Annotated in this window: 206 protein-coding genes, 1 tRNA gene, 1 pseudogene, 1 riboswitch and 1 other annotated feature (2 of these 210 only partly in view); of the genes and pseudogenes, 125 read left to right on the forward strand and 83 right to left on the reverse strand. The window is 52.0% G+C overall.

Annotation, left to right across the window (positions count from 1 at the left end; translation table 11 throughout):
• A tRNA-Leu gene (locus tag FEK50_RS24300) sits at window positions 1-73 on the reverse strand (it extends 86 nt beyond the left edge of the window).
• A gap of 300 nt (window positions 74-373) precedes the next feature.
• Window positions 374-1,405 (reverse strand): 16S rRNA (guanine(1207)-N(2))-methyltransferase RsmC, encoded by a 1,032-nt coding sequence (gene rsmC / locus FEK50_RS04035; RefSeq protein WP_001272323.1) that lies wholly within the window; start codon window positions 1,403-1,405, stop codon window positions 374-376.
• Between the two features lie 102 nt (window positions 1,406-1,507).
• Between rsmC and holD the strand changes: the two genes are divergently transcribed.
• The 8 genes from holD to FEK50_RS04075 all read left to right on the forward strand — a co-directional run bounded on the left by holD (window position 1,508) and on the right by FEK50_RS04075 (window position 7,977).
• Window positions 1,508-1,921, forward strand: coding sequence for a DNA polymerase III subunit psi (gene holD, locus FEK50_RS04040; RefSeq protein ID WP_131161283.1), 414 nt, complete (start codon window positions 1,508-1,510; stop codon window positions 1,919-1,921).
• The gene (gene rimI / locus FEK50_RS04045) at window positions 1,890-2,336 is read left to right on the forward strand and encodes a ribosomal protein S18-alanine N-acetyltransferase (RefSeq protein WP_131161282.1); all 447 of its coding nucleotides are present in this window, start codon (window positions 1,890-1,892) and stop codon (window positions 2,334-2,336) included. The genes holD and rimI overlap by 32 nt, the downstream gene beginning before the upstream one ends.
• A 14-nt stretch (window positions 2,337-2,350) precedes the next feature.
• On the forward strand, window positions 2,351-3,028 hold the full coding sequence (gene yjjG, locus FEK50_RS04050; RefSeq protein ID WP_131161281.1) for a pyrimidine 5'-nucleotidase: 678 nt from the start codon (window positions 2,351-2,353) through the stop codon (window positions 3,026-3,028).
• Window positions 3,029-3,118: 90 nt separating this feature from the next.
• Window positions 3,119-4,708 carry a peptide chain release factor 3 gene (prfC, locus tag FEK50_RS04055; RefSeq protein ID WP_000175943.1) on the forward strand — a complete coding sequence of 530 codons (1,590 nt, stop codon included), beginning with the start codon at window positions 3,119-3,121 and terminating at the stop codon, window positions 4,706-4,708.
• Between the two features lie 401 nt (window positions 4,709-5,109).
• On the forward strand, window positions 5,110-5,715 hold the full coding sequence (gene osmY, locus FEK50_RS04060) for a molecular chaperone OsmY (RefSeq protein WP_130217540.1): 606 nt from the start codon (window positions 5,110-5,112) through the stop codon (window positions 5,713-5,715).
• A gap of 126 nt (window positions 5,716-5,841) precedes the next feature.
• A complete protein-coding gene (locus FEK50_RS04065) occupies window positions 5,842-6,003 on the forward strand; it encodes a DUF1328 family protein (protein ID WP_000490275.1) in 162 nt (53 codons plus the stop codon).
• Between the two features lie 121 nt (window positions 6,004-6,124).
• On the forward strand, window positions 6,125-7,198 hold the full coding sequence (locus FEK50_RS04070) for a patatin family protein (protein WP_131161280.1): 1,074 nt from the start codon (window positions 6,125-6,127) through the stop codon (window positions 7,196-7,198).
• Window positions 7,195-7,977 (forward strand): metal-dependent hydrolase, encoded by a 783-nt coding sequence (locus FEK50_RS04075; RefSeq protein WP_131161279.1) that lies wholly within the window; start codon window positions 7,195-7,197, stop codon window positions 7,975-7,977. Before FEK50_RS04070 ends, FEK50_RS04075 begins: the two co-directional genes overlap by 4 nt.
• A gap of 329 nt (window positions 7,978-8,306) precedes the next feature.
• Here the strand turns inward: FEK50_RS04075 and FEK50_RS04080 are convergent, their stop codons facing one another.
• Together FEK50_RS04080 and FEK50_RS04085 are read right to left on the reverse strand one after the other, a co-directional pair.
• Entirely contained in the window at window positions 8,307-9,170 is an 864-nt protein-coding gene (locus tag FEK50_RS04080) for a YjjW family glycine radical enzyme activase (RefSeq protein WP_131161278.1), read from the reverse strand.
• Window positions 9,142-10,692, reverse strand: a complete 1,551-nt coding sequence (locus tag FEK50_RS04085; protein WP_131161277.1) for a YjjI family glycine radical enzyme — start codon at window positions 10,690-10,692, stop codon at window positions 9,142-9,144. The genes FEK50_RS04080 and FEK50_RS04085 overlap by 29 nt, the downstream gene beginning before the upstream one ends.
• Window positions 10,693-10,949: 257 nt before the next feature.
• Between FEK50_RS04085 and deoC the strand changes: the two genes are divergently transcribed.
• From deoC to deoD, 4 genes are all read left to right on the forward strand, one after another.
• Window positions 10,950-11,729: a deoxyribose-phosphate aldolase gene (deoC, locus tag FEK50_RS04090; RefSeq protein WP_088544469.1), complete on the forward strand. Its 780-nt coding sequence runs from the start codon at window positions 10,950-10,952 to the stop codon at window positions 11,727-11,729.
• A 125-nt stretch (window positions 11,730-11,854) separates the two neighbouring features.
• Window positions 11,855-13,177, forward strand: coding sequence for a thymidine phosphorylase (gene deoA, locus FEK50_RS04095; RefSeq protein WP_000477811.1), 1,323 nt, complete (start codon window positions 11,855-11,857; stop codon window positions 13,175-13,177).
• Between the two features lie 51 nt (window positions 13,178-13,228).
• Window positions 13,229-14,452, forward strand: coding sequence for a phosphopentomutase (deoB, locus tag FEK50_RS04100; RefSeq protein WP_000816471.1), 1,224 nt, complete (start codon window positions 13,229-13,231; stop codon window positions 14,450-14,452).
• 56 nt (window positions 14,453-14,508) lie between these two features.
• Window positions 14,509-15,228: a purine-nucleoside phosphorylase gene (gene deoD / locus FEK50_RS04105; RefSeq protein ID WP_000224878.1), complete on the forward strand. Its 720-nt coding sequence runs from the start codon at window positions 14,509-14,511 to the stop codon at window positions 15,226-15,228.
• Between the two features lie 160 nt (window positions 15,229-15,388).
• On the opposite strand, the gene FEK50_RS04110 is transcribed toward deoD, so the two are convergent.
• From FEK50_RS04110 to FEK50_RS04120, 3 genes are read right to left on the reverse strand one after another with little or no spacing between them, the layout of a single operon-like run.
• A complete protein-coding gene (locus tag FEK50_RS04110; RefSeq protein WP_131161276.1) occupies window positions 15,389-15,652 on the reverse strand; it encodes a helix-turn-helix transcriptional regulator in 264 nt (87 codons plus the stop codon).
• Between the two features lie 31 nt (window positions 15,653-15,683).
• Window positions 15,684-16,700, reverse strand: a complete 1,017-nt coding sequence (lplA, locus tag FEK50_RS04115) for a lipoate--protein ligase LplA (protein ID WP_130221684.1) — start codon at window positions 16,698-16,700, stop codon at window positions 15,684-15,686.
• 27 nt (window positions 16,701-16,727) lie between these two features.
• Window positions 16,728-17,372: a YtjB family periplasmic protein gene (locus FEK50_RS04120; protein ID WP_130204786.1), complete on the reverse strand. Its 645-nt coding sequence runs from the start codon at window positions 17,370-17,372 to the stop codon at window positions 16,728-16,730.
• 105 nt (window positions 17,373-17,477) lie between these two features.
• On the opposite strand from FEK50_RS04120, the gene serB reads away from it, so the two are divergent.
• The 5 genes from serB to nadS all read left to right on the forward strand — a co-directional run bounded on the left by serB (window position 17,478) and on the right by nadS (window position 21,840).
• Window positions 17,478-18,446: a phosphoserine phosphatase gene (gene serB / locus FEK50_RS04125; protein ID WP_131161275.1), complete on the forward strand. Its 969-nt coding sequence runs from the start codon at window positions 17,478-17,480 to the stop codon at window positions 18,444-18,446.
• Between the two features lie 48 nt (window positions 18,447-18,494).
• Window positions 18,495-19,877, forward strand: coding sequence for a DNA repair protein RadA (gene radA, locus FEK50_RS04130; protein WP_001029698.1), 1,383 nt, complete (start codon window positions 18,495-18,497; stop codon window positions 19,875-19,877).
• 20 nt (window positions 19,878-19,897) lie between these two features.
• Window positions 19,898-21,130, forward strand: a complete 1,233-nt coding sequence (nadR, locus tag FEK50_RS04135; RefSeq protein ID WP_130204790.1) for a multifunctional transcriptional regulator/nicotinamide-nucleotide adenylyltransferase/ribosylnicotinamide kinase NadR — start codon at window positions 19,898-19,900, stop codon at window positions 21,128-21,130.
• 91 nt (window positions 21,131-21,221) lie between these two features.
• The gene (locus FEK50_RS04140; protein ID WP_130259591.1) at window positions 21,222-21,554 is read left to right on the forward strand and encodes a type II toxin-antitoxin system RelE/ParE family toxin; all 333 of its coding nucleotides are present in this window, start codon (window positions 21,222-21,224) and stop codon (window positions 21,552-21,554) included.
• 1 nt (window position 21,555) lies between these two features.
• The gene (gene nadS / locus FEK50_RS04145) at window positions 21,556-21,840 is read left to right on the forward strand and encodes a NadS family protein (protein WP_000007436.1); all 285 of its coding nucleotides are present in this window, start codon (window positions 21,556-21,558) and stop codon (window positions 21,838-21,840) included.
• A 56-nt stretch (window positions 21,841-21,896) separates the two neighbouring features.
• On the opposite strand, the gene ettA is transcribed toward nadS, so the two are convergent.
• The gene (gene ettA / locus FEK50_RS04150) at window positions 21,897-23,564 is read right to left on the reverse strand and encodes an energy-dependent translational throttle protein EttA (RefSeq protein ID WP_064530385.1); all 1,668 of its coding nucleotides are present in this window, start codon (window positions 23,562-23,564) and stop codon (window positions 21,897-21,899) included.
• A 335-nt stretch (window positions 23,565-23,899) separates the two neighbouring features.
• On the opposite strand from ettA, the gene sltY reads away from it, so the two are divergent.
• Together sltY and trpR are read left to right on the forward strand one after the other, a co-directional pair.
• Window positions 23,900-25,837, forward strand: a complete 1,938-nt coding sequence (sltY, locus tag FEK50_RS04155; RefSeq protein WP_131161274.1) for a murein transglycosylase — start codon at window positions 23,900-23,902, stop codon at window positions 25,835-25,837.
• Between the two features lie 89 nt (window positions 25,838-25,926).
• Window positions 25,927-26,253: a trp operon repressor gene (trpR, locus tag FEK50_RS04160; RefSeq protein ID WP_064530383.1), complete on the forward strand. Its 327-nt coding sequence runs from the start codon at window positions 25,927-25,929 to the stop codon at window positions 26,251-26,253.
• A gap of 84 nt (window positions 26,254-26,337) precedes the next feature.
• Here trpR and yjjX read toward each other — a convergent pair whose 3' ends face one another.
• Window positions 26,338-26,859, reverse strand: a complete 522-nt coding sequence (yjjX, locus tag FEK50_RS04165) for an inosine/xanthosine triphosphatase (protein WP_130204796.1) — start codon at window positions 26,857-26,859, stop codon at window positions 26,338-26,340.
• A 50-nt stretch (window positions 26,860-26,909) separates the two neighbouring features.
• Between yjjX and gpmB the strand changes: the two genes are divergently transcribed.
• Window positions 26,910-27,557 carry a 2,3-diphosphoglycerate-dependent phosphoglycerate mutase GpmB gene (gpmB, locus tag FEK50_RS04170; RefSeq protein WP_059216559.1) on the forward strand — a complete coding sequence of 216 codons (648 nt, stop codon included), beginning with the start codon at window positions 26,910-26,912 and terminating at the stop codon, window positions 27,555-27,557.
• On the opposite strand, the gene robA is transcribed toward gpmB, so the two are convergent.
• Complete coding sequence (gene robA / locus FEK50_RS04175; RefSeq protein WP_130204798.1) at window positions 27,554-28,423, reverse strand: MDR efflux pump AcrAB transcriptional activator RobA; 870 nt, start codon at window positions 28,421-28,423, stop codon at window positions 27,554-27,556. The two genes, gpmB and robA, sit on opposite strands and share 4 nt — an antisense overlap.
• 210 nt (window positions 28,424-28,633) lie before the next feature.
• Between robA and creA the strand changes: the two genes are divergently transcribed.
• From creA to creD, 4 genes are read left to right on the forward strand one after another with little or no spacing between them, the layout of a single operon-like run.
• Window positions 28,634-29,107 carry a protein CreA gene (creA, locus tag FEK50_RS04180; RefSeq protein ID WP_000875488.1) on the forward strand — a complete coding sequence of 158 codons (474 nt, stop codon included), beginning with the start codon at window positions 28,634-28,636 and terminating at the stop codon, window positions 29,105-29,107.
• 12 nt (window positions 29,108-29,119) lie between these two features.
• Entirely contained in the window at window positions 29,120-29,809 is a 690-nt protein-coding gene (creB, locus tag FEK50_RS04185; protein ID WP_130204800.1) for a two-component system response regulator CreB, read from the forward strand.
• Window positions 29,809-31,233 carry a two-component system sensor histidine kinase CreC gene (creC, locus tag FEK50_RS04190; RefSeq protein WP_130204802.1) on the forward strand — a complete coding sequence of 475 codons (1,425 nt, stop codon included), beginning with the start codon at window positions 29,809-29,811 and terminating at the stop codon, window positions 31,231-31,233. The genes creB and creC overlap by 1 nt, the downstream gene beginning before the upstream one ends.
• Window positions 31,234-31,290: 57 nt before the next feature.
• The gene (gene creD, locus FEK50_RS04195; protein ID WP_131161273.1) at window positions 31,291-32,643 is read left to right on the forward strand and encodes a cell envelope integrity protein CreD; all 1,353 of its coding nucleotides are present in this window, start codon (window positions 31,291-31,293) and stop codon (window positions 32,641-32,643) included.
• Window positions 32,644-32,691: 48 nt separating this feature from the next.
• Here creD and arcA read toward each other — a convergent pair whose 3' ends face one another.
• A complete protein-coding gene (gene arcA, locus FEK50_RS04200; RefSeq protein ID WP_001194358.1) occupies window positions 32,692-33,408 on the reverse strand; it encodes a two-component system response regulator ArcA in 717 nt (238 codons plus the stop codon).
• 95 nt (window positions 33,409-33,503) lie between these two features.
• Between arcA and yjjY the strand changes: the two genes are divergently transcribed.
• The 7 genes from yjjY to FEK50_RS04235 all read left to right on the forward strand — a co-directional run bounded on the left by yjjY (window position 33,504) and on the right by FEK50_RS04235 (window position 40,293).
• Entirely contained in the window at window positions 33,504-33,644 is a 141-nt protein-coding gene (gene yjjY, locus FEK50_RS04205) for a protein YjjY (RefSeq protein ID WP_057696375.1), read from the forward strand.
• A gap of 399 nt (window positions 33,645-34,043) precedes the next feature.
• Entirely contained in the window at window positions 34,044-34,730 is a 687-nt protein-coding gene (locus FEK50_RS04210; protein WP_130217510.1) for a tRNA/rRNA methyltransferase, read from the forward strand.
• A gap of 213 nt (window positions 34,731-34,943) precedes the next feature.
• Window positions 34,944-35,009: a thr operon leader peptide gene (gene thrL / locus FEK50_RS04215; protein WP_001386572.1), complete on the forward strand. Its 66-nt coding sequence runs from the start codon at window positions 34,944-34,946 to the stop codon at window positions 35,007-35,009.
• Window positions 34,945-35,064 (forward strand) — a sequence feature (Thr leader region). Its footprint overlaps the gene before it by 65 nt.
• A 25-nt stretch (window positions 35,065-35,089) precedes the next feature.
• Window positions 35,090-37,552 carry a bifunctional aspartate kinase/homoserine dehydrogenase I gene (gene thrA, locus FEK50_RS04220; protein ID WP_131161272.1) on the forward strand — a complete coding sequence of 821 codons (2,463 nt, stop codon included), beginning with the start codon at window positions 35,090-35,092 and terminating at the stop codon, window positions 37,550-37,552.
• A gap of 1 nt (window position 37,553) precedes the next feature.
• On the forward strand, window positions 37,554-38,486 hold the full coding sequence (gene thrB / locus FEK50_RS04225) for a homoserine kinase (RefSeq protein WP_131161271.1): 933 nt from the start codon (window positions 37,554-37,556) through the stop codon (window positions 38,484-38,486).
• The gene (gene thrC, locus FEK50_RS04230) at window positions 38,487-39,773 is read left to right on the forward strand and encodes a threonine synthase (protein ID WP_131161270.1); all 1,287 of its coding nucleotides are present in this window, start codon (window positions 38,487-38,489) and stop codon (window positions 39,771-39,773) included.
• Window positions 39,774-39,978: 205 nt separating this feature from the next.
• The gene (locus FEK50_RS04235; protein ID WP_130217502.1) at window positions 39,979-40,293 is read left to right on the forward strand and encodes a DUF2502 domain-containing protein; all 315 of its coding nucleotides are present in this window, start codon (window positions 39,979-39,981) and stop codon (window positions 40,291-40,293) included.
• Between the two features lie 38 nt (window positions 40,294-40,331).
• Here the strand turns inward: FEK50_RS04235 and yaaA are convergent, their stop codons facing one another.
• The gene (gene yaaA / locus FEK50_RS04240) at window positions 40,332-41,108 is read right to left on the reverse strand and encodes a peroxide stress protein YaaA (RefSeq protein ID WP_131161269.1); all 777 of its coding nucleotides are present in this window, start codon (window positions 41,106-41,108) and stop codon (window positions 40,332-40,334) included.
• Between the two features lie 69 nt (window positions 41,109-41,177).
• Window positions 41,178-42,608, reverse strand: coding sequence for a sodium:alanine symporter family protein (locus FEK50_RS04245; protein WP_131161268.1), 1,431 nt, complete (start codon window positions 42,606-42,608; stop codon window positions 41,178-41,180).
• 279 nt (window positions 42,609-42,887) lie between these two features.
• Here FEK50_RS04245 and tal point away from each other — a divergent pair, with 279 nt between their 5' ends.
• On the forward strand, window positions 42,888-43,841 hold the full coding sequence (gene tal / locus FEK50_RS04250; RefSeq protein ID WP_000130187.1) for a transaldolase: 954 nt from the start codon (window positions 42,888-42,890) through the stop codon (window positions 43,839-43,841).
• A gap of 114 nt (window positions 43,842-43,955) precedes the next feature.
• A complete protein-coding gene (gene mog, locus FEK50_RS04255; RefSeq protein ID WP_130204821.1) occupies window positions 43,956-44,543 on the forward strand; it encodes a molybdopterin adenylyltransferase in 588 nt (195 codons plus the stop codon).
• A 204-nt stretch (window positions 44,544-44,747) separates the two neighbouring features.
• On the opposite strand, the gene satP is transcribed toward mog, so the two are convergent.
• From satP to FEK50_RS04270, 3 genes are all read right to left on the reverse strand, one after another.
• On the reverse strand, window positions 44,748-45,314 hold the full coding sequence (satP, locus tag FEK50_RS04260) for an acetate uptake transporter (RefSeq protein ID WP_130259602.1): 567 nt from the start codon (window positions 45,312-45,314) through the stop codon (window positions 44,748-44,750).
• A gap of 148 nt (window positions 45,315-45,462) precedes the next feature.
• A complete protein-coding gene (msyB, locus tag FEK50_RS04265; RefSeq protein ID WP_130217496.1) occupies window positions 45,463-46,176 on the reverse strand; it encodes an acidic protein MsyB in 714 nt (237 codons plus the stop codon).
• A 25-nt stretch (window positions 46,177-46,201) separates the two neighbouring features.
• Window positions 46,202-46,606, reverse strand: coding sequence for a DUF2541 family protein (locus FEK50_RS04270; RefSeq protein WP_130259604.1), 405 nt, complete (start codon window positions 46,604-46,606; stop codon window positions 46,202-46,204).
• Between the two features lie 375 nt (window positions 46,607-46,981).
• Between FEK50_RS04270 and dnaK the strand changes: the two genes are divergently transcribed.
• Window positions 46,982-48,898, forward strand: a complete 1,917-nt coding sequence (dnaK, locus tag FEK50_RS04275) for a molecular chaperone DnaK (RefSeq protein WP_000516137.1) — start codon at window positions 46,982-46,984, stop codon at window positions 48,896-48,898.
• Window positions 48,899-48,986: 88 nt separating this feature from the next.
• Window positions 48,987-50,117, forward strand: coding sequence for a molecular chaperone DnaJ (gene dnaJ / locus FEK50_RS04280; protein WP_001118464.1), 1,131 nt, complete (start codon window positions 48,987-48,989; stop codon window positions 50,115-50,117).
• A 103-nt stretch (window positions 50,118-50,220) separates the two neighbouring features.
• Here dnaJ and mokC read toward each other — a convergent pair whose 3' ends face one another.
• Window positions 50,221-50,373: a type I toxin-antitoxin system toxin MokC gene (gene mokC / locus FEK50_RS04285; RefSeq protein ID WP_000809168.1), complete on the reverse strand. Its 153-nt coding sequence runs from the start codon at window positions 50,371-50,373 to the stop codon at window positions 50,221-50,223.
• A gap of 584 nt (window positions 50,374-50,957) precedes the next feature.
• Between mokC and nhaA the strand changes: the two genes are divergently transcribed.
• The gene (gene nhaA / locus FEK50_RS04290) at window positions 50,958-52,124 is read left to right on the forward strand and encodes a Na+/H+ antiporter NhaA (protein WP_130204827.1); all 1,167 of its coding nucleotides are present in this window, start codon (window positions 50,958-50,960) and stop codon (window positions 52,122-52,124) included.
• 59 nt (window positions 52,125-52,183) lie between these two features.
• A complete protein-coding gene (nhaR, locus tag FEK50_RS04295; protein ID WP_130204829.1) occupies window positions 52,184-53,089 on the forward strand; it encodes a transcriptional activator NhaR in 906 nt (301 codons plus the stop codon).
• Window positions 53,090-53,185: 96 nt separating this feature from the next.
• On the opposite strand, the gene rpsT is transcribed toward nhaR, so the two are convergent.
• Window positions 53,186-53,449 (reverse strand): 30S ribosomal protein S20, encoded by a 264-nt coding sequence (gene rpsT, locus FEK50_RS04300; RefSeq protein WP_001274019.1) that lies wholly within the window; start codon window positions 53,447-53,449, stop codon window positions 53,186-53,188.
• 102 nt (window positions 53,450-53,551) lie between these two features.
• On the opposite strand from rpsT, the gene FEK50_RS04305 reads away from it, so the two are divergent.
• The 12 genes from FEK50_RS04305 (at window position 53,552) to caiF (ending at window position 67,440) form a co-directional block, all read left to right on the forward strand.
• A complete protein-coding gene (locus tag FEK50_RS04305) occupies window positions 53,552-53,770 on the forward strand; it encodes a DUF2575 family protein (protein WP_064525381.1) in 219 nt (72 codons plus the stop codon).
• Window positions 53,771-53,777: 7 nt separating this feature from the next.
• Window positions 53,778-54,719 (forward strand): bifunctional riboflavin kinase/FAD synthetase, encoded by a 942-nt coding sequence (gene ribF / locus FEK50_RS04310; RefSeq protein ID WP_130204831.1) that lies wholly within the window; start codon window positions 53,778-53,780, stop codon window positions 54,717-54,719.
• Window positions 54,720-54,761: 42 nt separating this feature from the next.
• Window positions 54,762-57,590, forward strand: a complete 2,829-nt coding sequence (gene ileS, locus FEK50_RS04315) for an isoleucine--tRNA ligase (RefSeq protein ID WP_131161267.1) — start codon at window positions 54,762-54,764, stop codon at window positions 57,588-57,590.
• Window positions 57,590-58,084, forward strand: a complete 495-nt coding sequence (gene lspA, locus FEK50_RS04320) for a signal peptidase II (protein WP_000083385.1) — start codon at window positions 57,590-57,592, stop codon at window positions 58,082-58,084. The genes ileS and lspA overlap by 1 nt, the downstream gene beginning before the upstream one ends.
• A 106-nt stretch (window positions 58,085-58,190) precedes the next feature.
• On the forward strand, window positions 58,191-58,640 hold the full coding sequence (gene fkpB, locus FEK50_RS04325) for an FKBP-type peptidyl-prolyl cis-trans isomerase (RefSeq protein WP_000004655.1): 450 nt from the start codon (window positions 58,191-58,193) through the stop codon (window positions 58,638-58,640).
• Window position 58,641: 1 nt separating this feature from the next.
• Window positions 58,642-59,592, forward strand: a complete 951-nt coding sequence (gene ispH / locus FEK50_RS04330; protein WP_130204835.1) for a 4-hydroxy-3-methylbut-2-enyl diphosphate reductase — start codon at window positions 58,642-58,644, stop codon at window positions 59,590-59,592.
• Between the two features lie 65 nt (window positions 59,593-59,657).
• On the forward strand, window positions 59,658-60,572 hold the full coding sequence (gene rihC / locus FEK50_RS04335) for a ribonucleoside hydrolase RihC (protein ID WP_130204837.1): 915 nt from the start codon (window positions 59,658-59,660) through the stop codon (window positions 60,570-60,572).
• A gap of 22 nt (window positions 60,573-60,594) precedes the next feature.
• Window positions 60,595-60,960 (forward strand): DUF805 domain-containing protein, encoded by a 366-nt coding sequence (locus FEK50_RS04340; RefSeq protein WP_130204839.1) that lies wholly within the window; start codon window positions 60,595-60,597, stop codon window positions 60,958-60,960.
• Window positions 60,961-61,120: 160 nt separating this feature from the next.
• The gene (gene dapB, locus FEK50_RS04345; protein ID WP_130204841.1) at window positions 61,121-61,942 is read left to right on the forward strand and encodes a 4-hydroxy-tetrahydrodipicolinate reductase; all 822 of its coding nucleotides are present in this window, start codon (window positions 61,121-61,123) and stop codon (window positions 61,940-61,942) included.
• A gap of 455 nt (window positions 61,943-62,397) precedes the next feature.
• Window positions 62,398-63,546, forward strand: coding sequence for a glutamine-hydrolyzing carbamoyl-phosphate synthase small subunit (carA, locus tag FEK50_RS04350; RefSeq protein ID WP_001589662.1), 1,149 nt, complete (start codon window positions 62,398-62,400; stop codon window positions 63,544-63,546).
• A gap of 17 nt (window positions 63,547-63,563) precedes the next feature.
• Window positions 63,564-66,785: a carbamoyl-phosphate synthase large subunit gene (gene carB / locus FEK50_RS04355; protein ID WP_130259612.1), complete on the forward strand. Its 3,222-nt coding sequence runs from the start codon at window positions 63,564-63,566 to the stop codon at window positions 66,783-66,785.
• A 259-nt stretch (window positions 66,786-67,044) separates the two neighbouring features.
• Complete coding sequence (caiF, locus tag FEK50_RS04360) at window positions 67,045-67,440, forward strand: carnitine metabolism transcriptional regulator CaiF (protein WP_130204845.1); 396 nt, start codon at window positions 67,045-67,047, stop codon at window positions 67,438-67,440.
• A 208-nt stretch (window positions 67,441-67,648) separates the two neighbouring features.
• On the opposite strand, the gene caiE is transcribed toward caiF, so the two are convergent.
• The 6 genes from caiE to caiT all read right to left on the reverse strand — a co-directional run bounded on the left by caiE (window position 67,649) and on the right by caiT (window position 74,799).
• Entirely contained in the window at window positions 67,649-68,239 is a 591-nt protein-coding gene (gene caiE / locus FEK50_RS04365; protein ID WP_131161266.1) for a carnitine operon protein CaiE, read from the reverse strand.
• 5 nt (window positions 68,240-68,244) lie between these two features.
• Window positions 68,245-69,030, reverse strand: coding sequence for a crotonobetainyl-CoA hydratase (gene caiD / locus FEK50_RS04370; protein WP_130259614.1), 786 nt, complete (start codon window positions 69,028-69,030; stop codon window positions 68,245-68,247).
• A gap of 109 nt (window positions 69,031-69,139) precedes the next feature.
• A complete protein-coding gene (gene caiC / locus FEK50_RS04375) occupies window positions 69,140-70,693 on the reverse strand; it encodes a crotonobetaine/carnitine-CoA ligase (RefSeq protein WP_131161389.1) in 1,554 nt (517 codons plus the stop codon).
• Window positions 70,694-70,765: 72 nt separating this feature from the next.
• Window positions 70,766-71,983, reverse strand: coding sequence for an L-carnitine CoA-transferase (gene caiB / locus FEK50_RS04380; RefSeq protein WP_130204851.1), 1,218 nt, complete (start codon window positions 71,981-71,983; stop codon window positions 70,766-70,768).
• Window positions 71,984-72,111: 128 nt separating this feature from the next.
• Window positions 72,112-73,254 carry a crotonobetainyl-CoA dehydrogenase gene (gene caiA / locus FEK50_RS04385; RefSeq protein ID WP_130217474.1) on the reverse strand — a complete coding sequence of 381 codons (1,143 nt, stop codon included), beginning with the start codon at window positions 73,252-73,254 and terminating at the stop codon, window positions 72,112-72,114.
• 30 nt (window positions 73,255-73,284) lie between these two features.
• A complete protein-coding gene (gene caiT, locus FEK50_RS04390) occupies window positions 73,285-74,799 on the reverse strand; it encodes an L-carnitine/gamma-butyrobetaine antiporter (protein ID WP_130221654.1) in 1,515 nt (504 codons plus the stop codon).
• Between the two features lie 472 nt (window positions 74,800-75,271).
• On the opposite strand from caiT, the gene FEK50_RS04395 reads away from it, so the two are divergent.
• The 8 genes from FEK50_RS04395 (at window position 75,272) to folA (ending at window position 83,172) form a co-directional block, all read left to right on the forward strand.
• A complete protein-coding gene (locus FEK50_RS04395) occupies window positions 75,272-76,042 on the forward strand; it encodes an electron transfer flavoprotein FixA (protein ID WP_131161265.1) in 771 nt (256 codons plus the stop codon).
• Between the two features lie 14 nt (window positions 76,043-76,056).
• Window positions 76,057-76,998, forward strand: coding sequence for an electron transfer flavoprotein subunit alpha/FixB family protein (locus FEK50_RS04400; RefSeq protein ID WP_130204859.1), 942 nt, complete (start codon window positions 76,057-76,059; stop codon window positions 76,996-76,998).
• A gap of 50 nt (window positions 76,999-77,048) precedes the next feature.
• The gene (locus tag FEK50_RS04405) at window positions 77,049-78,335 is read left to right on the forward strand and encodes an FAD-dependent oxidoreductase (RefSeq protein WP_131161264.1); all 1,287 of its coding nucleotides are present in this window, start codon (window positions 77,049-77,051) and stop codon (window positions 78,333-78,335) included.
• Complete coding sequence (gene fixX, locus FEK50_RS04410; protein WP_000203747.1) at window positions 78,332-78,619, forward strand: ferredoxin-like protein FixX; 288 nt, start codon at window positions 78,332-78,334, stop codon at window positions 78,617-78,619. Before FEK50_RS04405 ends, fixX begins: the two co-directional genes overlap by 4 nt.
• 58 nt (window positions 78,620-78,677) lie before the next feature.
• Window positions 78,678-80,009, forward strand: coding sequence for an MFS transporter (locus tag FEK50_RS04415; RefSeq protein ID WP_130204863.1), 1,332 nt, complete (start codon window positions 78,678-78,680; stop codon window positions 80,007-80,009).
• Between the two features lie 107 nt (window positions 80,010-80,116).
• Window positions 80,117-80,647 carry a glutathione-regulated potassium-efflux system oxidoreductase KefF gene (gene kefF, locus FEK50_RS04420; protein WP_000600725.1) on the forward strand — a complete coding sequence of 177 codons (531 nt, stop codon included), beginning with the start codon at window positions 80,117-80,119 and terminating at the stop codon, window positions 80,645-80,647.
• The gene (gene kefC / locus FEK50_RS04425; RefSeq protein ID WP_131161263.1) at window positions 80,640-82,502 is read left to right on the forward strand and encodes a glutathione-regulated potassium-efflux system protein KefC; all 1,863 of its coding nucleotides are present in this window, start codon (window positions 80,640-80,642) and stop codon (window positions 82,500-82,502) included. The genes kefF and kefC overlap by 8 nt, the downstream gene beginning before the upstream one ends.
• A 190-nt stretch (window positions 82,503-82,692) precedes the next feature.
• Window positions 82,693-83,172, forward strand: a complete 480-nt coding sequence (gene folA / locus FEK50_RS04430; RefSeq protein WP_130204869.1) for a type 3 dihydrofolate reductase — start codon at window positions 82,693-82,695, stop codon at window positions 83,170-83,172.
• A gap of 77 nt (window positions 83,173-83,249) precedes the next feature.
• Here the strand turns inward: folA and apaH are convergent, their stop codons facing one another.
• Genes apaH through lptD form a run of 6 tightly spaced genes read right to left on the reverse strand, consistent with a single transcriptional unit; the run spans window position 83,250 to window position 89,982 of the window.
• The gene (apaH, locus tag FEK50_RS04435) at window positions 83,250-84,092 is read right to left on the reverse strand and encodes a bis(5'-nucleosyl)-tetraphosphatase (symmetrical) ApaH (RefSeq protein WP_130204871.1); all 843 of its coding nucleotides are present in this window, start codon (window positions 84,090-84,092) and stop codon (window positions 83,250-83,252) included.
• A gap of 6 nt (window positions 84,093-84,098) precedes the next feature.
• Entirely contained in the window at window positions 84,099-84,476 is a 378-nt protein-coding gene (gene apaG, locus FEK50_RS04440) for a Co2+/Mg2+ efflux protein ApaG (RefSeq protein ID WP_130204873.1), read from the reverse strand.
• Between the two features lie 2 nt (window positions 84,477-84,478).
• Window positions 84,479-85,300 (reverse strand): 16S rRNA (adenine(1518)-N(6)/adenine(1519)-N(6))-dimethyltransferase RsmA, encoded by an 822-nt coding sequence (rsmA, locus tag FEK50_RS04445; RefSeq protein WP_130204875.1) that lies wholly within the window; start codon window positions 85,298-85,300, stop codon window positions 84,479-84,481.
• Window positions 85,297-86,286 (reverse strand): 4-hydroxythreonine-4-phosphate dehydrogenase PdxA, encoded by a 990-nt coding sequence (gene pdxA, locus FEK50_RS04450; RefSeq protein ID WP_131161262.1) that lies wholly within the window; start codon window positions 86,284-86,286, stop codon window positions 85,297-85,299. Before pdxA ends, rsmA begins: the two co-directional genes overlap by 4 nt.
• Entirely contained in the window at window positions 86,286-87,572 is a 1,287-nt protein-coding gene (gene surA / locus FEK50_RS04455) for a peptidylprolyl isomerase SurA (RefSeq protein WP_105289210.1), read from the reverse strand. Before surA ends, pdxA begins: the two co-directional genes overlap by 1 nt.
• A gap of 52 nt (window positions 87,573-87,624) precedes the next feature.
• The gene (gene lptD / locus FEK50_RS04460) at window positions 87,625-89,982 is read right to left on the reverse strand and encodes an LPS assembly protein LptD (protein WP_131161261.1); all 2,358 of its coding nucleotides are present in this window, start codon (window positions 89,980-89,982) and stop codon (window positions 87,625-87,627) included.
• Window positions 89,983-90,236: 254 nt separating this feature from the next.
• Between lptD and djlA the strand changes: the two genes are divergently transcribed.
• The gene (gene djlA / locus FEK50_RS04465) at window positions 90,237-91,052 is read left to right on the forward strand and encodes a co-chaperone DjlA (RefSeq protein ID WP_130204881.1); all 816 of its coding nucleotides are present in this window, start codon (window positions 90,237-90,239) and stop codon (window positions 91,050-91,052) included.
• Window positions 91,053-91,169: 117 nt separating this feature from the next.
• Here djlA and rluA read toward each other — a convergent pair whose 3' ends face one another.
• The 6 genes from rluA to araB form a co-directional block, all read right to left on the reverse strand.
• Entirely contained in the window at window positions 91,170-91,829 is a 660-nt protein-coding gene (rluA, locus tag FEK50_RS04470; RefSeq protein ID WP_000525176.1) for a bifunctional tRNA pseudouridine(32) synthase/23S rRNA pseudouridine(746) synthase RluA, read from the reverse strand.
• 11 nt (window positions 91,830-91,840) lie between these two features.
• On the reverse strand, window positions 91,841-94,747 hold the full coding sequence (gene rapA / locus FEK50_RS04475; RefSeq protein WP_131161260.1) for an RNA polymerase-associated protein RapA: 2,907 nt from the start codon (window positions 94,745-94,747) through the stop codon (window positions 91,841-91,843).
• A 163-nt stretch (window positions 94,748-94,910) separates the two neighbouring features.
• Window positions 94,911-97,262: a DNA polymerase II gene (gene polB / locus FEK50_RS04480; protein WP_131161259.1), complete on the reverse strand. Its 2,352-nt coding sequence runs from the start codon at window positions 97,260-97,262 to the stop codon at window positions 94,911-94,913.
• A 74-nt stretch (window positions 97,263-97,336) separates the two neighbouring features.
• Window positions 97,337-98,032: an L-ribulose-5-phosphate 4-epimerase gene (araD, locus tag FEK50_RS04485; protein ID WP_130204885.1), complete on the reverse strand. Its 696-nt coding sequence runs from the start codon at window positions 98,030-98,032 to the stop codon at window positions 97,337-97,339.
• Between the two features lie 453 nt (window positions 98,033-98,485).
• Entirely contained in the window at window positions 98,486-99,988 is a 1,503-nt protein-coding gene (gene araA / locus FEK50_RS04490) for an L-arabinose isomerase (RefSeq protein WP_000151750.1), read from the reverse strand.
• A gap of 10 nt (window positions 99,989-99,998) precedes the next feature.
• Window positions 99,999-101,699, reverse strand: coding sequence for a ribulokinase (gene araB, locus FEK50_RS04495; RefSeq protein ID WP_131161258.1), 1,701 nt, complete (start codon window positions 101,697-101,699; stop codon window positions 99,999-100,001).
• Window positions 101,700-102,037: 338 nt separating this feature from the next.
• On the opposite strand from araB, the gene araC reads away from it, so the two are divergent.
• Window positions 102,038-102,916, forward strand: a complete 879-nt coding sequence (gene araC / locus FEK50_RS04500) for an arabinose operon transcriptional regulator AraC (protein ID WP_130205064.1) — start codon at window positions 102,038-102,040, stop codon at window positions 102,914-102,916.
• 85 nt (window positions 102,917-103,001) lie between these two features.
• Window positions 103,002-103,766, forward strand: coding sequence for a DedA family protein (locus tag FEK50_RS04505; RefSeq protein ID WP_130217442.1), 765 nt, complete (start codon window positions 103,002-103,004; stop codon window positions 103,764-103,766).
• Window positions 103,767-103,842: 76 nt separating this feature from the next.
• On the opposite strand, the gene thiQ is transcribed toward FEK50_RS04505, so the two are convergent.
• The 4 genes from thiQ to sgrR form a co-directional block, all read right to left on the reverse strand.
• Complete coding sequence (thiQ, locus tag FEK50_RS04510; RefSeq protein ID WP_131161257.1) at window positions 103,843-104,541, reverse strand: thiamine ABC transporter ATP-binding protein ThiQ; 699 nt, start codon at window positions 104,539-104,541, stop codon at window positions 103,843-103,845.
• Window positions 104,525-106,135 carry a thiamine/thiamine pyrophosphate ABC transporter permease ThiP gene (gene thiP / locus FEK50_RS04515; protein ID WP_131161256.1) on the reverse strand — a complete coding sequence of 537 codons (1,611 nt, stop codon included), beginning with the start codon at window positions 106,133-106,135 and terminating at the stop codon, window positions 104,525-104,527. Before thiP ends, thiQ begins: the two co-directional genes overlap by 17 nt.
• A complete protein-coding gene (thiB, locus tag FEK50_RS04520; RefSeq protein WP_131161255.1) occupies window positions 106,111-107,094 on the reverse strand; it encodes a thiamine ABC transporter substrate binding subunit in 984 nt (327 codons plus the stop codon). Before thiB ends, thiP begins: the two co-directional genes overlap by 25 nt.
• A gap of 30 nt (window positions 107,095-107,124) precedes the next feature.
• Window positions 107,125-107,224: riboswitch (TPP riboswitch) on the reverse strand.
• Window positions 107,225-107,257: 33 nt separating this feature from the next.
• Entirely contained in the window at window positions 107,258-108,913 is a 1,656-nt protein-coding gene (sgrR, locus tag FEK50_RS04525; protein WP_131161254.1) for a DNA-binding transcriptional regulator SgrR, read from the reverse strand.
• 88 nt (window positions 108,914-109,001) lie between these two features.
• Between sgrR and sgrT the strand changes: the two genes are divergently transcribed.
• The gene (sgrT, locus tag FEK50_RS04530; RefSeq protein ID WP_131161253.1) at window positions 109,002-109,133 is read left to right on the forward strand and encodes a glucose uptake inhibitor SgrT; all 132 of its coding nucleotides are present in this window, start codon (window positions 109,002-109,004) and stop codon (window positions 109,131-109,133) included.
• A 107-nt stretch (window positions 109,134-109,240) separates the two neighbouring features.
• Here the strand turns inward: sgrT and leuD are convergent, their stop codons facing one another.
• The 5 genes from leuD to leuL form a co-directional block, all read right to left on the reverse strand.
• Window positions 109,241-109,846: a 3-isopropylmalate dehydratase small subunit gene (gene leuD, locus FEK50_RS04535; protein ID WP_130221637.1), complete on the reverse strand. Its 606-nt coding sequence runs from the start codon at window positions 109,844-109,846 to the stop codon at window positions 109,241-109,243.
• Between the two features lie 10 nt (window positions 109,847-109,856).
• Window positions 109,857-111,257 carry a 3-isopropylmalate dehydratase large subunit gene (gene leuC / locus FEK50_RS04540; RefSeq protein ID WP_131161252.1) on the reverse strand — a complete coding sequence of 467 codons (1,401 nt, stop codon included), beginning with the start codon at window positions 111,255-111,257 and terminating at the stop codon, window positions 109,857-109,859.
• A gap of 2 nt (window positions 111,258-111,259) precedes the next feature.
• On the reverse strand, window positions 111,260-112,351 hold the full coding sequence (leuB, locus tag FEK50_RS04545; RefSeq protein WP_130204904.1) for a 3-isopropylmalate dehydrogenase: 1,092 nt from the start codon (window positions 112,349-112,351) through the stop codon (window positions 111,260-111,262).
• Window positions 112,351-113,922, reverse strand: a complete 1,572-nt coding sequence (gene leuA / locus FEK50_RS04550; protein WP_131161251.1) for a 2-isopropylmalate synthase — start codon at window positions 113,920-113,922, stop codon at window positions 112,351-112,353. Before leuA ends, leuB begins: the two co-directional genes overlap by 1 nt.
• A gap of 90 nt (window positions 113,923-114,012) precedes the next feature.
• Window positions 114,013-114,099, reverse strand: coding sequence for a leu operon leader peptide (leuL, locus tag FEK50_RS04555; RefSeq protein WP_001374869.1), 87 nt, complete (start codon window positions 114,097-114,099; stop codon window positions 114,013-114,015).
• A gap of 660 nt (window positions 114,100-114,759) precedes the next feature.
• On the opposite strand from leuL, the gene leuO reads away from it, so the two are divergent.
• The 24 genes from leuO to mutT all read left to right on the forward strand — a co-directional run bounded on the left by leuO (window position 114,760) and on the right by mutT (window position 141,832).
• The gene (gene leuO, locus FEK50_RS04560) at window positions 114,760-115,704 is read left to right on the forward strand and encodes a transcriptional regulator LeuO (RefSeq protein WP_130204908.1); all 945 of its coding nucleotides are present in this window, start codon (window positions 114,760-114,762) and stop codon (window positions 115,702-115,704) included.
• 317 nt (window positions 115,705-116,021) lie between these two features.
• Entirely contained in the window at window positions 116,022-117,746 is a 1,725-nt protein-coding gene (ilvI, locus tag FEK50_RS04565) for an acetolactate synthase 3 large subunit (RefSeq protein ID WP_131161250.1), read from the forward strand.
• A gap of 2 nt (window positions 117,747-117,748) precedes the next feature.
• Window positions 117,749-118,240 carry an acetolactate synthase small subunit gene (ilvN, locus tag FEK50_RS04570; protein ID WP_001252744.1) on the forward strand — a complete coding sequence of 164 codons (492 nt, stop codon included), beginning with the start codon at window positions 117,749-117,751 and terminating at the stop codon, window positions 118,238-118,240.
• An 11-nt stretch (window positions 118,241-118,251) separates the two neighbouring features.
• Window positions 118,252-118,338 carry a hypothetical protein gene (locus FEK50_RS04575; RefSeq protein ID WP_032160836.1) on the forward strand — a complete coding sequence of 29 codons (87 nt, stop codon included), beginning with the start codon at window positions 118,252-118,254 and terminating at the stop codon, window positions 118,336-118,338.
• An 81-nt stretch (window positions 118,339-118,419) separates the two neighbouring features.
• Entirely contained in the window at window positions 118,420-119,424 is a 1,005-nt protein-coding gene (cra, locus tag FEK50_RS04580; RefSeq protein ID WP_064525210.1) for a catabolite repressor/activator, read from the forward strand.
• Window positions 119,425-120,023: 599 nt separating this feature from the next.
• A complete protein-coding gene (gene mraZ / locus FEK50_RS04585; protein ID WP_064525207.1) occupies window positions 120,024-120,482 on the forward strand; it encodes a division/cell wall cluster transcriptional repressor MraZ in 459 nt (152 codons plus the stop codon).
• Window position 120,483: 1 nt separating this feature from the next.
• Window positions 120,484-121,425, forward strand: coding sequence for a 16S rRNA (cytosine(1402)-N(4))-methyltransferase RsmH (gene rsmH / locus FEK50_RS04590; protein WP_130259630.1), 942 nt, complete (start codon window positions 120,484-120,486; stop codon window positions 121,423-121,425).
• A complete protein-coding gene (ftsL, locus tag FEK50_RS04595) occupies window positions 121,422-121,787 on the forward strand; it encodes a cell division protein FtsL (RefSeq protein WP_000625658.1) in 366 nt (121 codons plus the stop codon). Before rsmH ends, ftsL begins: the two co-directional genes overlap by 4 nt.
• 15 nt (window positions 121,788-121,802) lie before the next feature.
• Window positions 121,803-123,569, forward strand: coding sequence for a peptidoglycan glycosyltransferase FtsI (gene ftsI / locus FEK50_RS04600; RefSeq protein ID WP_000642222.1), 1,767 nt, complete (start codon window positions 121,803-121,805; stop codon window positions 123,567-123,569).
• Window positions 123,556-125,043, forward strand: a complete 1,488-nt coding sequence (murE, locus tag FEK50_RS04605) for a UDP-N-acetylmuramoyl-L-alanyl-D-glutamate--2,6-diaminopimelate ligase (RefSeq protein ID WP_131161249.1) — start codon at window positions 123,556-123,558, stop codon at window positions 125,041-125,043. Before ftsI ends, murE begins: the two co-directional genes overlap by 14 nt.
• Entirely contained in the window at window positions 125,040-126,398 is a 1,359-nt protein-coding gene (gene murF, locus FEK50_RS04610) for a UDP-N-acetylmuramoyl-tripeptide--D-alanyl-D-alanine ligase (protein WP_131161248.1), read from the forward strand. The genes murE and murF overlap by 4 nt, the downstream gene beginning before the upstream one ends.
• On the forward strand, window positions 126,392-127,474 hold the full coding sequence (gene mraY / locus FEK50_RS04615; RefSeq protein ID WP_094337176.1) for a phospho-N-acetylmuramoyl-pentapeptide-transferase: 1,083 nt from the start codon (window positions 126,392-126,394) through the stop codon (window positions 127,472-127,474). The genes murF and mraY overlap by 7 nt, the downstream gene beginning before the upstream one ends.
• Before the next feature lie 2 nt (window positions 127,475-127,476).
• Window positions 127,477-128,793 carry a UDP-N-acetylmuramoyl-L-alanine--D-glutamate ligase gene (murD, locus tag FEK50_RS04620; RefSeq protein WP_131161247.1) on the forward strand — a complete coding sequence of 439 codons (1,317 nt, stop codon included), beginning with the start codon at window positions 127,477-127,479 and terminating at the stop codon, window positions 128,791-128,793.
• Window positions 128,793-130,037 carry a cell division protein FtsW gene (ftsW, locus tag FEK50_RS04625; RefSeq protein ID WP_131161246.1) on the forward strand — a complete coding sequence of 415 codons (1,245 nt, stop codon included), beginning with the start codon at window positions 128,793-128,795 and terminating at the stop codon, window positions 130,035-130,037. Before murD ends, ftsW begins: the two co-directional genes overlap by 1 nt.
• Window positions 130,034-131,101, forward strand: coding sequence for an undecaprenyldiphospho-muramoylpentapeptide beta-N-acetylglucosaminyltransferase (gene murG / locus FEK50_RS04630; protein ID WP_131161245.1), 1,068 nt, complete (start codon window positions 130,034-130,036; stop codon window positions 131,099-131,101). Before ftsW ends, murG begins: the two co-directional genes overlap by 4 nt.
• A gap of 53 nt (window positions 131,102-131,154) precedes the next feature.
• Window positions 131,155-132,630 carry a UDP-N-acetylmuramate--L-alanine ligase gene (gene murC, locus FEK50_RS04635; RefSeq protein ID WP_130204922.1) on the forward strand — a complete coding sequence of 492 codons (1,476 nt, stop codon included), beginning with the start codon at window positions 131,155-131,157 and terminating at the stop codon, window positions 132,628-132,630.
• Window positions 132,623-133,543, forward strand: coding sequence for a D-alanine--D-alanine ligase (gene ddlB, locus FEK50_RS04640; RefSeq protein WP_130204924.1), 921 nt, complete (start codon window positions 132,623-132,625; stop codon window positions 133,541-133,543). Before murC ends, ddlB begins: the two co-directional genes overlap by 8 nt.
• A gap of 1 nt (window position 133,544) precedes the next feature.
• A complete protein-coding gene (ftsQ, locus tag FEK50_RS04645) occupies window positions 133,545-134,375 on the forward strand; it encodes a cell division protein FtsQ (RefSeq protein ID WP_000075731.1) in 831 nt (276 codons plus the stop codon).
• The gene (ftsA, locus tag FEK50_RS04650; protein ID WP_000588474.1) at window positions 134,372-135,634 is read left to right on the forward strand and encodes a cell division protein FtsA; all 1,263 of its coding nucleotides are present in this window, start codon (window positions 134,372-134,374) and stop codon (window positions 135,632-135,634) included. The genes ftsQ and ftsA overlap by 4 nt, the downstream gene beginning before the upstream one ends.
• A gap of 60 nt (window positions 135,635-135,694) precedes the next feature.
• Window positions 135,695-136,846 (forward strand): cell division protein FtsZ, encoded by a 1,152-nt coding sequence (ftsZ, locus tag FEK50_RS04655; protein WP_064525175.1) that lies wholly within the window; start codon window positions 135,695-135,697, stop codon window positions 136,844-136,846.
• 100 nt (window positions 136,847-136,946) lie between these two features.
• Window positions 136,947-137,864: a UDP-3-O-acyl-N-acetylglucosamine deacetylase gene (gene lpxC, locus FEK50_RS04660; protein WP_000595482.1), complete on the forward strand. Its 918-nt coding sequence runs from the start codon at window positions 136,947-136,949 to the stop codon at window positions 137,862-137,864.
• A gap of 230 nt (window positions 137,865-138,094) precedes the next feature.
• Complete coding sequence (gene secM, locus FEK50_RS04665; RefSeq protein WP_130204926.1) at window positions 138,095-138,607, forward strand: secA translation cis-regulator SecM; 513 nt, start codon at window positions 138,095-138,097, stop codon at window positions 138,605-138,607.
• Window positions 138,608-138,668: 61 nt separating this feature from the next.
• Complete coding sequence (gene secA / locus FEK50_RS04670; protein ID WP_130204928.1) at window positions 138,669-141,374, forward strand: preprotein translocase subunit SecA; 2,706 nt, start codon at window positions 138,669-138,671, stop codon at window positions 141,372-141,374.
• Window positions 141,375-141,433: 59 nt separating this feature from the next.
• Window positions 141,434-141,832: an 8-oxo-dGTP diphosphatase MutT gene (gene mutT / locus FEK50_RS04675; protein WP_131161244.1), complete on the forward strand. Its 399-nt coding sequence runs from the start codon at window positions 141,434-141,436 to the stop codon at window positions 141,830-141,832.
• A gap of 437 nt (window positions 141,833-142,269) precedes the next feature.
• Here mutT and yacG read toward each other — a convergent pair whose 3' ends face one another.
• The 3 genes from yacG to coaE are packed head-to-tail and all read right to left on the reverse strand — an operon-like array spanning window position 142,270 to window position 143,840.
• A complete protein-coding gene (gene yacG, locus FEK50_RS04680; RefSeq protein ID WP_000005046.1) occupies window positions 142,270-142,467 on the reverse strand; it encodes a DNA gyrase inhibitor YacG in 198 nt (65 codons plus the stop codon).
• Between the two features lie 9 nt (window positions 142,468-142,476).
• The gene (gene zapD / locus FEK50_RS04685) at window positions 142,477-143,220 is read right to left on the reverse strand and encodes a cell division protein ZapD (protein WP_130217398.1); all 744 of its coding nucleotides are present in this window, start codon (window positions 143,218-143,220) and stop codon (window positions 142,477-142,479) included.
• A complete protein-coding gene (gene coaE, locus FEK50_RS04690) occupies window positions 143,220-143,840 on the reverse strand; it encodes a dephospho-CoA kinase (protein ID WP_130221628.1) in 621 nt (206 codons plus the stop codon). Before coaE ends, zapD begins: the two co-directional genes overlap by 1 nt.
• A 224-nt stretch (window positions 143,841-144,064) precedes the next feature.
• Between coaE and guaC the strand changes: the two genes are divergently transcribed.
• Window positions 144,065-145,108, forward strand: coding sequence for a GMP reductase (gene guaC / locus FEK50_RS04695; protein WP_131161243.1), 1,044 nt, complete (start codon window positions 144,065-144,067; stop codon window positions 145,106-145,108).
• Window positions 145,109-145,142: 34 nt separating this feature from the next.
• On the opposite strand, the gene hofC is transcribed toward guaC, so the two are convergent.
• The 4 genes from hofC to nadC form a co-directional block, all read right to left on the reverse strand.
• Window positions 145,143-146,345 (reverse strand): protein transport protein HofC, encoded by a 1,203-nt coding sequence (gene hofC, locus FEK50_RS04700; protein ID WP_131161242.1) that lies wholly within the window; start codon window positions 146,343-146,345, stop codon window positions 145,143-145,145.
• Window positions 146,335-147,720 carry a type II secretion system protein GspE gene (gspE, locus tag FEK50_RS04705; RefSeq protein WP_131161241.1) on the reverse strand — a complete coding sequence of 462 codons (1,386 nt, stop codon included), beginning with the start codon at window positions 147,718-147,720 and terminating at the stop codon, window positions 146,335-146,337. Before gspE ends, hofC begins: the two co-directional genes overlap by 11 nt.
• A gap of 9 nt (window positions 147,721-147,729) precedes the next feature.
• Complete coding sequence (gene ppdD, locus FEK50_RS04710; protein ID WP_135524481.1) at window positions 147,730-148,170, reverse strand: prepilin peptidase-dependent pilin; 441 nt, start codon at window positions 148,168-148,170, stop codon at window positions 147,730-147,732.
• A gap of 202 nt (window positions 148,171-148,372) precedes the next feature.
• Complete coding sequence (nadC, locus tag FEK50_RS04715) at window positions 148,373-149,266, reverse strand: carboxylating nicotinate-nucleotide diphosphorylase (protein WP_130204942.1); 894 nt, start codon at window positions 149,264-149,266, stop codon at window positions 148,373-148,375.
• Window positions 149,267-149,353: 87 nt separating this feature from the next.
• Between nadC and ampD the strand changes: the two genes are divergently transcribed.
• Together ampD and ampE are read left to right on the forward strand one after the other, a co-directional pair.
• Window positions 149,354-149,905: a 1,6-anhydro-N-acetylmuramyl-L-alanine amidase AmpD gene (ampD, locus tag FEK50_RS04720; protein ID WP_130204944.1), complete on the forward strand. Its 552-nt coding sequence runs from the start codon at window positions 149,354-149,356 to the stop codon at window positions 149,903-149,905.
• Window positions 149,902-150,756 carry a beta-lactamase regulator AmpE gene (gene ampE / locus FEK50_RS04725; RefSeq protein ID WP_000171986.1) on the forward strand — a complete coding sequence of 285 codons (855 nt, stop codon included), beginning with the start codon at window positions 149,902-149,904 and terminating at the stop codon, window positions 150,754-150,756. Before ampD ends, ampE begins: the two co-directional genes overlap by 4 nt.
• 42 nt (window positions 150,757-150,798) lie before the next feature.
• Here ampE and aroP read toward each other — a convergent pair whose 3' ends face one another.
• Window positions 150,799-152,172: an aromatic amino acid transporter AroP gene (gene aroP / locus FEK50_RS04730; protein ID WP_165383261.1), complete on the reverse strand. Its 1,374-nt coding sequence runs from the start codon at window positions 152,170-152,172 to the stop codon at window positions 150,799-150,801.
• Between the two features lie 540 nt (window positions 152,173-152,712).
• On the opposite strand from aroP, the gene pdhR reads away from it, so the two are divergent.
• The 4 genes from pdhR to lpdA all read left to right on the forward strand — a co-directional run bounded on the left by pdhR (window position 152,713) and on the right by lpdA (window position 159,957).
• Window positions 152,713-153,477: a pyruvate dehydrogenase complex transcriptional repressor PdhR gene (gene pdhR / locus FEK50_RS04735; RefSeq protein WP_000331776.1), complete on the forward strand. Its 765-nt coding sequence runs from the start codon at window positions 152,713-152,715 to the stop codon at window positions 153,475-153,477.
• A 160-nt stretch (window positions 153,478-153,637) separates the two neighbouring features.
• Complete coding sequence (gene aceE, locus FEK50_RS04740; protein WP_130204947.1) at window positions 153,638-156,301, forward strand: pyruvate dehydrogenase (acetyl-transferring), homodimeric type; 2,664 nt, start codon at window positions 153,638-153,640, stop codon at window positions 156,299-156,301.
• Between the two features lie 14 nt (window positions 156,302-156,315).
• Complete coding sequence (gene aceF, locus FEK50_RS04745) at window positions 156,316-158,208, forward strand: pyruvate dehydrogenase complex dihydrolipoyllysine-residue acetyltransferase (protein WP_130204949.1); 1,893 nt, start codon at window positions 156,316-156,318, stop codon at window positions 158,206-158,208.
• A gap of 324 nt (window positions 158,209-158,532) precedes the next feature.
• Window positions 158,533-159,957 (forward strand): dihydrolipoyl dehydrogenase, encoded by a 1,425-nt coding sequence (gene lpdA / locus FEK50_RS04750; RefSeq protein WP_130205068.1) that lies wholly within the window; start codon window positions 158,533-158,535, stop codon window positions 159,955-159,957.
• A 242-nt stretch (window positions 159,958-160,199) separates the two neighbouring features.
• Here lpdA and FEK50_RS04755 read toward each other — a convergent pair.
• Window positions 160,200-161,883: pseudogene (locus FEK50_RS04755) on the reverse strand (DUF3300 domain-containing protein).
• A 354-nt stretch (window positions 161,884-162,237) separates the two neighbouring features.
• Between FEK50_RS04755 and acnB the strand changes: the two are divergent.
• Window positions 162,238-164,835 carry a bifunctional aconitate hydratase 2/2-methylisocitrate dehydratase gene (gene acnB, locus FEK50_RS04760; protein WP_130204951.1) on the forward strand — a complete coding sequence of 866 codons (2,598 nt, stop codon included), beginning with the start codon at window positions 162,238-162,240 and terminating at the stop codon, window positions 164,833-164,835.
• A gap of 175 nt (window positions 164,836-165,010) precedes the next feature.
• A complete protein-coding gene (gene yacL, locus FEK50_RS04765; protein WP_000384304.1) occupies window positions 165,011-165,373 on the forward strand; it encodes a protein YacL in 363 nt (120 codons plus the stop codon).
• Window positions 165,374-165,410: 37 nt separating this feature from the next.
• Here yacL and speD read toward each other — a convergent pair whose 3' ends face one another.
• From speD to FEK50_RS04780, 3 genes are all read right to left on the reverse strand, one after another.
• Window positions 165,411-166,205 (reverse strand): adenosylmethionine decarboxylase, encoded by a 795-nt coding sequence (speD, locus tag FEK50_RS04770; protein ID WP_131161238.1) that lies wholly within the window; start codon window positions 166,203-166,205, stop codon window positions 165,411-165,413.
• Between the two features lie 15 nt (window positions 166,206-166,220).
• Complete coding sequence (gene speE, locus FEK50_RS04775) at window positions 166,221-167,087, reverse strand: polyamine aminopropyltransferase (RefSeq protein ID WP_131161237.1); 867 nt, start codon at window positions 167,085-167,087, stop codon at window positions 166,221-166,223.
• Between the two features lie 104 nt (window positions 167,088-167,191).
• A complete protein-coding gene (locus FEK50_RS04780; protein ID WP_014639061.1) occupies window positions 167,192-167,539 on the reverse strand; it encodes a YacC family pilotin-like protein in 348 nt (115 codons plus the stop codon).
• A 164-nt stretch (window positions 167,540-167,703) separates the two neighbouring features.
• Between FEK50_RS04780 and cueO the strand changes: the two genes are divergently transcribed.
• Complete coding sequence (gene cueO, locus FEK50_RS04785; RefSeq protein ID WP_131161236.1) at window positions 167,704-169,254, forward strand: multicopper oxidase CueO; 1,551 nt, start codon at window positions 167,704-167,706, stop codon at window positions 169,252-169,254.
• A gap of 46 nt (window positions 169,255-169,300) precedes the next feature.
• Here cueO and gcd read toward each other — a convergent pair whose 3' ends face one another.
• On the reverse strand, window positions 169,301-171,691 hold the full coding sequence (gcd, locus tag FEK50_RS04790) for a quinoprotein glucose dehydrogenase (RefSeq protein ID WP_131161235.1): 2,391 nt from the start codon (window positions 171,689-171,691) through the stop codon (window positions 169,301-169,303).
• A 205-nt stretch (window positions 171,692-171,896) separates the two neighbouring features.
• On the opposite strand from gcd, the gene hpt reads away from it, so the two are divergent.
• Window positions 171,897-172,433 carry a hypoxanthine phosphoribosyltransferase gene (gene hpt / locus FEK50_RS04795; RefSeq protein ID WP_000683335.1) on the forward strand — a complete coding sequence of 179 codons (537 nt, stop codon included), beginning with the start codon at window positions 171,897-171,899 and terminating at the stop codon, window positions 172,431-172,433.
• Window positions 172,434-172,473: 40 nt separating this feature from the next.
• On the opposite strand, the gene can is transcribed toward hpt, so the two are convergent.
• A complete protein-coding gene (can, locus tag FEK50_RS04800) occupies window positions 172,474-173,136 on the reverse strand; it encodes a carbonate dehydratase (protein WP_130204959.1) in 663 nt (220 codons plus the stop codon).
• A gap of 108 nt (window positions 173,137-173,244) precedes the next feature.
• On the opposite strand from can, the gene FEK50_RS04805 reads away from it, so the two are divergent.
• The 4 genes from FEK50_RS04805 to FEK50_RS04820 all read left to right on the forward strand — a co-directional run bounded on the left by FEK50_RS04805 (window position 173,245) and on the right by FEK50_RS04820 (window position 176,766).
• Entirely contained in the window at window positions 173,245-174,171 is a 927-nt protein-coding gene (locus FEK50_RS04805; RefSeq protein WP_000150638.1) for an ABC transporter ATP-binding protein, read from the forward strand.
• Complete coding sequence (locus tag FEK50_RS04810) at window positions 174,168-174,938, forward strand: ABC transporter permease (protein ID WP_064525104.1); 771 nt, start codon at window positions 174,168-174,170, stop codon at window positions 174,936-174,938. The genes FEK50_RS04805 and FEK50_RS04810 overlap by 4 nt, the downstream gene beginning before the upstream one ends.
• 104 nt (window positions 174,939-175,042) lie before the next feature.
• Entirely contained in the window at window positions 175,043-175,483 is a 441-nt protein-coding gene (locus FEK50_RS04815) for a PTS sugar transporter subunit IIA (protein WP_131161234.1), read from the forward strand.
• A 56-nt stretch (window positions 175,484-175,539) separates the two neighbouring features.
• Entirely contained in the window at window positions 175,540-176,766 is a 1,227-nt protein-coding gene (locus FEK50_RS04820) for a polysaccharide deacetylase family protein (RefSeq protein WP_130204963.1), read from the forward strand.
• A 3-nt stretch (window positions 176,767-176,769) separates the two neighbouring features.
• On the opposite strand, the gene panD is transcribed toward FEK50_RS04820, so the two are convergent.
• Window positions 176,770-177,150, reverse strand: a complete 381-nt coding sequence (gene panD / locus FEK50_RS04825; protein ID WP_000621508.1) for an aspartate 1-decarboxylase — start codon at window positions 177,148-177,150, stop codon at window positions 176,770-176,772.
• Between the two features lie 273 nt (window positions 177,151-177,423).
• On the opposite strand from panD, the gene rpnC reads away from it, so the two are divergent.
• Complete coding sequence (rpnC, locus tag FEK50_RS04830; protein ID WP_131161233.1) at window positions 177,424-178,296, forward strand: recombination-promoting nuclease RpnC; 873 nt, start codon at window positions 177,424-177,426, stop codon at window positions 178,294-178,296.
• A gap of 68 nt (window positions 178,297-178,364) precedes the next feature.
• On the forward strand, window positions 178,365-178,610 hold the full coding sequence (locus FEK50_RS04835; protein ID WP_131161232.1) for a hypothetical protein: 246 nt from the start codon (window positions 178,365-178,367) through the stop codon (window positions 178,608-178,610).
• Between the two features lie 70 nt (window positions 178,611-178,680).
• On the opposite strand, the gene panC is transcribed toward FEK50_RS04835, so the two are convergent.
• From panC to thpR, 15 genes are all read right to left on the reverse strand, one after another.
• The gene (gene panC / locus FEK50_RS04840; RefSeq protein ID WP_131161231.1) at window positions 178,681-179,532 is read right to left on the reverse strand and encodes a pantoate--beta-alanine ligase; all 852 of its coding nucleotides are present in this window, start codon (window positions 179,530-179,532) and stop codon (window positions 178,681-178,683) included.
• Between the two features lie 11 nt (window positions 179,533-179,543).
• Window positions 179,544-180,338, reverse strand: coding sequence for a 3-methyl-2-oxobutanoate hydroxymethyltransferase (gene panB, locus FEK50_RS04845; RefSeq protein WP_131161230.1), 795 nt, complete (start codon window positions 180,336-180,338; stop codon window positions 179,544-179,546).
• A 112-nt stretch (window positions 180,339-180,450) separates the two neighbouring features.
• A complete protein-coding gene (locus FEK50_RS04850; RefSeq protein ID WP_276320327.1) occupies window positions 180,451-181,734 on the reverse strand; it encodes a fimbrial-like adhesin in 1,284 nt (427 codons plus the stop codon).
• Window positions 181,735-181,756: 22 nt separating this feature from the next.
• A complete protein-coding gene (locus FEK50_RS04855) occupies window positions 181,757-182,353 on the reverse strand; it encodes a fimbrial-like protein (protein ID WP_131161229.1) in 597 nt (198 codons plus the stop codon).
• Between the two features lie 26 nt (window positions 182,354-182,379).
• Window positions 182,380-182,985, reverse strand: a complete 606-nt coding sequence (gene yadL, locus FEK50_RS04860) for a fimbrial-like protein YadL (protein WP_131161228.1) — start codon at window positions 182,983-182,985, stop codon at window positions 182,380-182,382.
• A gap of 14 nt (window positions 182,986-182,999) precedes the next feature.
• Window positions 183,000-183,569 carry a fimbrial protein gene (locus FEK50_RS04865; protein WP_130204975.1) on the reverse strand — a complete coding sequence of 190 codons (570 nt, stop codon included), beginning with the start codon at window positions 183,567-183,569 and terminating at the stop codon, window positions 183,000-183,002.
• A gap of 16 nt (window positions 183,570-183,585) precedes the next feature.
• A complete protein-coding gene (gene htrE, locus FEK50_RS04870; protein WP_131161227.1) occupies window positions 183,586-186,186 on the reverse strand; it encodes a Yad fimbria usher protein HtrE in 2,601 nt (866 codons plus the stop codon).
• A 34-nt stretch (window positions 186,187-186,220) separates the two neighbouring features.
• Window positions 186,221-186,961, reverse strand: coding sequence for a fimbrial chaperone (locus FEK50_RS04875; RefSeq protein WP_130204979.1), 741 nt, complete (start codon window positions 186,959-186,961; stop codon window positions 186,221-186,223).
• 104 nt (window positions 186,962-187,065) lie between these two features.
• Window positions 187,066-187,650: a fimbrial protein gene (locus tag FEK50_RS04880; RefSeq protein WP_130204981.1), complete on the reverse strand. Its 585-nt coding sequence runs from the start codon at window positions 187,648-187,650 to the stop codon at window positions 187,066-187,068.
• Between the two features lie 346 nt (window positions 187,651-187,996).
• Window positions 187,997-188,476 carry a 2-amino-4-hydroxy-6-hydroxymethyldihydropteridine diphosphokinase gene (gene folK, locus FEK50_RS04885; RefSeq protein ID WP_130204983.1) on the reverse strand — a complete coding sequence of 160 codons (480 nt, stop codon included), beginning with the start codon at window positions 188,474-188,476 and terminating at the stop codon, window positions 187,997-187,999.
• The gene (gene pcnB, locus FEK50_RS04890; protein ID WP_205712810.1) at window positions 188,473-189,870 is read right to left on the reverse strand and encodes a polynucleotide adenylyltransferase PcnB; all 1,398 of its coding nucleotides are present in this window, start codon (window positions 189,868-189,870) and stop codon (window positions 188,473-188,475) included. The genes folK and pcnB overlap by 4 nt, the downstream gene beginning before the upstream one ends.
• 59 nt (window positions 189,871-189,929) lie before the next feature.
• Window positions 189,930-190,826, reverse strand: coding sequence for a tRNA glutamyl-Q(34) synthetase GluQRS (gluQRS, locus tag FEK50_RS04895; protein WP_135524483.1), 897 nt, complete (start codon window positions 190,824-190,826; stop codon window positions 189,930-189,932).
• Window positions 190,827-190,892: 66 nt separating this feature from the next.
• Window positions 190,893-191,348 carry an RNA polymerase-binding protein DksA gene (gene dksA / locus FEK50_RS04900; RefSeq protein WP_001155227.1) on the reverse strand — a complete coding sequence of 152 codons (456 nt, stop codon included), beginning with the start codon at window positions 191,346-191,348 and terminating at the stop codon, window positions 190,893-190,895.
• A 177-nt stretch (window positions 191,349-191,525) separates the two neighbouring features.
• Window positions 191,526-192,230 carry a DNA/RNA nuclease SfsA gene (gene sfsA, locus FEK50_RS04905; protein ID WP_130204989.1) on the reverse strand — a complete coding sequence of 235 codons (705 nt, stop codon included), beginning with the start codon at window positions 192,228-192,230 and terminating at the stop codon, window positions 191,526-191,528.
• A gap of 14 nt (window positions 192,231-192,244) precedes the next feature.
• Window positions 192,245-192,775 carry an RNA 2',3'-cyclic phosphodiesterase gene (gene thpR / locus FEK50_RS04910; RefSeq protein ID WP_131161225.1) on the reverse strand — a complete coding sequence of 177 codons (531 nt, stop codon included), beginning with the start codon at window positions 192,773-192,775 and terminating at the stop codon, window positions 192,245-192,247.
• A gap of 73 nt (window positions 192,776-192,848) precedes the next feature.
• Between thpR and hrpB the strand changes: the two genes are divergently transcribed.
• The 6 genes from hrpB (at window position 192,849) to fhuB (ending at window position 204,142) form a co-directional block, all read left to right on the forward strand.
• Entirely contained in the window at window positions 192,849-195,278 is a 2,430-nt protein-coding gene (hrpB, locus tag FEK50_RS04915) for an ATP-dependent helicase HrpB (protein WP_131161224.1), read from the forward strand.
• Between the two features lie 162 nt (window positions 195,279-195,440).
• The gene (gene mrcB / locus FEK50_RS04920) at window positions 195,441-197,963 is read left to right on the forward strand and encodes a bifunctional glycosyl transferase/transpeptidase (protein WP_131161223.1); all 2,523 of its coding nucleotides are present in this window, start codon (window positions 195,441-195,443) and stop codon (window positions 197,961-197,963) included.
• A gap of 218 nt (window positions 197,964-198,181) precedes the next feature.
• Window positions 198,182-200,425 (forward strand): ferrichrome porin FhuA, encoded by a 2,244-nt coding sequence (gene fhuA / locus FEK50_RS04925; protein ID WP_130260750.1) that lies wholly within the window; start codon window positions 198,182-198,184, stop codon window positions 200,423-200,425.
• A 50-nt stretch (window positions 200,426-200,475) separates the two neighbouring features.
• Window positions 200,476-201,273: a Fe3+-hydroxamate ABC transporter ATP-binding protein FhuC gene (gene fhuC, locus FEK50_RS04930; protein WP_096319580.1), complete on the forward strand. Its 798-nt coding sequence runs from the start codon at window positions 200,476-200,478 to the stop codon at window positions 201,271-201,273.
• Window positions 201,273-202,163, forward strand: a complete 891-nt coding sequence (fhuD, locus tag FEK50_RS04935) for a Fe(3+)-hydroxamate ABC transporter substrate-binding protein FhuD (protein ID WP_131161222.1) — start codon at window positions 201,273-201,275, stop codon at window positions 202,161-202,163. The genes fhuC and fhuD overlap by 1 nt, the downstream gene beginning before the upstream one ends.
• Window positions 202,160-204,142 (forward strand): Fe(3+)-hydroxamate ABC transporter permease FhuB, encoded by a 1,983-nt coding sequence (gene fhuB, locus FEK50_RS04940; protein ID WP_000044054.1) that lies wholly within the window; start codon window positions 202,160-202,162, stop codon window positions 204,140-204,142. Before fhuD ends, fhuB begins: the two co-directional genes overlap by 4 nt.
• 250 nt (window positions 204,143-204,392) lie before the next feature.
• Here fhuB and hemL read toward each other — a convergent pair whose 3' ends face one another.
• Complete coding sequence (gene hemL, locus FEK50_RS04945; protein WP_130205003.1) at window positions 204,393-205,673, reverse strand: glutamate-1-semialdehyde 2,1-aminomutase; 1,281 nt, start codon at window positions 205,671-205,673, stop codon at window positions 204,393-204,395.
• Between the two features lie 162 nt (window positions 205,674-205,835).
• Here hemL and FEK50_RS24440 point away from each other — a divergent pair, with 162 nt between their 5' ends.
• Genes FEK50_RS24440 through erpA form a run of 4 tightly spaced genes read left to right on the forward strand, consistent with a single transcriptional unit; the run spans window position 205,836 to window position 207,742 of the window.
• Window positions 205,836-205,898: a hypothetical protein gene (locus tag FEK50_RS24440; protein WP_214251109.1), complete on the forward strand. Its 63-nt coding sequence runs from the start codon at window positions 205,836-205,838 to the stop codon at window positions 205,896-205,898.
• Window positions 205,895-207,316: a H(+)/Cl(-) exchange transporter ClcA gene (clcA, locus tag FEK50_RS04950; RefSeq protein WP_130205006.1), complete on the forward strand. Its 1,422-nt coding sequence runs from the start codon at window positions 205,895-205,897 to the stop codon at window positions 207,314-207,316. Before FEK50_RS24440 ends, clcA begins: the two co-directional genes overlap by 4 nt.
• 23 nt (window positions 207,317-207,339) lie before the next feature.
• Window positions 207,340-207,405: a small protein YadW gene (yadW, locus tag FEK50_RS04955; protein ID WP_120795373.1), complete on the forward strand. Its 66-nt coding sequence runs from the start codon at window positions 207,340-207,342 to the stop codon at window positions 207,403-207,405.
• Window positions 207,398-207,742, forward strand: coding sequence for an iron-sulfur cluster insertion protein ErpA (gene erpA, locus FEK50_RS04960; RefSeq protein WP_001295564.1), 345 nt, complete (start codon window positions 207,398-207,400; stop codon window positions 207,740-207,742). The genes yadW and erpA overlap by 8 nt, the downstream gene beginning before the upstream one ends.
• Before the next feature lie 46 nt (window positions 207,743-207,788).
• Here erpA and FEK50_RS04965 read toward each other — a convergent pair whose 3' ends face one another.
• From FEK50_RS04965 to mtnN, 3 genes are read right to left on the reverse strand one after another with little or no spacing between them, the layout of a single operon-like run.
• Window positions 207,789-208,412, reverse strand: coding sequence for a TRIC cation channel family protein (locus FEK50_RS04965; RefSeq protein WP_064525034.1), 624 nt, complete (start codon window positions 208,410-208,412; stop codon window positions 207,789-207,791).
• Window positions 208,413-208,449: 37 nt separating this feature from the next.
• A complete protein-coding gene (gene btuF, locus FEK50_RS04970; protein WP_131161221.1) occupies window positions 208,450-209,250 on the reverse strand; it encodes a vitamin B12 ABC transporter substrate-binding protein BtuF in 801 nt (266 codons plus the stop codon).
• On the reverse strand, window positions 209,243-209,941 hold the full coding sequence (gene mtnN / locus FEK50_RS04975; protein WP_064525028.1) for a 5'-methylthioadenosine/S-adenosylhomocysteine nucleosidase: 699 nt from the start codon (window positions 209,939-209,941) through the stop codon (window positions 209,243-209,245). The genes btuF and mtnN overlap by 8 nt, the downstream gene beginning before the upstream one ends.
• A gap of 83 nt (window positions 209,942-210,024) precedes the next feature.
• Here mtnN and dgt point away from each other — a divergent pair, with 83 nt between their 5' ends.
• The 3 genes from dgt (at window position 210,025) to cdaR (ending at window position 214,411) form a co-directional block, all read left to right on the forward strand.
• Window positions 210,025-211,542: a dGTPase gene (gene dgt / locus FEK50_RS04980; RefSeq protein WP_131161220.1), complete on the forward strand. Its 1,518-nt coding sequence runs from the start codon at window positions 210,025-210,027 to the stop codon at window positions 211,540-211,542.
• Window positions 211,543-211,671: 129 nt separating this feature from the next.
• The gene (degP, locus tag FEK50_RS04985; RefSeq protein WP_130205012.1) at window positions 211,672-213,099 is read left to right on the forward strand and encodes a serine endoprotease DegP; all 1,428 of its coding nucleotides are present in this window, start codon (window positions 211,672-211,674) and stop codon (window positions 213,097-213,099) included.
• Window positions 213,100-213,253: 154 nt separating this feature from the next.
• Complete coding sequence (cdaR, locus tag FEK50_RS04990) at window positions 213,254-214,411, forward strand: DNA-binding transcriptional regulator CdaR (protein ID WP_130205014.1); 1,158 nt, start codon at window positions 213,254-213,256, stop codon at window positions 214,409-214,411.
• A gap of 88 nt (window positions 214,412-214,499) precedes the next feature.
• On the opposite strand, the gene FEK50_RS04995 is transcribed toward cdaR, so the two are convergent.
• The 4 genes from FEK50_RS04995 to map form a co-directional block, all read right to left on the reverse strand.
• Entirely contained in the window at window positions 214,500-214,886 is a 387-nt protein-coding gene (locus FEK50_RS04995) for a DUF3461 family protein (RefSeq protein ID WP_000272188.1), read from the reverse strand.
• A gap of 307 nt (window positions 214,887-215,193) precedes the next feature.
• A complete protein-coding gene (gene dapD / locus FEK50_RS05000; RefSeq protein WP_001186656.1) occupies window positions 215,194-216,018 on the reverse strand; it encodes a 2,3,4,5-tetrahydropyridine-2,6-dicarboxylate N-succinyltransferase in 825 nt (274 codons plus the stop codon).
• Between the two features lie 30 nt (window positions 216,019-216,048).
• Window positions 216,049-218,721, reverse strand: a complete 2,673-nt coding sequence (glnD, locus tag FEK50_RS05005) for a bifunctional uridylyltransferase/uridylyl-removing protein GlnD (protein WP_131161219.1) — start codon at window positions 218,719-218,721, stop codon at window positions 216,049-216,051.
• A 179-nt stretch (window positions 218,722-218,900) separates the two neighbouring features.
• Entirely contained in the window at window positions 218,901-219,695 is a 795-nt protein-coding gene (map, locus tag FEK50_RS05010) for a type I methionyl aminopeptidase (RefSeq protein ID WP_001018190.1), read from the reverse strand.
• Window positions 219,696-220,062: 367 nt separating this feature from the next.
• Between map and rpsB the strand changes: the two genes are divergently transcribed.
• From rpsB to skp, 10 genes are all read left to right on the forward strand, one after another.
• The gene (gene rpsB, locus FEK50_RS05015; protein WP_000246884.1) at window positions 220,063-220,788 is read left to right on the forward strand and encodes a 30S ribosomal protein S2; all 726 of its coding nucleotides are present in this window, start codon (window positions 220,063-220,065) and stop codon (window positions 220,786-220,788) included.
• A 258-nt stretch (window positions 220,789-221,046) separates the two neighbouring features.
• The gene (gene tsf / locus FEK50_RS05020; protein ID WP_000818112.1) at window positions 221,047-221,898 is read left to right on the forward strand and encodes a translation elongation factor Ts; all 852 of its coding nucleotides are present in this window, start codon (window positions 221,047-221,049) and stop codon (window positions 221,896-221,898) included.
• A gap of 146 nt (window positions 221,899-222,044) precedes the next feature.
• A complete protein-coding gene (gene pyrH, locus FEK50_RS05025) occupies window positions 222,045-222,770 on the forward strand; it encodes a UMP kinase (RefSeq protein ID WP_000224573.1) in 726 nt (241 codons plus the stop codon).
• Between the two features lie 291 nt (window positions 222,771-223,061).
• Complete coding sequence (gene frr / locus FEK50_RS05030) at window positions 223,062-223,619, forward strand: ribosome recycling factor (RefSeq protein ID WP_000622419.1); 558 nt, start codon at window positions 223,062-223,064, stop codon at window positions 223,617-223,619.
• A gap of 92 nt (window positions 223,620-223,711) precedes the next feature.
• On the forward strand, window positions 223,712-224,908 hold the full coding sequence (gene ispC / locus FEK50_RS05035; protein WP_131161218.1) for a 1-deoxy-D-xylulose-5-phosphate reductoisomerase: 1,197 nt from the start codon (window positions 223,712-223,714) through the stop codon (window positions 224,906-224,908).
• A 188-nt stretch (window positions 224,909-225,096) separates the two neighbouring features.
• On the forward strand, window positions 225,097-225,855 hold the full coding sequence (gene ispU / locus FEK50_RS05040) for a (2E,6E)-farnesyl-diphosphate-specific ditrans,polycis-undecaprenyl-diphosphate synthase (RefSeq protein ID WP_112014149.1): 759 nt from the start codon (window positions 225,097-225,099) through the stop codon (window positions 225,853-225,855).
• Window positions 225,856-225,867: 12 nt separating this feature from the next.
• Window positions 225,868-226,725, forward strand: a complete 858-nt coding sequence (gene cdsA, locus FEK50_RS05045) for a phosphatidate cytidylyltransferase (protein WP_130205024.1) — start codon at window positions 225,868-225,870, stop codon at window positions 226,723-226,725.
• An 11-nt stretch (window positions 226,726-226,736) separates the two neighbouring features.
• A complete protein-coding gene (rseP, locus tag FEK50_RS05050) occupies window positions 226,737-228,089 on the forward strand; it encodes a sigma E protease regulator RseP (protein ID WP_131161217.1) in 1,353 nt (450 codons plus the stop codon).
• 29 nt (window positions 228,090-228,118) lie between these two features.
• Window positions 228,119-230,551, forward strand: a complete 2,433-nt coding sequence (gene bamA, locus FEK50_RS05055) for an outer membrane protein assembly factor BamA (protein WP_130205028.1) — start codon at window positions 228,119-228,121, stop codon at window positions 230,549-230,551.
• A 121-nt stretch (window positions 230,552-230,672) separates the two neighbouring features.
• Window positions 230,673-230,686, forward strand: partial view of a molecular chaperone Skp gene (skp, locus tag FEK50_RS05060; protein ID WP_000758958.1) — the beginning only. It continues 472 nt past the right edge of the window; 14 of the gene's 486 nt are visible here — the first part of the coding sequence; it begins with the start codon at window positions 230,673-230,675; the stop codon falls past the right edge of the window.

Raw genomic sequence — 230,686 nt, forward strand, 5'->3', positions numbered from 1 at the left:
GGACTTGAACCCCCACGTCCGAAAGGACACTAACACCTGAAGCTAGCGCGTCTACCAATTCCGCCACCTTCGCATACCATCAATTCTTAAAAAAGAATTGCTACCACGGAGGCGCATTCTAGTGGTTTTCAGCTTTTCGTCAATAGTTAATTATCGCCTGATGTGTAATTGCTGGAAAAATGGCCATCAGCGGATTGTGGATAATTCGTTTGTCGGTCGGATAAAGCGTTCACGCCGCATCCAGCACGGCATACGGGCGCAGATGCCAGATGCGACGCAGGCGCGTCTTATCTGGCCTACGGGTAACGTACATTGGTTGGATAAGGCGTTCACGCCGCATCCAACACGACATGCGGCGACAGGTGCCAGATACTTAACCTTTCTTCGCCTGGCGGGTCATAATAGCGCGATACACCTTGAAGCGCCCGGTTTGCGCGATAACTTCATGGAAGCCAAATGTCTCATCCAGCACATCCGGATAAGGCAGGAAGGCGTTCGCTACAATTCGTAACTCGCCGCCGCTGTTAAGATGACGCACCGCGCCGCGAATCAGCGTTTGCGCCGCATCCAGGCTGGTTTGCATCCCATCGTGGAACGGCGGATTGGAGATGATCATATCAAAACGACCTTTCACCTCGGAAAAGACGTTGCTGGCAAAGACTTCACCTTCAACACCGTTGGCAGCAAGCGTCGCACGGCTGGCTTCTACCGCTGGCGCAGAGACATCGCACAGAGTGAGACGAATTTTTGGCGAATGGCGCGCAAAGGCAACCGAAAGCACGCCCGCGCCACAGCCGACATCCAGCACTTTACCTTTGGTGTGCGGAGTTAACGTCGAGAGCAGCAACTGGCTACCGACATCCAGACCGTCGCGGCTAAACACGCCAGGCAGTGTTTTGACCGTCAGGCCATCAACGCTGTATTCGCCCCAGAATTTATCGGCATCAAACACCGGCTGTTTTTCCAGACGACCAAAATAGAGGCCACAGCGACGGGCGCTGTCGACTTTATTCAACGGCGCATAATCGGCCAGCATCTGCTCGGCGCTGCGCACGCCGCTGCGGTTCTCGCCAACGACAAAAATATCTGTCCCCACTGGCAGCAGAGAAAGTAAATTCATCAACTGGAACTGGGCTTCCGGTTTGTTCTTCGGCCAGTAGTAAATCAGCGTATCGCAATCTGCGACATCATCCGCCGTGGCGACCAGACTGAAACGGGCGTTATCCCCCATCTGGCGGCTTAATACCTGCCAGTGGTGGAATTGCTGGGTATGAGCACGGCTGGCCGCGGTATCTAAACGCGCGGGCAGGTCATCCTGTAAGTCTCCGGCAAACAGAATACGGCTTTGTTCGAAATCATCACTGTGACGCAGCAAGACTTCACTTGCCGGGGTAAATGCAGACATGGAATGCTCCTCAATTGATACTGGCGGCGATTATAGCCATATGTTGGCGCGGTATCGACGAATTTGCTATATTTGCGCCCCTGACAACAGGAGCGATTCGCTATGACATCCCGACGAGACTGGCAGTTACAGCAACTGGGCATTACCCAGTGGTCGCTGCGTCGCCCTGGCGCGTTGCAGGGGGAGATTGCCATTGCGATCCCGGCACACGTCCGTCTGGTGATGGTGGCAAACGATCTTCCCGCCCTGACCGATCCCCTGGTGAGCGACGTTCTGCGTGCATTAACCGTCAGCCCCGATCAAGTGCTGCAACTGACGCCAGATAGGATCGCGATGCTGCCGCAAGGCAGTCGCTGCAACAGCTGGCGGTTGGGTACTGACGAACCGCTATCACTGGAAGGCGCTCAGGTGGCATCACCGGCGCTCACCGAATTACGGGCAAACCCAACGGCACGCGCCGCATTATGGCAACAAATTTGCACATATGAACACGATTTCTACCCTCGAAACGACTGATTTACCAGCGGCTTTCCACATTGAACAACGCGCCCACGCCTTTCCGTGGAGTGAAAAAACGTTTGCCAGCAATCAGGGCGAGCGTTATCTCAACTTTCAGTTAACGCAAAACGGCAAAATGGCGGCGTTTGCGATTACGCAAGTGGTGCTGGATGAAGCTACATTGTTCAATATTGCGGTCGATCCCGACTATCAGCGTCAGGGGCTGGGAAGGGCGCTGCTGGAACATCTGATCGACGAACTGGAAAAACGCGGCGTGGCGACGCTCTGGCTGGAAGTCCGTGCCTCAAACGCTGCCGCCATTGCCCTGTACGAAAGTTTAGGCTTTAACGAGGCGACGATTCGCCGCAATTACTACCCCACCACGGACGGTCGCGAAGACGCCATTATCATGGCGTTGCCAATCAGTATGTAAGACAAGGTGGAATAATGAAGTGGGACTGGATTTTCTTTGATGCCGATGAAACGCTGTTTACCTTTGACTCATTCACCGGCTTGCAGCGGATGTTTCTTGACTACAGCGTCACCTTTACCGCTGAAGATTTTCAGGACTATCAGGCCGTTAACAAGCCACTGTGGGTGGATTATCAAAACGGCGCGATCACTTCATTACAGCTTCAGCACGGGCGTTTTGAAAGTTGGGCCGAACGGCTGAACGTCGAGCCGGGTAAACTCAACGATGCCTTTATTAATGCGATGGCAGAAATCTGCACGCCGCTGCCGAGCGCGGTTTCCCTGCTTAACGCCATTCGTGGTAACGCCAAAATCGGCATAATCACCAACGGTTTTAGCGCCTTGCAGCAAGTGCGTCTGGAACGCACGGGCCTGCGTGATTACTTCGATTTGCTGGTGATTTCCGAAGAAGTTGGCGTTGCCAAACCGAATAAGAAAATTTTCGATTATGCGCTGGAACAGGCGGGCAATCCTGACCGTTCACGCGTGCTGATGGTTGGCGACACTGCCGAGTCCGATATTCTCGGTGGCATCAACGCCGGGCTTGCGACCTGCTGGCTGAATGCGCACAATCGCGAGCAACCAGAAGGCATCGCGCCCACCTGGACCGTCTCTTCGTTGCACGAACTGGAGCAGCTCCTGTGTAAACACTGATTGCCTCCCCCCCGTTGATGGGTAAAATAGCCGCAATTTTTCGTTTTCAACAAGCGCGGCGCGATGCCGCTTACTCAAGAAGAAAGAATTATGACGTTGTCTCCTTATTTGCAAGAGGTGGCGAAGCGCCGCACTTTTGCCATTATTTCTCACCCGGACGCCGGTAAAACTACCATCACCGAGAAGGTGCTGCTGTTCGGACAGGCCATTCAGACCGCCGGTACAGTAAAAGGCCGTGGTTCCAACCAGCACGCTAAGTCGGACTGGATGGAGATGGAAAAGCAGCGTGGGATCTCCATTACTACGTCTGTGATGCAGTTTCCGTATCACGATTGCCTGGTTAACCTGCTCGACACCCCGGGGCACGAAGACTTCTCGGAAGATACCTATCGTACCCTGACGGCGGTGGACTGCTGCCTGATGGTTATCGACGCTGCAAAAGGTGTTGAAGATCGTACCCGTAAGTTGATGGAAGTTACCCGTCTGCGCGATACACCGATCCTCACCTTCATGAACAAACTTGACCGTGATATCCGCGACCCGATGGAGCTGCTCGATGAAGTTGAGAACGAGCTGAAAATCGGCTGCGCACCGATCACCTGGCCGATTGGCTGCGGCAAGCTGTTTAAAGGCGTTTACCACCTTTATAAAGATGAAACCTATCTCTATCAGAGCGGTAAAGGCCACACCATTCAGGAAGTCCGCATTGTTAAAGGGCTGAATAACCCGGATCTCGACGCAGCTGTCGGTGAAGATCTGGCACAGCAGCTGCGTGACGAACTGGAACTGGTGAAAGGCGCATCTAACGAGTTTGACAAAGAGCTGTTCCTTGCGGGCGAAATCACCCCGGTATTCTTCGGTACTGCGCTGGGTAACTTCGGCGTCGATCATATGCTGGATGGCCTGGTGGAGTGGGCGCCTGCGCCGATGCCGCGTCAGACCGATACCCGTACCGTAGAAGCGAGCGAAGATAAATTTACCGGCTTCGTATTTAAAATTCAGGCCAACATGGACCCGAAACACCGCGATCGCGTGGCGTTTATGCGTGTGGTGTCCGGTAAATATGAAAAAGGCATGAAACTGCGCCAGGTGCGCACCGCGAAAGATGTGGTGATCTCCGACGCGCTGACCTTTATGGCAGGCGACCGTTCGCATGTTGAAGAAGCGTATCCGGGCGACATCCTTGGTCTGCACAACCATGGCACTATTCAGATCGGCGACACCTTTACCCAGGGTGAGATGATGAAGTTCACCGGTATTCCGAACTTCGCGCCAGAACTGTTCCGTCGTATCCGGCTGAAAGATCCGCTGAAGCAAAAACAGCTGCTCAAAGGGCTGGTACAGCTTTCCGAAGAGGGCGCGGTGCAGGTATTCCGTCCGATCTCCAACAACGATCTGATCGTTGGTGCGGTTGGTGTGCTGCAGTTTGATGTGGTGGTATCGCGCCTGAAGAGCGAATACAACGTCGAAGCGGTGTATGAGTCAGTCAACGTCGCCACCGCTCGCTGGGTAGAATGCGCGGACGCGAAGAAATTCGAAGAGTTCAAGCGTAAGAACGAAAGCCAACTGGCGCTGGATGGCGGCGACAACCTCGCTTACATCGCTACCAGCATGGTCAACCTGCGCCTGGCGCAGGAGCGTTACCCGGACGTTCAGTTCCACCAGACCCGCGAGCATTAATTCTTGCCTCCAGGGCGCGGTATCCGCCGCGCCCTGTCAATTTCCCTTCCTTATTAGCCGCTTGCGGAATGTTCTTAAAACATTAGCTTTTGCTTATGTTTGCGCGTTTTTTAGTCGATACGGCGAGCGGTTTCAAAATTGTGATCTATATTTAACAAAGTGATGACATTTTTGACGGCTTTAAATACCGATCAATACGTAGATATCAGTATTTAAAACCGTTAACTGTCATCCGATTGATATTAATAACTGATTCAGAGGCTGTAATGGTCGTTATTCATCACTCATCGCTTTTGTGATGGCGATCATTGACTTCTGTACAGGGTGAAGTCTCTCCCTTTCAGCAATGCAACCTCGTGTTGCCTGGCTCAAATTACGAGCAAACATACAGGAATAAATCGATGACTATGACAAGACTGAAGATTTCGAAAACTCTGCTGGCTGTAATGTTGACCTCTGCCGTCGCGACCGGCTCTGCTTTTGCGGAAAACAGCGCGCAGACAACCAATGAAAGCGCAGGGCAAAAAGTTGATAGCTCTATGAATAAAGTCGGTAATTTCATGGATGACAGCGCCATCACCGCGAAAGTGAAGGCGGCCCTGGTGGATCATGACAACATCAAGAGCACTGATATCTCTGTCAAAACCGATCAAAAAGTGGTGACCCTGAGTGGTTTCGTTGAAAGCCAGGCCCAGGCCGAAGAGGCTGTGAAAGTGGCGAAAGGCGTTGAAGGCGTGACCTCTGTCAGCGACAAACTGCACGTTCGCGACGCTAAAGAAGGTTCTGTGAAGGGCTATGCGGGTGACACCGCCACCACCAGTGAAATCAAAGCCAAACTACTGGCGGATGACATAGTCCCTTCCCGTCATGTGAAAGTTGAAACCACCGACGGTGTGGTTCAGCTCTCCGGTACCGTCGATTCCCAGGCACAAAGCGACCGTGCTGAAAGTATCGCCAAAGCGGTAGATGGTGTGAAAAGCGTTAAAAATGATCTGAAAACTAAGTAATTCGTCGTAATTCGTTCTCCCGAACTTTGTCGGGAGGCGCGATGTGCACCACACTAAAAATATCGCATTGAGTGATTTTCACGCTCATATCAAGCGGTGACATTAACTATGGTAAAGGAGACGCTTATGTTTCGTTGGGGCATCATATTTCTGGTTATCGCGTTAATCGCCGCCGCACTTGGGTTTGGTGGTCTGGCCGGTACCGCTGCAGGCGCAGCTAAAATTGTCTTTGTCGTCGGGATTATTCTGTTCCTGGTGAGTTTGTTTATGGGCCGAAAACGACCCTAGATTTCAAACTATTAAGAAAATTTTATACAAGGCCAGTCCAGCGGACTGGCTTTTGCGGTTTTAGCGAATAATAAATTGCGTTACTTTGTCAGTCTTTCACAACAAAAACAGGAAGGCAGAGGTGGGGCAGCGAATACCTGTAACGCTTGGTAATATTGCGCCGTTGTCGCTAAGGCCGTTCCAGCCTGGACGAATTGCTCTGGTATGCGAAGGCGGCGGGCAGCGTGGAATTTTCACGGCTGGTGTGCTGGATGAGTTTATGCGCGCGCAGTTTAATCCTTTCGATCTTTATCTCGGCACATCTGCCGGGGCGCAGAACCTTTCGGCATATATCTGCAATCAGCCCGGTTACGCGCGCAAAGTCATCATGCGCTATACCACAAAACGCGAATTTTTCGATCCAGTGCGCTTTGTCCGTGGAGGAAATCTTATCGATCTCGACTGGCTGGTGGAGGCCACCGCAAGCCAGATGCCGTTGCAAATGGACACCGCCGCGCGGCTGTTTGACAGCGGTAAATCCTTTTATATGTGTGCCTGTCGTCAGGATGACTACGCGCCGAATTACTTTTTACCAACCAAACAAAACTGGCTGGATGTGATTCGCGCCTCCAGTGCGATACCTGGTTTTTATCGTAGCGGAGTGTCGCTGGAAGGCATTAACTACCTGGATGGTGGGATCAGTGATGCGATTCCGGTTAAAGAGGCGGCAAGGCAGGGAGCAAAAACGTTGGTCGTCATCCGCACCGTGCCGTCACAAATGTACTACACGCCGCAGTGGTTCAAGCGCATGGAACGCTGGCTGGGTGACAGTAGCCTGCAGCCGCTGGTCAATCTGGTGCAGCATCATGAAACCAGCTATCGTGACATTCAGCAGTTTATTGAGAAACCACCGGGCAAGCTGCGGATATTCGAAATTTATCCGCCGAAGCCATTGCATAGTATTGCGCTCGGTAGTCGGCTTCCGGCGCTGCGCGAAGATTACAAACTTGGGCGCTTATGCGGGCGCTATTTCCTCGCGACGATCGGCAAACTGTTAACTGAAAAACCGCCGCTTACCCGCCATATGGTGCCGGTGGCAACAGCGGAGTCGATTGTCATCCCGCCAGCGCCAGTCGCCAACGATACGCTGGTTGCCGAAGTGAGCGACGCTCCGCAGGCGAACGACCCGACATTTAACAATGAGGATCTGGCTTGATTTGCCGTTTTATCGACACCCACTGCCATTTTGATTTCCCGCCGTTTAGCGGCGATGAAGAGGCCAGCCTGCAACGCGCGGCACAAGCGGGCGTAGGCAAGATCATTGTTCCGGCAACCGAGGCGGCAAATTTTGCCCGCGTGTTGGCACTGGCGGAAAATTATCAGCCACTGTATGCCGCATTGGGCTTGCATCCGGGTATGTTGGAAAAACATAACGATGCATCGCTGGATCAGTTACAGCAGGCGCTGGAAAGGCGTCCGGCGAAGGTGGTGGCGGTGGGGGAGATCGGCCTGGATCTCTTTGGCGACGATCCGCAATTTGAGAGGCAGCAGTGGTTGCTCGACGAACAACTGAAACTGGCGAAACGCTACGCTCTGCCGGTGATCCTTCATTCACGGCGCACGCACGACAAACTGGCGATGCATCTTAAGCGTCACGATTTGCCGTGCACTGGCGTGGTTCACGGTTTTTCCGGCAGCTTGCAGCAGGCCGAACGGTTTGTACAGCTGGGCTACAAAATTGGCGTAGGCGGTACTATCACCTATCCACGCGCCAGTAAAACCCGCGATGTCATCGCAAAATTACCGCTGGCATCGTTGTTGCTGGAAACCGACGCGCCGGATATGCCGCTCAACGGTTTTCAGGGGCAGCCTAACCGCCCGGAGCAGGCTGCCCGTGTGTTTGCTGTGCTTTGCGAGTTACGTCCGGAACCGGCGGATGAGATTGCGCAAGCGTTGCTTAATAACACGTATACGTTGTTTAACGTATGTGGGTAGTTTGTCTTTCGTGCCGGATAAGGCGTTCACGCCGCACCCGGCAGTTGGCGCACAATGCCAGATGCGACGCTGACGCGTCTTATCATGCCTACAGGCCTGTGCCGATTCGTAGGTCGGATAAGGCGTTCACGCCGCATCCGGCAGTCGGCGCACAATGCCTGATGCGACGCTTGTCGCGTCTTATCATGCCTACAAGTCTGTGCCGAACCGTAGGCCGGATAAGGCGTTCACGCCGCATCCGGCAGTCGGTGCACAATGCCAGATGCGACGCTTAACGCGTCTTATCATGCCTGGAGGCCTGTGCCGATCCGTAGGCCGCATCCGGCATGTCACAAATACAGCGCCGGAAATATCAACCGGCTCACCCCGCGCTCCCGTAACGCATCAGCCAACTGCTCAACGTCTTCCGGTGTGGCGCTCGCCCAGCTTTGCGCCTCGCCATACACGCCGTGGGCATGAAACGCGTTCAGGCGAACCGGAACATCGCCAAGCCCCTTGATAAACGCCGCCAGTTCTTCGATGTGTTGCAAAAAATCCACCTGGCCTGGAATTACCAGCAAACGCAGTTCCGCCAGCTTGCCGCGCTCTGCCAGCAAACAGATGCTGCGCTTAATCTGCTGATTATCGCGTCCGGTTAGCTGTTGATGGCACGCGCTCCCCCACGCTTTGAGATCGAGCATCGCGCCGTCGCACACCGGGAGTAATTTTTCCCAGCCGGTTTCGCTCAACATACCGTTACTGTCCACGAGGCAGGTGAGATGGCACAGTTGCGGATCGTTTTTGATGGCAGTAAACAGCGCCACCACAAACGGCAGCTGGGTCGTGGCTTCGCCGCCGCTCACCGTTATCCCTTCAATAAACAGCACCGCTTTGCGGACATGGCTAAGCACCTCGTCCACGCTCATGGATTGCGCCATTGGCGTGGCATGTTGCGGACACATCTTCAGGCAGGTATCACATTGCTCGCAGACCATAGCGTTCCACAGCACTTTGCCGTCAACAATCTGCAACGCCTGATGCGGACACTGTGGCACGCACTCTCCGCAATCATTACAGCGCCCCATCGTCCACGGATTGTGACAATTTTTGCAGCGCAGATTGCAGCCCTGCAAAAACAGAGCCAGACGACTGCCTGGCCCGTCAACGCAGGAGAAGGGGATAATCTTACTGACTAAAGCGCATCTGCTGTTCATGGCTTATCACGCGCGGCTGGCGTTCCAGAATACGAGTGTTACGTGCGGCCTCTTCGCCCAGCCAGGTGGTGTTGGTGCGTGAACCTTCGGCGCGATATTTTTCTAAATCCGACAAACGCACCATATAACCGGTAACGCGAACCAGATCGTTACCGCTGATATTGGCGGTAAACTCACGCATTCCGGCTTTAAAGGCACCGAGGCAAAGCTGTACCAGCGCCTGCGGATTACGTTTGATGGTTTCATCGAGCGTCAGAATGTCGCTGATGCCGGAATAATAATAAGCATGATGCGGGGCGACAGTTTGCAGATGGGTGATCGGATCTGGCTCATCGCCATACGGCAAGCGTGCGCCCGGCGTGGTGCCGATATCAGAACTGATCCCCGACTGTGCGTGCAACATGGCGCGTTTTTGCCAGCCATATTTCACAGGGGTATTGGCGACAAACTCCGCCAGTTGCGCGCTGATGCGATAACCCACTTCATTTGCAGCGGTTTCTTTACCGTAGCGCGCGGCAATCCCTTCTTTCTCGCACAGCAAGTTAACCGCTTCCGCCAGCCCATACATGCCAAACATTGGCACAAAACGTTCAGGGTTAATCAGCCCTTCTTTCACCAGGAAGCTATTCTCAAAGAAGTGTGATTGTTGATAGAGGAATTCACACCGCGCATCGATGATGGCGATCTGCTGTTGGCAGTAGTGCGGTAGAGTGCGCGTAAAGAAGTCTTCCAGCGATTCACTGCGCTCGGCAATGGCTTTCAGGTTAAGGCGCACCAGCGTGCTGCCACCCCCCGCCAGCGGCAGTGAGTTGTAACAGCTCACAATCCCGTAGCCCCCTTTTGTGAAAATTTTATCATGCACCGGACCGTTGGCGATGTGCGGTTTGCTACATTCACAGATGTTTTTCGCCACTTCCAGCAGCAGGTCATCAGGGGTAATTTCAGGATCGTAGATAAAGGTCAGGTTCGGTGAAACCTGCTTCAGCTCCGCGTCTGCGCGTAAAATCGCTCGGGTAATAGGCGAGTCAGACGGGCCGATATTGGCGTGCATAAAGGCATCTGGCAGGGTTCTGTCGAGGTAACGCCAGAAACGTTTTATTCGAATGTCGATCTCGTCTTGTGTTAGAATTCTAACATACGGTTGCAACAACGCATCCAGCGGCCCCAGGTAGACCGGCATCGATGTGACCGAAGGGACATGATGATAAAGAATGGTCAACAGAGAGAGCGCGTCATCAAGATCTTTCGCGCCTTCCAGCTCCAGCCATTCGGAACCGTTCGCCAGAAAACGGGCGTAATCGGGTAAGACATAGCGCGGTTTGTACGGCGCATGACCTTCAAACATATCGCAGATTACGCCTTCATCCAGCGCGCGGCGGGCTTCGGCAGGCAGCTGCGGATAAGGCAGATTGTTTTCTGCTTCCAGCGCCAGAAAATGGCGTTTCTGCTCCGGACTAAGCACCGGGCTTGTGACAATTTGCTGGCAACGTTGTTGCAGTGCAATCTCGTGAGAAGTGGGCATCTTCTTTTCCTTTTATGCCAAAGGTGATGCGCCATTGTAAGAAGTTTCGTGATGTTCACTTTGATCCTGATGCGTTTGTCACCATCGGTGCATTCATTTGAAAGTGAATTATTTGAACCAGATCGCATTACCGTAATGCAAATTTGTAAGTAGATTTTCTTAATTGTGATGTATATCGAAGTGTGTTGCGGAGTCGATGTTAGAATACTAACAAACTCGCAAGGTGAATTTTATTGGCGACAAGCCAGGAGAATGAAATGACTGATCTGAAAACAAGCAGCCTGCGTGCACTGAAATTGATGGACCTGACCACCCTGAATGACGACGACACCGACGAGAAAGTGATCGCCCTGTGTCATCAGGCCAAAACTCCGGTCGGCAATACCGCTGCTATCTGTATCTATCCTCGCTTTATCCCGATTGCTCGCAAAACGCTGAAAGAGCAGGGCACCCCGGAAATCCGTATTGCTACGGTAACCAACTTCCCACACGGTAATGATGACATTGAAATTGCGCTGGCAGAAACCCGTGCGGCAATCGCCTACGGTGCTGATGAAGTTGACGTGGTGTTCCCGTACCGTGCGCTGATGGCGGGCAACGAGCAAGTTGGTTTTGATCTGGTGAAAGCCTGTAAAGAGGCTTGCGCGGCAGCGAATGTACTGCTGAAAGTGATCATCGAAACCGGCGAACTGAAAGACGAAGCGCTGATCCGCAAAGCGTCTGAAATCTCCATCAAAGCGGGTGCCGACTTCATCAAAACCTCTACCGGTAAAGTGGCAGTGAACGCGACGCCGGAAAGCGCGCGCATCATGATGGAAGTGATCCGTGATATGGGCGTAGAGAAAACCGTTGGTTTCAAACCGGCGGGTGGCGTGCGTACTGCGGAAGATGCGCAGAAATATCTCGCCATCGCAGATGAGCTGTTCGGTGCTGACTGGGCAGATGCGCGTCACTACCGCTTTGGCGCTTCCAGCCTGCTGGCAAGCCTGCTGAAAGCGCTGGGCCACGGCGACGGTAAGAGCGCCAGCAGCTACTAAGTAAGATGCTTTGCGCCTGATGCGCTGCGCTTATCCGGCCTACGAGACGTATCACCCGTAGGCCGGATAAGGCGTAGACGCATCCGGCAAAAGCCGCCTCATACTCTTTTCCACGGGAGGTTACCTTGTTTCTCGCACAAGAAATTATTCGTAAAAAACGTGATGGTCATGCGCTGAGCGATGAAGAAATTCGTTTCTTTATCAACGGCATTCGCGACAACACTATCTCCGAAGGGCAGATTGCCGCCCTCGCGATGACCATTTTCTTCCACGATATGACGATGCCGGAGCGTGTCTCGCTGACCATGGCGATGCGAGATTCAGGAACCGTTCTCGACTGGAAAAGCCTGCATCTGAATGGCCCGATTGTTGATAAACATTCCACCGGTGGCGTCGGCGATGTCACTTCGTTGATGTTAGGGCCAATGGTCGCAGCCTGCGGCGGTTACATTCCGATGATCTCCGGTCGCGGCCTCGGTCATACTGGCGGCACGCTCGACAAACTGGAATCCATCCCTGGCTTCGACATCTTCCCGGATGACAACCGTTTCCGCGAAATCATTAAAGACGTCGGTGTGGCGATTATCGGCCAGACCAGCTCACTGGCTCCGGCGGATAAACGTTTCTACGCGACCCGCGATATTACCGCAACCGTGGACTCCATCCCGCTGATCACCGCCTCAATCCTGGCGAAGAAACTGGCGGAAGGTCTGGACGCGCTGGTGATGGACGTGAAAGTGGGTAGCGGCGCGTTTATGCCGACCTACGAACTCTCTGAAGCCCTTGCCGAAGCGATTGTTGGCGTGGCTAACGGCGCTGGTGTGCGCACCACCGCGCTGCTCACCGATATGAATCAGGTGCTGGCCTCCAGTGCAGGTAACGCGGTTGAAGTACGTGAAGCGGTGCAGTTCCTGACGGGTGAGTATCGTAACCCGCGTCTGTTTGATGTCACGATGGCGCTGTGCGTGGAGATGCTTATCTCCGGTAAACTGGCGAAAGATGACGCCGAAGCGCGCGCAAAATTGCAGGCGGTGCTGGACAACGGTAAAGCGGCAGAAGTCTTTGGTCGTATGGTGGCAGCACAAAAAGGCCCGACCGACTTCGTTGAGAACTACGCGAAGTATCTGCCGACAGCGATGCTGACGAAAGCAGTCTATGCTGATACCGAAGGTTTTGTCAGTGAAATGGATACCCGTGCGCTGGGAATGGCAGTGGTTGCGATGGGCGGCGGTCGCCGTCAGGCATCTGACACCATCGATTACAGCGTCGGCTTTACTGATATGGCGCGTCTGGGCGACCAGGTAGACGGTCAGCGTCCGCTGGCGGTTATCCACGCGAAAGACGAAAACAGCTGGCAGGAAGCGGCGAAAGCGGTGAAAGCGGCAATTAAACTTGCCGATAAAGCACCGGAAAGCACACCAACTGTCTATCGTCGTATCAGCGAATAACGGTATACTGATCTGATCATTTAAATTTGAAGCACTGAGTACGGAGAACATATGAAACGTGCATTTATTATGGTGCTGGACTCATTCGGCATCGGCGCTACAGAAGATGCAGAACGCTTTGGTGACGTCGGGGCTGACACCCTGGGTCATATCGCAGAAGCCTGTGCCAAAGGCGAAGCTGATAACGGTCGTAAAGGCCCGCTCAATCTGCCAAATCTGACCCGTCTGGGGCTGGCGAAAGCACATGAAGGTTCTACCGGTTTCATTCCGGCAGGAATGGACGGCAACGCTGAAGTTATCGGCGCGTACGCATGGGCGCACGAAATGTCATCCGGTAAAGATACCCCGTCCGGTCACTGGGAAATCGCCGGTGTCCCGGTTCTGTTTGAGTGGGGATACTTCTCCGATCACGAAAACAGCTTCCCGCAAGAGCTGCTGGATAAACTGGTTGAACGCGCTAACCTGCCAGGTTACCTCGGTAACTGCCACTCTTCCGGTACGGTCATCCTGGATCAACTGGGCGAAGAGCACATGAAAACCGGCAAGCCGATTTTCTATACCTCCGCTGACTCCGTGTTCCAGATTGCCTGCCATGAAGAAACTTTCGGTCTGGATAAACTCTACGAACTGTGTGAAATCGCCCGTGAAGAGCTGACCAACGGCGGCTACAACATCGGTCGTGTTATCGCTCGTCCGTTTATCGGCGACAAAGCCGGTAACTTCCAGCGTACCGGTAACCGTCACGACCTGGCCGTTGAACCGCCAGCACCGACCGTGCTGCAGAAACTGGTTGATGAAAAACATGGTCAGGTGGTTTCTGTCGGTAAGATTGCGGACATCTACGCTAACTGCGGTATCACCAAGAAAGTGAAAGCGACCGGCCTGGACGCGCTGTTTGACGCCACCATTAAAGAGATGAAGGAAGCGGGTGATAACACCATCGTCTTCACCAACTTCGTTGACTTCGACTCTTCCTGGGGCCACCGTCGCGATGTCGCAGGCTATGCTGCGGGTCTGGAACTGTTCGACCGCCGTCTGCCGGAACTGATGTCTCTGCTGCGCGATGACGACATCCTGATCCTCACCGCTGATCACGGTTGTGATCCGACCTGGACCGGTACTGACCACACGCGTGAACACATTCCGGTACTGGTTTACGGCCCGAAAGTAAAACCGGGTTCGCTGGGTCACCGCGAAACCTTCGCGGATATCGGCCAGACTCTGGCAAAATATTTTGGTACTTCTGATATGGAATATGGCAAAGCCATGTTCTGATGGATTTGGGCGGAGCGTTGACTCCGCCTTTGTTATGTCACAAAAAGGATAAAACGATGGCTACCCCACACATTAATGCAGAAATGGGCGATTTCGCTGACGTAGTTTTGATGCCTGGCGACCCGCTGCGTGCGAAGTATATTGCTGAAACTTTCCTTGAAGATGCTCGTGAAGTGAACAACGTTCGCGGTATGCTGGGCTTCACCGGTACTTACAAAGGCCGCAAAATTTCCGTAATGGGTCACGGTATGGGTATCCCGTCCTGCTCCATCTACACCAAAGAACTGATCACCGATTTTGGCGTGAAGAAAATTATCCGCGTAGGTTCCTGTGGCGCTGTTCTGCCGCACGTAAAACTGCGTGACGTCGTTATCGGTATGGGTGCCTGCACCGATTCCAAAGTTAACCGCATCCGTTTTAAAGATCATGACTTCGCGGCTATCGCTGACTTCGACATGGTGCGTAACGCAGTAGATGCAGCTAAAGCCCTGGGCGTTGATGCGCGCGTTGGTAACCTGTTCTCCGCTGACCTGTTCTACTCTCCGGACGGCGAAATGTTCGACGTGATGGAAAAATACGGCATCCTCGGCGTGGAAATGGAAGCGGCTGGTATCTACGGCGTGGCTGCAGAATTTGGTGCGAAAGCACTGGCTATCTGCACCGTGTCTGACCATATCCGTACTCACGAGCAGACCACTGCTGAAGAGCGTCAGACCACCTTCAACGACATGATCAAAATCGCACTGGAATCCGTTCTGCTGGGCGATAAAGAGTAATTGTGTTTCGCTGAAAGGCGATTGCCTTGTGAAGCCGGAGCGGGAGACTGCTCCGGCTTTTTAGTATCTATTCATCAATAGCAACTGATTTATAGATTTACTATTATTTTTCATATGGATAGGAAATCAAATCCATTCAAGTATCTATTCACGAATCTATTCATTTATGTTCAACCGTCATCCAGTAAGGGCATATCAGCAACTCTGGCGGACAACCATAAATTCCTGCCATTTTGCTTTTGATATTTGAGCTAAGCCGTTCCGTCTTTTCGATCCGTTTTAGAGAATTAATCGAGATACCTAACATTTTACTTACTTCAGCAAGCGATAATTTATGCCTGATACGCACGGCGGCTAGCCAGGATATACCCTGGCTGAACATTAAATTGATAATCTCCCGTTCCTGGTTCTCCAGAACGATCATATTTCCTTCCCTGGATATTTTAATGAGCGAGTTACCGTACCGCCCCCGCTATCCACGCCGACAACTCCCGTAGCTCTTTTTCCTGTTCAGGGAAGTCGACCAGCAGCGCTTCGCACTCCTGTTGCAGCATATCCGCGCGGTAAAGACAGCCTTGCAGCCGCCCAGCGAGAGCTTCCAGCGGCGCGGGGTTAAGGCTGTCGGTAAACACCTGGGCGCGGGTGATATGGCCTTTTTCAACGTCGAAATGCAGTTCTACGCCGCCCCAGGTAAAGCGTTCGTCCAGCAGATGCGAGAACGCCGGAGCCTGACCGAAGTTCCACTCCCAGCTACTCTGGCGGGCAAAGGTTTCGGCGAAGTTCGGCAAGTCTGGCGTTTTGTCCGGGGAGATGATTTCCGCTTCTGTGCGCTCGCCATAATGGGCGAAAAAGGCCTCGGTTATGGCCTCGCAAACCTGCTCATGGGTAATTCCCGGTAGCAGCTCGGTCAGATTGGTCACGCGGGAACGTACTGAAGTAATGCCTTTCGCCGCCAGTTTCTTTTTATCCGGATTGAGATAGTTTGCCAGGCGGCTGAGGTCGGCATTGAGCAGCAAGGTGCCGTGGTGGAAACCGCGATCCTTGGTTTCGCGATAGGCCGAGCCTGAGACTTTGCGGTCACCTTCGGCGGTTTTCACCACCAGATCGTTGCGCCCGGAAGCTTCTGCGGTGACGCCGAGCGCGTTCAGCGCATTAAGCACAATCTCCGTGGAGATGGTTTTATCGTACTCCGGCTTGCCAGCCATAAAGGTAAAGCAGGTATTGCCGAGATCGTGGAACACCGCGCCGCCACCGCTGCTGCGCCGTGCCAGGCGGACGTTATCTTCTTCCATCCGTCGGGTATTACACTCTTTCCACGGGTTTTGCGCGCGACCAATCACTACCGTGTCGGCATTGCGCCAGAGAAACAGAACGCGCTGCGTGGCGGGCATCTGGCGAAAAATACACTCCTCCACCGCCAGGTTAAACCACGGATCGTAAGAGTCAGAAATTAGCAGGCGTAATGTGGACATAACGATTTCCTTTCTTGTAGTAATGGGTCACTCTTTTTTCTCGCTTTCTTCCTCTTCCGGTACCGGTTTGCTGGCGGTTAACAGGAAGGGTGATTGCTGCCAGCGGGTACGTTTACCCTGCAACAGTGTGCGAGTCAGCACCACACCGATTGCCAGCGAGAGCAGCAGCATCAGGCGTAAAATATTGGTGGTGTTATCCACCTGTTTGGCTTCGGTGGCGAGCGTATGGGTATCGAGCGTGAGGCGCAGATAGCCGAGTGGTCCATTTTTCCCCTTAATCGGTTCGACAATCTGCTGGTTAAAATAGCCACCTGCTTTTTTACCGTCGAGCGCCAGTCGGTCGCGCACCTCGACGCTTTCGCCTGCGCGGGCGATAAGATCGCCTTGTTCGTCATACACACCCGCGTCGAGGATGCGACTTTCGTCCGTCAACTGATCGAGGATCGCCCGAATGCGTTTTTCATCAGGTGAGTTGGTACGCATCAGCGGCGCAACGTTCAGGGTTACCTGATGCGCCAGGGTACGGGCCAGTTCTTCCAGCTGTGGATTACGCTGTCGCTGGTGGTTTTGACTAAACCATGATGCTCCCTGCATTAGTGCGACTAACAACGCGAGACAGAACAGGACAATCACTGCCCGATGCAGCCGGAATTTTAGTTTTGTGCGAGCCATATTCCACCCGTTGAAAATTTGAGACTTAATGTTGCCAGAAGCAATGGATACAAGGTAGCCTCATGCGTTATTTTCCCTGCTTCGAACGATTTTACAGGAGCCTTAATGCCTAACATTACCTGGTGCGACCTGCCTGAAGATGTCTCTTTATGGCCGGGTCTGCCTCTTTCATTAAGTGGTGATGAAGTGATGCCACTGGATTACCACGCAGGTCGTAGCGGCTGGCTGCTGTATGGTCGTGGGCTGGATAAACAACGTCTGACCCAGTACCAAAGCAAACTGGGCGCGGCAATGGTGATTGTTGCCGCCTGGTGCGTGGAAGATTATCAGGTGATTCGTCTGGCAGGTTCACTCACCGCCCGGGCTACGCGCCTGGCCCACGAGGCGCAGCTAGATGTCGCGCCGCTGGGGAAAATCCCGCACCTGCGCACGCCGGGTTTGCTGGTGATGGACATGGACTCCACCGCCATCCAGATAGAATGTATTGATGAAATTGCCAAACTAGCCGGAACGGGCGAGATGGTGGCGGAAGTGACCGAAGGGGCGATGCGCGGCGAACTCGATTTTACCGCTAGCCTGCGTAGCCGCGTGGCGACGCTGAAAGGCGCTGACGCCAATATTCTGCAACAGGTGCGTGAAAATCTGCCGCTGATGCCAGGCTTAACGCAACTGGTGCTGAAGCTAGAAACGCTGGGCTGGAAAGTGGCGATTGCCTCCGGCGGCTTTACCTTCTTTGCTGAATACCTGCGCGACAAGCTGCGATTAACCGCCGTGGTAGCCAATGAACTGGAGATCATGGACGGTAAATTTACCGGCAATGTGATCGGCGACATTGTGGACGCGCAGTACAAAGCGAAAACCCTGACCCGGCTGGCGCAGGAGTATGATATTCCGCTGGCGCAAACCGTGGCGATTGGCGATGGTGCCAACGACCTGCCGATGATCAAAGCGGCAGGGCTGGGGATTGCCTACCATGCCAAGCCAAAAGTGAATGAAAAGACGGAAGTCACCATCCGTCACGCTGACTTGATGGGGGTATTCTGCATCCTCTCTGGCAGCCTGAATCAGAAGTAATTGCCCGCCCGTCATCCTGCGGGCGGCACAGCATTAACGAGGTACACCGTGGCAAAAGCTCCAAAACGCGCCTTTGTTTGTAATGAATGCGGGGCCGATTATCCGCGCTGGCAGGGGCAGTGCAGCGCCTGTCATGCCTGGAACACCATCACCGAGGTGCGTCTTGCTGCGTCGCCAACGGTGGCGCGTAACGAGCGTCTGAGTGGCTATGCCGGTAGCGCCGGAGTGGCTAAAGTCCAGAAACTCTCCGATATCAGCCTTGAAGAGCTGCCGCGTTTTTCCACCGGATTTAAAGAGTTCGACCGCGTATTAGGCGGCGGCGTTGTGCCGGGAAGCGCCATTCTGATTGGCGGTAACCCAGGTGCCGGGAAATCCACGCTGCTACTGCAAACGCTGTGCAAACTGGCGCAGCAGATGAAAACGCTGTATGTCACCGGCGAAGAGTCGCTGCAACAGGTGGCAATGCGCGCTCATCGCCTTGGCCTGCCGACTGACAATCTCAATATGTTGTCGGAAACCAGCATCGAGCAGATCTGCCTGATTGCCGAAGAAGAGCAACCGAAGCTGATGGTAATTGACTCGATCCAGGTGATGCATATGGCGGATGTTCAGTCATCGCCAGGCAGCGTGGCGCAGGTGCGTGAAACAGCGGCTTATCTGACGCGCTTCGCCAAAACGCGCGGTGTGGCGATTGTCATGGTGGGGCACGTAACCAAAGATGGTTCGCTGGCTGGCCCTAAAGTGCTGGAACACTGTATCGACTGTTCGGTGCTTCTGGACGGCGATGCCGACTCCCGTTTTCGCACCTTGCGCAGCCATAAAAACCGCTTCGGCGCGGTGAATGAGCTGGGCGTATTTGCGATGACCGAACAGGGGCTGCGTGAAGTCAGCAACCCTTCAGCCATCTTTTTAAGCCGTGGCGATGAAGTGACCTCTGGTAGTTCAGTGATGGTGGTATGGGAAGGAACGCGTCCACTGCTGGTGGAGATTCAGGCGCTGGTCGATCACTCGATGATGGCGAATCCACGCCGCGTGGCAGTAGGTCTGGAGCAAAACCGTCTGGCAATCCTGCTGGCTGTGTTGCACCGTCATGGTGGGTTGCAAATGGCCGATCAGGATGTATTTGTGAACGTGGTCGGCGGCGTGAAGGTAACCGAAACCAGTGCCGACTTAGCGTTACTGCTGGCGATGGTTTCCAGTCTGCGTGACAGACCGCTACCGCAGGATCTGGTGGTATTTGGTGAAGTCGGGCTGGCAGGGGAGATCCGCCCGGTGCCCAGCGGCCAGGAACGAATCTCGGAAGCGGCGAAACACGGTTTTCGGCGGGCGATTGTTCCGGCGGCTAACGTACCGAAAAAAGCGCCGGAAGGGATGCAGATTTTTGGCGTTAAAAAACTCTCCGACGCGCTTAGCGTGTTCGACGACTTATAATGAGAGATACGGAGGGAGATATGTCGTCATTTGATTACCTGAAAACTGCCATCAAGCAACAGGGCTGCACGCTACAGCAGGTAGCTGATGCCAGCGGTATGACCAAAGGGTATTTAAGCCAGTTACTGAATGCCAAAATCAAAAGCCCCAGCGCGCAAAAGCTGGAGGCGTTGCACCGTTTTTTGGGGCTTGAGTTTCCACGGCAGAAGAAAACGATCGGCGTTGTATTCGGTAAGTTCTACCCACTGCATACCGGACATATCTACCTTATCCAGCGCGCCTGTAGCCAGGTTGACGAGCTGCATATCATTATGGGCTTTGACGATACCCGTGACCGCGCGTTGTTCGAAGACAGTGCCATGTCGCAGCAGCCGACCGTGCCGGATCGTCTGCGCTGGTTATTGCAAACCTTTAAGTATCAAAAAAACATTCGTATTCATGCCTTTAACGAAGAGGGCATGGAGCCGTATCCGCACGGCTGGGATGTGTGGAGCAACGGCATCAAAAAGTTTATGGCTGAAAAGGGGATCCAGCCGGATCTGATCTACACCTCGGAAGAAGCCGACGCGCCGCAGTATATGGAACATCTGGGGATCGAAACAGTGCTGGTCGATCCGAAACGCACCTTTATGAGTATCAGCGGTGCGCAGATCCGCGAAAACCCGTTCCGCTACTGGGAATATATTCCTACCGAAGTGAAGCCGTTTTTTGTGCGCACCGTGGCGATCCTCGGCGGCGAGTCGAGCGGTAAATCCACCCTGGTAAACAAACTCGCCAATATCTTCAACACCACCAGTGCGTGGGAATTTGGTCGTGATTATGTCTTTTCGCATCTTGGCGGCGATGAGATTGCATTACAGTATTCCGACTACGATAAAATCGCGCTGGGACACGCACAATATATTGATTTTGCAGTAAAATATGCCAATAAAGTGGCGTTTATCGACACTGATTTTGTGACTACTCAGGCGTTCTGCAAAAAGTACGAAGGACGCGAGCATCCGTTCGTGCAGGCGCTGATCGATGAATACCGTTTTGATCTGGTGATCCTGCTGGAGAACAACACTCCGTGGGTGGCGGATGGTTTACGCAGCCTCGGCAGTTCGGTGGATCGCAAAGAGTTCCAGAACTTGCTGGTGGAGATGCTGGAAGAGAACAATATCGAATTCGTGCGGGTTGAAGAGGACGATTACGACAGCCGTTTCCTGCGCTGCGTGGAGCTGGTGCGGGAGATGATGGGGGAGCAGGGATAATCATCTTTATAAGATGTTGAGTGTGATTACTGATTCAAAAGTGTACTTAGTACTCCATTTTGGTGTACAATGTACCTGCCAGGGAGGGGTAATGGGCAAGGCGATAATATTTATAGAGACGCCAATGTTTACGCGTCAGATCAAGCAGATTGCAACCGATGATGAATTAAAGGAATTACAAAAAGAACTCATCGGAACTCCCGATAAAGGTGATCTCATTCAGCAGACTGGTGGATTGCGTAAAGTCCGAATGGCTGCGGGTTCACAGGGAAAAAGTAGCAGTGTCAGAATAATTTACTTTCTGGCGACGGAAGAGATTATTTATTTGATTATGGCCTATCCAAAAAATGCCAAAGACAGTCTGACAGATACGGAAAAAGCTCAACTAAAGAAGTTGACGAAACTGCTCAAAGGCGAGGTATAAAATGAGTTTTTTTGATGAGTTGAAAACCTCTCTGGAAGAGGCTGTCGAGATTAAACAAGGTTTAAAAGAACCTGCACGGGTGACCCGCTACGAAATTGCGGATGTTAAAGCTATTCGTGAGCAACTCAACGTTTCGCAAAGTGAGATGGCAAAAGCTCTGGGAACCAGTGTGGACACCATTAAAAGCTGGGAATCGAAGCGAAGAAATCCAACGGGATTGGCAGCCAAAGTACTTGCCACAATTAAAGAAAATCCTGCCTTTTTCCGGGAACTTGCCTCCCATTAATCATTTAACTAATACCGGATGCGATGCTGGTGCGCCCGCATCCGGCATTTTACGCATTACTTAGCAATACGCTTGTACTTGATACGCTTCGGCTCCAGCGCGTCTGCGCCCAGCGTGCGTTTCTTGTACTCTTCGTACTCGGTAAAGTTACCTTCGAAGAACTCAACTTTACCTTCATCCTGGTAATCCAGAATGTGCGTTGCGATACGGTCGAGGAACCAACGGTCGTGCGAGATAACCATCGCGCAGCCCGGGAACTCCAGCAGGGCGTTTTCCAGCGCGCGCAGGGTTTCGATATCCAGGTCGTTGGTCGGTTCGTCGAGCAGCAGCATGTTGCCGCCAACCTGCAGCAGCTTCGCCAGATGCAGACGACCGCGCTCACCACCGGAAAGTTCGCCAACGCGTTTACCCTGATCGACCCCTTTAAAGTTAAAGCGGCCAACGTAGGCGCGGCTTGGCATCTCGGTGTTACCGATCTTCATGATATCCAGCCCGCCGGAAACTTCTTCCCAAACGGTTTTGCTGTTATCCATTGAATCACGGAACTGATCGACAGACGCCAGTTTCACCGTTTCACCTAAAGTGATGGTGCCGCTGTCTGGCTGTTCCTGACCAGAGATCATACGGAACAGCGTCGATTTACCCGCCCCGTTCGGACCGATGATCCCAACGATCGCCCCTTTCGGGATCGAGAAGCTCAGGGAGTCAATCAGCAGGCGATCGCCGTAGGATTTACGCAGGTTGCTGACTTCCAGCACTTTGTCGCCCAGACGCGGTCCAGGTGGAATAAACAGTTCGTTGGTTTCGTTACGTTTCTGGTATTCGGTATTGTTCAGCTCTTCAAAGCGTGCCAGACGCGCTTTACCTTTCGACTGACGGCCTTTAGTACCCTGACGTACCCACTCCAGCTCTTTCTCAATCGACTTACGACGCGCCGCTTCTTGTGAAGCTTCTTGCGCCAGACGCTGATCTTTTTGCTCCAGCCAGGAGGAGTAGTTACCTTCCCACGGAATACCTTCACCGCGGTCAAGTTCGAGGATCCAGCCTGCAACGTTATCGAGGAAGTAACGGTCGTGAGTAATCGCCACAACGGTGCCTTCGAAGTCGTGCAGGAAGCGTTCCAGCCAGGCCACGGATTCGGCATCCAGGTGGTTGGTCGGTTCGTCGAGCAGCAGCATGTCTGGTTTTTCCAGCAGCAGACGGCACAACGCCACGCGACGACGCTCACCACCGGAGAGGTTAGCGATTTTCGCGTCCCAGTCCGGCAGACGCAGCGCATCCGCCGCACGCTCCAGCTGAACGTTCAGGTTGTGACCGTCGTGAGCCTGAATGATCTCTTCCAGACGGCCTTGTTCCGCGGCCAGTTTGTCAAAATCGGCATCCGGATCGGCATACAGTGCGTACACTTCATCCAGACGTTTCAGGGCGTTAACCACTTCAGAAACGGCTTCTTCAATGGATTCACGCACGGTGTGTTCCGGGTTCAGCTGCGGCTCTTGCGGCAGGTAACCAATCTTGATGTCTGGCTGCGGACGCGCTTCACCTTCGATGTCTTTATCAATGCCCGCCATAATGCGCAGCAGGGTGGACTTACCGGCGCCGTTCAGGCCCAGGACACCAATTTTTGCCCCAGGGAAGAAACTCAGAGAGATGTTTTTCAAAATATGACGTTTCGGCGGAACAACTTTGCCGACACGATGCATGGTATAAACGAATTGAGCCACGTTGGACTTCGCCTCTATGTTTATCGTGATGATGAGTTTTCAAAGGCGAAGTGTAGCCTTTTTCCCCGCCTAATCCCAGTTGGTCGATCACCTTCGCAGTATACTCGTCATACTTCAAGTTGCATGTGCTGCGCTTACGCTCGCTCACCCCAGTCACTTACTTCTGTAAGCTCCTGGGGACTCACTCACTTATCGCCTTCCTGCAACTCGAATTATTTAGAGTATAAAAGTAAAAAAGTGTCCGTAACGTGGCGTAAACGGCAATGACTGGTTAGCATAAATCTATTACGCGGCATGATGCTGCATTGATGTATTTACACTTAGAGGGTGCGCTTGTGGAAAAAGCCAAACAAGTTACCTGGCGGCTGTTGGCTGCCGGTGTCTGTCTGCTGACGGTCAGCAGCGTGGCGCGAGCCGACTCACTGGATGAGCAGCGTAGCCGTTACGCGCAAATCAAGCAGGCCTGGGATAACCGACAAATGGATGTGGTCGAACAAATGATGCCATCCCTGAAGGATTACCCGTTATACCCCTACCTGGAATATCGCCAGATCACCGATGACCTGATGAATCAACCGGCGGTGACGGTCACTAACTTTGTTCTCGCTAACCCCACGCTTCCTCCCGCTCGCACGCTGCAATCTCGTTTCGTCAATGAACTGGCGCGGCGTGAAGACTGGCGTGGCTTGTTAGCCTTTAGCCCGGAAAAGCCAGGCACAACCGAAGCCCAGTGTAATTACTACTATGCAAAATGGAACACCGGGCAGAGTGAAGAAGCCTGGCAGGGGGCGAAAGAGCTGTGGCTAACCGGAAAGAGCCAGCCTAACGCTTGTGACAAGTTATTTAGCGTCTGGCGAGCGTCCGGCAAACAAGAACCCCTGGCGTATTTAGAGCGTATCCGCCTTGCGATGAAAGCAGGCAATACCGGGCTGGTGACGGTGCTGGCAGGGCAAATGCCTGCCGATTACCAGACTATTGCTTCGGCAATTATTTCGTTGGCGAATGATCCTAATACTGTGCTGACCTTCGCGCGTTCCACCGGCGCGACCGATTTTACCCGTCAGATGGCGGCGGTGGCATTTGCCAGCGTGGCGCGTCAGGATGCTGAAAACGCACGACTGATGATCCCTTCACTTGCCCAGGCACAGCAGCTTAATGAGGATCAGATTCAGGAGCTGCGTGATATCGTCGCCTGGCGTCTGATGGGCAACGATGTTACCGACGAACAGGCGAAATGGCGTGATGACGCGATTATGCGTTCGCAATCCACGTCGTTAATTGAACGCCGCGTGCGGATGGCGCTTGGCACTGGCGATCGCCGTGGTCTGAATACCTGGCTGGCGCGTCTGCCAATAGAGGCGAAAGATAAAGATGAATGGCGCTACTGGCAGGCGGATATACTGCTGGAACGCGGGCGTGAAGCTGAAGCAAAAGAGATTTTGCATCAACTTATGCAACAGCGTGGATTTTACCCGATGGTCGCTGCGCAACGTATTGGCGAAGAGTATCAACTAAAGATTGATAAAGCGCCGCAGAACGTTGACAGCGCCCTGATCCAGGGGCCGGAGATGGCGCGCGTGCGCGAGTTGATGTACTGGAATATGGATAACACCGCACGTAGCGAGTGGGCCAATCTGGTGAAGAGCAAGTCAAAAACAGAGCAGGCGCAATTGGCACGCTATGCCTTTAATAATCACTGGTGGGATCTCAGTGTTCAGGCGACGATCGCCGGGAAATTGTGGGATCATCTGGAAGAACGATTCCCCCAGGCCTACAACGATCTCTTCGAACGTTACACCAACGGCAAAGATATCCCACAAAGCTATGCAATGGCGATTGCCCGTCAGGAGAGCGCCTGGAATCCGAAAGTGAAATCACCGGTAGGAGCCAGCGGCCTGATGCAGATTATGCCCGGTACGGCGACTCAGACGGTGAAGATGTTCTCTATTCCTGGTTATAGCAGCCCTGGGCAATTGCTGGATCCGGAAACGAACATCAACATTGGCACCAGTTACCTGCAATATGTTTATCAGCAATTTGGCAATAACCGCATTTTCTCCTCGGCAGCTTATAACGCCGGTCCAGGGCGGGTGCGCACGTGGCTTGGTAACAGCGCCGGGCGTATCGACGCAGTGGCGTTTGTCGAGAGTATTCCGTTCTCCGAGACGCGCGGTTATGTGAAAAATGTGCTGGCTTATGACGCGTACTATCGCTATTTCATGGGCGATAAGCCCACGCTTTTGAGCGCTACGGAATGGGGACGTCGTTACTGATTTGAACCTTTATGATATGCTATCGTACTCTTTAGCGAGTACAACCGGGGGAGGCATTTTGCTTCCCCCGCTAACAATGGCGACATATTATGGCCCAACAATCACCCTATTCAGCAGCGATGGCAGAACAGCGTCACCAGGAGTGGTTACGTTTTGTCGACCTGCTTAAGAATGCCTACGAAAACGATCTCCATTTACCGTTGTTAAATCTGATGCTGACGCCAGATGAGCGCGAAGCATTGGGGACTCGCGTGCGTATCGTCGAAGAGTTGCTGCGTGGTGAAATGAGCCAGCGCGAGTTAAAAAATGAACTCGGCGCGGGCATCGCGACCATTACGCGTGGATCTAACAGTCTGAAAGCCGCCCCCGTTGAGCTGCGCCAGTGGCTGGAAGACGTGTTGCTGAAAAGCGATTGATTTTGTAGGCCTGATAAGACGCGGCAGCGTCGCATCAGGCATTGTGTACCGAATGCCGGATGCGGCGTGAACGCCTTATCCGGTTTACAATGGCTGATACACGGCATTATGAAACGGACTTAGCGCCAGAATCACCGCCTGATGATAAACGCTGGCGCGAGTGAGTTTCCCGGCGGTAAACACGCCGATGGCTCCTTCCTTACGACCAATCTCATCAATACCGGTATAACGCGACATCACGGGGCCGAGCGCCTCGCCTTCACGCACTTTCTGCAGAATCACCGCAGGCAACGGCAAAGTAGCCGAACGCGCCTCGCCGCGCTGGCTGGCGTTTTCAATGACCACCCAACTGAAGGTACTGTCACCATCAATGCCCGCTTCAATCGCCACCCAAAAATCGGCCTCTGGATGTAAACGGCGGGCATTTTCTACCCGATTTCGTGCGCCAGCGCGCGTTTCCTCACTGCCAAAGGGTTGTTCCGGTACGCCGCTCTCGACGGCAACGGACTCAATGTGGCAGGATCCTTCGCCGAAGATCTCGTGAAATGCCTGCAGAATGGCCTGAATTTTAGCGGGATTGGTGGTCGCACAGACAACATGGTGCATAATCAGGATTACTCAAAAATTAACGTTACAGCAGTATACGGAAAAAAAGCATGTTACAGGTATACCTAGTCCGCCACGGTGAAACGCAGTGGAACGCCGAGCGACGTATTCAGGGTCAGTCTGATAGCCCACTGACTGCCAAAGGTGAGCAACAAGCAATGCAGGTGGCGGCACGTGCCAAAGAGCTTGGAATCACACATATCATCAGTAGCGATTTAGGTCGCACCCGGCGCACGGCGGAAATCATCGCTCAGGCTTGCGGCTGTGACATAATCTTTGATTCCCGCCTGCGTGAATTAAATATGGGCGTGCTGGAAAAAAGACATATCGACTCTCTGACCGAAGAAGAAGAGAACTGGCGTCGCCAACTGGTAAATGGCACTGTTGACGGGCGTATTCCTGAAGGCGAGTCAATGCAGGAACTGAGTGAGCGCGTCAATGCTGCACTGGAATCTTGTCGGGATTTGCCGCAGGGAAGTCGACCGCTACTGGTGAGCCACGGTATCGCGCTGGGATGCCTGGTGAGTACTATTCTGGGCCTACCTGCATGGGCAGAACGCCGCTTACGTCTGCGTAACTGTTCTATTTCGCGCGTGGATTATCAGGAAAGCCTGTGGCTGGCGTCTGGTTGGGTCGTTGAAACCGCAGGGGATATCTCGCATCTGGACGCCCCTGCATTAGACGAGCTGCAGCGTTAACGACGTACTGGAATCAGCAGTTCGCAGCGCAGATTAATTGGGCGATCTCCCGCTTTGGCATCTTCTGCCGGATAGTATCGCTCAATATCCTGACCTTTACGGCGCGTCAGGTTCAGCATCGGCATACAGGTTCCGTACACCGTCAGGATAAATTCCTGTACGCCGGTTCCCAGACCTTCATAGGTAAACATCACATATTCGCCGCCCTGCAACAGCACCGGATGCCCCGTCAGTACATAGCCGTCTGCTTGCTCCTGAGCCAACGCAGTCGTGTAGAACACCTCTTGCTCGTCGTCTTTATCCTGGCTTGGACGCGTTTCATTCAGGCCGTAAAGTACTGGCGGAATAGTCGGCGCATTACCGAGAAAATCGTGCCAGAACTGATAACGCATTTCATGGCGGAAATCAGAGATTTGCTCCAGTGAACAGGAGTAACTCTGAGTTACGCCAATCAGCGGCGTGTCTTCCAGCGTGACAAATTTGTGCTCTGGCATGGTGAATTCACCCAGACGCAGCGGTGGGCGAATACCAAAGGCGCTCCATTCAGGAGAACGGCGGTAAAGTGCGGGAGTCTGGGCAAACTGCTTCTTGAATGCACGAGTAAATGTCTGTTGAGAGTCGAAGCGGTATTGCAGCGCAATATCCAGAATTGGGCGCGCGGTCAGGCGTAGTGCAACCGCCGATTTCGACAAACGACGAGCACGAATATACGCGCCAATAGCATGGCCAGTGACATCTTTAAACATTCTCTGTAAGTGCCACTTGGAATAACCTGCTTTCGCCGCTACATTGTCGAGCGACAGTGGCTGATCCAGATGACCTTCCAACCAGATTAAAAGGTCGCGAATAATGCCGGCCTGATCCATAAAATATCCTCATCCTTTCACAACGAGCACCTGACATCAGGTAATTGGATAATAGCATTTTTTGCTGTTTTAGCATTCAGTGTTTTTTTCTTAGTAGAGTATGTTTTAGGTCTTGACGGAAATAAAAGTATTGAGATTTTGTTCTTAATCAATATGTTATTTACCGTGACGAACTAATTGCTCTGTGTAACTTATAAAAATGGTAACAATATGAAATACAAGCATTTGATCCTGTCTTTAAGCCTGATAATGCTGGGGCCATTGGCACATGCGGAAGAAATTGGTTCGGTCGATACCGTATTTAAAATGATCGGCCCGGATCACAAAATTGTCGTAGAAGCCTTTGACGATCCCGATGTGAAAAATGTCACCTGTTATGTGAGTCGGGCAAAAACCGGCGGTATTAAAGGGGGATTGGGCCTGGCGGAAGATACTTCCGATGCGGCTATTTCCTGCCAGCAAGTCGGGCCGATTGAACTGTCAGAGCGCATTAAAAACGGCAAAGCTCAGGGCGAAGTGGTATTCAAAAAACGTACGTCGCTGGTCTTTAAGTCGTTACAGGTCGTACGCTTCTATGACGCCAAACGCAACGCGCTCGCTTACCTGGCTTACTCCGACAAAGTTGTCGATGGGTCGCCGAAAAACGCGATTAGCGCGGTGCCTGTCATGCCTTGGCGGCAATAACAGAGGCGATATATGCAACGGGAAACGGTCTGGTTAGTGGAAGACGAGCAAGGGATAGCCGACACGCTGGTCTACATGTTGCAGCAGGAAGGTTTTGCCGTCGAGGTCTTTGAGCGAGGCTTGCCGGTGCTGGATAAAGCACGCCAGCAGGTTCCAGACGTCATTATTCTCGATGTAGGTCTGCCGGATATCAGCGGCTTTGAATTGTGCCGTCAGTTGCTGGTGATCCATCCGGCGCTACCTGTACTGTTCCTGACAGCCCGTAGTGAAGAGGTGGATCGCCTGCTTGGACTGGAAATTGGCGCTGACGACTACGTGGCTAAACCGTTTTCACCCCGCGAAGTGTGCGCCAGAGTGCGCACTTTACTGCGTCGGGTGAAGAAGTTCTCAACGCCGTCTCCCGTCATCCGTATTGGTCATTTTGAATTGAATGAACCCGCGGCGCAGATCAGCTGGTTTGACACGCCATTAACGCTAACACGGTATGAGTTTTTGTTGCTGAAAACGTTACTCAAGTCGCCGGGCCGCGTCTGGTCCCGTCAGCAACTGATGGATAGCGTCTGGGAAGATGCGCAGGACACCTACGATCGCACTGTCGATACTCACATTAAAACGCTGCGTGCCAAACTGCGCGCTATTAATCCCGAGCTTTCGCCGATCAATACCCATCGCGGCATGGGATACAGCCTGAGGAGCCTGTAATGCGTATCGGCATGCGGCTGTTGCTGGGGTATTTTTTACTGGTGGCGGTAGCCGCCTGGTTCGTACTGGCTATTTTTGTCAAAGAAGTTAAACCGGGCGTGCGAAGGGCGACGGAAGGGACGTTGATCGATACGGCAACGTTGCTGGCGGAGCTGGCGCGTGCCGATTTGCTCTCTGGTGACCCAACGCATGGGCAGTTGGCGCAGGCATTTAACCAGCTACAAAATCGCCCGTTTCGCGCCAATATCAGCGGCATCAACAAAGTGCGCAATGAATATCATGTCTATATGACTGATGCGCAGGGCAAAGTATTGTTTGATTCGGCCAATAAAGCCGTCGGGCAGGATTATTCGCGCTGGAATGACGTATGGCTAACGTTGCGTGGTCAGTATGGTGCGCGCAGTACGTTGCAAAATCCTGCCGATCCCGAAAGTTCTGTGATGTATGTTGCCGCACCTATTATGGACGGCACGCGGCTGGTTGGCGTTTTGAGCGTAGGCAAACCGAACGCGGCGATGGCGCCGGTGATTAAACGCAGCGAGCGGCGAATTTTATGGGCGAGCGCCATTTTGCTGGGAATTGCGCTGGTAATCGGCGCAGGAATGGTTTGGTGGATCAACCACTCCATTGCCCGACTCACTCGTTATGCTGATTCCGTTACCGACAATAAGCCCGTTCCGCTTCCTGAACTCGGCAGTAGCGAGCTGCGTAAGTTAGCGCAGGCGCTGGAAAGTATGCGCGTGAAGCTGGAAGGGAAAAACTATATTGAGCAGTATGTCTACGCGTTAACTCATGAGTTGAAAAGTCCGCTGGCGGCAATTCGTGGCGCGGCGGAAATTTTACGCGAAGGTCCGCCGCCGGAAGTGGTGGCTCGTTTTACTGACAACATTCTGACGCAAAATGCGCGAATGCAGGCGCTGGTGGAAACGCTATTACGCCAGGCAAGACTGGAGAATCGCCAGGAGGTCGTTCTTTCTGCGGTTGCTGTGGCGGCTTTATTTCGCCGCGTCAGCGAAGCGCGCACCGTGCAGTTGGCAGAAAAGAATATCACTCTTAATGTTATGCCCACCGAGGTTAACGTTGCTGCTGAACCTGCGTTGCTGGAACAGGCACTGGGGAATTTACTGGATAATGCTATCGATTTTACTCCCGAGAATGGCCGCATAACGCTTAGCGCTGGGGTGGAGCAGGAACACGTTACGCTTAATGTGCAGGATACCGGCAGCGGTATTCCTGACTACGCACTGTCACGTATTTTTGAGCGTTTCTACTCTTTGCCGCGTGCGAATGGGCAAAAAAGCAGTGGTCTGGGGCTGGCGTTTGTCAGTGAAGTTGCCCGTTTGCTTAATGGCGAAGTCACGTTGCGCAACGTGCCGGAAGGCGGCGTATTGGCCTCGCTTCGACTTCACCGTCACTTCACATAACTTCAAATTCTTCCCACATAGCCTTCATATCCTGTCGCCATTGCAAAGGAGAAGACTATGTTGAAATCCCCCCTGTTCTGGAAAATGACCACCCTGTTTGGTGCAGTATTGCTGTTGTTGATTCCGATCATGCTGATTCGGCAGGTGATTGTCGAACGTGCCGATTACCGTAGCGATGTGGAAGATGCGATTCGCCAAAGTACCAGCGGGCCGCAAAAACTCGTTGGGCCGCTCATCGCTATTCCTGTGACCGAGCTTTATACGGTGCAGGAAGAGGATAAAACCGTGGAGCGGAAACGAAGTTTTATCCATTTCTGGTTACCTGAGTCGTTGATGGTTGATGGTAATCAGAATGTGGAAGAACGCAAGATTGGTATTTATACCGGTCAGGTCTGGCACAGTGATTTAACGCTAAAAGCCGATTTCGATGTTTCGCGTCTTAACGAACTCGACGCGCCAAATATCACCTTAGGCAAGCCATTTATTGTGATTAGCGTCGGGGATGCGCGTGGTATTGGCGTGGTGAAAGCGCCTGAAGTTAACGGAACAGCGCTGACCATTGAACCCGGTACCGGGTTGGAGCAAGGCGGGCAGGGCGTGCATATCCCTTTACCTGAAGGGGACTGGCGGAAGCAGAACCTGAAGCTGAATATGGCACTGAATTTAAGCGGTACTGGCGATCTTTCTGTGGTGCCTGCCGGGCGTAATAGCGAAATGACCTTAACCAGCAACTGGCCGCATCCCAGTTTTTTAGGTGATTTTTTGCCAGCGAAACGAGAAATAAGTGCATCCGGTTTTCAGGCGCAATGGCAAAGTAGCTGGTTTGCCAATAATCTCGGTGAGCGTTTTGCTTCAGGCAATGATACCGGCTGGGAAAACTTCCCGGCGTTTAGCGTCGCAGTCACTACGCCTGCCGATCAGTATCAATTAACGGACCGGGCGACTAAGTACGCTATTTTGCTGATTGCCCTGACTTTTATGGCCTTCTTTGTTTTTGAAACGCTCACCGCGCAACGTTTGCACCCGATGCAATATTTGCTGGTGGGGCTGTCATTGGTGATGTTTTATTTGCTCTTGCTGGCGCTTTCTGAACACACCGGTTTTACCGTGGCATGGGTAATTGCCAGCTTGATAGGGGCATTAATGAACGGTATTTACTTGCAGGCGGTATTAAAAGGTTGGCGCAATAGCATGTTGTTTACCCTCGCGCTGTTGTTGCTGGATGGTGTGATGTGGGGACTGCTCAACTCTGCCGATAGCGCACTGTTGTTGGGAACCAGTGTGCTGGTGGTGGCGCTGGCAGGCATGATGTTTGTGACGCGGAATATCGACTGGTATGCGTTTTCACTGCCGAAAATGAAAGCCAGTAAAGAAGTCACAACGGACGATGAGTTACGTATCTGGAAATAAAAAAACGGCGCTAAAAAGCGCCGTTTTTTTGGACGGTGGTAAAGCCGATTAATCTTCCAGATCACCGCAGAAGCGATAACCTTCACCGTGAATGGTGGCGATGATTTCCGGCGTATCCGGCGTAGATTCGAAGTGTTTACGAATACGACGGATCGTCACGTCTACAGTACGGTCGTGCGGTTTCAGCTCACGGCCGGTCATTTTCTTCAGCAGTTCAGCACGAGACTGAATTTTGCCTGGGTTTTCACAGAAGTGAAGCATGGCGCGGAACTCGCTACGCGGCAGTTTGTACTGCTCGCCATCAGGGCCGATCAATGAACGGCTGTTGATGTCCAGTTCCCAACCATTGAACTTGTAGCTTTCAACGCTACGACGTTCTTCGCTGACAGTACCCAGATTCATGGTACGAGACAGCAGGTTGCGCGCACGGATAGTCAGTTCACGCGGGTTGAACGGTTTGGTGATGTAGTCATCTGCGCCAATTTCGAGGCCGAGAATTTTATCGACTTCGTTGTCACGGCCAGTCAGGAACATCAACGCAACATTTGCCTGCTCACGCAGTTCACGCGCTAACAGAAGACCGTTCTTACCCGGCAGATTGATATCCATGATCACCAGGTTGATGTCATATTCAGAGAGGATCTGATGCATTTCCGCGCCATCTGTCGCTTCGAAAACATCATAGCCTTCCGCTTCGAAAATACTTTTCAACGTGTTGCGTGTTACCAACTCGTCTTCAACGATAAGAATGTGCGGGGTCTGCATGTTTGCTACCTAAATTGCCAACTAAATCGAAACAGGAAGTACAAAAGTCCCTGACCTGCCTGATGCATGCTGCAAATTAACATGATCGGCGTAACATGACTAAAGTACGTAATTGCGTTCTTGATGCACTTTCCATCAACGTCAACAACATCATTAGCTTGGTCGTGGGTACTTTCCCTCAGGACCCGACAGTGTCAAAAACGGCTGCCATCCTAACCATTTTAACAGCAACATAACAGGCTAAGACGTGCCGGACACCCAATAAAACTACGCTTCGTTGACATATATCAAGTTCAATTGTAGCACGTTAACAGTTTGATGAAATCATCGTATCTAAATGCTAGCTTTCGTCACATTATTTTAATAATACAACTAGTTGCCTTATACAACTAATAAACGTGGTGAATCCAATTGTCGAGATTTATTTTTTATAAAATTATCCTAAGTAAACAGAAAGATATGTAGCAATTTTTAACAATTGCACCGTTAGTATAGTCAAGAAATAGTTTAGCTTTTTTTAAGTTAAGTGAAGGGCTTTTTCTGCGACTTACGTTACGAATTTGTAAATTCTCTCCGCGTAATAAGTTGACATTCATCACCCTATTCGCGGTTATTTGATCAAGAAGAGTGGCAACATGCGTATAACGATCATTCTGGTAGCACCTGCCAGAGCTGAAAATATTGGTGCAGCGGCTCGAGCGATGAAAACAATGGGATTTAGCGAGCTGCGCATTGTCGATAGCCAGGCGCACCTGGAACCAGCTACCCGCTGGGTGGCACATGGTTCTGGTGATATTATTGATAATATTAAGGTTTTTCCAACGCTGGCTGAGTCGCTACACGACGTTGATTTTACCGTTGCCACCACTGCGCGCAGTCGGGCGAAATACCATTACTACGCCACGCCGATAGAACTGGTGCCACTACTGGAGGAAAAATCGACATGGATGAACCACGCGGCGCTGGTCTTTGGTCGCGAAGATTCCGGCTTGACTAACGAAGAGTTGGCGCTTGCTGATGTCCTCACCGGCGTGCCAATGGTGGCGGATTATCCATCACTGAATTTGGGACAGGCGGTGATGGTCTATTGCTATCAATTAGCAACATTAATACAACAACCGGTGGAATCTGCCGCAACGGCGGACCCATTTCAACTGCAGGCTTTACGTGAACGTGCCATGTCATTGTTAACGACTCTGGCGGTGGCAGATGACACCAAACTGGTCGACTGGTTACAACAACGCATCGGGCTGTTGGAGCAACGAGACACGGCCATGTTGCATCGTTTATTGCATGATATTGAAAAAAATATCACCAAATAAAAAACGACAAGGAAGAGCGTTTTCAGATTTTTATTCTGACTGCAATGGGCAATATGTCTCTGTGTGGATTAAAAAAAGAGCATCTACCAGCACTCTATGAACTGGTAACCTGCCGTGAGCAAATTAAAATTTTATTGACTTAGGTCACTAAATACTTTAACCAATATAGGCATAGCGCACAGACAGATAAAAATTACAGAGTACACAACATCCATGAAACGCATCAGCACCACCATTACCACCACCATCACCATTACCACAGGTAACGGTGCGGGCTGACGCGTACAGGAAACACAGAAAAAAGCCCGCACCTGACAGTGCGGGCTTTTTTTTCGACCAAAGGTAACGAGGTAACAACCATGCGAGTGTTGAAGTTCGGCGGTACATCAGTGGCAAACGCAGAACGTTTTCTGCGGGTTGCCGATATTCTGGAGAGCAATGCCAGGCAGGGGCAGGTGGCCACCGTCCTCTCTGCCCCCGCCAAAATTACCAACCATCTGGTCGCAATGATAGAAAAAACCATTAGCGGTCAGGATGCTTTACCCAATATCAGCGATGCCGAACGTATTTTTGCCGAACTTCTGACGGGACTCGCCGCCGCCCAACCGGGATTTCCACTGGCGCAATTGAAAGCGTTCGTTGATCAAGAATTTGCCCAAATCAAACATGTCCTGCATGGCATTAGCTTGTTGGGGCAATGCCCGGACAGCATCAACGCCGCGCTGATTTGCCGTGGTGAAAAAATGTCGATCGCCATTATGGCCGGGGTACTGGAAGCGCGTGGCCACAACGTTACCGTTATCGATCCGGTCGAAAAGCTGCTGGCAATCGGTCATTACCTCGAATCTACGGTCGATATTGCTGAGTCCACCCGACGTATTGCGGCAAGCCGCATTCCGGCTGACCACATGGTGCTGATGGCTGGTTTCACTGCGGGTAACGAAAAAGGTGAGCTGGTGGTGCTGGGACGTAACGGTTCTGACTACTCCGCCGCGGTACTGGCCGCCTGTTTACGCGCCGATTGTTGCGAGATCTGGACGGATGTCGACGGTGTCTATACCTGCGACCCGCGTCAGGTGCCCGATGCGAGGCTGTTGAAGTCGATGTCGTACCAGGAAGCGATGGAGCTTTCCTACTTCGGCGCTAAAGTTCTTCACCCTCGCACCATTACCCCTATCGCTCAGTTCCAAATCCCTTGCCTGATTAAAAATACCGGAAATCCTCAAGCACCAGGTACGCTCATTGGCGCCAGCCGTGATGAGGACGAATTACCGGTCAAGGGCATTTCCAATCTGAATAACATGGCAATGTTCAGCGTTTCTGGTCCGGGGATGAAAGGAATGGTCGGCATGGCGGCGCGCGTCTTTGCGGCAATGTCACGCGCCCGCATTTCAGTGGTGCTGATTACGCAATCATCTTCCGAATACAGTATCAGTTTCTGCGTACCACAAAGCGACTGTGCGCGTGCTGAACGCGCGATGCAGGAAGAGTTCTACCTGGAACTGAAAGAAGGTTTGCTGGAGCCGCTGGCGGTCACTGAACGGCTGGCCATTATCTCGGTGGTGGGCGATGGTATGCGCACCTTACGTGGGATCTCGGCGAAATTCTTTGCTGCGCTGGCCCGCGCCAATATCAACATTGTCGCCATTGCTCAAGGGTCTTCTGAACGCTCAATCTCTGTCGTGGTAAATAACGATGATGCGACCACTGGCGTACGCGTTACCCACCAGATGCTGTTCAATACCGATCAGGTTATCGAAGTGTTTGTGATTGGCGTCGGTGGCGTTGGCGGCGCGCTGCTGGAGCAACTAAAGCGTCAGCAAAGCTGGCTGAAGAACAAACACATCGATTTACGCGTTTGCGGCGTTGCTAACTCGAAGGCGCTGCTGACTAATGTGCATGGCCTTAACCTGGATAACTGGCAGGAAGAACTGGCCCAAGCCAAAGAGCCGTTCAACCTTGGGCGCTTAATTCGCCTGGTGAAAGAATATCATTTGCTGAATCCGGTGATTGTCGATTGCACTTCCAGCCAGGCGGTGGCGGATCAATATGCCGACTTCCTGCGCGAAGGTTTCCATGTGGTGACCCCGAACAAAAAGGCCAACACCTCGTCGATGGATTACTACCATCAGCTGCGTTACGCGGCGGAAAAATCACGGCGTAAATTCCTTTATGACACCAACGTCGGTGCGGGGTTGCCGGTTATTGAGAACTTGCAAAACCTGCTCAACGCGGGTGATGAATTGATGAAATTCTCTGGCATTCTTTCTGGTTCGCTTTCTTTCATCTTCGGTAAGTTAGACGAAGGGATGAGCTTCTCCGAGGCCACCACGCTGGCAAGAGAAATGGGCTATACCGAACCGGACCCGCGAGATGATCTTTCTGGTATGGATGTGGCGCGCAAGCTGTTGATTCTCGCTCGTGAAACAGGACGATCACTGGAACTGGCGGATATCGAAATCGAATCTGTGCTGCCCTCAGAGTTTAACGCGGAAGGCGATGTTGCGACTTTTATGGCGAATCTGTCACAGCTCGACGATCTCTTTGCCGCGCGCGTAGCGAAGGCCCGTGATGAAGGAAAAGTTTTGCGCTATGTTGGCAATATTGATGAAGATGGCGTCTGTCGCGTGAAGATTGCTGAAGTGGATGGCAACGATCCGCTGTTCAAAGTGAAAAACGGCGAAAACGCATTGGCCTTCTATAGCCACTATTATCAGCCACTGCCGCTGGTCCTGCGCGGATACGGTGCGGGTAATGACGTTACAGCTGCCGGTGTCTTTGCCGATCTGCTGCGCACCCTCTCATGGAAGTTAGGAGTCTAAAATGGTTAAGGTTTATGCTCCGGCTTCCAGTGCCAATATGAGCGTCGGGTTTGATGTGCTCGGGGCGGCGGTGGTGCCTGTTGATGGTTCCTTGCTGGGAGATGTAGTGACGGTTGAGTCAGCAGAGCGCTTCAGTCTCAACAATCTTGGACGGTTTGCAGGCAAGCTGCCGTCAGAACCGCAGGAAAATATCGTTTATCAGTGCTGGGAGCGTTTTTGCCAGGAAGTGGGTAAGCAAATTCCGGTGGCGATGACCCTGGAAAAGAATATGCCGATCGGTTCTGGCTTAGGTTCCAGCGCCTGTTCGGTGGTCGCGGCGCTGGTGGCGATGAATGAACACTGTGGTAAGCCGCTCAATGATACCCGCCTGCTGGCCTTGATGGGCGAACTGGAAGGGCGTATCTCCGGCAGCATTCATTACGACAACGTAGCACCGTGTTTTCTTGGCGGCATGCAGTTGATGATCGAAGAAAACGGCATCATCAGCCAGCAGGTACCAGGATTTGATGAGTGGTTATGGGTGTTAGCGTATCCGGGGATTAAAGTCTCCACGGCAGAAGCACGGGCTATTTTACCGGCGCAGTATCGCCGCCAGGATTGCATTGCTCACGGGCGACACCTGGCGGGCTTCATTCATGCCTGCTATTCCCGCCAGCCTGATCTGGCCGCAAAGCTGATGAAAGATGTTATCGCCGAGCCGTATCGTGAGCGTTTACTGCCAGGTTTCAGACAGGCACGACAGGCGGTCGCGGAAATCGGTGCGCTAGCGAGCGGTATCTCTGGCTCGGGGCCGACCTTGTTCGCCCTGTGCGATAAACAGGATACCGCCCAGCGAGTTGCCGACTGGTTAGGTAAGAATTACCTGCAAAATCAGGAAGGTTTTGTTCATATTTGCCGGCTGGATACGGCGGGCGCACGAGTACTGGAAAACTAAATGAAACTCTACAATCTGAAAGATCACAACGAGCAGGTCAGTTTTGCGCAAGCCGTAACGCAGGGATTGGGCAAAAATCAGGGGTTGTTTTTCCCTCATGAGCTACCGGAATTCAGCCTGACCGAAATTGATGAGATGCTGAAACTGGATTTCGTCACTCGCAGCGCGAAGATCCTCTCGGCGTTTATTGGTGATGAGATCTCACAGGAAGTTCTGGAAGAGCGCGTGCGCGCGGCATTCGCTTTCCCGGCTCCGGTTGCCAAAGTTGAAAATGACGTCGGTTGTCTGGAGTTGTTCCACGGGCCAACGCTGGCATTTAAAGATTTCGGCGGTCGCTTTATGGCGCAAATGCTGACCCATATTGCGGGCGATAAGCCAGTGACTATTCTGACTGCGACTTCCGGCGACACCGGAGCGGCAGTGGCTCACGCTTTCTACGGTTTACCGAACGTTAAAGTGGTCATCCTTTACCCGCACGGCAAAATCAGTCCACTGCAAGAAAAACTGTTCTGTACGCTGGGTGGCAATATTGAAACCGTCGCCATCGACGGCGATTTTGATGCCTGCCAGGCTCTTGTTAAACAGGCATTCGATGATGAAGAACTAAAAGTGGCGTTGGGACTGAACTCTGCTAACTCTATTAACATCAGTCGTTTGCTGGCGCAGATTTGCTATTACTTTGAAGCCGTGGCGCAGTTGCCGCAGGAAGCGCGTAACCAGCTCGTTGTTTCAGTGCCGAGCGGAAACTTCGGCGATTTGACGGCAGGATTGCTGGCGAAATCACTCGGTCTGCCGGTGAAACGTTTTATTGCTGCCACTAACGTTAACGATACGGTGCCGCGTTTCCTGCACGACGGGCACTGGGTGCCTAAAGCTACCCAGGCGACATTATCCAATGCGATGGATGTCAGCCAGCCAAACAACTGGCCGCGAGTGGAAGAGTTGTTCCGCCGTAAAATCTGGCAACTGAAGGAGCTGGGTTATGCGGCGGTGGATGATGAAACCACCCGACAGACAATGCGTGAGTTAAAAGCACTGGGCTATACCTCGGAACCGCATGCTGCCGTGGCTTACCGTGCGCTGCGTGACCAGCTTCATCCGGGAGAATATGGTCTGTTCCTCGGCACCGCGCACCCGGCGAAGTTTAAAGAGAGCGTGGAAGTGATTCTTGGTGAAACGCTGGAACTGCCAAAAGAGCTGGCAGAACGTGCTGATTTACCCTTACTTTCACATAGTTTGCCTGCCGATTTTGCTGCGCTGCGCAAACTCATGATGAATCATAATTAATATCTATTAAATTCCGAAAAAATAGCCGGGCTTGTGTTTATACAGCTCGGCTTTTTTGTGGAGAAAATATGAGAAAAATCGACAGAAAAAAAGGAGAAATTTTCAATAAATGCGGTGACTTAGATTGGATAATGACAACGAGGATTCTTTTACCGTAAGCTCCTTATATCGGCCCATAACTGGCAATGATAATAAGGAGTCACCTGTGAAAAAGATGCAATCTCTCTTACTCGCATTTTCCCTGATTCTGGTTGCTCCTATGGCAGCGCAGGCTGAGGAAATAATGCTGGTGCCATCAGTAAAGTTACAGATTGGCGATCGTGATTATCGCGGTTTCTACTGGGATGGCGGTTACTGGCGTGACCACGACTGGTGGCACAGAAATTATGAATGGCGAGGCAATCGCTGGCACCCATACGGACTGCAGCCGCACTATAATAATCATCGCGATCATCGTGACGATCATCGTCATGATCACCGGGATGATCATTATCCGGGGCCTGGCAGACATCACCGCTAAATATAAATGCCGGATGACCTCCGGCATTTACCGCAAACTTAACGCAGTTCGTAGCGTTTAAACACCAGTTCGCCATTGCTGGAAGAGGCTTCATCGAAGAAGTAACCTTCACTGTTAAAACCTGTCAGTTGCTCTGGCTTGGTCAGGCGATTTTTAATGATAAACCGACTCATCAGGCCACGCGCTTTTTTAGCATGGAAGCTGATGACCTTAAACTTGCCGTTCTTCTCATCGAGGAATATCGGCTTGATTATCTCGGCATTCAATTTCTTCGGCTTCACTGATTTAAAATACTCATCTGACGCCAGGTTAATCACCACCTGATCGCCTTGTGCTTCGAGCGCTTCGTTTAGCTTGTTGGTGATCACATCCCCCCAGAACTGGTACAGGTCTTTACCCCGCGCATTCTCAAGACGGATCCCCATCTCCAGACGGTATGGCTGCATTAAATCGAGCGGGCGCAGTACGCCGTACAAACCGGAAAGCATACGTAAATGCTGCTGGGCAAAAGCAAAATCTTCTTCACTAAAGGTTTCGGCTTGCAAGCCGGTATAGACATCGCCTTTAAATGCCAGAATTGCCTGCCGGGCATTCTCTGGCGTGAAATCTGGCTGCCAGTCATGAAAGCGGGTAGCGTTGAGATCGGCCAGCTTGTCACTGATTTTCATCAGTTTGCCAATCTGCGGTGCCGTTAGTTTTCGCGCTTCATGGATAAGCTGTTGGGAGTTGTCTAACAGCTCCGGCAGCGTGTAGCGTGTGGTGGCCAAAGGGCTTTGATAATCAAGTGTTTTAGCAGGTGAAATCAGAATCAACATATCCAGTCCTTGCAGGAAATTTACTGCGACTGTAGCAAAAAAAGTGGATGAGTTGATCGATAGTTGTGATTACTCCTGCGACAAATCATCCCACGCGTCAGGGGACAGTTGCTGACTGATATCCGGGTAGCGCAGCGGATCAAACACCGGACGTACGCCGAGTTTACGCTGGCGCAGATAATCGCTGGCAATGATATGCACCACAGGGGAAAGCAGCAAAATCGCTGTCAAATTGGTGATTGCCATGCAGGCCATAATAATATCGGCCAGTTGCCACATCATCGGAAGGCTCAGTAGGGTGCCGCCAATGACTGTAACAAAGATACAGATACGCAGACTCCAGATAGCTTTCCGGTTGTTCAGCCGTAAAAAGAAGAGATTATTTTCGGCATAAATGTAGTTGGCGACGATCGAGCTGAAGGCAAATAGAATCACTACTATCGTGACAAATTCTGCCCCCCAGGAACCCATTAATACACGCATCGCTTTCTGAATGAGTTGGATACCTTCCAGTGGCAAATAGGTGGTGCCGTTACCAGCCAGCAATATCAGCATGGCGCTTGCCGTACAAATCACCATCGTGTCGATAAAGATGCCGATCATCTGGACAATACCTTGCGCTGCCGGATGCGGTGGCCATGATGCCGCCGCCGCCGCTGCGTTCGGTGTTGATCCCATCCCCGCCTCATTGGAAAACATACTGCGCTGAAAGCCGTTAGTAATCGCCTGACTCAGGGTATAACCCGCCGCGCCGCCTGCCGCTTCCTGCCAGCCAAAGGCGCTTTCAAAAATAGACCAAATAACGTGTGGAAGTTGCCCGATATTCATTGCGCAAATGACCAGGCTGGCGAGTACCCAGATTAACGCCATAATAGGGACAAACCATTGCATTAACCGGGCGACGCCATGAATGCCGTGAGTTATCGCCAACAAGGTAAAAATGGCGAGAATGACACCCGTTACTAACGGAGGGAAATCAAATGCAAAGCTCATCGCGCGAGCGACGGCATTTGCCTGAACACCGCTGAAAATCAGTCCGTAGGCGATGAGCAAAAAGACGGCGAACAGAACGCCCATCCAGCGCATCCCTAACCCACGCGCCATATACCATGCTGGTCCGCCGCGAAACTGCCCATTGACGTCACGTTCTTTATAAAGCTGGGCAAGGGAACATTCGGCAAAAGAGGTCGCCATGCCAATAAACGCGGCAACCCACATCCAGAAAACGGCACCCGGTCCACCGGCGATGATAGCCAGCGCAACGCCTGCCAGGTTGCCGCTGCCGACGCGCGCGGCGAGACTGGTACACAATGATTGAAAAGAAGTTAAACCGCCTCGTTGCGGATGAATGCTATTTTTAAGACTTTTGCCAAACTGACGAATATAGCGAAATTGAACGAACCCAGAACGAAAAGTGAACCAACAGCCTGCGCCGAAGAGCAGGTAGATCATCACTGATCCCCATAGTACGTTGTTAATAAAAGAGAAAAAGTCAGGCATTCGTATCCCTCTTGTCGCCGGTGCGCGGTTACATTCCTGTGTAAACGTTACCAATTGATTAAGAATTATATACGATGTGCATTGGTTGATAACGTCTGTGTAGCATACATGAGGTTTTGTTTAAAAATGGCGGGTGATATCAACGCCATGTCAGAAATCCGAAACAGTCTTGCCTGGTGATAACCCTTTTGTCTGCGGTTGCGCTGTCGTTACGTCGTGATATCATCAGGGCAGACCGGTTACATCCCCCTAACAAGCTGTTTAAAGAGAAATACTATCATGACGGACAAATTGACCTCCCTTCGTCAGTACACCACCGTAGTGGCCGACACAGGGGACATCGCGGCAATGAAGCTGTATCAACCGCAGGATGCCACAACCAACCCTTCTCTCATTCTTAACGCAGCGCAAATTCCGGAATACCGTAAGTTGATTGATGATGCTGTCGCCTGGGCGAAACAGCAGAGCAACGATCGCGCGCAGCAGATCGTGGACGCGACCGACAAACTGGCAGTAAATATTGGTCTGGAAATCCTGAAACTGGTTCCGGGCCGTATCTCAACTGAAGTTGATGCGCGTCTTTCCTATGACACCGAAGCGTCAATTGCGAAAGCAAAACGCCTGATTAAGCTCTACAACGATGCAGGTATTAGCAACGATCGTATTCTGATCAAACTGGCTTCTACCTGGCAGGGTATCCGTGCTGCAGAACAGCTGGAAAAAGAAGGTATCAACTGTAACCTGACTCTGCTGTTCTCCTTCGCTCAGGCACGTGCTTGTGCGGAAGCGGGCGTGTTCCTGATTTCTCCGTTTGTTGGCCGTATTCTTGACTGGTACAAAGCCAATACAGATAAGAAAGAGTACGCTCCGGCAGAAGATCCGGGTGTCGTTTCTGTATCTGAAATCTACCAGTACTACAAAGAACACGGTTATGAAACCGTGGTTATGGGCGCAAGCTTCCGTAACATCGGCGAAATTCTGGAACTGGCAGGCTGCGACCGTCTGACCATCGCACCGGCACTGTTGAAAGAGCTGGCTGAGAGCGAAGGGGCTATCGAACGTAAACTGTCTTACACTGGTGAAGTGAAAGCGCGTCCGGCGCGTATCACCGAGTCTGAGTTCCTGTGGCAGCACAACCAGGACCCAATGGCAGTTGATAAACTGGCGGAAGGTATCCGTAAGTTTGCTGTTGACCAGGAAAAACTGGAAAAAATGATCGGCGATCTGCTGTAATCATTCTTAGCGTGACCGGGAAGTCGGTCACGCTACCTCTTCTGAAGCCTGTCTGTCACTCCCTTCGCAGTGTATCATTCTGTTTAACGAGACTGTTTAAACGGAAAAATCTTGATGAATACTTTACGTATCGGCTTAGTTTCCATCTCTGATCGCGCGTCCAGCGGCGTTTATCAGGATAAAGGCATCCCTGCGCTGGAAGAATGGCTGACATCGGCGCTAACCACGCCGTTTGAACTGGAAACTCGCTTAATCCCCGATGAGCAGGCGATCATTGAGCAAACGTTGTGTGAGCTGGTGGATGAAATGAGTTGCCATCTGGTGCTGACAACCGGCGGTACTGGCCCGGCGCGCCGTGACGTAACGCCCGATGCGACGCTGGCAGTAGCGGACCGCGAGATGCCAGGCTTTGGTGAACAGATGCGCCAGATAAGCCTGCATTTTGTGCCAACTGCGATCCTTTCGCGCCAGGTGGGGGTGATTCGTAAGCAGGCACTGATCCTTAACTTACCCGGTCAGCCGAAGTCCATCAAAGAGACACTGGAAGGCGTGAAGGATGCCGAGGGTAAGGTCGTGGTACATGGCATTTTCGCCAGCGTACCGTACTGCATTCAGTTGCTGGAAGGACCATACGTTGAAACGGCACCGGAAGTGGTGGCAGCATTCAGACCGAAGAGTGCAAGACGCGAAGTTAGCGAATAAAAAAATCCCCCCAGGCGGGGGATGAGACTGATGACAAACGCAAAACTGCCTGATGCGCTACGCTTATCAGGCCTACGAGTTTCCTGCAATATATTGAATTTGCACGATTTTGTAGACCAGGTAAGGCGTTCACGCCGCATCCGGCATGAATAAAGCGCACATTGTCAACAAACTGATATCCCCCGAGCGGGGGATATCAAGCAATTAGTGAGACTCACCAATCGGCAGAACGGTACGGCCAAACTGTTCGTTCAGCACTTCACCCATTGCCAGATAAATTGCGCTGGCACCGCAGATCAGACCAATCCAGCCGGCGAAGTGGATGATCGCGGCGTTACCGGCAATGTTACCCACAGCCAGCAGCGCAAACAGCACGGTCAGGCTGAAGAATACGAATTGCAGAACGCGTGCGCCTTTCAGCGTGCCGAAGAACATAAACAGCGTAAACACGCCCCACAGACCCAGGTAGACACCAAGGAACTGCGCATTTGGCGCATCGGTCAGGCCCAGTTTCGGCATCAGCAGAATCGCAACCAGCGTCAGCCAGAAAGAACCGTAAGAGGTGAAGGCAGTTAAACCGAAAGTGTTGCCTTTTTTATACTCCAGCAGACCGGCAAAAATTTGCGCGATACCGCCGTAGAAGATGCCCATAGCGAGAATAATACCGTCCAGAGCGAAATAACCCACGTTGTGCAGGTTAAGTAGAATGGTGGTCATGCCGAAGCCCATCAGGCCCAGCGGTGCCGGATTAGCCAACTTAGTGTTGCCCATAATTCCTCAAAAATCATCATTGAATGAATGGTGAAATAATTTCCCTGAATAACTGTAGTGTTTTCAGGGCGCGGCATAATAATCAGCCAATGGAGTAGTGTCCATGATCTTTTGAGGGGAAAATGAAAATTTTCCCCGATGTGAGGGATTAGGCCTGAGTGGCGCTGACAATTCGACGCAGGCAGGCAATTTGCAGGACCGCCGGAATAGTAACGCGATAGGCGCTACCGCTGACGGCTTTAACTCCGTTTAATGCCGCGCCCACCGGGCCACCAAGCCCCGCACCACGTAGTAGGCCATGCCCGAGAACGCTCATTGCTGCGTGGGTACGTAAAATGCGGGTAAGCTGGCTGGAAAGCAGATGCGACACGCCTTTTGCCAATAATTTGTCTTTCATCAGCAGCGGTAATAGCTCTTCCAGCTCGTTGACTCTGGCATCGACCGCCTTGAGAAATTCCTGCTTATGTTCCTCGTCCATTTTCTTCCAGGTATTACGCAGAAATTGTTCCAGTAATTGTTGCTCAATTTCAAACGTAGACATCTCTTTGTCGGCTTTTAGCTTCAGCCGTTTTGAGACGTCGAGCAAAATGGCCCGGTACAGTTTACCGTGTCCGCGAAGTTTGTTAGCGATACTATCGCCGCCAAAATGCTGTAATTCTCCGGCAATTAGCTGCCAGTTGCGGCGATGTTGCTCGGGATGCCCTTCCATCGATTTGAACAGTTCATTACGCATCAGAACGCTGGAGAGGCGAGTTTTGCCTTTTTCGTTATGGGTGAGCAAACGGGCGAAATTGGTCAGTTGCTCCTCACTACAATGCTGGAGAAAATCCAGATCTGAATCATTCAGGTAATTAACATTCATTTATTGTGGCTTCTCTGTTCAAGCGTTAATCGTCGCCGATAATTTTCAGCGTGGCCATATCGGACGAGTTCACTGTATGACCGGAAAAGGTGATTTTTGACACGCAGCGTTTGTTGTCGTTATCGCTGTTAATGTTGATCCAGCTGGTGGTTTGCCCTTCTTTAATTTCGGCGGGAACATTCAGGCTTTGACTGGCGCTACGGGCGGCTTTGAAATAAACCGACGCGCCGCTCAACTGTAAATCGCCGTGGTCGGCGGTGAGTTGGATACGTTTTACGATGCGGCAAACGGGGAGTTTCAGTGCCAGATCGTTGGTTTCGTTACGCGGCATCGCAATGACGCCGAGGATTTTATGGTCGTTAGCTTGCGCCGTGCAGCACAGCATAAGGCTAAGTACCAGGCTGGCGGAAATCGTAAAAACGGATTTCATAAAGATTCTCTTAGCGGGGGAGCAGTAGGGGATGAATAGCCACTAGTTTACTGCTGGCGAAAAGAAGATTCAGGTATGTAATCTTTTCTTTTTATTACAATTTTTGGGTGAATAACTTGTGTTGGATTCATTCTTTATATGAATGAAATTGCCGTCTGTTTCATGTCTTCTTCCGGCATATCACGAAATTTCTGCGCAAAAGCACAAAAAATTTTTGCATCTCCCCCTTGATGACGTGGGTTACGACCCCATTTAGTAGTCAACCGCAGTGAGTGAGTCTGCAAAAAAATGAAATTGGGCAGTTGAAACCAGACGTTTCGCCCCTATTACAGACTCATACCACATGATGACCGAATATATAGTGGAGACGTTTAGATGGGTAAAATTATTGGTATCGACCTGGGTACTACCAACTCTTGTGTAGCGATTATGGATGGCACCACTCCTCGTGTGCTGGAGAACGCCGAAGGCGATCGCACCACGCCTTCTATCATTGCCTATACCCAGGATGGTGAAACTCTGGTTGGTCAGCCGGCTAAACGTCAGGCAGTGACGAACCCGCAAAACACCCTGTTTGCGATTAAACGCCTGATTGGCCGCCGCTTCCAGGACGAAGAAGTACAGCGTGATGTTTCCATCATGCCGTTCAAAATTATTGCTGCTGATAACGGCGACGCATGGGTCGAAGTTAAAGGCCAGAAAATGGCACCGCCGCAGATTTCTGCTGAAGTGCTGAAAAAAATGAAGAAAACCGCGGAAGATTACCTGGGCGAACCGGTAACTGAAGCTGTTATCACTGTACCGGCATACTTTAACGATGCTCAGCGTCAGGCAACCAAAGACGCAGGCCGTATCGCTGGTCTGGAAGTAAAACGTATCATCAACGAACCGACCGCAGCTGCGCTGGCTTACGGTCTGGACAAAGGTACTGGTAACCGTACTATCGCGGTTTATGACCTGGGTGGTGGTACTTTCGATATTTCCATTATCGAAATCGACGAAGTTGACGGCGAAAAAACCTTCGAAGTTCTGGCTACCAACGGTGATACCCACCTGGGTGGTGAAGACTTTGATAGCCGTTTGATCAACTATCTGGTTGAAGAATTCAAGAAAGATCAGGGCATTGACCTGCGCAACGACCCGCTGGCAATGCAGCGTCTGAAAGAAGCGGCAGAAAAAGCGAAAATCGAGCTGTCTTCCGCTCAGCAGACCGACGTTAACCTGCCGTACATCACTGCAGACGCGACCGGTCCGAAACACATGAACATCAAAGTGACTCGTGCGAAACTGGAAAGCCTGGTTGAAGACCTGGTAAACCGTTCCATCGAGCCGCTGAAAGTTGCACTGCAGGACGCTGGCCTGTCCGTATCTGATATCGACGACGTTATCCTCGTTGGTGGTCAGACTCGTATGCCAATGGTTCAGAAGAAAGTTGCTGAATTCTTTGGTAAAGAACCGCGTAAAGACGTTAACCCGGACGAAGCTGTAGCAATCGGTGCTGCTGTTCAGGGTGGTGTTCTGACTGGTGACGTAAAAGACGTACTGCTGCTGGACGTTACCCCGCTGTCTCTGGGTATCGAAACCATGGGCGGTGTGATGACGACGCTGATCGCGAAAAACACCACTATCCCGACCAAGCACAGCCAGGTGTTCTCTACCGCTGAAGACAACCAGTCTGCGGTAACCATCCACGTGCTGCAGGGTGAACGTAAACGTGCGGCTGATAACAAATCTCTGGGTCAGTTCAACCTGGATGGTATCAACCCGGCACCGCGCGGTATGCCGCAGATCGAAGTTACCTTCGATATCGATGCTGACGGTATCCTGCACGTTTCCGCGAAAGATAAAAACAGCGGTAAAGAGCAGAAGATCACCATCAAGGCTTCTTCTGGTCTGAACGAAGATGAAATCCAGAAAATGGTACGCGACGCAGAAGCGAACGCCGAAGCTGACCGTAAGTTTGAAGAGCTGGTACAGACCCGCAACCAGGGCGACCATCTGCTGCACAGCACCCGTAAGCAGGTTGAAGAAGCAGGCGACAAACTGCCGGCTGACGACAAAACTGCTATCGAGTCTGCGCTGACTGCACTGGAAACTGCTCTGAAAGGTGAAGACAAAGCCGCTATCGAAGCGAAAATGCAGGAGCTGGCACAGGTTTCCCAGAAACTGATGGAAATCGCCCAGCAACAACATGCCCAGCAGCAGACTGCCGGTGCTGATACTTCTGCAAACAACGCGAAAGATGACGATGTTGTCGACGCTGAATTTGAAGAAGTTAAAGACAAAAAATAATCGCCCTATAAACGGGTAATTATACTGACACGGGCGAAGGGGAATTTCCTCTCCGCCCGTGCATTCATCTAGGGGCAAATCAAAAAAGATGGCTAAGCAAGATTATTACGAGATTTTAGGCGTTTCCAAAACAGCGGAAGAGCGTGAAATCAAAAAGGCCTACAAACGCCTGGCCATGAAATACCACCCGGACCGTAACCAGGGTGACAAAGAGGCCGAAGCGAAATTTAAAGAGATCAAGGAAGCTTATGAAGTTCTGACCGACTCGCAAAAACGTGCGGCATACGATCAGTATGGCCATGCGGCGTTTGAGCAAGGCGGCATGGGCGGCGGCGGTTTTGGCGGCGGCGCCGACTTCAGCGATATTTTTGGTGACGTTTTCGGCGATATTTTTGGCGGCGGACGTGGTCGTCAACGTGCGGCGCGTGGTGCTGATTTACGCTATAACATGGAGCTCACCCTCGAAGAAGCTGTACGTGGCGTGACCAAAGAGATCCGCATTCCGACTCTGGAAGAGTGTGACGTTTGCCACGGTAGCGGTGCAAAACCAGGTACACAGCCGCAAACCTGTCCGACCTGTCATGGTTCTGGTCAGGTGCAGATGCGCCAGGGCTTCTTCGCCGTACAACAGACCTGTCCACACTGTCAGGGCCGCGGTACGCTGATCAAAGATCCGTGCAACAAATGTCATGGTCATGGTCGTGTTGAGCGCAGCAAAACGCTGTCCGTTAAAATCCCGGCAGGGGTGGATACCGGGGACCGCATCCGTCTTGCGGGCGAAGGTGAAGCGGGCGAACACGGCGCACCGGCAGGCGATCTGTACGTTCAGGTTCAGGTTAAACAGCACCCGATTTTCGAGCGTGAAGGCAACAACCTGTATTGCGAAGTCCCGATCAACTTCGCTATGGCGGCGCTGGGCGGTGAAATCGAAGTGCCGACCCTCGATGGTCGCGTCAAACTGAAAGTGCCTGGCGAAACCCAGACCGGTAAGCTGTTCCGTATGCGCGGTAAAGGTGTCAAGTCTGTCCGCGGTGGTGCGCAAGGTGACTTGCTGTGCCGCGTAGTGGTCGAAACACCGGTAGGTCTGAACGAGAAGCAGAAACAACTGCTGCAAGAGCTGCAGGAAAGCTTTGGTGGCCCAACCGGCGAGCACAACAGCCCGCGCTCAAAGAGCTTCTTTGATGGCGTGAAGAAGTTTTTCGACGACCTGACTCGCTAACCTCCCCAAAAGCCTGCCCGTGGGCAGGCCTGGGTAAAAATAGGGTGCGTTGAAGATATGCGAGCACCTGTAAAGTGGCGGGGATCGCTCCCCGCCGTTGCTCTTACTCGGATTCGTAAGCCGTGAAAACAGCAACCTCCGTCTGGCCAGTTCGGATGTGAACCTCACAGAGGTCTTTTCTCGTTACCAGCGCCGCCACTACGGCGGTGATACAGATGACGATCAGGGCGACAATCATCGCCTTATGCTGCTTCATTGCTCTCTTCTCCTTGACCTTACGGTCAGTAAGAGGCACTCTACATGTGTTCAGCATATAGGGGGCCTCGGGTTGATGGTAAAATATCACTCGGGGCTTTTCTCTATCTGCCATCCAGCTAATGCCTGAGACAGATAGCCTCAAGCACCCGCCGCTATTATACCGCTCTCTTTAACCCACTCAGTTTTATCGATTCTAATCCTGAAGACGCCTCGCATTTTTATGGCGTAATTTTTTAGGGATTTAATTATTTAACTTTAATTTATCTCTTTATCGCAATTATTGACGACAAGCTGGATTATTTTTGAAATATTGTCCTAACAAACAACGCCGACTGACAACAAATTAATTATTACTTTTCCGAATTAATCCCTCAGAAATCCAGACCTTAAGCTATGATTATCATGGCTTGAGGTCATCAGCCACCGCTTTCGAGCGCCAAAAACACTTCCTCTGCTGGTGACTTAATCTTCTTTATAGATCGTAAAAAGCGAATCATTCCTACACTATAATCTGATTTTAACGATGATTCGTGCAGAGTAAAATAGTAAAAACGATCTATTCACCTGAAAGAGAAATAAAAAGTGAAACATCTGCATCGATTCTTTAGCAGTGATGCCTCGGGAGGCATTATTCTCATCATTGCCGCTGTTCTGGCGATGATTATGGCCAACAGCGGCGCAACCAGTGGATGGTATCACGACTTTCTTGAGACGCCGGTTCAGCTCCGGGTTGGTTCTCTTGAAATCAATAAAAACATGCTGTTATGGATAAATGACGCGTTAATGGCGGTATTTTTCCTGTTGGTTGGTCTGGAAGTTAAACGCGAGCTGATGCAAGGATCGCTGGCCAGTTTGCGCCAGGCGGCATTTCCAGTTATTGCTGCAATCGGCGGGATGATTGTCCCGGCATTGCTTTATCTGGCCTTTAACTATGCCGATCCTGTTACTCGTGAAGGGTGGGCGATCCCGGCGGCAACTGACATTGCTTTTGCGCTGGGGGTTCTGGCGTTATTGGGAAGTCGTGTACCGTTGGCGCTGAAGATCTTTTTGATGGCGCTGGCTATTATCGATGATCTTGGGGCCATCATAATCATTGCCTTGTTTTACACTAATGATTTGTCGATGACCTCTCTTGGCGTTGCAGCCGTAGCAATTGCGGTGCTCGCGGTGCTGAACATTTGTGGTGTTCGCCGCACGGGAGTTTATATTCTGGTCGGCGTGGTGCTGTGGACCGCAGTGTTGAAATCAGGTGTCCACGCAACGCTGGCAGGTGTCATTGTCGGTTTCTTTATTCCATTGAAAGAGAAGCATGGCCGTTCTCCGGCGAAGCGCCTGGAGCATGTATTGCATCCATGGGTGGCTTATCTGATTTTGCCGCTGTTTGCTTTTGCCAATGCCGGCGTTTCTCTGCAAGGCGTGACGTTGGATGGCCTGACCTCCATCTTGCCATTAGGGATCATCGCCGGTTTGCTGATTGGCAAGCCGTTGGGTATTAGTTTGTTCTGCTGGTTGGCGCTGCGTTTGAAACTGGCTCATTTGCCAGAGGGAACCACTTATCAGCAAATTATGGCGGTTGGGATCTTGTGCGGTATCGGTTTTACTATGTCTATCTTTATTGCCAGCCTGGCTTTTGGTAGCGTAGATCCAGAACTGATTAACTGGGCGAAATTGGGCATTCTGGTTGGCTCAATCTCTTCGGCGGTAATTGGATATAGCTGGTTACGCATTCGTTTACGTCCATCAGTTTGACAGGGCGATGTACCGGGGAGCCATAAATGGCTCCCTTTTCATTCTTATCAGGGAGAGAAATGAGCATGTCTCATATCAATTACAACCACTTGTATTACTTCTGGCATGTCTACAAAGAAGGTTCTGTGGTTGGCGCAGCGGAGGCGCTTTATTTAACACCACAAACCATTACTGGGCAGATCCGGGCGCTGGAAGAGCGCCTGCAAGGGAAACTATTTAAGCGTAAAGGACGTGGTCTGGAACCCAGCGAACTGGGTGAACTGGTCTATCGCTATGCCGATAAAATGTTCACCTTAAGCCAGGAAATGCTGGACATTGTGAACTATCGCAAAGAGTCAAACTTGTTGTTTGATGTTGGCGTGGCAGATGCTCTTTCCAAACGCCTGGTCAGTAGTGTATTGAATGCCGCAGTGGTGGAAGACGAGCAGATCCATTTACGCTGTTTTGAATCGACGCACGAGATGCTGTTGGAGCAACTGAGTCAGCATAAGCTGGATATGATCATCTCTGACTGCCCGATAGACTCCACCCAGCAGGAAGGGCTGTTTTCCATAAAAATTGGCGAGTGTGGTGTCAGTTTCTGGTGCACTAACCCGCTGCCAGAAAAGCCGTTTCCTGCCTGTCTGGAAGAGCGTCGCTTACTTATTCCGGGGCGTCGCTCAATGTTGGGACGCAAGCTATTAAACTGGTTTAACTCTCAGGGCTTAAACGTTGAAATTCTGGGGGAGTTTGATGATGCGGCGTTGATGAAAGCTTTTGGAGCGACGCATAACGCTATTTTCGTTGCACCTTCGCTTTACGCTAATGATTTCTATAACGATGACTCGGTTATGGAGATAGGCCGCGTTGAGAACGTCATGGAAGAGTACCACGCGATTTTCGCCGAAAGGATGATTCAACATCCTGCGGTACAGCGTATTTGCAACACAGATTACTCTGCGTTGTTTACTTCAGCTTCAAAATAACCATTTGTACTCTGCAGGCTGCAGTTTTGGCCTGCAGATGGGCATAAAAAAACCCGCTTGCGCGGGCTTTTTTACAAAGCTGACAACAAAAGGCGATTAAGCCAGTTTGTTGATCTGTGCAGTCAGGTTAGCCTTATGACGTGCAGCTTTGTTTTTGTGGATCAGACCTTTAGCAGCCTGACGGTCCACGATCGGTTGCATTTCGTTAAATGCTTTCAGTGCAGCAGCTTTGTCGCCAGCTTCGATAGCTGCGTATACTTTCTTGATGAAAGTACGCATCATAGAGCGACGGCTTGCGTTGTGCTTACGAGCCTTTTCAGACTGAATGGCGCGCTTCTTAGCTGATTTGATATTAGCCAAGGTCCAACTCCCAAATGTGTTCTATATGGACAATTCAAAGGCCGAGGAATATGCCCTTTTAGCCTTCTTTTGTCAATGGATTTGTGCAAATAAGCGCCGTTAATGTGCCGGCGCTCGTTACGTAGTGATGGCGCAGGATTCTACCAGCTTGCGGGGTGTGAATACAGCTTTTCCGCGATAAAAATTGCATCAGGCCGTGAGTTTCTGCCCGTGATTTGCGCCATGGCAATGAAAAGCCACTTCTTTCTGATTTCGGTACTCAATCGCCGGTTAACCTTGACCGCTGTACAAGGTATACTCGGACGATTTTCACTGTTTTGAGCCAGACATGAAGCTGATACGCGGCATACATAATCTCAGCCAGGCCCCGCAAGAAGGGTGTGTGCTGACTATTGGTAATTTCGACGGCGTGCATCGAGGTCATCGCGCGCTGTTGCAGGGCTTGCAGGAAGAAGGGCGCAGGCGAAACTTACCGGTGATGGTGATGCTTTTTGAACCTCAACCACTGGAACTGTTTGCTACCGATAAAGCCCCGGCAAGACTGACCCGACTGCGGGAAAAACTGCGTTACCTTGCAGAGTGTGGCGTAGATTACGTGCTGTGCGTGCGTTTCGACAGGCGCTTTGCGGCGCTGACTGCGCAAAACTTCATCAGCGATCTACTGGTGAAGCATTTGCGGGTAAAATTCCTCGCCGTGGGTGATGATTTCCGCTTTGGCGCTGGTCGTGAAGGCGATTTCTTGTTATTACAGAAAGCTGGCGTGGAATACGGCTTTGACATTACCAGTACGCAAACTTTTTGCGAAGGTGGCGTGCGTATCAGCAGCACCGCTGTGCGTCAGGCACTTGCAGACGATAATCTGGCTCTGGCAGAAAGTTTACTGGGGCACCCGTTTGCCATCTCCGGGCGTGTGGTCCACGGTGATGAATTAGGGCGCACGATAGGTTTCCCGACGGCGAATGTACCGCTACGCCGTCAGGTTTCCCCGGTGAAAGGGGTTTATGCGGTGGAAGTGCTGGGCCTCGGCGAAAAGCCGTTACCCGGCGTGGCAAACATCGGAACACGTCCAACGGTTGCCGGTATTCGCCAGCAGCTGGAAGTGCATTTGTTAGATGTTGCAATGGACCTTTACGGTCGCCATATACAAGTAGTGCTGCGTAAAAAAATACGCAATGAGCAGCGATTTGCGTCGCTGGACGAACTGAAAGCGCAGATTGCGCGTGATGAATTAACCGCCCGCGAATTTTTTGGGCTAACAAAACCGGCTTAAGCCTGTTATGTAATCAAACCGAAATACGGAACCGAGAATCTGATGAGTGACTATAAATCAACCCTGAATTTGCCGGAAACAGGGTTCCCGATGCGTGGCGATCTCGCCAAACGCGAACCGGGAATGCTGGCGCGTTGGACTGATGATGACCTGTACGGCATCATTCGTGCGGCTAAAAAAGGCAAAAAAACCTTCATTCTGCATGATGGCCCTCCTTATGCGAATGGCAGCATTCATATTGGTCACTCGGTTAACAAGATTCTGAAAGACATTATCGTGAAGTCCAAAGGACTTTCCGGTTATGACTCGCCGTATGTGCCTGGCTGGGACTGCCACGGTCTGCCGATCGAGCTGAAAGTAGAGCAAGAATACGGTAAGCCGGGTGAGAAATTCACTGCTGCCGAGTTCCGCGCCAAGTGCCGCGAATACGCAGCTACCCAGGTTGACGGTCAGCGCAAAGACTTTATCCGTCTGGGCGTGCTGGGCGACTGGTCGCACCCGTACCTGACCATGGACTTCAAAACTGAAGCCAACATCATCCGCGCGCTGGGCAAAATCATCGGCAACGGTCACCTGCACAAAGGCGCGAAGCCAGTGCACTGGTGCGTTGACTGCCGTTCTGCACTGGCAGAAGCGGAAGTTGAGTATTATGACAAAACGTCTCCGTCCATCGACGTCGCTTTCCAGGCGGTCGATCAGGATGCGCTGAAAGCAAAATTTGGCGTCAGCAACGTTAACGGCCCAATCTCGCTGGTAATCTGGACCACCACGCCGTGGACTCTGCCTGCAAACCGCGCAATCTCTATTGCACCGGATTTCGACTATGCGCTGGTGCAGATCGACGGTCAGGCCGTGATTCTGGCGAAAGATCTGGTTGAAAGCGTAATGCAGCGTATCGGCGTTACCGATTACACCATTCTCGGCACGGTAAAAGGTGCGGAGCTTGAGCTGCTGCGCTTTACCCATCCGTTTATGGGCTTCGACGTTCCGGCAATCCTCGGCGATCACGTTACCCTGGATGCTGGTACCGGTGCCGTTCACACCGCGCCTGGCCACGGTCCGGACGACTATGTGATTGGCCAGAAATACGGTCTGGAAACCGCTAACCCGGTTGGCCCGGACGGCACTTATCTGCCGGGCACTTACCCGACGCTGGATGGCGTGAATGTCTTCAAAGCGAACGACATCGTCGTTGCGCTGCTGCAGGAAAAAGGCGCGCTGCTGCACGTTGAGAAAATGCAGCACAGCTATCCGTGCTGCTGGCGTCACAAAACGCCGATCATCTTCCGCGCGACACCGCAGTGGTTCGTCAGCATGGACAAAGAAGGTTTGCGCGCGCAGTCGCTGAAAGAGATCAAAGGCGTGCAGTGGATCCCGGATTGGGGCCAGGCGCGTATCGAGTCGATGGTCGCTAACCGTCCTGACTGGTGTATCTCCCGTCAGCGCACCTGGGGCGTACCGATGTCACTGTTCGTGCATAAAGACACGGAAGAACTGCATCCGCGTACCCTCGAACTTATGGAAGAAGTGGCTAAACGCGTTGAAGTTGATGGCATCCAGGCGTGGTGGGATCTCGATGCGAAAGAGATCCTCGGCGACGAAGCTGACCAGTATGTGAAAGTGCCGGATACTCTCGACGTATGGTTTGACTCCGGATCTACCCACTCTTCCGTTGTTGACGTGCGTCCTGAATTTGCTGGTCACGCAGCGGACATGTATCTGGAAGGTTCTGACCAACACCGCGGCTGGTTCATGTCTTCTCTGATGATCTCTACCGCGATGAAGGGCAAAGCGCCGTATCGTCAGGTACTGACCCACGGCTTTACCGTGGATGGTCAGGGTCGCAAGATGTCTAAATCCATCGGCAACACCGTTTCGCCGCAGGATGTGATGAATAAACTGGGCGCGGATATTCTGCGTCTGTGGGTGGCATCTACCGACTACACCGGTGAAATGGCCGTTTCTGACGAGATCCTGAAACGTGCTGCCGACAGCTATCGTCGTATCCGTAACACCGCACGCTTCCTGCTGGCAAACCTCAATGGTTTTGATCCGGCAAAAGATATGGTGAAACCGGAAGAGATGGTGGTACTGGATCGCTGGGCCGTAGGTTGTGCGAAAGCGGCACAGGAAGACATCCTCAAGGCGTACGAAGCATACGATTTCCACGAAGTGGTACAGCGTCTGATGCGCTTCTGTTCCGTTGAGATGGGTTCCTTCTACCTCGACATCATCAAAGACCGTCAGTACACCGCCAAAGCGGACAGTGTGGCGCGTCGTAGCTGCCAGACTGCGCTGTATCACATCGCAGAAGCGCTGGTTCGCTGGATGGCACCTATCCTCTCCTTCACCGCAGATGAAGTGTGGGGCTACCTGCCGGGCGAGCGTGAAAAATACGTCTTCACCGGCGAGTGGTACGAAGGCCTGTTTGGCCTGGCAGATGATGAGGAATTTAATGATTCCTTCTGGGACGATGTTCGTTACATCAAAGATCAGGTAAACAAAGAACTGGAAAATCAGAAGGCGAATGGCATCAAGTCTAATCTGGAAGCTAAAGTTACGCTGAAATATGCTGACGATGATCTGGGGACTATTGCGAAGCTAAAACGTCTGGGCGAAGAGGCGAGATTCATTTTCATTACGTCTCAATTCGTCATTTCTGATGAGGCTGGCGGTATCAATGATGAAAATATCCAGTATAACCCTGGTAATACAACCGTTCAGGCAGTTGTAACTCGTGCCGAAGGTGAGAAGTGTCCACGCTGCTGGCACTACACCCAGGATGTCGGCAAGGTGGCGGAACACGCAGAAATCTGCGGCCGCTGTGTCAGCAACGTCGCCGGTGACGGTGAAAAACGTAAGTTTGCCTGATGAGTCAATCGATCTGTTCAACAGGGCTACGCTGGCTGTGGCTGGTGGTAGTCGTGCTGATTATCGATCTGGGCAGCAAATACCTGATCCTCCAGAACTTTGCTCTGGGGGATACGGTCCCGCTGTTCCCGTCGCTTAATCTGCATTATGCGCGTAACTATGGCGCGGCGTTTAGTTTCCTTGCCGATAGCGGCGGCTGGCAGCGTTGGTTCTTTGCCGGTATAGCGATTGGTATTAGCGTTACCCTGGTGGTGATGATGTATCGCTCGAAGGCGACGCAAAAGCTAAACAATATCGCTTACGCGCTGATTATTGGCGGCGCGCTGGGCAATCTGTTCGACCGCCTGTGGCATGGCTTCGTTGTCGATATGATCGACTTCTACGTCGGCGACTGGCACTTCGCCACCTTCAACCTTGCCGATACTGCAATCTGTGTCGGGGCGGCACTGATTGTGCTGGAAGGTTTTTTGCCTTCTAAAGCGAAAAAACAATAATAAACCCTGCCGGATGCGATGCTAACGCATCTTATCCGGCCTACAGATTGCTGCGAAATCGTAGGCGCATCCGGCAAAAATCCTCAAAATATAAGAGCAAACCTGCATGTCTGAATCTGTACAGAGCAATAGCGCCGTCCTGGTGCACTTCACGCTAAAACTCGACGATGGCACCACCGCCGAGTCTACCCGCAACAACGGTAAACCGGCGCTATTCCGCCTGGGTGATGCTTCTCTTTCCGAAGGGCTGGAGCAACATCTGCTGGGGCTGAAAGTGGGCGATAAAACCACCTTCTCGCTGGAGCCAGATGCGGCGTTTGGCGTGCCGTCACCGGACCTGATTCAGTACTTCTCCCGCCGTGAGTTTATGGATGCAGGCGAGCCAGAAATTGGCGCAATAATGCTTTTTACCGCAATGGATGGCAGTGAGATGCCTGGCGTGATCCGCGAAATTAACGGTGACTCCATTACCGTCGATTTCAACCATCCACTGGCCGGGCAGACCGTTCATTTTGATATTGAAGTGCTGGAAATCGATCCGGCGCTGGAGGCGTAACATGCAGATCCTGTTGGCCAACCCACGTGGTTTTTGTGCCGGGGTAGACCGCGCTATCAGCATTGTTGAAAACGCGCTGGCCATTTACGGCGCACCGATTTATGTCCGTCACGAAGTGGTGCATAACCGCTACGTGGTCGATAGCCTGCGCGAGCGCGGGGCTATCTTTATTGAGCAGATCAGCGAAGTGCCGGACGGCGCGATCCTGATTTTTTCCGCACACGGTGTTTCTCAGGCAGTCCGCAACGAAGCGAAAAGTCGCGATTTGACGGTATTTGACGCGACCTGTCCGCTGGTGACCAAAGTGCATATGGAAGTCGCGCGCGCCAGCCGTCGTGGCGAAGAGTCGATTCTCATCGGCCACGCCGGGCATCCGGAAGTGGAAGGTACGATGGGCCAGTACAGTAACCCGGAAGGGGGAATGTATCTGGTCGAGTCGCCGGACGACGTGTGGAAACTGACGGTCAAAAACGAAGAGAAACTCTCCTTTATGACCCAGACCACGCTATCGGTGGATGACACGTCTGATGTCATCGACGCGCTGCGTAAACGCTTCCCGAAAATTGTCGGGCCGCGCAAAGATGATATCTGCTACGCCACCACCAACCGTCAGGAAGCGGTACGCGCCCTGGCAGAGCAGGCAGAAGTGGTGTTGGTGGTCGGTTCGAAAAACTCCTCCAACTCCAACCGTCTGGCGGAACTGGCCCAGCGCATGGGCAAACGGGCGTTTTTGATTGACGATGCGACAGATATCCAGGAAGAGTGGGTAAAAGAGGTGAAATGCGTCGGTGTGACTGCTGGCGCGTCGGCTCCGGATATTCTGGTACAGAACGTAGTCGCACGTTTACAGCAGCTTGGCGGTGGCGAAGCCATTCCGCTGGAAGGCCGCGAAGAAAATATCGTTTTCGAAGTGCCGAAAGAGTTGCGTGTCGATATTCGTGAAGTTGATTAAGTCATTAGCAGCCTAAGTTATGCGAAAATGCCGGTCTTGTTACCGGCATTTTTTATGGAGAAAACATGCGTTTACCTATTTTCCTCGATACAGACCCCGGCATTGACGATGCCGTCGCCATTGCCGCCGCGATTTTTGCCCCCGAGCTCGACCTGCAACTGATGACCACCGTCGCAGGTAATGTCTCGGTTGAGAAAACTACCCGCAACGCCCTGCAACTGCTGCATTTCTGGAATGCGGAGATTCCGCTTGCCCAGGGAGCTGCCGTGCCGCTGGTACGCGCACCGCGTAATGCAGCATCTGTGCACGGTGAATCGGGAATGGCTGGCTACGACTTTGTCGAGCACAACAGAAGCCCACTGGACAAACCCGCATTTCTGGCTATTCGGGATGCCCTGCTGCGTGCGCCTGAGCCTGTTACTCTGGTAGCCATCGGCCCGTTAACCAATATTGCGCTGTTACTTTCACAATGCCCGGAATGCAAACCGCATATTCGCCGTCTGGTGATCATGGGTGGTTCTGCCGGACGCGGCAACTGCACACCAAACGCCGAGTTTAATATCGCTGCCGATCCAGAAGCGGCTGCGTGCGTCTTCCGTAGCGGCATCGAAATCGTCATGTGCGGTCTGGATGTCACCAATCAGGCGGTGTTAGCTCCTGATTATCTTGCTACATTGCCGGAGTTGAATCGTACCGGAAAAATGCTGCACGCCTTGTTTAGTCACTACCGTAGCGGCAGTATGCAAAGCGGCCTGCGTATGCACGATCTCTGCGCCATCGCCTGGCTGGTGCGCCCGGACTTATTCACTCTCAAGCCGTGTTTTGTGGCAGTGGAAACGCAGGGCGAATTTACCTCAGGTACTACGGTTGTTGATATCGACGGTTGCCTGAGTAAACCTGCAAACGTGCAGGTGGCGCTGGATCTGGATGTGAAAGGCTTTCAGCAGTGGGTGGCGGAAGTGCTGGCCCTGGCGAACTAATCAGAAAACAAGGAAGTGTTCTATGACGTATGGAGAAGCGTATTTGGAAGGGTGGAAAAACATCTTTAATTATGAAGGTGTCGCCACCCGTTTTGAGTTCTGGTCGTTTATGATCGGTAGTGTCGTTATCTGTCTGCTACCGCTTTTATGCTGGTGGTTTGCGGAAACAATGAACAATGACTATGGTGTTTTCATTTTTTTTGCGCTGCCCGCGTCATTTATTTTAACGTTGATTTTTGCCGTACCGGCGATGGCGCTAGCCGTCAGAAGGATGCACGATATCGGATATCCAGGGTGGTGGGTCATTATTGTCGTGTTGATCCCTGTTACGGGCGTAATTCTGCTTATACTTTGCTGCCTGCCGTCAAAGTCACAAGACCAGGCATAATGACAGATGGTATGACGCATCACTTTCTGCGTCATGCCTTTCACTGATATCCCTCCCTGTTTATCATTAATTTCTAATTATCAGCGTTTTTGGCTGGCGGCGTAGCGATGCGCTGGTTACTCTGAAAACGGTCTATGCAAATTAACAAAAGAGAATAGCTATGCATAATGCAAACATCCGCGTTGCCATCGCGGGAGCCGGGGGGCGTATGGGCCGCCAGTTGATTCAGGCGGCGCTGGCATTAGAAGGCGTGCAGCTGGGCGCGGCGCTGGAGCGCGAAGGATCTTCTTTACTGGGCAGCGACGCTGGTGAACTGGCCGGAGTCGGAAAAACAGGCGTTACCGTGCAAAGCAGCCTCGACGCGGTAAAAGATGATTTTGATGTGTTTATCGATTTTACCCGTCCGGAAGGTACGCTGAACCATCTCGCTTTTTGTCGCCAGCATGGTAAAGGGATGGTGATTGGTACCACGGGTTTTGATGACGCTGGCAAACAAGCGATTCGTGACGCTGCCACAGATATTGCGATTGTCTTTGCCGCCAATTTTAGCGTTGGCGTTAACGTCATGCTTAAGCTGCTGGAGAAAGCCACTCAGGTAATGGGTGACTACACCGATATTGAAATTATCGAAGCACATCATAGACATAAAGTCGATGCGCCGTCAGGCACTGCGCTGGCGATGGGGGAGGCGATTGCTCATGCACTGGACAAAGACCTGAAAGATTGCGCGGTCTACAGTCGTGAGGGCCATACCGGTGAACGTGTTCCTGGCACCATTGGTTTTGCCACTGTACGAGCGGGTGACATCGTGGGTGAACATACCGCCATGTTCGCCGATATCGGCGAACGTCTGGAGATTACCCATAAGGCGTCCAGCCGCATGACATTTGCTAACGGTGCGGTAAGATCGGCATTGTGGCTAAATGGCAAGAAAAATGGTCTTTTTGATATGCGAGATGTGCTGGATCTCAATAAATTATAACCACAAAACATTTGTATTGATGCAAAAATAACATATCTAATTCGTTGATTATAAAGGGCTTTGATTTTTGGCCCTTTTATTTTGTGTTTTTTTCTTAATTGTTGATGCAAATTGCTAAAAATATAAAGTTTTGTCTGTGGTTTTTGTTGTTTTAATGTAAATTTTGACCATCTGGTCCACTTTTTTCCGAGTGAATTTTGTTTTTACATTCTTCTCGCTGTGCAAGCGTTTTCCTGACTACGTTAGGTGATCTTTTTGTCACTTAATGCCATAAAAATATGCATGACGCATAAAATCATATAATAAATACCGCGATTGAGTTGACTTTTAGCGCCCATATCTCCAGAATGCCGCCGTTTGCCAGAAATTCGTCGGTAGGCAGATTTGCATTGATTTGCGTCATCATTGCGAATTAATATGCAAATAAAGTGAGTGAATATTCTCTGGAGGGTGTTTTGATTAAGTCAGCGCTATTGGTTCTGGAAGACGGAACCCAGTTTCACGGTCGGGCCATAGGGGCAACAGGTTCGGCGGTTGGGGAAGTCGTTTTCAATACTTCAATGACCGGTTATCAAGAAATCCTCACTGATCCTTCCTATTCTCGTCAAATCGTTACTCTTACTTATCCCCATATTGGCAATGTCGGCACTAATGACGCCGATGAAGAATCTTCTCAGGTACATGCACAAGGTCTGGTGATTCGCGACCTGCCGCTGATTGCCAGCAACTTCCGCAACACCGAAGACCTCTCTTCTTACCTGAAACGCCATAACATCGTGGCGATTGCCGATATCGATACCCGTAAGCTGACGCGTTTACTGCGCGAGAAAGGCGCACAGAATGGCTGCATTATCGCGGGCGATAACCCGGATGCGGCGCTGGCATTAGAAAAAGCCCGCGCGTTCCCAGGTCTGAACGGCATGGATCTGGCAAAAGAAGTGACCACCGCAGAAGCCTATAGCTGGACACAAGGGAGCTGGACGCTGACCGGCGGCCTGCCAGAAGCGAAAAAAGAAGACGAGCTGCCGTTCCACGTCGTGGCCTACGATTTCGGTGCCAAGCGCAACATCCTGCGGATGCTGGTGGACAGAGGCTGCCGCCTGACCATCGTTCCGGCGCAAACTTCTGCGGAAGATGTGCTGAAAATGAATCCAGACGGTATCTTCCTCTCCAACGGTCCTGGCGACCCGGCCCCGTGCGATTACGCTATTACTGCCATCCAGAAATTCCTCGAAACCGACATCCCGGTATTCGGCATCTGCCTCGGCCATCAGTTGCTGGCGCTGGCGAGCGGTGCGAAGACCATTAAGATGAAGTTCGGACACCACGGCGGCAACCATCCGGTGAAAGATGTTGAGAAAAACGTGGTGATGATCACCGCCCAGAACCACGGTTTTGCGGTGGATGAAGCAACATTACCTGCAAACCTGCGTGTTACACATAAATCCCTGTTCGACGGTACGTTACAGGGGATTCATCGCACCGATAAACCGGCGTTCAGCTTCCAGGGTCACCCTGAAGCCAGCCCTGGTCCGCACGACGCAGCGCCGTTGTTCGACCACTTTATCGAGTTAATTGAGCAGTACCGTAAAACCGCTAAGTAATCAGGAGTAAAAGAGTCATGCCAAAACGTACAGATATAAAAAGTATCCTGATTCTGGGTGCGGGCCCGATTGTTATCGGTCAGGCGTGTGAGTTTGACTACTCTGGCGCGCAAGCATGTAAAGCCCTGCGCGAAGAGGGTTACCGCGTTATTCTGGTGAACTCCAACCCGGCGACCATCATGACCGACCCGGAAATGGCTGATGCGACCTACATCGAGCCGATTCACTGGGAAGTGGTACGCAAGATTATTGAAAAAGAGCGCCCGGACGCAGTGCTGCCAACGATGGGCGGTCAGACGGCGTTGAACTGCGCGCTGGAGCTGGAGCGTCAGGGTGTGCTGGAAGAGTTCGGTGTCACCATGATTGGTGCTACCGCCGATGCGATTGATAAAGCAGAAGACCGCCGCCGTTTCGACGTAGCGATGAAGAAAATCGGTCTGGAAACTGCGCGTTCCGGTATTGCACACACGATGGAAGAAGCGCTGGCGGTTGCCGCTGACGTGGGCTTCCCGTGCATTATTCGCCCATCCTTTACCATGGGCGGTAGCGGTGGCGGTATCGCTTATAACCGCGAAGAGTTTGAAGAAATTTGCGCCCGCGGTCTGGATCTCTCTCCGACCAAAGAACTGCTGATTGATGAGTCGCTGATTGGCTGGAAAGAGTACGAGATGGAAGTGGTGCGTGATAAAAACGACAACTGCATCATCGTCTGCTCTATCGAAAACTTCGATGCGATGGGCATCCATACCGGTGACTCCATCACCGTAGCGCCAGCGCAAACGCTGACCGACAAAGAATATCAAATCATGCGTAACGCCTCGATGGCGGTGCTGCGTGAAATCGGCGTTGAAACCGGTGGTTCCAACGTCCAGTTTGCGGTGAACCCGAAAAACGGTCGCCTGATTGTTATCGAAATGAACCCTCGCGTGTCGCGTTCTTCGGCGCTGGCGTCGAAAGCCACTGGTTTCCCGATTGCCAAAGTGGCGGCGAAACTGGCGGTGGGTTACACCCTCGACGAACTGATGAACGACATCACCGGCGGGCGTACTCCGGCGTCCTTCGAGCCGTCTATCGACTACGTGGTTACCAAAATTCCTCGCTTCAACTTCGAGAAATTCGCCGGTGCGAACGACCGTCTGACCACTCAGATGAAATCGGTTGGCGAAGTGATGGCGATTGGTCGCACGCAGCAGGAGTCCCTGCAAAAAGCGCTGCGCGGCCTGGAAGTCGGTGCGACTGGCTTTGACCCGAAAGTCAGCCTCGATGACCCGGAAGCGCTGACCAAAATCCGCCGCGAACTGAAAGATGCAGGCGCAGAGCGTATCTGGTACATCGCCGATGCTTTCCGTGCGGGCCTGTCTGTGGACGGCGTCTTCAACCTGACCAACATTGACCGCTGGTTCCTGGTACAGATTGAAGAGCTGGTGCGTCTGGAAGAGAAAGTGGCAGAAGTGGGCATCACTGGCCTGAACGCTGACTTCCTGCGCCAGTTGAAACGCAAAGGCTTTGCCGATGCGCGTCTGGCAAAACTGGCGGGCGTACGCGAAGCAGAAATCCGCAAGCTGCGCGACCAGTATGACCTGCATCCGGTTTACAAGCGCGTGGATACCTGTGCGGCAGAATTTGCCACCGACACCGCTTATATGTACTCCACTTATGAAGAAGAGTGCGAAGCGAATCCGTCTACCGACCGTGAAAAAATCATGGTGCTTGGCGGCGGCCCGAACCGTATCGGTCAGGGTATCGAATTCGACTACTGCTGCGTACACGCCTCGCTGGCGCTGCGTGAAGACGGTTACGAAACCATTATGGTTAACTGTAACCCGGAAACCGTCTCCACCGACTACGACACCTCCGACCGTCTATACTTCGAGCCGGTAACCCTGGAAGATGTACTGGAAATCGTGCGTATCGAGAAGCCGAAAGGCGTTATCGTCCAGTACGGTGGTCAGACTCCGCTGAAACTGGCGCGCGCGCTGGAAGCCGCTGGCGTCCCGGTTATCGGTACCAGCCCGGATGCTATCGACCGTGCGGAAGACCGTGAACGCTTCCAGCATGCGGTTGACCGTCTGAAACTGAAACAACCGGCGAACGCCACCGTTACCGCTATTGAAATGGCGGTTGAGAAGGCAAAAGAGATTGGCTACCCGCTGGTGGTGCGCCCGTCTTACGTTCTCGGCGGTCGGGCGATGGAAATCGTCTACGACGAAGCTGACCTGCGTCGCTACTTCCAGACGGCGGTCAGCGTGTCTAACGATGCGCCAGTGTTGCTGGATCACTTCCTTGATGACGCGGTAGAAGTTGACGTGGACGCCATCTGCGATGGCGAAATGGTGCTGATTGGCGGCATCATGGAGCATATTGAGCAGGCGGGCGTGCACTCCGGTGACTCCGCATGTTCTCTGCCAGCGTACACCTTAAGTCAGGAAATTCAGGATGTGATGCGCCAACAGGTGCAGAAACTGGCCTTCGAATTGCAGGTGCGCGGCCTGATGAACGTGCAGTTTGCGGTGAAAAACAACGAAGTCTACCTGATTGAAGTTAACCCGCGTGCGGCGCGTACCGTTCCGTTCGTCTCCAAAGCCACCGGCGTGCCGCTGGCAAAAGTGGCGGCGCGCGTGATGGCAGGCAAATCGCTGGCTGAGCAGGGCGTGACTAAAGAAGTCATCCCGCCGTACTACTCGGTGAAAGAAGTGGTGCTGCCGTTCAACAAATTCCCGGGCGTTGACCCGCTGTTAGGGCCAGAAATGCGCTCCACCGGGGAAGTGATGGGCGTCGGGCGCACCTTCGCTGAAGCATTTGCCAAAGCGCAGCTGGGCAGTAACTCCACCATGAAGAAACAGGGCCGTGCGCTGCTCTCCGTGCGTGAAGGCGACAAAGAACGCGTGGTGGACCTGGCGGCAAAACTGCTGAAACAGGGCTTCGAGCTGGATGCGACCCACGGCACGGCGATTGTGCTGGGCGAAGCGGGCATTAATCCGCGTCTGGTAAACAAGGTGCATGAAGGTCGTCCGCACATTCAGGACCGTATCAAGAATGGCGAATACACCTACATCATCAACACCACCTCAGGTCGTCGCGCGATTGAAGACTCCCGCGTGATTCGTCGCAGTGCGCTGCAATATAAAGTGCATTATGACACCACCCTGAACGGTGGTTTCGCTACCGCGATGGCGCTGAATGCCGATGCGACCGAAAAAGTTATTTCGGTGCAGGAAATGCACGCACAGATCAAATAATAGCGTGTGATGGCGGATATGTTCTATTCGCCAATTTGATCGAATAACTAATACGGTTCTCGAAAGAGGACCGTTTTTTTATCTGTAAGACAAAACTTTGTTGGAATTCATATTTTTGATGGCGTAAGCAGGATTTTGCTCACACTAATCCTTCGTTAGGTTGCATACTATCGATATATCCACAATTTTAATATGGCCTTGTTTAATTGCTGCAAAACGAGTCATAGCCAGTCTTTTAATTTGTGAAACTGGAGTTCGTATGTGTGAAGGATGTGTTGAAAAACCACTCTATTTGTTAATCGCCGAATGGATGATGGCTGAAAACCGGTGGGTGATAGCAAGAGAGATCTCTATTCATTTCGATATTGAACACAGCAAGGCGGTTAATACCCTGACTTATATTCTGTCGGAAGTCGCAGAAATAAGCTGCGAAGTTAAGATGATCCCTAATAAGCTGGAAGGGCGGGGATGCCAGTGCCAGCGACTGGTAAAAGTGGTCGATATCGATGAGCAAATTTACGCGCGCCTGCGCAATAACAGCCGGGATAAATTAGTCGGCGTAAGAAAGACTCCGCGTATTCCTGCCGTTCCGCTCACGGAACTTAACCGCGAGCAGAAGTGGCAGATGATGTTGTCAAAGAGTATGCGTCGTTAATGTCATTTCGTTGATACCGTGCGACCTGGTCGCCGGATGCGATGCTGGCGCATCTTATCCGGCCTACGGTTGCTCTCCAGCAGGGTTGGATAAGGCGTTTATGCCGCATCCGACAGCTATCGCCGGATGCGATGCTGGCGCATCTTATCCTGCCTACGGGGGCTTTCCTGCCGGGTTGGATAAGGCGTTTATGCCGCATCTGACGATGTTACCGTTTCGGCGTCACATCCGTCGTCCCCTGCAAACGGGGGCGATTTTCCTCCATTTGCCTCAACGGCTGCGTTTCATGTAACGATGCATGACAACGCCCGACAAGATCATGATATTCTTTGGTATTTAACCGCTTCCAGTGTAACTCGTCGTCACTCACACTGCGTACAGCGCGGGCTGGCGTCCCCATCAACAACTGGCGTTTCTCGCCGCTAAAGCCTGCTTTGACAAAACTCATGGCGGCAACAATGCTCTCTTCGCCAATGACCGCGCCATCCATAATCACGCTGTTCATCCCGACCAATGCATCGCGACCAATCACACAACCATGCAGGATCGCTCCGTGCCCGATATGGCCGTTTTCTCCAACGATGGTGTCAGTGTCGCAGTAGCCATGCATAATGCAGCCATCCTGAATATTGGCTCCCGCTTGCACGATCAAACGCCCGTAGTCACCACGCAGCGAGGCGAGGGGGCCGATGTAGACTCCGGCCCCCACAATCACATCGCCAATCAATACTGCACTGGGATGGACAAACGCCGTCGGGTGAACCACTGGAATTAACCCTTCAAAGGCGTAATAGCTCACGGTTGTTAACGTCCTTTCCACACCGGATCGCGCTTCTCGGCAAACGCCAGCGGCCCTTCAAGGGCATCTTCCGAATGCAGAACTGATGGGTAGTGTTTCAACACGCCGCTGCGAATATAGCGATACGCTTCTTCTACTGGCATTTCGCTGGTGGTGCGGTAGATCTCTTTCAGCGCCGCGATCGCCAGCGGGGCGCTGTCAACCAGTTGCTGCGCCAGTTCGCGGGCGTTATCCATCAGTTCCGTCTGGCTAACTACGCGGTTGACTATCCCCCAACGCAGCGCCTCTTCTGCGCCCATTCTTCTGCCGGTCATCACCATTTCATTGACGATGGCAGGCGGCAGGATCTTCGGCAGACGCAGCACACCGCCGCTGTCAGGAACGATGCCCAGTTTGGCTTCCGGCAGGGCGAAGCTGGCGTTATCGGCACAAACAATAAAATCTGCCGCCAGCGCCAGTTCGAAACCGCCGCCAAAGGCGTATCCGTTCACGGCTGCGATGACCGGTTTATCCAGATTGAAAATTTCGGTTAAGCCCGCAAAACCACCCGGACCAAAGTCAGCATCCGGTGCTTCGCCTTCTGCTGCTGCTTTTAAATCCCAGCCTGCGGAAAAGAATTTCTCTCCGGCACCGGTAATAATGGCGACACGTAATTGCGGATCGTCACGGAAATTTAGAAATACTTCGCCCATTTCAAAGCTGGTTTTCGCATCAATAGCATTCGCTTTTGGGCGATCTAGGGTAATTTCCAGAATTGATCCGTTGCGGGTCAGATGTAATGATTCGCTCATTCCTTTTCTCCATTTTTGCTTTTTCAGGGACGACAACGGCCCTGCAAAAAAATGCATATTATTGTTGAACGTGATTATTACCAGACAGAGTAGTACCCTGCTGTAGTGTTTATTTCAGCGCCTTTCTGATTATTTTCCCCGAGCAATTACGTGGCAGATCTTTTCTGATCTCCAGATAAGAGGGCACTTTAAATTTCGCCATATTCTGTTCGCAAAAGTAGAAGAATTCCTCTTCGCTCAATATTTCACCTTCATTCAGCACCACAAACGCTTTGATGGCTTCATCGCGAATCGAATCTTTAATACCAACAACCACTATGTCCTGAATTTTCGGGTGCGCGGCGATAATATTTTCCAGCTCTACGCAAGAGACATTCTCCCCACCGCGTTTGATCATATTGCAGCGACGATCGACGAAATAAAAAAAGCCCTCTTCGTCGCAGTATCCGGTATCGCCAGTATGCAGCCAGCCATCAGCTTCCAGCACTTTCGCAGTGGCTTGCGGGTTGAGAAAGTACTCTTTGAAGATGGTTTTTCCCGGTACGCCTTTAATGCAGATTTCACCGATCTCACCAGCCGGGAGCGGACGATTGTGATCGTCGCGGATCTCCGCTTCGTAGCAAAATCCCGCCCGGCCAATCGACGGCCAGCGTCGTTTATCGCCAGGGCGATCGCCGATAATGCCAACAATGGTTTCCGTCATCCCATAAGAGGTCAGCAAGCGAACGCCGAAGCGTTCACAAAACGCATCTTTTTCCTGCTCCGACAGGTTGAGATAAAACATTACTTCCCGCAGATGGTGTTGCTGATCGCTCGCTGAAGGCGGTCGCACCATCAACGTACGGATCATCATCGGAATACATTCGGTAACGGTGGCGCGATACTTCTGTACCTGTCCCCAGAAGGCGCGGGCGCTGTATTTCTCGACCAGCACAAAGGTGGCTCCGGCAGAAAACGCCGCCATCGCCGCAGTACACTGGCAATCGATATGAAACGCAGGCATTACCGTCAGGTAGACGTCATCGTCACGCAGTGCGCACTGCCAGGCGGAGTAATATCCAGCGAAGCGCAGGTTGTAATGGGTAATCACCACCCCTTTCGGTCGGGAAGTGGTACCGGAGGTAAAGAGAATTTCCGCCGTATCGTCGGTCGTTAGCGGCGGTGCATAGCACAAGGTGGCAGGTTGTTGATTTTTCAGTTGAGTAAACGAACTCACACCATCATCAGCGGGAAGCGCCACATCTGTCAGGCAAATGTGCCGCAACTGAGTGGCATCTTCCTGCTGAATCTGTTGATACATAGGATAGAATTGCGCACTGGTCACCAGCAGGCACGCCTGGCTATTTTGCAGGATCCACACGCTTTCTTCGCGTAACAGGCGGGCGTTAATCGGCACCATAATCGCGCCAATTTTTGCCAGCCCGAACCAGCAAAAGATAAATTCCGGGCAGTTGTCGAGATGTAGAGCAACTTTGTCGCCTTTGCGAATCCCCAGCGTATAAAACAGGTTTGCCGTGCGGTTAATCTCCTGATTTAACTCAAGATAACTATACCGGTTAACGACCCCGCCGCTGGATTCACAAATCAGCGCCGTTTTATGACCGTAAACGTCCGCCAGATCGTCCCACATTTGACGTAGATGTTGTCCGCCAATGATATCCATTGCACCTCTATCCATTTTGTTCGTTTGTTATTGGGCGGGCGCTAGTCAGGCAAGCCGACTGGCGCCACGCGTTTAGTCCTCAACTTTGGCCAGACCTTTGCTGACCAACTCCTGAATGTCGTTTTCGCTGTAGCCGATAGTTTTCAAAATGGCAGCCGTATCCATGCCATGTGATGGCATTCCGCGCCAGATTTGGCCTGGGTTATTTTTGAATTTCGGCATCACGTTTGGCCCTTTGCAGGTGCGACCATCCATCGTTTGCCACTGGGTGATTGATTCACGAGCCACATACTGTGGATTGCTTTCCAGTTCCGGTACGGTCAGCACTTTGGCGCAGGCGATATTCAGTTCAGCAAAGCGTTCTTTAACTTCCGCGATGGTGTGCGCCGCCAGCCAGGCATCGAGTTTCTCTTCTACCAGTGGTCCGTAAGGGCATTCGATACGGTGGATAAGCTGGGTGCCTTCCGGGATTTCCGGCGTACCGAGCAGATGTGCGAGGCCGATATCTTTAAAGCATTCTGCAATCTGAGTAATGCCCACCAGTTCCATCACGATGTAGCCGTCGGCGCATTTGTACAGACCGCAACCGGCGTAGTAGGGATCTTTACCTTTGGTCATGCGCGGACACATTTCGCCGCCATTGAAGTAATCCATCATGAAGTACTGGCCCATACGCAGCATCACTTCATACATGGCGATGTCGATACTTTCGCCTTTACCGGTTTCACGCACTTTATGCAGTGCTGCCAGCGCCGCCGTGGTGGCGGTCAGGCCAGAAAAGTAATCGGCGGTATACGGGAAGGCAGGCATTGGCTGGTCAACATCACCGTTCTGAATCAGGTAACCACTGAAGGCCTGGGCGATGGTGTTATAGGCCGGAAGATTGGTGTACTCCTCGGTGCCGTACTGACCAAAACCGGACAGGTGAGCGATAACCAGTTTCGGGTTGTGCTGCCACAGGACTTCATCGGTAATGCCACGACGGGCAAAGGCCGGACCTTTACTGGCTTCGATGAAGATATCGGTGGTTTCCATTAATTTCAGAAACGCTTCGCGGCCTTCATCCTTGAAAATATTTAACGACAGCGCGTGCAAATTGCGGCGGGAGAGCTGCGGGTAGTTAGGTTGAACGCGAATGGTGTCGGCCCAGGCGACGTTCTCGATCCAGATAACTTCCGCCCCCCATTCTGCGAACATTTGCCCGGCGAACGGCCCGGCGATTTCGATACCGGAGAAGACAACGCGCAATCCGGCCAGCGGCCCGAATTTCGGCATGGGTAGATGATCCATTATTAGCTCCTGAAAAATTTGTGTAGCGCATGACTGCCGGATGCGGCGTAAACGCCTTATCCGGCCGACATTCGTGCTTCCGTAGACCTGATAAAACGCATCTGCGTCGCATCAGGCAGTGCACGGACTTAGCGGTATTGCTTCAGCACCGCGCGACCCAGCGTCAGGATCTGCATTTCGTCAGATCCCCCGGAGACGCGGTCTACACGCAGATCACGCCAGAAGCGGCTGATGCGGTGGTTGCCCGCAATCCCGACACCGCCCAGCACCTGCATTGCGCTATCCACCACTTCAAATGCCGCATTAGCGCAGAAGTATTTGCACATCGCTGCATCACCAGAGGTGATGGTGCCGTTGTCTGCTTTCCACGCTGCTTCATACAGCATGTTTTTCATGGAGTTTAATTTGATCGCCATGTGGGCGAATTTTTCCTGAATCAACTGGAAACGACCAATAGCCTCGCCAAACTGCACGCGCTGGTTGGCGTAGCGCGCCGCATCTTCAAAGGCGCACATCGCCGTACCGTAGTTGGTCAGGGCTACCAGGAAACGTTCATGGTCGAACTCTTCTTTGACGCGGTTAAAGCCGTTACCTTCCCGACCGAACATGTCTTTCTCGTCCAGTTCCACATCGTCAAAGGTGATTTCACAGCAGCTATCCATACGCAGACCGAGCTTCTCAAGTTTGGTCACTTTGATGCCCGGTTTGCTCATATCGACAAACCATTCGGTGTAGACAGGTTTGTCCGGAGAAGCCCCGTCGCGCGCCATCACCACGATGTACGGGGTGTAGGCGCTGCTGGTAATAAAACACTTACTGCCATTAAGATAAATCTTACCATCTCTACGGGTATAAGTCGTTTTCAGGCTACCCACGTCGGAGCCCGCGCCCGGTTCGGTAATCGCTGAGTTCCACATCTGCTTACCGGTACCACGAAACGCCATAATCTTGTCGATCTGCTCTTGTGTGCCTTCACGCAGGATGGTGTTAAACCCGCCAGGCAACTGATACAACACGTAGGTTGGCGCCCCCAAACGACCCAGTTCCATCCACACGGCGGCGAGGGTAACAAACCCCGCATCCAGACCACCGTGCTCTTCCGGGATCAGCAGGCTGTCGATATCCATATCCGCCAGTGCTTTGACAAAACGTTCCGGGTAGACGCTGTCACGGTCGCACTCGGCAAAATAGGCCTCCCAGTTTTCGCTGGCCATCAGTTCGCGGATACCGGCGACAAACAGTTCCTGCTCATCATTTAAATTAAAATCCATCTTTCAACCTCTTGATATTTTGGGGGTTAATTAATCTTTCCAGTTCTGTTTCGCGTCTTTAATAAAGGAGAGCGTCACCATAATGTTGACGAAGAACAGCGGGCATCCTCCGGCGATGATGGCGGTTTGAATCGGTTTCAGGCCGCCGAGCGCCAGCAGAACAATGCCGATAACACCAACCAACACTGACCAGCCGATACGCACCAGCAGCGGTGGTTCTTCACCGTCGCGCACTTCGCGGCAGGTGGACATCGCCAGGGTGTAAGAGCAGGCGTTAATCAGGGTAACGGTGGCAATAAAGCAGAGAATGAAGAAGCCCCACATGGTGGCAGTGCTGAGCGGCAGAGCGGCCCAGGTTTCGATGATGGCGCGCGCCACACCATACTGTTCGATCAGGTTTGGAATGTTGATGATATTTTTATCCATCAACAGCAGAGTGTTACTACCGAGTACGGTCCACAGGATCCAGGTGGATGCTGTCAGCCCCATCACCATACCGAAGCACAGTTCACGCACGGTACGACCACGGGAAATACGCGCGAGGAAGATACTCATCTGGATGGCATAAATTACCCACCATGCCCAGTAGAACACGGTCCAGCCCTGCGGGAAGCCGCCTTTGCCAACGGCATCGGTATAGAACAACATGCGCGGCAGATACATCAGCAACATCCCCACCGAGTCGGTGAAGTAGTTCATGATGAAGCTGGCACCACTGACGATGAATACCCAGCCAAGCATCAGGAAACTCAGATAGCTGCGCACATCGCTGGCGATTTTCACCCCTTTTTGCAGACCACAGGCGACGCAGATAGCGTTGAGGATGATCCAGCAGGTAATGATGATAGCGTCCAGTTGCAGGGTATGCGGAATACCAAACAGGTACTGCATACACTCGGTCACCAGCGGCGTGGCAAGACCCAGACTGGTGCCCATTGCGAAGATCAGCGCCACCAGATAGAAGTTATCGACGATAGTGCCAAACAAGCCTTTGGCATGTTTTTCACCGACCAGCGGCACCAGAGTGGAGCTGGGGCGAATCACATCCATTTTGCGGACAAAGAAGAAGTACGCGAAGGCGACGGAAAGGAAGCTGTAAGTGGCCCACGGTAGCGGTCCCCAGTGGAACAAACTGTAGGCCAGCCCCAGCTCTTTCGCACCAGTGGAGTTTGGCGCTAAAGCAAACGGCGGCGTGGAGATGTAGTAGTAGATCTCAATCGATCCCCAGAACAGTACGGCGGCTGACGTACAGGAGGCGAACATCATAAAGATCCAACTGGCGGTACTAAATTCTGGTGGTTCGTTACCTAAACGCTTTTTGGCATACGGGCCAAACACCAGCCAGAACCAACCGAAAAGCATCACCACCATATACCATTCAAATGCCCATCCCCATACATTGGTGACGTAACTGAATACAGCATTAATAACGACATTCGCCGCATCCAGATCCCTTACGGTAAGCCAACAAAGTATGCCAACGATTATTAATGGCGGAAAGAACACCTTCGGTTCTATTCCCGTTTTACTCTTTTCTTTTGTCATGAGTTAATTCCACTGTGAAAACGAATATTTATTTTGCGTTCCCGTTTGTTTTATTTTTGTTAACATTTAATATAATTATTATTAACCTCGTGGACGCGTTAATGGCTAACTCATAATGGGTATTCAATTGGCTGCATTCTGTGATGTAAGTCACAGTTTTTCATCGGGTAAAAACAGAGTGTCTTTGTGTAAATATCTATTATTAATCAATATGATGGATTTGATTGTGAGTAAAAAAATAGCATCTGACTTTCAATATTGGTGATCCATAAAACAATATTGAAAATTTCTCTTTGCTACGCCATGTTTTCAATATTGGTGAGGAGCTTAACAATATTGAAAGTTGGATTTATCTGCGTGTGACATTTTCAATATTGGTGATTAAAGTTTTATTCCCGAATTAAAGGACGTGCTATCTGTAATTAACACCACCGATATGAACGACGTTTCCTTCATGATTTCTGGAGATGCAATGAAGATTATTACTTGCTATAAGTGCGTGCCTGATGAACAGGATATTGCGGTCAATAATGCTGATGGTTCGTTAGACTTCAGTAAAGCCGATGCGAAAATAAGCCAATACGATTTGAACGCTATTGAAGCGGCTTGCCAGTTAAAACAGCAGGCGGCAGAGGCGCAGGTGACGGCCTTAAGTGTGGGCGGTAAAGCCCTGACCAACGCCAAAGGGCGTAAAGATGTGCTATCGCGCGGCCCGGATGAACTGATTGTGGTGATTGATGACCAGTTCGAGCAGGCACTGCCGCAACAAACGGCGACTGCACTGGCTGCCGCGGCACAGAAAGCTGGCTTTGATCTGATCCTCTGCGGCGACGGTTCTTCCGACCTTTATGCCCAGCAGGTTGGTCTGCTGGTGGGCGAAATCCTCAATATTCCGGCAGTTAACGGCGTCAGCAAAATTATCTCCCTGACGGCAGATACCCTCACCGTTGAGCGCGAACTGGAAGATGAAACAGAAACGTTAAGCATTCCGCTGCCTGCGGTTATTGCTGTTTCCACTGATATCAACTCCCCACAAATTCCTTCGATGAAATCCATTCTCGGCGCGGCGAAAAAGCCAGTCCAGGTGTGGTCGGCGGCGGATATCGGTTTTAACGCGGAGGTTGCGTGGTCTGAACAACAGGTTGCCGCGCCGAAACAGCGCGAGCGTCAGCGCATCGTGATTGAAGGCGACGGCGAAGAACAGATCGCCGCATTTGCTGAAAATCTTCGCAAAGTCATTTAATTACAGGGGATGCTATGAACACGTTTTCTCAAGTCTGGGTATTCAGCGATACCCCTTCTCGTCTGCCGGAACTGATGAACGGTGCGCAGGCTTTAGCTAATCAAATCAACACCTTTGTCCTCAATGATGCCGATGGCGCACAGGCAATCCAGCTCGGCGCTAATCATGTCTGGAAATTAAGCGGCAAACCGGACGATCGGATGATCGAAGATTACGCCAGTGTCATGGCTGACACTATTCGCCAGCACGGCGCAGACGGCCTGGTACTGCTGCCAAACACCCGTCGCGGCAAATTACTGGCGGCAAAACTGGGTTATCGCCTCAAAGCGGCAGTTTCTAACGATGCCAGCACCGTCAGCGTACAGGACGGTAAAGCGACGGTGAAACACATGGTTTACGGCGGCCTGGCAATTGGCGAAGAACGCATTGCCACGCCGTATGCGGTACTGACCATCAGCAGCGGCACGTTTGATGCGGCTCAGCCAGACGCGTCACGCACTGGCGAAACGCACACCGTGGAGTGGCAGGCTCCGGCTGTGGCGATTACCCGCACGGCAACCCAGTCGCGCCAGAGCAACAGCGTGGATCTCGACAAAGCCCGTCTGGTGGTCAGCGTCGGTCGCGGCATTGGCAGCAAAGAGAACATTGCGCTGGCAGAACAGCTTTGCAAGGCGATAGGTGCGGAGCTGGCCTGTTCTCGTCCGGTGGCGGAAAACGAAAAATGGATGGAGCACGAACGCTATGTCGGTATCTCCAACCTGATGCTGAAACCTGAACTGTATCTGGCAGTGGGGATCTCCGGGCAGATCCAGCACATGGTTGGCGCTAACGCGTCGCAAACCATTTTCGCCATCAATAAAGATAAAAATGCGCCGATCTTCCAGTATGCGGATTACGGCATTGTTGGCGACGCCGTGAAGATCCTTCCGGCGCTGACCGCAGCTTTAGCGCGTTGATCCACTCTGGCAGGGCTGCATTTCGGCCCTGCCGCTGACAGGGAGTTCTTATGTCCGAAGATATCTTTGACGCCATCATCGTCGGTGCTGGGCTTGCCGGTTCGGTTGCCGCACTGGTGCTCGCCCGCGAAGGGGCGCAAGTGTTAGTTATCGAGCGTGGCAATTCCGCGGGTGCCAAGAACGTCACCGGCGGGCGTCTCTATGCCCACAGTCTGGAACACATTATTCCTGGTTTCGCTGAATCCGCCCCCGTTGAACGCCTGATCACCCATGAAAAACTCGCGTTTATGACGGAAAAGTCAGCGATGACCATGGACTACTGCAATGGTGATGAAACCTCGCCATCCCAGCGTTCTTACTCCGTTTTGCGCAGTAAATTTGATGCCTGGCTGATGGAGCAGGCCGAAGACGCGGGCGCGCAGTTAATTACCGGGATTCGCGTCGATAACCTCGTACAGCGCGATGGCAAAGTTGTCGGCGTAGAAGCCGATGGCGATGTGATTGAAGCGAAAACGGTGATCCTTGCTGACGGGGTGAATTCCATCCTTGCCGAAAAGTTGGGGATGGCAAAACGCGTCAAACCGACGGATGTGGCGGTTGGCGTGAAGGAACTGATCGAGTTACCGAAGTCGGTTATCGAAGACCGTTTTCAGTTGCAGGGTAATCAGGGCGCGGCTTGCCTGTTTGCGGGTTCCCCCACAGATGGCCTGATGGGCGGCGGCTTCCTTTATACCAATGAAAATACCCTGTCGCTGGGGCTGGTTTGTGGTCTGCATCATCTGCATGACGCAAAAAAATCGGTGCCGCAGATGCTGGAAGATTTCAAACAGCATCCGGCCGTTGCACCGCTGATCGCGGGCGGCAAGCTGGTGGAATATTCCGCTCACGTAGTGCCGGAAGCAGGCATCAACATGCTGCCGGAGCTGGTCGGTGATGGCGTATTGATTGCCGGTGATGCCGCCGGAATGTGTATGAACCTCGGTTTTACCATTCGCGGTATGGATCTGGCGATTGCCGCCGGGGAAGCCGCAGCAAAAACCGTGCTTTCAGCGATGAAAAGCGACGATTTCAGTAAGCAGAAACTGGCGGAATATCGTCAGCATCTGGAGAGTGGCCCGCTGCGCGATATGCGCATGTACCAGAAACTACCGGCGTTCCTTGATAACCCACGCATGTTTAATGGCTACCCGGAACTGGCGGTGGGCGTGGCGCGTGACCTGTTCACCATTGACGGCAGCGCGCCGGAACTGATGCGCAAGAAAATCCTCCGCCACGGCAAGAAGGTGGGCTTCATCAATCTGATCAAGGATGGCATGAAAGGAGTGACTGTTTTATGACTTCTCCCGTCAATGTGGACGTCAAACTGGGCGTCAATAAATTCAATGTCGATGAAGAGCATCCGCACATTGTTGTGAAGGCCGATGCCGATAAACAGGTGCTGGAGCTGCTGGTGAAAGCGTGCCCCGCAGGTCTGTACAAGAAGCAGGATGACGGCAGTGTGCGCTTTGATTACGCCGGATGTCTGGAGTGTGGCACCTGCCGCATTCTGGGGCTGGGGTCGGCGCTGGAACAGTGGGAATACCCGCGCGGCACCTTTGGTGTGGAGTTTCGTTACGGCTGATGTTGGTTTGATACGTAACGCCGTACTGACTCTCATTGCAAAAAAACAGGAATAACCCATGCAACCGTCCAGAAACTTTGACGATCTTAAATTTTCCTCTATTCACCGCCGCATTTTGCTGTGGGGAAGCGGGGGGCCGTTTCTGGATGGTTATGTACTGGTAATGATTGGCGTGGCACTGGAGCAACTGACTCCGGCGCTGAAACTGGACGCTGACTGGATTGGCTTGCTGGGCGCGGGAACGCTCGCCGGGCTGTTCGTTGGCACATCGCTGTTTGGCTATATCTCCGATAAAGTCGGACGGCGCAAAATGTTCCTCATTGATATCATCGCCATCGGCGTGATATCGGTGGCGACGATGTTTGTCTCATCCCCCGTCGAACTGTTGGTGATGCGGGTACTCATCGGCATTGTTATCGGCGCAGATTATCCCATCGCCACCTCAATGATCACCGAGTTCTCCAGCACTCGTCAGCGGGCGTTTTCCATCAGCTTTATCGCCGCCATGTGGTATGTCGGCGCGACCTGTGCCGATCTGGTCGGCTACTGGCTTTATGATGTGGAAGGCGGCTGGCGCTGGATGCTGGGCAGCGCAGCGATCCCCTGTTTGTTGATTTTGATTGGTCGATTCGAACTGCCTGAATCTCCCCGCTGGTTGTTACGCAAAGGGCGAGTAAAAGAGTGCGAAGAGATGATGATCAAACTGTTTGGCGAACCGGTGGCTTTCGAGGAAGAGCAGCCGCAGCAAACCCGTTTTCGCGATCTGTTTAATCGCCGCCATTTTCCTTTTGTTCTGTTTGTTGCCGCCATCTGGACCTGCCAGGTGATCCCAATGTTCGCCATTTACACCTTTGGCCCGCAAATCGTTGGTTTGTTGGGATTGGGTGTTGGCAAAAACGCGGCGCTGGGGAATGTGGTGATTAGCCTGTTCTTTATGCTCGGCTGTATTCCGCCGATGCTGTGGTTAAACACTGCCGGACGGCGTCCATTGTTGATTGGCAGCTTTGCCATGATGACGCTGGCGCTGGCGGTTTTGGGGCTGATCCCGGATATGGGGATCTGGCTGGTAGTAATGGCTTTTGCGGTGTATGCCTTTTTCTCTGGCGGGCCAGGTAATTTGCAGTGGCTTTATCCTAATGAACTCTTCCCGACGGATATTCGTGCTTCAGCCGTGGGCGTGATTATGTCATTAAGCCGTATTGGCACCATTGTTTCGACCTGGGCGCTGCCAATCTTTATCAATAATTACGGCATCAGTAGCACCATGCTGATGGGGGCGGGGATCTCGCTATTTGGCTTGTTGATTTCCGTAGCGTTTGCCCCGGAAACACGTGGGATGTCACTGGCGCAGACCAGCAATATGACGATTCGCAGGCAGCGAGCGGGGTAATTTATTCAGATTTCTCTCTTTTCTGAATCAATATTATTGACTATAAGCTGCGTGAATATGTGACTACACTTTGTGGGAAAACAAAGGCGTAATTACGCAGGCTAACTATGATTCTTATAATTTATGCGCATCCGTATCCGCATCATTCCCATGCGAATAAACGGATGCTTGAACAGGCAAGGACGCTGGAAGGCGTCGAAATTCGCTCTCTTTATCAACTCTATCCTGACTTCAATATCGATATTGCCGCCGAGCAGGAGGCGCTGTCTCGTGCCGATCTGATCGTCTGGCAGCACCCGATGCAGTGGTACAGCATTCCACCGCTCCTTAAACTTTGGATCGATAAAGTCTTCTCCCACGGCTGGGCTTACGGTCATGGCGGCACGGCGCTGCATGGCAAACATTTGCTGTGGGCGGTGACGACCGGCGGCGGGGAAAGCCATTTTGAGATTGGTGCGCATCCGGGCTTTGATGTGCTGTCGCAGCCGCTACAGGCGACGGCAATCTACTGCGGGCTGAACTGGCTGCCACCGTTTGCCATGCACTGCACCTTTATTTGTGACGACGAAACCCTCGAAGGGCAGGCGCGTCACTATAAGCAACGTCTGCTGGAATGGCAGGAGGCACATCATGGATAGCCATACGCTGATTCAGGCGCTGATTTATCTCGGTTCGGCGGCGCTGATTGTCCCCATTGCGGTACGTCTTGGTCTGGGATCGGTACTTGGCTATCTGATCGCTGGCTGCATTATTGGCCCGTGGGGGCTGCGACTGGTGACCGATGCCGAATCTATTCTGCACTTTGCTGAAATCGGCGTGGTGCTGATGCTGTTTATTATCGGCCTCGAACTCGATCCACAAAGGCTGTGGAAACTGCGTGCGGCGGTGTTCGGCGGTGGCGCATTGCAGATGGTGATTTGCGGCGGCCTGCTGGGGCTGTTCTGCATGTTACTTGGGCTGCGCTGGCAGGTAGCGGAACTGATCGGCATGACGCTGGCGCTCTCCTCTACGGCGATTGCCATGCAGGCGATGAATGAGCGCAATCTGATGATGACGCAGATGGGCCGCAGTGCCTTTGCGGTGCTGCTGTTCCAGGATATCGCGGCGATCCCGCTGGTGGCGATGATCCCGCTACTGGCGGCGAGCAGTGCCTCGACGACGATGGGCGCATTTGCCCTGTCGGCGTTAAAAGTGGCGGGCGCGCTGGTGCTGGTGGTACTGCTGGGGCGCTATGTCACGCGTCCGGCGCTGCGTTTTGTTGCTCGCTCTGGCTTGCGGGAAGTGTTTAGTGCCGTGGCGTTATTCCTCGTGTTTGGCTTTGGTTTGCTGCTGGAAGAGGTCGGCTTGTCGATGGCGATGGGCGCGTTTCTGGCGGGCGTACTGCTGGCAAGCTCGGAATATCGTCATGCGCTGGAAAGCGATATCGAACCGTTTAAAGGTTTGCTGCTGGGGCTGTTTTTTATCGGTGTTGGCATGTCGATAGACTTTGGCACGCTGATTGAAAACCCATTGCGTATTGTTATTTTGCTGCTTGGTTTCCTTATCATCAAAATTGCCATGCTGTGGCTGATTGCCCGACCGTTGCAGGTGCCAAATAAACAGCGTCGCTGGTTTGCGGTGCTGTTAGGGCAGGGCAGTGAGTTTGCCTTTGTGGTATTTGGTGCAGCGCAAATGGCGAATGTGCTGGAGCCGGAGTGGGCGAAATCGCTGACTCTGGCGGTGGCGCTGTCGATGGCGGCAACGCCGATCCTGCTGGTGATCCTCAATCGCCTTGAGCAATCTTCTACTGAAGAGGCGCGTGAAGCCGATGAGATCGACGAAGAACAGCCGCGGGTAATCATTGCCGGATTCGGTCGTTTTGGGCAGATCACCGGGCGTTTACTGCTCTCCAGCGGGGTGAAAATGGTGGTGCTCGATCACGACCCGGACCATATCGAAACGCTGCGTAAATTCGGCATGAAAGTGTTTTACGGCGACGCCACGCGGATGGATTTACTGGAATCTGCCGGAGCGGCGAAAGCGGAAGTGCTGATTAACGCTATTGATGATCCGCAAACCAACCTGCAACTGACGGAGATGGTGAAAGAACATTTCCCGCATTTGCAGATTATTGCCCGCGCCCGTGATGTCGACCACTACATTCGTTTGCGTCAGGCAGGCGTTGAAAAGCCGGAGCGTGAAACCTTCGAAGGTGCGCTGAAAACCGGGCGTCTGGCGCTGGAAAGTTTAGGTCTGGGGCCGTATGAAGCGCGAGAACGCGCCGATGTGTTCCGCCGCTTTAATATTGAAATGGTGGAAGAGATGGCAATGGGCGAAAACGATACCAAAGCCCGCGCGGCGGTCTATAAACGCACCAGCGCGATGTTAAGCGAGATCATCACCGAGGACCGGGAACATCTGTCACTCATCCAACGGCATGGCTGGCAGGGTACTGAAGAGGGGAAACATACCGGTAATATGGCGGATGAACCGGAAACGAAACCCTTATCCTAATAAAGAGTGACGTAAATCACGCTTTACAGCTAACTATTTGTTTTTATTTCATTGTATTGCGGCGAGTCCACGAACAGATTATGGACTCGCCAGCAAAATAAAAATTTTCCTCAACATCATCCTCTCGCCAGTCGACGAAGGTTTACGCTTTACGTATAGTGACGACAATTTTTTTTATCGGGAAATTTCAATGATCAGTTTGATTGCGGCGCTAGCGGTAGATCGCGTTATTGGCATGGAAAACGCCATGCCGTGGAATCTGCCTGCCGATCTCGCCTGGTTTAAACGCAACACCTTAAATAAACCTGTGATTATGGGCCGCCATACCTGGGAATCCATCGGTCGCCCGCTACCTGGACGCAAAAATATTGTCATCAGCAGCCAGCCGGGTACGGACGATCGCGTAACGTGGGTGAAGTCGGTGGATGAAGCCATTGCGGCGTGTGGTGACGTACCAGAAATTATGGTGATTGGCGGCGGTCGCGTTTATGAGCAGTTCTTGCCGAAAGCGCAGAAACTGTATTTGACGCATATCGACGCAGAAGTGGAAGGCGACACCCATTTCCCGGATTACGAGCCGGATGACTGGGAATCGGTGTTCAGCGAATTCCACGACGCTGATGCGCAGAACTCTCACAGCTATTGCTTTGAGATTCTGGAGCGGCGGTAAGTTTGTATAGAATTTACGGCTAGTGCCGGATTTGACGCCGGTCGCGTCTTATCCGGCCTTCCTGTATCAGGCTGTGTTTAAGACGCCGCCGCTTCGCCCAAATCCTTATGCCGGTTCGACGGCTGGACAAAATACTGTTTATCTTCCCAGCGCAGGCAGGTTAATGTACCACCCCAGCAGCAGCCGGTATCCAGCGCGTAAATACCTTCCGGCGTACCTTTGCCTTCCAGCGATGCCCAGTGACCAAAGGCGATGCTGTACTCTTCAGCGACAGGGCCAGGAATCGCAAACCACGGTTTCAGCGGGGCAGGGGCTTCTTCCGGCGATTCTTTGCTGTACATATCCAGTTGACCGTTTGGAAAGCAAAAGCGCATACGGGTAAAGGCGTTGGTGATAAAACGTAATCGCGCCAGACCACGCAAATCTGGTGACCAGTTGTTCGGCATATCGCCGTACATGGCATCGAGGAAGAAGGGGTAAGAGTCGCTTGACAGTACCGCTTCTACGTCACGTGCGCACTCTTTCGCGGTCGGTAAGTCCCACTGCGGCGTGATCCCCGCGTGGGCCATCACCAGCTTTTTCTCTTCATCGATTTGCAACAAAGGCTGACGACGTAGCCAGTTAAGCAGTTCATCGGCATCAGGCGCTTCCAGTAGCGGCGTGAGACGATCTTTGGGTTTGTTGCGGCTTATGCCTGAAAACACGGCCAGCAGATGCAGATCGTGATTGCCCAGCACCAGACGTACGCTGTCGCCTAAGGATTTCACATAGCGCAGAACATCAAGCGAACCAGGACCGCGCGCAACCAGATCGCCCGTCAGCCAGAGAGTATCTTTCCCAGGGGTAAATTCCACTTTATGCAGCAATGCGATCAGTTCATCGTAACAGCCATGAACATCGCCAATAAGGTATGTCGCCATAATTTTTTAATGAATGAATATTGGAACGGCGAGTCGGAATACGGGAATGTCGATGATAAAGGGAACGCCGTTCTCATCAATCATTTCGTAGTGACCCTGCATGGTGCCCAGCGGCGTTTCGATAATCGCGCCGCTGGTATACTGGTACTCTTCGCCAGGCGCGATATGCGGTTGGACGCCCACCACACCTTCGCCCTGGACTTCTGTTTCACGGCCATTGCCGTTAGTGATCAGCCAGTAACGCCCCAACAACTGCACTGGCGCTCGCCCCAGGTTGCGTATGGTTACGGTATAAGAAAAAACGTAACGTTCATTATCAGGTGAAGATTGTGCCTCAATGTAGACGCTTTGAACCTGAATACACACTCGGGGCGAATTGATCATCGTTAACTCTCCTGCAAAGGCGCATTCTCCGCCAGATAGTTCGCCATCTGGCAATATTGCGCGACAGAGATATTTTCCGCTCGCATCGCTGGGTCGATCCCCATTCCCGTTAACACATCGGCGCTAAACAAGTTGCCGAGGCTATTACGAATGGTTTTACGACGCTGGTTAAAGGCTTCAGTGGTGATACGACTCAGCACGCGAATATCTTTAACCGGATAAGGCATCGTCGTGTGCGGAACCAGACGTACGACGGCGGAATCCACTTTGGGTGGTGGTGTAAAGGCTGATGGCGGCACTTCCAGCACCGGGATCACGTTGCAATAGTATTGCGCCATGACGCTTAATCGACCATACGCCTTGCTGTTCGGTCCTGCAACCAGACGATTCACCACCTCTTTTTGCAACATAAAGTGCATGTCGGCAATGGCATCAGTATAGCTAAACAGATGGAACATTAACGGCGTGGAAATGTTATACGGCAGGTTGCCGAAAACACGCAGCGGCTGGCCCATTTTCTCTGCCAGTTCACCGAAGTTGAAGGTCATCGCATCCTGCTGATAAATCGTCAGTTTCGGGCCTAAGAACGGATGCGTTTGCAGGCGCGCTGCCAGATCACGGTCAAGTTCGATGACTGTCAGCTGGTCCAGTCGTTCGCCAACCGGTTCGGTTAAAGCTGCCAGACCGGGGCCGATTTCGACCATTGCCTGGCCCTTTTGCGGGTTAATGGCAGAAACAATACTGTCGATCACGAACTGATCGTTGAGAAAGTTTTGCCCGAAGCGTTTACGGGCTAAATGGCCCTGGTGGACTCGATTATTCATTGGGTATTAACAATCATTTTGATGGCGAGATTAAGCGCCGTAATAAAACTGCCGACATCGGCTTTGCCACGTCCCGCCAGTTCAAGCGCGGTGCCGTGGTCCACTGATGTGCGAATAAAGGGCAGGCCCAGCGTAATGTTCACACCGCGCCCGAAGCCCTGGTATTTTAGCACGGGAAGACCCTGATCGTGGTACATCGCCAGCACGGCGTCGGCGTTGTCGAGATATTTCGGCTGAAACAGGGTATCGGCAGGCAACGGCCCGTTGAGTTTCATCCCCTGCGACCGCAGTTCGTCGAGAACGGGAATGATGGTGTCTATCTCTTCCGTGCCCATATGACCGCCTTCGCCCGCGTGCGGATTCAGGCCACAGACCAGAATGCGCGGTTCGGCAATACCAAATTTGGTTCGCAAATCGTGATGCAAAATAGCAATCACTTCGTGCAGAAGCGCAGGGGTGATGGCGTCAGCAATATCGCGCAGCGGTAAATGCGTTGTTGCCAGCGCCACGCGAAGTTCTTCGGTTGCCAGCATCATCACCACTTTTTTCGCCTGTGAACGCTCTTCGAAAAACTCGGTATGACCGCTAAACGGAATGCCTGCGTCGTTGATAACGCCTTTATGCACCGGACCTGTGATCAGCGCGGCAAATTCGCCGTTAAGGCAACCGTCGCACGCGCGTGCCAGCGTCTCCACCACGTAATGCCCATTCTCAACTGCTAATTGTCCCGCAGTGGCAGGTACACGTAGTGCAATGGGAAGTAGCGTCAGCGTTCCCGCAGTTTGCGGTTGCGCAGGGGAGTTGGGGGAATAAGGGCGGAGGTTAAGCGGCAAACCGAGCATCGCTGCCCGGTCGGTAAGGAGAGTGGCATCGGCACAAACAACCAGTTCTACCGGCCACTCTCGTTGTGCAAGCTGGACAACTAAGTCCGGGCCAATCCCGGCGGGTTCGCCGGGAGTGATCACAACACGTTGGGGTTTAACCATTAGTTGCTCAAAATTTTCACATAAGCGCTGGCGCGTTGTTCCTGCATCCAGCTTGCTGCTTCTTCCGAGAACTTACGGTTCATCAGCATGCGGTATGCACGATCTTTTTGCGCCGCATCGGTTTTATCGACGTTACGGGTGTCCAGCAGTTCGATTAAATGCCAGCCGAATGAAGAGTGAACCGGTGCACTCATTTGACCTTTATTCATGCGGGTTAACGCATCACGGAAGGCTGGATCGAAAATATCTGGCGTAGCCCAACCGAGATCGCCGCCCTGATTTGCAGAGCCAGGATCCTGAGAGAACTCTTTTGCTGCGGCAGCAAATGTGGTTTTACCGCTCTTGATATCCGCAGCAATTTGTTCCAGTTTCACGCGGGCCTGTTCGTCAGTCATGATAGGCGACGGTTTCAGCAGAATATGGCGAGCATGAACTTCGGTCACCGAGATATTTTTGCTTTCGCCGCGCAGGTCGTTAACTTTCAGAATGTGGAAGCCAACGCCGGAACGAATTGGGCCAACAATGTCGCCTTTCTTCGCGGTGCTTAATGCCTGGGCGAAGATCCCCGGCAGCTCCTGAATGCGACCCCAGCCCATTTGGCCGCCGTTCAGCGCTTGCTGATCGGCAGAGTGAGCGATAGCCAGTTTGCCGAAGTCTGCACCGTTACGTGCCTGATCGACAATGGCACGCGCCTGAGTTTCCGCCTCATTCACCTGTTCAGAAGACGGGTTTTCCGGCAGTGGGATCAGGATGTGGCTTAAGTTCAGTTCAGTGCTGGCATCATTTTGATTACCGACTTGCTGCGCCAGAGCTTCAACTTCCTGTGGCAGGATAGTGATGCGACGACGCACTTCGTTGTTGCGCACTTCCGAGATAATCATCTCTTTGCGGATCTGATTACGATAGGTGTTGTAGTTCAAACCATCATAAGCCAGACGGCTGCGCATCTGATCCAGCGTCATGTTGTTCTGTTTGGCAATGTTGGCAATCGCCTGATCAAGCTGCTCATCGGAGATTTTAACCCCCATTTTCTGCCCCATCTGCAGGAGGATTTGATCCATGATCAAACGTTCCATGATTTGGTGGCGCAGCGTAGCGTCATCAGGAAGTTGCTGCCTTGCCTGGGCAGCGTTCATTTTTACCGACTGCATTAATCCATCAACGTCGCTTTCCAGCACGACGCCGTTATTGACGACGGCTGCGACTTTATCGACTACCTGGGGGGCAGCGAAACTGGTATTCGCAATCATGGCGATACCGAGAAGCAGCGTTTTCCAGTTCTTCATACTTTTTCCATTTCAATTAACCGCACTGCGGATTACGTGGTAAATCAACAAATCACAAAGAGTTTTGATACGGCAGAATGTTCGAACGCAGCATCTCTTGCGTACCCAGACCGTAGTTGGAACTCAGGCCGCGAAGTTCGATGTTAAAGCCGATTGCGTTGTCATATATCGCATGTTGTTTATCGTTATCCCAACCGTTCAGCTTACGCTCATAACCGACGCGGATCGCATAGCAGCAGGAGCTGTATTGCACACCTAACATTGAGTCGGCTTGCTTGTTCGCGTTGGTGTCGTAGTAGTACGCCCCGACAATCGACCAACGATCGGCGATTGGCCAGCTAGCGACTGCACCCACCTGCGAAATGCCATTCTTATACTGCTCGGCAGTGGAATAGTATTTAGGCAGCGTAGCCTGAATATATTCCGGGCTGGCGTAGCGGTAGTTCAGCTGTACCAGACGGTCTTCATCCCGACGGTATTCAATGCTGGTGTTGCTGGTGGCTACGTTATCCAGACGAGTATCGTACTGAATGCCGCCACGCAATCCCCAGCGTTCGGAGATGCGCCAGTAGGTATCGCCTGCCCATACCAGTGAGCCCGTTTTGTCGTCATTCTCCCATGTTATGTTGTCATCGCCGGTGCGAGACTCCGTGAAATAGTAGATTTGACCAACGGAAATATTAAAACGTTCAACGGCTGCATCATCATATACGCGAGTTGTGATACCGGTCGTGACCTGGTTCGCGGAAGCAATACGGTCAAGACCGCCATAAGTCCGGTCCCGGAACAGGCCCGAGTAGTCGGATTGCAGCAATGAGGAGTCATAGTTATAGATGTCGCTCTGATCGCGATACGGCACATACAGGTATTGTGCGCGCGGCTCCAGCGTCTGGGTGTAACCCGGCGCCAGCATTTCCATATCACGTTCGAAGACCATTTTGCCGTCAACTTTAAATTGCGGCATTACGCGGTTAACAGAATCTGCCAACTTATTGTTTTGTGGGTTGCTGTTATACCAGTCGAGATTGGTCTGCTGATAATGGGTCGCCAGCAGCTTCGCTTCGGTATTGATACTGCCCCAGGTGTTAGATAACGGCAGGTTGATCGTCGGCTCCAGATGAACGCGAGTAGCCTCCGGCATATTGCTGTTTGTATTAACAAAATGCACTGCCTGACCATAAATACGGGTATCAAACGGGCCGAGATCGTTATGGTAGTAGTTGACGTCTAACTGTGGTTCAGCGGCATAGCTGTTGCCACTGGTATCATCAAAAACTTGGAATTGTTTCGTCGAAAGCGTGGCGTCAAAGTTCTGCACCGCATAGCCCACGCTGAATTTTTGCGTGGCGTAACCATCGGTACTGGAACCATATTTATTGTCAAAATCATTGAAATAGGTCGGGTCGCTGACTTTGGTGTAGTCGATGTTAAAGCGCCAAACCTGATCCATCACTCCGGAGTGTTGCCAGTAGAACAACCAACGGCGTGAATTGCTATCTTCTGGATGTTCATCTTCATAGACTTTATCTGAAGGCAGATAGTCCAGTTCCATCAAGCCTGCGCCGGCCTGGGTGAGATAACGGAATTCGTTTTCCCACATAATGTTGCCACGACGATGCATATAATGCGGCGTGATGGTGGCATCCATATTTGGCGCGATGTTCCAGTAATACGGCAGGTAGAACTCAAAGTAGTTGGTGGTGGTGTACTTGGCGTTCGGGATCAAGAAACCAGAACGGCGTTTGTCACCCACCGGCAACTGTAAATAGGGGCTGTAAAAGATCGGAACCGGACCCACTTTAAAACGGGCGTTCCAGATCTCCGCGACTTGTTCTTCGCGGTCATGAATAATTTCGCTACCCACCACGCTCCAGGTATCAGAACCCGGCAGACAGGAGGTAAAAGTACCGTTATCCAGAATGGTGTAGCGGTTTTCGCCACGCTGTTTCATCAGGTCTGCTTTACCGCGCCCCTGACGCCCCACCATCTGATAATCACCTTCCCAGACGTTGGTGTCTTTGGTGTTCAGATTCGTCCAGCCTTTTGGCCCTTTGAGGATCACCTGGTTATCGTCGTAATGGACATTACCGAGCGCATCGACGGTACGTATCGGCTCCGGTTGTCCTGGCGCCTCTTTTTGATGAAGCTGTACTTCATCGGCCTGCAGACGGCTGTTACCCTGCATGATATCCACGTTGCCGCTAAACACGGCGTCATCGGGGTAGTTCCCCTTTGCATGGTCAGCATTAATCGTCACGGGTAGGTCATTGGTATCGCCCTGTACCAGAGGACGGTCATAGCTTGGCACGCCCAACATGCACTGTGAGGCGAGGTTGGCTGCCAGTCCCTGTTGACTATAAAGGGCGGTGGCAATCATGGTGGCCAGGAGAGTGGGGATACGTTTTTTCATACGTTGATTTTATTGTTCCATCATCGGTAACGTTGCGCGTGACAAACGGTCAGAGACTAACGTACTCGTCATCTCTACGCTAGTGTTAATCCTGTCCGAATAGCGTCTGTGGTGTTAGGCACGGCATTGAATGACAGGTATGATAATGCAAATTATAGGCGATGTCCCACAATTGACCGCAGCCGGAAAACGGTAAAAGCACCTTTATATTGTGGGAGATAGCGCTGGTTTCCGTAAGTCCATTTGGGGAATATATGCAGTATTGGGGAAAAATCATTGGCGTGGCCGTGGCCTTACTGATGGGCGGCGGCTTTTGGGGCGTAGTGTTAGGCCTGTTAATTGGCCATATGTTTGATAAAGCCCGTAGCCGCAAGATGGCGTGGTTCGCCAACCAGCGCGAGCGTCAGGCGCTGTTTTTTGCCACCACTTTTGAAGTGATGGGGCATTTAACCAAATCCAAAGGTCGCGTTACCGAGGCTGATATTCATATCGCCAGCCAGCTGATGGAGCGAATGAATCTGCATGGTGCTTCCCGTACTGCGGCGCAAAATGCGTTCCGGGTGGGAAAATCAGACAATTACCCACTGCGCGAAAAGATGCGTCAGTTCCGCAGTGTCTGCTTCGGGCGTTTTGATTTAATTCGTATGTTTCTGGAGATCCAGATTCAGGCGGCGTTTGCTGATGGTTCGCTGCATCCAAATGAGCGAGCGGTGCTGTATGTCATTGCTGAAGAATTAGGGATCTCCCGCGCCCAGTTTGATCAGTTTCTGCGCATGATGCAGGGCGGTGCACAGTTTGGCGGCGGTTATCAGCAGCAATCTGGCGGTGGTAACTGGCAGCAAGCGCAGCGTGGCCCGACGCTGGAAGATGCCTGTAATGTGCTGGGCGTGAAGCCAACGGATGAGGCGACCACCATTAAACGCGCCTACCGTAAGCTGATGAGTGAACACCATCCGGATAAGCTGGTGGCGAAAGGTTTGCCGCCTGAGATGATGGAGATGGCGAAGCAGAAAGCACAGGAAATTCAGCAGGCGTATGAGCTGATTAAGCAGCAGAAAGGATTTAAATAAGTTTCAAACTGTAGGCCTGATAAGACGCGGCCCGCGTCGCATCAGGCAATCGGCGCAAAATTGCCGGATGTGGCGTGAACGCCTTCTCCGGCCTACCGAACTTCGCCAGCGTGACGATTAAAAATCCGCTGGCGCTTTAAACGTCATACTATTGCCATATGCCGGATGGGTAATCGTCAACATCTCTGCATGTAGCAACAAACGCGGTGCCATTGCTCTCGCTTCTGGTGAAGCATAAAAACGATCGCCGAGAATCGGATGACCCAGCGCCAGCATATGCACACGCAATTGATGTGAACGCCCGGTAATCGGCTTTAACACCACTCTTGCCGTGTTATCCGCCGCATACTCCACCACTTCATACTCCGTCTGCGCAGGTTTACCCGTTTCGTAACAGACTTTCTGTTTCGGGCGGTTTGGCCAGTCGCAAATCAGCGGCAGATCCACCAGACCTTCTGCGGGGGATGGATGCCCCCAGACGCGGGCCACATACTGCTTTTTCGGCTCGCGCTCGCGGAACTGGCGTTTTAATTCCCGCTCCGCGGCTTTGGTCAGCGCCACTACAATCACCCCGCTGGTAGCCATATCCAGACGATGCACCGATTCTGCCTGCGGATAATCACGCTGAATGCGCGTCATCACGCTGTCTTTGTGCTCTTCCAGACGACCCGGTACAGACAACAAACCGCTCGGCTTGTTGACCACCATAATGTGGTCATCCTGATACAGGATAACCAGCCAGGGTTCCTGCGGTGGATTGTAGTTTTCCATCCCCATTTTCGGCTCCGTTACTGATGCGTCACAACGATCAAACGCAGGGCATCCAGACGCCAGCCTGCCTGATCCAGGCTTTCCATTACCTGCTGACGGTTGCTTTCAATGGCGGTCAGTTCGTCGTCACGAATGTTCGGGTTCACCGCACGCAGCGCTTCCAGACGAGACAGCTCGGCAGACAGTTTTTCGTCGGCTTCGTTACGCGCCGCATCAATCAATGCACGGGCAGATTTCTCGATCTGCGCTTCACCCAGCTGAAGGATAGCGTGAACATCCTGCTGCACGGCGTTAACCAGTTTGCTGCCGGTGTGACGGTTAACCGCGTTAAGCTGACGGTTAAAGGTTTCAAACTCAACCTGCGCTGCCAGGTTGTTGCCGTTTTTATCCAGCAGCATACGTACCGGTGTCGGCGGCAGGAAGCGGTTAAGCTGCAACTGCTTCGGCGCCTGGGCTTCAACCACGTAAATCAGCTCTACCAACAGTGTACCTACCGGCAATGCTTTGTTTTTCAACAGTGAAATCGTGCTGCTACCAGTATCGCCAGAGAGGATCAGATCCAGACCGTTGCGGATCAGCGGATGCTCCCAGGTAATAAACTGCGCATCTTCACGCGCCAGCGCCACTTCACGATCAAAGGTGATGGTGATGCCATCTTCCGACAGGCCAGGGAAGTCCGGCACCAGCATATGATCGGACGGTGTCAGCACGATCATGTTGTCGCCGCGATCGTCCTGATTGATACCGATGATATCGAACAGGTTCATGGCGAAGGCGATCAGGTTGGTATCGTCATCCTGCTCTTCAATGCTTTCTGCCAGTGCCTGGGCTTTTTCGCCACCGTTGGAATGGATTTCCAGCAGGCGGTCACGACCCTGTTCCAGCTGTGCTTTCAGCGCTTCATGCTGCTCGCGGCAGTTTTTGATCAGATCGTCAAAGCCTTCGGTTTGATCCGGTGAAGCCAGATAGTTAATCAGATCGTTGTATACGCTATCGTAAATAGTGCGTCCGGTCGGGCAGGTGTGCTCGAATGCATCCAGACCTTCGTGATACCAGCGCACCAGTACCGACTGAGCGGTTTTTTCCAGATAAGGCACATGGATCTGAATATCGTGCGCCTGGCCGATACGATCCAGACGACCAATACGCTGCTCCAGCAGATCCGGGTTGAACGGCAGATCGAACATTACCATGTGGCTGGCGAACTGGAAGTTACGTCCTTCAGAACCGATTTCCGAGCACAGCAGTACCTGCGCACCGGTGTCTTCTTCAGCAAACCAGGCGGCAGCGCGGTCACGTTCGATAATCGACATGCCTTCGTGGAACACCGCGGCGCGAATACCTTCACGTTCGCGCAGTACTTGCTCCAGTTGCAGCGCAGTGGCCGCTTTGGCGCAGATCACCAGCACTTTCTGAGAGCGATGGCTGGTCAGGTAGCCCATCAGCCACTCAACGCGCGGATCGAAGTTCCACCAGGTGGCGTTATCACCTTCAAATTCCTGATAAATACGCTCCGGGTAGAGCATATCGCGAGCGCGATCTTCTGCACTTTTACGTGCGCCCATAATGCCGGAGACTTTAATAGCCGTCTGATACTGCGTCGGCAGCGGCAGCTTAATAGTGTGCAGCTCGCGTTTCGGGAAGCCTTTCACACCGTTACGCGTGTTACGGAACAGCACGCGGCTGGTGCCGTGGCGATCCATCAGCATCGAAACCAGTTCCTGACGGGCGCTCTGTGCATCTTCGCTGTCGCTGTTTGCCGCTTGCAACAGCGGCTCGATATCCTGCTCGCCGATCATCTCGCCAAGCATGTTCAGTTCGTCATTGCTCAGTTTGTTACCTGCCAGCAGCATGGCAACGGCGTCTGCAACCGGACGATAATTTTTCTGTTCTTCAACGAACTGCGCGAAATCGTGGAAACGGTTCGGGTCTAGCAGACGCAGACGGGCGAAGTGGCTTTCCATTCCCAGCTGTTCCGGGGTTGCGGTCAGCAGCAGAACGCCCGGCACGTGCTCTGCCAGTTGTTCAATAGCCTGATATTCGCGGCTCGGCGCCTCTTCGCTCCACACCAGGTGATGCGCTTCATCGACCACCAGCAGGTCCCATTCGGCTTCACAGAGGTGTTCCAGACGCTGTTTGCTACGACGGGCAAAATCCAGTGAGCAAATCACCAGCTGTTCGGTGTCGAACGGGTTGTAAGCATCGTGCTGAGCTTCGGCATAACGCTCATCATCAAATAGCGCAAAGCGCAGGTTGAAACGGCGCAGCATTTCCACCAGCCACTGATGCTGTAAAGTTTCCGGTACGATAATCAGCACACGTTCAGCAGCGCCAGAGAGCAACTGCTGATGCAGGATCATCCCGGCTTCAATGGTTTTCCCTAAACCCACTTCGTCAGCCAGCAGAACGCGCGGCGCGTGGCGGCGACCAACATCATGAGCGATGTTGAGCTGGTGCGGGATCAGACTGGTACGCTGACCGCGCAGGCCGCTGTACGGCATACGGAACTGTTCGCTGGAATACTTACGCGCGCGATAACGCAGCGCAAAGCGGTCCATACGGTCAATCTGCCCGGCAAACAGACGGTCCTGCGGTTTGCTGAACACCAGTTTGCTATCAAGGAAAACTTCACGCAGGGCCACGCCGGACTCTTCAGTATCCAGGCGAGTACCGATATAGGTCAGCAAGCCATTTTCTTCTTTTACTTCTTCGACTTGCATCTGCCAGCCGTCATGGCTGGTAATGGTATCACCAGGGTTGAACATCACGCGGGTCACTGGGGAATCACTGCGTGCGTACAGACGGTTTTCACCAGTAGATGGGAAAAGTAATGTGACAGTTCGCGCATCCACCGCGACAACGGTTCCAAGTCCTAATTCGCTTTCTGTATCGCTGATCCAGCGTTGACCAAGTGTAAAAGGCATATGTGTTTGGCTCTATATCTTTAATTGCAGGCAATAACTACCCGCTACCAGGCTAATGTGGTAGTGGTGTTATTCAGGTCCAGGAATGGAAAGGGCGCTATGGTACTGGATGGCAAGGCATTCGTCACGCATCAAAATGGTATCTGACGAACTCTTTTTTTGCTCAAAATAGCCCAAGTTGCCCGGTCATAAGTGTAGCAAAATTATCCTCAATAAAGGGGAGTATTCCTTCCGCCACAGGTTGAAGCTGGCGGGTCAGATAGTGTTCGTAATCCAGCGGCGAACGTCGATAGTCCAGCGGCTCCGGGCCGTTGGTGGTCCATACGTACTTAATGGTGCCACGGTTCTGGTATTGCAAGGGGCGACCGCGTTTTTGGTTTTCTTCATCGGCAAGGCGTGCAGCGCGTACATGTGGCGGTACATTACGCTGATATTCGCTCAGCGGACGGCGAAGCCGTTTACGGTAAACCAGTTGCGCATCCAGTTCGCCCGCCATCAGTTTGTCGATAGTTTCACGCACGTACTCCTGATATGGCTCGTTGCGAAAGATGCGCAAGTACAGCTCCTGCTGAAACTGCTGGGCCAGCGGCGTCCAGTCGGTACGCACGGTTTCCAGCCCTTTAAACACCATCCGCTGTTTGTCGCCCTCCTGAATCAGCCCGGCATAACGCTTTTTACTGCCGGTATCGGCTCCACGAATGGTCGGCATCAGAAAACGGCAGTAATGGGTTTCATACTCCAGTTCCAGCGCACTGGTCAGCCGTTGTTTTTGCAGCGTTTCCGCCCACCAGGCGTTAACGTGCTGCACCAGTGCACGACCGATTTTCGCCGCCTCTTCTTCCGAATGTGCGCCTTTCAGCCAAACAAACGTTGAGTCGGTATCGCCGTAGATCACGTCGTAGCCCTGCGCTTCAATCAATGCTTTGGTTTGCCGCATGATCTGATGACCACGCATGGTGATCGACGACGCCAGGCGCGGATCGAAGAAGCGGCAGGCAGTGGTGCCAAGCACGCCATAAAAGGCATTCATAATGATCTTCAGCGCCTGCGACAGCGGCTTGTTGCCCTGACGTTTGGCTTCATCGCGCCCGTGCCAGATGTTAGTCACAATCTCCGGCAGGCAATGTTTTTCCCGCGAGAACCAGGCATCGAGAAAACCTTCGGTGCTGTGCTCTGGATCAGGCTGCGCCATGCCTTCTACCAGCCCGACGGGATCAATCAGAAAGGTGCGGATGATTGACGGGTACAGGCTTTTGTAGTCCAGTACCAGCACCGAATCATAAAGCCCTGGCCGCGAATCCATCACGTAGCCGCCAGGGCTGGCGTGCGGCGGCACTTCGCCGAGATTAGGCGCGACATAACCTGCGCGGTGCATACGGGGAAAATAGAGATGACCAAACGCCGCCACCGATCCCCCGTGCCGATCTACTGGCAGGCCGTTCACCGTTGCTCGTTCGAGCAAAAACGGCATGATTTCTGTTTTATGGAAAATCTGCGTCACCAGTTCGCAATCTTTCAGGTTATAAGTCGCCAGCGCGGGCTTATCTTCGGCGAAACGACGGTCAATTTCGTCCATTCGATCCCACGGGTTATCGATAGATTTTCCTTCGCCTAATAGCTCCTGAGCGACAGTTTCCAGCGAGAATGAAGAGAAATTCCAGAACGCGGATTTCAGCGCCTCGATACCGTCGATAATTAGCCGACCTTTGGCCTGGGCGAAAAAGACGCCGTCTTTAAAGCCGTGCTCGCGCCACTCCAGCTCGCTGTTATCGCGCCCCAGACGCAGTGGAATACGGTAACGCTCGGCATGTTTTTGCAGCATTCGCAGATCGAACTGCACCACGTTCCAGCCGATGATCACATCGGGATCGTGATTTGCAAACCAGGCGTTAAGTTTTTCCAGCAGCTGCGGGCGGCTGGCGACGTATTCCAGTTCGAAATCGAGCGCGGAGGCATCGCCATTCTCTGGCCCCAGCATATAAACGATGCGCTGCCCGCAACCTTCCAGGCCGATGCAGTACAGCTCACCGTGGCGGGTAGTTTCAATATCAATAGAAACCCACTTGAGTGGAGGACGATAGTCGGGATTCGGTTTCAGACGGGCATTAACGATAGCGCCATTGCGCGTATCTCCCTCGACCCACACCGGAGCGGTGATGAAGCGCTCCATCAGATAGCGTTCTGGCGGGCGCACATCGGCCTCGTAGACGATAACGCCACCTTCACGCAGGCGCTTTTCGTAACTCATCAACTGGCGATGGGCGCGACAGTAAAGGCCATACACCGGCTGACGGTGAAAATCCTTTAACGCCAGCGGTGTCAGGCGAAAGCCTTGTTCACCCTGCAAAATATGCTGAGCGCGGGGAACCTGATCGGCGGGAATAAACGCCACGGACTCTTGCGGCGCAAGCGTAACGTGCAACGGCCCGTTGTCCGTTGCCAGCCAGAAAGAAACTTCGGTCCCTTGAGGGGTATCCCGCCAGTGTCGGGTTAAGATAAAACCTGCCTGCGCCACGCTGAAAATCCAATAAAAAACCAGGCTTGAGTATAGCCTGGTTTCGTTTGACCGGCTGTGGTTTTATACAGTCGTTACTGCCCGTAATACGCCTTTGCACCATGCTTACGCAGATAGTGTTTATCCAGCAAGGTTTGCTGCATATCAGGGAGCTGCGGGGCCAGCTGGCGGCAGAAAATCCCCATATAAGCGACCTCTTCCAGCACGATAGCGTTATGCACCGCATCTTCGGCGTTTTTACCCCACGCAAACGGACCGTGAGAATGGACCAGAACGCCGGGCATTTGCGCTGCATCGATACCCTGTTTTTCGAAGGTTTCTACGATGACGTTACCGGTTTCCCACTCATATTCGCCGTTGATTTCTGCGTCGGTCATTTTGCGGGTGCAGGGAATGGGACCGTAGAAATAGTCGGCGTGGGTGGTACCGGTTGCCGGAATTGACTGGCCCGCCTGCGCCCAGATGGTGGCGTGGCGCGAGTGCGTGTGCACAATGCCGCCAATGGACGGGAATGCCTGATAGAGCAGTCGGTGAGTTGGCGTGTCGGAGGAGGGCTTTTTCGTACCTTCAACCACTTCACCGGTTTCGATGCTGACCACGACCATATCGTCGGCGGTCATGATGTTGTAATCGACGCCGGAAGGTTTGATCACAAAGACGCCGCGCTCGCGATCAACGGCGCTGACGTTGCCCCAGGTCAGAGTGACCAGGTTGTGTTTTGGGAGCGCCAGGTTGGCTTCTAAAACCTGACGTTTGAGATCTTCTAACATGTTGACTCCTTCGTGCCGGATGCGCTTTGCTTATCCGGCCTACAAAATCGCAGCGTGTAGGCCTGATAAGACGCGTCAGCGTCGCATCAGGCGTTGAATGCCGGATGCGCTTTGCTTATCCGGCCTACAAAAACGCAGCGTGTAGGCCTATAAGACGCGTCAGCGTCGCATCAGGCGTTGAATGCCGGATGCGCTTTGCTTATCCGGCCTACAAAATCGCAGCGTGTAGGCCAGATAAGACGCGGCAGCGTCGCATCAGGCGCTGAATGCCGGATGCACTTTGCTTATCCGACCTACAAAATCTCAGCGCGTAGGCCTGATAAGACGCGGCAGCGTCGCATCAGGCGCTGAATGCCGGATGCGCTTTGCTTATCCGACCTACAAAATCGCAGCGCGTAGGCCTGATAAGACGCGCCAGCGTCGCATCAGGCGTTACATACCTGATGCGGCTACTTAGCGACGAAATCCGTAATACACTTCGTTCCAGCGCAGCGCGTCTTTAAACGCTGGCAGGCGGGTGTCGTTATCAATCACCGTGATTTCAATGTCGTGCATCTCGGCGAACTGACGCATATCGTTAAGGTTCAGCGCATGGCTGAAGACGGTGTGGTGCGCACCACCAGCAAGGATCCACGCTTCGGAAGCGGTTGGCAGATCCGGTTGCGCTTTCCACAGTGCATTCGCCACCGGCAGTTTCGGCAGGGAGTGCGGTGTTTTCACCGTGTCGATGCAGTTAACCAGCAGACGATAACGATCGCCGAGATCAATCAGGCTGGCGACAATCGCCGGACCGGTTTGGGTATTGAAGATCAGGCGGGCAGGATCATCTTTACCACCAATACCGAGGTGCTGAACGTCGAGGATCGGTTTCTCTTCTACGGCGATCGACGGGCAGACTTCCAGCATGTGGGAGCCGAGCACCAGGTCATTACCTTTCTCGAAGTGATAGGTGTAGTCCTCCATAAAGGAGGTGCCGCCCTGCAGACCGGTTGACATCACCTTCATGATGCGAAGCAGGGCGGCAGTTTTCCAGTCGCCTTCGCCCGCAAAGCCGTAGCCTTGCTGCATCAGACGCTGTACGGCCAGGCCAGGAAGCTGTTTCAGACCGTGTAAATCTTCAAAAGTGGTGGTGAACGCGTGGAAGCCACCTTGTTCCAGGAAACGCTTCATCCCCAGCTCAATACGCGCCGCTTCCAGCACGTTCTGTCGTTTTTCGCCGTGGATTTGTGTGGCAGGTGTCATGGTGTAGCTGCTTTCGTACTCATCGACCAGCGCGTTAACATCGCCGTCGCTGATGGAGTTCACTACCTGCACCAGATCGCCAACTGCCCAGGTATTGACGGAGAAACCGAACTTGATCTGTGCGGCAACTTTATCGCCGTCAGTGACCGCCACTTCACGCATGTTATCGCCAAAACGGCAGACTTTCAGATGACGGGTATCCTGTTTAGATACCGCCTGACGCATCCAGGAGCCGATACGCTCATGTGCTTGTTTATCCTGCCAGTGACCGGTAACGACGGCATGTTGCTGACGCATACGCGCGCCGATGAAACCGAACTCGCGACCGCCATGTGCAGTCTGGTTCAGGTTCATAAAGTCCATGTCGATGCTGTCCCACGGTAGCGCCGCGTTAAACTGGGTGTGGAATTGCAGCAACGGTTTGTTGAGCATGGTCAGGCCGTTGATCCACATTTTGGCCGGGGAGAAGGTGTGCAGCCATACCACCAGACCCGCGCAACGATCGTCGTAATTGGCATCGCGGCAAATTGCGGTGATTTCGTCCGGCGTGGTACCCAGCGGTTTCAGCACCAGTTTGCAGGGCAGTTTCGCTTCCGTATTCAGCGCATTAACGACGTGCTCGGCATGTTGGGTGACCTGACGCAGGGTTTCCGGGCCATACAAATGCTGGCTGCCAATTACAAACCACACTTCATAATTATCAAAAATCGTCATTGTCGTGTCCTTATAGAGTCGGAACGGCCTGGGCAGCCTGTGCCGGGGCGGAAGTTGGAAGATAATGTTGTTCGGCGCTTATCGCCCACTGCTGATAGCGGCGATAAAGCTGTTCAAAGCGTTGTGCCTGTTCGGTACGTGGTTGCAGGGTTTTCTCTACCGCACTGGCCATTTTTTGCTGGGCTGATGGGATGTCGGCATGCACTTTTGCGGCGACGGCAGCAAAAATCGCCGCACCGAGCGCGCAACACTGATCAGAGGCAACAATTTGCAGCGGGCGATTCAGCACGTCGCAGCAGGCTTGCATAATCACCTGGTTTTTCCGTGCAATGCCGCCCAGCGCCATCACGTTGTTTACGGCGATCCCCTGGTTAGTGAAGCACTCCTGAATTGCGCGCGCGCCAAAAGCGGTAGCCGCAATTAAACCGCCGAACAGTAGCGGAGCGTCGGTAGCGAGGTTCAGGTCGGTAATCACCCCTTTCAGGCGTTGGTTAGCGTTTGGCGTGCGACGACCATTAAACCAGTCGAGTACCACTGGCAGGTGATCCAGAGACGGGTTTTGAGCCCATGCTTCGGTCAGCGCCGGAAGCAGTTGTTTCTGGCTGGCGTTGATTTGCTCTTTCAGTTCCGGATGCTGGGCGGCAAGCTGTTCCAGCGGCCAGCCGAGTACGCGACCAAACCAGGCGTAGATATCACCAAATGCCGACTGACCAGCTTCCAGACCGATAAATCCAGGAACCACGCTGCCATCAACCTGACCGCAAATGCCTTTAACTGCCCGCTCGCCAACGCTCTGTTTGTCGGCAATCAGAATGTCGCAGGTGGAAGTACCGATAACTTTTACCAGTGCGTTAGGCTGTGCGCCTGCGCCGACTGCGCCCATATGGCAGTCAAACGCGCCGCCGGAAATCACCACGCTTTCAGGCAGGCCGAGACGCTGCGCCCATTCCGGGCATAAGGTGCCCACCGGAATATCGGCAGTCCAGGTGTCAGTGAACAGCGGGGAAGGCAAATGGCGATTGAGGATCGGGTCCAGCTCATCAAAGAAACTGGCTGGCGGTAAACCGCCCCAGCTTTCGTGCCACAGAGATTTATGCCCGGCGCTACAACGTCCGCGGCGAATATCCTGCGGGCGTGTGGTGCCGGAGAGTAGGGCGGGTACCCAGTCGCACAGTTCAATCCACGATGCGGCAGATTGCGCCACGGCGCTATCCTGGCGAGTCACATGCAGGATTTTTGCCCAGAACCATTCGCTGGAATAAATACCGCCAATATAGCGAGAGTAGTCAGTTTTGCCCGGTGTATGACACAAGCGGGTGATCTCTTCCGCTTCTTCAACCGCCGTGTGGTCTTTCCACAAAACGAACATCGCGTTCGGGTTTTCGGCAAACTCCGGGCGCAGCGCAAGCACGTTGCCGTCGGCGTCGATTGGTGCAGGCGTGGAGCCGGTGGTGTCCACGCCAATCCCGACCACCGCTGCGCGCTGTTCGGCGCTAAGTTCTGCCAGCACGGTTTTTAGCGCCGCTTCCATTGACTCAATGTAGTCACGCGGGTGATGACGGAACTGGTTATTCGGGGCGTCACAAAATTGCCCTTCCTGCCAACGGGGATACCACTCTACGCTGGTGGCGATCTCTTCACCGGTGGCGCATTCCACCGCCAAAGCTCGCACAGAATCACTGCCAAAATCGAGGCCAATTGCAATCGCCATCGTTTCACTCCATCCAAAAAAACGGGTATGGAGAAACAGTAGAGAGTTGCGAAAAAAAGCGTCAGGCAGGATCCGCTAATCTTATGGATAAAAATGCTATTGCATAGCAAAGTGTGACGCCGTGCAAATAATCAATGTGGACTTTTCTGCCGTGATTATAGACACTTTTGTTACGCGTTTTTGTTATGGCTATTGCCCCCCTTTGTTACAAAATGCTTTTCACAAGCGGGGTTGCCGGTTGGATTAGCGAGAAGAGCCAGTAAAAGACGCAGTGACGGCAATGTCTGATGCAATATGGACAATTGGTTTCTTCTCTGAATGGCGGGAGTATGAAAAGTATGGCTGAAGCGCAAAATGATCCCTTGCTGCCGGGTTACTCGTTCAACGCCCATCTGGTGGCGGGTTTAACGCCGATTGAGGCCAACGGTTATCTCGATTTTTTTATCGACCGACCGCTGGGAATGAAAGGCTATATTCTCAATCTCACCATTCGCGGACAGGGCATAGTGAAAAACCAGGGGCGAGAATTTGTCTGCCGACCAGGCGATATTTTGCTATTCCCGCCGGGAGAAATTCATCACTACGGTCGTCATCCGGAGGCCCGCGAATGGTATCACCAGTGGGTTTACTTTCGCCCCCGCGCTTACTGGCACGAATGGCTTAACTGGCCGTCGATATTTGCCAATACCGGTTTCTTTCGCCCGAACGAAGCGCATCAGCCGCATTTCAGCGATTTGTTCGGGCAAATTATCAATGCCGGACAAGTGGAAGGGCGCTATTCGGAGTTGCTGGCGATAAATCTTCTTGAGCAATTGTTACTGCGGCGCATGGAAGTCATTAATGAGTCGCTACATCCGCCAATGGATAATCGGGTACGCGAGGCTTGTCAGTACATCAGCGATCACCTTGCGGACAGCAATTTTGATATCGCCAGTGTCGCACAGCATGTCTGCTTGTCTCCGTCGCGTCTGTCGCATCTGTTCCGCCAGCAATTAGGGATTAGTGTCTTAAGCTGGCGCGAAGATCAACGCATCAGTCAGGCGAAGCTGCTATTGAGCACGACTCGTATGCCTATCGCCACTGTCGGACGCAATGTTGGCTTTGACGATCAGCTCTATTTCTCGCGGGTGTTTAAAAAATGTACAGGCGCCAGCCCGAGCGAGTTTAGGGCCGGTTGTGAAGAAAAAGTGAATGATGTAGCTCTCAGGTTGTCATAATTGGTAACGAATCAGACGATTGACGGCTTGACGGAGTAGCATTGGGTTTGCAGAATCCCTGCTTCGTCCATTTGACAGGCACATTATGCAAGCATTGCTGGAACACTTTATTACACAATCCACTGTGTATTCATTGATGGCGGTGGTGTTGGTGGCCTTTCTGGAGTCACTGGCGCTGGTCGGTTTGATTCTGCCCGGTACGGTGCTGATGGCGGGGCTTGGGGCGCTGATAGGTAGCGGCGAGTTAAGTTTCTGGCACGCCTGGCTGGCGGGGATTGTTGGCTGCCTGATGGGCGACTGGATCTCCTTCTGGCTGGGCTGGCGGTTTAAAAAGCCGCTGCATCGCTGGTCATTTCTGAAGAAAAACAAAGCGTTACTCGATAAAACCGAGCATGCGCTGCATCAACACAGCATGTTTACCATTCTGGTCGGACGCTTTGTCGGGCCGACGCGCCCGCTAGTGCCAATGGTGGCGGGGATGCTGGATCTGCCTGTGGCGAAATTTATCACGCCAAATATTATCGGCTGCCTGTTATGGCCTCCGTTTTACTTCCTGCCGGGGATTCTGGCGGGCGCGGCGATCGATATTCCTGCCGGAATGCAGAGTGGCGAGTTTAAATGGTTGCTGCTGGCGACGGCGGTGTTTTTGTGGGTTGGCGGTTGGTTGTGCTGGCGATTATGGCGCAGCGGCAAGGTAACCGATCGTTTAAGTCATTATTTGTCGCGTGGTCATCTGCTGTGGCTGGCGCCGCTAATTTCTGGTGTTGGCGTGGTGGCGCTGGTGGTGTTAATTCGCCATCCGTTGATGCCGGTGTATATCGATATATTGCGTAAAGTGGTTGGGGTTTAGAGGATAGTCTTGTGCGGGGCGCCTGATGCGGACAAAACGTCGGATAAGGCGTTCACGCCGCATCCGACAGTGCATATTAACCTGTAATTCCCAACAGCGCCGAAGCACTCGCCTTACCACTCAACAACTCATCGGTCATACCCAGCCAGGCGATGCGCCCGTCGGCGACCACCACCGAGCGCGTGGCTATCCGCGCCGCATCTTCCACACTGTGCGACACCATCAATAACGTCATTTTTTGCTGCTGGCAGCTTGTACTGACCAGCGTCAACATCTCCTGACGTAACGCCGGATCGAGCGCCGAGAACGGTTCATCGAGCAATAAAATCGGCTGTTCGCGCACCAGACAACGCGCTAACGCCACGCGCTGCCGCTGACCGCCGGAAAGCTCGCCCGGTAACCGCGTTATTAAATTATCAATCCCCATCTGGCGTGCGATAGCATGCATTTTCTCCTGCTGTGCCGCGTTCAGCTTCAGTCCTGGATTAAGCCCCAGCCCGATGTTCTGCGCGACCGTCAGGTGACTGAACAGGTTGTTCTCCTGAAACAGCATCGATACCGGACGGCGTGACGGCGGCGTCGTGGTGTGATCAACGCCGTCGATAGTCAGCGAACCGCTGGCTGGCGTCAGAAAACCGGCGATCAAATTCAGCAGGGTACTTTTACCCGCGCCGCTTGGCCCGAGGATCGCCACCTGCTCGCCGCGCTCCACCGTTAAGCTAAAACGCATCGGCAAATGGTGGTAAAGCCAGGTGATATCAGTCAGTTTTAACATTTCGCCCCGGTAGTTTTTCAATCACGGTAAACAGCAGAAAACAGAGCAGCAGCAGAATTAACGCGGTGACCGCGCCGTCCTGGCTGCGATAAGAGCCAATTTGCTGGTAGAGATAAAACGGCAGGGTACGGAAATCATCGTTACCGAACAACGCCACCACGCCAAAATCACCAATCGATAACACGCAGGCAAAGGCCAGCGCCTGCGCCAGCGGACGTTTCAGGGCGCGCAGCTCCACCACTTTTAAGCGCGACCAGCCTTCAATACCCAGCGACTGACACAACATGCTGTAACGCGTGGTGATATCGCGCATCGGGTTTTCCAGCACCTTCAGCGCATAAGGGATCGCCATTAACGCATTGGTGAAAATCACAATGCCGTCAGCAGATTGCGGCAGGCCGATAGTGTTGTTGAGCAGTAAAAAGAAGCCCGTTGCCAGCACAATCCCCGGCATGGCGAGGATCAGCATGCCGCTCATCTCCAGCGCCTGACCAGCCAGCATTTTTTGCCGCGCTCGAAGTTCGCGACTGCTCCATAGCAGCATCATGGTCAGCACTACGCACAATACGCCTGCCGCCAGCGCAATACGCAACGAGGTCCACAGAGCCTGCCACAGCACCGGTTGTGCCAGCACTTCCGGCAACTGGCGATTTACCCCATCGACAATCACCGCCAGTAACGGTGGCAGCAACAGCAGCAGCGCCAGCACAATTAACACCGTGTCACAAATACGACTGTGCAGACGATCGTCCGGGTCGCGCCAACCTTGCAGCAGCGTGGTGCCAGGCGCAATGGCCTTACTCAATCGCTGACTCAGCAGCACCAGACCGAGACAGCACACCATCTGGATCAGCGCCAGCATCGCCGCGCGGGCGGGATCGTAGTCGTAACTCAGCGCCTGATAGATTGCCAGCTCGATAGTGGTCGCCTGCGGACCGCCCCCCAGCGATAGCACGGTGGCGAAGCTGGCGAAACAGAGCATAAAGATAAGCGCGGCAACCGGCGGAATTTGTCGCCGTAACCACGGCCATTCGACGAAACGAAAGAAGTGCCAGCCGCGCATCCCAAGCTGGGCAGCAAGCTGGCGCTGCTCGCCGGGAATGTTTTCCAGCGCCTGGAGTAATAAGCGGCTCGCCATCGGCAGATTAAAAAATACGTGCGCCAGCAAAATACCTTGCAGGCCGTAGGGCGAAAAGGTCCACTCCAGACCAAGCGATTGCCAGAGCGATGCCAGCCAGCCCTGGCGACCATAGACGCTAAGAATGCCGAAAACGGCGACCAGCACCGGGAGGATCAAGGTCATTGCGCACAGACGCAACAGCGCCTGCCGCCCCGGAAAGCGCCTGCGGTAGAGGGCGCGGGCGAGGAAAATCGCAGGAACGACAGAGAGCAGCGCCGAAAGAAACGCCTGCCAGAAGGAGAAACGCACCACATGCCACAGGTAGCTGTCCTGCCAGATTGTTGCCCAGTCACCCTGCGGCGCGTTCCACCACAGGGCGAGAAACGCCGCCAGTGCAACCGCCACCACAAGCGTAGCAGCGCTTACACCTGGAATTAACCAGCCGGGAATTAACGGCTGACGGCGCGTTGCCATTCGCTAATCCATGCCTGACGTTGTGCCGCCACTTCGGCTGGCGTGAACTCCAGCGTGGTTGCTGGTTTGGTCAATTGTTCAAACCCGGCAGGCAGCGTGACGTTTGCTACCGGATACATCCAGTTGCCAGTTGGAATCGCATTCTGGAAAGCCGGAGAAACCATAAACTGGAGGAATTTTTGCGCCAGCTCCGGCTGCTTGCTGGCAGCAGTGCGGGCGGCAACTTCCACCTGCAGATAGTGACCTTCGCTGAAGTTCGCAGCGGCGTAGTTATCTTTCTTCTCTTCGAGAATGTGATAAGCCGGAGAGGTGGTGTAACTCAGTACCAGATCGCTTTCGCCTTTTAAAAACAGGCCGTAGGCTTCGCTCCAGCCTTTGGTGACCGTGACAGTTTTCTTCGCCAGCTTCTGCCAGGCTTGCGGGGCGTCATCGCCATAGACTTTTTGCATCCACAACAACAGACCCAGCCCCGGCGTACTGGTGCGCGGATCCTGATAAATCACTCGCCAGTTTTGATCGCTCTCAACCAGCTCCTTCAGGCTTTGCGGCGGATTTTTCAGTTTGTTTTTGTCATAGACGAAGGCGAAGTAGCCGTAATCAAACGGTACGAAAGTGTCATTATTCCAGCCGCCGGGAATGTTTACTGCATCCGCTGCCACACCGCTTTTGGCAAACAGTCCGGTTTTACTGGCGGCGTCTAACAGATTGTTATCCAGCCCCAGCACCACATCGGCTTTGCTGTTTTTGCCTTCCATCCGTAGACGGTTGAGAAGCGAAACGCCATCTTCCAGCGCCACCAGTTTCAGTTCACAATTACAGTCGGCTTCAAAGGCTTTTTTGACCACCGGACCAGGCCCCCAGTCGGCGGCGAAGGAATCGTAGGTATAAACAGTCAGAACGGGTTTAGCGAAAACAGGCGCTGTGCACAGCAACAGCAGGGGAAGACATTTTTTTAACACTTTGCACCTCAAAAAAGAGTGGCAAAGGACTTGAGAAGGAGCCTCAAATCCCTTCGCCGGCGTTATCCGGATCAGGTTCGACGGGTATTTTCTCAGCGCACGCGTCTGCGTGGCACCCCGTTGAGAACGGCGTTAGTGTAGTGATTTTGTTATCAACCAGCAATCATGGATCCGGTGGCGCAAACCACGCTGATTTAAAATCGAACCAGCCGAGGGTGTTCATGCGCAGGCCGCGCATACTGCGTTGCCCCTGAATAATCAGCCAGTGGTGGATCAGCGGCACCATCGCTTTGCTGGCTACTAACCGCTGGCACCAGTTCGCCAGGTTCATCTCGCCGTTGCGCCAGCGCGTGGCGTCGGCTTGCCAGTCGAGAGGAATACAGTGTTGTAGCAGCGGTACTTCGTACAAATGCGCAAACAGCGAAAAATCCAGCGGCAGCGTAAAGTTGGCGCTGTTAAGCCAGATGTCGCTTTCGATCTCACCTTCGTGCCACTGATCGTAGCTGATCTCTTTGATTTCCAGGGTGACCTGGTGACTTGCCAGAATCTGCTGCATGATCCTGGCAATCACCCGATGTTCAATGTGATCCTGATAAAAGGTCAGGGTGAGATGTTCCAGCCCGGCAGGTTTTTCGCAATGTGTTGGGCGGGCATGGTGCCAGCGGGGGAGCAGCCCATAGGCCGGAAACCACAGTTGCTGGTACTGTTCCTCGGCGAAATAAACCAGATTGGTCGGCGAAAGTACATAGCTTATCCAGTCTCTGACTTGCTGATTCGCCCCGCGATGGGTGCGGCTGTCGAACAGTAAATAGTAGCAACCTTCTTCAAGGCGACTTTCAATCTCTTTTTCCTCGCCCTGCGGCCCTTTCAGCATCAGGCCTCCAGCGGGTTCATCGGCAATTTCCGGCAAGACCCAGACGTTAACTTCGTCGATTAATGCCCGATAACCGAAGAAATCATCGAATGCCTGAATTTTCAGTTGGTTAGTGCTGTTACGCATTACCGCATACGGACCGGTACCGATAGGGTGGCTGGCAAAATTGCTGAGGGTTTCCCATTCACGCGGCAGGATCATCGCCGGAACTTGCGCCAGCAGTAACGGCAACCAGCGATCTGGCTGAGTGAGATGAATATCCAGCGTCCAGGGCGTCGGCGACACAATTTCAGCGATGTGGGAATAGAGCGGCAGAGTATTGATCCGCTTCAACGAGGCGATGACGTCGTCCATTTCCAGTTCACGACCATGATGAAAATGGATCCCGGGGCGCAAAAAGAAGCGCCAGTGGAGTGGGGAAATCTGCTGCCAGTGGTGGGCGATGTCCGCCTCCAGTTCCCCATTTTCCTCATTTATTCGGGTTAACGCACTGAAGATTTGCCGGGCGATATGCGTTTCGGAACGGCGTAATGCGCTGCCAGGCAGCAGATTACGCAACGGGCGATAGTAGAGCACGCGCAGGATGTGCCGCCCCTGGCGGAAGCTGCGCCCCAGATGGGAAATCAGCATTTGCCGCACAGCCGTTTTGTCGCCAACCAGCTGCACCAGTTGGTCGATATGATCCTGTTCAAGCAAATCTTCTGCCCGCTGTTGCTGAAGCGCCAGCCCGGTATACAGGAAGGTCAAACGTGAACGTTTACCGCGCCCAACTTCAGCTTCCCATGTTAACCAGCCGCGATCCTGCATGGTGTTGAGCAGGGTGCGCATATGACGACGGGAGCAGCTCAATAACTCCGCCAGTTCGTTGAGCGTCGTGTCCTGCGATTTACCGTCGCAGCATTGCCACAGGCGGATGAATTGTTGTTGCAGACGAGCTGATGGCATAAAAGGGGAACTCCTGCGCAAAAGTCAGCAATTTTATTTTCCCTATATTAAGTCAATAATTCTTAACGATGAAGCAAGGAGGTGTCCCATGCGTCAGTTTTATCAGCACTACTTTACCGCGACAGCGACGTTGTGCTGGCTGCGTTGGTTAAGCGTTCCACAGCGTTTAGCCATGCTTGAAGAACTGATGCAGTGGGAGGGGAGTGATTCTGAATACTGATTTGCGGACATCATGTGTGACTGAGTATTGGTGTTAATCGCCACGCCAGCAGTGAATACCTGCTGGCTTTTTTCTTTTTGGCGATTGAGTGCCGGACGGCGTACAAATTAACGCATAAACGCCGGTTGCTTCTCTTCATAAGTGGCAATAGCGTCGTCGTGCTGCAGGGTCAGACCGATGCTGTCCAGACCATTCATCATGCAGTGGCGGCGGAAGGCATCGATAGAAAAACGATACGTTTTATCACCCGCTTTCACCTCTTGCGCTTCCAGATCCACGGCGAAATGAATCCCTGGATTGGCTTGCACCAGTGCAAACAACTCATCCACTTCTGCATCGCTTAATTTCACCGGCAGCAGTTGGTTGTTAAAGCTGTTGCCATAGAAGATGTCAGCGAAACTCGGCGCAATCACCACTTTAAAACCGTAGTCGGTCAATGCCCACGGCGCGTGCTCACGCGAGGAGCCGCAGCCGAAGTTTTCTCGTGCCAGCAAAATCGATGCGCCCTGATATTGCGGGAAGTTCAGCACGAAGTCCGGGTTTGGCTGTTGGCCTTTTTCATCCAGAAAACGCCAGTCATTAAACAGATGCGCGCCAAAACCAGTACGCGTCACTTTCTGCAGAAACTGTTTCGGGATAATCGCATCGGTATCGACATTGGCGGCATCCAGCGGAACCACCAGGCCTGTATGTTTGATAAATTTCTCTGCCATGGTCTGCTCCTTATTTAATGTTGCGAATGTCGGCGAAATGTCCGGTCACAGCAGCGGCGGCAGCCATTGCCGGGCTGACCAGATGCGTGCGCCCGCCGCGCCCCTGGCGGCCTTCAAAGTTACGGTTGCTGGTGGAGGCACAACGTTCGCCCGGATTCAGACGGTCGTTATTCATCGCCAGACACATTGAGCAACCAGGCAAGCGCCATTCAAAACCGGCTTCAATAAAGATTTTGTCCAGACCTTCCGCTTCCGCCTGAGCTTTTACCGGGCCAGAGCCGGGAACCACCAGTGCCTGTACACCTGGCGCGACTTTTCGCCCTTTGGCGATTTCCGCCGCCGCGCGTAAATCTTCAATACGTGAGTTGGTACAAGAACCGATAAACACTTTATCGATAGCGACTTCGGTCAATGGAATACCCGGTTTCAGCCCCATATAGGCCAACGCTTTTTCTGCCGACGCGCGCTCAACCGGATCGGTAAACGAAGCCGGATCGGGAATATTGTCATTCACGGAGATCACCTGACCGGGGTTAGTTCCCCAGGTGACCTGCGGGGCGATCTCTTCTGCTTGCAGAGTCACAACTGTATCGAAAGTTGCACCTTCGTCGGTTTGCAGGGTCTTCCAGTAGGCGACGGCATCGTCAAAATCTTTGCCTTTCGGCGCATGCAGACGGCCTTTGACATAGTTAAAGGTGGTTTCGTCAGGTGCAACCAGACCGGCTTTCGCGCCCATTTCGATTGCCATATTGCACAGGGTCATACGACCTTCCATGCTTAAATCACGGATTGCTTCGCCGCAAAACTCCACCACATGCCCGGTGCCGCCAGCGCTGCCGGTTTTACCGATAATTGCCAGCACGATATCTTTCGCGGTAATGCCCGGCGCGGCTTTGCCCTGGACTTCAATTTTCATGGTCTTCGCGCGGCCCTGTTTCAGGGTTTGCGTTGCCAGCACGTGTTCAACTTCAGAAGTACCGATACCAAACGCCAGTGCGCCAAAAGCGCCGTGGGTGGCGGTATGCGAGTCGCCGCAGACAATGGTCATCCCTGGTAAGGTGACGCCCTGTTCCGGCCCCATCACGTGGACGATCCCCTGATACGGGTGATTCAGGTCATACAGTTCGACGCCAAATTCTTTGCAGTTTTTGATCAGCTCCTGCATCTGGATCCGTGCCATTTCACCGCAGGCATTAATGTCTTTGGTCTGGGTGGAGACGTTGTGATCCATGGTGGCGAAGGTTTTCCCCGGCTGACGCACCGGGCGACCGTGGGCGCGCAGGCCATCGAACGCCTGCGGTGAGGTCACTTCATGCACCAGGTGGCGGTCGATATATAACAGCGGGGTTTCGTTTTCGGCTTCGTACACTACGTGAGCGTCGAACAATTTTTCGTATAACGTCTTAGCCATGATTACACCCCTTCTGCCACATAGCGGGCAATGATATCGCCCATTTCATCGGTACTAACGGCGGCAGCGCCACGGGCTAAATCCCCGGTGCGAATGCCTTCTTCTAATGCGCGGTTAATGGCGCGTTCAATGGCGCAAGCCGCATCATCGGCATCCAGGCTGTAGCGCAGCAGCAGCGCCAGCGACAGAATTTGCGCAATCGGGTTGGCGATGTTTTTGCCTGCGATATCTGGTGCCGAGCCGCCTGCCGGTTCATACAGACCAAAACCTTGCTCGTTCAGGCTAGCGGAAGGCAACATCCCCATCGAGCCAGTGATCATCGCACACTCATCAGACAGAATGTCGCCAAACAGGTTGGAGCACAGCAGAACGTCAAACTGTGATGGATCTTTAATCAGCTGCATGGTGGCGTTGTCGATGTACATATGCGCCAGTTCGACATCCGGATATTCAATGGCGATCTCATTAACAATTTCCCGCCATAAAATAGAGGATTGCAGCACATTGGCTTTGTCGATTGAGGTGACTTTGCGACGACGCTTGCGGGCAGATTCAAACGCGATACGGGCGATGCGTTCGATCTCAAAACGGTGATACACCTCGGTATCAAACGCTTTTTCATATTGTCCGCTGCCTTCACGGCCTTTTGGCTGACCGAAATAGATGCCGCCGGTCAGTTCGCGCACGCACAGGATGTCGAAGCCGTTAGCGGCAATGTCAGCACGCAGTGGACAGAATGCTTCCAGCCCCTGATACAGTTTTGCCGGACGCAGATTGCTGAATAATTTGAAGTGCTTACGCAAAGGCAACAGCGCGCCGCGTTCTGGTTGCTGGTCTGGTGGTAAATGTTCCCACTTCGGGCCGCCTACCGAGCCAAACAGCACGGCATCGGCTTGCTCGCAACCTTCAACCGTCGCAGGCGGCAGCGGTTGTCCGTGGTTATCAATGGCTGCGCCGCCTACATCGTAATGGCTGGTGGTGATGCGCATCGCAAAGCGGTTGCGCACGGCATCCAGCACTTTCAGCGCCTGGGTCATCACTTCCGGACCAATACCGTCCCCCGGCAATACGGCAATATGGTAATTCTTCGACATCACACGGTTTCCTTGTTGTTTTCGTTGTGTTGAGCTTTGCGTTGCAACTCTTTTTCGACTTCTGCGGCGCGCCAGATATTGTTCAGTACGTGCACCATGGCTTTGGCGGAGGACTCGACAATATCGGTGGCCAGGCCGACGCCGTGGAAGCGGCGACCGTTGTAGTTGGCGACGATATCCACCTGACCCAGCGCATCTTTACCGTGGCCTTTGGCGGTCAGGCTGTATTTCACCAGTTCGACGTTATAGTCAGTGATACGGTTAATGGCCTGATAGACGGCATCGACCGGACCGTTACCGTTGGCGGCTTCCGCTTTGACTTCTTCGCCACAGACCAGTTTGACGGCGGCAGTGGCGATATCGTTAGAACCAGACTGCACGCTGAAGTAATCCAGACGGAAATGCTCCGGCTCTTCTTGTTGCTTACCGATAAAGGCCAGCGCTTCCAGGTCATAATCAAACACCTGACCTTTTTTATCTGCCAGCTTCAGGAAGGCGTCGTACAGATTGTCTAAATTATATTCACTTTCTTTATATCCCATCTCATCCATACGGTGTTTCACTGCCGCACGGCCTGAACGAGAGGTCAGATTCAGCTGGATTTGGTTCAGACCAATAGATTCTGGTGTCATGATTTCGTAGTTTTCGCGGTTTTTCAGCACGCCATCCTGGTGGATACCGGAGGAGTGTGCGAATGCGCCGCTACCAACAATGGCTTTGTTTGCCGGGATCGGCATATTACAAATCTGGCTAACTAACTGGCTGGTGCGCCATATCTCCTGGTGATTAATGGCGGTGTGGACGTTGAGGATATCCTTACGAACTTTGATCGCCATGATCACTTCTTCCAGCGAACAGTTTCCGGCGCGTTCGCCGATCCCGTTCATTGCGCCTTCTACCTGCCGCGCTCCGGCATGTACCGCCGCCAGTGAGTTACCTACTGCCAGGCCTAAATCGTCGTGGGTGTGTACGGAAATAATGGCTTTGTCGATGTTAGGCACGCGTTCATACAGGCCGCTGATGATTCCGGCGAACTCAAACGGCATGGTGTAGCCCACGGTGTCCGGAATGTTGATGGTGGTGGCACCGGCGTTAATTGCCGATTCGACCACTCGCGCCAGATCGGCAATCGGGGTACGCCCGGCATCTTCGCAAGAAAATTCAACATCATCTGTATAATTACGAGCGCGTTTCACCATATAGATAGCGCGTTCGATCACGTCGTCCAGCGTGCTGCGCAGCTTGGTGGCGATGTGCATTGGGGAGGTAGCAATAAAGGTATGAATACGGAAGGCTTCGGCGACTTTCAGAGATTCAGCCGCCACATCGATATCTTTTTCCACGCAGCGAGCTAACGCACATACGCGGCTATTTTTGACCTGGCGGGCGATGGTTTGCACCGATTCAAAATCGCCCGGCGAAGAGACGGGGAAACCAACTTCCATTACGTCAACACCCATACGCTCAAGGGCCAGCGCAATTTGCAGTTTTTCTTTCGCACTCAGACTTGCCTGTAACGCCTGTTCACCGTCGCGTAATGTGGTATCGAAAATAATAACTTGCTGGCTCATGGTTTAGGTCCTTGTCTCTTTTAGAGCGCCTCGCTTCGGGCATAAAAAAACCCGCGCAATGGCGCGGGTTTTTTTTGACTGCGTGCTGGCTTAATGCTGGATGCCGCTCACTCGTCTACCGCGCAAAAAAGATGCGTTTAGTAGTAGTAGACCGATAAAGCGAACGATGTGAGTCATTAAATCAGCTCCAGATGAATGCGATATGCTTTTAGAGTTACTGGATACAAAAACGGATGTCAACCCTGTAGTAAGAAAAGCGGCTTTTCAGCGGTAATTTTGCATGTATCAAATTAGCTAATTGTGCTGTGTATACATAAACCAACAATATTAATTTCTGTCAGCCAGATCACACTTTTCATTAATTGACATACTTCAGCATAATTTATTGCATTTAATCAATAAGTGATATGCATATAGATAGTATCAATTACCTAACCCATCCTGATGATTTTTCTGTAATTATTTATTTGATGAATGTTTAATTATTGATGAGGCTTATATTATTGATAAGTTAATAAGGAAGATATGGGTGATTAATATATAAATTTTTAATTAAAGTGGCGATTTTATACATATCATGGATGATTGAGCATTCATGGTGATTATGATTATATTGTTTGTGTGATAAAAACATTATAGATAATCATGCTGTGGTGGATGACTCTCTGCGCGGCGGTGGATTTTGTTTTAAACAGAACTCTTATCTTTATGTTTTCCTAATTTTACTCATTTTCCTTTTTCTTATTTTATATGTATGGTAAATCATATTTTTCAGGATTATTTTTTTTCTGCATTCCGGTAAGGAAAAGGGAGTTAAGTGTGACAGTGGAGTTAAGTATGCCAGAGGTAAAAACAGATCATCCAGAACCAGCAGATTTTAGTAAGCCACAGCTGCGCATGGTCGATCTAAACTTATTAACTGTTTTCGATGCCGTGATGCAGGAGCAGAATATTACTCGTGCCGCTCATGTTCTGGGAATGTCGCAACCTGCGGTCAGTAACGCTGTTGCACGCCTGAAAGTGATGTTTAATGACGAGTTGTTTGTTCGTTATGGTCGTGGTATCCAACCGACTGCCCGCGCATTTCAGCTTTTTGGCTCTGTGCGCCAGGCGCTGCAATTAGTGCAAAACGAATTACCGGGTTCAGGTTTTGAGCCTGCCAGTAGCGAGCGGGTATTCCATCTCTGTGTTTGCAGCCCGTTAGATAGCATTCTGACCTCGCAGATTTATAATCACATTGAGCAGATTGCGCCAAATATACATGTTATGTTCAAGTCTTCATTAAATCAGAACACTGAACATCAGTTGCGCTATCAGGAAACGGAGTTCGTTATAAGTTATGAAGATTTCCACCGCCCTGAATTTACCAGTGTGCCGTTATTTAAAGATGAAATGGTGCTGGTAGCCAGTAAGAACCATCCGCATATTAAAGGTCCATTACTGAAACATGATGTTTATAACGAACAACATGCGGCGGTTTCGCTCGATCGTTTCGCCTCATTTAGTCAACCGTGGTACGACACAGTAGATAAGCAAGCCAGTATTGCTTATCAGGGCATGGCAATGATGAGCGTCCTTAGCGTGGTGTCGCAAACTCACCTGGTCGCTATTGCGCCTCGTTGGCTGGCTGAAGAGTTCGCCGAATCTTTAGAATTACAGATATTACCGCTGCCGTTAAAACAGAATAGCAGAACCTGTTATCTCTCCTGGCATGAGGCTGCCGGGCGCGATAAAGGCCATCAGTGGATGGAAGAGCAATTAGTCTCTATATGTAAACGCTAAACAAAAGCAGAATAAATCAGGCATTCCTTTCTGGTTTATTCTGCTTTTTTTATTAAATGTAGAATTTTGTTCTAAATGCATGTGCGCCAGATTTCATGAAAAATTAAAAAAATAGAGAAATTGCTGTAAGTAGCCGAATCTAGCCAATTTATTATCAATTTACGCCTTCATTCTGGAGTATTTTATCGTTTCTTTTCTCCTTTCCTCCTGTTTATTCTTATTTCTTCACGTTTGTGACTCTGTCTGCCAATTGCTTAAGCAAGATCGGACGGTTAATGTGTTTTACACATTTTTTCCGCCAAACAGTGAGGCAGGCCATGGAGATGTTGTCTGGAGCCGAGATGGTCGTCCGATCGCTTATCGATCAGGGCGTTAAACAAGTATTCGGTTATCCCGGAGGCGCGGTCCTTGATATTTACGATGCATTGCATACCGTGGGGGGTATCGATCACGTATTAGTTCGTCATGAGCAAGCGGCTGTGCATATGGCCGATGGCCTGGCACGTGCAACCGGGGAAGTGGGGGTCGTGCTGGTGACGTCGGGTCCTGGGGCGACTAACGCGATTACCGGTATCGCTACTGCTTATATGGACTCCATTCCCTTGGTTGTCCTTTCTGGTCAGGTAGCGACCTCGCTGATAGGCTACGATGCCTTTCAGGAGTGCGACATGGTGGGAATTTCCCGCCCGGTGGTAAAACACAGTTTCCTGGTTAAGCAAACGGAAGATATTCCTCAGGTGCTGAAAAAAGCATTCTGGCTGGCGGCAAGTGGTCGTCCTGGGCCAGTGGTGGTTGATTTACCGAAAGATATTCTTAATCCGGCGAACAAATTACCCTACGTCTGGCCGGAGTCGGTCAGTATGCGCTCTTATAACCCGACCACACTGGGTCATAAGGGGCAGATTAAACGCGCATTGCAGACACTGGCGGCAGCGAAAAAACCGGTAGTTTACGTTGGCGGCGGCGCCGTGACTGCGAGTTGCCATCAACAACTCAAACAGATTATTGAGCAGCTTAATCTTCCCGTTGTCTCTTCATTAATGGGGCTGGGGGCGTTTCCGGCAACGCATCGTCAGACGCTGGGGATGCTGGGAATGCACGGCACCTACGAAGCCAATATGACCATGCATAATGCCGATGTTATTTTTGCGGTCGGCGTGCGCTTTGACGATCGCACCACTAACAATCTGGCCAAGTACTGCCCGAATGCAACGGTTTTACATATTGATATCGATCCTACGTCGATCTCAAAAACCGTTACCGCCGACATTCCGATCGTTGGTGACGCGCGGTTGGTGCTGGATCAAATGCTGGAGCTGCTGGCACAAGAAACGGCTCACCAACCGTTGGATGAAATTCGTGACTGGTGGCAACAGATTGAACAGTGGCGCGCTCGCCAGTGCCTTAAATACGATACTCAGAGCGAAAAGATTAAACCGCAAGCGGTGATTGAGACACTCTGGCGGCTGACGAAAGGCGATGCATATGTCACGTCCGACGTCGGGCAGCACCAGATGTTCGCCGCGCTTTATTATCCTTTCGATAAACCGCGCCGCTGGATCAATTCCGGTGGCCTCGGCACTATGGGCTTTGGTTTGCCTGCGGCGCTGGGTGTCAAAATGGCATTGCCAGAAGAAACCGTGGTCTGTGTCACTGGCGACGGCAGCATTCAGATGAACATTCAGGAACTGTCTACCGCTTTGCAATATGAACTGCCGGTGCTGGTGGTGAATCTCAATAACCGCTATCTGGGGATGGTGAAGCAGTGGCAGGACATGATCTATTCCGGCCGCCATTCACAATCTTATATGCAGTCGCTACCGGATTTCGTTCGTCTGGCGGAAGCCTATGGCCATGTTGGGATCCAGATCTCTCATCCGCAAGAGCTGGAAAACAAACTTAGCGAGGCACTGGAACAGGTCCGCAATAATCGCCTGGTGTTTGTTGATGTCACTGTTGATGGCAGCGAGCACGTCTACCCGATGCAGATTCGTGGCGGCGGAATGGATGAAATGTGGTTAAGCAAAACGGAGAGAACCTGATTATGCGCCGGATATTATCCGTATTACTCGAAAATGAATCAGGCGCGTTATCCCGCGTGATCGGCCTCTTTTCCCAACGGGGCTATAACATTGAAAGCCTGACCGTTGCGCCAACCGACGATCCGACATTATCGCGTATGACTATCCAGACCGTGGGCGATGAAAAAGTGTTGGAGCAGATTGAAAAGCAATTACACAAGCTGGTCGATGTGCTGCGTGTTAGCGAACTGGGGCAGGGGGCGCATGTTGAGCGGGAAATCATGCTGGTGAAAATTCAGGCCAGTGGCTACGGACGTGACGAAGTGAAGCGAAATACGGAAATATTCCGTGGGCAAATCATTGATGTCACGCCATCGCTTTATACCGTTCAATTGGCGGGAACCAGCGATAAGCTTGATGCATTTTTAGCATCGATTCGCGATGTGGCGAAAATTGTGGAGGTCGCTCGTTCCGGCGTAGTAGGACTTTCGCGCGGCGATAAAATAATGCGTTGAGAATGATCTCAATGCGCAATTTACAGCCCAACATGTCACGTTGGGCTTTTTTTGCGAATTCAGTGGGAACCTGGAATAAAAGCAGTTGCCGCAGTTAATTTTCTGCGCTTAGATGTTAATGAATTTAACCCATGCCAGTACAATGGGTATGGTTTTTACATTTTACTCAAGGGGCAATTGTGAAACTGGATGAAATCGCTCGGCTGGCGGGAGTGTCGCGGACCACTGCAAGCTATGTTATTAACGGCAAAGCGAAGCAATACCGTGTGAGCGACAAAACCGTTGAAAAAGTCATGGCAGTGGTGCGTGAGCACAATTACCACCCAAATGCCGTGGCTGCTGGGCTTCGTGCTGGACGCACACGTTCGATTGGTCTTGTGATCCCCGATCTGGAGAACACAAGTTACACCCGTATCGCTAATTATCTTGAACGTCAGGCGCGGCAACGGGGTTATCAACTACTGATTGCTTGTTCCGAAGATCAGCCAGACAACGAAATGCGCTGTATTGAGCATCTTTTGCAGCGCCAGGTCGATGCCATCATTGTTTCGACGTCGCTGCCGCCGGAGCATCCTTTTTATCAACGCTGGGCTAACGACCCGTTCCCGATTGTCGCGCTGGACCGCGCCCTCGATCGTGAACACTTCACCAGCGTTGTGGGTGCCGACCAGGATGATGCAGAAATGCTGGCCGAAGAGTTACGTAAGTTTCCTGCTGAGACGGTGCTTTATCTTGGCGCGTTGCCGGAGCTTTCTGTCAGCTTCCTGCGCGAGCAGGGTTTCCGTACCGCCTGGAAAGATGATCCACGCGAAGTGCATTTCCTTTATGCCAACAGTTATGAGCGGGAAACCGCTGCCCAGTTATTCGAAAAATGGCTGGAAACGCATCCGATGCCGCAGGCGCTGTTCACCACCTCATTTGCGTTGTTGCAAGGCGTTATGGATGTCACGCTGCGCCGCGATGGCAAACTGCCTTCTGATTTGGCAATTGCGACCTTTGGTGACAACGAATTGCTCGACTTCTTACAGTGTCCGGTACTGGCGGTAGCCCAGCGTCATCGCGACGTTGCGGAACGCGTACTGGAGATTGTGCTCGCCAGTCTGGATGAGCCGCGCAAACCAAAACCAGGCTTAACACGCATTAAACGTAATCTCTATCGTCGTGGTGTACTAAGCCGTAGATAAACATTACGAAAAGATGCGCCAGTGGATTTTACCTCTGGCGCATTGAGTACGTAATTGGACATCGATATCCATAATGTAAATAAGACTATTCTGGACAATTATCCATAAGCCCTCCTGAATATCCTGCCAATTAACTCCATTCGCTGCGTTGAATGATAATTAACTCGTAACGGTAGATTGCAATTGCATTATTTTGTTACAAGCAAATCGGCAATTGCCGATTAAACAAACACTTTTCTAAACTTTTGTTCAAAGTCGCTGGCATCAGGCATGGCGCACGTGCAACAGGGACTGTTATCCGGGGGAGATATGTCCTAAAATGCCGCTCGCGTCGCAAACTGACACTTTATATTTCCATTAAGGAAAATTGAGTCGTTTTTAAAACGGTAATGATGAATGGGATTTTTTCTTACAACTATTCATGACGTTAATTTGCTTCGTTTGTTGGGCGATTTTTAAACAATGCAGATATTAGCCGTAAACATTGGGTTTTTTGCTTCGGTAAGGAATGTTCCTGGCTTGACAAGCTTTTCCTCCGCTCCGTAAACTCCTTTTAGTGGGAATTTGTGGGATAAAGTGGTAATCGGGGGGAGACTGGCATGTTCCGGGGAGCAACGTTAGTCAATCTCGACAGTAAAGGGCGCTTATCGGTGCCTACCCGTTATCGGGAAGAACTGCTCGGGAGCGCTGCCGGTCAAATGGTGTGTACCATTGACATTCATCACCCGTGCCTGCTGCTTTACCCCCTTCCTGAATGGGAAATTATCGAGCACAAATTATCGCGTCTTTCGAGCATGAACCCTGTTGAACGTCGTGTTCAACGCCTTCTGTTAGGGCATGCCAGTGAGTGTCAGCTGGATAGCGCAGGTCGATTATTAATCGCGCCTGTGTTGCGGCAGCATGCCGGGCTGACGAAAGAAGTGATGCTGGTCGGGCAGTTCAATAAGTTCGAACTGTGGGATGAAACGACCTGGCATCAACAGGTCAGGGAAGATATCGACGCTGAACAGTCTGTTACCGAAAACTTGTCGGAGCGACTGCAGGACTTGTCTCTATAAAATGATGGAAAACTATAAACATACCACGGTACTGCTGGACGAAGCCGTAAATGGCCTCAATATCCGTCCTGACGGTATCTACATTGATGGAACTTTTGGTCGCGGTGGTCACTCACGTCTGATTCTTTCGCAACTTGGCGAAACGGGACGCTTGTTGGCAATCGATCGCGACCCGCAGGCTATTGCCGTCGCGAAGACTATTAATGATCCGCGCTTCTCCATCATTCATGGACCTTTCTCTGCGCTGGGCGAATATGTCGCCGAGCGCGATCTTATCGGCAAGATCGACGGCATTCTGCTCGATCTTGGCGTCTCTTCACCGCAACTCGATGATGCTGAACGCGGTTTTTCCTTTATGCGCGATGGCCCGTTGGACATGCGTATGGACCCGACGCGCGGTCAGTCTGCCGCCGAATGGCTACAAACCGCAGAAGAATCCGATATTGCCTGGGTATTAAAAACCTATGGCGAAGAGCGTTTTGCTAAACGTATTGCACGCGCCATTGTCGAGCGTAACCGCGAACAGCCGATGACCCGCACTAAAGAACTGGCAGAAGTCGTTGCTGCCGCAACGCCGGTGAAAGACAAATTCAAACATCCCGCGACCCGTACCTTCCAGGCGGTGCGCATTTGGGTGAACAGTGAACTGGAGGAGATAGAGCAGGCGCTAAAAAGCTCGCTTAACGTGCTGGCCCCAGGCGGGCGGCTTTCGATCATCAGTTTTCATTCGCTGGAAGATCGTATTGTGAAACGCTTTATGCGTGAAAACAGTCGCGGTCCACAAGTTCCGGCAGGGTTACCGATGACTGAAGAGCAGCTCAAAAAACTGGGTGGCCGTCAGTTGCGAGCACTAGGTAAGTTGATGCCGGGCGAAGAAGAGGTGGCAGAGAACCCTCGTGCCCGTAGTTCAGTTCTGCGTATTGCAGAGAGGACGAACGCATGATCAGCAGAGTGACAGAAGCCCTCAGCAAAGTTAAAGGATCGATGGGAAGCCACGAGCGCCATGCCTTGCCTGGCGTTATCGGTGACGATCTTTTGCGGTTTGGGAAGCTGCCGCTCTGCCTGTTCATTTGCATTATTTTGACGGCGGTGACTGTGGTGACCACGGCGCACCATACCCGTTTGCTCACCGCTCAGCGCGAACAACTGGTGCTGGAGCGAGACGCTTTAGACATTGAATGGCGCAACCTCATTCTTGAAGAGAATGCGCTCGGCGACCATAGCCGGGTGGAACGGATCGCCACGGAGAAGCTGCAAATGCAGCATGTTGATCCATCACAAGAAAATATCGTAGTGCAAAAATAAGGATAAACGCGACGCATGAAAGCAGCGGCGAAAACGCAGAAACCAAAACGTCAGGAAGAACATGCCAACTTTATCAGTTGGCGTTTTGCGTTGTTATGCGGCTGTATTTTATTGGCACTGGCTTTCCTGCTGGGGCGCGTTGCCTGGTTGCAGGTAATCTCCCCGGATATGCTGGTGAAAGAGGGCGACATGCGCTCTCTTCGCGTTCAGCAAGTCTCCACCTCCCGCGGCATGATTACCGACCGTTCTGGTCGCCCGTTAGCAGTGAGTGTGCCAGTAAAAGCGATCTGGGCCGACCCGAAAGAAGTGCATGAAGCCGGCGGCATCAGCGTCGGTGACCGCTGGAAGGCGCTGGCTAACGCGCTCAATATTCCGCTGGATCAACTTTCCGCCCGCATTAATGCCAACCCGAAAGGGCGCTTTATCTATCTGGCGCGTCAGGTTAACCCTGACATGGCTGAATACATCAAAAAACTGAAGCTGCCGGGGATTCATCTGCGCGAAGAATCTCGCCGTTACTACCCGTCTGGCGAAGTGACCGCTCACCTCATTGGCTTTACTAACGTCGATAGTCAGGGGATTGAGGGCGTCGAGAAAAGTTTTGATAAATGGCTTACCGGGCAACCGGGCGAACGTATTGTGCGTAAAGACCGCTATGGCCGTGTAATCGAAGATATTTCTTCTACCGACAGCCAGGCGGCGCACAACCTGGCGTTGAGTATTGATGAACGCCTGCAGGCGCTGGTTTATCGCGAACTGAACAACGCCGTGGCCTTTAACAAGGCTGAATCCGGCAGCGCCGTGCTGGTGGATGTCAACACCGGCGAAGTGCTGGCGATGGCCAACAGCCCGTCTTACAACCCCAACAATCTGAGTGGCACGCCAAAAGAGGCGATGCGTAACCGTACCATTACCGACGTGTTTGAACCGGGCTCTACCGTCAAACCGATGGTGGTGATGACCGCGTTGCAACGTGGTGTGGTGCGGGAAAACTCGGTGCTTAATACCGTGCCTTATCGAATTAACGGCCACGAAATTAAAGACGTGGCGCGCTATAGCGAATTAACCCTGACCGGGGTATTACAGAAGTCGAGTAACGTCGGTGTTTCCAAGCTGGCGTTAGCGATGCCGTCCTCAGCGTTAGTAGATACTTACTCACGTTTTGGGTTGGGAAAAGCGACCAATTTGGGGTTGGTCGGAGAACGCAGTGGCTTATATCCTCAAAAACAACGGTGGTCTGACATAGAGAGGGCCACCTTCTCTTTCGGCTACGGGCTAATGGTAACACCGTTACAGTTAGCGCGAGTCTACGCAACCATTGGCAGCTATGGCATCTATCGCCCGCTGTCGATTACCAAGGTTGATCCCCCGGTTCCTGGTGAACGTGTCTTCCCGGAATCCATTGTTCGCACCGTGGTGCATATGATGGAAAGCGTGGCGCTACCGGGCGGGGGTGGCGTGAAGGCGGCGATTAAAGGCTATCGTATCGCCATTAAAACCGGTACCGCGAAAAAGGTCGGGCCGGATGGTCGCTACATCAATAAATATATTGCTTATACCGCAGGCGTTGCGCCTGCGAGTCAGCCGCGCTTCGCGCTGGTTGTTGTTATCAACGATCCGCAGGCGGGTAAATACTACGGCGGCGCCGTTTCCGCGCCGGTCTTTGGTGCCATCATGGGCGGCGTATTGCGCACCATGAACATCGAACCGGATGCGCTGACAACGGGTGATAAAAACGAATTTGTGATTAATCAAGGCGAGGGGACAGGTGGCAGATCGTAATTTGCGCGACCTTCTTGCTCCGTGGGTGCCAAACGCACCTTCGCGAGCACTGCGAGAGATGACACTCGACAGCCGTGTGGCTGCGTCGGGCGATCTTTTTGTAGCTGTAGTAGGTCATCAGGCGGACGGGCGTCGATATATCCCGCAGGCGATAGCGCAAGGTGTGGCTGCCATTATTGCAGAGGCAAAAGATGAGGCGACCGATGGTGAAATCCGTGAAATGCACGGCGTACCGGTCATCTATCTCAGCCAGCTCAATGAGCGTTTATCAGCGCTGGCGGGCCGCTTTTACCATGAACCCTCTGACAATTTACGTCTCGTGGGCGTAACGGGCACCAACGGCAAAACCACCACCACCCAGCTTCTGGCGCAGTGGAGTCAGTTGCTTGGTGAAACCAGCGCGGTGATGGGTACCGTAGGTAACGGCCTGCTGGGTAAAGTTATTCCGACGGAAAACACGACCGGTTCGGCAGTCGACGTTCAGCATGAGCTGGCGGGGCTGGTGGATCAGGGCGCGACTTTTTGCGCAATGGAAGTTTCCTCCCACGGGCTGGTACAGCACCGTGTGGCGGCATTGGAATTTGCGGCGTCGGTCTTTACCAACTTAAGCCGCGATCACCTTGATTATCACGGTGATATGGAACATTACGAAGCCGCAAAATGGCTGCTTTATTCTGAACATCATTGCGGTCAGGCGATAGTCAACGCCGATGACGAAGTAGGCCGTCGCTGGCTGGCAAAACTGCCGGATGCAGTTGCGGTGTCGATGGAAGACCATATCAATCTGAACTGTCATGGCCGCTGGTTGAAAGCGATCGACGTGAACTATCACGACAGCGGCGCAACCATTCGCTTTAGCTCAAGCTGGGGCGATGGGGAAATTGAAAGTCGCCTGATGGGCGCTTTTAACGTCAGCAACTTGCTGCTCGCGCTGGCGACGCTGCTGGCACTGGGGTATCCGCTGGCTGACCTGCTTAAAACCGCCGCGCGTCTGCAGCCGGTTTGCGGACGTATGGAAGTGTTTACTGCACCGGGCAAACCGACGGTGGTTGTGGATTACGCTCACACCCCGGATGCACTGGAAAAAGCCTTGCAGGCTGCACGTCTTCACTGTGCAGGCAAGCTGTGGTGCGTCTTCGGCTGTGGCGGCGATCGTGATAAAGGCAAGCGTCCACTGATGGGGGCGATTGCTGAAGAGTTTGCCGACGTGGCGGTAGTAACTGACGATAACCCGCGTACCGAAGAACCGCGCGCCATCATCAACGATATTTTGGCGGGAATGTTAGATGCCGGACATGCCAAAGTGATGGAAGGTCGTGCCGAAGCGGTGACTTGCGCCGTTATGCAGGCTAAAGAGAACGATGTGGTGCTGGTCGCGGGCAAAGGCCATGAAGATTACCAGATTGTTGGCAATCAGCGCCTGGACTACTCCGATCGCGTCACGGTGGCGCGTTTGCTGGGGGTGATCGCATGATTAGCGTAACCCTTAGCCAACTTACCGATATTCTCAACGGTGAACTAAAAGGGGCAGATATCACCCTGGATGCCGTAACGACTGACACGCGGAAACTGACGCCAGGCTGTCTGTTTGTTGCCCTGAAAGGCGAACGTTTCGATGCCCACGATTTTGCTGACCAGGCGAAAGCTGGGGGCGCAGGCGCGCTCCTGGTCAGCCGTCCACTGGATATCGACCTGCCGCAGTTAATCGTTAAAGACACGCGTCTGGCATTTGGTGAACTGGCTGCATGGGTTCGCCAGCAAGTTCCGGCGCGCGTGGTTGCTCTGACCGGTTCCTCCGGTAAAACCTCCGTTAAAGAGATGACTGCGGCGATTTTAAGCCAGTGCGGCAACACGCTTTATACGGCAGGCAATCTCAACAACGACATCGGCGTGCCGATGACGCTGTTGCGCTTAACGCCGGAATATGATTACGCAGTTATTGAACTTGGCGCGAACCATCAGGGCGAAATTGCCTGGACTGTGAGTCTGACTCGCCCGGAAGCGGCGCTGGTCAACAACCTGGCAGCGGCGCATCTGGAAGGTTTTGGCTCGCTTGCGGGTGTCGCGAAAGCGAAAGGTGAAATCTTTAGCGGCCTGCCGGAAAACGGTATCGCCATTATGAACGCCGACAACAACGACTGGCTGAACTGGCAGAGCGTAATTGGCTCACGCAAAGTGTGGCGTTTCTCACCGAATGCCGCCAACAGCGATTTCACCGCCACCAATATCCATGTGACTTCGCACGGTACGGAATTTACGCTACAAACCCCAACGGGTAGCGTCGATGTTCTGCTGCCGTTGCCGGGGCGTCACAATATTGCGAATGCGCTGGCAGCCGCCGCGCTCTCCATGTCCGTGGGCGCAACGCTTGATGCTATCAAAGCGGGGCTGGCGAATCTGAAAGCCGTTCCCGGGCGTCTGTTCCCCATTCAACTGGCGGAAAACCAGTTGCTGCTCGACGACTCTTACAACGCCAATGTCGGTTCAATGACCGCAGCAGTCCAGGTACTGGCTGAAATGCCTGGCTACCGCGTGCTGGTGGTGGGCGATATGGCGGAACTGGGCGCTGAAAGCGAAGCCTGCCATGTACAGGTGGGCGAAGCGGCGAAGGCGGCTGGTATTGACCGCGTGTTAAGCGTGGGTAAACAAAGCCATGTTATCAGCACCGCCAGCGGCGTTGGCGAACATTTTGCTGATAAATCCGCGTTAATTGCGCGTCTTAAATCACTGATTGCAGAGCAACAGGTGATTACGATTTTAGTTAAGGGTTCACGTAGTGCCGCCATGGAAGAGGTGGTACGCGCTTTACAGGAGAATGGGACATGCTAGTTTGGCTGGCCGAACATTTGGTCAAATATTATTCCGGCTTTAACGTCTTTTCCTATCTGACGTTTCGCGCCATCGTCAGCCTGCTGACCGCGCTGTTTATCTCATTGTGGATGGGCCCGCGTATGATTGCCCATTTGCAAAAACTCTCCTTTGGTCAGGTCGTTCGTAACGATGGCCCGGAATCGCACTTTAGTAAGCGCGGTACGCCGACCATGGGCGGGATAATGATCCTGACGGCGATAGTGATCTCCGTACTGCTGTGGGCTTATCCCGCTAACCCATATGTCTGGTGCGTACTTGTGGTGCTGGTGGGTTACGGCATCATTGGTTTTGTCGACGACTATCGCAAAGTGGTGCGTAAAGACACCAAGGGCCTGATTGCGCGCTGGAAGTATTTCTGGATGTCGGTGATCGCGCTGGGCGTCGCCTTTGCGCTGTATCTTGCCGGGAAAGACACGCCAGCAACGCAGCTGGTGGTGCCGTTCTTTAAAGATGTGATGCCGCAGCTGGGGCTGTTCTACATCCTGCTGGCTTACTTCGTCATTGTTGGTACCGGTAATGCGGTAAACCTGACCGATGGCCTCGACGGGCTGGCGATTATGCCGACCGTATTTGTCGCCGGTGGTTTTGCGCTGGTGGCGTGGGCAACCGGCAACATGAACTTTGCCAGCTACTTGCATATACCGTATCTGCGGCACGCCGGGGAACTGGTTATTGTCTGCACCGCGATAGTCGGGGCAGGGCTGGGCTTCTTGTGGTTTAACACCTATCCGGCGCAGGTCTTTATGGGCGATGTCGGTTCGCTGGCATTAGGCGGCGCGCTGGGCATTATCGCTGTGCTGCTGCGTCAGGAATTCCTGCTGGTGATTATGGGCGGTGTGTTTGTGGTTGAAACCCTGTCGGTTATTTTGCAGGTCGGCTCCTTTAAACTGCGCGGGCAACGTATTTTCCGCATGGCGCCGATTCATCACCACTATGAACTGAAAGGTTGGCCGGAACCGCGCGTCATTGTGCGCTTCTGGATTATTTCGCTGATGCTGGTCCTGATTGGTCTGGCAACGCTGAAGGTACGTTAATCATGGCTGATTACCAGGGTAAAAATGTCGTTATTATCGGCCTGGGCCTCACCGGGCTTTCCTGCGTGGACTTTTTCCTTGCTCGCGGCGTGACGCCGCGCGTTATGGATACACGTATGACACCGCCTGGCCTGGATAAATTACCCGAAGCGGTGGAACGTCACACTGGCGGTCTTAATGACGCGTGGCTGATGGCAGCCGATCTGATCGTCGCCAGCCCCGGTATTGCGCTGGCGCATCCATCTTTAAGCGCCGCTGCCGATGCCGGAATTGAAATTGTTGGCGATATCGAACTGTTCTGCCGCGAAGCGCAGGCACCGATTGTGGCGATCACCGGTTCTAACGGCAAAAGCACTGTCACCACTTTAGTGGGCGAAATGGCGAAAGCAGCAGGTGTTAACGTCGGCGTGGGGGGCAACATTGGCCTGCCTGCGTTGATGCTGCTGGATGCCGAGTGCGAACTGTACGTGCTGGAACTGTCGAGCTTCCAGCTGGAAACCACCTCCAGCTTACAGGCGGTGGCAGCGACCATTCTGAACGTGACTGAAGATCATATGGATCGCTATCCGTTTGGATTGCAGCAATATCGTGCGGCAAAGCTGCGTATTTACGAAAATGCGAAAGTTTGTGTCGTCAATGCCGATGATGCCTTAACGATGCCGGTTCGCGGTGCGGATGAACGCTGCGTCAGCTTTGGCGTCAACATGGGTGACTATCACCTGAATCATCAGCAGGGCGAAACCTGGCTGCGGGTGAAAGGCGAGAAAGTGTTGAACGTGAAAGAGATGAAACTTTCCGGGCAACACAACTATACCAATGCGCTGGCAGCGCTGGCGCTGGCTGATGCCGCAGGGTTACCGCGCGCCAGCAGCCTGAAAGCGTTAACCACGTTCACTGGTCTGCCGCATCGTTTTGAAGTGGTGCTGGAGCATAACGGCGTGCGCTGGATTAACGATTCGAAAGCCACCAACGTCGGGAGTACAGAGGCGGCGCTGAACGGCTTGCAGGTAGACGGTACGCTGCATTTATTGCTGGGCGGTGATGGCAAATCGGCGGATTTCAGTCCACTGGCGCGCTATCTGAATGGCGACAACGTGCGTTTGTACTGTTTTGGTCGTGATGGCGCCCAGTTAGCGGCGCTGCGCCCGGAAGTGGCAGAGCAAACCGAAACCATGGAGCAGGCGATGCTCTTGCTGGCGCCACGCGTGCAGCCAGGGGATATGGTGCTGTTGTCACCAGCCTGTGCCAGCCTCGATCAGTTCAAGAACTTTGAACAACGGGGCAATGAGTTCGCCCGTCTGGCGAAGGAGTTAGGTTGATGCGTTTATCTCTCCCTCGCCTGAAAATGCCGTGCCTGCCAGGACTCAGTATCCTGGTCTGGATCTCCACGGCGCTTAAAGGCTGGGTGATGGGCTCGCGGGAAAAAGATACCGACAGCCTGATCATGTACGATCGCACCTTGCTGTGGCTGACCTTCGGCCTCGCGGCGATCGGCTTTATCATGGTGACTTCGGCGTCAATGCCCATTGGGCAGCGCTTAACCAACGATCCGTTTTTCTTCGCGAAGCGTGATGGCGTCTATCTGATCCTGGCATTCATTCTGGCGATCATTACGCTGCGTCTGCCGATGGAGTTCTGGCAACGTTACAGCGCTACGATGCTGCTTGGATCAATCATCCTGCTGATGATCGTGCTGGTGGTAGGTAGCTCAGTTAAAGGGGCATCACGTTGGATCGATCTCGGCCTGCTGCGTATTCAGCCTGCGGAGTTGACCAAGCTGTCGCTGTTTTGTTACATCGCCAACTATCTGGTGCGCAAAGGCGACGAAGTACGTAACAACCTGCGCGGCTTCCTGAAACCGATGGGCGTAATTCTGGTGCTGGCAGTGTTACTGCTGGCACAGCCAGACCTTGGTACAGTAGTCGTATTGTTCGTCACCACACTGGCGATGCTGTTCCTGGCGGGGGCAAAATTGTGGCAGTTCATTGCCATTATCGGCATGGGGATTTCAGCGGTCGTGCTGCTGATCCTCGCCGAACCGTACCGTATCCGCCGTGTTACTGCGTTCTGGAACCCGTGGGAAGATCCCTTCGGTAGCGGCTATCAGTTAACGCAATCCCTGATGGCGTTTGGTCGTGGCGAATTGTGGGGGCAAGGTTTAGGCAATTCGGTACAAAAACTGGAGTATCTGCCAGAAGCTCACACTGACTTCATTTTCGCCATTATCGGCGAAGAACTGGGGTATATCGGTGTGGTGCTGGCGCTTTTAATGGTATTCTTCGTCGCTTTTCGCGCGATGTCGATTGGCCGTAAAGCGTTAGAAATTGACCACCGTTTTTCCGGTTTTCTCGCCTGTTCAATTGGTATCTGGTTCAGCTTCCAGGCACTGGTGAACGTTGGCGCGGCAGCGGGGATGTTGCCAACTAAAGGTCTGACATTGCCGCTGATCAGTTACGGTGGTTCGAGCTTACTGATTATGTCGACAGCCATCATGATGCTGTTACGTATTGATTATGAAACACGTCTGGAGAAAGCGCAGGCGTTTGTACGAGGTTCTCGATGAGTGGTAAAGGGAAGCGATTAATGGTGATGGCAGGCGGTACTGGCGGGCACGTGTTCCCGGGACTGGCTGTTGCGCACCATTTAATGGCCCAGGGGTGGCAAGTTCGCTGGCTGGGTACTGCCGATCGTATGGAAGCGGACTTAGTGCCGAAACACGGTATCGAGATCGACTTTATTCGTATTTCTGGTCTGCGCGGCAAGGGTATTAAAGCGTTGCTCGCGGCTCCGCTGCGGATCTTTAACGCCTGGCGTCAGGCGCGGGCGATTATGAAAGCTTACAAGCCCGATGTGGTGCTCGGTATGGGCGGCTATGTTTCCGGGCCTGGTGGTCTGGCAGCATGGTCGTTAGGCATTCCGGTCGTACTTCACGAACAAAACGGCATTGCTGGCTTGACCAATAAATGGCTGGCGAAAATTGCTACCAAAGTGATGCAGGCGTTTCCGGGGGCTTTCCCTGATGCCGAAGTTGTTGGTAACCCGGTGCGTACTGATGTGCTGGCGCTGCCGTTGCCACAGCAGCGTATGGCTGGTCGTGAAGGTCCGGTTCGTGTTCTGGTTGTGGGTGGTTCCCAGGGAGCGCGCATCCTTAACCAGACAATGCCGCAGGTTGCAGCAAAGCTGGGTGGTTCAGTCACTATCTGGCATCAGAGCGGCAAAGGTTCGCAACAAACCGTTGAACAGGCTTATGCCGAAACGGGGCAACCGCAGCATAAAGTGACGGAATTTATTGATGATATGGCGGCGGCCTATGCGTGGGCGGATGTCGTCGTTTGCCGTTCTGGCGCGTTGACGGTGAGTGAAATCGCTGCGGCAGGGCTACCTGCGTTGTTTGTGCCGTTTCAACATAAAGACCGCCAACAGTACTGGAATGCGCTGCCGCTGGAAAAAGCGGGCGCAGCCAAAATTATCGAGCAGCCGCAGCTTACTGTGGATGCCATCGCCAACACCCTGGCCGGGTGGCCGCGAGAAACCTTATTAACCATGGCAGAACGCGCCCGAGCTGCATCCATTCCGGATGCCACCGAGCGAGTGGCAAATGAAGTGAGCCGGGCTGCCCGGGCGTAATCGTAGCGATGCCTTTTGCATCGTATGAATTTGAGAAGTTAATGGCGTAAAGAATGAATACACAACAATTGGCAAAACTGCGTTCCATCGTGCCTGAAATGCGTCGCGTTCGGCACATACACTTTGTCGGCATCGGTGGTGCCGGTATGGGCGGTATTGCCGAAGTTCTGGCCAATGAAGGGTATCAGATCAGTGGTTCCGATTTAGCGCCAAACCCAGTCACGCAACAGTTAACGAACCTGGGAGCGACGATTTACTTCAACCATCGCCCGGAAAACGTGCGTGATGCCAGTGTGGTCGTAGTTTCCAGCGCGATTTCCGCCGATAACCCGGAAATTGTTGCCGCTCATGAGGCACGTATTCCGGTTATTCGTCGTGCTGAAATGCTGGCTGAGTTAATGCGTTTTCGTCATGGCATCGCCATTGCCGGGACGCATGGCAAAACCACAACCACCGCGATGGTTTCCAGCATCTACGCAGAAGCGGGCCTCGACCCGACCTTCGTGAACGGTGGGCTGGTAAAAGCGGCGGGTGTTCATGCACGTTTAGGCCACGGTCGTTACCTGATTGCTGAAGCTGATGAAAGCGATGCGTCGTTCCTGCATCTGCAACCGATGGTAGCGATTGTCACTAATATCGAAGCCGACCATATGGATACCTACCAGGGCGACTTTGAGAATTTAAAACAGACTTTTATTAATTTTCTGCACAACCTGCCGTTTTACGGTCGTGCGGTGATGTGTGTTGACGATCCGGTAATTCGCGAATTGTTACCGCGTGTAGGCCGTCAAACCACCACTTATGGCTTCAGCGAAGATGCTGACGTGCGTGTGGAAGATTATCAGCAGATTGGCCCGCAGGGGCACTTTACGCTGCTGCGTCAGGACAAAGAGCCAATGCGCGTTACACTGAATGCGCCAGGTCGTCACAATGCCCTGAATGCTGCCGCTGCCGTTGCGGTCGCCACGGAAGAGGGGATTGAAGACGAGGCTATTTTGCGTGCGCTGGAGAGTTTCCAGGGGACCGGACGCCGCTTTGATTTCCTTGGTGAATTTCCATTGGAACCTGTGAATGGTAAAAGCGGTACGGCAATGCTGGTTGATGACTATGGTCACCACCCGACCGAGGTGGACGCCACTATTAAAGCGGCGCGAGCAGGTTGGCCGGATAAAAACCTGGTGATGCTGTTTCAGCCGCACCGTTTCACCCGTACGCGCGACCTGTATGATGATTTTGCCAATGTGCTGACTCAGGTGGATACCCTGCTGATGCTGGAAGTGTATCCGGCAGGCGAAGCGCCTATTCCGGGAGCGGACAGTCGTTCGTTGTGTCGTACAATCCGTGGCCGTGGGAAAATTGATCCGATTCTGGTGCCGGACCCGGCGCAGGTGGCCGAGATGTTAGCACCAGTATTAACTGGTAACGACCTGATCCTCGTTCAGGGGGCAGGAAATATCGGAAAAATTGCCCGATCTTTAGCTGAAATCAAACTGAAGCCGCAAACTACAGAGGAAGAGCGACATGACTGATAAAATCGCGGTCCTGTTGGGCGGGACCTCCGCAGAGCGGGAAGTTTCTCTGAATTCTGGCGCGGCAGTGTTAGCTGGGCTGCGTGAAGGCGGTATTGACGCGTATCCTGTCGACCCGAAAGAAATCGACGTAACGCAACTGAAGTCGATGGGCTTTCAGAAAGTGTTTATCGCTCTGCACGGTCGCGGTGGTGAAGATGGCACGCTGCAGGGTATGCTCGAGCTGATGGGCTTGCCTTATACCGGCAGTGGAGTGATGGCATCTGCGCTTTCAATGGATAAACTACGCAGCAAACTGCTTTGGCAGGGGGCTGGTTTACCGGTAGCGCCGTGGGTAGCATTAACCCGCGCAGAGTTTGAAAAAGGCATTAGTGATAAGCAGTTAGCAGAAATTTCTGCCTTAGGTTTGCCGCTTATCGTCAAGCCGAGCCGCGAAGGTTCCAGTGTGGGAATGTCAAAAGTAGTAGCAGAAAATGCTCTGCAAGATGCATTAAGATTGGCATTTCAGCACGATGAAGAAGTATTGATTGAAAAATGGCTAAGTGGGCCGGAGTTCACGGTTGCGATACTCGGTGAAGAAATTTTACCGTCAATACGTATTCAACCCGCTGGAACCTTCTATGATTATGAGGCGAAGTATCTCTCTGATGAGACACAGTATTTCTGCCCGGCAGGTTTAGAAGTGGCTCAAGAGGCAAATTTGCAGGCATTAGTGCTGAAAGCATGGACGACTTTAGGATGCAAAGGATGGGGACGTATAGACGTCATGCTGGACAGCGATGGACAGTTTTATCTGCTGGAAGCTAATACCTCACCGGGTATGACCAGTCACAGTCTGGTGCCGATGGCGGCACGTCAGGCGGGTATGAGCTTCTCGCAGTTGGTAGTACGAATTCTGGAACTGGCGGACTAATATGTCGCAGGCTGCTCTGAACACGCGAAACAGTGAAGAAGAGATTTCTTCTCACCGCAATAATGGAACGCGTCTGGCGGGGATCCTTTTCCTGCTGACCGTTTTAACGACAGTGTTGGTGAGCGGCTGGGTCGTGTTGGGCTGGATGGAAGATGCGCAACGCCTGCCGCTCTCAAAGCTGGTGTTGACCGGTGAACGCCATTACACGCGTAATGACGATATCCGGCAGTCGATCCTGGCATTGGGTGAGCCAGGTACCTTTATGACCCAGGATGTAAATATCATCCAGACGCAAATTGAACAACGCCTGCCGTGGATTAAGCAGGTGAGCGTCAGAAAGCAGTGGCCTGATGAATTGAAGATTCATCTGGTTGAATATGTGCCGATTGCGCGTTGGAATGATCAGCATATGGTTGACGCTGAAGGAAACACCTTCAGCGTTCCGCCAGATCGCACCAGCAAGCAGGTGCTCCCAATGTTGTATGGTCCGGAAGGCAGCGCAAATGAAGTGTTGCAGGGCTATCGCGAAATGGGGCAGATGCTGGCAAAGGACAGATTTACTCTGAAGGAAGCGGCGATGACCGCGCGGCGCTCCTGGCAGTTGACGCTGAATAACGATATTAAGCTCAATCTTGGCCGGGGCGATACGATGAAACGTTTGGCTCGCTTTGTAGAACTTTATCCGGTTTTACAGCAGCAGGCGCAAACCGATGGCAAACGGATTAGCTACGTTGATTTGCGTTATGACTCTGGTGCGGCAGTCGGCTGGGCGCCCTTGCCGCCAGAGGAATCTACTCAGCAACAAAATCAGGCACAGGCAGAACAACAATGATCAAGGCGACGGACAGAAAACTGGTAGTAGGACTGGAGATTGGTACCGCGAAGGTTGCCGCTTTAGTAGGGGAAGTTCTGCCCGACGGTATGGTCAATATCATTGGTGTGGGCAGCTGCCCGTCACGTGGTATGGATAAAGGCGGGGTGAACGACCTCGAATCCGTGGTCAAGTGCGTACAGCGCGCCATTGACCAGGCAGAATTGATGGCAGATTGTCAGATCTCTTCGGTATATCTGGCGCTTTCTGGTAAGCACATCAGCTGCCAGAATGAAATTGGTATGGTGCCTATTTCTGAAGAAGAAGTGACACAAGAAGATGTAGAAAATGTCGTCCATACCGCGAAATCGGTGCGCGTGCGTGATGAACATCGTGTGCTGCATGTGATCCCGCAAGAGTATGCGATTGACTATCAGGAAGGGATCAAAAATCCGGTAGGACTTTCTGGCGTGCGTATGCAGGCAAAAGTGCACCTGATCACATGTCACAACGATATGGCAAAAAACATTGTGAAAGCCGTTGAACGTTGTGGCCTGAAAGTTGACCAACTGATATTTGCCGGACTGGCATCAAGTTATTCGGTATTGACGGAAGACGAACGAGAACTGGGCGTCTGCGTCGTCGATATCGGTGGTGGTACAATGGATATCGCCGTTTATACTGGCGGGGCATTGCGTCACACCAAGGTAATTCCTTATGCTGGCAATGTCGTGACCAGTGATATCGCTTATGCCTTTGGCACACCGCCAAGCGACGCCGAAGCGATTAAAGTTCGTCATGGCTGCGCGCTGGGCTCCATCGTCGGTAAAGACGAGAGCGTGGAAGTGCCGAGTGTAGGTGGTCGTCCGCCGCGTAGTCTGCAACGTCAGACGCTGGCGGAGGTGATTGAGCCGCGCTATACCGAGCTGCTCAACCTGGTCAACGAAGAGATATTGCAGCTGCAGGAAAAGCTTCGCCAACAAGGCGTAAAGCATCACCTGGCAGCGGGTATTGTATTAACCGGTGGCGCGGCGCAGATCGAAGGTCTTGCCGCCTGCGCTCAACGCGTGTTTCATACGCAGGTGCGTATCGGCGCGCCGCTGAATATCACCGGTTTAACGGATTACGCTCAGGAGCCGTATTATTCAACGGCAGTGGGATTGCTTCATTACGGGAAAGAGTCACATCTTAACGGTGAAGCGGAAGTTGAAAAACGTGTTACAGCATCTGTTGGCTCGTGGATCAAGCGACTCAATAGTTGGCTGCGAAAAGAATTTTAATTTTTATGAGGCCGGCGGTGATTACGGCCTCAGGCGACAGGCACATATCGGAGAGAAACTATGTTTGAACCAATGGAACTTACCAACGACGCGGTGATTAAAGTCATCGGCGTCGGCGGCGGCGGCGGTAATGCTGTTGAACACATGGTGCGTGAGCGCATTGAAGGTGTTGAATTTTTCGCGGTAAATACCGATGCACAGGCGCTGCGTAAAACAGCGGTTGGGCAGACGATTCAGATCGGTAGTGGTATCACCAAAGGACTGGGAGCTGGCGCTAATCCAGAAGTTGGCCGTAATGCGGCTGATGAGGATCGTGATGCACTGCGTGCGGCGCTGGAAGGTGCAGACATGGTCTTTATTGCAGCGGGCATGGGCGGTGGTACCGGTACAGGTGCTGCGCCGGTTGTTGCTGAAGTGGCTAAAGATTTAGGTATTCTGACCGTTGCTGTCGTGACCAAGCCTTTCAACTTTGAAGGCAAGAAGCGTATGGCATTTGCGGAGCAGGGGATCACTGAATTATCCAAACATGTAGACTCACTGATCACAATCCCGAACGACAAACTGCTGAAAGTTCTTGGCCGCGGTATCTCCCTGCTGGACGCGTTTGGCGCAGCTAACGATGTGCTAAAAGGCGCTGTTCAGGGTATCGCCGAGCTGATTACTCGTCCGGGTCTGATGAACGTGGACTTTGCAGACGTACGTACTGTGATGTCTGAAATGGGCTACGCAATGATGGGTTCTGGCGTGGCGAGCGGTGAAGACCGTGCGGAAGAAGCGGCTGAAATGGCTATCTCTTCTCCGCTGCTGGAAGATATCGACCTGTCTGGCGCACGAGGCGTGCTGGTTAACATCACTGCGGGCTTCGACCTGCGTCTGGATGAATTCGAAACCGTAGGTAACACCATCCGTGCATTTGCTTCGGACAACGCGACCGTGGTTATCGGTACTTCTCTTGACCCGGATATGAACGATGAACTGCGTGTAACCGTGGTTGCTACAGGTATCGGTATGGACAAACGTCCTGAAATCACCCTCGTGACCAATAAGCAAGTTCAACAGCCAGTGATGGATCGCTACCAGCAGCATGGTATGGCGCCGCTGACGCAAGAGCAGAAGCCCGTGGCCAAAGTGGTGAACGACAATACGCCACAAACCGTGAAAGAGCCGGATTATCTGGATATCCCGGCATTCCTGCGTAAGCAAGCTGACTAAGAATTAGCTGGAATTTGGGTTGCGAGGCTCTTTGTGCTAAACTGGCCTGCCGAATGTATAGTACACTTCGGTTGGATAGATAATTTGGCGAGATAATACGATGATCAAACAAAGGACACTTAAACGTATCGTTCAGGCGACGGGTGTCGGTTTACATACCGGCAAGAAAGTCACCCTGACCTTACGCCCTGCGCCGGCCAACACCGGGGTCATCTATCGTCGCACCGACTTGAATCCACCGGTAGATTTCCCGGCCGATGCCAAATCTGTGCGTGATACCATGCTCTGTACGTGTCTGGTCAACGAGCATGATGTACGGATTTCAACTGTTGAGCACCTGAACGCAGCGCTCGCGGGCTTAGGCATCGATAACATTGTTATCGAAGTTAACGCGCCGGAAATCCCAATCATGGACGGCAGTGCCGCTCCGTTTGTTTACCTGCTGCTTGATGCTGGTATCGACGAGCTGAACTGCGCCAAGAAATTTGTTCGTATCAAAGAGACTGTTCGCGTCGAAGATGGCGATAAGTGGGCTGAATTTAAGCCGTACAATGGTTTTTCGCTGGACTTCACCATCGATTTCAACCATCCGGCAATCGATTCCAGCAATCAACGCTATGCGATGAACTTCTCTGCTGATGCGTTTATGCGCCAGATCAGCCGTGCGCGTACGTTTGGTTTCATGCGTGATATCGAATATCTGCAGTCCCGTGGCCTGTGCCTGGGCGGCAGCTTCGATTGTGCCATCGTTGTTGACGATTATCGCGTACTGAACGAAGACGGCCTGCGTTTTGAAGACGAGTTTGTGCGTCACAAAATGCTCGACGCGATCGGTGATTTGTTCATGTGTGGTCACAACATTATCGGTGCATTTACCGCTTATAAATCCGGTCATGCACTGAATAACAAACTGTTGCAGGCTGTCCTGGCGAAACAGGAAGCTTGGGAATATGTGACCTTCCAGGACGACGCAGAACTGCCGTTGGCCTTCAAAGCGCCTTCAGCCGTACTGGCATAACGACATCTATACTGTCGTATAAAATTCGACTGGCAAATCTGGCACTCTCTCCGGCCAGGTGACCCAGTCGTTTTTTTTTGAGTTTTTACAGCGTCGTAAGAAATCGGTGCGAACGCTGTTTTCTTAAGCACTTTTACGTGTTACTTATCTTGAATACTGCTGTGGACTTCTGGCTTTAATGATAAGATTTGTGCGCTAAAAACGTTGAATACGATCGGGATGGCAATAACGTGAGTGGAATACTGACGCGCTGGCGACAGTTAGGTAGACGCTACTTCTGGCCGCATCTCTTATTAGGGATGGTCGCGGCGAGTTTAGGTTTGCCTGCGCTCAGCAACGCCGCCGAGCCAAACGCGCCCGCAAAAGCGACAACGCGCAATCACGAGCCTTCCGCCAAAGTTAACTTTAGTCAGTTGGCCTTGCTGGAAGCAAACACACGCCGCCCGAACTCGAACTATTCCGTTGATTACTGGCATCAACATGCTATTCGCACGGTAATCCGCCATCTCTCCTTTGCAATGGCGCCGCAAACGCTGCCCGTTGCCGAGGAATCTTTACCGCTTCAGGCGCAACATCTTGCTTTACTGGATACGCTCAGCGCGCTGCTGACCCAGGAAGGCACGCGGTCTGAAAATGGTTATCGCATTGATTATGCGCATTTTACTCCTCAAGCAAACTTCAGCACGCCCGTCTGGATAAGCCAGGCGCAGGGCATCCGTGCTGGCCCTCAACGCCTCAGCTAACAACGAGAAACCTTTACTTCATTTTATTTACTCCGCAATGCGGGGTGTTTGAGATTTTATTATGCTAATCAAATTATTAACTAAAGTTTTCGGTAGTCGTAACGATCGTACCCTGCGCCGGATGCGCAAAGTCGTCAACATTATCAATGCCATGGAACCGGAGATTGAAAAACTCTCCGACGAAGAACTGAAAGGAAAAACGGCAGAGTTCCGTGCGCGTCTGGAAAAAGGCGAAGTGCTGGAAAACTTGATTCCGGAAGCCTTCGCTGTCGTGCGTGAAGCCAGTAAGCGTGTTTTTGGCATGCGCCACTTCGACGTACAGCTGCTCGGCGGTATGGTTCTTAATGAACGTTGCATCGCGGAAATGCGTACAGGTGAAGGTAAAACCCTGACCGCAACGCTGCCTGCTTACCTGAACGCATTAACCGGTAAAGGCGTGCACGTTGTTACCGTCAACGATTACCTGGCGCAACGTGACGCCGAAAACAACCGTCCGCTGTTTGAATTCCTCGGCTTGACCGTCGGCATCAACCTGCCGGGCATGCCAGCACCGGCAAAGCGTGAAGCTTACGCGGCTGACATTACTTACGGTACGAACAACGAATACGGCTTTGACTACCTGCGCGACAACATGGCGTTCAGCCCTGAAGAACGTGTACAGCGTAAACTGCACTATGCGCTGGTGGACGAAGTGGACTCCATCCTGATCGATGAAGCGCGTACACCGCTGATCATTTCCGGCCCGGCGGAAGACAGTTCGGAAATGTATAAGCGTGTAAACAAAATTATTCCGTACCTGATCCGTCAGGAAAAAGAAGACTCCGAAACCTTCCAGGGCGAAGGCCACTTCTCGGTGGATGAAAAATCTCGCCAGGTGAACCTGACCGAACGTGGTCTGGTGCTTATTGAAGAGCTGCTGGTGAAAGAAGGCATTATGGATGAAGGTGAGTCGCTGTACTCTCCGGCCAATATTATGCTGATGCACCACGTAACGGCGGCGCTGCGTGCTCACGCGCTGTTTACTCGCGATGTCGATTACATCGTTAAAGATGGTGAAGTTATCATCGTTGACGAACATACCGGTCGTACCATGCAGGGCCGTCGCTGGTCTGATGGCCTGCACCAGGCTGTGGAAGCAAAAGAGGGTGTACAGATTCAGAACGAAAACCAGACACTGGCTTCGATCACCTTCCAGAACTACTTCCGTCTGTATGAAAAACTGGCGGGGATGACCGGTACGGCTGATACCGAAGCCTTCGAATTCAGTTCCATCTACAAGCTGGATACTGTAGTCGTTCCGACCAACCGCCCGATGATTCGTAAAGATCTGCCGGATCTGGTCTACATGACCGAAGCGGAAAAAATTCAGGCGATCATTGAAGATATCAAAGAACGTACTGCGAAAGGCCAGCCAGTGCTGGTGGGTACTATTTCAATCGAGAAATCGGAACTGGTATCAAACGAGCTGACCAAAGCCGGTATCAAACACAACGTTCTGAACGCTAAATTCCACGCCAACGAAGCGGCAATCGTTGCTCAGGCGGGCTATCCGGCTGCAGTGACCATCGCGACCAACATGGCGGGTCGTGGTACTGACATCGTGCTTGGCGGTAGCTGGCAGGCAGAAGTTGCCGCGCTGGAAAACCCGACCGCAGAGCAAATTGAAAAAATTAAAGCCGACTGGCAGGTGCGTCACGACGCGGTACTGGAAGCAGGTGGCCTGCATATCATCGGTACCGAGCGTCACGAATCTCGTCGTATCGATAACCAGCTGCGTGGCCGTTCTGGTCGTCAGGGTGATGCCGGTTCTTCCCGTTTCTACCTGTCGATGGAAGATGCGCTGATGCGTATTTTTGCCTCTGACCGCGTATCAGGCATGATGCGTAAACTGGGTATGAAACCCGGCGAAGCCATTGAGCATCCGTGGGTAACTAAAGCAATTGCCAATGCTCAGCGTAAAGTTGAAAGCCGTAACTTCGACATTCGTAAACAGCTGCTGGAATACGATGACGTAGCTAACGATCAGCGTCGTGCCATATACTCCCAGCGTAACGAACTGTTGGATGTCAGCGATGTGAGCGAAACCATCAACAGCATTCGTGAAGATGTGTTCAAAGCAACCATCGATGCCTACATTCCGCCACAGTCACTGGAAGAAATGTGGGACATTCCAGGTTTGCAAGAACGTCTGAAAAACGACTTCGACCTTGATTTGCCGATTGCCGAGTGGCTGGACAAAGAGCCAGAACTGCATGAAGAGACGCTGCGTGAGCGTATCCTGGAGCAGTCCATCGAAGTGTATCACCGTAAAGAAGAAGTGGTTGGCGCTGAGATGATGCGTCACTTCGAGAAAGGGGTGATGCTGCAAACGCTGGACTCCCTGTGGAAAGAGCACCTGGCGGCGATGGACTATCTGCGTCAGGGTATCCACCTGCGTGGCTATGCACAGAAAGATCCGAAGCAGGAATACAAACGTGAATCGTTCTCCATGTTTGCGGCGATGCTGGAATCGTTGAAATATGAAGTCATCAGCACGTTAAGCAAAGTACAAGTACGCATGCCGGAAGAAGTTGAAGAGCTGGAGCAGCAGCGTCGTATGGAAGCTGAGCGTTTAGCGCAAATGCAGCAGCTTAGCCATCAGGATGACGACTCTGCAGCCGCAGCTGCGCTGGCAGCGCAAACCGGCGATCGTAAAGTTGGACGTAACGATCCTTGCCCATGCGGTTCTGGTAAAAAATACAAGCAGTGCCATGGTCGCCTGCAATAAAAGCTAAGTGTTGAAATAAAAGGCGCAGGATTCTGCGCCTTTTTTATAGGCTTAAGACAATGAAAAAACTGCAAATCGCGGTAGGTATTATTCGCAACGAAAACAACGAAATCTTTATAACCCGTCGCGCCGCAGATGCGCACATGGCAAATAAGCTGGAGTTTCCGGGCGGTAAAATAGAAATGGGAGAAACTGCAGAACAAGCGATGGTACGGGAGCTTCAGGAAGAAGTCGGGGTTACCCCGCAACGTTTTTCGCTGTTTGAAAAGCTGGAATATCAGTTCTCTGACAGGCATATCACACTGTGGTTCTGGTTGGTCGAAAGCTGGGAAGGAGAACCGTGGGGGAAAGAGGGACAGCCCGGTGAGTGGATGGCGCTGGCCAGCCTCGATGCTGAAGATTTTCCGCCAGCCAATGAACCGGTAATTGCGAAGCTTAAGTGTCTGGAGGTCGGATAAGGCGTTTACGCCGCATCCGACATTTACACACGATGCCTGATGCGACGCTGACGCGTCTTATCAGGCCTACGAAGTTTATTAACTCGTTGATAAATTAGATTTTGTAGGTCGGATAAGGCGTTTGCGCCGCATCCGACATTTACACACGATGCCTGATGCGACGCTGGCGCGTCTTATCAGGCCTACGAGGTTTATTAAATCGTTGATAAATAATGTTTTGTAGATCGTATAAGGCGTTTACGCCGCATCCGACATTTGCATAAGATGCCTGATGCGACGCTGGCGCGTCTTATCAGGCCTACGATGTTTGTTAACTCTTTGATAAATCAGGTTTTATAGGTCGGATAAGGCGTTTACGCCGCATCCGACATTTACACAAGATGCCTGATGCGGCGCTGGCGCGTCTTATCAGGCCTACGTGCGGCATCGGACAAATGTCACTGCTTTGGCTCTTCGCTCCAGTCATCGCTCTCAGAAAGATCGCCACTGCTGGGGATTCGTTTTTCTTCAGCAGCCCATTCTCCGAGGTCGATCAACTGGCAGCGTTTGGAACAAAATGGCCGAAATGGGCTGACTTCACCCCACACCACCGTTTTCCCGCAGGTGGGGCAATTCACCGTAATAGTTTCTGACATTTTTACTCCTTAGCAACAAGCCAGTTCGAAATCCAGACGTTCCGGTACTTGTCCATTTTCACTGTCCAGCGGCATAAAGCGAATGGCAAAACGGCTCTTATGACCGGATATTTGCGGGTAAAGCTGTGAATCGAGTGCCAGATTCAGGCGTAACAAATCGGCGTCTTCGCCGTTATCCTGATAAAAACCGTTCAGACTGGTCAGTTTGCGGAACGGTGCCGACTGACGAATCAAATCCAACACCATTGTAAGTGCCTGTGTCAGCGGGCTCAGGCTGGCAATCCAGGTTTCGACCTGACTGTCGCGCTGCGACTGGGGTAAATGCAACCAGATATGCAACGTAGGTAAATCAAAGCTGCAACAACCGCCGGGAATGCTCAGACGCTGGCGCACCAGGGCAATCATCCTGTCTTCACGCAGAAATTGCCCGATACGCGGCGCGGAAATCAGCACGCTACCTGCGGCCTTCAACTGCTGAATTAATGCTTCAATACGGGTCTGGTCCACGCCAGGCACACCAATCCAGGTCTGGAGTTTACGCTGTTGACGTTCCAGCTCTTTCAGTAGTTCGGTACGAACTTCTCCACGCTCGAACACATCCAGCAATTCACTAACATTACGGAAGAAATGCAGAGCACCAGCGTAGTCAGCAATAGGCAAATTTACGGTGAGTTGTTGAATTAAAAACTCAATGCGCAGCCATGTACGCATTTTTTCATTTAGTGGATGTTCAAAAAGGACCTGGGTCTGCATTAAGTTTTTTCCTGTGAGACAAACTGCGACGCGAGCTGCAAATAGTGTGCGTGCAGGCGGGCAACATCTGATGCAATAGCATCTGGTGTGCCGTTATTATCAATGACGTCATCTGCCACCGCAAGACGGGCTTCGCGCGTTGCCTGGGCAGCAAGAATTTGTTCGACATGCTCGCGAGTAACATCATCGCGCTGCATGGTGCGCTTAAGCTGCGTTTCTGGGCTGACATCCACCACCAGCACTCGATTCGCTTTTTTATACAGTGAGTTTTCTACCAGCAATGGCACAACCCATAACACATAAGGTGACGTTGCTTGCTGGATCTGGCGTTGCGTCTCCTGCTGAATCAGAGGATGCAGCAGGGCATTAAGCCAGTTTTTCTCTTCCGGATAGGCAAAGATCCGCTCGCGCAAGGCGCGACGTTGCAATGTTCCATCAGCAGCAATCATATCCGCGCCAAAGTGTTCAGCAATGGCACGCAGTGCAGGTGTACCCGGTTCAACCACCTGACGCGCAATAATATCGGCATCAATGACATTAATTCCGAGGTCAGCAAATGCATTTGCAACGGTACTCTTGCCACTGCCAATGCCGCCTGTTAAGGCAACTGTATACCTCATAATATATATTCCTGGGAATTCATCATGATTATCAAAATGTTAATAAAGAGCGCGCGAAAGCGAAATTGATGAAACGTTCGCCCACTATTTACCAGGTAAATTTATGGGATTGTAGCGTAAAAAAAGACAATTTCGCAGTCTTGCGCCATATCGATTAGTGCGTATGATAGCGTCACTGGAGTTGCGCTCTTACCCTTACAGCCATTAACCCCAGGAATCTGCACATGCGTATCGAAGAAGATCTGAAGTTAGGTTTTAAAGACGTCCTCATCCGCCCTAAACGCTCTACCCTTAAAAGCCGTTCCGATGTTGAACTGGAACGTCAATTCACCTTCAAACATTCAGGTCAAAGCTGGTCCGGCGTGCCGATTATCGCCGCAAATATGGACACCGTAGGCACTTTTAGTATGGCTACGGCACTGGCTTCTTTCGATATTTTGACCGCTGTACATAAACATTACTCTGTTGAAGAGTGGCAAGCGTTTATCAACAATTCTTCTGCTGATGTGCTGAAACATGTGATGGTTTCTACCGGCACGTCGGATACCGATTTCGAAAAAACTAAACAAATTCTCGATCTGAATCCGGCATTAAACTTCGTTTGTATTGATGTTGCGAATGGATATTCTGAGCACTTCGTGCAGTTTGTGGCGAAGGCGCGTGAAGCGTGGCCGACCAAAACTATTTGTGCAGGCAATGTGGTAACTGGCGAAATGTGTGAGGAGCTTATCCTCTCCGGTGCCGATATCGTTAAAGTTGGCATTGGTCCTGGCTCTGTTTGTACAACTCGCGTGAAAACGGGCGTCGGATATCCGCAGCTTTCTGCGGTGATCGAATGCGCCGATGCCGCGCACGGTCTGGGCGGGATGATCGTCAGCGATGGCGGCTGTACCACACCGGGCGATGTGGCTAAAGCTTTTGGTGGCGGTGCCGATTTCGTAATGCTTGGCGGAATGCTGGCTGGTCACGAAGAGAGCGGCGGCCGTATTGTTGAAGAGAACGGTGAGAAATTTATGCTGTTCTACGGTATGAGCTCCGAGTCTGCGATGAAACGTCACGTTGGCGGCGTTGCGGAATATCGCGCTGCAGAAGGTAAAACCGTTAAGCTTCCTCTGCGCGGTTCGGTTGAAAATACCGCGCGTGATATTTTAGGCGGTCTGCGTTCAGCCTGCACTTACGTTGGGGCTTCTCGCCTGAAAGAGCTGACCAAACGCACCACGTTTATCCGCGTACTGGAACAAGAAAACCGCATCTTCAATAATCTGTAATCTCCCAATGCTGGCGTGGAGCAACACGCCAGCATTATCCCACCCCACTCATCGCATCGCCCAGATGGAAAATTGGCAGATACATTGCCACCACCAACGTACCGATAATTCCTCCAGTAATGACCAGCAACGCCGGTTCCAGTAAGGCGGCAAGGTTATCTGCCAGCGCCAGCGTGTTATCCCGATGATGATGGGCAAGATTCTCCAGCATGAGATCCAGCGACCCGGATGTCTCTCCTGTCCTCACTAACTGCAAACAGAGCGGGCTAAACTCCCCCGTATTTTTTAGCACCAGCCAGATGGGGTGACCGTTACTGATATCATGCTGAATTTGTGTCAGAAGTTGCGCCCAGTACGGGCAGCGCATCGTCTCCCTGACGCTCTCCACTCCCTGCAAAAAAGTAATCCCTGCACTTTGTGTCAGCGCCAGAATCGTAAAGATCTGCGTGAGTTTTTGTCCCCGCATCAGGGCTCCCATTATTGGGATGCGTAATAACCATTTCTGCCGCGCAATAAGCCAGGTAGGGCGACGCATCAGCAGTTTGTTGGCTATCGCCAGCAGAAAGCCGAGCACTATCAGCAGCCAGCCCCATTTGCCACTAAAGTCTGCCAGCGTCATGATCCCCTGCGTTAGTACCGGTAGTGGGGTGTTAAAGGTTTTATAGATAGCGGCAAACTCCGGCAGAACAAAATGCAGCATTGCCACAACCACCATGATTGCCATCGCTAAAATGAGGATGGGATAACGCAACGCTGATTTCACTTTGTCGGCCAACTGGCGCTGGGCTTTTTGTTGACGCGCCAGTTCAAAACAGCATTCATCCAGCTTACCGGTCACTTCCCCCGTGCGGATCATCGCCTGATAGAGCGGCGGAAATACCTCTGACCAGGGTAATAAGGCACTGGAAAAGGCAATGCCCTGTTCGAGATCGTGCGCCAGCGATTGCAACAATGCCTGCCATTGCTTACTTGGATGCTGTTCAGCCAGCAGTGCCAGCCCTTCAGAAAGCGTTAACCCGGCTTTAAGTAGCGTCGCCAGTTGATGAATGACTTCCGCGCTTTTATCTCCTCGCCAATGCGCAGAATTGATGGCGATTCGCTTCAGGCTTAGTGGGGTAACCCTTTGCTGCTGTAGAGCCAAAAGCAGCAAAGCACGGCTCTCTGACCATTGCATCCCATCTTGCGCATTGCCGTCGCCGGTTATGCCATGCCATCGCCAGAGTTGCTTATTCGCCATGTGGCATCCCCAGCACGCGGATTAACTCTTCAAAGGTGGTTAAGCCTTGTTCCACGGCCAGGCAGCCGTTTTCAAAAAGTGTGCGCATACCTGTCCGCCTGGCGTGCGTTTCCAGCGATTCAACTTCAGTATTAGAGGAAATAAGCTGGCGTATGGCTGGTGTAATGGGCAGGACTTCAAACAAGGCGGTACGACCATAAAAACCGTGGTAGCAATGTTCACAACCCAGTGCCTGCCAGCGGGACAGCGGAGATGACCATACATTGTCCGGAAGGCGGATCGGTTCCCCTTGCTGCTGGCGGCAATGCGGACAAAGTTTACGTACCAGGCGCTGGGCTATTACCAGAGTGAGGGCCGACGAGAGCATCCAGCGAGCAACGCCCATTTGCTGTAAACGCACCAGCGTTTCACAGGTGGAGTTGGTGTGTAGCGTGGACAATACCAGATGACCCGTTTGCGCGGCTTTAATGGCAATTTCTGCCGTTTCGCCATCGCGGATCTCTCCGATCATGATGACGTCAGGATCCTGGCGCAATAACGCACGCAAAACGCCCTGAAAGGTGAGTCCGGCACGCGGATGGATTTGTGTCTGGTTTAGCCCGGCGATGGGGATCTCAACCGGATCTTCCACGCTGCAAATATTAATATCGGCGGTATTCAGCGTTTGCAGTGCGCTATACAGCGTGACTGTTTTGCCGCTGCCGGTAGGGCCAGTTACCAGCACCAGTCCCTGTGGTTGCTGCAAGGCGTGGGTAAAGTCCGTCAGTTGTGATGGTTGCATTCCCAGCGTGTTGACATCCAGCGCCTGGTCCACCTGCTGTAACAACCGTAATACCACCTTTTCACCGCCGCGACATGGCAAGGTAGCAATACGAAATGAGACGGCGTTCCCTGCCAGTTCGACAGTGAATTGCCCGTCCTGCGGCAGGCGATGTTCCGCAATATCCAGGCTTCCAAGCACTTTTAACCTGGCGGTTAAAGCGACTCCGGCATCCAGTGAAACATCAGGTAAAGGATGCAGCACGCCGTCGATACGTAAGCGGATACGATAGCTATTGTCCGCTGGTTCGATATGAATATCTGACGCGCGTTGTTCCAGTGCAGATTGCAACGTATGAGCCAGCAATTCTGCTTTAGGCTGATGTTTCTCCTGAACGGCTACGGGCAATGTCTGTTGTTTGCGACTGGCGTGACCTTCCATCTGTTGGCGCGTCCAGCAGGTGAGCTCAATACGTTTGGTGGTAGCGAAATGCAATGCGTCCAGCAACTCATGTGAGGGGACATCGACCACCGCAACATGAACCACTTCTTCGCTGGCATCCAGTAAGACCCCCTGGTAACGCAAACACAGGGCGGTGAGCTGTGAAATATTCATCGCCGCTCCTTAGTTGGCGTCATCAAAGCGGAAGACATCTTCGCAGGCTTGCTGCAATGCGCTGTCACTTTGAATATTGCAGTTGCGCGTCCAGCCGGTGACACCGTTAGCGTTATCCCAACCGGGTGTCATAACGATGCTTAGCCCATTGAGACTCTCTTGCCCGGTCAGCGACACCACGCCCTTTGCCACACTCATGGCTGAAACATAGCGGGTGGTGGTAGGCGAGGGGATGCCATTGCGGCCGCCGTCGCAGGTGTCCAGTCCGCCATGTTCCAGCGCGCACAATTCTACGGCGGTACGGTAAGGCACAAAGGTTTGTAGCATGTCGGTAAGTGCGGCTTTGCGCAGGTAGTTTTGATAAGCGGGAATACCAATGGCGCTTAAAATGGCAATGATGCCAATAACCACCATCAGTTCGATAAGTGTAAAACCGCGTTGCTTGTCCATCTGTTTCGCTCCTTGATTTGGTTGGCGCTACTTTGGCAAACGCCATCAGTACAGGCGAGGGGCAAAAAACGAAACGGGAAGGCGGCTTCCGAGGTTTTTTATTACGTTGCAGCGAAAGACAAGAAATTTGCGAGGCGTTACGAAGAAAGTTGGGGAAGGGGAGGTTATCCGCCCGCGATGGAGCGGATAAATCTGTCAGCAATTAGCGAAAACGCATTGAAAGATCGAGTGCCTGTACGTGTTTAGTTAGCGCACCGACGGAGATAAAGTCCACGCCCGTTTCAGCAAACTCGCGCAGCGTTTTGTCGGTGACGTTGCCAGACACTTCCAGCAGCGCCTTGCCGTTGGTGCGTTTAACGGCTTTGCGCATCTGTTCTGTGTCGAAGTTATCCAGCATGATGATATCGGCACCTGCTTTCAGTGCTTCATCAAGTTCTTCCAGATTCTCGACTTCAACTTCTACTGGCGCATCCGGGTGCAACCAGGACGCTTTTTCGACCGCCTGGCGCACTGAGCCGGAGGCAATAATATGGTTTTCTTTGATCAGGAAGGCGTCAGAAAGCCCCAGACGATGGTTAGCCCCGCCGCCGCAAAGTACCGCGTATTTCAGGGCAGAACGCAGGCCGGGTAAGGTTTTTCGCGTATCCAGCAACTGCGTATCGGTGCCTTCCAGTAACTCAACATAGTGGCGAACCTTACTGGCTACGCCAGAAAGAGTTTGTACAAAATTAAGCGCAGTACGTTCGCCGGTTAACAGCACGCGAGATGGGCCTTCGAGTTCGAAAAGGAGTTGATTGGCGTTAATGACATCACCGTCATCCACATGCCAGGTAATGGTGACATCGTCGCCTGCCAGTTGAATAAACACTTCTTCAACCCAGCGTTTACCACAAAATACGCCTTCTTCGCGGGTGATCACCGTGGCATGAGAGCGTGAATTTTCCGGTAAAAGTTTTGCCGTAATGTCGTTGTTGGCATCGACTGTTCCGCCTAAATCTTCTCGCAGCGCCTGGGCCACCGCGCCGGGGATATCGAGATTAATGCGTTCCAGCAGCTCGTCACGTCGGGTGTCAGGGTTATAGCGGCGAGGCGGCATGTTAAAACTCCAGATAGCTAACGAATCATAAGGTAGAAACATGCTACTCTGAACCGGGTATTAGCACCACATATAAGGAGATCCTGCATGTTGTTAGAACAGGGGTGGCTGGTCGGCGCGCGCCGCGTTCCCTCACCACATTACGATTGTCGCCCGGATGACGAAACTCCCACCTTGCTGGTGGTGCACAATATTAGCCTGCCGCCAGGCGAGTTTGGCGGTCCGTGGATTGATGCATTATTCACCGGAACTATTGATCCGCAGGCTCATCCCTTCTTTGCAGAGATTGCCCATTTACGCGTCTCCGCTCACTGTTTGATTCGCCGTGATGGTGAAATTGTCCAGTATGTTCCTTTCGATAAACGCGCCTGGCATGCGGGTGTTTCCGTGTATCAGGGGCGCGAACGCTGTAATGATTTCTCTATTGGGATTGAGCTGGAAGGCACTGATACGCTGGCGTATACCGATGCGCAGTATCAGCAACTGGCGGCGGTCACGCGGGCATTGATTCATCGCTATCCAGCCATTGCCAATAATATGACGGGCCATTGTGATATTGCGCCGGAGCGTAAAACCGATCCCGGCCCTGCCTTTGATTGGGCACGGTTTCGCGCCCTGGTCAGCAAGGAGACAACATGACGCTGTTTACAACCTTACTGGTGTTAATTTTCGAGCGCCTGTTTAAGTTGGGCGAGCACTGGCAGCTTGATCACCGCCTCGAGGCGTTTTTCCGTCGGGTGAAACATTTTTCGCTGGGGCGCACATTAGGGATGACCATTATCGCGATGGGGGCGACCTTTTTACTGTTGCGCGCGTTGCATGGGCTATTGTTCAACGTCCCGACGCTGGTGGTGTGGCTGTTGATTGGTTTGTTGTGTATTGGCGCAGGAAAAGTTCGTCTCCATTATCATGCTTATCTGACCGCAGCTTCTCGTAACGACAGCCATGCCCGTTCCACGATGGCTGGCGAGTTAACCATGATTCATGGCGTCCCCGCAGGCTGCGATGAGCGTGAGTTTTTGCGTGAACTGCAAAATGCCCTGTTGTGGATTAACTTTCGTTTTTACCTTGCGCCACTATTCTGGCTAATTGTAGGCGGTATCTGGGGACCCGTTACCCTGATGGGCTATGCATTCTTGCGTGCATGGCAATACTGGCTGGCGCGCTACCAGACGCCGCATCATCGTTTACAGTCGGGGGTTGATGCCGTGCTTCACGTAGTGGATTGGGTGCCAGTTCGCCTTGCGGGCGTAGTTTATGCCTTGATTGGTCACGGTGAGAAAGCGTTACCAGCCTGGTTTGCTTCACTGACCGATTTCCACACATCGCAATACCAGGTACTAACGCGTCTGGCACAGTTCTCACTGGCGCGTGAACCGCATGTCGATAAGGTTGAGACACCGAAAGCAGCGGTTTCAATGGCGAAGAAAACCTCGTTCGTGGTTGTGGTGGTGATTGCGCTACTGACGATTTACGGGACATTGGTGTAAATATTGCTGCCCTCACCCAGAACGGGTGAGGGCGTAGAGAGATTAATGTGCTTTTACGGCTTTTGCGGTTTTCTCTTTGAACAGATAACCGATACCTAACACAACCAGCCATACCGGGATCAGGTAAACCGAAATCGCCATCCCCGGCGTCATCAGCATTATCACCAGTACCGCCGCCATAAACAGCAGGCAGATCCAGTTACCCAGCGGATAGAGCAGGGCAGGGAAACGAGTTACCACACCTTGTTCTTGCTTAGCGCGACGGAACTTCATATGTGCCAGGCTAATCATCGCCCAGTTAATAACCAGTGCAGAAACCACCAGCGCCATTAACAGTCCGAAAGCGGACTCTGGGGCAAGGTAGTTAATCAGTACGCACAATGCCGTAACCAGCGCAGATACCAGAATGGTATTTACTGGTACGCCGCGTTTATCGACGGAAGCGAGCATTTTCGGTGCGTTACCCTGTTGTGCCAGACCGAACAGCATACGGCTGTTGCAATATACGCAGCTGTTGTACACGGAGAGCGCAGCCGTCAGTACCACGATGTTCAGCGCATTTGCCACAAAGGTATCGCCTAACTCGTGGAAGATCAGCACAAACGGGCTGGTGTCAGCGGTAACGCGTGTCCACGGCATCAGTGAGAGCAGAACGGCTAACGAACCAATGTAGAAAATCAGGATGCGGTAGATAACCTGATTAGTTGCTTTCGGGATGCTTTGCTCCGGGTTATCAGCTTCTGCAGCGGTTATCCCCACCAGTTCCAGACCACCGAACGAGAACATGATAATCGCCATCATCATCACCAGCCCGGTGAAGCCGTGCGGCAGGAAGCCACCCTGAGCCCACAGGTTGCTAACGGTCGCCTGCGGGCCGCCGTTGCCGCTGAACAGCAGCCAGCCGCCGAAGATGATCATCGCCACCACCGCGATAACTTTGATAATGGCAAACCAGAACTCCATCTCACCAAACACTTTAACGTTGGTCAGGTTGATGGCGTTAATCACCACAAAGAATACGGCGGCAGAAGCCCAGGTGGGGATTTCCGGATACCAGAACTGAATGTATTTGCCGACAGCTGTAAGTTCTGCCATGGCAACTAAAACGTACAGTACCCAATAGTTCCAGCCAGAAGCGAATCCGGCAAAGCTGCCCCAGTATTTATAAGCAAAGTGGCTAAAGGAGCCTGCGACAGGTTCTTCGACCACCATTTCACCCAGCTGACGCATGATCAGAAAGGCGATAAAACCAGCAATAGCATAACCCAGGATAATCCCTGGCCCTGCGGACTGAATTACGGAGGCGCTACCCAGGAATAGCCCTGTCCCTATCGCGCCACCCAGCGCGATAAGCTGAATATGGCGGTTTTTAAGGCCGCGCTTTAGCTGCTCGCCGTGCTGTTGACCTTCCATCATGAAACCTCGTGCGGTGATTGTTTTTTTGATCTACGCAATGATGCGTGTGTAAGTTTGCAATTCCGTTTGTTGTATTAATTTGTTTACATTAATGGCGTTTGAATTGTTACAAAAAGACTTCCGTCAGATCAAGAATAATGGTATGCGGCAGCGAATGCACCCGCTTTATGCATGGTTGAAGATGAGTTGCTTAAAAAGGAACCGTTTGTAAAGATCAGCCTCAAATCCGCTCAATATATAAAATGAATATAAATTCATTATTTTTGAATTAAAAGCCGATAAATTGGTAAGTGAATCGGTTCAATTCGGATTTTTATAGTTTAATAATCGTTAAAAAAATCCTTTCTTACGTAAAGTCTACATTTGTGCATAGTTACAACTTTGAAACGTTATATATGTCAACTTGTTAAAATGTGCACAGTTTCATGATTTCAATCAAAACCTGTATGGACATAAGGTGAATACTTTGTTACTTTAGCGTCACAGACATGAAATTGGTAAGACCAATTGACTTCGGCAAGTGGCTTAAGACAGGAACTCATGGCCTACAGCAAAATCCGCCAACCAAAACTCTCCGATGTGATTGAGCAGCAACTGGAGTTTTTGATCCTCGAAGGCACTCTCCGCCCGGGCGAAAAACTCCCACCGGAACGCGAACTGGCAAAACAGTTCGATGTATCCCGTCCCTCATTGCGTGAGGCGATTCAACGTCTCGAAGCGAAGGGCTTGTTGCTTCGTCGCCAGGGTGGCGGCACGTTTGTTCAGAGCAGCCTCTGGCAAAGCTTCAGCGATCCGCTGGTGGAGCTGCTCTCCGACCATCCTGAATCACAGTATGACTTGCTCGAAACACGACACGCCCTGGAAGGTATCGCCGCTTATTACGCCGCGCTGCGTAGTACCGATGAAGACAAGGAACGCATCCGTGAACTCCACCACGCCATAGAACTGGCGCAGCAGTCTGGCGATCTGGACGCGGAATCAAACGCCGTACTCCAGTATCAGATTGCCGTCACCGAAGCGGCCCACAATGTGGTTTTGCTTCATCTGCTAAGGTGTATGGAGCCGATGTTGGCCCAGAATGTCCGCCAGAACTTCGAATTGCTCTATTCGCGTCGCGAGATGCTGCCGCTGGTGAGTAGTCACCGCACCCGCATATTCGAAGCGATTATGGCCGGTAAGCCGGAAGAAGCGCGCGAAGCATCGCATCGCCATCTGGCCTTTATCGAAGAAATTTTGCTCGACAGAAGCCGTGAAGAGAGTCGCCGTGAGCGTTCTCTGCGTCGTCTGGAGCAACGAAAGAATTAGTGATTTTTCTGGTAAAAATTATCCAGAAGATGTTGTAAATCAAGCGCATATAAAAGCGCGGCAACTAAACGTAGAACCTGTCTTATTGGGCTTTCCGGCGAGAGTTCAATGGGACAGGTTCCAGAAAACTCAACGTTATTAGATAGATAAGGAATAACCCATGTCAGAACGTTTCCCAAATGACGTGGATCCGATCGAAACTCGCGACTGGCTCCAGGCGATCGAATCGGTCATCCGTGAAGAAGGTGTTGAGCGTGCTCAGTATCTGATCGACCAACTGCTTGCTGAAGCCCGCAAAGGCGGAGTCAACGTAGCCGCAGGCACCGGTATCAGCAACTACATCAACACCATCCCCGTTGAAGAACAACCGGAGTATCCGGGTAATCTGGAACTGGAACGCCGTATTCGTTCAGCTATCCGCTGGAACGCCATCATGACGGTTCTGCGTGCGTCGAAAAAAGACCTCGAACTGGGCGGCCACATGGCGTCCTTCCAGTCTTCCGCAACCATTTATGATGTGTGCTTTAACCACTTCTTCCGTGCACGTAACGAGCAGGATGGCGGCGACCTGGTTTACTTCCAGGGCCACATCTCCCCGGGCGTTTACGCACGTGCTTTCCTGGAAGGTCGTCTGACTCAAGAGCAGCTGGATAACTTCCGTCAGGAAGTTCACGGCAATGGCCTCTCTTCCTATCCGCACCCGAAACTGATGCCGGAATTCTGGCAGTTCCCGACCGTATCTATGGGTCTGGGTCCGATAGGTGCTATTTACCAGGCTAAATTCCTGAAATATCTGGAACACCGTGGCCTGAAAGATACCTCTAAACAGACCGTTTACGCGTTCCTCGGCGACGGTGAAATGGACGAACCGGAATCCAAAGGTGCGATCACCATCGCTACCCGTGAAAAACTGGATAACCTGGTCTTCGTTATCAACTGTAACCTGCAGCGTCTTGACGGCCCGGTCACCGGTAACGGCAAGATCATCAACGAACTGGAAGGCATCTTCGAAGGTGCTGGCTGGAACGTGATCAAAGTGATGTGGGGTAGCCGTTGGGATGAACTGCTGCGTAAAGATACCAGCGGTAAACTGATCCAGCTGATGAACGAAACCGTTGACGGCGACTACCAGACCTTCAAATCGAAAGATGGCGCGTACGTTCGTGAACACTTCTTCGGTAAATATCCTGAAACCGCAGCCCTGGTTGCAGACTGGACTGACGAGCAGATCTGGGCGCTGAACCGTGGTGGTCACGATCCGAAGAAAATCTACGCTGCATTCAAGAAAGCGCAGGAAACCAAAGGCAAAGCGACAGTAATCCTTGCTCATACCATTAAAGGTTACGGCATGGGCGATGCGGCTGAAGGTAAAAACATCGCGCACCAGGTTAAGAAAATGAACATGGACGGCGTGCGTCACATCCGCGACCGTTTCAATGTGCCGGTGTCTGATGCAGATATCGAAAAACTGCCGTACATCACCTTCCCGGAAGGTTCTGAAGAGCATACCTATCTGCACGCACAGCGTCAGAAACTGCACGGTTATCTGCCAAGCCGCCAGCCGAACTTCACCGAGAAGCTGGAGCTGCCGAGCCTGCAAGACTTCGGTGCGCTGCTGGAAGAGCAGAGCAAAGAGATCTCTACCACTATCGCTTTCGTTCGCGCCCTGAACGTGATGCTGAAGAACAAGTCGATCAAAGACAGGCTTGTGCCGATCATCGCCGACGAAGCGCGTACTTTCGGTATGGAAGGTCTGTTCCGTCAGATTGGTATTTACAGCCCGAACGGTCAGCAGTACACCCCGCAGGACCGCGAGCAGGTTGCTTACTATAAAGAAGACGAGAAAGGTCAGATTCTGCAGGAAGGGATCAACGAGCTGGGCGCAGGTTGTTCCTGGCTGGCAGCGGCGACCTCTTACAGCACCAACAATCTGCCGATGATTCCGTTCTACATCTATTACTCGATGTTCGGCTTCCAGCGTATCGGCGATTTGTGCTGGGCGGCTGGCGACCAGCAAGCGCGTGGCTTCCTGATCGGCGGTACTTCCGGTCGTACCACCCTGAACGGCGAAGGTCTGCAGCACGAAGATGGTCACAGCCACATTCAGTCGCTGACTATCCCGAACTGTATCTCTTACGACCCGGCTTACGCTTACGAAGTTGCTGTCATCATGCATGACGGTCTGGAGCGTATGTACGGTGAAAAACAAGAGAACGTTTACTACTACATCACCACGCTGAACGAAAACTACCACATGCCGGCAATGCCGGAAGGTGCTGAGGAAGGTATCCGTAAAGGTATCTACAAACTCGAAACCATTGAAGGTAGCAAAGGTAAAGTTCAGCTGCTGGGCTCCGGTTCTATCCTGCGTCACGTCCGTGAAGCAGCACAGATCCTGGCGAAAGAGTACGGCGTAGGTTCTGACGTTTATAGCGTGACCTCCTTCACCGAACTGGCGCGTGATGGTCAGGATTGTGAACGCTGGAACATGCTGCACCCGCTGGAAACTCCGCGCGTTCCGTATATCGCTCAGGTGATGAACGACGCTCCGGCAGTGGCATCTACCGACTATATGAAACTGTTCGCTGAGCAGGTCCGTACTTACGTACCGGCTGACGACTACCGCGTACTGGGTACTGATGGCTTCGGTCGTTCCGACAGCCGTGAGAACCTGCGTCACCACTTCGAAGTTGATGCTTCCTATGTGGTTGTAGCGGCGCTGGGCGAACTGGCTAAACGTGGCGAAATCGATAAGAAAGTGGTTGCTGACGCAATCGCCAAATTCAACATCGATGCAGATAAAGTTAACCCGCGTCTGGCGTAAGAGGTAAAAGAATAATGGCTATCGAAATCAAAGTACCGGACATCGGGGCTGATGAAGTTGAAATCACCGAGATCCTGGTCAAAGTGGGCGACAAAGTTGAAGCCGAACAGTCGCTGATCACCGTAGAAGGCGACAAAGCCTCTATGGAAGTTCCGTCTCCGCAGGCGGGTATCGTTAAAGAGATCAAAGTCTCTGTTGGCGATAAAACCCAGACCGGCGCACTGATTATGATTTTCGATTCCGCCGACGGTGCAGCAGACGCTGCACCTGCTCAGGCAGAAGAGAAGAAAGAAGCAGCTCCGGCAGCAGTACCCGCGGCTGCGGCAGCAAAAGACGTTAACGTTCCGGATATCGGCAGCGACGAAGTTGAAGTGACCGAAATCCTGGTGAAAGTGGGCGACAAAGTTGAAGCTGAGCAGTCGCTGATCACCGTAGAAGGCGACAAAGCTTCTATGGAAGTTCCGGCTCCGTTTGCTGGTACCGTGAAAGAGATCAAAGTGAACGTGGGTGACAAAGTGTCTACCGGCTCGCTGATTATGGTCTTCGAAGTCGCGGGTGCAGCAGGCGCGGCAGCTCCAGCAGCTAAACAGGAAGCGGCTCCGGCAGCAGCACCAGCGGCTGCAGCTGGCGTGAAAGAAGTTAACGTTCCGGATATCGGCGGTGACGAAGTTGAAGTGACCGAAGTGATGGTGAAAGTGGGCGACAAAGTTGCCGCTGAACAGTCACTGATCACCGTAGAAGGCGACAAAGCTTCTATGGAAGTTCCGGCTCCGTTTGCTGGCGTCGTGAAGGAACTGAAAGTCAACGTTGGCGATAAAGTGAAAACTGGTTCGCTGATTATGATCTTCGAAGTTGAAGGCGCAGCGCCTGCGGCAGCTCCAGCGAAACAGGAAGCGGCAGCGCCGGCTCCGGCAGCAAAAGCTGAAGCCCCGGCAGCAGCACCGGCTGCGAAAGCCGAAGGCAAATCTGAATTTGCTGAAAACGACGCTTACGTTCACGCGACTCCGCTGATCCGCCGTCTGGCACGCGAATTCGGCGTTAACCTGGCGAAAGTGAAGGGCACTGGCCGTAAAGGTCGTATTCTGCGCGAAGACGTTCAGGCTTACGTGAAAGAAGCTATCAAACGTGCAGAAGCGGCTCCGGCAGCGACTGGCGGCGGTATCCCTGGCATGTTGCCGTGGCCGAAGGTGGACTTCAGCAAGTTTGGTGAAATCGAAGAAGTGGAACTGGGCCGCATTCAGAAAATTTCTGGTGCTAACCTGAGCCGTAACTGGGTGATGATCCCGCACGTTACCCACTTCGACAAAACTGATATCACCGAGCTGGAAGCGTTCCGTAAACAGCAGAACGAAGAAGCAGCGAAACGTAAGCTGGATGTGAAGATAACCCCAGTTGTCTTCATCATGAAAGCCGTTGCTGCAGCTCTTGAGCAGATGCCTCGCTTCAACAGTTCGCTGTCGGAAGACGGTCAGCGTCTGACCCTGAAGAAATACATCAACATCGGTGTGGCGGTGGATACCCCGAACGGTCTGGTTGTTCCGGTATTCAAAGACGTCAACAAGAAAGGCATCATCGAGCTGTCTCGCGAGCTGATGACTATTTCTAAGAAAGCGCGTGACGGTAAGCTGACTGCGGGCGAAATGCAGGGCGGTTGCTTTACCATCTCCAGCATCGGCGGCCTGGGTACTACCCACTTCGCGCCGATTGTGAATGCGCCGGAAGTGGCTATCCTCGGCGTTTCCAAGTCCGCGATGGAGCCGGTGTGGAATGGTAAAGAGTTCGTGCCGCGTCTGATGCTGCCGATTTCTCTCTCCTTCGACCACCGCGTGATCGACGGTGCTGATGGTGCCCGTTTCATTACCATCATTAACAACACGCTGTCTGATATTCGCCGTCTGGTGATGTAAATAAAAGAGCCGGCCCAACGGCCGGCTTTTTTCTGGTAATCTCATGAATGTATTGAGATTATTAGCGAATAGACAAATCGGTTGCCGTTTGTTGTTTAAAAATTGTTAACAATTTTGTAAAATACCGACGGATAGAACGACCCGGTGGTGGTTAGGGTATTACTTCACATACCCTATGGATTTCTGGGTGCAGCAAGGTAGCAAGCGCCAGAATCCCCAGGAGCTTACATAAGTAAGTGACTGGGGTGAGGGCGTGAAGCTAACGCCGCTGCGGCCTGAAAGACGACGGGTATGACCGCCGGAGATAAATATATAGAGGTCATGATGAGTACTGAAATCAAAACTCAGGTCGTGGTACTTGGGGCAGGCCCCGCAGGTTACTCCGCTGCCTTCCGTTGCGCTGATTTAGGTCTGGAAACCGTAATCGTAGAACGTTACAACACCCTTGGTGGTGTTTGCCTGAACGTCGGCTGTATCCCTTCTAAAGCACTGCTGCACGTAGCAAAAGTTATCGAAGAAGCCAAAGCGCTGGCTGAACACGGTATCGTCTTCGGCGAACCGAAAACCGATATCGACAAGATTCGTACCTGGAAAGAGAAAGTGATCAATCAGCTGACCGGTGGTCTGGCTGGTATGGCGAAAGGCCGTAAAGTCAAAGTGGTCAACGGTCTGGGTAAATTTACCGGGGCTAACACCCTGGAAGTTGAAGGTGAGAACGGTAAAACCGTGATCAACTTCGACAACGCGATCATTGCAGCGGGTTCTCGCCCGATCCAACTGCCGTTTATTCCGCATGAAGATCCGCGTATTTGGGACTCCACTGATGCTCTGGAACTGAAAGAAGTACCAGAACGTCTGCTGGTTATGGGTGGCGGTATCATCGGTCTGGAAATGGGGACCGTATACCACGCGCTGGGTTCACAGATTGACGTGGTTGAAATGTTCGACCAGGTTATCCCGGCTGCGGACAAAGATATCGTTAAAGTCTTCACCAAGCGTATCAGCAAGAAATTCAACCTGATGCTGGAAACCAAAGTTACCGCCGTTGAAGCGAAAGAAGACGGTATTTATGTGACGATGGAAGGCAAAAAAGCACCGGCTGAACCGCAGCGTTACGACGCCGTGCTGGTAGCGATTGGTCGTGTGCCGAACGGTAAAAACCTCGACGCAGGCAAAGCTGGCGTGGAAGTGGACGACCGTGGTTTCATCCGCGTTGACAAACAGCTGCGCACTAACGTGCCGCACATCTTTGCTATCGGCGATATCGTCGGTCAGCCGATGCTGGCACACAAAGGTGTTCACGAAGGTCACGTTGCCGCTGAAGTTATCGCAGGTCAAAAACACTACTTCGATCCGAAAGTTATCCCGTCCATCGCCTATACCGAACCAGAAGTTGCATGGGTAGGTCTGACTGAGAAAGAAGCGAAAGAGAAAGGCATCAGCTACGAAACCGCCACCTTCCCGTGGGCTGCTTCTGGTCGTGCTATTGCTTCCGACTGCGCAGACGGTATGACCAAGCTGATTTTCGACAAAGAATCTCACCGTGTGATCGGTGGTGCGATTGTCGGTACCAACGGCGGCGAGCTGCTGGGTGAAATCGGTCTGGCGATCGAAATGGGTTGTGACGCTGAAGACATCGCGCTGACCATCCACGCGCACCCGACTCTGCACGAGTCTGTGGGCCTGGCAGCAGAAGTATTCGAAGGTAGCATCACCGACCTGCCGAACCCGAAAGCGAAGAAGAAGTAATTCTTCTTGTGCCGGAACATCCGGTAAATTAAGAAGCGGCTGACCAGGCCGCTTCAGATTGTTGATAAAGTGCTCGTTGTTGATGCCGGATGCGGCGTGAACGCCTTATTCGACCTACAAAATCATGCAAATTCAATATATTGCAGGAGCTATGTAGGTCCGATAAACTTGCGTATCGGGCAATTCGATGTTTGTCATCAGTCTTAAGCGGCTAACTACGCCGCTTTTTTTATGCCTGCAATTTACCTTTCCAGTCTCCTTGTTCCACGCTCAGACAACCGTTCGCGTACCGCTGACCGTTGCTCATTATTCAATCGGGCAGTATGGTTATTGTCGTTCAGACGTTGCGGGCGGCTCTCCTGAATTTTCTCCCGCGCAACTTGACGCTGCTCAGGCGAGGCAGACTGGATACGCTGACGTGCTGCATCTCTTTGCTGTTGATTCTGCGGGCTAGTCTGCATTTTCTCGCGGGCCGCCTGGCGCTGCTCAGGTGAGGCAGACTGGATACGCTGACGCGCCGCCTCTTTTCGCTGCTGGTTCTGCGGGTTAGTCTGCATTTTCTCGCGAGCCGCCTGGCGCTGTTCAGGCGAGGCAGATTGGATACGCTGACGCGCCTCCTCTCTTCGCTGCTGCTTCTGCGGGTTAGTCTGCATTTTCTCGCGGGCCGCCTGGCGCTGCGTGTGTTCGTTGCTGAAACTGACTTGCTGCCGCCTGGCGCTGGCTGTCGCGCGTTGGGGCAGGTAACTGTGTGGCACTCATGCCGCCTTTAACATCGGTTTGGTGAAACCGTTTTGCCATATCCTGATCATGATAAGGCACACCATTGCGGTAGTTTGGATTGTGCCGCCATGCCATATTCTTGTCAGTAAGATGCTCACCAGTAATACGGTTGAAATTGTTGACGTCGATATTGATGTTGTCGCCGTTGTGTTGCCAGCCATTACCGTCACGATGACCGCCATCGTGGTGATTATAATCATCATCGTCATGATGATGATGGTCATGATCGTCATCGTCCCAGTCGATGCTGCTGAATAGTGCGTACGTGGTAGCAACGCCCATGCTGTAGCCAAATCCGCGCACGAAGCTGTCAACAAACGGTTCCCCAGCTGGCGGCGGCAGGTAAACCGGCGGATAAGCGGTATTGGCCCAACTGCCGTAAACCACGGTTGGGTTGTAGTTGGGAATATAAACTACATCCGGATTGGCGGGCTCAATGGTTATTACGGTCGGCGCAGGTTCAGCGACGACGGGGCTGGACGTAGAAACGGTATTTGATTGTGTGACAGGGGCGCTGGCGGGCTGATTTGCCGGTACGACTTTTTTCGTTGTCGTGATGACCTTTTGTTCAGTTGATGACTTCAGTGACCCGGTTTGTTGCGCCAGTTGCCGCAAACGTTGTACCGAGTCCATCACATCCTGCGGCTGCGCCAGAAACGCGTCGCCAAGATTTTGTACCCATTGCGGGTTTTCCCCCATCAACGCCATCAATTGCGGAAAAGCCACCAGCGATTTGACGCTGGCATCCCACGGCTGGTCGGATACTGCCTGAATAGCGGCATCACCTTGCTTGAGCGGATTGTCGTGCGACCACTGCACGGCCTGGGCGACATTTGCCGGATAGGTCGATGCCATCAGCACCTGCGAAAGCAGAGCGTCGGGATATAGCGCGACGGGCGCGATCCATTGATCGATTTGTGCAGTGCTGAATGTAGATTTGACGACGGCAGGCGTTACGGGGGGCGCGGAAACCGTTGCAGGAAGCGTAACTGCGGTGATGTCAGGCGCAGTCTGTTGTGTCGATTGCGGTTCCACAGGTGCTTCCACTGTGCGGCTTTTTATATATAGCCCGGCAGAGGCGGCACAAAGCCCGGCACTGCAAATTAGCGCCAGCACATGGGGTTTAAACGGCAAAATCATTTTCATAATTCGGATCTCAAGGAAATCGCAATGGTCGGCGAACTGCCACCCGCAGGTGCTGTGAATCCGAGTATAAAGAGGCAGTAGTTTAAATTTTGACTAATCTTGGGATTCGTTGAGAAAGGTGATTATCACAATGCAAATTAACGAAGTTTTTACGGAGGGAAACAATCTCTAGACCATCCTTAACGATTCAGCCACTTTTTTATGTTGCTTTTTTGTAAACAGATTAACACATCGTCAAAATCCTGCTATTCTGCCCGTTGCGGTACTGGGCATTTACCCTACAAACTGCTGTCTCACAGGAGCGTGAAGAGAATCGCCTGCCGCACTATGACAATGAGAGCGAGGAGAACCGTCGTGCTAGAAGAATACCGTAAGCACGTAGCTGAGCGTGCCGCTGAGGGGATTGCGCCCAAACCCCTGGATGCAAACCAAATGGCCGCGCTTGTAGAGCTGCTGAAAAACCCGCCCGCGGGCGAAGAAGAATTCCTGTTAGATCTGTTAACCAACCGTGTTCCCCCTGGCGTCGATGAAGCCGCCTATGTAAAAGCAGGCTTCCTGGCTGCTGTCGCCAAAGGCGAAGCCAAATCCCCACTGCTGACTCCGGAAAAAGCCATCGAACTGCTGGGCACCATGCAGGGTGGTTACAACATTCATCCGCTGATCGACGCGCTGGATGATGCCAAACTGGCACCGATCGCTGCCAAAGCACTGTCCCACACGCTGCTGATGTTCGATAACTTCTATGACGTAGAAGAGAAAGCCAAAGCAGGCAACAAATACGCGAAGCAGGTAATGCAGTCCTGGGCGGATGCCGAATGGTTCCTGAATCGCCCGGCGCTGGCTGAAAAACTGACCGTTACCGTCTTCAAAGTAACTGGCGAAACCAACACCGATGACCTTTCTCCGGCACCGGATGCGTGGTCGCGCCCGGACATCCCATTGCACGCGCTGGCGATGCTGAAAAACGCCCGTGAAGGCATTGAGCCAGACCAGCCAGGCGCTGTTGGTCCGATCAAGCAAATCGAAGCTCTGCAACAGAAAGGTTTCCCGCTGGCGTATGTCGGTGACGTTGTGGGTACGGGTTCTTCGCGTAAATCCGCCACTAACTCCGTACTGTGGTTTATGGGCGATGATATTCCGCATGTGCCGAACAAACGCGGCGGTGGTCTGTGCCTCGGCGGTAAAATTGCACCAATCTTCTTTAACACGATGGAAGACGCGGGTGCACTGCCAATTGAAGTGGACGTCTCTAACCTGAATATGGGCGATGTGATTGACGTTTACCCGTACAAAGGCGAAGTGCGTAACCACGAAACCAACGAGCTGCTGGCGACCTTCGAACTGAAAACCGACGTGCTGATTGATGAAGTGCGTGCTGGTGGTCGTATTCCGCTGATTATCGGGCGTGGCCTGACCACCAAAGCGCGTGAAGCACTTGGTCTGCCGCAGAGCGATGTGTTCCGTCAGGCGAAAGATGTCGCTGAAAGCGACCGTGGCTTCTCGCTGGCGCAGAAAATGGTAGGTCGCGCCTGTGGTGTGAAAGGTATTCGTCCTGGCGCGTACTGTGAACCGAAAATGACTTCTGTAGGTTCCCAGGACACCACCGGCCCGATGACCCGTGATGAACTGAAAGACCTGGCGTGCCTGGGCTTCTCGGCTGACCTGGTGATGCAGTCTTTCTGTCACACAGCGGCATATCCGAAGCCGGTTGACGTTAACACGCACCACACGCTGCCGGACTTCATTATGAACCGTGGCGGTGTGTCGCTGCGTCCGGGTGACGGCGTAATCCACTCCTGGCTGAACCGTATGCTGCTGCCGGATACCGTCGGTACCGGTGGTGACTCCCATACCCGTTTCCCGATCGGCATTTCTTTCCCGGCGGGTTCTGGTCTGGTGGCGTTTGCTGCTGCAACTGGCGTAATGCCGCTGGATATGCCGGAATCCGTTCTGGTGCGCTTCAAAGGCAAAATGCAGCCGGGCATCACCCTGCGCGATCTGGTACACGCCATTCCGCTGTATGCAATCAAACAAGGTCTGCTGACCGTTGAGAAGAAAGGCAAGAAAAACATCTTCTCTGGCCGCATTCTGGAAATTGAAGGTCTGCCGGATCTGAAAGTTGAGCAGGCCTTTGAACTGACTGATGCGTCCGCCGAGCGTTCTGCCGCTGGTTGTACTATCAAGCTGAACAAAGAGCCGATCATCGAATATCTGAACTCCAACATCGTCCTGCTGAAGTGGATGATCGCGGAAGGTTACGGCGATCGTCGTACTCTGGAACGCCGTATTCAGGGCATGGAAAAATGGCTGGCGAATCCTGAGCTGCTGGAAGCCGATGCAGATGCGGAATACGCGGCAGTGATCGACATCGATCTGGCGGATATTAAAGAGCCAATCCTGTGTGCACCTAACGATCCAGATGACGCGCGTCCGCTGTCTGCGGTACAGGGCGAGAAGATCGACGAAGTGTTTATCGGTTCTTGCATGACTAACATCGGTCACTTCCGTGCCGCTGGTAAACTGCTGGATGCGCACAAAGGCCAGTTGCCGACCCGCCTGTGGGTGGCACCGCCAACCCGTATGGACGCCGCGCAGTTGACCGAAGAGGGCTACTACAGCGTCTTCGGTAAGAGTGGGGCTCGTATCGAGATCCCTGGCTGTTCCCTGTGTATGGGTAACCAGGCGCGTGTAGCAGACGGTGCGACGGTGGTTTCCACCTCTACCCGTAACTTCCCGAACCGTCTGGGTACTGGTGCGAACGTCTTCCTGGCTTCTGCGGAACTGGCTGCTGTTGCGGCGCTGATTGGCAAACTGCCGACGCCGGAAGAGTACCAGACCTACGTTGCGCAGGTGGATAAAACTGCCGTTGATACTTACCGTTATCTGAACTTCAACCAGCTTTCTCAGTACACCGAAAAAGCGGACGGGGTGATTTTCCAGACTGCGGTTTAATAAGTAAGCGCACGCGCTGCGCATAAACGACACAATGCCCGGTGAATGTGATTCCCGGGCATTTTTTTATCTCTAAACCACCGTCGCTCCGCTGTTTTTCTCCGATAAGGCTGCGATAATTACATCAATGGCGCAATGCGATTTCGGCGCATTGCCGGGAGCAGAGGAACACACTATGGATTACGAATTTCTGCGCGATATTACCGGAGTGGTAAAGGTGCGCATGTCCATGGGGCATGAAGTGGTCGGGCACTGGTTTAATGAAGAGGTGAAAGAAAACCTGGCCTTGCTTGATGAAGTGGAAGACGCCGCGCGCACGCTCAAAGGTAGCGAACGTTCCTGGCAGCGGGCAGGGCATGAGTACACGCTATGGATGGACGGCGAAGAGGTGATGGTTCGCGCCAATCAACTGGAATTCGCTGGCGATGAAATGGAAGAGGGGATGAACTACTACGACGAAGAGAGCTTGTCGCTGTGCGGCGTTGAGGATTTTCTTCAGGTGGTGGCGGCGTACCGTAATTTCGTGCAGCAGAAGTAGGTAAATCAGGCGGAGCCTCCGTGCTCCGCCAGGGCCGTTAAACGGCAGGCATATTGCGCCCGTAATAAATCTCGCGCATTTCTTTCCACAGCGCAGCGGTAATTTCTTTGCGCTCGCTGTCGGTTAAATCTTCCGGTTTGGTGTGGAACATGTAGTGCTTAAGGTCGAACTCTTTAAGCAACATCTTGGTATGGAAGATATTTTCCTGATAGACGTTTACATCCACCATGTCATACAGCGTCTTTATATCTTCGGACATAAAGTTCTGAATCGAATTAATCTCATGGTCGATAAAGTGCTTCATACCGTTAATGTCGCGGGTAAAGCCGCGCACGCGATAATCAATGGTCACGATATCGGACTCAAGCTGGTGGATCAGGTAATTCAGTGCCTTCAGCGGGGAAATCACGCCGCAGGTAGAGACTTCAATATCGGCGCGGAAGGTACATAAACCGCCTTCAGGATGGCTTTCCGGGTAGGTATGTACGCAAATATGACTTTTATCGAGATGGGCAACCACGGTTTCTGGCAGTGGGCCGGGGTGTTCTGTTTTGTCGATAAGTTTCGGGTCGACCGGTTCTTCACTCACCAGAATAGTGACGCTGGCACCCTGTGGTTCGTAATCCTGGCGGGCGATGTTAAGAATATTGGCCCCGATAATGGAACAGGTTTCTGACAGGATTTCGGTCAGACGGTTGGCATTATAGAGTTCATCGATATAAGCAATATAACCGTCGCGCTCTTCGGCAGTTTTGGCGTAGCAGATATCGTAAATACAAAAACTCAGACTTTTGGTCAGATTATTAAAGCCATGCAGTTTCAGTTTTTTCAATTTCTTATCTTCTCCTTAGAGCGCCTGTGGAGCCAGTGCGTCTTGCAGATACTGAGGTAAGGCAAAAGCTGCCGTATGGACTGCCGGATTGTAATAACGGCATTTCAGGCCAGAGGCGAGAAAACGCGCCTGAATAATTTCGGTAGAGAGATGGCGTAAGGCGTCGTTATCTGTCGCCCATGCAAAGGTCATGATGCCGCCGTAATAGGTCGGGATCGCCGCCTGATAAAAGCCAACGTCACTGAAGTAATGGCTGAGTTTGCGATGGCTGTCGATGGCCTCTTCCTGCTGTAAAAAGCAGACACCGTTTTGTGCGACGAAGATACCGCCAGGATTCAGGCAACGTTTGCAGCCTTCATAAAATGCTGAGGTGAACAGACTTTCGCCGGGGCCGATAGGATCGGTGCAGTCGGAGATAATGACATCAAAGGTCTGGCTGGTTTGATTCACGAAATTGACGCCATCGTCGATCACCAGCTTAAAGCGCGGATCGTCGTAGCTACCGGCGTTATGGTTGGGCAAATACTGACGGCAGAACGATACTACACCCGCGTCGATTTCCACCATCGTGATTGACTCAACGTTTTTATGTCGGGTCACTTCACGCAGCATTGCGCCGTCCCCGCCGCCGATAATCAGCAGATGTTTCGCGTGACCGTGGGCCAGTAGTGGAACGTGGGTCATCATCTCATGATAGATAAACTCGTCGCGCTCGGTGGTTTGTACTACACCATCCAGCGCCATTACACGACCAAATGCGGCGTTCTCAAAAATGATCAGATCCTGGTGATCGGTCTTTTCATGATACAGAACGTTATCTACCGCAAAGTACTGCCCAAACTGGTCGTGTAGCGTTTCATGCCACAGTTTATTTTCGGCCATGGGTTGATACCTCCTTTGTTAACACTCGTAAAAAAAGAGCGCAACATAATAGCTAACATTGACCGTGGTTGCACGGTCAATATTTCTACAAAAAGGAGCTGTGATTATTTAACGTAGGCAAGCAGGCTTAAGGAATCGCGGGCCAGGGCTTTGCACTTTTTCGCGACGGGAATGCCGATACCGCTGAGATCGCGGTAGCTGTCTTCACCGAGGGTTTTCATGTCGAAGGTGTCGTAGTTGCTGAGATCCCACTGGTTTTGCTGGGCGAAAAAGACCAGTGCGCGACGAATTTGCCCATTAGGTAAGTTCTGGTAACCACAATCGTTCTTCAGAAAAACAAAAACTGCCGTTAAATCGGCCATATCTTCGGCTTCAGACTCGCTGAGCGCGTAACTGTTTGCGCAAACGGCCATCAGGCTGCCGAATAACACTGTTCTGAAAAACGTCTTCATTGCTTCTACCAGGACTTAAAGAAGATAAACGTTAGCACACTGTGAGCGAGGCGACGACCATTATTGTCGATTAAATTGTGTCTGCGGCTTGACCTTCCCGTAAGGGGAAGGGCTATGCTCAACGTTTGATTTTGTTTCGCCTGCTTGAGAATAAGGAAATAACTATGCAACGCCGTGATTTCTTAAAATATTCCGTCGCGCTGGGCGTGGCTTCGGCTTTGCCGCTGTGGAGTCGAACAGTTTTTGCCGCAGAACGTCCAACACTGCCGATCCCCGAACTCCTCACTTCTGATGTTCGTGGCCGCATAAGATTATCGATCATGCCAGGTCAGTCCACCTTTGCCGGGAAAACGGCGACCACCTGGGGCTATAACGGTAATCTGTTAGGGCCTGCGGTGAAGTTGCAGCGCGGTAAAGCCGTGACGGTTGATATCAATAACCAACTGGCGGAAGAGACGACGTTGCACTGGCACGGGCTGGAAGTGCCGGGAGAAGTGGACGGCGGCCCGCAGGGAATTATTCCGCCAGGCGGTCAACGCACGGTGACGCTGAACGTCGATCAACCTGCCGCTACTTGCTGGTTCCATCCGCATCAGCACGGCAAAACCGGGCGTCAGGTGGCGATGGGGCTGGCAGGTCTGGTGGTGATTGAAGATGACGAGATCCTGAAATTAATGCTGCCAAAACAGTGGGGTATCGATGATGTTCCGGTGATCGTTCAGGATAAAAAATTTAACGCCGACGGACAGATTGATTATCAACTGGATGTGATGACCGCCGCCGTGGGCTGGTTTGGTGATACGTTGCTGACCAACGGTGCAATCTACCCGCAACACGCAGCCCCGCGTGGTTGGCTGCGCCTGCGTTTGCTCAATGGCTGTAATGCCCGTTCGCTCAATTTCGCCACCAGCGACAATCGCCCGCTGTATGTGATTGCCAGCGATGGTGGTCTGCTGCCTGAACCGGTGAAGGTGAGCGAGCTGCCCGTGCTGATGGGCGAGCGTTTTGAAGTGCTGGTGGAGGTTAACGACAACAAACCGTTTGACCTGGTGACGCTGCCAGTCAGCCAGATGGGGATGGCGATCGCGCCGTTTGACAAGCCGCATCCGGTAATGCGGATTCAGCCGATTGCCATTAGTGCCTCTGGTGCTTTGCCAGACACATTAAGTAGCCTGCCTGCGTTACCTTCTCTGGAGGGGCTGACGGTACGCAAGCTGCAACTCTCTATGGACCCGATGCTCGATATGATGGGTATGCAGATGCTGATGGAGAAATATGGCGATCAGGCGATGGCCGGGATGGATCACAGCCAGATGATGGGCCATATGGGGCATGGCAATATGAATCATATGAACCACGGCGGGAAGTTCGATTTCCACCATGCCAATAAAATCAACGGTCAGGCGTTTGATATGAACAAGCCGATGTTTGCGGCGGCGAAAGGGCAGTACGAACGTTGGGTTATCTCTGGCGTGGGTGACATGATGCTGCATCCGTTCCATATTCACGGCACGCAGTTCCGTATCTTGTCAGAAAATGGCAAACCGCCAGCGACGCATCGCGCAGGCTGGAAAGATACCGTTAAGGTAGAAGGTAATGTCAGCGAAGTACTGGTGAAGTTTAATCACGATGCACCGAAAGAGCATGCTTATATGGCGCACTGCCATCTGCTGGAGCATGAAGATACGGGGATGATGTTAGGGTTTACGGTATAAAAAGACCGTATTCGGAAATATGCCCGGATCTCTCCGGGCATTATGGTTATTTCACATCATCCGGCAGGGCATAAGCCACAATATAGTCGCCCATCTTCGTACCAAATGAACCGTGACCGCCTGCGGAGATCACCACATACTGCTTGCCATTCACTTCATAGGTCATTGGCGTAGCCTGACCACCCGCAGGTAAACGACCCTGCCACAGTTTTTCACCGTTGCTCATGTTGTAAGCGCGCAGGTAGTTATCTGCCGTAGCGGCGATAAACAGCACGTTACCCGCTGTGGAGATTGGCCCGCCCAGCATCGGCATACCCATATTGAATGGCACCGGAACAGGCATCGGGAACGGCATGCTGTCCTGCGGCGTACCAATACGTTTCTTCCACACCACTTCGTTGGTTTTCAGATCCAGCGCCGAGATATAGCCCCATGCTGGCTGTTTACACGGCAGACCAAACGGTGAGAGGAACGGGTTGAGTGTGACGCCATACGGCACACCGTACTGCGGCTGAATGCCGGATTCCGTACCCGTGCCTTTGGCATCTTTCGGCTGCTCCATCGGGTTGCCAGGACCGCGTGGGATCAGTTTCGAAACAAACGGCAGTGCCATTGGGTTGGCAATCGCCACTTCACGATTCGGATCAACGGAAATCCCGCCCCATTCGAACATCCCCAGGTTACCCGGGAAGACCAGCGTACCCTGTTCAGATGGCGGGGTGAAAATGCCTTCATAGCGCATCTGGTGGAACATCACGCGGCACACCAGCTGGTCAAACATGGTGGCGCCCCACATATCCGCACCGCTCAAATCTTTCGTCGGACGGAAGCTCAGTTCCGAGAATGGTTGAGTAGGGGTAACGTAATCGCCTTTCGCTGCACCTTGTGGCACTGGTTTTTCCGGGGCCGGAACCACCAGTTCACCATTACGACGATCGAGCACAAAAATGTTGCCGGTTTTCGCCGGAGCATAAATGACCGGAACTTTCTGACCATTGACGGTGATATCCGCGAGCGTCGGCTGTGCCGGAAGATCCATATCCCACAGGTCGTGGTGAACGGTCTGGTAGCTCCACGCCAGTTTTCCGGTGGTGGCATTCAGCGCCAGAATCGAGCTGGCATAACGTTCCTGTTCTGGTGTGCGGTTACCGCCCCAGATATCTGGTGTGGTCACGCCCATTGGCAGATAGACCAGATCCAGCTTCGCGTCATAGGCAGCAGGTGCCCACGAGTTGGGTGAGTTAAAGGTAAAGGTGTGTTCGTCAGACGGGATTGCGTTCGGATCTTTCGCGCCCGGATCAAAAGCCCACAACAGCTCCCCGGTGTTGACATCAAAACCACGGATCACGCCAGACGTTTCGCGGGTTGAGAAGTTGTCGGTAACTGAACCGGCCATCACGATGGTTTTATCGGTGATAATCGGCGGAGAAGTCGGCTCATACAGACCCGGTTTGGTGTCCGGCATATTGCTTTGCAGATTGAGCACGCCTTTATTGGCGAAGGTTTCGCACAGCTTGCCGTTTTCAGCGTTGAGTGCAATCAGGCGACCATCATTGACCGGAAGAATGATACGACGCGGGCAATCCGCCATCACTTCCGGCGAGGCCGTTTCTGCTTTGGCTTCATGATAAGAGACGCCACGGCAGGTTACGTGCTGGAAAGACTCGTTGGTTTTAAGCTCAGGATCGTAATGCCATTTCTCTTTACCGCTGGCGGCATCGAGCGCAAACAGGCGCTGGTGAGCGGTACACAGGTAAAGGGTGTCGCCCACTTTAATTGGCGTCACTTCATTGGTGATTTCGCCCGGATCGTTCGGCTGTTTCACATCGCCTGTACGGAACACCCAGGCTTCTTTCAGGTTGTGGACGTTATCGGCGTTAATTTGTTTCAGTGGTGAAAAGCGTTGACCTTCCTGATTGCGGCCATAGGCAGGCCAGTCCTGATCGGCAACGGGAGAAATGGCTTCTGCTGGTGTGGTATCGACGCTTAAAGTGCCGTTGATTTCTTGCGGATCGTGAAATCCGGCCCAGGTGAGGATACCGCCGCTAATCAACAGTGCGACTAACAGCGCAGCAACTGCGCCGCCAGAAGGAATGACCAGGCGACGCCAGACAAACGGCAGGATCAGCCAGATGCCGAAGAAGACCAGAATGTCACTGCGCGGAGTCAGCGCCCAGAAGTCGAAACCAACTTCCCAGACGCCCCAAATCATGGTGCCGAGCAGCAGAGCGGCATACAGCCAAAGCGCGGCGCGTTTAGTGCGCCACAACATCCAGGCGACGCCGAGCATCACCAGACCAGCGATGGGGTAGTACCAGGAGCCGCCAATGGCGACCAGCCAGCCTCCGCCAATGAGAAGATACAGCCCGCAGAGTGCTGCAAACAGGGCGGTTAGCGACACGAGTAAGCGTCGCGAGCCGGGATTGTTAATTGCCATAAAGAAACACCATTTCAATTCATTAATATTTTAGTAGCAATTAATTATAGGTTTTAACATGTGTGATCGTCATCACAATTTGAGCTTTATTAACAGATTCCGCGAATGAATAGTTTTACTGGTATACTGCATGTCTTGCGCTTTGTTGCGGTGCTGAATCCCGCCCGTGCGAAGTGATTTGTTTTTAAATCATATGGTTAGAGATATGAAACATACTGTAGAAGTAATGATCCCCGAAGCGGAGATTAAAGCGCGTATCGCCGAACTGGGTCGTCAGATTACTGAGCGTTATAAAGACAGCGGCAGCGATATGGTGCTGGTAGGTCTGCTGCGTGGCTCATTTATGTTTATGGCGGACCTGTGCCGTGAAGTTCAGGTATCTCATGAAGTCGATTTTATGACCGCCTCCAGCTACGGTAGTGGCATGTCCACCACCCGTGATGTGAAAATCCTCAAAGATCTGGATGAAGATATCCGTGGCAAGGACGTGCTGATTGTTGAAGATATCATCGACTCGGGGAATACACTGTCGAAAGTGCGTGAAATCTTAAGCCTGCGTGAACCGAAGTCGCTGGCGATTTGTACGCTGCTGGATAAACCGTCCCGTCGTGAAGTGAACGTCCCGGTAGAATTTATCGGTTTCTCGATCCCGGATGAGTTTGTGGTGGGTTACGGCATTGATTACGCACAGCGTTACCGTCATCTGCCGTATATCGGCAAAGTGATTCTGCTGGACGAGTAAGTGTGAAGTTGCCGGATGTGTTGCATCCGGCATAGCATATTTATTTGTGGTTGGCGTGTTTCAGCTTGAGGTTGGAAATCCCGTGACGGTAACGTTGCTCAAGGGTTTCGCGGTTGGTGGCAGTAACATCCAGATCACGCAGCAAGCCGTCGTGAATGCCGTAGGCCCAGCCGTGAATGGTCACTTTCTGCCCGCGTTTCCACGCTGATTGCATAATGGTGGAGTGGCCCAGGTTATATACCTGTTCCATGACGTTCAGTTCACACAAGGTATCCAGACGGCGCTCTGGCGGCATTTCGCCGAGCAATGAGCTATGTTTGAACCAGATATCGCGGATGTGCAGCAGCCAGTTGTTGATAAGCCCCAGTTCCGGGTTTTCAACTGCGGCTTGTACGCCGCCGCAACCGTAGTGGCCACAGATAATAATGTGTTCAACTTCGAGAACATCCACTGCATACTGAACCACGGAAAGGCAGTTCAGGTCGGTGTGAATGACCAGGTTAGCAACATTACGGTGAACAAAGAGTTCGCCCGGCTCAAGACCGGTTAAACGTTCTGCAGGAACGCGACTGTCGGAACATCCAATCCATAGAAAGCGCGGTTTTTGCGCTTGTGCCAGTTTCTCAAAAAACCCGGGATCCTCTTCCACCAGCATTTTTGACCATAGTGCATTATTGCTGATGAGTGTATCTATGTCTTTCATGGAGGTTAACGACCTGTAACCAAATAATTACGTTTGGCTAATATAGGGCAACTCCGGGACGATTTAAACCACAGATAAAGTGTAAGAACGTAAGGTAAGTAAAAATTTATGACCATTGCACTGGAACTTCAACAGCTTAAAAAAACCTATCCAGGCGGCGTTCAGGCGCTTCGTGGAATAGATTTGCAAGTCGAAGCGGGTGATTTTTATGCGCTTCTCGGGCCGAACGGGGCCGGAAAATCAACCACTATCGGTATTATCAGCTCTCTGGTAAATAAAACCTCCGGGCGGGTCAGCGTATTTGGTTACGATCTTGAAAAAGATGTCGTCAACGCTAAACGTCAGTTGGGACTGGTGCCACAGGAATTTAACTTCAACCCGTTTGAAACCGTACAGCAAATTGTGGTGAATCAGGCGGGGTACTACGGTGTAGAGCGCAAAGAAGCGTACATCCGCAGCGAAAAGTATCTTAAACAACTCGATTTGTGGGGGAAACGTAACGAACGTGCACGTATGTTATCTGGCGGGATGAAGCGCCGTTTAATGATCGCCCGTGCGTTAATGCATGAACCTAAACTGCTGATTCTGGACGAGCCAACGGCAGGCGTGGATATCGAACTTCGTCGCTCAATGTGGGGCTTTTTGAAGGATTTAAACGACAAAGGCACCACCATCATTCTTACCACGCATTACCTGGAAGAAGCAGAAATGCTGTGCCGCAATATCGGCATTATTCAGCACGGCGAACTGGTGGAAAATACCTCGATGAAGGCACTGCTGGCAAAGCTGAAATCAGAAACCTTTATTCTCGATCTCGCACCGAAAAGCCCGTTACCGAAGCTCGATGGCTATCAGTACCGACTGGTAGATACCGCCACGCTGGAAGTTGAAGTGCTGCGTGAGCAGGGGATCAACAGCGTATTCACGCAGTTAAGTGAGCAGGGCATTCAGGTATTAAGTATGCGTAACAAAGCTAACCGTCTGGAAGAGTTGTTTGTTTCACTGGTTAATGAAAAACAAGGAGATCGCACATGATGCATCTTTACTGGGTGGCGTTAAAAAGCATCTGGGCGAAAGAGATCCATCGCTTTATGCGTATCTGGATACAGACGCTGGTGCCACCGGTTATCACCATGACCCTTTACTTTATCATCTTCGGTAACCTGATTGGTTCGCGTATTGGCGATATGCATGGCTTCAGCTATATGCAGTTCATTGTTCCGGGGCTGATCATGATGTCGGTAATCACCAATGCCTACGCCAACGTCGCTTCATCATTTTTTGGCGCCAAGTTCCAGCGTAATATTGAAGAACTGCTGGTCGCTCCGGTTCCGACTCACGTCATTATTGCCGGATATGTCGGCGGTGGCGTAGCGCGCGGACTGCTTGTTGGTATGCTGGTGACAGCAATTTCGCTGTTCTTTGTACCGTTTCAGGTGCATTCGTGGGTATTTGTCGCTTTAACGCTGGTGCTCACGGCGGTGTTGTTCTCTCTTGCCGGATTGCTTAATGGTGTGTTTGCCAAAACGTTTGATGACATCAGCCTGGTACCAACCTTTGTGTTAACGCCACTCACGTATTTGGGCGGGGTGTTTTACTCACTGACCTTGTTACCACCGTTCTGGCAGGGGCTGTCGCATCTCAACCCAATCGTTTATATGATCAGTGGATTCCGCTACGGCTTCCTCGGCATTAATGATGTGCCGCTGGTTACTACTTTTGGTGTGCTGGTTATTTTTATTATTGCGTTTTATCTGATCTGCTGGTCGCTGATCCAGCGCGGACGCGGTCTGCGCAGCTAAGGCTAGTTCCTCTCCTCTGGATTCGGGGGAGAGGAGTTTTGACGACTATCACCCTTTATCAACAATGGTCAGGGTAGACTGATTTTCAGCTAAGGAGGAAGGTAATGTTAGGTTGGGTAATTACCTGTCACGACGACCGGGCGCAAGAGATGTTGGATGCGCTGGAAAAAAAACATGGCGCACTTATCCAGTGCCGGGCGGTGAATTTCTGGCGCGGATTAAGTTCCAATATGCTCAGCCGCATGATGTGCGATGCTCTGCATGAAACAGATTCTGGCGATGGGGTTATCTTTTTAACCGATATTGCAGGTGCTGCGCCTTATCGTGTTGCATCGTTATTAAGCCACAAACATTCCCGTTGCGAAGTGATTTCTGGTGTCACGTTACCGTTAATTGAGCAGATGCTGGCCTACCGTGAAACGTTATCCAGTGCGGAGTTTCGCGAGCGAATTGTCGAACTGGGTGGGCCTGAAGTCAGTAGTCTCTGGCTCCAACAACAAAAAAATCCCCCCTTTGTCCTCAAGCATAATTGGTTCGAGTATTAAATCGCATTCCGATTTTGCTACACTAACGGCGCTGTTTCTCGCCTGGTAGTTTTCTCATGATTAAAAAGATTATTTTTTTACTGCTGCTGGTTTCATCTGGTGTCGGCGCAGCGCTTCCCGCGCGTTATATGCAAACCACTCAGGATGCAGCTATCTGGGGAAAAATTGGCGACAAAACGGTAACCGTCGGCAACATTCGCGCCGGGCAGATTATTTCGGTCATCCCAACCGCTGCCGATTATTATGAATTCAATTTTGGTTTTGCTACGGGGTATATTGATAAAGGGCATCTGGAACCTGTACAAGGGCGGCAAAAAGTTGAAGATGGTCTGGGGGATCTGAATAAGCCACTGAGTAACCAAAATCTTATTACATGGAAAGATACTCCGATATACAACGCGCCTGATGCGGGTAGTGCGCCATTTGGCGTGTTGGCCGATAATTTGCGTTATCCCATTATTAATAAATTAAAAGATCGCCTGAATCAAACCTGGTATCAAATTCGTATTGGCGAACGACTGGCCTATATCAGTGCACTGGATGCGCAGCAGGATAACGGTATTCCTGTATTGACCTACCATCATATTTTACGCGATGAAGAGAACACCCGTTTTCGTCATACTTCGACCACGACGTCGGTGCGAGCTTTCAATAACCAGATGACCTGGTTGCGCGATCGTGGATATACCACGTTAACCTTGTATCAACTGGAAGGGTATCTGCGTAATTCGATGAATCTTCCGGCTCGCGCGGTGGTGCTGACGTTTGATGATGGCTTGAAATCAGTGAGTCGTTATGCATATCCCATTCTGAAACAATATGGCATGAAGGCGACGGCGTTTATTATTACCTCTCGCATCAAACGTCATCCACAGAAATGGAATCCGCAGTCATTACAGTTTATGAGTGTTTCTGAACTGCGTGATGTCAGCGATGTTTTTGATTTCCAGTCGCATACGCATTTTTTACATCGGGTTGATGGTTATCGCCGACCCATATTACTCAGCCGCAGTGAGCATAATATTCTGTTTGATTTCGAACGCTCTCGCCGGGCGCTAAACCAATTTAATCCTCGAGTCTTGTATCTTTCGTATCCATTTGGTGGATTTAATGACAAAGCGGTAACGGCGGCAAATGAAGCTGGATTTCATCTGGCGGTGACCACCATGAAAGGTAAAGTAAAACCGGGGGATAATCCGTATTTATTAAAGCGGCTGTATATTTTAAGGACAGATTCGCTGGAGACGATGTCGCGGCTGGTGAGTAACCAGCCGCAGGGGTGATTATCAGGCAACCTGTACCGGAATCGCTTTCGCGGTACGTTTCATTTCATTGTCGCCTTCAAAGTAGGCAACGTTGGGGCGCCAGGTACGGGCTTCTGCATCTGGCATAGTGACGAAGCTGGCGATGATGACAATATCGCCGACGCTGGCACAGTGGGCCGCCGCACCGTTGACAGAAATAATTCTCGAACCGCGTTCTGCCGCGATGGCATAGGTGGAGAAACGCTTGCCGTTGGTAACATTCCAGATATCAATGGCTTCGTTTTCGAGAATACCGGCTGCGTCAAGAAAATCCTGGTCAATGGCGCAAGAACCTTCATAGTGCAGGTCCGCATGAGTCACTTTCACGCGGTGGAGTTTGCCCTGCAGCATCGTGCGAATCATAACTTCTACCTTTCTACCCTGTCGTTAACGAAGCAGGCGATGCCTGCTTTGAGGAAATTCTCACGCAGTATTGCCCGATTTTTGATAAGTGTCTACTGATCTGGTGGCATTTGCACCAGCAGTTTGCGTACCGCGCCGAAGCTTGCCATGTAACGCCTGTAACCAATTGAAATTTCTCTGAACACTGCTCGGTAAACAACAAAGAGGCAGCAGACGACAGCGCATATTGGCCGGATACTTCCTTCACATAGGGCAACATGGAAGGCAGGGAAGATGGACGCACCGAGTACCACACCGCATGACGCGGTATTTAAACAATTTTTAATGCATGCGGAGACGGCTCGCGACTTTCTGGAGATACATTTGCCAGTGGAATTACGCGAACTGTGTGATCTCGACACGCTGCATCTTGAGTCGGGGAGTTTTATCGAAGAAAGCCTGAAAGGACACAGCACGGACGTGCTCTATTCCGTGCAAATGCAGGGCAATCCTGGTTATCTGCACGTTGTGATTGAGCATCAAAGCAAGCCGGATAAGAAAATGGCCTTTCGCATGATGCGCTATTCGATTGCCGCCATGCACCGGCATCTGGAGGCTGACCACGATAAGCTGCCGCTGGTGGTGCCGATTCTGTTTTATCAGGGCGAGGCCACACCTTATCCACTCTCAATGTGCTGGTTTGATATGTTTTACTCGCCGGAGCTGGCGCGACGCGTCTATAACAGTCCATTCCCGCTGGTGGACATCACCATCACACCGGATGACGAAATCATGCAACATCGGCGGATTGCGATTCTCGAACTGCTGCAAAAACATATTCGCCAGCGCGACTTAATGTTATTGCTGGAGCAACTGGTCACGCTGATTGACGAAGGGTACACTAGCGGAAGTCAGTTAGTTGCCATGCAAAACTATATGCTGCAACGCGGTCATACTGAACAAGCGGATTTGTTTTACGGTGTGGTGAGAGACAGGGAAACAGGAGGGGAGTCTATGATGACGTTGGCGCAGTGGTTTGAAGAGAAGGGAAGGCAGGAGGAAAGGCAGGAATTCGCCCAGCGTCTTTTGAGTAAAGGGATGTCTCGAGAAGACGTTGCAGAGATGGCAAATTTACCTCTTGCTGAGCTTGATAAGCTGATTAACTAAGTTATCTGCATTATCAGTTTTAGCCAGATAATTGTTATTGTTAACTGACCAGATAATTAAGGGAATCTATGGACATAAAGACACGGAGAGAAACCAGGCAGACGTTGGCGCAGTGGTTTGAAGAGAAGGGATTTCAGAAGGCGTATCAGGAGGCGTTTCAGAAGGGATATCAAGAGGGATATCAAGAGGGACTCCAGGAGGTAAGACAGGAATGCGCCCAACGTCTTCTGAGGAAAGGAATACTTCGTGAGGATGTTGCAGAGTTGGCAAATTTATCTCTTGCAGAGGTTGATAAGCTAATTAGCCTTAATTAAGTTACCTGTGTTATGACAGTTGACGTGGCAATGAATAACTGGCGCCATCAGCTGTAGCGCCAGTTAAGTATTACGCCAGCTCGATCATTTTGTTGTCGATCAGGCGAGCATCGCCAAGCCAGGCGGCTACCAGAATTACTGCCCGTTTGCTGTTTTCAGAGACTTCCAGCAGCGTGTCGGCATCGCGAATCTGAATATCATCAGCGCGGAAGCCTTTTTCATTCAGTTCTTGCCCTGCAATGGCAATAATCTCATCGAGATCCCGCTCTCCAGCCTGCAATTTGTCGGCAATCGAACTTAAAACTTTGTACAGACCGGGCGCAATTTTGCGTTGTTCCGCCGTCAGATAACCGTTACGGGAACTCAGCGCCAGACCGTCTTTCGCGCGCATAATCGGTACGCCGACAATCTCAATATCGAAGCCCATATCAGCAACCATTTTGCGTATCAGCGCCAGTTGCTGAAAGTCCTTTTCGCCGAAGCAGGCGATGTCCGGCTGAACCAGGTTAAACAGCTTGCTGACGATGGTCGACACGCCGCGAAAATGTCCCGGACGGCTGGCACCTTCCAGCATGGTCGAAAGGCCAGGAACATCAACATAGGTGTGGGTTTCGGTACCGTTCGGGTAGATCTCTTTTACCGAGGGCGCGAAAACCAGATCGACTTTGCGCTTGTTCAGTTTTTCGCAGTCTTCTTGCAAAGTGCGTGGATATCGAGCCAGATCTTCCGGGCGGTCGAACTGCATCGGGTTAACGAAAATACTGACCACCACCACATCGGCGCGGGCTTTGGCTTCGTCGACCAGTTTCATATGGCCATCGTGCAGGTTACCCATGGTTGGCACCAGCGCCACGCGCTTACCTTCCATACGCAGGCGGCGAATTTGCTGACGCAGCAGCGGCAGGGTTTCGATAATTAACACAACGTGACTCCTTAATGGAAACTGTGTTCTTCGCCCGGATAAACGCCGGACTCCACTTCAGCCATATACTGCCGCACGGCAGCACGGATGTCGCCCGTTTCAGCGAGGAAATTTTTAGCGAATTTAGGAATGTGACCGCCGGTAATGCCAAAGGCGTCGTGCATCACGAGGATCTGCCCGTCGGTGACGTTGCCTGCGCCAATACCAATAACCGGGATCGCCAGTGCCTCGGTAATGCGTTTTGCCAGCTCAACCGGCACACATTCCAGCACCAGCAGTTGTGCACCAGCGGCTTCTAAGGCTAATGCATCGCTGAGCAGTCGATCGCCCGCTTCATCGCCGCGCCCCTGTACTTTGTAGCCGCCGAAAATATTCACTGACTGCGGCGTTAAACCTAAGTGACCACATACAGGTACTGCGCGCTCGGTAAGCATTTTTACCGTTTCAACAAGCCACTCACCGCCTTCAATTTTGACCATATTGGCACCGGCACGCATAACCGTTGCGGCGTTTTCAAAGGCTTGTTCCGGCGTGGCATACGCCATAAACGGCAGGTCAGCCAACAGCAGGCAGTTTGGCGCGCCGCGACGTACCGCAGCGGTATGGTAGGCGATATCAGCAACGGTAACTGGCAGGGTGGAGTCATGCCCCTGAACCGTCATGCCCAGTGAGTCGCCTACCAGCATGACGTTAAGTCCTTCATCAGCAAAAAGTTTCGCGAAGCTGTAGTCGTAAGCGGTAATGGTCGCGAAACGTTTTTTTTCCTGTTTGTACTTCTGCAGTAAGGAGATGGTGGTCGGTTTCATAACGTATCCTGATAAATGATGTTGTGCTGTCTGGCATTTTATCAGTCACATTGGTGGGGGCAATGATTTCTCTATTGTGGCACCGCCATTACCAGACGGTGCCACAATGTTATCAGGGATAGGTTACCTGGAATGTACTGGTGGCTTTAAATTCACCGGGTTCGATAGCAATATTCCCGTCTTGCTTTAACGTCGCCTGGAAGTGAAGTGGTTGTGTCGTTCCATTGCCTTTATCTGGGTAAATTCCGTCAGTATTATCATCTTCCTCTTCATAATCTTTATATACAGAGGTTGCGTCATTAGGCTTCAGAGTCATTAAGGCGCTTCTGCTAGTGGCTAATCCTTCAATAAGTACACCGACACCTTTTGCCCCCCCCGTTCCTGTGAGGGTGTTTCCAAGAAGCTGTTTGTCTTCTATGCCGATTTTTGTTGAAACTAATTTTGTTTCGATATTACGAACACGAATACAGTTCTGTAACGAAATGTCAAAAAGAACCGGAGTTGCGCCATTTTTAATTTGTCCAGGACCATATTCTCCCATTTTTACTGTAGAGCCGCTTACATTGGTGCCGCTTAATACTGAAGTAAAACAAGTAGGTAAAGTGATTTTTATATTGACTAAATCAAAATTTATATAAAGGTGATTGCTGTGTTGATTAATACCATCACCAACACCATAAGCCTTGAAAGCATAAAGATAGTCGGATGAGCTTAACAACTGAACCTGTTGGTTTTGTGTCGGGTTGAAAGATGAATCAGTATAAAATTCAACGGTGAGACTCTGCATTAAACCACCAATAGCCCAATATTTACTGGTTGTATTTGCTCTGTCGCAACCTCTTGTCTGAAGATCCACATCATCTATGTAGAATGAAAAGTATTGGTCTGCGCTATCTCCAATATAAATACTATCTCCACTGATATTTGATTTGACCCAGGCTGACCAAATGTTGGAAATTGATAGCGTATAATAGAGTCCCTGAACAGACGTTGAAAATAACTTATGACCCGCGTAAGTTAAATGAGAGTCAATCATTGCATTTTCAATTTTCATCGGTGCCCCACTGGCATTTCCACTGGTATTACAGTAAAGAGTCCCTGTCCCCCCACTCCCTCCCAAACTATCTAGTTGAGACCAAAACAGTTTTACATCAGTTTTGTTAATGCCATCACCGGGAGGTGGTTTATAAAACACCAGATTGTTAGTAATAGTCGCATAACGAAATATTGCTTTTCCGCTTGAAGATGGACCAATAAAGGCATCAACGCCAGCATTATTACCTACAATGAAACTTGTATTGTTTGCGTAAGCTGAGATGCAGAATAGTGTAGTTAGAATTATATAGAAAAATTTAAATAATACGTGCATATAATATGTGGTGGTCTGTGTGTGCATATTGTTTTTTCTTACATTAGAGTTACTCATAATAAATATCAACCAGTACGGTGCTTTTGACTTGGCCAGAAGTAACATCCAGTGTGGAATCAATTTTCTGCATTCTGGCATAAAATTTCCATGATGAATTATCCATTACTGATGTCATCACGGGATAGACTGAGCGTGATATACCTGCTGTATTTAATACATTGAACGTATTTGCAGAATCCTGGATAGAAAAAATAACTACGCCAACATTTTTAGCGCCTGTTGCTTCGTCATTGGCAAATATTTGCCTGGACCCAGCAGCCATGACACCGCTAAGAGCTCTAAAATCAATATGTAATTGATTTAACACATCGCCAGTTCCCTGGAATGCACAGTCTGAGACAGTAACAGTGAACTCTTTTCCACCAGGTTGGTAACTTTCAGGAGTAACATTACCAGAAAAATATCCCACCCCAACGACGCCAAGATCAATATTACCCTGGTTACTGATTCCGCTATTGCACGTGCTGTTTTTTACATTGGCAACAAGGTCGATATCCTGTCCAGCGATGGCTGGACAGGTAATGGGAAACAGTAATGACAGAAACAGAATTATTCTATTCATCAGCTTACGTTGAGTGGGATGCATATATAGTTCCTGAATCTGTCAGTCTGTTAGTTATAGGTGATAGTAAATGTTGCAGGGGCGAAAAAATTACCTGCCGTAACATTATTGACAGTTTTATCCTTATCTACCACAAGGACTGCACTCATATCAAAGTCCACAACATTAGTACCTGTTGCACCCACAATACTCTTTTCTTTCGCTTGAGGAGTAGCGCAGCTAAATTGTTTATTTTTATCTGCTCGATCTGGTGTTATGGCACCCCAGACTTCAACCACAACCGCATTTGCTTTTTCTGTGGATGTAGATGCATTGGCAAATCCATCACCATTATTGGCATTTCCTTCACATGTGCCAACTTTGGTTAATGTTATATATGCTTTCTTTCCTGGAATTCCTGCACAATCTTTAAACTGTAGTTTGAATGTTTTAATTTTGGTTTTAGCATTGATTTCAGATATATATACATCACCAAAATTAACCGTGGAGATTTTATTATTACCATCCATAAGTGTTGCTGTGCAGGTACCCATTTCCACAGTGGTAATAACGGTCAGCCCAATGCTGTCTGTTGCTGCATAAGAGGGTACGCTGAACAATGAGGCAGCCAAAACGACACTGCTGGATAATCCATAACGTAAATTTTTAAATGTCATCTTAATTATCCTTATTATTGATAGATGAAATTAAACGTCGCCAGAGCGCGGAAGTTCCCCGGCACACCAGCGCCTTGAGATGTTTCACGTAGCGCAACAGTCATTTCAAGACCTTTGTCGGACGGTATTTCGCCTGTGTCCCAGCGTATCTTTTCCGCACTGTTGGGTTTAAGAAAAGTGGCATCATCAGTATTCCGTCTCTTGAAACCTATACCGATATAACTTGTCGTAGAATTTGTATCACCAGACAGCGGTATAATAAGCTTGGGTGAACTTGATGAGGCGTTTCCGGTCAGAGTGGTATCGATCCAGCTAATGCCACTGCTGCACCCACTGGCAACCAGTTTAAAATCAGCCTGAGCTTCTGTCGTTTTATTTGCGATCTTATCCAGCCCCATCTTAGGGATTTTTAATGTGTAGTTATTATTACCATCATTCGTGACATTATTACCAGTAAGTGTGATGTTACAGGTTGTCGCTTTGACAGTGGCTGTAAACTCTACATTAATATCCGTTGCAAATACTGAGGGTGATAATAATATTCCCATCAGTATCGCTATTTTATGTGGCGTTGTTTTTATCATTTGACGTCCCTTGTAGTTACTGAATCTGACACCGAATTCCATTCAGAATAATAGATTGCGCTATTTTTTCTGCTTCTGAACTTTGTTGATAATGCGCAAGACAACTTACAGGTTTACTTTCTTCGAGCCATTTAATGCTGATATTTCCTTGCTGCTCAATACCACGAACAAAAGCCTGTCCACCCTGTCCAACATTACCAATTACATTACCCTGCTCATCATAAATATCTGCAGCAAATGGAATATTTTTACCATCACTTCGAGTGATGTTCATAATCGCTGATTGCCCTTGCACAGTTTCAAAATCAGCAAAGACGACTGAACCCTGACGCGGCACAGCAACAGCACTGGTACTTTTTAATTCAACATCGTTCTCAAGATCGTTGATATCCAGCGCGATACGGTTTTCATGATAAGGAGAAAGGGCACTGGTGACACCATAACCCCACCGATCGATAGTGCTGTTGCCATAATTTATTCGAGCCCCTTTGGCACCAGGAGCCTGAACTACCGCCAGTGTATCGGAGTCGCTAAAACTGTCATTACTGAAGGTCAGGCCGCCGCTATGTAATACAAAACCACCGTCAGTGCTGAGAGAAACTTGACGACTGTTATCGCTATTCGCAGAAACTGAACCGGCCAGGGTTCCCCACGGTGACTCATAGCTGGCATATCCACCAACATAACTCATATCTTTACTGGCTTTATTCATCGTATAGCCTGTATTCACGCTATAACTGACGCGAGCGTTATCGCTATAGCCACTGCTACTGACGTTGAGTTGATTATTGCCCTTAAAGTCACTGCTCATTTGAGTATCAATACTCTGGAAACCTGAAGTACGCTGTTCAGTGCCAAGTAATTTTTCAATAGGAATGGTGAAACTGAGATAAATGCTATCGTCAGTGTCGCCGTTTTCATTCCATGAACGCTGTGCACTGACACTGTAGCTGCCCCAGGATGTACTGTTACTGTAGCCAATAGAGTAATTGCTACGATTTTGTCCTGAAGCCCAGTAATCGGACCAACTTCCGGAAAGATAAAATGAACCGTAATCTTTTTTCTCAAATTTCAACGGTTGGTTAATACTGACCGTAACCTGATTTTTCATGCGCGAGTAATTACGCATGTTTTGTGGTTCAAGATCTTGTTCGGGATGTTTCACTTCATCAATTAGAGTTAGTGCATCATTAAGACCAAGGTAATTTTGTGTTGAATAGCGATAGGCCGCGATATTCAGTGAAGTACTTGTTTCTTCGAATAATTTGTTCCAGGAAACACGATAACTTTGCCCCTGGTATGTTTTATCATCCGGGATACGGACATTGGAGTGAGTCACATCGAAAGAAAATGCACCGACTGAGGTATTCAGGCCAAGACCTAACAAACCGGCGGTATAGTTATTATCGGTAATCTGAATACCAGTATAACCCGTCAGATAGTTATTCAGACCGTAGTAGTAGCTGGCCTGAAATAAATTAGGTTCATCCTGAATATCATCTTTTAAGACCTGGCCGCCGCTAATATCCCAACGTCCAACGCCAGGGCGTAACATTTGAACAACCGATGAAAAAGGTTGCGAGAATGTCCTTTTTGAGCCATCGGATTCTTCGATGGTCACAATAAGATCACTGCCGTACCCTGACGGGCTAAGATCATCAATGACGAAAGCGCCTGGAGGCACAGTCGTTTCATAAATCTTATAGCCGCCTTGCGTAATAGAGACTTTGGCATTGGTATTGGCGACGCCATGTATGATAGGTGCAAAGCTGGCTAATGTCGGAGGCAACATTCGGCTGTCACTGTATACGCGAATGCCTCGGATACTGACGGAATCAAAGGTTTCGCCCGTAGTATAAGATTCACCAATAATTAATTGAGAGCGTAGTGAGGCGATATCTCGTTGTACATACCGATTCTTAAAATCATAATTACTGCCAGAATCGGTCATCCAGTTGTAGTTGCCGGAGGCTCGCAGTCGCCATGCACCTAAATTCATACCACCGTTAAAAGCAGCATAAATGCTGTCATTTCTTCGACCAGGGGTTTCACTATGATATCCGTTGAGGTTATATGACAACATAGCCGCATTAATGCCGTTTTCCCATAATGATGGATCAACATAGTTTTGGTAATTTTTCATTACCCAGGCTTGAGGAACGTCTATATCCAGACGTTGATCGTTAACGTCATAACGAACGGAAGCCTGAGGGATAATTTCCGTCAAATTGAGGCAATCACCGAGCGTTTCATCCCGGGCAAGCAGAACGGCTTTTTCGTTATTTATATCGGGGGAATTAATATGAAACTGCAATAAATTCTTTAATGTGATACAGGCCTGGGCGTTCTTTTTTCCTTCAATCGCTACAAATGTAATACTTTGGTTAATGATTGGTTGATCGTTGACATAAACACTGACGTCGTAAACACCCGGTATAGCGGGGTTACCTTCGCTGTATCGACTGAGATCAATATTAGATGCATTCTGCCCCATCAGGAAGGTAGGGTCATATTCAACGAGTTCAGCACTGAAAGCACTATTGCAATACAGCAGCGCGCATAACGTGGCGATACGGGTCAGATGATGATGATAATTTTTAGTATATTTTATAGTCACGCTATGCTTCCTGCGGAATTATATCCTTGCCTGATTACAGTCGGGCATTACCTTCAATGGCGCCACCAAAGTCATTAATGGCGTAAAAGTGCACTTTTGAAGAATTTGCTTTGCCATTAAGGCCATTGACTTTCATGACTTCATCACTGAATGGTGCAATCATTTTCACATCAATCGGATAGCGTTTACCGCTGGCTTCTAAATCGCCACTGCTAAAAGAGACGTAGTAAGGCGTTGGATTAGTGACTTGTAATGCCGTTTTACCGTCTGAACCTGACCAGGACCATTTCAGGGCTAATGGGGCTTCAGAGGGATTTCCCTTCAATCCATCCGGGCGATAGAACAGTTTTATACGTGTGCGAAATGCCAGTTGCAGCAGGCTTTGATTCGCGACCTTTTCTGCATCTGGTTTTGGTGGAACTTCCAGTACGTTAAACCAGAATACGCTCTCCCTGTCTTTAGGCAGTGAGGTACTGGCGGTGTACATCAGTTTGATTGTTTGCCCACGTTTGGCATCAATACGCGATACTGGCGGTGTGGCGGTAAAGGGGACTGTAATACTGCCAGGTTCAGCGTTGTCATCGCCAGTATCTAACCAACTCTGGACAAGTAACGGGTTATTCCCTTTATTTTCCAGACGTACGCTGACACTTTTTTGATCGCTTTTATATATTACGCGAGTACCCGAAATGACAATATCCGCAATAGACGATGAGCTAAAAGCCATACAGGTTACGAAGCATAAAGCTGCTGTATGTTTGGTGTTAAAAAACATAAACCATCCCTGACAGAGTTAATTAAAACAGGGAATAATATAAAAATAGTAATTATTAATACTATTCCCTGTATATTCATTCAATCAATTTAATTGGTGAATACTTACTGATAAGTAATGGTGTATGCAGTGTTAGTTTTTACATAACCAGCAGTCGCTGTCTGATTTGCGTCAGCACGAACGTAAGATGCTTTAAAATCATAAATTGCAGATTTTGTCGTTGCATCCATGGTTTTAGTATACACATCGCCGGGGTTGTTAATTTGAACCTGTTTGATAGTGGAACCATCAATATTGTGCAGAGCGATATTTACGCCATCAGACGGGTTGTTAATAGACATGTCGTTGTTCAGCGTTCCTTTGCTATTACCAAAGAAAACAGAACCGAAGGTCATTTTAGCTGTGCTACCTGGATTCGGGTTCGCTTTGCTACAGTCAACGGTGATGCTGAAAGGTTTAGCTTTAGCACCAACGGTATCATTCAGTACGCCGTCAGTGATTTCACCAACAGTTGCAGTTTGCAGCAGGATTAGACCATCTTTGTTACCACCGTCTACACGGGTTTCACAGGTGTTATCAACAACCAGACCGCTGATATTTAACTGACCACCGTCCATATCTGCAGAAGCAGTACCTGCAACCATTGCCAGCATAAGACCAGACAGGGCAAAACCTAATTTTTTAGACATAAAAATCCTTGAATTATATTCCATGAGTTTAACTTCAATCGGGAGTCCGCACATGGGGAGGCCCGATAGACTAGAAAGATTGGTTTGTTAATGATGAGGACTTGAATTTACCGAATGTTACATCTGCTCATCATTAGGGGGGATATTGTGCATAATAAAAATTATATATCCACTTAATTCATCTTTAAGTAAAACTAAATATCTAAAGTTGAAAAAATAGTGTATGGGGTGGGAGGGTTAAGAGGGTGGAATATATTATTAATTGTGGTTGTAGCTTAAAGGAAGCATTGATTGCAATTGTTGGGAAGTATTTTCAGAATTTATTTATATTCAAGAGATTATTGTATTACCACTTATTTAATTCATCGTATTTATTTATTCGTAATAAGTTGTCTAATGTTGTTCCATCAGGAAAAACCAGCTCCGGCGCAATCTCAAACAGCGGCCACAGCATAAATCCACGATTTTTCATATCGTAGTGCGGAACGGTGAGTCGTTCGGTATTAATCGTTTCATTACCGAATAACATAATGTCGAGGTCCAGCGTGCGTGGCCCCCAGCGTTCAGCTTTGCGGACGCGACCTTGCTGCAACTCAATACGCTGTGTGTGATTGAGTAACTCTTCAGGGGCAAGAGCGGTTTCCAGCGCTACGGCTGCGTTTAAGTAATCGGGTTGATCTTGCGGCCCCAGCGGTGGGGTACGGTAAAATGAAGAAACGGCAAGAATGCGGCTTTCCGGAATGTCACCTAATGCTTTCACGGCAGCATTGACCTGCTCCAGCGGAGAGGCCAGATTGCTGCCTATGGCAATATACGCCACCGTCATGCGGTACCCTCGCGACGCGGCGCGCGTTTGCGCGGACGGCGAGTACGACGGCGCGGTGTTGGATCTTCATCCAGCTCGTTGAGCATCCCTTTTTGGTCTGGTGGCGCAGAAACCTGGAACTCACCCCACCATTTCGCCAGACGTTGCAGCTCGGCGTTGCGTTCCACTTCAGCACGCAGGGACAGCAGGTCGTAGGCGGCGCGGAATTTCGGATGCTCCAGCAGTTTCCATGCCCGTTTGCCCTGACGACGGGACATACGCAGCTGCAGCTGCCAGATATCGCGAGTTAGCGTAGTCAGACGTTTCGGGATTGCCAGTGAACGGCAGGCTTCGTCCAGTACGTCGTTCATCGCCAGCGCGAAAGCGTCGTGATAGGTCAGGCCGCTTTCCTGAGCAATTTTCTGCGCTGTTTCCAGCAGTGGATACCAGAACATGGCGGCAAACAAAAACGCCGGGTTAACGCGCATATCGTTATGAATACGCGTATCGGTATTCTTCAGTACCTGCTCAATGATTCGCTCCATTGGGCTGTCGCCATTTTCCGTGAAGTAACGGGTAATGGTCGGGAACAGCGGCTGGAACAGATTATATTCACACAGCAGTTTATAGGTTTCGTAACCGTAGCCCGCTTGCAGCAGTTTAAGAGACTCTTCAAACAGGCGTGCTGGCGGAATATCGTTGAGCAGAGTAGCAAGGCGTGGGATCGGCTCGGCAGTTTCTGGGCTGATGCGCATCCCCAGTTTCGCGGCAAAACGTACTGCGCGCAGCATACGTACCGGATCTTCACGGTAGCGCGTTTCCGGGTTCCCAATCAGGCGGATAACACCGTCTTTCAGATCCTGCATGCCACCAACGTAATCACGGACGGTAAAATCCGCGACGCTGTAATACAGACTATTAATAGTGAAATCGCGGCGCTGGGCGTCTTCTTCGATGGAGCCGAAAATGTTGTCGCGTAGCAACATGCCGTTTTGCCCGCGCTGAGAAGTCGTGCGGTCGCTGACATTGCCTTCGTGGTGACCTCGGAAGGTGGCGACTTCGATAATTTCCGGGCCAAACATCACATGAGCTAGACGGAAACGGCGACCTACCAGGCGGCAATTACGGAACAATTTGCGCACCTGCTCAGGCGTGGCGTTGGTGGTCACGTCAAAATCTTTCGGCTTTTTGCCAAGTAACAGGTCGCGTACGCCGCCGCCAACCAGCCAGGCTTCGTATCCCGCTTTATTGAGCCTGTACATTACCTTCAGGGCATTTTCACTGATATCTTTGCGGGAAATAGCATGCTGCTCGCGCGGGATCACCGTCACCTGTGGACGGGCGACTGCTTGTTCAGCTTCGCTCTCCTCGCGGCTCAACACCTTGCGGCAAAAATTAGCGACTCGGGTAAAAATAATACACCTCGGTAGTGTCAAACATCATTCAGGACAAAAAAATAGCGGCTAATCATAGCTCAGCATGACGCATTTGAGAATGTTGAATTTACAATTGCCGACTCTGGCACGGCGGTCAGCGTCCAGTTTTTGACGGCTGACTGAAGGATTTGCTCTACGCTGTAATCCTGCCAGTGCGCTTCTGCCTGCTGACCCAGAAAATGAAGTGCCGCGATTAGCACAGGGCGCGGATCGCCTTTCGGTAACGCAGGCGCATGATTCTGCTTGGAAAGTTTAGTGCCTTGTGCGTTTAGCGCCAGCGGTAAATGAATGTAATCTGGCACCTGCCAGCCAAAAAGCTGGTACAGCGAGATTTGCCGCACTGTCGGTTCAATTAAATCTGCCCCACGAACAATTTCTGTGACGCCCTGGAAGTGATCATCGACCACCACCGCCAGGTTATAGGCAAACAAACCATCACGACGATGAATAATAAAATCTTCTCGCGCCAGTTTTTCGTCGGCGTGAATAATTCCGCGTAGTTGATCAGTAAACTGCGTGACCGGATACAACTGCCGAATACGCACAGCCGCGTTGTCTGGTCCATGATGCAATGTTCGGCAATGACCGTCGTAAATACCGCCAATGCTTTGGATACGCGCACGCGTGCAGGTGCAGTAATAACTTAGCTCTTGCTCATGTAACCAGGCGAGTGCTTCGCGATAGGCGTCGTGACGTTGGGATTGCCAAAGAACATCGCCGTCCCAGTGCAGGCCGTAATGTTCCAGCTGGCGCAGGATATTTTCTGCGGCACCGGGAACTTCACGAGGCGGGTCGATATCTTCAATGCGTACCAGCCAGCGACCTTGCCGGGCGCGAGCCTGCAAATAGCTGCCAAGCGCAGCAATCAGAGAACCAAAATGAAGCTCGCCGGAAGGAGAGGGGGCGAAGCGACCAATATACTGTGTGTCTGTCATCTCTTTGAACAAAAAATAAGGCGGGAGTATTTCCCGCCTGTGGTAAACGTGATGGAACGGCTGTAATTAGCCAGCCATCTGTTTTTCGCGAATTTCAGCCAGCGTTTTGCAGTCGATGCACAGATCGGCTGTCGGGCGCGCTTCCAGACGACGAATACCAATTTCAACACCGCAAGATTCGCAGTAGCCGAAATCTTCGTCTTCCACTTTTTTCAGCGTCTTCTCGATCTTTTTGATCAGCTTACGCTCGCGATCGCGGTTACGCAGTTCGAGGCTGAACTCTTCTTCCTGGGCTGCACGGTCTACCGGGTCCGGGAAGTTGGCTGCTTCATCCTGCATATGTGTAACGGTGCGATCGACTTCATCCCTGAGTTGATTACGCCATGCTTCCAGAATACGACGGAAGTGCGCCAGCTGGGCTTCGTTCATATACTCTTCGCCCGGCTTCTCCTGATATGGCTCCACCCCAGCGATGGCGAGAATACTCAGGGACGATGTTTTACGGTTTTGCCCTTCTTGCATGTTGCTTCTCCTTAACACGCACTATCGATCCCCATGTTCGGGGGAAAAATGAGGCCGCTATAAATAGCAGATGCTTTTCCGGATAGCAATTATCTAAACGTAACACTTGACAACTGTGTGAGGAAAAGCGTATTTGCGCACGCGACCAGAATGTAAATTAACCAGTTACTTACACTACTACAATGTAACAGGCAGTGATTTTTTAAGAGCCATACCTTCAGCAGAAAGTTCCGCTTTATAAGCCAGAATTTCTACTCCCCTCTGTTGTGCTTCTGACAATAGTTGCGCGTATTTCTCATCGATGTGGCGCGCGGGTGAAAACCGTGTAATGGCTGAATGCAGTACAGCGAAAAAAATCACCGCTCGTTGGCCTTCAGCCGCTACGCTCATCAACTCCCGAAGATGTTTCTGCCCACGTTGGGTAACGGCATCGGGAAAGTAACCTTGCTCATTTTCCGCTAACGTAACCGATTTCACTTCAATATAGCAGTCAGGTCGAAACCTCGCCTGTAACATGAGGTCAATACGACTGCGCTCGGCACCGTATTTTACTTCGCTTTTCAGCGAGCTATAGCCTGATAGCTCCGAAATTTCCCCATTAAGGATAGCCTCTTTCGTCAATCTATTCGCCCAAAGCGTATTAACGCAAATAAATGCGCCGCTTTGGCTTTGGGTTAATTCCCAGGTGTGCGGGTATTTCCGTTTTGTATTGTCGGAAGTCGAATACCAGACGGTATCGCCAGGCGTTGCACAACCGGTCATCGCGCCAGTGTTGGGGCAGTGTAGCGTCAATTCACGACCATCAGGTGTGATCACATCGGCTAAAAAGCGTTTATAACGCTGAATTAGCGTGGCGCGCTGTAAAGGAGGAGAAAATTCCATTATGACAATCCTTTTTATTGCGTCAGCGTCCAGCGTTTGAGCTGTGTGTAGCGTGTACGCCCACGGGCAAACGAGGAAGCATAAAGAGTGAACTCCTTCACCTCATATGACCAATTAAAACCAGGCGGTGGGATTGTTACCGCCTCGCTGGCGTCGCGCAATAAGGTGATATGCGGATGAAATGGTCGATTGCTTTGAAAACAACCACTGCGTGCTGCCTGAGAACGAAGCATATTCGCCAGTTGGATTAAGCCGCGCGGCGGCTGGCGCATACCCAACCATACCACGCGTGAACGCAGCCACTGACCTGCGTCATCAAGCGTGAGTGTAAAACCGGGTTGACGAATTCGCCCGGCCAGCAGTGAGAGCGCCTTCTCTTTGTCTGCGCTTACTTCGCCTAAAAACGCCAACGTCAGATGCAAATTCTCAGCAGCAACCGGGCGGCCCGCTTCAGGTGGAAACTGTGCGGCGCGCCAGTGAATAATCTGTTCGCGGATTTCAGCAGGTAGGTCAATGGCAAAGAACAGCCGTTGCGGTTCAGACATGTCAGGCACTCGGTTATGAATTACCGCGATGCTACAATGTGGCGCGAAGAATGTTAACCCTCTGGAGCGTTTTGTGTCGTCGTTACCCGTTGCAGCCGTCTTACCTGAATTACTTGCCGCCCTCGATTATGCGCCGCAGGTGTTATTAAGTGCGCCGACCGGAGCCGGAAAATCGACCTGGCTACCGCTGCAACTGCTGGCGCATCCAGGGATTCACGGGAAAATCATCCTGTTGGAGCCACGTCGACTGGCGGCGCGTAACGTTGCGCAACGCCTGGCGGAGCTGCTGAACGAAAAGCCTGGCGACACAGTTGGCTACCGGATGCGTGCGCAAAACTGCGTCGGGCCGAATACTCGTCTGGAAGTGGTCACCGAAGGCGTGTTGACGCGCATGATCCAGCGCGACCCAGAACTGAACGGCGTGGGGCTGGTGATCCTCGATGAATTTCATGAACGCAGTTTGCAGGCGGATTTGGCGCTGGCGTTGTTACTCGATGTGCAACAAGGTCTGCGCGATGACTTAAAGCTGCTAATTATGTCGGCTACGCTGGATAACGATCGCTTGCAGCAGATGCTGCCAGAAGCGCCCGTTGTTGTTTCCGAAGGGCGCTCGTATCCGGTGGAGCGCCGCTATTTGCCGTTGCCTGCACACCAACGCTTTGACGAAGCAGTAGCTGCCGCTACCGCCGAATTGCTGCGCCAGGAAACTGGGTCATTACTGTTATTTTTACCTGGTGTCGGAGAAATTCAGCGCGTGCAGGAACAATTGGCGTCACGTATCGGCAGTGATGTGTTGCTCTGCCCGCTGTATGGCGCGTTGTCGCTGAACGATCAGCGAAAAGCTATCCTCCCTGCGCCGCAAGGAATGCGCAAAGTGGTGCTGGCGACCAACATCGCTGAAACCAGTCTAACCATCGAAGGTATCCGTCTGGTGGTGGATTGCGCCCAGGAAAGGGTAGCGCGCTTTGATCCGCGTACGGGTCTTACTCGGTTGATCACTCAGCGCGTTAGCCAGGCGTCGATGACCCAACGTGCCGGGCGCGCCGGGCGTCTGGAGCCAGGTATTTGCCTGCATTTAATCGCTAAAGAGCAGGCGGAACGCGCCGCAGCGCAAAGTGAACCGGAGATCTTACAAAGCGATCTCTCCGGTTTGTTGATGGAATTACTGCAATGGGGATGTAGCGATCCGGCACAGATGAACTGGCTGGATCACCCGCCAGCGGTGAATCTACAGGCGGCGAAACGTCTGTTACACATGCTGGGGGCGCTGGACGGTGAACGGCTTAGTGCGCAAGGGCAAAAAATGGCGGCGCTGGGTAACGATCCGCGTTTAGCGGCAATGCTGGTGAGTGCGAAGAGCGACGATGAAGCGGCTACCGCCGCAAAAATTGCCGCCATACTCGAAGAACCGCCACGGATGGGTAATGGCGATCTTGGCGTGGCGTTCTCGCGTAATCAACCAGCCTGGCAGCAACGTAGTCAGCAACTGTTGAAACGCTTAAACGTTCGCGGCGGTGAGGAGGACAGTTCGCTTATTGCGCCGCTACTCACCCGAGCGTTTGCCGAGCGTATTGCTCGTCGGCGTGGGCAAGATGGACGCTATCAACTGGCGAACGGCATGGGGGCGATGCTGGATGCCGACGACGCGTTAAACCGCCACGAATGGCTGATCGCACCGTTATTATTGCAGGGCAGCGCCTTGCCGGATGCGCGGATTTTGCTGGCGCTGCCGGTCGATATTGATACGTTAGTAGAACGTTGCCCGCAACTGGTGCAGCAGTCTGACACTGTGGAGTGGGACGACGCTCAAGGCACGCTGAAAGCCTGGCGTCGGCTGCAAATTGGCCAGCTCACGGTAAAAGTGCAGCCACTAGCGAAACCTTCGGAAGAAGAATTACATCAGGCGATGCTTAACGGTATACGCGATAAAGGATTAAACGTCCTCAACTGGACGCCAGAAGCGGAACAGCTACGCCTGCGTTTACTGTGCGCTGCGAAGTGGTTACCAGAGTATGACTGGCCAGCGGTCGATGACGCGAGTTTATTGGCGACGCTTGAAACGTGGTTGTTGCCGCATATGAGCGGCGTACATTCGCTACGTGGCCTGAAATCAGTCGATATTTACCAGGCGCTGCATGGATTACTCGATTGGGGAATGCAGCAACGTCTGGTGAGTTCCCTGCCTGCGCATTACACTGTGCCGACGGGAAGTCGGATCGCCATTCGTTATCATGAAGATAACCCGCCTGCGCTGGCAGTAAGAATGCAGGAGATGTTTGGCGAAGCCACCAATCCGACAATCGCCCAGGGGCGTGTGCCACTGGTGCTGGAGTTGCTTTCACCCGCCCAAAGGCCGCTGCAAATCACCCGTGATTTGGGGGCCTTCTGGAAAGGGGCGTATCGTGAGGTGCAAAAGGAGATGAAAGGGCGTTATCCCAAACACGTCTGGCCGGACGACCCGGCGAATACCGCACCAACGCGGCGGACGAAAAAGTATTCGTAAGGTTGGTAAACGGGCATAGGGGCAATGTGCGCGCTGATGCCCTCACCCCGGCCCTCTCCCACAGGGAGAGGGATAAAAGCATTTTGAGAGATATCTTCTTCTGTATTGCAACAGAAGAACAGAAAATCGGGCTTTTGCGCCTGAATATTGCGGAGAAAAAGCATGGCCGGGAATGACCGCGAGCCAATTGGACGCAAAGGGAAACCGACGCGTCCAGTCAAACAAAAGGTAAGCCGTCGTCGTTACGAAGACGACGATGATTACGACGATTATGATGACTATGAGGACGAAGAACCGATGCCGCGCAAAGGAAAGGGCAAAGGAAAAGGGCGTAAGCCTCGTGGCAAACGCGGCTGGTTATGGCTGCTGCTAAAACTGGCTATCGTTTTTGCCGTGCTGATCGCCATTTACGGCGTTTATCTCGATCAAAAAATTCGTAGCCGTATTGATGGCAAGGTCTGGCAGTTGCCAGCGGCGGTCTATGGCCGAATGGTTAACCTTGAACCAGATATGACCATCAGCAAGAACGAGATGGTGAAACTGCTGGAGGCGACCCAGTATCGTCAGGTGTCGAAGATGACCCGTCCTGGCGAATTTACCGTGCAGGCCAACAGCATTGAAATGATCCGCCGTCCGTTTGATTTCCCGGACAGTAAAGAAGGGCAGGTGCGTGCGCGTCTGACTTTTGATGGTGATCATCTGGCGACCATCGTCAATATGGAGAACAACCGTCAGTTCGGTTTCTTCCGTCTTGATCCGCGCCTGATCACCATGATCTCCTCACCAAATGGTGAGCAGCGTCTGTTTGTGCCGCGCAGTGGTTTCCCGGACTTGCTGGTAGATACCTTGCTGGCGACAGAAGACCGTCATTTCTACGAGCATGATGGCATCAGCCTCTACTCCATTGGACGTGCGGTGCTGGCGAACCTGACAGCCGGACGCACGGTGCAGGGGGCGAGTACACTGACGCAACAGTTAGTGAAAAACCTGTTCCTCTCCAGCGAACGTTCTTACTGGCGTAAAGCGAACGAAGCCTATATGGCGTTGATCATGGATGCACGTTACAGCAAAGATCGCATTCTTGAGCTGTATATGAACGAGGTGTATCTCGGTCAGAGCGGCGACAACGAAATTCGTGGCTTCCCGCTGGCGAGCCTGTACTACTTTGGTCGCCCGGTAGAAGAGTTGAGCCTTGACCAGCAGGCGCTGTTAGTTGGCATGGTGAAAGGCGCGTCGATCTACAACCCGTGGCGTAATCCGAAACTGGCGCTGGAGCGACGTAACCTGGTGCTGCGTTTGCTGCAACAACAGCAGATTATTGACGGCGAACTGTATGAAATGCTGAGTGCGCGACCGCTGGGCGTACAGCCACGCGGCGGAGTAATCTCTCCTCAGCCAGCCTTTATGCAGCTGGTGCGTCAGGAGTTGCAGGCGAAACTGGGCGATAAGGTGAAAGATCTCTCTGGTGTGAAGATCTTCACTACTTTTGACTCAGTGGCCCAGGATGCGGCAGAAAAAGCTGCCGTAGAAGGCATTCCTGCACTGAAGAAACAGCGTAAGTTGAGCGATCTGGAAACGGCGATTGTCGTCGTTGATCGCTTTAGTGGCGAAGTCCGTGCGATGGTCGGGGGGGCTGAACCGCAGTTCGCGGGCTACAACCGTGCGATGCAGGCGCGTCGTTCGATTGGTTCACTGGCAAAACCAGCGACTTACCTTACGGCGTTAAGCCAGCCGAAAATCTATCGCCTGAACACGTGGATTGCCGATGCGCCAATCGCGCTGCGTCAGCCGAACGGTCAGGTCTGGTCACCGCAGAACGATGATCGTCGCTATAGCGAAAGCGGCAGAGTGATGCTGGTGGATGCGTTGACCCGTTCGATGAACGTGCCGACGGTGAATCTGGGGATGGCGCTGGGGCTGCCTGCGGTTACGGATACCTGGATCAAACTGGGCGTGCCGAAAGACCAGTTGAATCCAGTTCCGGCAATGTTGCTGGGAGCGCTGAACTTAACGCCAATCGAAGTGGCGCAGGCGTTCCAGACTATCGCCAGCGGCGGTAACCGCGCGCCGCTTTCTGCGCTGCGTTCGGTAATCGCGGAAGATGGTAAGGTGCTGTATCAGAGCTTCCCGCAGGCGGAACGCGCAGTTCCGGCGCAGGCGGCGTATCTGACGCTGTGGACTATGCAGCAAGTGGTGCAACGTGGTACAGGACGTCAGCTTGGGGCGAAATATCCAAACCTGCATCTGGCAGGGAAAACGGGGACTACCAACAACAACGTTGATACCTGGTTTGCGGGCATTGACGGCAGCACGGTGACCATCACCTGGGTAGGCCGCGATAACAACCAGCCGACTAAGCTGTACGGTGCCAGCGGGGCGATGTCGATTTACCAGCGTTATCTGGCTAATCAGACACCAACACCGCTGAATCTTGTACCGCCGGAAGATATCGTGGATATGGGCGTGGATTACGATGGTAACTTTGTTTGCAGCGGTGGTATGCGTACTTTGCCGGTCTGGACCAGCGATCCGCAATCGCTGTGCCAGCAGAGTGAGGTACAGCAGCAGCCGTCAGGCAATCCATTTGATCAGTCTTCACAGCAGCAACAGCAACCTGCTCAACAGCAGCAGAAAGACAGCGACGGCGTGGCAGGCTGGATCAAGGATATGTTTGGTAGTAATTAACGTCTAAGCGTGACATACCGGATGGCGAGTAGCCATCCGGTAAAATAACATCCCTCCAAAAGCATTAACCCTTTCTTTTCATCTGGTTATTTATTGACCCTTTGGTTGGATCTCTGATGGGTACTGCTTGCTATCGTCTCGCCGTTTCGAATATTATTTTATCTTTATAATAATCATTCTCGTTTACGTTATCATTCACTTTCATCAGAGATATACCAATGGCGCGTTCCAAAACTGCTCAGCCAAAACACTCGCTGCGTAAAATCGCAGTTGTAGTAGCCACAGCGGTTAGCGGCATGTCTGTTTATGCACAGGCAGCGGTTGAACCGAAAGAAGACACTATCACCGTTACCGCTGCACCTGCGCCGCAAGAAAGCGCATGGGGGCCGGCTGCAACTATTGCGGCGCGACAGTCCGCCACCGGCACCAAAACAGATACGCCGATTCAAAAAGTGCCACAGTCTATTTCTGTTGTGACCGCCGAAGAGATGGCGCTGCATCAGCCGAAGTCAGTTAAAGAGGCGCTTAGCTACACCCCTGGCGTTGCCGTGGGAACCCGTGGCGCATCCAACACTTACGATTACCTGATCATCCGTGGTTTCGCAGCTGACGGTCAAAGCCAGAACAACTATCTGAATGGCCTGAAGATGCAGGGCAACTTCTATAACGATGCGGTCATCGACCCGTATATGCTGGAGCGCGCTGAAATCATGCGTGGTCCGGTATCTGTGCTGTACGGGAAAAGCAGCCCTGGTGGCTTGTTGAACATGGTCAGCAAGCGCCCGACTACCGAACCGCTGAAAGAAATTCAGTTTAAAGCAGGGACTGACAGCCTGTTCCAGACCGGTTTTGATTTCAGCGATGCGCTGGATGATGATGGCGTTTACTCTTATCGTCTGACCGGACTTGCGCGCTCTGCCAATGCCCAGCAAAAGGGCGCGGAAGAGCAGCGTTATGCTATTGCTCCAGCGTTCACCTGGCGTCCGGACGATAAAACCAATTTCACCTTCCTTTCTTACTTCCAGAATGAACCGGAAACCGGTTATTACGGCTGGTTGCCGAAAGAAGGGACCGTCGATACGCTGCCAAACGGTAAGCGTCTGCCGACTGACTTTAACGAAGGGGCGAAGAACAACACCTATTCTCGTAATGAGAAGATGATTGGCTACAGCTTCGACCACGAATTTAACGACACCTTTACTGTGCGTCAGAACCTGCGCTTTGCTGAAAACAAAACCTCGCAAAACAGCGTTTATGGTTACGGCGTCTGCTCCGATCCGGCGAATGCTTACAGCCAGCAGTGTGCAGCTTTAGCGCCAGCGGATAAAGGCCATTATCTGGCGCGTAAATACGTCGTTGATGATGAGAAGCTGCAAAACTTCTCTGTTGATACCCAGTTGCAAAGCAAATTCGCCACTGGCGATATCGACCACACCCTGCTGACCGGTGTCGACTTTATGCGTATGCGTAATGACATCAACGCCTGGTTTGGTTACGACGACTCTGTGCCACTGCTCGATCTGTACAATCCGGTGAATACCGATTTCGATTTCAATGCCAAAGATCCGGCAAACTCCGGCCCGTACCGCATTCTGAATAAGCAGAAACAAACGGGTATTTACGTTCAGGATCAGGCGCAGTGGGATAAAGTGCTGGTCACCCTGGGCGGTCGTTACGACTGGGCAGATCAAGAATCTCTTAACCGCGTAGCGGGAACGACAGATAAACGTGATGACAAACAGTTCACCTGGCGTGGTGGCGTTAACTACCTATTTGATAACGGCGTAACACCGTACTTCAGCTATAGCGAATCGTTTGAACCTTCTTCACAGGTCGGGAAGGATGGTAATATTTTCGCACCGTCTAAAGGTAAGCAGTACGAAGTCGGCGTGAAATACGTACCGGAAGATCGCCCAATTGTGGTGACTGGCGCGCTGTATAATCTCACCAAAACCAACAACCTGATGGCAGATCCTGAGGGTTCCTTCTTCTCGGTTGAAGGTGGCGAGATCCGTGCGCGTGGCGTAGAGATCGAAGCAAAAGCGGCGCTGTCGGCGAGTGTTAACGTGGTCGGTTCTTATACCTATACCGACGCGGAATACACCACCGACACCACCTACAAAGGCAATACGCCTGCGCAGGTGCCAAAACACATGGCTTCTCTGTGGGCTGATTACACCTTCTTTGACGGTCCACTTTCAGGTCTGACGCTGGGTACTGGCGGTCGTTATACTGGCTCCAGCTACGGCGATCCGGCGAACTCCTTTAAAGTGGGAAGTTATACGGTCGTGGATGCGTTAGTGCGTTATGATCTGGCGCGAGTCGGTATGGCTGGCTCCAACGTAGCGCTGCATGTTAACAACCTGTTCGATCGTGAATACGTCGCCAGCTGCTTTAACACCTATGGCTGCTTCTGGGGCGCAGAACGTCAGGTCGTTGCAACCGCAACCTTCCGTTTCTAATTTTCTCTTTGGGGCACGGATTTCCGTGCCCGCTTCACAAGTTGGCTGTTATGCAGGAATACACGAATCATTCCGATACCACTTTTGCACTGCGTAATATCTCCTTTCGTGTGCCAGGGCGCACGCTTTTGCATCCGCTGTCGTTAACCTTTCCTGCCGGGAAAGTGACCGGTCTGATTGGTCACAACGGTTCTGGTAAATCCACTCTGCTCAAAATGCTTGGCCGTCATCAGCCACCGTCGGAAGGCGAAATTCTTCTTGATACCCAGCCGCTGGAAAGCTGGAGTAGCAAAGCGTTTGCCCGCAAAGTGGCTTATTTGCCGCAGCAACTTCCTCCGGCAGAAGGGATGACCGTGCGTGAACTGGTGGCGATTGGTCGTTACCCGTGGCATGGTGCGCTGGGGCGCTTTGGCGCGGCAGATCGCGAAAAGGTCGAAGAGGCGATTTCGCTGGTTGGCTTAAAACCGCTGGCGCATCGGCTGGTCGATAGTCTCTCCGGCGGCGAGCGTCAGCGAGCGTGGATCGCCATGCTGGTGGCGCAGGACAGCCGTTGCCTGCTGCTGGATGAACCGACCTCGGCGCTGGATATCGCCCACCAGGTTGACGTGCTGGCGCTGGTGCATCGTTTAAGTCAGGAACGTGGTCTGACGGTCATTGCTGTGCTGCACGATATCAATATGGCGGCGCGCTATTGTGATTATCTGGTCGCCCTGCGCGGTGGTGAAATGATTGCTCAGGGAACGCCTGCTGAAATTATGCGCGGCGAAACCCTCGAAATGATTTATGGCATCCCGATGGGGATTTTGCCGCATCCGGCGGGTGCTGCACCTGTGAGTTTTGTTTATTGATGAGCGGTTTACTTCTTATTTCGCGCCGCCGACTGTTAACGGCGATGGCGCTTTCTCCGTTGCTATGGCAGATGAATACCGCCCGTGCGGCGGCTATTGATCCACATCGCGTTGTGGCGCTGGAGTGGTTGCCGGTGGAATTACTGCTGGCGCTCGGCATCGTACCTTACGGTGTGGCAGACACCATTAACTATCGCCTGTGGGTCAGCGAACCGCCATTGCCAGATTCGGTGATTGACGTTGGTTTGCGTACAGAACCTAACCTTGAACTGCTGACCGAAATGAAACCGTCGTTTATGGTCTGGTCGGCGGGATATGGCCCTTCGCCAGAAATGCTGGCACGCATTGCGCCGGGACGCGGATTTAACTTCAGCGACGGCAAACAGCCGCTGGCGATGGCGCGTAACTCGCTGACGGAAATGGCGGATTTACTTAATCTACAAAGCGCAGCAGAAACGCATTTAGCGCAATATGAAGACTTTATCCGCAGCATGAAACCCCGCTTTGTGAAGCGTGGAGCGCGCCCGTTATTGCTGACGTCGCTTCTCGATCCGCGCCATATGCTGGTCTTCGGTCCAAACAGCCTGTTCCAGGAAATTCTCGATGAATACGGCATTGTGAATGCCTGGCAGGGAGAAACCAATTTCTGGGGCAGTACTACCGTCAGTATCGATCGTCTGGCGGCGTATAAAGATGTTGATGTGCTCTGTTTTGATCACGACAACAGCAAAGACATGGATGCGCTAATGGCAACCCCGCTGTGGCGGGCCATGCCGTTTGTCCGCGCCGGACGCTTTCAGCGCGTACCCGCAGTCTGGTTTTATGGTGCGACGCTTTCGGCAATGCACTTTGTACGTATTCTGGATAACGCCATCGGAGGTAAAGCGTGAGTAAACGAATTGCGCTTTTCCCGGCGTTATTGCTGGCGCTGTTGGTGATTGTCGCTACGGCGCTGACCTGGATGAACTTTTCGCAGGCGCTGCCGCGTAGCCAATGGGCGCAGGCTGCCTGGTCGCCGGATATCGATGTCATCGAGCAGATGATTTTTCACTACAGCTTGCTGCCGCGTCTGGCGATTTCGCTACTGGTGGGCGCGGGCCTGGGGCTGGTGGGCGTGCTGTTTCAGCAAGTGCTGCGTAACCCGCTGGCGGAACCGACGACGTTGGGCGTTGCTACAGGCGCGCAACTGGGGATTACCGTCACGACGCTCTGGGCGATCCCCGGCGCGATGGCGAGCCAGTTTGCTGCGCTGGCGGGCGCTTGTGTCGTTGGCTTAATCGTTTTTGGCGTCGCGTGGGGGAAACGGCTTTCGCCGGTAACGCTGATCCTCGCGGGGCTGGTGGTGAGCCTTTATTGCGGGGCAATTAATCAGCTACTGGTTATCTTCCATCACGACCAGCTGCAAAGCATGTTCCTGTGGAGCACCGGAACGCTGACGCAAACCGACTGGGGCGGCGTTGAGCGTTTATGGCCGCAGCTGCTGGGCGGCGTGATGCTGACGTTACTGCTACTTCGCCCGTTAACCCTGATGGGGCTTGATGATGGCGTGGCGCGCAATCTGGGGCTGGCCTTGTCGCTGGCGCGTCTGGCGGCACTGTCGCTGGCGATTGTCATCAGTGCGCTGCTGGTGAACGCGGTGGGGATTATCGGCTTTATCGGCTTGTTCGCGCCGCTGCTGGCAAAAATGCTGGGCGCGCGGCGTCTGCTGCCGCGACTGATGCTGGCGTCGCTGATTGGGGCGCTGATCCTCTGGCTTTCCGATCAAATCATCCTCTGGCTGACTCGCGTGTGGATGGAAGTTTCTACCGGTTCGGTCACTGCGTTGATCGGTGCGCCACTGTTACTGTGGCTGCTGCCGCGTTTACGCAGCATTAGCGCGCCGGATATGAAGGTCAACGATCGTGTCGCGGCTGAACGCCAACACGTGCTGGCGTTTGCCCTCGCGGGCGGCGTGCTGCTGTTGATGGCTGTGGTGGTGGCGTTGTCGTTTGGTCGTGATGCGCACGGCTGGACGTGGGCGAGCGGGGCGTTGCTCGAGGATTTGATGCCCTGGCGCTGGCCGCGAATTATGGCGGCGTTGTTTGCGGGCGTCATGCTGGCGGTGGCGGGCTGTATTATTCAGCGGCTGACCGGAAACCCGATGGCAAGCCCGGAAGTGCTGGGGATTAGCTCTGGCGCAGCGTTTGGCGTGGTACTGATGCTGTTTTTAGTGCCGGGTAATGCCTTTGGCTGGCTGTTACCCGCGGGAAGTCTCGGCGCGGCGGTGACGCTGTTGATCATTATGATCGCCGCCGGACGCGGTGGATTTTCCCCACACCGCATGTTACTGGCGGGGATGGCGTTAAGCACCGCGTTCACCATGCTTTTGATGATGTTGCAGGCGAGCGGTGACCCGCGAATGGCGCAAGTGCTGACCTGGATTTCTGGTTCGACCTACAACGCGACCGATGCCCAGGTCTGGCGCACCGGAATTGTGATGGTGATTTTGCTGGCGATTACTCCACTGTGCCGCCGCTGGCTGACCATTTTACCGCTGGGCGGTGATACCGCGCGGGCTGTGGGGATGGCGCTGACGCCGACGCGAATTGCGTTGCTGCTGTTAGCGGCTTGCCTTACGGCGACCGCGACAATGACCATTGGACCGTTGAGTTTTGTCGGTTTAATGGCACCGCATATTGCGCGGATGATGGGCTTTCGACGGACGATGCCGCATATTGTGATTTCAGCGCTGGTGGGTGGGTTGCTGCTGGTGTTCGCTGACTGGTGTGGGCGGATGGTGCTGTTTCCGTTCCAGATCCCGGCGGGGCTGCTGTCGACCTTTATCGGCGCGCCATATTTTATCTATTTGCTGAGAAAGCAGAGCCGTTAATTTGCCCATATAACGGCGCTGAACTGTAGGTCAGATAAGGTGCCGCATTCGACAAACAATGCCCGATGCGACGCTGGCGCGTCTTATCGGGCCTACAAACGGTCCTGAATTCCAGGTCGGATAAAGCGTTCACGTCGCATCCGACAAATAATGCCCGATGCGACGCTGACGCGTCTTATCGGGCCTACAAATGGTCCTGCACTCCAGGTCGGATAAGGCGTTCACGCCGCATCCGGCAAACAATGTTGGATCACAACTTCGCAAACACCCGACGTGCAGCATCGATGGTGTTATTGATATCTTCCATGCTGTGCGCCACGGACATAAAGCCCGCTTCAAACGCTGACGGTGCCAGGTAAACACCTTCGTCCAGCATCATATGGAAGAAACGCTTGAAGCGCTCGACGTCACAGGACATCACATCCTGGTAGCATGTTACGGACTCGGCGTCGGTAAAGAAAATACCGAACATGCCGCCAACGTGGTTAACGACCAGCGGAATTCCCGCTTCTTCCGCCGCTTCCAGCAGACCTTCTGCCAGACGTGTTGTCAGCTCATCCAGTGTCTCGTGAACGCCCGGCTGCGCGACTTCATTCAGACAGGCGAAACCGGCGGCCATCGCAATCGGGTTACCGGAAAGCGTACCCGCCTGATACACCGGGCCAGTCGGAGCCAGCGCATCCATCACATCACGACGACCGCCGAAGGCACCTACCGGCATTCCGCCGCCGATGATTTTGCCCAGACAGGTGAGATCTGGCACCACGCCGTAATAATCCTGTGCGCCAGCTAGCGCCACGCGGAAGCCAGTCATCACTTCATCGATGATCAGCAACGCGCCAAATTCGTCGCACAGCGCGCGCAGACCTGGCAGGAACTCTGGCAGCGGTGGAACACAGTTCATATTGCCTGCCACCGGCTCGACGATAATACAGGCAATCTCTTGCGGGTACTGTTCGAACGCGGCGCGTACAGAGGCCAGATCGTTATAAGTACAAGTTAAGGTATGTTTAGCGAAATCCGCCGGAACGCCCGGTGAGTTTGGCTGCCCTAAAGTGAGCGCGCCAGAACCGGCTTTCACCAGCAGGCAGTCAGCGTGACCGTGGTAGCAACCTTCGAATTTAATGATCTTGTCACGGCCAGTAAAACCACGGGCCAGGCGGATGGCGCTCATTGTCGCTTCGGTGCCGGAGTTCACCATGCGCACCATATCCATCGTCGGCACCAGTTCGGTCACCAGTTGCGCCATTTTCACTTCCATTTCGGTCGGTGCACCAAAGCTCAGACCGCGCTCGGCGGCTTCAATCACTGCGTTACGGATCGCCGGATGATTATGGCCCAGCACCATCGGCCCCCAGGAACCGACATAATCGATATACGCTTTGCCATCAACATCATACAGATAAGCGCCGTCCGCTTTTTCGATAAACAGTGGAGTGCCGCCCACGCCAGTAAAGGCGCGAACAGGAGAGTTCACACCGCCAGGGATCAGCTCACGCGCTGCGCTGTAAAGATTTTCAGACTTACTCATGGAGGGGTTCCTGATTCGTAGAAAAAGTGAATGGCTGCTATTCTAGGTTATTCATAACAAGTTAAATACTCGTCAACAAGTTGCTTTTACTACTGCAACTTTGACTTCGTAGAGTATAAAAGTTTTGTGCATTTGAAACATTACGCTTTGCAAAGGATTTTCATTGAATGTGCGAGTAAAATGCCGTCATCTTATTTGTATGACCAATATGTGATCATTGGATGAAAACTGATACTCCCTCTTATGAAATACCGCAGGCTGCGCGTCTGCGACGCAGACAACTCATTCGCCAGCTTCTTGAGCGTGATAAAACGCCATTAGCTATTTTGTTTATGGCGGCGGTCGTCGGTACCCTTGTCGGGCTGGCAGCGGTTGCTTTTGACAAAGGTGTCGCCTGGTTGCAGAACCAACGAATGGGCGCGCTGGTACATACTGCCGATAATTACCCACTTCTGTTAACCGTTGCTTTTCTCTGTTCGGCAGCGCTGGCGATGTTCGGTTATTTCTTGGTGCGCAAATACGCGCCGGAAGCGGGTGGTTCGGGTATCCCGGAAATTGAAGGGGCGCTGGAAGATCAACGTCCCGTTCGCTGGTGGCGTGTATTGCCAGTGAAATTCTTTGGTGGTCTGGGGACGCTGGGCGGCGGTATGGTCCTGGGGCGCGAAGGGCCAACCGTGCAGATTGGCGGTAATATTGGCCGGATGGTGCTTGATATTTTCCGCATGAAAGGTGACGAAGCTCGCCATACGTTACTGGCAACCGGTGCGGCGGCGGGTCTGGCGGCGGCTTTTAACGCGCCGCTGGCGGGTATTCTTTTTATTATTGAAGAGATGCGTCCGCAGTTTCGCTATACGCTAATTTCGATTAAGGCAGTATTTATTGGCGTCATTATGTCGACCATTATGTACCGGGTATTTAATCACGAAGTTGCACTTATTGATGTCGGTAAACTTTCTGACGCCCCGCTCAATACGCTTTGGCTTTATCTGATCCTCGGTATTATTTTTGGTATCTTCGGCCCTATTTTTAATAAATGGGTGCTGGGGATGCAGGATTTGCTGCATCGCGTGCACGGCGGCAATATTACCAAATGGGTACTGATGGGCGGTGCGATTGGCGGTTTGTGTGGGCTGCTGGGTTTTGTCGCTCCTGAAACCTCAGGCGGTGGTTTTAACCTGATTCCTATCGCCACGGCGGGGAACTTCAGCATGGGAATGCTGGTATTTATCTTTGTCGCGCGGGTCATCACCACCTTACTCTGTTTCTCTTCCGGCGCGCCGGGCGGTATTTTTGCCCCGATGCTGGCGCTGGGTACCGTGCTGGGAACCGCGTTCGGAATGGTTGCCGTTGAACTGTTTCCGCAATATCACCTTGAAGCAGGCACCTTTGCTATTGCCGGAATGGGCGCGTTACTGGCGGCATCCATTCGTGCGCCGTTAACGGGGATCATTCTGGTATTAGAGATGACAGATAACTATCAGCTCATTTTGCCAATGATTATTACCGGTCTTGGCGCAACACTATTAGCACAATTTACCGGCGGAAAACCGCTATACTCGGCGATTCTTGCGCGCACGTTGGCAAAACAGGAAGCGGAACAACTGGCGCGAGCCAAGGCCGCACCAGCCAGCGAGAATACTTGAACGAAATACCAGGGTATTAGATAATGGCGATTATTATTGGGTTAGAATTTGCCCAATTGCCGATGTCGTTTGGAGCAAAATATGAGTGATGACGTAGCACTGCCGCTGGAGTTTACCGACGCAGCAGCCAACAAAGTTAAAAGCCTGATCGCTGACGAAGATAACCCGAATCTGAAATTACGCGTGTATATCACCGGTGGCGGTTGCAGCGGCTTCCAGTATGGTTTCACCTTTGATGATCAGGTGAACGAAGGCGATATGACCATCGAAAAACAGGGCGTTGGCCTGGTCGTTGACCCAATGAGCCTGCAATATCTGGTTGGTGGTTCCGTTGATTATACTGAAGGACTGGAAGGTTCGCGTTTCATCGTGACCAACCCGAACGCGAAAAGCACCTGTGGTTGCGGTTCCTCCTTTAGCATCTAATCTGCTGTTAATGTGCCGGATAAACTATCCGGCACATCTACTCTCTTTAACGCCCATTCTCATCCAGCGCAAACGTCGGCAGTTTAAGATGCCAACGGATAGCTGCCAGTCGAATCAATAGCGTTACCACCATCCCCATCATACTGGCCGTTTCTAACGGGACGGAAAACGTATAATAAGCCGTAGCGTGGACAATACCGCCGATAATACAGGCTGTTGCGTAGATTTCTGTACGTAAAATCATGGGGATTTCGCGCGCCAGTACATCGCGAATGATCCCGCCGCCAACGCCCGTAATAACACCCATACATACCGCAATCAATGGACCCGCATCCGCATTAAAGGCTTTGTTGACGCCAATGCCAACAAAGACTGCCAACCCAACAGCATCCAGCACCGGCAGCATCCATTTCGGCAAGCGTCTTGGCTGGCGTACCAGGACGATCGTCAGCATGCTGGTTACCATTGCAACGACCAGATCGGTGGGATCTTTCACCCAAAATACCGGACCGTGATCCAGCGCCATGTCGCGAATGGTTCCACCGCCTACCGCGGTAACCACGCCTAATACCAGGACGCCAAAAGGGTCCATACGCAATTTTCCGGCAAGTAAAACGCCGGAGATGGCAAATACCGCTGTGCCGACTATATCCAGCCAATAGACGAGCATTGTTCAATCCCCACTGAGCACCTGAAAAGGTCAGGCGCTAATCCACTTGTGAAAGCGCATTACAGAGTTGTTGTGCAGCGAGGATAATACGTGGGCTTGCACGTTCAAACCAGTCACTTGTGAGAGGAATAATGGGAATTTTGAGCTGTTCACCCCAGTATTGCTCGATTTTAGGAGTTTGGTCCGATCCGCCAGTGATGACAATTGCCTGTGGCGCGCGTGCTAATACCTGTTCGCGGCTAACCTGCGGCCAGGGAACGCGGCTGTTTTTAAAGATGTTTTCTCCACCGCAAACTTCCAGTACCTGGTTCTGAATCGACTCTTTTCCGCTGGTGAACGGCGGATTAATGCCGAATTGTAAGAAAACACGTTTTTTAGGCTTATCGGCGAATTTAGCTTTGAGTTGCGCATACTGTTCCAGCAAGGTTTGCGCGGCTTTCTCGGCCTTGTCAGGTTGCGGGCTCCACGGGGCCAGTTGACGTAACGCATCGGCAATTTGTTCAATGCTTGTCGCATCGACCCACATCACTTTTATTCCCAGCGAAGCAAGCTGGTCAACTTGCCGCTCGGCGTTACCCCCGCGCCAGGCTACGACCAGATCGGGTTTTAGCGCCACAATACGTTCCAGATTCATCCCTTGCCAGGTGGAAACCTGCTCTATTTTCTGTGCTTCTGGCGGATAGTCGGAATAACTGCTGACCGCTACCGGCGTGATCCCGGCGGCAAATGCGAGTTCGGTGTTAGCGGGGGAAAGTGTGATGACACGCGGCGCGGCGTTGAGCCACAGTGGCGCAAGAAAAGACAGGGCGACCAGCGCCCTGAAGAGTGACTTAGCCATGAGCCAGTTTCTGCACCAGTGACTCAACCATCAGGCTGGACTGTTTGGCAGCAACGGCCAGGAACTCGTCGAAGCTAAGGTGAGACTGTTGATCGGCGACGTCAGAGATGGCGCGCACCACCACAAACGGGACGTTAAAATTGTGGCAAACGTGAGCGATAGCCGTCGCTTCCATTTCTACTGCAATGGCCTGCGGGAAATTGTGGCGGATTTTCGCCAGACCAACAGAGCCGTTGATGAAAGCGTCGCCGCTAACAATCAGGCCACGTACAGCGTTAAGATTCAGTTCGGCAATGCAGGACTCGGCGGCAGCGATCAGTTTATCGTCAGCTTTGAAGCCTGCAGGGCAGCCAGGCAGTTGACCGTATTCATAGCCAAACGCCGTGACATCCGCGTCGTGATAACGTGCTTCGTCCGAGACAACGATATCGCCCACTTTCAGCGTTGGCGCCAGGCCACCCGCGGAACCGGTGTTAATAATCACATCAGGCTTGCAGTGTTCCAGCAGCAGAGTTGCACCCAGCGCCGCTGCGACTTTACCAATGCCTGATTTCAGAAGCGCAACCTCGGTTCCGTTCAGTTGGCCGGTATAGATTTCGCAACCGCCCAGGCTGATAGTTTGACGGTTTTCGATTTTGTCACGCAGCAGCGTAACTTCTTCTTCCATTGCACCAATGATGCCGATTTTCATAGATTTACTCGCGATAAGCTCGATTTGAAGGCATAGTTTATCATGCGCTTGAGGGGAAGCGTATTTCTCACGCGGGAGAGGACATGGCACAGATTGATTTCCGAAATAAAATAAACTGGCATCGTCGTTATCGTTCACCGCAGGGCGTTAAAACTGAACATGAGATCCTGCGGATCTTCGAGAGCGATCGCGGGCGTATTATCAACTCCCCGGCGATTCGCCGTCTGCAACAAAAGACCCAGGTCTTCCCACTTGAGCGCAATGCTGCCGTGCGCACGCGTCTTACCCATTCTATAGAAGTTCAGCAGGTGGGGCGTTATATCGCTAAAGAGATTTTAAGCCGCCTGAAAGAGCTTAAATTGCTGGAGGCTTACGGTCTGGACGAGTTGACCGGGCCGTTTGAAAGCATTGTCGAAATGTCGTGCCTGATGCATGACATAGGAAATCCGCCGTTTGGTCATTTTGGCGAGGCAGCCATTAATGACTGGTTCCGTCAGCGTTTGTACCCGGCGGATGCCGAAAGCCAGCCATTAACCGACGATCGCTGTAGCGTGGCGGCGTTGCGATTGAGGGAAGGGGAGGAGTCACTTAACGAGCTGCGGCGAAAAATTCGTCAGGACTTATGTCATTTTGAAGGTAATGCACAGGGTATTCGTCTGGTGCATACATTGATGCGGATGAATCTTACCTGGGCTCAGGTCGGCGGTATTTTAAAATATACCCGTCCGGCGTGGTGGCGTGGCGAAACGCCCGAGACTCACGATTATTTAATGAAAAAGCCGGGCTACTACCTTTCTGAAGAATTCTATATTGCGCGTTTACGTAAAGAACTTAATTTAGCACTTTACAGTCGCTTCCCATTAACGTGGATTATGGAAGCGGCCGACGATATATCTTATTGTGTGGCTGATCTTGAAGATGCGGTAGAAAAAAGAATATTTACCGTTGAACAGCTTTATCATCATCTGCATGAAGCGTGGGGCCAGCATGAGAACGGTTCTCTGTTTGCGCAGGTGGTAGAAAATGCCTGGGAAAAATCGCGCTCAAATAGCTTAAGTCGTAGCACGGAAGATCAGTTTTTTATGTATTTACGCGTAAATACCTTAAATAAACTGGTGCCGTATGCGGCACAACGATTTATTGATAACTTACCTGCAATTTTTGCCGGAACCTTTAATCATGCACTGTTAGAGGATGCCAGCGAATGTAGCCAGTTGCTGAAATTATATAAAAATGTCGCTGTAAAACATGTGTTTAGCCATCCAGATGTCGAGCAGCTTGAATTGCAGGGCTACCGGGTGATTAGCGGTTTATTAGAGATATATCGACCGTTGTTAAACATGTCGTTATCAGACTTTACCGAACTTGTTGAAAAAGAGCGTGTGAAACGTTTCCCCATTGAAACGCGTTTATTCCATAAGCTCTCAACGCGCCATCGGTTGGCCTATGTTGAGGCTGTCAGTAAATTATCGTCAGATTCACCTGAGCTTCCGCTATGGGAATATTATTACCGCTGCCGGCTGTTACAGGATTATATCAGCGGTATGACAGACCTTTATGCGTGGGATGAATACCGACGTCTGATGGCCGTAGAACAATAACCAGGCTTTTGTAAAGACGGACAATAAATTTTTACTTTTTGCAGAAACTTTAGTTCGGAACTTCGCGCTATAAAACGAATCTGAAGAACACAGCAATTTTGCGTTATCTGTTAATCGAGACTGAAATACATGAAAAAAACCACATTAGCACTGAGTGCACTGGCTCTGAGTTTAGGTTTGGCGTTATCTCCGCTCTCTGCAACGGCGGCTGAGACTTCTTCAGCAACGACAGCCCAGCAGATGCCAAGCCTTGCACCGATGCTCGAAAAGGTGATGCCTTCAGTGGTCAGCATTAACGTAGAAGGTAGCACAACCGTTAATACGCCGCGTATGCCGCGTAATTTCCAGCAGTTCTTCGGTGATGATTCCCCGTTCTGCCAGGAAGGTTCTCCGTTCCAGAGCTCCCCGTTCTGTCAGGGTGGTGGACAAGGTGGTAACGGCGGTGGCCAGCAACAAAAATTCATGGCGCTGGGGTCTGGCGTCATCATTGATGCCGATAAAGGCTATGTCGTGACTAACAACCACGTTGTCGATAATGCGACGGTCATTAAAGTTCAACTGAGCGATGGCCGTAAGTTCGACGCGAAGATGGTCGGCAAAGATCCGCGCTCTGATATCGCGCTGATCCAGATCCAGAACCCGAAAAACCTGACCGCGATTAAGATGGCGGATTCCGATGCGCTGCGCGTGGGTGATTACACCGTCGCAATTGGTAACCCGTTTGGTCTGGGCGAGACGGTAACTTCCGGTATCGTCTCTGCACTGGGGCGTAGCGGTCTGAACGCCGAAAACTACGAAAACTTCATCCAGACGGACGCAGCAATCAACCGGGGTAACTCCGGTGGTGCGCTAGTTAACCTGAACGGTGAACTGATCGGTATCAACACCGCGATCCTTGCACCAGACGGCGGTAACATCGGTATCGGTTTTGCTATCCCGAGCAACATGGTGAAAAACCTGACCTCGCAGATGGTGGAATACGGCCAGGTGAAACGCGGCGAGTTGGGCATTATGGGGACCGAGCTGAACTCTGAGCTGGCGAAAGCAATGAAAGTTGACGCCCAGCGTGGCGCTTTCGTAAGCCAGGTTCTGCCGAACTCTTCTGCTGCAAAAGCGGGGATTAAAGCGGGTGATGTGATCACCTCACTGAACGGTAAGCCGATCAGCAGCTTTGCCGCGCTGCGTGCTCAGGTGGGTACTATGCCGGTGGGCAGCAAACTGACCCTGGGCTTGCTGCGCGATGGTAAGCAGGTCAACGTGAATCTGGAACTGCAGCAGAGCAGCCAGAATCAGGTTGATTCCAGCTCTATCTTCAACGGCATTGAAGGCGCTGAAATGAGCAACAAAGGCAAAGATCAGGGCGTGGTCGTGAACAACGTGAAAACCGGTACTCCGGCTGCGCAGATTGGCCTGAAAAAAGGTGATGTGATTATTGGCGCGAACCAGCAGACAGTGAAAAACATCGCTGAACTGCGTAAAGTTCTCGACAGCAAGCCGTCAGTGCTGGCGCTGAACATTCAGCGCGGCGATAGCACCATCTACCTGTTAATGCAGTAATCTCCCTCAACCCCTTCCTGCAAACGGGAAGGGGTTCTCTTTTCAATTTGTGACCCCCTCCACAACTCCATATTTCTCCGTCGTCCTTTGTGCATTTGCACAATGCTGTGCGTTGCGTACTTCCTTATGCTAAACCGTGCACAACGGAGGGCTTATGGCTGGCTGGCATCTTGATACCAAAATGGCGCAGGATATCGTGGCGCGTACCATGCGCATCATCGATACCAATATCAACGTAATGGATGCTCGCGGGCGGATTATCGGCAGCGGCGATCGTGAGCGTATTGGTGAATTGCACGAAGGTGCATTACTGGTACTGTCGCAAGGGCGGGTGGTCGATATCGATGATGCGGTAGCGCGCCATCTGCACGGTGTACGTCAGGGGATTAACCTGCCGTTACGGCTGGAAGGCGAGATTGTCGGCGTTATCGGCCTGACCGGTGAACCGGAGCATTTGCGCAAATATGGTGAACTGGTCTGTATGACGGCGGAGATGATGCTGGAACAGTCGCGGTTGATGCACCTGCTGGCGCAGGATAGCCGACTGCGTGAAGAGTTAGTCATGCATCTGATTCAGGCTGAAGAAAATACGCCAGCGTTAACCGAATGGGCGCAACGACTGGGTATCGATCTCAATCAACCCCGTGTGGTGGCCATTGTCGAGGTCGATAGCGGCCAGCTTGGCGTGGACAGCGCGATGGCGGAACTACAGCAACTGCAAAATGCACTCACCACGCCGGAACGCAACAATCTGGTGGCGATAGTCTCGCTAACCGAAATGGTAGTGCTGAAACCGGCGTTGAATACGTTTGGGCGCTGGGATGCGGAAGACCATCGTAAGCGAGTAGAGCAACTTATTACTCGTATGAAGGAGTACGGTCAGCTGCGTTTTCGCGTGTCACTGGGCAATTATTTTACCGGCGCTGGCAGTATTGCGCGTTCTTATCGTACGGCGAAAACAACGATGGTCGTGGGTAAACAGCGGATGCCAGAAAGTCGCTGCTATTTTTATCAGGATCTGATACTGCCAGTATTACTCGACAGTTTGCGTGGCGACTGGCAAGCCAACGAACTGGCGCGTCCTCTGGCACGGCTAAAAGCGATGGATAATAATGGCTTGCTGCGGCGGACGCTGGCAGCGTGGTTTCGCCATAATGTGCAGCCGCTGGCAACGTCAAAGGCGCTGTTTATCCATCGCAATACTCTGGAGTATAGGCTTAATCGTATATCGGAACTGACCGGGCTGGATTTGGGCAATTTTGATGACAGGTTGCTGCTGTATGTTGCGTTGCAACTGGATGAAGAGCGGTAGGTTACGCGTTAAGGTCGAGGCGGCGCTGGCTTGTTCCCCTCACCCCGAAGGGAAGAGGGGATTGCCCGAGCTAACTGTCTGTTCGGGATTATTTACGCGTCAGTTTTTCCAGATCGGCTTCAATCTCGCTGATCTTATTGGTTACTACTGACTCCAGGTGACGTAAGTCGTCGAGGATCTTACGTTTAAGATCAACTTCACTGCGGTCACGCTGGCAGATTTGATCAAGCTCATCAATGATATAACGCAGATTCGGGCTGATCTCCTGCACTTCTTTATAACCCTGACCCACACCATCGGCGACCACTGTTTTGCGCTGGCGCGGATATTTAAACTTCACGCTCTTAGCGAAAAACTCGCCTTTGTCTTTCTGAAAATAGATTTTCAGAATATCGTTGTTGGCTTCCTGCCGGAGGCTGTAACGATCAATTTCTTCAGGATTGGTAATACCCAGACTTTTCAGATTGTCGTACATAGCGTTACCTCAAAATGAGTCAGTAAATTGTGCTTATCTTAGCATTTGGCCTGGCCCGCCCGGCTCGACTGTGATCGCAGAAAGCCTTTTTTCCAGACTTCTATCATGGCGTAAAAATCAAAAAATTACCTGCTTTATTCTGGCGATATTCCAGGGGATGGATTAGCACATTTATCTTCGTTTTGCGAATTACACGACAGTCCGAAACAAGATGAAAAAGTATTTAAAAAAGGGGAAGAATGAGTAGGACGAATTAATCTGAGCCAGAAAGCAAACGGGCAGCGTCGTGCTGCCCGTGTGCATACTTTTAGTCGATGGTACGCAGCAGTTCGTTAATACCAACTTTACCGCGAGTTTTCGCGTCAACTTTCTTAACGATAACCGCACAGTAGAGGCTGTATTTGCCATCTTTCGACGGCAGGTTGCCGGATACCACCACAGAACCTGCCGGTACGCGACCGTAATGGATTTCGCCGGTTTCACGGTCGTAAATACGGGTGCTCTGACCGATGTATACGCCCATGGAAATGACGGAACCTTCTTCGACAATCACGCCCTCAACGACTTCAGAACGTGCGCCGATGAAGCAGTTATCTTCAATAATGGTCGGGTTAGCCTGCAACGGCTCCAGTACACCGCCGATGCCTACACCGCCAGACAGGTGGACGTTTTTACCAATCTGCGCACAGGAACCGACAGTGGCCCAGGTATCAACCATCGTACCTTCATCAACGTATGCGCCGATGTTGACGTAAGATGGCATCAGCACGGTATTACGGGCGATAAATGCGCCCTGACGCACTGCCGCTGGTGGCACTACGCGGAAGCCTTCTTTCTGGAAACGCGCTTCATCGTAGTTAGCGAATTTCATCGGCACTTTATCGAAGTAGCGGCTTTCTGCCCCTTCGATCACCTGATTATCATTAATACGGAAAGAGAGCAGCACCGCTTTTTTCAACCACTGATGCGTCACCCACTGACCGTCAATTTTTTCCGCTACACGCAGTGCGCCGGAATCCAGCAGGGCGATCACCTGATTTACCGCTTCGCGGGTAACGGTGTCTGCATTGGCTGGCGTGATCTCGGCACGGCGTTCAAAAGCGGTTTCAATAATGTTCTGTAACTGCTGCATTGTTAAACTCTTTTCATATCAGTAAACACATCACCCTTTATCGTTTGGATTGAGGGCCTCTGTCAACCGCTGATGCACTTCCTGCTGCAACTCGTTATTAAGTGCGCGCCGATCAGCGGTGGCGATTATGAATAAATCTTCTACTCGCTCGCCAATGGTTGTAATTCGAGCGCCATGAAGCGAAATTCCCAGATCGGCAAAAATTTTCCCAACTCGGGCCAGTAGTCCAGGTTGGTCGAGAGCGATAAGCTCAAGGAATGATTTTCGGTCGGTATGGGTAGGCAAAAACGTCACTTCGGTTTCAACAGTAAAGTGACGTAGTTTTGCCGGTTGACGACGCGGCTGTGGTGGCTGCCAGCTACTTTGCGTCAGTACCTGCTCAAGTCCAAAACGAATGACTTCATGGCGATCAGCGGACAGCGGGCTGCCATCTGGTTCCAGCACGATGAAGGTATCCATCGCCATACCGTCGCGAGTGGTGAAAACTTGTGCGTCGTGAACGCTTAAATTGCGGCGGTCTAATTCGGCACAGACGGCAGCAAACAGATAGGGGCGGTCCGGACTCCAGATAAATATCTCCGTTCCGCCGCGTGTGGCTTGCGGACTAAGCAATACCAGCGGCTTGCTTAAATCATGCTGTAATAAATGGCGCGCATGCCAGGCCAGTTGATTTGGGCTATGGCGGACAAAATAGTTGGCGCGACAACGTGACCAAATCTGGTGTAACGCCTCTTCGTCGATATTGTCCATGCGCAGCAGCGCCAGCGCCTGAAGCTGGTGATGGCGAACCCGTTCGCGCATATCCGGCGTGTTTTGCATCCCGCGTCGTAGCTGTTTTTCGGTGGCGAAATAGAGTTCGCGCAGCAGGCTTTGCTTCCAGCTATTCCATAGTGTTTCGTTGGTGGCGCAAATATCGGCCACTGTCAGGCATACCAGATAGCGCAGCCGGGTTTCCGTTTGCACTTCTTCGGCAAATTGCTTGATGACTTCCGGGTCCTGAATATCGCGGCGTTGGGCGGTGACCGACATCAGCAAGTGCTGGCGAACCAGCCAGGCTACCAGTTGCGTTTCGCGCGAGTTCAGCCCGTGGAGCTCGGCAAAATGCACTACGTCTTGTGCGCCGAGTATAGAGTGGTCGCCGCCGCGCCCTTTGGCGATATCGTGAAACAGTGCGGCGATAAAGATAAGCTCAGGTGACGGCAATCGCGGCCAGACATCCACACACAACGGATGGCGCTGGCGCGTTTCTTCACTGGCAAAACTCTCCAGTTTCAACATCACGCGAATAGTATGTTCATCCACCGTGTAGGCGTGGAACAGGTCAAACTGCATCTGCCCGACGATATGCGACCATTGCGGCATATAGGCACCGAGCACGCTATGGCGATGCATCGGTAACAGTCCACGACGCACCGAACCAGGGTGACGCAGAATGCTCAAAAATAGCTTTCGCGCTTGCGGAATATTGCACAGCGGTTGTTGCAGATGGCGACGGGCATGACGTAACTGGCGCAGTGTGGTGGAGTAAATGCCGGTGATCGCACTGTTGCGCACCATGGTATAGAACATGCGTAATATCGCTTCTGGTTGGCGCATAAATAGCGTTTCATCGCGCAGATCGATAAGCGTGCCGCGTAGCTGAAATTCATCGTCTATTGGTCGCGGTTTTTCGTCGGCAGGGAGGGCGAGGATAGCCTCGTCGAACAGTTGCAATAGCATATGGTTAAGTTCGCTAACGCGGCGCGTAACGCGAAAATAATCCTTCATCATCTGTTCGACAGGCTCGTTACCTTCGCCACCGTAATTCAGACGCTGGGCAACGCTAAGCTGGCGATCAAATAACAGGCGATTATCGTAACGGTTGACCACCAAATGCAGGGCGAAGCGAATTCGCCAGAGAATATGCAAACACTCATTTAGCTCTGCACGTTCCGCAGACGTTAAGAAACCAAATCCGACCATTTCATCGAGTGATGTTGCGCCAAAATGACGGCGGGCCACCCATTGCAGAGTGTGGATATCGCGCAAGCCGCCGGGGCTACTTTTGATATCTGGTTCAAGATTGTAGCTGGTGCCGTGATAACGCTGGTGGCGCTGGTTTTGTTCTTCAACTTTCGCCGCGTAAAACTTATCGGACGGCCAGAATCCTTCGCTGAAAATATGCTTTTGCAGTTCGAGAAATAGCGCTACATCGCCAATTAACAAGCGGGATTCGATCAGGTTGGTTGCGACGGTTAAATCTGATAATCCTTCCAGTAAGCACTCTTCAAGCGTGCGCACGCTATGACCGACTTCCAGCTTCACATCCCAGAGCAGCGTTAACAGCTCGCCCACTTTTTGTGCCTGATCGTCCGGAAGTTTTTTACGGCTTAAGATCAGTAAATCGACGTCTGAAAGCGGATGCAGCTCGCCACGACCATAGCCACCGACGGCGACCAGCGCCAGATCGGCGATCTGGCTGAATCCTGCTTCAATCCATAACCGTTGCAAGAGCTGGTCGATAAATTCAGTGCGGGCTTCAATCAATTGTTCAGCGGAGATCCCACTATCAAAGGCATCACCCAGCCAACGCTGGAAAATATCAATATGGGCTTTTATCCCACAGACAGTTAATTCATCACGGGGCCAGGCGCATGGATTTTGCGGTTGACCGGGCAGGGTGGGGAGAGCGGTATTTGCGTACTGTTCTGGAAGGGTATTCATCGTGCGCCACCCATAAGATTACATTATCACATTAAAAAAGCCGGCATTCGCCGGCTTCAGATTGTTGACAAAGTGCGCTTTGTTCATGCCGGATGCGGCGTGAACGCCTTATCCGGCCTACAACTCCTTGCAAATGGAGAAGGTCGGACGCATCAGGCATTTTTGCGTTTGTCTTCCTCTTATTCGTCGTGCGAGATTATCGCCGGGATGGTGTCATCCTTGCGTAACGTCAGAATTTCGCAGCCGTTATCAGTCACCACAATAGTATGCTCGTATTGTGCAGACAAGCTGCGATCTTTGGTTTTTACTGTCCAGCCATCTTTCATGGTGCGGATCTCTTTTTTACCCGCGTTGACCATTGGCTCGATAGTGAATGTCATCCCTGGTTTCAGCACGACGTTGGTTTCAGGGGAGTCATAGTGCAGCACCTGCGGTTCTTCATGGAAGCCGCGACCAATACCGTGCCCGCAATATTCACGAACGACAGAGAAGCCTTCTGCTTCGACAAATTTCTGAATCGCTGCACCGATTTCGCGCAGATTGATGCCTGGTTTCACCATACGCAGCGCCAGGTACAGGCTCTCTTGTGTGATGCGGCACAGGCGTTCGCCCATGATGGTTGGCTTACCGACGATAAACATTTTCGAGGTATCGCCGTGGAAACCATCCTTAATAACGGTGACATCGATGTTAACGATGTCGCCATCTTTCAGCAGCTTGGCATCGTCCGGAATACCGTGGCACACCACTTCATTAATAGAGATGCAAACAGATTTCGGATAACCATGATAGCCGAGGCAGGCAGAAACCGCGTGTTGTTCATTAACAATGTAATCATTACAGATGCGATCCAACTCGCCGGTGCTGACGCCCGGTTTAACATAGGGTTCGATCATCTCCAGCACTTCGGCAGCCAGGCGGCCAGCGACGCGCATTTTTTCAATATCTTCAGGGGTCTTGATTGAGATAGCCATTAATTCTGTCCATCAGCGTCGGTGATACCGACAATATATATGTAAGTGCTGTCAATGGTATCACACCCGGGCAAATTGAGAATCATTCTGAATTTCGCCAAACGTGCCACTGAACGTTTTCTATAATAGAAAATTCATCGTCTGGTGCTGTACACAGCGCCAACAATTATTGGTGTCCGCAACGTATTTGTGGTATAAAGCGCGCCGGACTTCCGATCCATTTCGTATACACAGACTGGACGGAAGCGACAATCTCACTTTGTGTAACAACACACACGTATCGGCACATATTCCGGGGTGCCCTTTGGGGTCGGTAATATGGGATACGTGGAGGCATAACCCCAACTTTTATATAGAGGTTTTAATCATGGCAACTGTTTCCATGCGCGACATGCTCAAGGCTGGTGTTCACTTCGGTCACCAGACCCGTTACTGGAACCCGAAAATGAAGCCGTTCATCTTCGGTGCGCGTAACAAAGTTCACATCATCAACCTTGAGAAAACTGTACCGATGTTCAACGAAGCTCTGGCTGAACTGAACAAGATTGCTTCTCGCAAAGGTAAAATCCTTTTCGTTGGTACTAAACGCGCTGCAAGCGAAGCGGTGAAAGACGCTGCTCTGAGCTGCGACCAGTTCTTCGTGAACCATCGCTGGCTGGGCGGTATGCTGACTAACTGGAAAACCGTTCGTCAGTCCATCAAACGTCTGAAAGACCTGGAAACTCAGTCTCAGGACGGTACTTTCGAAAAGCTGACCAAGAAAGAAGCGCTGATGCGCACTCGTGAGCTGGAGAAACTGGAAAACAGCCTGGGCGGTATCAAAGACATGGGCGGTCTGCCGGACGCTCTGTTTGTAATCGATGCTGACCACGAACACATTGCTATCAAAGAAGCAAACAACCTGGGTATTCCGGTATTTGCTATCGTTGATACCAACTCTGATCCGGACGGTGTTGACTTCGTTATCCCGGGTAACGACGACGCAATCCGTGCTGTGACCCTGTACCTGGGCGCTGTTGCTGCAACCGTACGTGAAGGCCGTTCTCAGGATCTGGCTTCCCAGGCGGAAGAAAGCTTCGTAGAAGCTGAGTAATAAGGCTTGATAACTCCCCCAAAATAGTTCGAGTTGCAGAAAGGCGGCAAGCTCGAGAATTCCCGGGAGCTTACATCAGTAAGTGACCGGGATGAGCGAGCGAAGACAACGCATCTACGGCGCGAAATATGAAGGGGGGAGAGCCCTTATAGACCAGGTAGTACACGTTTGGTTAGGGGGCCTGCATATGGCCCCCTTTTTCACTTTTATATCTGTGCGGTTTAACGCCGGGCAGATCACATCTCCGAGGATTTTAGAATGGCTGAAATTACCGCATCCCTGGTAAAAGAGCTGCGTGAGCGTACTGGCGCAGGCATGATGGATTGCAAAAAAGCACTGACTGAAGCTAACGGCGACATCGAGCTGGCAATCGAAAACATGCGTAAGTCCGGTGCTATTAAAGCAGCGAAAAAAGCAGGCAACGTTGCTGCTGACGGCGTGATCAAAACCAAAATCGACGGCAACTACGGCATCATTCTGGAAGTTAACTGCCAGACTGACTTCGTAGCGAAAGACGCTGGTTTCCAGGCGTTCGCAGACAAAGTTCTGGACGCAGCTGTAGCTGGCAAAATCACTGACGTTGAAGTTCTGAAAGCACAGTTCGAAGAAGAACGTGTTGCGCTGGTAGCGAAAATTGGTGAAAACATCAACATTCGCCGCGTTGCTGCACTGGAAGGCGACGTTCTGGGTTCTTATCAGCACGGTGCGCGTATCGGCGTTCTGGTTGCTGCTAAAGGCGCTGACGAAGAGCTGGTTAAACACATCGCTATGCACGTTGCTGCAAGCAAACCAGAATTCATCAAACCAGAAGACGTATCCGCTGAAGTGGTAGAGAAAGAATACCAGGTACAGCTGGACATCGCGATGCAGTCTGGTAAGCCGAAAGAAATCGCAGAGAAAATGGTTGAAGGCCGCATGAAGAAATTCACCGGCGAAGTTTCTCTGACCGGTCAGCCGTTCGTTATGGAACCGGCAAAAACTGTTGGTCAGCTGCTGAAAGAGCATAACGCTGAAGTGACTGGCTTCATCCGCTTCGAAGTAGGTGAAGGCATCGAGAAAGTTGAGACTGACTTTGCAGCAGAAGTTGCTGCGATGTCCAAGCAGTCTTAATTATCGAAAAGGAGCCGCCTGAGGGCGGCTTCTTTTTGCGCCCATCTTGTAAATTCAGCTAACCCTTATGGGGCTGCGCTGAAAAGCGACGTACAATGTCGCTAGTATTAATTCATTTCAATCGTTGACAGTCTCAGGAAAGAAACATGGCTACCAATGCAAAACCCGTCTATAAACGCATTCTGCTTAAGTTGAGTGGCGAAGCTCTGCAGGGCACGGAAGGCTTCGGTATTGATGCAAGCATACTGGATCGCATGGCTCAGGAAATTAAAGAGCTGGTTGAACTAGGTATTCAGGTTGGTGTGGTGATTGGTGGGGGTAACCTGTTCCGTGGCGCTGGTCTGGCGAAAGCGGGTATGAACCGCGTTGTGGGCGACCACATGGGGATGCTGGCTACCGTAATGAACGGTCTGGCAATGCGTGATGCACTGCACCGCGCCTATGTGAACGCTCGTCTGATGTCCGCTATTCCGTTGAATGGCGTGTGCGACAGTTACAGCTGGGCAGAAGCAATCAGCCTGTTGCGTAACAACCGTGTGGTGATCCTCTCCGCCGGTACGGGTAATCCATTCTTCACCACTGACTCCGCAGCTTGCCTGCGTGGTATCGAAATTGAAGCCGATGTGGTGCTGAAAGCGACCAAAGTTGATGGTGTGTTTACCGCTGATCCAGCGAAAGATCCAACTGCAACTATGTATGAGCAGCTGACTTACAGCGAAGTGCTGGAAAAAGAGCTGAAAGTCATGGACCTGGCGGCCTTTACGCTGGCTCGTGACCACAAATTACCGATTCGTGTTTTCAACATGAACAAACCGGGTGCACTGCGCCGTGTGGTAATGGGTGAAAAAGAAGGAACATTAATCACGGAATAATTCCCGTGATGGATAAATAAGGGTAAGATTCCGCATAAGTATCGCGGGGGCGTAAGTCTGGTTATAAGGCGTTATTGTTGCAGGCAGTCTGGTCACGGCCAGCGCGCAGCAACCGGAGCGTACATAAGTACGTGAGGATGGCGAGCACTGCCCGGGGCCAAAATGGCAAATAAAATAGCCTAATAATCCAGACAATTACCCGTAATATGTTTAATCAGGGCTATACTTAGCACACTTCCACTGTGTGTGACTGTCTGGTCTGACTGAGACAAGTTTTCAAGGATTCGTAACGTGATTAGCGATATCAGAAAAGATGCTGAAGTACGCATGGACAAATGCGTTGAAGCGTTCAAAACCCAAATCAGCAAAATACGCACGGGTCGTGCTTCTCCCAGCCTGCTGGATGGCATTGTCGTGGAATATTACGGCACGCCAACGCCGCTGCGTCAGCTGGCAAGCGTAACGGTAGAAGATTCCCGTACTCTGAAAATCAACGTGTTTGACCGTTCAATGTCTCCGGCCGTTGAAAAAGCGATTATGGCGTCCGATCTCGGCCTGAACCCGAACTCTGCGGGTAGCGACATTCGTGTTCCGCTGCCGCCGCTGACGGAAGAGCGTCGTAAAGATCTGACCAAAATCGTTCGTGGCGAAGCTGAACAGGCGCGTGTTGCAGTACGTAACGTGCGTCGTGATGCGAACGACAAAGTGAAAGCACTGTTGAAAGAAAAAGAGATCAGCGAAGACGACGATCGCCGTTCTCAGGACGATGTACAGAAACTGACTGATGCTGCAATCAAGAAAATTGAAGCGGCGCTGGCAGACAAAGAAGCAGAACTGATGCAGTTCTGATTTCTTGAACGACAAAAAACGCCGCTCAGTAGATCCTTGCGGATCGGCTGGCGGCGTTTTGCTTTTTATTCTGTCTCAACTCTGGATGTTTCATGAAGCAACTCACCATTCTGGGCTCGACCGGCTCGATTGGTTGCAGCACGCTGGACGTGGTGCGCCATAATCCCGAACACTTCCGCGTAGTTGCGCTGGTGGCAGGCAAAAATGTCACTCGCATGGTAGAACAGTGCCTGGAGTTCTCTCCCCGCTATGCCGTTATGGACGATGAAGCGAGTGCGAAACTTCTTAAAACGATGCTACAGCAACAGGGTAGCCGCACCGAAGTCTTAAGCGGGCAACAAGCTGCCTGCGATATGGCGGCGCTTGAAGATGTTGATCAGGTGATGGCGGCGATTGTGGGCGCTGCTGGCCTGTTACCTACCCTTGCCGCGATCCGCGCCGGTAAAACCATCCTGCTGGCAAACAAAGAATCACTGGTCACCTGCGGACGTCTGTTTATGGACGCAGTAAAGCAGAGTAAAGCACAGTTATTACCGGTCGATAGCGAACACAACGCCATTTTTCAGAGTTTACCGCAACCTATTCAGCATAATCTGGGATACGCTGACCTTGAGCAAAATGGCGTGGTGTCCATTTTACTTACCGGGTCTGGTGGCCCTTTCCGTGAGACGCCCTTGCGCGATTTGGCAACAATGACGCCCGATCAAGCATGCCGTCATCCGAACTGGTCGATGGGACGTAAAATTTCTGTCGATTCGGCTACCATGATGAACAAAGGTCTGGAATACATTGAAGCTCGCTGGTTGTTTAACGCCAGCGCCAGCCAGATGGAAGTGCTAATTCACCCGCAGTCAGTGATTCACTCGATGGTGCGTTATCAGGACGGCAGCGTTCTGGCGCAACTGGGCGAACCCGACATGCGTACGCCAATTGCCCACACCATGGCATGGCCGAATCGCGTGAACTCTGGCGTGAAGCCGCTCGATTTTTGCAAACTAAGTGCGTTGACATTTGCCGCACCAGATTATGAGCGTTATCCATGCCTGAAACTGGCGATGAAGGCGTTCGAACAGGGCCAGGCAGCGACGACCGCATTGAATGCTGCAAACGAAATCACTGTTGCAGCCTTTCTTGCGCAACAAATCCGCTTTACGGATATCGCCGCGTTGAATTTATCCGTGCTGGAAAAAATGGATATGCGCGAACCACAATGTGTGGACGATGTGTTGTCTGTTGATGCCAATGCGCGTGAGGTCGCCAGAAAAGAGGTGATGCGTCTCGCAAGCTGAGGATAATCCGGCTACAGAGAGTCGTGCTATTTGTTAGCGTAGGGCTTCAGTGATATAGTCTGCGCCATCTGATCGTCAGTAGTTGGCTTTGTAAGGTCAGATATGCCGTGGTTTTACACGGCTTTTTTTTGTATAGGCTTCAGTATTCCTGAGTACCGTAAACCCTATCAGGGAATAAAAAACGCGTGATGTTGTCTGCTACTCAACCACTTAGCGAAAAATTGCCAGCACATGGCTGTCGCCATGTTGCGATCATTATGGACGGCAATGGTCGCTGGGCAAAAAAGCAAGGGAAGATTCGTGCCTTTGGGCATAAAGCCGGGGCAAAATCCGTCCGCCGGGCTGTCTCTTTTGCGGCCAACAACGGTATTGAGGCGTTAACGCTGTATGCCTTTAGTAGTGAAAACTGGAACCGACCAGCGCAGGAAGTCAGTGCGTTAATGGAACTGTTTGTGTGGGCGCTTGATAGCGAAGTAAAAAGCCTGCACCGACATAACGTGCGTCTGCGTATTATTGGCGATACCAGTCGCTTTAACTCGCGTTTGCAAGAACGTATTCGTAAATCTGAAGCGTTAACTGCCGGGAATACCGGTCTGACGCTAAATATTGCGGCGAACTACGGTGGACGTTGGGATATTGCCCAGGGAGTCAGGCAACTGGCTGAAAAGGTGCAGCAAGGAAACCTGCAACCGGATCAGATAGATGAAGAGATGCTTAACCAGCATGTCTGTATGCATGAACTGGCCCCTGTAGATTTAGTAATTAGGACTGGGGGGGAGCATCGCATTAGTAACTTTTTGCTTTGGCAAATTGCCTATGCCGAACTTTACTTTACAGATGTTCTTTGGCCCGATTTCGATGAACAAGACTTTGAAGGGGCGTTAAATGCCTTTGCTAATCGTGAGCGTCGTTTCGGCGGCACCGAGCCCGGTGATGAAACAGCCTGATGGGGGTCGCTTTTGCTGAAGTATCGCCTGATATCTGCTTTTGTTTTAATACCCGTAGTCATCGCGGCGCTGTTTTTGTTGCCGCCGGTGGGGTTCGCCATTGTAACGCTGGTAGTTTGTATGCTGGCGGCGTGGGAATGGGGACAGCTTAGCGGTTTTACCACTCGCTCGCAGCGGGTATGGCTGGCGGTGCTGTGCGGGTTATTGCTGGCGCTGATGCTTTTTCTATTGCCGGAATATCATCGGAATATTCATCAACCACTGGTTGAAGTCTCACTTTGGGCTTCGCTTGGTTGGTGGGGTGTTGCGTTATTATTGGTGCTATTTTACCCCGGTTCGGCGGCAATCTGGCGCAACTCTAAAACGTTACGCATTATTTTCGGTGTATTAACCATTGTGCCTTTCTTTTGGGGCATGCTGACGTTACGTGCCTGGCACTATGACGAGAATCATTACAGTGGCGCGATATGGCTGCTCTATGTCATGATCCTGGTCTGGGGAGCTGACTCAGGGGCATATATGTTTGGCAAATTATTTGGCAAACATAAGCTGGCGCCGAAGGTTTCTCCGGGTAAAACCTGGCAAGGTTTTATTGGCGGACTCGCGACCGCAGCAGTAATCTCATGGGGTTATGGTATGTGGGCGAATCTCGACGTCGCACCCGTCACCTTACTCATTTGCTCCATTGTCGCAGCGTTAGCTTCTGTGCTCGGCGACTTAACTGAGAGCATGTTTAAGCGCGAAGCAGGAATTAAGGACAGCGGTCATTTAATTCCAGGACACGGTGGTATTTTAGATCGTATTGATAGCCTGACGGCTGCGGTGCCGGTCTTTGCTTGCCTGTTGTTGCTGGTATTCAGGACGCTTTAACGGAAGGTATTATGCTGAGTTTTCTCTGGGATTTGGCTTCGTTCATTGTTGCACTGGGTGTGCTTATCACCGTGCATGAATTTGGTCATTTCTGGGTTGCCCGGCGCAGTGGTGTTCGCGTTGAGCGTTTCTCAATAGGTTTTGGTAAGGCGCTCTGGCGCCGCACTGACAAACTCGGCACCGAATATGTCATCGCCCTGATCCCCCTGGGCGGTTATGTCAAAATGCTGGATGAACGCGCAGAACCGGTTGTTCCGGAACTTCGCCACCATGCCTTCAACAATAAAACTGTTGGCCAGCGTGCAGCGATAATCGCCGCAGGTCCGGTTGCAAACTTCATTTTTGCTATCTTTGCTTACTGGCTGGTTTTTATCATTGGTGTTCCCGGCGTTCGTCCTGTTGTTGGTGAAATATCAGCCAACTCGATTGCCGGACAAGCACAAATTGTACCTGGCACGGAACTAAAAGCTGTAGATGGTATCGAAACGCCTGATTGGGATGCCGTGCGCTTACAACTGGTTGACAAAATCGGCGACGAAAGCACCACCCTTACGGTGGCACCTTTTGGCAGCGATCAACGACGAGATGTAAAGCTTGATTTGCGAAACTGGGCGTTTGAGCCTGATAAGGAAGATCCGGTATCTTCTTTGGGAATTCGCCCTCGTGGTCCGCAAATTGAACCTGTACTGGAAAATGTGTCACCAAACTCAGCGGCAAGTAAGGCGGGTTTGCAAGCAGGCGACAGGATCGTTAAAGTCGATGGTCAGCCATTAACGCAATGGCTGACGTTTGTGATGCTTGTCCGGGATAACCCGGATAAACCATTAGCGTTAGATATCGAAAGACAGGGGAGTCCCTTGTCTTTGACATTAATCCCGGAGAGCAAACCGGGTAAGGGTAAAGCGATTGGTTTTGCCGGCATTGAGCCGAAAGTCATTCCTTTGCCAGACGAGTATAAAGTTGTACGCCAGTATGGACCGTTCAACGCCATCGTTGAGGCCACGGACAAAACGTGGCAATTGATGAAGCTGACGGTCAGTATGCTGGGGAAATTGATCACCGGTGATGTGAAACTGAACAACCTCAGTGGGCCGATCTCTATCGCCAAGGGGGCTGGGATGACAGCGGAACTCGGGGTTGTTTATTACCTGCCGTTCCTTGCGCTTATTAGCGTGAACTTAGGGATAATTAACCTGTTTCCGTTGCCCGTACTTGACGGGGGGCATCTGCTGTTCCTTGCGATCGAAAAGATCAAGGGCGGACCGGTATCCGAGCGGGTTCAAGACTTTTGTTATCGCATTGGCTCGATTCTGCTGGTGCTGTTAATGGGGCTTGCACTTTTCAATGATTTCTCTCGGTTATGAGAGTTAGTTAGGAAGAACGCATAATAACGATGGCGATGAAAAAGTTGCTCATAGCGTCGCTGCTGTTTAGCAGCGCCACCGTATACGGTGCTGAAGGGTTCGTAGTGAAAGACATTCATTTCGAAGGCCTTCAGCGTGTCGCCGTTGGTGCGGCCCTCCTCAGTATGCCGGTGCGCACAGGCGACACGGTTAATGATGAAGATATCAGTAATACCATTCGCGCTCTGTTTGCTACCGGCAACTTTGAGGATGTTCGCGTCCTTCGTGATGGTGATACCCTTCTGGTTCAGGTAAAAGAACGTCCGACCATTGCCAGCATCACTTTCTCCGGTAACAAATCGGTGAAAGATGACATGCTGAAGCAAAACCTCGAGGCTTCTGGCGTGCGAGTGGGGGAATCCCTCGATCGCACCACCATTGCCGATATCGAGAAAGGTTTGGAAGACTTCTACTACAGCGTCGGTAAATACAGCGCCAGCGTAAAAGCTGTCGTGACCCCACTGCCGCGTAACCGTGTTGACCTAAAACTGGTGTTCCAGGAAGGTGTGTCAGCTGAAATCCAGCAAATCAACATTGTTGGTAACCATGCTTTCACCACCGACGAACTGATCTCTCATTTCCAGCTGCGTGACGAAGTGCCGTGGTGGAACGTGGTAGGCGATCGTAAATACCAGAAACAGAAACTGGCGGGCGACCTTGAAACCCTGCGCAGCTACTATCTGGATCGCGGTTATGCCCGTTTCAACATCGACTCTACTCAGGTCAGTCTGACTCCAGATAAAAAAGGTATCTACGTCACGGTAAACATCACCGAAGGCGATCAGTACAAACTCTCTGGCGTTGAAGTGAGCGGTAACCTTGCCGGGCACTCTGCGGAAATCGAACAGTTGACTAAGATCGAGCCGGGTGAGCTGTATAACGGCACCAAAGTGACCAAAATGGAAGATGACATTAAAAAACTTCTCGGTCGCTACGGTTATGCCTATCCGCGCGTGCAGTCGATGCCTGAAATCAACGACGCCGACAAAACCGTTAAATTACGTGTGAACGTTGATGCGGGTAACCGTTTCTACGTACGTAAGATCCGTTTTGAAGGTAACGACACCTCGAAAGATGCCGTCCTGCGCCGCGAAATGCGCCAGATGGAAGGTGCCTGGTTAGGCAGCGATCTGGTCGATCAGGGTAAAGAACGTCTGAATCGTCTGGGCTTCTTTGAAACGGTTGATACCGATACCCAACGTGTTCCGGGTAGCCCGGACCAGGTTGACGTGGTCTACAAGGTAAAAGAGCGCAACACCGGTAGCTTCAACTTTGGTATCGGTTACGGTACTGAAAGTGGTGTGAGCTTCCAGGCTGGCGTGCAGCAGGATAACTGGTTAGGTACCGGTTATGCTGTTGGTATCAACGGGACCAAAAACGATTACCAGACCTATGCTGAATTGTCGGTAACCAACCCGTACTTCACTGTAGATGGTGTAAGCCTTGGCGGTCGTGTCTTCTATAATGACTTCCAGGCAGATGACGCTGACCTGTCCGACTATACCAACAAGAGTTATGGTACAGACGTGACGTTGGGCTTCCCGATCAACGAATATAACTCGCTACGTGCGGGTTTGGGTTATGTCCATAACTCCCTGTCCAACATGCAGCCGCAGGTTGCGATGTGGCGTTATCTCTACTCTATGGGTGAGCATCCAAACACCTCTGATCAGGATAACAGCTTCAAAACGGACGACTTCACGTTTAACTATGGTTGGACCTATAACAAGCTCGACCGTGGTTACTTCCCGACGGATGGTTCCCGTGTCAACCTGACCGGTAAAGTGACCATTCCGGGATCGGATAACGAATACTATAAAGTGACGTTAGACACGGCGACCTATGTGCCGATCGACGACGATCACAAATGGGTTGTTCTGGGTCGTACTCGTTGGGGCTACGGTGATGGTTTAGGCGGCAAAGAAATGCCGTTCTATGAAAACTTCTATGCAGGTGGTTCCAGCACCGTGCGTGGCTTCCAGTCCAATACCATCGGTCCGAAAGCGGTTTACTTCCCGCATCAGGCCAGTGATTATAATCCGGACTACGATTATGAATGTGCAACTCAGGACGGTGCAACCGACCTGTGTAAATCGGATGATGCAATCGGGGGGAACGCTATGGCGGTTGCCAGCCTGGAACTCATCACTCCGACGCCGTTCATTAGCGATAAGTATGCCAACTCGGTCCGTACCTCCTTCTTCTGGGATATGGGTACCGTTTGGGATACTAACTGGGATTCAAGTCAGTACTCTGGATATCCGGACTATAGTGATCCAAGCAATATCCGTATGTCTGCGGGTATCGCATTACAATGGATGTCCCCATTGGGGCCGTTGGTGTTCTCCTACGCCCAGCCGTTCAAAAAGTACGATGGAGACAAGGCTGAACAGTTCCAGTTTAACATTGGTAAAACCTGGTAAGTGTTCTCCACAAAGGAATGTAGTGGTAGTGTAGCGATGACTTTAGGCGATCTCGATAAGATCGCCGGGCCACGCAAAGAACTGCACCTTCCGGTGCAAATGGGATGGTAAGGAGTTTATTGTGAAAAAGTGGTT

It is taken from the genome of Escherichia sp. E2586 (assembly GCF_005781105.1).
Lineage (GTDB): Bacteria > Pseudomonadota > Gammaproteobacteria > Enterobacterales > Enterobacteriaceae > Escherichia.

Excerpts from the sequence above, each read along its gene's own strand:
- mog (WP_130204821.1), top strand. The coding sequence starts at position 43,956 with ATGAATACTTTACGTATCGGCTTAGTTTCCATCTCTGATCGCGCGTCC.
- dapB (WP_130204841.1), top strand. The coding sequence starts at position 61,121 with ATGCATAATGCAAACATCCGCGTTGCCATCGCGGGAGCCGGGGGGCGT.
- thrC (WP_131161270.1), top strand. The coding sequence starts at position 38,487 with ATGAAACTCTACAATCTGAAAGATCACAACGAGCAGGTCAGTTTTGCG.
- gcd (WP_131161235.1), bottom strand. The coding sequence starts at position 171,691 with ATGGCAATTAACAATCCCGGCTCGCGACGCTTACTCGTGTCGCTAACC.
- fhuA (WP_130260750.1), top strand. The coding sequence starts at position 198,182 with ATGGCGCGTTCCAAAACTGCTCAGCCAAAACACTCGCTGCGTAAAATC.
- FEK50_RS04850 (WP_276320327.1), bottom strand. The coding sequence starts at position 181,734 with ATGCACACACAGACCACCACATATTATATGCACGTATTATTTAAATTT.
- creC (WP_130204802.1), top strand. The coding sequence starts at position 29,809 with ATGCGTATCGGCATGCGGCTGTTGCTGGGGTATTTTTTACTGGTGGCG.
- caiD (WP_130259614.1), bottom strand. The coding sequence starts at position 69,030 with ATGAGCGAATCATTACATCTGACCCGCAACGGATCAATTCTGGAAATT.
- lspA (WP_000083385.1), top strand. The coding sequence starts at position 57,590 with ATGAGTCAATCGATCTGTTCAACAGGGCTACGCTGGCTGTGGCTGGTG.
- lpdA (WP_130205068.1), top strand. The coding sequence starts at position 158,533 with ATGAGTACTGAAATCAAAACTCAGGTCGTGGTACTTGGGGCAGGCCCC.
- erpA (WP_001295564.1), top strand. The coding sequence starts at position 207,398 with ATGAGTGATGACGTAGCACTGCCGCTGGAGTTTACCGACGCAGCAGCC.
- ftsI (WP_000642222.1), top strand. The coding sequence starts at position 121,803 with ATGAAAGCAGCGGCGAAAACGCAGAAACCAAAACGTCAGGAAGAACAT.
- ileS (WP_131161267.1), top strand. The coding sequence starts at position 54,762 with ATGAGTGACTATAAATCAACCCTGAATTTGCCGGAAACAGGGTTCCCG.
- creB (WP_130204800.1), top strand. The coding sequence starts at position 29,120 with ATGCAACGGGAAACGGTCTGGTTAGTGGAAGACGAGCAAGGGATAGCC.
- araA (WP_000151750.1), bottom strand. The coding sequence starts at position 99,988 with ATGACGATTTTTGATAATTATGAAGTGTGGTTTGTAATTGGCAGCCAG.
- sfsA (WP_130204989.1), bottom strand. The coding sequence starts at position 192,230 with ATGGAATTTTCTCCTCCTTTACAGCGCGCCACGCTAATTCAGCGTTAT.
- caiF (WP_130204845.1), top strand. The coding sequence starts at position 67,045 with ATGTGTGAAGGATGTGTTGAAAAACCACTCTATTTGTTAATCGCCGAA.
- yjjY (WP_057696375.1), top strand. The coding sequence starts at position 33,504 with ATGACTAAAGTACGTAATTGCGTTCTTGATGCACTTTCCATCAACGTC.
- FEK50_RS04505 (WP_130217442.1), top strand. The coding sequence starts at position 103,002 with ATGCAAGCATTGCTGGAACACTTTATTACACAATCCACTGTGTATTCA.
- tsf (WP_000818112.1), top strand. The coding sequence starts at position 221,047 with ATGGCTGAAATTACCGCATCCCTGGTAAAAGAGCTGCGTGAGCGTACT.
- rseP (WP_131161217.1), top strand. The coding sequence starts at position 226,737 with ATGCTGAGTTTTCTCTGGGATTTGGCTTCGTTCATTGTTGCACTGGGT.
- carB (WP_130259612.1), top strand. The coding sequence starts at position 63,564 with ATGCCAAAACGTACAGATATAAAAAGTATCCTGATTCTGGGTGCGGGC.
- dgt (WP_131161220.1), top strand. The coding sequence starts at position 210,025 with ATGGCACAGATTGATTTCCGAAATAAAATAAACTGGCATCGTCGTTAT.
- can (WP_130204959.1), bottom strand. The coding sequence starts at position 173,136 with ATGAAAGACATAGATACACTCATCAGCAATAATGCACTATGGTCAAAA.
- secA (WP_130204928.1), top strand. The coding sequence starts at position 138,669 with ATGCTAATCAAATTATTAACTAAAGTTTTCGGTAGTCGTAACGATCGT.
- ilvI (WP_131161250.1), top strand. The coding sequence starts at position 116,022 with ATGGAGATGTTGTCTGGAGCCGAGATGGTCGTCCGATCGCTTATCGAT.
- FEK50_RS04855 (WP_131161229.1), bottom strand. The coding sequence starts at position 182,353 with ATGCATCCCACTCAACGTAAGCTGATGAATAGAATAATTCTGTTTCTG.
- nadC (WP_130204942.1), bottom strand. The coding sequence starts at position 149,266 with ATGCCGCCTCGCCGCTATAACCCTGACACCCGACGTGACGAGCTGCTG.
- deoD (WP_000224878.1), top strand. The coding sequence starts at position 14,509 with ATGGCTACCCCACACATTAATGCAGAAATGGGCGATTTCGCTGACGTA.
- yadL (WP_131161228.1), bottom strand. The coding sequence starts at position 182,985 with ATGACATTTAAAAATTTACGTTATGGATTATCCAGCAGTGTCGTTTTG.
- pyrH (WP_000224573.1), top strand. The coding sequence starts at position 222,045 with ATGGCTACCAATGCAAAACCCGTCTATAAACGCATTCTGCTTAAGTTG.
- kefC (WP_131161263.1), top strand. The coding sequence starts at position 80,640 with ATGGATAGCCATACGCTGATTCAGGCGCTGATTTATCTCGGTTCGGCG.
- mraZ (WP_064525207.1), top strand. The coding sequence starts at position 120,024 with ATGTTCCGGGGAGCAACGTTAGTCAATCTCGACAGTAAAGGGCGCTTA.
- FEK50_RS04110 (WP_131161276.1), bottom strand. The coding sequence starts at position 15,652 with ATGATCGTTCTGGAGAACCAGGAACGGGAGATTATCAATTTAATGTTC.
- ppdD (WP_135524481.1), bottom strand. The coding sequence starts at position 148,170 with ATGGACAAGCAACGCGGTTTTACACTTATCGAACTGATGGTGGTTATT.
- araD (WP_130204885.1), bottom strand. The coding sequence starts at position 98,032 with ATGTTAGAAGATCTCAAACGTCAGGTTTTAGAAGCCAACCTGGCGCTC.
- clcA (WP_130205006.1), top strand. The coding sequence starts at position 205,895 with ATGAAAACTGATACTCCCTCTTATGAAATACCGCAGGCTGCGCGTCTG.
- serB (WP_131161275.1), top strand. The coding sequence starts at position 17,478 with ATGCCTAACATTACCTGGTGCGACCTGCCTGAAGATGTCTCTTTATGG.
- nhaR (WP_130204829.1), top strand. The coding sequence starts at position 52,184 with ATGAGCATGTCTCATATCAATTACAACCACTTGTATTACTTCTGGCAT.
- ilvN (WP_001252744.1), top strand. The coding sequence starts at position 117,749 with ATGCGCCGGATATTATCCGTATTACTCGAAAATGAATCAGGCGCGTTA.
- murC (WP_130204922.1), top strand. The coding sequence starts at position 131,155 with ATGAATACACAACAATTGGCAAAACTGCGTTCCATCGTGCCTGAAATG.
- folK (WP_130204983.1), bottom strand. The coding sequence starts at position 188,476 with ATGACGGTGGCGTATATTGCCATAGGCAGCAATCTGGCCTCTCCGCTG.
- murG (WP_131161245.1), top strand. The coding sequence starts at position 130,034 with ATGAGTGGTAAAGGGAAGCGATTAATGGTGATGGCAGGCGGTACTGGC.
- trpR (WP_064530383.1), top strand. The coding sequence starts at position 25,927 with ATGGCCCAACAATCACCCTATTCAGCAGCGATGGCAGAACAGCGTCAC.
- FEK50_RS04805 (WP_000150638.1), top strand. The coding sequence starts at position 173,245 with ATGACCATTGCACTGGAACTTCAACAGCTTAAAAAAACCTATCCAGGC.
- rsmH (WP_130259630.1), top strand. The coding sequence starts at position 120,484 with ATGATGGAAAACTATAAACATACCACGGTACTGCTGGACGAAGCCGTA.
- aroP (WP_165383261.1), bottom strand. The coding sequence starts at position 152,172 with ATGATGGAAGGTCAACAGCACGGCGAGCAGCTAAAGCGCGGCCTTAAA.
- rapA (WP_131161260.1), bottom strand. The coding sequence starts at position 94,747 with ATGCCTTTTACACTTGGTCAACGCTGGATCAGCGATACAGAAAGCGAA.
- rimI (WP_131161282.1), top strand. The coding sequence starts at position 1,890 with ATGAACACGATTTCTACCCTCGAAACGACTGATTTACCAGCGGCTTTC.
- yjjX (WP_130204796.1), bottom strand. The coding sequence starts at position 26,859 with ATGCACCATGTTGTCTGTGCGACCACCAATCCCGCTAAAATTCAGGCC.
- thpR (WP_131161225.1), bottom strand. The coding sequence starts at position 192,775 with ATGTCTGAACCGCAACGGCTGTTCTTTGCCATTGACCTACCTGCTGAA.
- FEK50_RS04995 (WP_000272188.1), bottom strand. The coding sequence starts at position 214,886 with ATGTACGACAATCTGAAAAGTCTGGGTATTACCAATCCTGAAGAAATT.
- leuC (WP_131161252.1), bottom strand. The coding sequence starts at position 111,257 with ATGGCTAAGACGTTATACGAAAAATTGTTCGACGCTCACGTAGTGTAC.
- FEK50_RS04880 (WP_130204981.1), bottom strand. The coding sequence starts at position 187,650 with ATGTCTAAAAAATTAGGTTTTGCCCTGTCTGGTCTTATGCTGGCAATG.
- FEK50_RS04210 (WP_130217510.1), top strand. The coding sequence starts at position 34,044 with ATGCGTATAACGATCATTCTGGTAGCACCTGCCAGAGCTGAAAATATT.
- FEK50_RS04575 (WP_032160836.1), top strand. The coding sequence starts at position 118,252 with ATGCGCAATTTACAGCCCAACATGTCACGTTGGGCTTTTTTTGCGAAT.
- fhuC (WP_096319580.1), top strand. The coding sequence starts at position 200,476 with ATGCAGGAATACACGAATCATTCCGATACCACTTTTGCACTGCGTAAT.
- ampE (WP_000171986.1), top strand. The coding sequence starts at position 149,902 with ATGACGCTGTTTACAACCTTACTGGTGTTAATTTTCGAGCGCCTGTTT.
- yaaA (WP_131161269.1), bottom strand. The coding sequence starts at position 41,108 with ATGTTGATTCTGATTTCACCTGCTAAAACACTTGATTATCAAAGCCCT.
- sgrR (WP_131161254.1), bottom strand. The coding sequence starts at position 108,913 with ATGCCATCAGCTCGTCTGCAACAACAATTCATCCGCCTGTGGCAATGC.
- coaE (WP_130221628.1), bottom strand. The coding sequence starts at position 143,840 with ATGAGGTATACAGTTGCCTTAACAGGCGGCATTGGCAGTGGCAAGAGT.
- FEK50_RS04965 (WP_064525034.1), bottom strand. The coding sequence starts at position 208,412 with ATGCTCGTCTATTGGCTGGATATAGTCGGCACAGCGGTATTTGCCATC.
- FEK50_RS04810 (WP_064525104.1), top strand. The coding sequence starts at position 174,168 with ATGATGCATCTTTACTGGGTGGCGTTAAAAAGCATCTGGGCGAAAGAG.
- gluQRS (WP_135524483.1), bottom strand. The coding sequence starts at position 190,826 with ATGACAGACACACAGTATATTGGTCGCTTCGCCCCCTCTCCTTCCGGC.
- ispC (WP_131161218.1), top strand. The coding sequence starts at position 223,712 with ATGAAGCAACTCACCATTCTGGGCTCGACCGGCTCGATTGGTTGCAGC.
- murF (WP_131161248.1), top strand. The coding sequence starts at position 125,040 with ATGATTAGCGTAACCCTTAGCCAACTTACCGATATTCTCAACGGTGAA.
- sgrT (WP_131161253.1), top strand. The coding sequence starts at position 109,002 with ATGCGTCAGTTTTATCAGCACTACTTTACCGCGACAGCGACGTTGTGC.
- ftsZ (WP_064525175.1), top strand. The coding sequence starts at position 135,695 with ATGTTTGAACCAATGGAACTTACCAACGACGCGGTGATTAAAGTCATC.
- panB (WP_131161230.1), bottom strand. The coding sequence starts at position 180,338 with ATGAAACCGACCACCATCTCCTTACTGCAGAAGTACAAACAGGAAAAA.
- satP (WP_130259602.1), bottom strand. The coding sequence starts at position 45,314 with ATGGGCAACACTAAGTTGGCTAATCCGGCACCGCTGGGCCTGATGGGC.
- tal (WP_000130187.1), top strand. The coding sequence starts at position 42,888 with ATGACGGACAAATTGACCTCCCTTCGTCAGTACACCACCGTAGTGGCC.
- dnaK (WP_000516137.1), top strand. The coding sequence starts at position 46,982 with ATGGGTAAAATTATTGGTATCGACCTGGGTACTACCAACTCTTGTGTA.
- FEK50_RS04395 (WP_131161265.1), top strand. The coding sequence starts at position 75,272 with ATGAAGATTATTACTTGCTATAAGTGCGTGCCTGATGAACAGGATATT.
- FEK50_RS04865 (WP_130204975.1), bottom strand. The coding sequence starts at position 183,569 with ATGATAAAAACAACGCCACATAAAATAGCGATACTGATGGGAATATTA.
- caiT (WP_130221654.1), bottom strand. The coding sequence starts at position 74,799 with ATGACAAAAGAAAAGAGTAAAACGGGAATAGAACCGAAGGTGTTCTTT.
- rsmC (WP_001272323.1), bottom strand. The coding sequence starts at position 1,405 with ATGTCTGCATTTACCCCGGCAAGTGAAGTCTTGCTGCGTCACAGTGAT.
- arcA (WP_001194358.1), bottom strand. The coding sequence starts at position 33,408 with ATGCAGACCCCGCACATTCTTATCGTTGAAGACGAGTTGGTAACACGC.
- nadR (WP_130204790.1), top strand. The coding sequence starts at position 19,898 with ATGTCGTCATTTGATTACCTGAAAACTGCCATCAAGCAACAGGGCTGC.
- mtnN (WP_064525028.1), bottom strand. The coding sequence starts at position 209,941 with ATGAAAATCGGCATCATTGGTGCAATGGAAGAAGAAGTTACGCTGCTG.
- ftsL (WP_000625658.1), top strand. The coding sequence starts at position 121,422 with ATGATCAGCAGAGTGACAGAAGCCCTCAGCAAAGTTAAAGGATCGATG.
- apaH (WP_130204871.1), bottom strand. The coding sequence starts at position 84,092 with ATGGCGACATACCTTATTGGCGATGTTCATGGCTGTTACGATGAACTG.
- rihC (WP_130204837.1), top strand. The coding sequence starts at position 59,658 with ATGCGTTTACCTATTTTCCTCGATACAGACCCCGGCATTGACGATGCC.
- yjjG (WP_131161281.1), top strand. The coding sequence starts at position 2,351 with ATGAAGTGGGACTGGATTTTCTTTGATGCCGATGAAACGCTGTTTACC.
- cdaR (WP_130205014.1), top strand. The coding sequence starts at position 213,254 with ATGGCTGGCTGGCATCTTGATACCAAAATGGCGCAGGATATCGTGGCG.
- pdhR (WP_000331776.1), top strand. The coding sequence starts at position 152,713 with ATGGCCTACAGCAAAATCCGCCAACCAAAACTCTCCGATGTGATTGAG.
- caiB (WP_130204851.1), bottom strand. The coding sequence starts at position 71,983 with ATGGATCATCTACCCATGCCGAAATTCGGGCCGCTGGCCGGATTGCGC.
- degP (WP_130205012.1), top strand. The coding sequence starts at position 211,672 with ATGAAAAAAACCACATTAGCACTGAGTGCACTGGCTCTGAGTTTAGGT.
- zapD (WP_130217398.1), bottom strand. The coding sequence starts at position 143,220 with ATGCAGACCCAGGTCCTTTTTGAACATCCACTAAATGAAAAAATGCGT.
- folA (WP_130204869.1), top strand. The coding sequence starts at position 82,693 with ATGATCAGTTTGATTGCGGCGCTAGCGGTAGATCGCGTTATTGGCATG.
- FEK50_RS04305 (WP_064525381.1), top strand. The coding sequence starts at position 53,552 with ATGTGCCGGCGCTCGTTACGTAGTGATGGCGCAGGATTCTACCAGCTT.
- FEK50_RS04400 (WP_130204859.1), top strand. The coding sequence starts at position 76,057 with ATGAACACGTTTTCTCAAGTCTGGGTATTCAGCGATACCCCTTCTCGT.
- gspE (WP_131161241.1), bottom strand. The coding sequence starts at position 147,720 with ATGAATATTTCACAGCTCACCGCCCTGTGTTTGCGTTACCAGGGGGTC.
- glnD (WP_131161219.1), bottom strand. The coding sequence starts at position 218,721 with ATGAATACCCTTCCAGAACAGTACGCAAATACCGCTCTCCCCACCCTG.
- FEK50_RS04415 (WP_130204863.1), top strand. The coding sequence starts at position 78,678 with ATGCAACCGTCCAGAAACTTTGACGATCTTAAATTTTCCTCTATTCAC.
- dksA (WP_001155227.1), bottom strand. The coding sequence starts at position 191,348 with ATGCAAGAAGGGCAAAACCGTAAAACATCGTCCCTGAGTATTCTCGCC.
- dnaJ (WP_001118464.1), top strand. The coding sequence starts at position 48,987 with ATGGCTAAGCAAGATTATTACGAGATTTTAGGCGTTTCCAAAACAGCG.
- mutT (WP_131161244.1), top strand. The coding sequence starts at position 141,434 with ATGAAAAAACTGCAAATCGCGGTAGGTATTATTCGCAACGAAAACAAC.
- apaG (WP_130204873.1), bottom strand. The coding sequence starts at position 84,476 with ATGATCAATTCGCCCCGAGTGTGTATTCAGGTTCAAAGCGTCTACATT.
- thrB (WP_131161271.1), top strand. The coding sequence starts at position 37,554 with ATGGTTAAGGTTTATGCTCCGGCTTCCAGTGCCAATATGAGCGTCGGG.
- pdxA (WP_131161262.1), bottom strand. The coding sequence starts at position 86,286 with ATGGTTAAACCCCAACGTGTTGTGATCACTCCCGGCGAACCCGCCGGG.
- ribF (WP_130204831.1), top strand. The coding sequence starts at position 53,778 with ATGAAGCTGATACGCGGCATACATAATCTCAGCCAGGCCCCGCAAGAA.
- yacL (WP_000384304.1), top strand. The coding sequence starts at position 165,011 with ATGGATTACGAATTTCTGCGCGATATTACCGGAGTGGTAAAGGTGCGC.
- yacG (WP_000005046.1), bottom strand. The coding sequence starts at position 142,467 with ATGTCAGAAACTATTACGGTGAATTGCCCCACCTGCGGGAAAACGGTG.
- leuB (WP_130204904.1), bottom strand. The coding sequence starts at position 112,351 with ATGTCGAAGAATTACCATATTGCCGTATTGCCGGGGGACGGTATTGGT.
- leuA (WP_131161251.1), bottom strand. The coding sequence starts at position 113,922 with ATGAGCCAGCAAGTTATTATTTTCGATACCACATTACGCGACGGTGAA.
- ispU (WP_112014149.1), top strand. The coding sequence starts at position 225,097 with ATGTTGTCTGCTACTCAACCACTTAGCGAAAAATTGCCAGCACATGGC.
- ampD (WP_130204944.1), top strand. The coding sequence starts at position 149,354 with ATGTTGTTAGAACAGGGGTGGCTGGTCGGCGCGCGCCGCGTTCCCTCA.
- mrcB (WP_131161223.1), top strand. The coding sequence starts at position 195,441 with ATGGCCGGGAATGACCGCGAGCCAATTGGACGCAAAGGGAAACCGACG.
- FEK50_RS04815 (WP_131161234.1), top strand. The coding sequence starts at position 175,043 with ATGTTAGGTTGGGTAATTACCTGTCACGACGACCGGGCGCAAGAGATG.
- leuD (WP_130221637.1), bottom strand. The coding sequence starts at position 109,846 with ATGGCAGAGAAATTTATCAAACATACAGGCCTGGTGGTTCCGCTGGAT.
- holD (WP_131161283.1), top strand. The coding sequence starts at position 1,508 with ATGACATCCCGACGAGACTGGCAGTTACAGCAACTGGGCATTACCCAG.
- deoB (WP_000816471.1), top strand. The coding sequence starts at position 13,229 with ATGAAACGTGCATTTATTATGGTGCTGGACTCATTCGGCATCGGCGCT.
- fixX (WP_000203747.1), top strand. The coding sequence starts at position 78,332 with ATGACTTCTCCCGTCAATGTGGACGTCAAACTGGGCGTCAATAAATTC.
- ftsQ (WP_000075731.1), top strand. The coding sequence starts at position 133,545 with ATGTCGCAGGCTGCTCTGAACACGCGAAACAGTGAAGAAGAGATTTCT.
- fkpB (WP_000004655.1), top strand. The coding sequence starts at position 58,191 with ATGTCTGAATCTGTACAGAGCAATAGCGCCGTCCTGGTGCACTTCACG.
- djlA (WP_130204881.1), top strand. The coding sequence starts at position 90,237 with ATGCAGTATTGGGGAAAAATCATTGGCGTGGCCGTGGCCTTACTGATG.
- aceE (WP_130204947.1), top strand. The coding sequence starts at position 153,638 with ATGTCAGAACGTTTCCCAAATGACGTGGATCCGATCGAAACTCGCGAC.
- FEK50_RS04140 (WP_130259591.1), top strand. The coding sequence starts at position 21,222 with ATGGGCAAGGCGATAATATTTATAGAGACGCCAATGTTTACGCGTCAG.
- FEK50_RS04085 (WP_131161277.1), bottom strand. The coding sequence starts at position 10,692 with ATGCCCACTTCTCACGAGATTGCACTGCAACAACGTTGCCAGCAAATT.
- FEK50_RS04080 (WP_131161278.1), bottom strand. The coding sequence starts at position 9,170 with ATGAACAGCAGATGCGCTTTAGTCAGTAAGATTATCCCCTTCTCCTGC.
- rluA (WP_000525176.1), bottom strand. The coding sequence starts at position 91,829 with ATGGGGATGGAAAACTACAATCCACCGCAGGAACCCTGGCTGGTTATC.
- speE (WP_131161237.1), bottom strand. The coding sequence starts at position 167,087 with ATGGCCGAAAATAAACTGTGGCATGAAACGCTACACGACCAGTTTGGG.
- map (WP_001018190.1), bottom strand. The coding sequence starts at position 219,695 with ATGGCTATCTCAATCAAGACCCCTGAAGATATTGAAAAAATGCGCGTC.
- thiP (WP_131161256.1), bottom strand. The coding sequence starts at position 106,135 with ATGGCAACGCGCCGTCAGCCGTTAATTCCCGGCTGGTTAATTCCAGGT.
- rpnC (WP_131161233.1), top strand. The coding sequence starts at position 177,424 with ATGGACGCACCGAGTACCACACCGCATGACGCGGTATTTAAACAATTT.
- FEK50_RS04780 (WP_014639061.1), bottom strand. The coding sequence starts at position 167,539 with ATGAAGACGTTTTTCAGAACAGTGTTATTCGGCAGCCTGATGGCCGTT.
- caiA (WP_130217474.1), bottom strand. The coding sequence starts at position 73,254 with ATGGATTTTAATTTAAATGATGAGCAGGAACTGTTTGTCGCCGGTATC.
- creA (WP_000875488.1), top strand. The coding sequence starts at position 28,634 with ATGAAATACAAGCATTTGATCCTGTCTTTAAGCCTGATAATGCTGGGG.
- dapD (WP_001186656.1), bottom strand. The coding sequence starts at position 216,018 with ATGCAGCAGTTACAGAACATTATTGAAACCGCTTTTGAACGCCGTGCC.
- msyB (WP_130217496.1), bottom strand. The coding sequence starts at position 46,176 with ATGAATGTTAATTACCTGAATGATTCAGATCTGGATTTTCTCCAGCAT.
- FEK50_RS04875 (WP_130204979.1), bottom strand. The coding sequence starts at position 186,961 with ATGTTTTTTAACACCAAACATACAGCAGCTTTATGCTTCGTAACCTGT.
- gpmB (WP_059216559.1), top strand. The coding sequence starts at position 26,910 with ATGTTACAGGTATACCTAGTCCGCCACGGTGAAACGCAGTGGAACGCC.
- deoC (WP_088544469.1), top strand. The coding sequence starts at position 10,950 with ATGACTGATCTGAAAACAAGCAGCCTGCGTGCACTGAAATTGATGGAC.
- lpxC (WP_000595482.1), top strand. The coding sequence starts at position 136,947 with ATGATCAAACAAAGGACACTTAAACGTATCGTTCAGGCGACGGGTGTC.
- thrA (WP_131161272.1), top strand. The coding sequence starts at position 35,090 with ATGCGAGTGTTGAAGTTCGGCGGTACATCAGTGGCAAACGCAGAACGT.
- hpt (WP_000683335.1), top strand. The coding sequence starts at position 171,897 with ATGAAACATACTGTAGAAGTAATGATCCCCGAAGCGGAGATTAAAGCG.
- lptD (WP_131161261.1), bottom strand. The coding sequence starts at position 89,982 with ATGAAAAAACGTATCCCCACTCTCCTGGCCACCATGATTGCCACCGCC.
- rpsB (WP_000246884.1), top strand. The coding sequence starts at position 220,063 with ATGGCAACTGTTTCCATGCGCGACATGCTCAAGGCTGGTGTTCACTTC.
- hemL (WP_130205003.1), bottom strand. The coding sequence starts at position 205,673 with ATGAGTAAGTCTGAAAATCTTTACAGCGCAGCGCGTGAGCTGATCCCT.
- bamA (WP_130205028.1), top strand. The coding sequence starts at position 228,119 with ATGGCGATGAAAAAGTTGCTCATAGCGTCGCTGCTGTTTAGCAGCGCC.
- cueO (WP_131161236.1), top strand. The coding sequence starts at position 167,704 with ATGCAACGCCGTGATTTCTTAAAATATTCCGTCGCGCTGGGCGTGGCT.
- FEK50_RS04835 (WP_131161232.1), top strand. The coding sequence starts at position 178,365 with ATGGACATAAAGACACGGAGAGAAACCAGGCAGACGTTGGCGCAGTGG.
- btuF (WP_131161221.1), bottom strand. The coding sequence starts at position 209,250 with ATGGCTAAGTCACTCTTCAGGGCGCTGGTCGCCCTGTCTTTTCTTGCG.
- ftsW (WP_131161246.1), top strand. The coding sequence starts at position 128,793 with ATGCGTTTATCTCTCCCTCGCCTGAAAATGCCGTGCCTGCCAGGACTC.
- aceF (WP_130204949.1), top strand. The coding sequence starts at position 156,316 with ATGGCTATCGAAATCAAAGTACCGGACATCGGGGCTGATGAAGTTGAA.
- nadS (WP_000007436.1), top strand. The coding sequence starts at position 21,556 with ATGAGTTTTTTTGATGAGTTGAAAACCTCTCTGGAAGAGGCTGTCGAG.
- mokC (WP_000809168.1), bottom strand. The coding sequence starts at position 50,373 with ATGAAGCAGCATAAGGCGATGATTGTCGCCCTGATCGTCATCTGTATC.
- fhuD (WP_131161222.1), top strand. The coding sequence starts at position 201,273 with ATGAGCGGTTTACTTCTTATTTCGCGCCGCCGACTGTTAACGGCGATG.
- ddlB (WP_130204924.1), top strand. The coding sequence starts at position 132,623 with ATGACTGATAAAATCGCGGTCCTGTTGGGCGGGACCTCCGCAGAGCGG.
- araB (WP_131161258.1), bottom strand. The coding sequence starts at position 101,699 with ATGGCGATTGCAATTGGCCTCGATTTTGGCAGTGATTCTGTGCGAGCT.
- araC (WP_130205064.1), top strand. The coding sequence starts at position 102,038 with ATGGCTGAAGCGCAAAATGATCCCTTGCTGCCGGGTTACTCGTTCAAC.
- caiC (WP_131161389.1), bottom strand. The coding sequence starts at position 70,693 with ATGGATATCATTGGCGGACAACATCTACGTCAAATGTGGGACGATCTG.
- FEK50_RS04120 (WP_130204786.1), bottom strand. The coding sequence starts at position 17,372 with ATGGCTCGCACAAAACTAAAATTCCGGCTGCATCGGGCAGTGATTGTC.
- murD (WP_131161247.1), top strand. The coding sequence starts at position 127,477 with ATGGCTGATTACCAGGGTAAAAATGTCGTTATTATCGGCCTGGGCCTC.
- leuO (WP_130204908.1), top strand. The coding sequence starts at position 114,760 with ATGCCAGAGGTAAAAACAGATCATCCAGAACCAGCAGATTTTAGTAAG.
- rsmA (WP_130204875.1), bottom strand. The coding sequence starts at position 85,300 with ATGAATAATCGAGTCCACCAGGGCCATTTAGCCCGTAAACGCTTCGGG.
- panD (WP_000621508.1), bottom strand. The coding sequence starts at position 177,150 with ATGATTCGCACGATGCTGCAGGGCAAACTCCACCGCGTGAAAGTGACT.
- hofC (WP_131161242.1), bottom strand. The coding sequence starts at position 146,345 with ATGGCGAATAAGCAACTCTGGCGATGGCATGGCATAACCGGCGACGGC.
- leuL (WP_001374869.1), bottom strand. The coding sequence starts at position 114,099 with ATGACTCACATCGTTCGCTTTATCGGTCTACTACTACTAAACGCATCT.
- prfC (WP_000175943.1), top strand. The coding sequence starts at position 3,119 with ATGACGTTGTCTCCTTATTTGCAAGAGGTGGCGAAGCGCCGCACTTTT.
- robA (WP_130204798.1), bottom strand. The coding sequence starts at position 28,423 with ATGGATCAGGCCGGCATTATTCGCGACCTTTTAATCTGGTTGGAAGGT.
- FEK50_RS04245 (WP_131161268.1), bottom strand. The coding sequence starts at position 42,608 with ATGCCTGACTTTTTCTCTTTTATTAACAACGTACTATGGGGATCAGTG.
- thiQ (WP_131161257.1), bottom strand. The coding sequence starts at position 104,541 with ATGTTAAAACTGACTGATATCACCTGGCTTTACCACCATTTGCCGATG.
- surA (WP_105289210.1), bottom strand. The coding sequence starts at position 87,572 with ATGAAGAACTGGAAAACGCTGCTTCTCGGTATCGCCATGATTGCGAAT.
- lplA (WP_130221684.1), bottom strand. The coding sequence starts at position 16,700 with ATGTCCACATTACGCCTGCTAATTTCTGACTCTTACGATCCGTGGTTT.
- FEK50_RS04270 (WP_130259604.1), bottom strand. The coding sequence starts at position 46,606 with ATGAAATCCGTTTTTACGATTTCCGCCAGCCTGGTACTTAGCCTTATG.
- osmY (WP_130217540.1), top strand. The coding sequence starts at position 5,110 with ATGACTATGACAAGACTGAAGATTTCGAAAACTCTGCTGGCTGTAATG.
- mraY (WP_094337176.1), top strand. The coding sequence starts at position 126,392 with ATGCTAGTTTGGCTGGCCGAACATTTGGTCAAATATTATTCCGGCTTT.
- kefF (WP_000600725.1), top strand. The coding sequence starts at position 80,117 with ATGATTCTTATAATTTATGCGCATCCGTATCCGCATCATTCCCATGCG.
- ispH (WP_130204835.1), top strand. The coding sequence starts at position 58,642 with ATGCAGATCCTGTTGGCCAACCCACGTGGTTTTTGTGCCGGGGTAGAC.
- guaC (WP_131161243.1), top strand. The coding sequence starts at position 144,065 with ATGCGTATCGAAGAAGATCTGAAGTTAGGTTTTAAAGACGTCCTCATC.
- ftsA (WP_000588474.1), top strand. The coding sequence starts at position 134,372 with ATGATCAAGGCGACGGACAGAAAACTGGTAGTAGGACTGGAGATTGGT.
- FEK50_RS04340 (WP_130204839.1), top strand. The coding sequence starts at position 60,595 with ATGACGTATGGAGAAGCGTATTTGGAAGGGTGGAAAAACATCTTTAAT.
- creD (WP_131161273.1), top strand. The coding sequence starts at position 31,291 with ATGTTGAAATCCCCCCTGTTCTGGAAAATGACCACCCTGTTTGGTGCA.
- FEK50_RS04820 (WP_130204963.1), top strand. The coding sequence starts at position 175,540 with ATGATTAAAAAGATTATTTTTTTACTGCTGCTGGTTTCATCTGGTGTC.
- FEK50_RS04065 (WP_000490275.1), top strand. The coding sequence starts at position 5,842 with ATGTTTCGTTGGGGCATCATATTTCTGGTTATCGCGTTAATCGCCGCC.
- FEK50_RS04405 (WP_131161264.1), top strand. The coding sequence starts at position 77,049 with ATGTCCGAAGATATCTTTGACGCCATCATCGTCGGTGCTGGGCTTGCC.